Genomic DNA, 228,331 nt, shown 5'->3' on the forward strand with positions numbered 1-228,331 from the left:
GAGACCGCGACCCCGGGCGCGCCGTCGGCGTCGCCCTCGGGGGCGCCATCGTCGGCACCGACGCCGGGTGAGCCTTCGGCCTCCACCCCCGCGCCGACGTCCTCCGACGGTGGGGCGGAGGCGGAAGCACCGGGTACGCCGCTGACCGCTCAGGAGGTCTACCTCGCCTGCCAGCGCGAGGGATGGCAGGCCGCGGCGAGTTCGCCGGAGGAGTTGAGCTGGACGCCCTTCGAGTCCGCGTACGTCGTGCAGGCGGGGGACGCCTGGCGGGCGTACATCGAATACGTGCGGACCCCGTCGGACGGGAGCGCGGTGTTCGAGGGCGCTGTGTCGTGCGTGTTCCGGGGCAGCGTGGAGAACCCGGTCGCGGAGCGGGTCGGCGCCGGGCTCCGCGACGACCCCACCAGTGAGGCGTACTGGGCACCCGAGGGCGAGTAGCTCCTACACCGCGGCGTCGTGCGCGGCGCGTGACCGCAACACGTCGGCCATGTGGGCGGACGCCCACTCCTCGAGGGCGTTCAGGGGCTCCTGCAGCGTGCGTCCGGTCTCGGTGAGCTCGTATTCAACGCGCGGCGGGATCTGCGGGAACACCGTCCGCGTCACGAGACCGTCGCGCTCGAGCCCCCGCAGCGTCTGGGTCAGCATCTTCTGCGAGACGCCGTCGACCCGCGTCGCGAGCTGCCCGAAGCGCAGCGGCCCCGACGCCAGGGCGCCGACGACGAGCACGGTCCAGCGGTCGCCGATCCGGTCGAGCATCGCGCGCGTCGGGCAGTCGCGGTTGTACGGATCCCATTCCGGTTCCGGCATATGAAGCTCCTTCGCGCATCCCCTGGGGGCCGAGGCGGCCCGATCGACGGTTACCCGGAAGTGCCTACTATCCAATCGGTACCGACTCTCCTACGGTAACTGAGGGTGCTCGAAGCGGGAACCCTGGAAAAATCGACACAACAGCGAAGGACAACGCCATGGCAAGGATCACTGTTCTCGGCGGCACCGGGTATGCCGGCCACCACATCGTGACGGAGGCTGCGGCGCGCGGCCACGAGGTGACCTCCTACAGCAGGTCCGAGCCCACCGAGAAGGTGGACGGCGTCACCTACGTGGCCGCTTCGGTCCTCGACGAGAACGTGCTCGCGGAGGCGGTGGCGGGAGCCGATGTGGTCTTCGAGACCATCTCGCCGCGGGGGGAGATGGCGGACGAGCTGGAGGGCGTGGTGGCCCGCCTGATCGCGCTGGCCGCGGATGCGGGAGTGCGACTCGGCGTCCTCGGCGGGGCAGGATCCCTGCGGGTGGCGCCGGAGGGTCCGCGGCTGGTCGACACCGGCGTCATGCCGGAGGAGATCCTGCCGGAGGTCCACACGGGGATCGCCCTCCTCGAGGCGCTGCAGAAGGTGCCGGCCGAGCTGTCCTGGTTCTACGTGAGCCCCGCGGGCGGCTTCGGCGCCTACGCGCCGGGTGAGCGCACGGGGCAGTACCGGGTGGGCAAGGACGTGCTCCTCGTCGACGACAGCGGCGAGTCCCGGCTGTCCGGGCAGGACCTCGCCGTCGCGGTCGTCGACGAGATCGAGCATCCCGCGCATCACCGCGAGCGCTTCCACGTCGCCTACTGATTGGCGTTCCGTCGTCGGCCGACGGCAGGAATCCGAGGGTGGGGCGTTTCAGTCCGGGGTTAGTGTTCCCGGATGACCGAACGCACCGTCACCGATCCGGGCGGCCCCGTCGCCGGACTCCGCGGTTCCGACACTTCTCTCGTCCGTGGCTGAGCCGGTGTCCCCTTTTTTGGGGACCGCTCCGGTCCCCCAAAGTGCGGACACAGTCGGTACGGTTGTGTCAACGCCGGAGAGACCCCGATACGGCGCACAGGACCGGACCAGTCGCCTCCCCCGCGGCACCGGTTCCGGAGCGTTCGACGCAACCCCGATCAGTCGTCGCGCTCCCGCCGGCCCAGCCTCATCTTTCCCCCGAGTGAGGCTGGGCCGCCCTTCTCTTCCCGCCCGCTCCGGCGGACTCCCCCCGTCACCGGCCGCTTCCTCGAGGAACGGTGGGAGTGGTCATGCTCGTTGACGAGGCGGGCACCGGGAGCCGGCGCGGCCCCGCGACGCGACGACGCCGGGTCCATCCCGCGTGGGGCATAGCCGCCATCGCGTTCCTCGCGCTCGTGAGCGCCGCCGGCTTCCGTGCCGCTCCGGGTGCCCTGATGGTCCCGCTCGAGGACGAGTTCGGCTGGTCCGTGAGCGTCATGTCGCTCGCCGTGAGCGTGAACCTGGTGCTCTTCGGCCTCACCGCGCCTTTCGCCGCCGCGCTCATGGAGCGTTTCGGGCTGCGCGCGGTGACGTCCGCCGGTCTCACGCTCGTCGGCCTCGGCGCCGGGCTCACGGTCTTCGCCACCGCGTCCTGGCAGTTGCTCGTCACCTGGGGTCTCCTGATCGGACTGGGCACCGGCAGCATGGCGCTGGTCTTCGCGGCCACGGTTGCCGAGCGCTGGTTCGTGCGCCATCGCGGTCTGGTCATGGGCATCCTCACCGCGGGCAGCGCTACCGGGCAGCTGGTGTTCCTTCCCATCGTCGCCGCGCTGGCCGAATCGTCCGGATGGCGGGTCGCCTCGCTCGTGATCGCGGGCACCGCTCTGGCCGTCGTACCGCTCGTGCTCCTGTTCCTGCGGAACAACCCGCGTGACGTGGGGCTCGCGCCGTACGGTGCCCCCGCCGACTGGGTCGCCCCGGCGAGGCCCGTCGGTGGCGCGTCGCGACGCGCGCTGACCGCGCTGCGGCGGGCGTCCCGGGTGCCCGCGTTCTGGGCGCTCGTCGCCGCGTTCGCGATCTGCGGCGCCACCACGAACGGCCTCGTCGGCATCCACTTCATCCCGTCCGCGCACGATCACGGCATGCCGGTCACGGTCGCGGCCGGGCTGCTGGCCGTCGTCGGCATCTTCGACATCGTGGGCACGGTGGCGTCGGGCTACCTCACCGATCGGGTGGACCCGCGCATCCTGCTTGTCGCCTACTACGCGTTCCGGGGCGTCGGGCTCGCCCTCCTGCCGATGCTGCTGTCGGACGCCGTGCACCCCAGCATGGTGCTGTTCATCGTCGTGTACGGCCTGGACTGGGTGGCGACCGTGCCACCCACCGTCGCCCTCTGCCGCCAGATCTTCGGGTCGGACGCCACGGTCGTGTTCGGCTGGGTCTTCGCCGCACACCAGCTCGGCGCGGCCGCCGCCGCGTCCGGCGGAGGGATCGTCCGCGACCTGACCGGCGCCTACACCTACGCCTGGCTGGGCGGGGCGGCGCTGTGCGCTGTCGCGGCGGCGCTCTCCTGGGCGGTGCGGCGGCGCCCCGCCGCGCCCGCGACGACCGCCGCCGTCGCGGACACGCGCGAGATGAGCTAGCGCCGTCCGGCGCAACTCCGCCCGCGCCGGCGGGAATCAGCGCGTGGGATCGATCATCGTCATGCCCGCGACGACCGCGCGGTCGAATCCGGGCAGCAGGGCCGCGGCGTCCTCGAGCCCGATCGTCCGCTCGATCAGGCGTTGCGGCTGGAGCGCGCCCCGCTCGATCAGGGCCATCATGCCGGGGTAGTCCGCGGCGGCCATCCCGTGGCTGCCGAGAAGGTCGAGCTCCCAGGCGATGACCCGGGCCATCGGAACCCGGGGGTGGCCCTCGATGGGCGGCAGCAGTCCGATCTGCACGTGCCGACCCCGTCGGCGCAGACCGAGGATCGCGTCGGCGCAGGTCTGCTCGCTGCCGACGGCGTCGACCGAGACCGAGCTGCCCCCTCCGGTCAGCGCCAGAACCGCGGCAGGGATGTCGGTGCCGTCGGCCAACACGGTGTGCTCCGCCCCGAGCTCGGCCGCGACGGACAGGGCTTCCGGGTTCCGGTCGACTGCGATGACCCTCGCCCCCAGTGCACGGGCGATCATGACGGCGCTGAGGCCGACACCGCCCGCCCCTACAACGGTCACCCACTCCCCCTCGGCGACCCGGGCCCGGCCGGACAGCGCGCGATATGCCGTGGCGAACCGGCAGCCGAGGCTCGCCGCCGTCGCGAAGTCGACCTCGTCGGGGATGCGGACCAGGTTCGTGTCGGCGCCGTGCAGGGCGACGTACTCGGCGAAGGAGCCCCAGTGGGTGAAGCCCGGCTGCTGCTGATCCGGGCACACCTGCGCCTCGCCGGCCCGGCACCACTCGCACCGGCCGCAGCCGCACACGAACGGGACCGTCACGCGGTCGCCGACCGTCCAGCGGCGTACGTCGGCACCCACCTCGGTCACAACCCCGGCGAGCTCGTGGCCCGGCACGTGCGGGAACGCGATCTCGTCGTGCCCCGCCCAGGCGTGCCAGTCGCTCCGGCAGAGGCCGGAGGCCATCACCCGCACCACGACGCCGCCCACCGGGGCGACGGGGGCGGGAACCTCACGGATCTCGGGCTCGGCTCGGACGGCATCCAGGACTAGCGCACGCATCCGTTCATCCTCCCATCACCGCGGAGAGCGGCCGCGCGGTCGCGAAGAGGAGAGGAGAGGAGAAGAGACGGGCCGGTCAGGATCCGTCTCGCAGGTCCCCGAGCGTCGCGGTCGTGAACGAGATGTCGGAGAAGACAACGTCGCAGCCGTCGCCCGTCGGAGACTGGGCCTCGAACCCGATCCGCGCCGCGACCCCGGGCACCTCGAGCGCGAAGGCGCGGATCATCTTCCAGCGTCGACCGTCGAGCGAGGCGTGGTAGGCGAAGACCCGGCCGATGCGCGACAGGCGCAGCCACACCTCGCCGCCCTCGACGACGAACGCGTTCGCGTCGTCGGCGACGCGGCGATTCACGACCGACACCACCATGGCCTCCCGGTCGGGCGAGTACTCGAAGCAGAGCTTCGCCCAGTACTCCCGGGTGAACCAGAGCAGAAGGACCCCGGCGTCGAACGTCGACTGGAAGCCGACGTGCACTCGCGCCTCGAGCTGGAAATCGCCCTCGGGCGCCTCCGACAGGAGGGTGACCGCGTTCAGGAGGGTCTCCGCGTTGACCTGGCCGCCGCCCTCGCCGCCCTCGCCGTGCTCGCCGTGCTCGGCCAGCCCGGAACCCGCGGGATCGATGAAGATGTCGCTGTGCGGATCGGCCGTGACGTGGAGAGTGCCGGCCGCGGCGTCCGTGCTCCAGGTCGAGCCCACGGACGGCGTGAGGGCGAAGGGGATGCCGGGGACGGTGATGGTGCCGGTCATGGTGTTCCTTCCCGTTCGGTCTTCCGGTCGGACCCCGGGCATCGGGGGGAGGTCCGTCGACATCAAGCGCTAGTGGCCCGGAGGCATGTCCGCGAAGCGCGAGAAGTGACCGTGGAAGCCGACCGTGATGGTGCCCGTCGGTCCGTTGCGGTGCTTGGCGACGATGAAGTCGGCCTCGCCCGCGCGGGGGTTCTCCTTCTCGTAGGCGCTCTCACGGTGCAGCAGGATCACCATGTCGGCGTCCTGCTCGAGCGATCCCGACTCGCGGAGGTCGGAGATCGCCGGCATCTTGTCCGCACGCTGCTCCGGTCCACGGTTCAGCTGGGAGAGCGCGATGACCGGAACCTGCAGCTCCTTCGCCATGAGCTTCAGCGCCCGCGAGAACTCGCTGACCTCCTGCTGGCGGGACTCGACCCGCTTGCCGCTCGTCATGAGCTGCAGGTAGTCGATGACGACGAGCCGCAGGCCGACCTTCTGCTTGAGCCGACGGCACTTGGCGCGGATCTCGACGAGCGTCATATTCGGGCTGTCGTCGATGTAGAGGGGCGCATCGTTGATGCGGCCGCGGGTCTGGGCGATGGTCGTCCAGTCGCGGGAGTCGACGGTGCCCTTGCGCATGTTCTGCAGCGGGATGGACGCCTCGGCGCTCATCAGGCGCATCGCGATCTCGCTCCGACCCATTTCGAGGGAGAAGAAGATCGAGGGCAGATTGTTGCCGATGGAGGCTGCGCGGGCCAGGTCCAGGGCAAGGGTCGACTTACCGAGTGCGGGGCGGGCGGCGACGATGATCAGCTGTCCGGGGTGGAAACCGTTCGTGAGGTTGTCCAGGTCGGCGAAGCCCGTGGGCACGCCTGTCATCTGGCCGTCCTTGCCCGCCGCCGCCTCGATCTCGTCGATCGCCTCGGTGACCGCGTCCGTCAGCGGCACGTAGTCCTCGGCCTCGACGCCGCCGGTGACCCCGTACACCTCGGCCTGGGCGTAGTTGACCAGGTCGACGACCTCGCCCTCGCTGGCGTAGCCCATCTGCACGATGCGGGTGCCCGCCTCGACCAGCCGACGGAGCACGGCCTTCTCCGCGACGATGGACGCGTAGAACCCGGCGTTGGCCGCCGTCGGCACAACGCCGGTCAGCGTGTGCAGGTAGTCCGCACCGCCGGCGCGCGCGAGGTCGCCGGTCTTCGTGAGCTCGTCGGTCACGGCGATCACATCGGTCGGCTCACCGTGCGAGTACAGCGACAGGATCGCGTCGAAGATGATCTCGTGCTTCGGGATGTAGAAGTCGACGGCGCGGACGGATTCGACGGCGTCCGCCACGGCGTCCTTGCTCAGCAGCATGCCGCCGATGGTGCTCTGCTCGGCCAGGAGGTCGTGGGGCGGCGTGCGCTCCGTCGTCGCCGGGCGACGGTCGTTGCTGGCTTGTTCAGGGGCGAGACCGAGGTGAGCAATGGACACTCTGGGCTTCCTGTCCTCTCCTTAGGCGGGGCGCGAGACTCCGTGCGGTAGCTGTCTAACAGCAACCTCTGACATGCACCGGACGGGTCCGTGGCATGCGGCGGGCATCCCGGGAGAGGGACGCTGCCCCACCCTAGGGACCGGTCCGCGCCGCCACCAAATACGCCTGTGGACAAGGGTGTGAGTAACTCGTGCGACACGCCGCCGTTTGTGTGCAGAAGCTGTGGACAAACCTGTGGGAAAGAAAGATTTTTCACCGAGTAATGGACGTCTGACCGGGTCTTACGGTTTCCCACAGGTGTGTGGGAAAACTAGTGTGAACAGCACCTTGAGGGTTGTGGAAATGCGCCTCGGCCTGTGCACAAATCCGGGGGAATCCGCCTCGTTAACGACGGATAGCGGCGGGTTTCCCCACCGCTATCCGTACTGAGAACGCGCTACTTGGCCGCGACGACCTGCAGCGTGATGGTGGCGACCAGCTCGTCACGGAGACGGATGGTGGCCTCGTGAGTGCCCGTGCCCTTGATCGGGTTGGAGATCTCCACCTTGCGGCGGTCGATCGATCCGATCCCGGCGGCGGCCACCGCATCGGCGATGTCGGCGGTCTTGACGGAGCCGAAGAGGCGTCCGCCCTGGCCGGCCTTGACCGTCAGCTGCACGGGGCGAGCCTCGAGCTTGGCCTTGAGGTCCTGGGCCTCCTCGATGGTCGCGAGCTCGCGAGCGGTGCGGGCGGCGCGGATCTGCTCGACCTGCTTCTCGCCACCGCGCGACCACGCCACGGCGAAGCCCTGCGGGATGAGGTAGTTACGGGCGTAGCCGTTCTTGACCTCGATGACGTCCCCGGCGGAGCCGAGGCCGGTGACCTCGTGCGTGAGAATGAGTTTCGACATTGCGCGTGCTCCTAACGGCCCGAGCCCGCGTAGGGCAGCAGCGCCATCTCACGCGCGTTCTTGACGGCGCGGGCGATGAGGCGCTGCTCCTGCACGGAGACACCGGTGATGCGGCGGGCGCGGATCTTTCCACGCTCGGAGATGAACTTGCGGAGGGTGGCGACATCCTTGTAGTCGATGACGCCAACGCGGACGGACTTCGCCGGAGCGGCGTTCTTCCCGTCCTTGCCCTTGCGGATCGGCTTGCGGCGGTCGCCGCTGCTCTTTCCTGCCATGATGTTTTTTCTTCCTGACCCCCGTGAGCGCTAACGCGCCGCGAGGCTCTGTCGTCTAGTGAGAGGGACGCGACCGCTTAGAAGGGGGTCTCGTCGTTGAAGTTGCCGGGGCTGCTCCAGCCGTCGCCCGCCGAGGAGGCGGACGCGGGGGAACCCCACGGCTCGTCGGCGACCTGGTTGAAGTTGCCGCCACCGCCGCCGCGGGCACCGCCACCGGCACCGCCGCCACCACCAGCGCCGCCGCCACCCGCTGCGCGGGTGACCTGAGCGGTCGCGTAGCGGAGCGAGGGGCCGATCTCGTCGACCTCGAGCTCGATGCTCGTGCGCTTCTCGCCCTCGCGGGTCTCGTACGAGCGCTGCTTGAGTCGGCCCGTCGCGACGACGCGGGATCCCTTGCTCAGGGAGCTCGCGACGTGCTCGGCGAACTCGCGCCAGACGCTCGCGCGGAGGAACAGCGCCTCGCCATCCTTCCAGTCGTTGCTCGCTCGGTCGAACGAACGCGGAGTGGACGCGATGGTGAAGTTGGCGACCGCCAGTCCGTTCTGCGTGTACCGCAGCTCCGGGTCACTGGTGAGGTTGCCCACCACGGTGATGATGGTTTCGCCGGCCATGGGCTACTTGGCTTCCGACTTCTCCGCGGCGGGCGCGGCGGCCCGTCCCGTGGCCGACGCCTTGCGGGCGGCCTTCTGGTCGGCAAGCGTCTTGGCGGCCGCGACCTGAGCGATCGCCTCTTCCGCGCGCAGCACCTTCGTGCGCATGACGGCCTCGCTGAGCTTCAGCTGGCGGTCGAGCTCCACGGTGGCGTCCGGGTTCGCGGTGAGGGCGACGACGGCGTAGATGCCTTCGCTCTTCTTGTTGATCTCGTAAGCCAGACGACGGCGTCCCCAGACATCCACGTTGTCGATGGTTCCACCATCGTTGCGGATTACGTTGAGGAACTTGTCGAGGCTCGGAGCTACGGTGCGCTCGTCGATCTCGGGATCGAGGATGACCATCAACTCGTACTGATGCATGACTAACCCACCTCCTTTGGACTCAAAACGGTTGCAGACGATCTGCAACAGGAGGGTATTTCGCATCGTTGTACCGCGGAGGCCGAGAGTTCGGCGCGCGGACAACCGTGTAAGCCTACCGGATGGGGAGGGCAGGACTCAACGAATCCGCAGGATCCCTCTCCGTACCCGGACTCGTACCCGGACTCGTACCCGGAGGAACCTCCGCTACCGGATGGCCTCGTTGGACTCGGCCACGGCCTTCTCGAGGCCCTCCTGCACGGGCGTGCGACCGAGGAACACCTCGTCGAGGATCGGCTTGAACACCGCGAACGCGGCGCCGTAGTTCGCGCCGCGGGGTGCGGGAATCGTGTCGGAGCCATCGATCACGTCGAAGAACGGGGCGATGTCCACGCCCTGATCCGCGTAGTAGTCGCGGAACGTCTGCTGAGCGGCGACGACGGCCGGGATGGCCGAGCCACTCGCGCCGACGAAGGAGTTGCCCTCCTCGGAGCCGAGCCACTCGAGCACCTTGGCGGTCGCCTCGGGGTGCTCGGTCGCCGCGTTGCCCGCAGCAACGATGCCGTTGGTCACGCTCACACGGCCGGCCGGGCTGGACGGGATCAGTGCGACGCCCCAGTCGAAGTCGGCGCTGTCGGCGATGTTCTTCAGGTTGTAGGTGCCCGACTCGAACAGCGCCATCTTCCCCTGCAGGAACTGGTTGCGGGCGAAGTCTCCGTCCTCGTTCGTGTCCGCCGCCGACGGGGCGACGTGGTGCTCGTTGATCAGGTCGACGATGTACTGGAACGCCTCGACCGACTTCGGGTCGTCGAAGGTGAACTCGTCGCCGTCCTGGTAGGTGCCGCCGTTGGAGCCGATGAACTGCAGGTAGATGGCGTTCAGGTCGTTGGACGCGTTGAAGCCGTACTGGGCGATCGCGTTCGGGTCGAAGCCGGGCGCGTCGGCGGTCTTCCCGGCGGCGTCCCTCGTGAGCTTCTGCAGCACCGGGAGGAACGAGTCCTGGGCGGCGTCCGGGCTCCAGGTCAGCGTGTTCAGCTGCTCGGGGGCGATGCCGGCCTGATCGAGCATCGCCCTGTTGTAGTACAGGGCGATGCCCGCGTCGGTGAGCTGCGGCACGCCCCAGAGCGCGCCGTCGCGGGTGAACTGCTCGACGACCTTCGGCTCCCACGCCCGCTTGGCCTCGGCGCCCAGCGTCTCGTCGATGTTCAGGAGGTTGCCGTTGTCTGCGTAGGCGCCGAAGTAGCTGTTGTTGACCCAGAAGATGTCGTCCGCACTGCCGCCCGCGACATCCGTGCGCAGCTTGTCGAAGTAGTCGGCATAGGCGACGTGCTCGATCTCGACGTCGATGTCGGGGTTCTCCTCCTCGAACGCGTCGAAGGACTCCTCGTACGCCTCCTCCACCTGCTCGTCCCAGAGCCGCACGGTGACCGTCGTCTCCCCGTCACCCGCGTCCCCGGCACCGCCGCCGGAGCCGGACAGGGCGATGGCGGTTGCGGCGCCGCCGATCACGACGACCGCGGCGGCGGCACCGATGGCGATGGTGGTGGAACGCTTGGGCATGCTTCTCCTGCTTGTGTGACGAATGCGGGCGGTACGAGTGCGGGTGGTGCGAATGCGGTGGTGATGGAGCGGCGCCGGCTACCGGAAGCCGGTGATCGAGATGGACCGCACGATCTGCCGCTGGAAGATCAGGAACAGGATCAGCAGCGGCGCGATGGCGAGCGTCGTCGCCGCCATGACGAGCGTCCAGTTCCCGTTGTACTGGCTCTGCAGGTTCGCCGTGGCGACCGTGACGACCCGCCACTGCTCCCCGCTCGTGACAATCAGCGGCCAGAGGAAGTTATTCCAGTGCGTGACCACGGTGATGAGCGTGAGGGTCGCGAGGATGGGGCGGGACAGCGGCACGACCACGTCCACGAGGGTGACGAGAGTGCCCGCCCCGTCCAGCCGGGCGGCGTCGATCAGCTCCTGGGGGATGCCCCGGAAGTACTCGCACAGCAGGAAGATCGCATACGGCGAGCCGAATGCGAACGGCAGCACAAGGGCCCAGAACGTGTTGCGCAGCCCGGACTCCGTCAGCAGCAGATACAGCGGGATGAGCGTCACGATGGCCGGGACCATCAGCGTCGCGAGGTACACCCAGAACAGCGCCTCGCGCCCGGGGAATCGCATGCGGGCGAAGGCATATGCCGCGAGCACGGAGAAGGCGATCTGCCCGGCCGTCACGACGAGCACCACGAGGAACGTCACGAGCACGGCGCGACTGAAGTCGACCCGCGGGCCGAACAGCTGGGCGTAGTTCTCCAGGGTGAATGGTGCGGGCAGCGATAGCGCCGGCTCCCGTGCGAACTGCCCGGGCGACTTGAACGAGGTCATCACGCTGAGCACGAACGGGCCGAGCGTGATGGCGGCCCCGATCAGCAGCACCGTGTATATCGCCATGGTGGCAAGCACTCCCGGGCGATCGCGGCCGCCCGGCCGGTCACGTCTGCTCATACGTGATCCTCCTCCGGAAATACAGCTGCTGCAGGAGCGTGACACCGACGAGGAGCACGAGCAGGACGAGCGCCATCACGGAGGCCCGGCCGAGGTCGAAGCTGTCGAAGGCCTCGTAGTAGATGCGCGCCGCGATGACGTCCGTGCTGCCCTGGGGGCCGCCGTTCGGCGTGAGCGCGTACACCGTGTCGAAGACCTGGAAGCTCGAGATGATGCCGGTCACGAGCACGAAGAACGTCGTCGGGCGCAGCAGCGGCACCTTGATCCGCCAGAAGATCTGCCACGGCGACGCCCCGTCGATGCGGGCCGCCTCGAGGAACATGTCCGGGATCGACGTCAGTCCGGCCATGAAGAACAGCGTGACGTAGCCGACCTGCGACCAGATGGTGACCGCGGCGACCGCGGGGAGGGCGAGGTCGGGGTTCGACAGCCACTCGACCCGGAAGCCGAGCAACGCGTTGAGGGCGCCGTCGGTCGGGGCGAAGATCCACTTCCACACCACGCCGAGAGCGAGGGGCGCGCAGATCCACGGCAGCACGTAGATGGTGCGGAGGACGGTCGACCCGGGCAGCCCGCGGGTGAGCAGGGACGCCGCGAACAGCCCGAGGCCGGTCTGCACGGGGATGACGAGCAGGACGAACAGCAGGGTCACGAGCAGCGAGCGCCCGAACTGCGCGTCCGTCAGCACGGAGGCGAAGTTGTCCAAGCCGACGAACTGGAGGGGGCCGAGCAGGTCCCAGTCCTGGAACGCCAGCCAGAGGACGACGAAGATCGGCAGGACCAGGAACGCGACGACGCCGAACAGGCTGGGCGCGAGAAGCGCATAACCGGTGATGGCCTCGCGACGGCGCAGCTTCGCGCCCACTCAGCGGTCCCGCCACCAGGCCAAGAGCCGGCGGGTGGCCTCCTCCTCGCCGAGCGGACCCTCGTCCAGACGCAGCTCCATGAGGAAGCGGTAGGCGGCCCCGACGTCCGGCCCCGGCGTGAGGTCGAGGATCGCCATGATCTGCTCGCCGTCGAGGTCCGGTCGGAGAGCCGCGCGGCCCTCCTCCTCCTGGAGCGCGCGGATGCGATCCTCGAGGTCGTCGTAGGCGAAGGCCAGCCGGTCGGCTTTGCGCACGTTGCGGGTCGTCACGTCGGCGCGGGTCAGGATGTGCAGCCGCTCGAGCTGGTCGCCCGCGTCCCGCACGTAGCGCCGCACGGCCGAGTCGGTCCACACTCCATCGCTGTACCCGAAGAACCGCAGGTGCAGCTCGATCAAGCGGGCGACGTCGCGGATCGTGTCGTTGTCGTAACGCAGCTCGCGCAGCCGCTTCTTCGCCATCTTTGCGCCGACGGTGTCGTGGTGGTGGAAGGTGACGGTGCCACCGCCCTCGAGCCTCCGGGTCGCGGGCTTGCCGATGTCGTGCAGAAGCGCGGCGAGGCGCAGCACGAGGTCGGGCGTGCTCCCGGGGTTCCGCTCCCTCTCCAGCTCGATCGCCTGGTCGAGCACGGTGAGCGAGTGCTCGTACACGTCCTTGTGGTGGTGGTGCTCGTCCATCGTCAGGCGCAGCCCCGGCAGTTCGGGCAGTACTCGGTCGGCCAGCCCGCTGTCGACGAGGATCCGGAGCCCGGCGCGCGGCGCATCGGTGCGGAGCAGCTTGGAGAGTTCGTCGTTCACGCGCTCCAGCGAGATGCCGGTGATGCGGTCAGCGAGCGCTTCCATGGCGGAGAATGCGGCGTCGTCGAGCCGGAAGCCGAGCTGGGAGGCGAAACGCGCACCCCTCATCATGCGGAGGGGGTCCTCGCCGAAGGAGCGCTCCGGCGCGACCGGCGTGCGCAGGACCCCGGCCATGAGGTCCTCGAGGCCGCCCGAGGGGTCGACGAGCACGATCTCGGGCAGACGGAGGGCGAGCGAATTGACGGTGAAGTCGCGGCGAATGAGGTCGTCCTCGAGGCTGTCTCCAAACTGCACCTCGGGCTTGCGGGACTCACCGTCGTAGGAGTCCGCGCGGTAGGTGGTGATCTCCACGGTCTCACCGCGCACCCGGGCGGCGATGGTGCCGAACTGGCGGCCGGTCTCCCAGTGCGCGTCGGCGAGCGGCACGACGACGTCGAGCACCTGCTCGGGCGTCGCGTTCGTGGTGAAGTCGAGGTCGACGGACCGGGTGCCGAGGAAGGCGTCGCGCACCGGGCCTCCCACGAGGGCCAGCTCGAGGCCGGCCGCGGAGAACGCGGATGCGAGGGTGGAGACGGCGGGCGACGCGGCGAGCTCGGCCAGCCGCGCGAGGGCCGTTGCGACGCTCTGCATCCGTCAAGTCTAGATCGGGGGCGCGGGCGGGGCGGTTCAGGGCCCGTCCCGGGCCTGCCCCTAGAATCGCTCGAATGGAGGCAGTGCCCGGATCCCGTGCCGGCCGACGCTCGAAAAGGCTCCTACGCGCCGCTGCCGCTGTTCTGGCGAGCGCCTCGTTCTTCGCCGTCGCGTCGGTCGTGGCACCGGCGACCCCGGCGACGGCCGCCACCGAGGGCGTGAGCGTCGAGGTCACCCCGGCGCAGGGCGGCGTCCTCACCCCTGAGGGCACCCTCGCCGTGACGGTGAGCATCCACAACGACTCCGAGGCGTCGATCGCTCCCGGCGAGGTCAACGTGTACATCAACCGCACCCTCCTCGACACGCGCGAGGACCTGGCCGAGTGGCTGGCGCCCGAGGAGGAGCTGCAGCGGCGACCCGGCGCCTTCCTCGGCGCGAACCCGACGGGCGAGATCTTCCCGGGCACGACGCTGCTCCTGCCGCCCGTCATCGTCCCCGTCGACACGCTGGGCCTGGCGTCGTCGTCCTCGTCCTTCGGTCCCCGCGGGCTCGCCGCGCGGCTCGTCAGCGATAACGCGGTCATCGCCGAGGGCCGGGGCACCGCCGTGTGGTACCCCGGGGACTCGACGGCCCGCACCGGCGTCACCGTGCTCGCCCCGCTGACGGTGCCGGGGACGACCGAGGGCATCCTCTCCGCCGATGCTCTCGCGGGCTTCACCGCACCCGGCGGGCTGCTCACCCGCCAGCTCGATTCGCTCGCCCAGCGCCCGGAGGTGGCGATCGGCCTGGATCCGCGCATCATCCTGTCCATCCGCGCGCTTGGATCCGCGGCGCCTCAGACGGCGACCGAGTGGCTCGACCGGCTCGACGCGATCACGAACGACATATTCCCGCTCGCGTATGCAGACGCCGACGTCGCCCTGCAGCCCCAGGCCGGGGCACAGCAGCTGCTGCAGCCGACCTCGGCGGTCTACGCACTCGACGCCGCGAACTTCGAGGATGCAGCACCCACCGGTGAGCAGCCGGGCGAGGATCCGATCGGCGCGGAGCCGTCCGGGATCGACGCGTTCGGGACCGATGCGACCGAGGTCCCCGCGGCCGAGGGCGACGGCGCCGGACAGGGCTCCGAGCCGTTCGCCAGCGACCCCGCGCCGTCGCCTGCCCCCGAGGAGCCGGCGGTGCCCACCCTCGAGCAGCTGCTCGAGTGGGACTACACCCGCGACGACATCGCCTGGCCCGCGCCGAACACCGTGACGGCGGACGCCCTCTCGGTCTTCGGCACGAGCGGTATCGGCACCACGATCGTGGACAGCGACAATCTGTCGATCTCGTCCGATGGCACGCCGGACGCGCTGGGCGCCGCGGGCAACGCCGACGTGCTGATTTCCGACGCCGTGCTCTCCGACCTCCTCGGCGCCGCGATGAGCGCGGGCAGTGAGGCCCAGTTCCGCAACGCCATCTCGAAGCTGACGGCCGAGCTGGCGGCGATCACGCGCGAGCAGCCCGGGGAGAGCCGACGGCTGCTGGCCGCGCTCGACCGCGCCGCGCCCACCGGTCAGCGCATGGTCGAGACGCTCGACGCTCTCGCCGCGCTCCCCTGGGGCGGATCGGCGACCCTCGATCGGGCGTTCGCGGCCGAGCCGACCACGGTGGCCGTCGACGACCAGCCGGAGCCGGTCGACCGTGTCGCCACCATGGGCGCCGTGTTCTCCGGCGAGTCCCAGATGGGCGCCTTCTCGGTGATCCTGGAACGCCCGGAACTGCTGACCGGCGAGCAGCGGATGAACGTGCTCGCCCTGCTCTCGGTGGGCTGGCTGGACTCCCTCCCGGGCTGGTACACCGCGGCCAAGGATCAGCAGACGCTCGCCGCCGAGATCCTCGGCTCCGTGCACGTCGGAGAGTCGAGCGTGCTGCAGGTGGTGGGGGACAACGTGGGAATCCCGGTGCGCGTCGAGAATCGGCTCGACCAGCCGGTCACGGTGCTCGTCAGCGGACGCACGATCAACGCCCGCGCCGAGGTCGAGGGATCGGCCCCCGTCACGGTGCCGCCGAACGCGTCCCAGCGCGCGATGCTTCCCGTACGGTCCGTGTCGAACGGGCCGAGCACCATCCTCGTCTCGCTTACGAGCGTGGACGGGTCCGTCGCCGTGGGCGGCGTGGCCCCGATCGACGTGGAAATCCGTGCGGGCTGGGAGACGATCGCGATCCTCATCGCGGGCATCGGAGTGCTGCTCCTGTTCGGCTTCGGCATCGTCCGGAGCGTGCGCAAGCGCCGGCGGGAGCGCGAGGAGAGCGAGCGGGAGATCCGGGACGGGCCGAACGGGCAGGACGGGCCGGCCAGGCGGGACGGGCAGGACGACGCGGGGCAGGTCGCCGCCACCGGCGGACCGCACGATCGGGGGTACACGCATGGCTAGTGGCATCGGACGCGCGAGCGCACTCCTCGCATCGGGAACGCTGGTGTCCCGCGTGCTCGGGTTCCTCAAGGTCATCGTGCTGGCCCAGACGATCGGTGTCGTGGGCAGTGCGAGCGCGGACGCCTTCGGCATCGGCAACCAGCTGCCCAACAACATCTACGTGATCGTGGCGGGCGGGGTGCTCAACGCCGTGCTCGTGCCGCAGGTCGTGCGGGCCGCCAAGCACGAGGACGGCGGACGCACCTACATCAACCGGCTCGTCACCATCGCCCTCGTCGTCCTCGCGGGCACGACGCTGCTCGCGACCCTCGGCGCCCCCCTCATCGCGCGTCTCTACGGCGTCGACCTCGGCGACCAGGAGCTCGCGCTCGTGACCGCGTTCGCGTTCTGGTGCCTGCCGCAGATCTTCTTCTACGGCCTCTACGCCGTGCTGGGCGAGGTGCTGAACGCCCGCGGGTCCTTCGGTCCGTTCACCTGGTCGCCCGTGCTCAACAACGTCGTCGCCATCGCCGGCCTGCTCGTCTTCAGCGCCCTGTTCGGCGCCGACCCCAACGGCGCCCGCACCTTCGACGAGTGGACCCCGGACAAGATCGCGATCCTGGGGGGCAGCGCGACGCTCGGCGTCGCCGCCCAGGCGCTCATCCTCTTCTACTTCTGGCGCCGGACCGGCCTTTCCTACCGGCCGGACTTCCGCTTCCGGGGCGTAGGCCTCGGCAAGGCCGGCCGCATCGCCGGCTGGACCTTCGGCATGATCCTCATCACCCAGCTCGCCGGCATCGTGCAGACCAACGTCGCGAACGTCGCCTTCGGCGTCGCCGCGTCGGTGGCCACCCTGCAGACGGCCTGGCTGATCTTCATGCTGCCGCACTCGGTCGCGACGGTGTCCATCGCCACCGCGTACTTCACCCGCATGAGCACCCACGCGGCGAACGACGACCTCGCCGCGGTGCGCACGGACTTCTCCGCCGCCGTGCGCGTGATCTCGCTGATCATCGTGCTCGCCACCGCGGTGATCGCGGTCGCCGCCTACCCGTTCAGCCGCGTGTTCGAGACGGGGTTCGACGGCGTGCAGGGGCTCGGCAACGTCCTCATCGCCTACATCCTCGGGCTCACGGCGTTCAGCGTGCTGTTCATGATCCAGCGGGCGTTCTACACGCTCGAGGACACCCGGACGCCGTTCTTCTTCACGCTGTTCCAGGTGGTGCTCTTCGTGCTCGGCTCGCTCGCCTGCACACTCCTGCCGGTGGAGTGGATCGCCGTGGGACTCGCGCTCGTCTCGACGGTCACCGGCATCGCCCAGGCGCTGCTGGCGGCCTGGCTGCTGCGCAAGCGGCTCCGTCGGCTCGACGGCCGCCGCATCCTGCGCAGCCTCGTGCAGTTCTCTTTTGCGGCCCTTCTCGCCGTCCTGGCCGGGATCGGGGTGCTGTTCGTGCTCGGCGGGACGCACCAGGGCGGCTACGCCGTGTCCAGCGTGATCGCGGCCCTGCTGTCGATGCTCGTGATCGGGGCCGTGATGAGCGGTGTGTACGCCGGGATGCTGCGCCTCATGCACTCCGCGGAGCTCCAGACACTGACGGCCCCCATCGCCGCACGCCTGCGCCGCACCCGATAGCGCGGGGCGACCCCTACGGCGGCACGTCGAGCGGAGCGGCTTCCGCACCGCTCCGAACCCACCGCGCGAACACCGCCGGAGTGGAGGAACGGGCCGGGAGGCGCCTGAAAGCAGCCGTAACGCGGCCGGTTCGTGGGGGGAATAGCGGATACCGTGGGGGTGTTATACCCCGCGTCGAACCGGTGCAAGCCGGAATCGACAGCCACAATCTCTGAGGGAGAATTTCCGTGCGTCAGATCGTCATCATCGGTTCGGGGCCCGCCGGTTACACCGCCGCCATCTACGCGGCACGCGCCAACCTGAAGCCGCTGCTCATCGCGAGCTCGGTCGAGGCGGGCGGTGAGCTGATGAACACCACCGAGGTCGAGAACTACCCCGGCTTCCCGGACGGCATCCAGGGCCCGGAACTCATGGAGCACTTCCAGGCCCAGGCGGAGCGCTTCGGCACCGAGGTCGTCTACGACGACGTCACGGAGGTCGACCTGACCGGCGAGGTGAAGAAGATCACGCTGGGCTCCGGCGAGACCCACGAGGCCCTCTCGGTCGTTGCCGCGACCGGTTCCGCCTACCGCAAGCTCGGCCTCGAGTCCGAGGACCGCCTGAGCGGCCACGGCGTCTCCTGGTGTGCCACGTGCGACGGGTTCTTCTTCCGTCAGAAGACGATCGCGGTCGTCGGCGGCGGTGACTCCGCCATGGAGGAGGCGACCTTCCTCACCCGGTTCGCCGACAAGGTCTACGTCATCCACCGCAAGGACACGCTGCGCGCCTCGAAGATCATGCAGGATCGTGCTTTCGCCAACGAGAAGATCGAGTTCCTCTGGAACTCGACAGTCGAGGAGATCCTCGGTGGCGACAAGGTCAACGGTGTCGTCCTCAAGGACACGGTGAGCGGCGAGACCCGCGAGCTCGCGCTCGACGGACTCTTCATCGCCATCGGCAACGACCCCCGCGTGCACCTGTTCCACAAGCAGCTCGACCTGACCATCGAGGGCACCATCGCGGTCGACGGCCGGTCGTCGCGCACGAACCTGCCGGGCGTTTTCGCCGCCGGCGACGTGATCGACCCCACCTACCGCCAGGCGATCACGGCAGCCGCATCCGGCACCGTGGCGGCCCTCGACGCCGAGCACTACCTCGCGACCCTTCCCGAGCAGCTGCTCGCGCCTGCCGCGGGTGAGTCGATCGCCGCGGCCTCGCCGGCCGCCGGCAGCACGGTCACCAGCGACGGCCAGCTCGTCGCGTCGGCCTAGCCGCCACGCGCTTCCAGACCAGCCCGTGCCGATCCGGCGCGCGGCGATTCAAGTAACGACAGTGAGGAGACAGATATGTCGAACGCCAAGAATGTGACCGACGCAAGCTTCCAGACCGACGTGCTCGACTCGAGCACCCCGGTGCTCGTGGACTTCTGGGCGGAGTGGTGCGGGCCCTGTAAGGCCGTCGCACCCGTGCTCGACCAGATCGCGGCCGAGAACCCCGGCATCCGCCTGGTGAAGCTCGACGTCGACGCCAACCCCGAGACGGCCATGAAGTACCAGATCACCTCCATCCCCGCGATGAAGGTGTTCCAGGGCGGCGAGGTCGTGAAGACCGTCATCGGCGCGAAGCCGAAGCCGGCCCTCGAGAAGGAGTTCGCCGACTTCCTCGGCTAAGCACGTCCCCATCACGCGAAGGCCCGTCCCGGATCGCCGGGGCGGGCCTTCGTCGTTCGTGTGGCCGGATCAACGACCGAGGGCGCGCGCATCCGCTGCCGCAGGTGCGGGTGCGCGTGCGTCAAGACCGAGGTTCCGGGCATTCACCGCCGGGTGTGCGGGTGCCCGTGCGGGCGTGCGTCGCGGTCGGGGCCGCGGTCCGGCGCGGATAGGCTGGAGCGGTGAACACACCGGCTGACGGACGCGGGTTGCCGGGCACGAACCTCGACCCGTGGTACTCCCAGTATGCGCAGCGGACGGCGGGCCTCAGCGCCTCGGAGGTGCGAGCCCTCTTCGCCGTCGCCTCCCGGCCCGAGGTCGTCTCCCTCGCCGGCGGAATGCCGGTCGTATCAGCACTTCCGTCCAACCTCATCACCACGGCCATGGAGCGCGTGATGCGCGACAAGGGCCCCGTCGCCCTGCAGTACGGTTCCGGCCAGGGCATCCCGGCGCTGCGCGAGCAGATCCTCGACGTCATGGCTCTCGAGGGAATCTCCGGCAGCGTCGACGACATCGTGACCACGACGGGATCGCAGCAGGCCCTCGACCTGGTCACGAAGCTGTTCATCGATCCCGGGGACGTCATCCTGGCCGAGGCGCCCAGCTACGTGGGTGCCATCGGCGTGTTCCGTTCGTACCAGGCGCACGTCTCGCACGTGGCGATCGACGAGCACGGACTCATCCCGGACGCCCTGCGCGAGACGATCGCGCGCTTGCGGGCCGAGGGGCGCACGATCAAGTTCCTCTACACGATCCCGAACTTCCACAACCCGGCCGGCGTCACGTTGAGCGCGTCCCGCCGCTCCGAGATCCTCGACATCGCCCGCAGCAACGAGATCCTCGTGCTCGAGGACAACCCCTACGGGCTTCTGTACTTCGACGAGAAGCCGCCGGAGGCGCTGCGCTCGGTCGACGAGGAGGGTGTCATCTACCTCGGCTCCTTCTCCAAGACCCTCGCGCCCGGGTTCCGGGTGGGCTGGGCACTCGCGCCGCACGCCATCCGCGAGAAGCTGATCCTCGCCGCAGAGTCCGCCATCCTCTCCCCCAGCTCCTTCAGCCAGCTCGTCGTCTCGGAGTACCTCGCCACCGCCGACTGGCGGGGCCAGATCGACACCTTCCGCGGGGTGTACCGCGAGCGACGGGACGCCATGGTGAGCGCCCTCGGCGAGTACCTGCCGCAGCTGCAGTGGACCGTGCCCAACGGCGGCTTCTACGTCTGGCTGACGCTGCCCAACACGCTCGACTCGAAGCAGATGCTCCCGCGCGCCGTGAAGGAGCTCGTGGCGTACACCCCGGGCACCGCCTTCTTCGCGGACGGGCGCGGGCGCCACGCGATGCGCCTCTCGTTCTGCTACCCGACCCCCGAGCGCATCCGGGAGGGCATCCGCCGGCTCGCCACGGTGATCAACGGTGAGCTCGACCTGCTGCAGACGTTCGCCGGCACCGGCATGCTCGAGAGCGCACGGATCGACCCCCACTACGCCAGCCCGCCGCCCGACCTCGATTAGGCCCGCCATGACACCCACCCAGGCTCCCCTCACCGTCGTCGTCCTCGCGGGCGGCATCTCCCACGAGCGTGACGTCTCGCTGCGCAGCGGACGGCGGGTCGCCGACGGGCTCCGCCACCGCGGTGCCACCGTCGTCCTGCGCGACCCCGACGCCACGCTGCTGCCCTATCTCGACGAGGTGCGGCCCGACGTCGTGTGGCCCGCCCTGCACGGTGCCAGCGGCGAGGACGGGGCGCTGTTCGCCCTTCTGGAGCACGCCGGCATCCCCTACGTCGGGTCGCCGAGCGACGCGGCTCGGCTCGCCTGGCACAAGCCCACGGCGAAGACCCTCGTCGCCCGCGAGGGTGTCAGGACGCCAGAGTCGATCACCCTGCCGAAGGACACCTTCCGCGAACTGGGCGCGAGCAGCGTGCTCACGAGCGTGCTCAGGTCCCTCGATCTTCCGGTCGTCGTGAAGCCGGCACAGGGCGGCTCCGCTCAGGGCGTCTCGTTCGTCGACGACCCGGCGGATCTGCCCTCCGCCATGGTGGACGCCTACACATACGGGGACGTCGCCCTCATCGAGCGACGCGTGACCGGCCGTGAAATATCGATCGGCGTGATCGAGACCACCGACGGACCCGCGGCGCTGCCCGCCACCGAAATCGTGCCCTTATCAGGGGTTTACGACTTCGCGGCGCGATACAACGCGGGTGAGACGCGCTTCTTCACCCCCGCGCGCCTCGACGCGGACGTCGCATCGGCCGCCGCCGCAGCCGCGATCACCGTCCACGAGACCCTCGGACTCCGCCACATCTCCCGCGTCGACTTCATCGTCGATGACGAGGGCACCCCCTGGTTCCTCGAGGTCAACGTGCTGCCCGGACTCACCGAGACCTCCCTCGTGCCGCAGGGCATCGAGGCGTCGGAGCACGACCTCGGTGAGATCTACCGCGCTCTCGCGGAGCTCGCCATTCAGGACGCCCTCGCCCGGTAGAGCCAGCACTCCCCCGCAGGCGACTCGCTCGCCTGAGGGTCGCGGAACCTTTCGCGACGGCTACTTGGGCGGCCGCGCTGCCCGGCGCGGTACTCGGTAACGCATCGATAGACACGACGCAGCAGGACGCCGTGAGCGCAGGGCATACCGCGGGGCTGTGAACGCGGCGGAGAACCAGCAGGGCACACCGCACCCTGCGCCGCACTCTGGCATGCCCGGCGGTACTGTCGCCGGCGTCAGCTCACCCGACCGGTCTCGCCGGAACATGCACCACGGGCGCATGGGGCGCGATGCGTTCACCGGTGGTCCCGGGGACGGGCCCGACGTCGGCCGGTCGCAGTTGAGGAAGTCGCCGATCGAGGAGGAGGAAGCGATGTATGCGCCATGTGTCAGCTCTCACCTGCGTAAGCCGGCCCTCGGTGACAACGGACCAACTAGAGGTGCGGCGATGCATCGAATCGTCCTGAGTTGCCGACCGGATCGAGCGGTTTCACGTGAAACGGAAGGTCAGAACCGAGTCACGCGCTGACATGGCGTTGGCCGGAGTACGCGCCTTCTGTAGATGACCAACGGGACCAATATGCACATTCGCCAAGGTGATTGGGCCTCTCATGCGGCGCCTGCCTAAGTGAATCGTTTCAGCGGTCCTCTCGGACGTCCTTCCCAGGCTCCGCGCGACGTCGACGGAGTATGAAAGCCGGCACGCGGGCGGCTGTCGCACCGCGTGTCAACGCACCGAATTCACCGAGATCCCTGACAAACTCGTTCTACCGCCAGAACAGACAAGCGCTCACGTTGGGCTCTCGTCGAACCGGCATCAACCGGGCCCGCTGATCAGGTGCCAGCCGCAACGCTCCGGTGCTGCGAAGACCCCGGTCGGTCGAAACAAGTCCCCCAACGGCGCCTCCACAACTCCTTCCTCACCCGGGCCGTTCGTGAACCAACCGCAAGCCGCACTTTCAGTCCTGACCGATCCTGCTGTAGCGGCTCCCCGTTCCACGTGAAACCTCGGATGTAAGGCGCGTGGCCACCGGCAATTTGCCGGCTACAGCTCTGGGTGCTGGCGCGGCAGATCCGGCGACCGCGCCGTTCCCGGGAGATCAGTAGGGTGCCACGACCTTCGCGGTTGCCACGGCCAGGCGGTCCCTGTAAGTACTTTCGTCGCGCCAGCCCGCGCGACACCATCGTGCTCGAGGCTCCGATCGAGCTCAACAGTCACAATCTCTGTGCCCGCACGCCACCGATGCCATGCTGTCGGTGCACAGGCCCCGATGCGCCAACTACCCATGGGCCGGAATGTTTCACGTGAAACGCTGTATTTCCCTCGCCGCTCCAGCGCCGATGCGACCAGCTTCGTTCCTCAGCTCGGGCACGTGCCCCTCACCCCGCGGATGAAGCGACGCGGGTGACAGGACGATGGGTGCCCAGCACACGGGCAATCCAGCCAGAATGACTCCGCCATTCCCGCAAGCAGTCCCGATACCAACGAGATCCACGGGCGCACCGCTCCGCTGCCGCCGCCGGTGTAGCGTCCGCTCAGATTCTGCGAAGGCTGCCACGCGACCAACTGGCTCGAACCTAGTCAAGCCGAGCCACGTCGCCGTTTCACGTGAAACATGTCGAACAACTCGCGCGGTGCCGTGATTCGTTGAGCCCAGCTGACACTCGGCCTCGGCACGCTAACGCACCGCTGTCTCGACATACCGCCGTGTCCGTTCTATTCGCTGCCGCGTTCGAACAGGGCGCGGTCGTCGCGATTGCGCTCACCGATCAGCGTGTTTCACGTGAAACGTGGTCGGCCTGAGCGACGAAGAGACGGGAGGAGCCCGATTGGAGGTTGCTAACGCTCACCGTCGCGAGAAGCGGTGGCGGTGCACTCGCTGGCGGCGGGCGTATTTGATCTTGGGGGTCGTCCCGACGCGCGACGGAACCCGCGAACACACGAGCGCCGGCTCCGGAGACTGACCCGGGCGTCCGGAACGAGCAGCGTCATCGCGCAATAGCGCTGGATGCAGCAGTGGGAACGTCACTGCATCCCAACCCGCGAGCACCATCGACGGATTGCTCACAGCACCGCGTGGGGGTACGACGCTGTCGAACTGGCGCTTGGCTGACCCGATGGCGTCCCGGCTCTAGCAGCAGCGAAGCGGCGTCGTCCGGCTGGCTAGCGTCACCGCAAGGGCGGGCCGAAGAGCACGCGACCGTGACAACAGCTGTCCAGGTCTGCGACACAGCGTGTTCGTCGATTGAACGCAGCGTTCCGTCGAGCGCACGGGAGAGAGTTCGCGCCCCAGATGCAGGGGAAGCATATGGCCGCCTCATACACGTTCGCCTTCGACCGTTGCTACGACTCAACAGCAGCGAGGCGTCGGCAGATCGCCAGAATGAGCGCGACCAGCCGCGATGCCGAAACGTCGCATTGAAACGGAATCGCATTCTCACCTGCGAATTCCCCGCCGCAGTGAATAATGTTTCACGTGGAACGGTATGCGCGGACGCGACCAGGCCGCGCCTACTGCCCGATGACGACCACGCCGGCTGGGGCTAGCGGGTGAAGCCCTCGACGCCCATCTCAGCAGCGATACGGTTCAAGTCGCCCACCGTTGCGAACTCGATGACGATCTGGCCGCGCTTGGCGCCGAGGTTCACCTTCACGCGCGTGTCGAACCGGTCGCCCAGGCGCTCGGCGACCTCGCTCAGGTGCACCTGCTTGGGACCAGGAGCGAGACGGGGTCGGGGCAGCCGCGACATGTTAGCCGCAGCCGCCTCGGCGGCCCGTACCGACAGGTCCTCGTTGACGATCTTGTCCGCGAGACGCAGCATGCCCTCGTGGTCACCGACGGAGAGAATGGCGCGAGCGTGACCAGCGCTGAGGACGCCGGCCGCAACGCGCTGCTGCACCTGGGCCGGGAGACGGAGCAGACGCAGGGTGTTCGAGATTTGGGGGCGCGACCGGCCAATGCGGTTGGCGAGCTGCTCCTGGGTGATGTCGAAGTCTGCAAGGAGCTGCTGGTAGGCGCTCGCCTCCTCGAGCGGGTTCAGCTGCGAGCGGTGCAGGTTCTCGAGCAACGCATCCCGGAGCATCGCGTCGTCGGCGGTCTCCTTGACCACGGCGGGGATGCTGGTGAGGCCGGCGAGCTTGGTCGCGCGGAGCCGACGCTCACCCATGACGAGCTCGTAGTGCGCGCCACCGGGGAGGCCCGTCGCCGGGCGCACCACGATGGGCTGCAGCACACCGAACTCACGGATGGACACGACGAGCTCCTGCAGGTCATCCTCCCTGAAGTCGGACCGGGGTTGCTGCGCGTTCGGCACGATGTCGGCAGGATCGAGCTGAGCGAGTCTGGCACCGGGCACCGCCAGCAGTTCCGGCTCATCACTTTCACCAGTACTGGCGTTCGACTCGCGTGCTACAGGAGCCATCGTGCTGGAATTGCGCGCCGACGGTGACGACGCGGTGACGCCGTCGCGGTTCGTGGTGGGGAAGAACACGTCTACAGGACGCTCGCGCGTCTCGTCCATCGAGGGAATGAGAGCGCCGATGCCTCGGCCCAGTCCGGTTCGCTTGGTCGCCATTACTCAGGTGCTCCTCGTCGTGCCAACTCCGCCGCCGCCTCGAGATACGAGAGTGAGCCGGGGGAGTTCTTGTCATAGCTGATGACGCTCTGCCCGTAGCTCGGAGCCTCCGAGATGCGAACGGACCGCGGGATGATCGTGGAGAGCACCTCGTTGGGGAAGTGGGAGCGCACATCCTGCGCCACCTGCTGAGCGAGGTTCGTTCGCGCGTCGTACATCGTGAGGAGGATCGTCGACATCACGAGCTGCGGGTTCAGGTGCTTCTCGATGAGCTGGATGTTCTTGAGCAGCTGACTCAGACCCTCGAGCGCGTAGTACTCGCACTGGATCGGGATGAGCACCTCGCGCGCAGCGACGAATGCGTTGATCGTGAGCAGTCCAAGCGACGGCGGGCAGTCGATGAAGATGTAGTGGAACGGATCCTCGCCGCTCTCCGTCGCGAAGCGCTCGAGCGCGGTGCGCAGTCGCTGCTCGCGCGCGACGAGGGAGACCAACTCGATCTCGGCGCCGGCAAGGTGGATCGTGGCGGGGACGCAGAACAGCGTGTCGAACTCGGGGCTCTTCTGGATGACGTCCTCGATGGGGGCGTCATCGATGATCACGTCGTACACGCTGATCGTGTCCGCGCGGTGCTCGACACCGAGTGCGGTGGAGGCGTTCCCCTGCGGATCCAGGTCGATGACGAGCACCCGTGCCCCCGACTTGGCGAGCGCGGCCGCCAGATTCACCGTCGTGGTGGTCTTGCCCACGCCGCCTTTCTGGTTCGCGACCGTGAAGACGCGCGTCTCGTTCGGCAGGGGGAGCACCTGGGTCGCCAGGGCGTTGCGCCGGCGTGTGATCTCGGAGATCTCCCGAGCCAGGGGAGTGGAATCGTCGAAGCCGCCCGCGGATCCGGTGTTCACCGTCTTCTCGTCGGGCTGTGTCACGTCGGAAACCTTCTCGTTCTGGTCGCGATGAGTGTAGCGACCGGCGTCTGGACCGCTCGGTGCGGCATCTCGGGAGCTACTCACTCCTGGGATTCGGGGATGTGGGGGAGTGGTGGGGTGGAGCGAGTCAGTCCACTGTAGCCCGGATGACGCGGGTCACCTCCGGCACCACACCCTCACCGAGTACCAGCACCTCGACATCCGTGAGGTGGTACTTGCGGATCACTTTGGCGGCCGCGTCGATCTCCTTCTGCGCGTTCGCGCCCTTCAGGAAGACAAGCTCGCCGCCGTCACGAACGAGCGGAACGGTGATCGGCACGAGCTTCGACAGCGCGCTCACGGCGCGGGCGGTCACCTGGTCGAGCGAGACCTGATCCACGGCCTCCTCGGCACGGGCTCGGAGCACGGTGACGTTGTCGAGCTCGAGCTCGGCGGCCTGGTCCTGCAGCCACTTCACCCGCCGCTCCATCGGCTCGATGAGCACGAACGACACATCCGGGCGTGCGATCGCGAGCACCAGACCCGGCAGCCCGGCCCCGCTGCCGACGTCACCGACCAGCCCGGGTCGCAGGAGGGGAGCGACGAGCACGCTGTTCAGGATGTGGCGCGTCCACAGGCGGGGGAGCTCGAGCGGTCCGATGAGTCCGAACTCCTCCCCATGCCTGGCGAGGTTCGCGGTGAACCTGCGGGCCAGCTCGATCCGCTCACCGAAGAGCGCTTCGGCCGCACTCGGCTCGGCCTCGAGCGGGGCCGAGGCGACGCCGGAGGCGGGGTCGATCTGATCCGTCACAGCGTGCGTCGCGCCTAGGCCGGGGAGATGACCGTGTGGCGGTCGCGGCCCTCGCCCTCGGACTCCGAGGTGTAGCCGCGCGAGGACACGAGGTCGTGCACGAGCTTGCGCTCGTAGGACGACATGGGCGGCAGCGCCGCAGACGCGGACCCGGCCTCGATGCGGGCGATGGCACGGTCGACGAGCTGCGAGAGCTCCGCCTGCCGGGCGTCACGCGAGCCGCCGACGTCGAGGATGAGGCGGGAGAAGGCGCCGGTCTTGCTCTGCACGGCGAGGCGGGTCAGCTCCTGGAGGGCGCTGACGGTCTCCGGCTGCGACAGGACGCTGATGTTGCTGTCCGCGCCGGCCGTGACCGAGACGTATGCGCGTCCCGCACGGACCTCGATGTCGATGTCCCCGTCGAGGTCGCAGATGTCGAGCAGCTCCTCGATGTAGTCGGCGGCGACGTCGCCCTCCTCCTCGAGCTGCGAGATCGGCGTCTCGTCGCGGGTCTCCACGAGGACCTCGGTCTGGTCGACCGTCTGGATGTCGTCCGTCACGTCGCTCATCTCTTCTTTCCTCCGGTCTTCTTCGCGCGGGCCTTGCCCACCGGCTGCGCGCGCTGGCTGGGCCGCTTCTCCTCGATCACGACGGTGTTCCCGCCGGCCGCGGTCGACTCCGCCTCGGGCAGCTTCCCGCGCTTGGCGAGGCGGGCCTCGCGGGCCTTGGCGGCCTCGCTGCCCGGGGTCGGCATGTTGCGGATCACGAGGAACTGCTGACCCATGGTCCAGAAGTTCGAGGTGAGCCAGTAGAACATCACGCCGAGGGGGAAGGCCACGCCGGAGACGGCGAAGACGAGCGGGAGGATGTACAGCAGGATCTTCTGCTGGCGGAACATCGGGCTGTTCTTGGCCTCGGGCGACATGTTCTTCGCCATGATCTGCAGCTGCGTGATGAACTGCGACACCGTCATCAGGATGACCATGACCGCGGCGATCACCATCACCAGGGCGTTGCCGCCGTTGTCGATGAACGTCGCACGCAGCGGTGCGCCGAAGAGCTCCGAGTTGGCGAAGGAGTCCGCGAGCTCACGGCTGAGGAGACCGACGCCTGCCTTGTCGTGCTGCGCGTCGTTGAGCACCGAGAACAGGCCGAAGAAGATCGGCATCTGCAGCAGCAGGGGGAGACAGGAGCTCAGCGGGTTCGTCCCCGTGCGCTTGTACAGCTCCATGGTCTCGCGGGACATGGCCTCGCGCGAGAACTGGTCGCGCTTGCCGCGGTACTTGTCCTGGATCTTCTTGAGCTGCGGGGCGATCTCGAGGGTCTTCCGCTGGCTCTTGATCTGCTTGACGAACACCGGGATCAGCGCCGCGCGGACGATGAGCACCAGGCCGACGATGGACAGGACCCACGTGATGCCGGCGTCCGGCTCCATCCCGATGGACGACCAGAGCGTGTGGAAGCCGACGAGGATCAGCTCGATGACCCATTTGATGGGCCAGAGGATCGTGCCGATGATGTCCATGTGTGGTTGGTTAGCCCTTTCCGTGGCCGGCTACAACGAAACCGAAGCGAGTCAGTGCGTATCGGCGGGTCTTGCGTCGCGGCACATCGTCGATGCCGCCTGCCGCCCACGGGTGACAACGCAGGATGCGACGGACCGTGAGGAACCCGCCCACGACGACGCCGTGTTCCTGCACCGCCTGCAGTCCGTAGGACGAGCAGGAGGGGTAGTAACGACACACGTCGCCGTACAGAGGCGAGATCACCGCGCGGTACGCCCGAAGCAGCAGAACGACCAGGTTCCGGGGGAGCAGCAGGAGGAAGGTGATGACCCTGCTCATGCTGTTCCGAAGTTCTTGTCGATCGCGGCCGAAATCTCTGCGTGCAGGGTATCCCACGACGCTTGATCGGCACCTGGAAGCGCCCTGACGACGATGTCGGATCCGGCGGGGAGCCGGTCGACGTACTCGTAGGCGACAGCTTTCATCCGGCGCCGCACCAGGTTGCGGCGCACGGCAGTGCCCACCTTCTTCGAGACGATGAACCCGAACCGGGCCGGCGTCTCGGCAGGCGACCTGCGGATGTAGCACACCGTGTTGGGCCCGCCTGCGCGACGTCCGCGCCGCACGATTGCTCGATAGTCGGCGCCGGACGTCACGCGATTGGCCTTGGCCAACACGGGGGTTGTTACGCGGAGAGCTCGGTGCGCCCCTTGCGGCGGCGAGCACCGAGGATGGCGCGGCCGGCGCGCGTGCGCATACGGAGGCGGAAGCCGTGCACCTTGGCGCGGCGGCGGTTGTTCGGCTGGAACGTTCTCTTGCTCATGAGGTGATCTCCACAGGTGTCATCCACGAGCCGAAAGGTCGGTCGGGAAGAATGGGGCAGCCCGGATGGCTGCGGGGTCAACTGATTAAAACTACGGCCTTCGACCTGTCCGGTCAAACCGGCGGCTGCGCAACCTCCGATTATCCACACCGGACCCCTCCAACGCGGTATTGACATGCCGGTGGACTTAGGGTGAATTTGTTCTCGCCCGCGGCCTCATCTAGCGTGAGGGGCTGCACACCCGAACGGCGTCGCTCGTGCGCGGAGACTGCTGTGCCGGTTTCCCACATACGGTGGATAAGTATGTGAGTAACTTCCCACGTCCACTCCAGCGCGAAGCAACCGACCGGGCCGACAGCCCTGCAGTCGAGGACACGAGGGCACAGATCATGACGAGCACGACGAGGGGAACGATGCAGCAGAGCCCCGACCCGACTCGCGAGATCTGGGACTCGATCATGGGGTCGCTCACCGCGGACGACCGCATCACCCCTCAGCTGCACGGCTTCATCAGCCTCGTCGAGCCCAAGGGTGTGATGACCGGCACCATCTATCTCGAGGTGCCCAACGAGCTGACCCGCGGCATGCTCGAGCAGCGTGTGCGGGTGCCGCTGCTGAATGCCATCGGATCCGTGGACGACAGCTTCGGCGTCACCAACTTCGCGATCGTCGTCAACCCCGAGATCGGGCAGGACTCCTACGAGCGCCGCACCGAACAGGCCGAGCAGCCGTACATCGAGACGCCCAAAGTGCCGACCGTCACGGCCATGCCGCCGGCGCACAGCCGCTCGGACTCCCGGCTGAACCCCAAGTACAGCTTCGACAACTTCGTCATCGGCGGCTCCAACCGCTTCGCCCACGCCGCAGCGGTCGCCGTGGCCGAGGCGCCGGCGAAGGCGTACAACCCGCTGTTCGTCTACGGCGAGTCCGGACTGGGCAAGACCCACCTCCTGCACGCCATCGGCCACTACGCCATGAGCCTGTACCCGGGCATCCGGGTGCGCTACGTGAGCTCCGAGGAGTTCACCAACGACTTCATCAACTCGATTGCGAACAACCGGTCGTCGCTGTTCCAGTCCCGGTACCGCGACATCGACATCCTGCTGATCGACGACATCCAGTTCCTGCAGGGGAAGGACTCCACGCAGGAGGCCTTCTTCCACACGTTCAACACGTTGCACGATCACAACAAGCAGGTCGTGATCACCAGCGACCTTCCCCCGAAGCACCTGACCGGGTTCGAGGACCGCATGCGGTCGCGCTTCGAGTGGGGCCTCATCACCGACGTGCAGGCGCCGGACCTGGAGACGCGCATCGCGATCCTCCGCAAGAAGGCGCAGAGCGAGAAGCTGCAGGTGCCCGACGACATCCTCGAGTTCATGGCCACCAAGGTCACCTCGAACGTGCGCGAGCTCGAAGGCACGCTGATCCGCGTGACCGCCTTCGCGAGCCTGAATCGCACGGCCGTCGACCTCGCGCTCGTGCAGACCGTGCTCAAGGACCTGATCACGCTCGACGACGACAACGTGATCGCGCCGGTCGACATCATCAATCACACCGCCAGCTACTTCAAGCTCACGGTCGACGACCTGTACGGCACCTCGCGCTCCCAGGCGATCGCCACCGCTCGGCAGATCGCCATGTATCTGTGCCGCGAGCTCACGAACCTCTCGCTGCCCAAGATCGGCCAGCTGTTCGGCAACCGCGACCACACCACCGTGATGTACGCGAACAAGAAGATCACGGAGCTCATGAAGGAGCGCCGCTCGATCTACAACCAGGTGACCGAGCTCACCAGCCGCATCAAGCAGGACCACCGCTACAAGATCTGAGCGCGCCGCGCCTGAAGCGGGTTCTCTGCGCCTGAAGTGAGTGCTCGGCTCGGATGTCCGGCGCGGAGTCCGTGCCGGTGTCCGTTCTATCTGCGCGTCGTCGTCCGCCGCTGTCACGCGCTGCGGCGCCCGCTGCCGTCGTGTGCTCCTGCCCAGGCAGCGGCATCGTGCGCAGGTTGTACCTGGGCAGGATGCCCGTGCCTGGGCAGAGGCGCGCGCATGACGGGCGTGAGGCCGGCCTGCGTCCCTTCGACAGGCTCAGGGACCGTGGCGAGACCGTCCATCACGTCGCGTCCCTTCGACAGGCTCAGGGACCGTGACGGGACCGCCCCGCGTGGAAACGCGCTGCGGGGAACCGGTGGGCTGATCGCGGCGCCCATACGGTCGCTGAGCCTGTCGAAGCGACGCGTGGATCGGCGCTCCGCCGCAGGGGGATGGCGCCGTCCGTGGCCGTTCTCGGCCCCAAAGAGCGTCCGAGCGGCGCAATCTGCGGCGCTCAAGCAGCTCGAATCGGCGCGGACTTTCACGCTCGTCGCGACACGGGACAGAGCACGCGCGCGGCCGAAACACCCCCTCGGAAGGGGTCGATCACCCGGCAGAACGGCCTCTCAGGGGGCGCCAGAGACCCTCTGAGCGGTCGGATCGGGAGTTTTCACACATTGTGCAGAACCTGTGGATAACTGTGGAGAACCGCCGAGAGCGCTGTTCACTTCGGTGGCCGGGATGTGAACAACAAGAATTCCTGTCATCCCTCGGTGGGACTCTCCTCCCCGCTCCGCCAACAGGCTGCTCACAACTTCCACGCGTGTAGTTCCCTACTGCCGACTGGGCTGCGCGAAGTTGTCCACAGATTCCACAGCCGTTAACACAATTGTTCTTTAACCCTCTCTTCCATCCGCCCGATAACTTTTCCGCCTCCGTCGCGGTCCGCCCGGTGGGCGGCGGGACGCCTTCCCGCTGGGGTGTACCGTTGCTCTCTGCGGTCTTCAGGAGCAGGAAAATGCCTGCGGCTAGAGTTGATCGACCGTCTTCGTTTTTCCAGACAGGGGTGTGCAGTGAGGTTTCAGGCGAACCGTGACGTGTTCAGCGAGGCCGTCTCCTTTGCCGTGAAGCTCCTCCCGCAGCGCACCACCCTCCCGATCCTGAGCGGTGTGCTCATCGAGGCCGACGAGGACGGGCTCACCCTGTCGTCGTTCGACTACGAGGTCTCCGCTCGCACCCGGATCGATGCCGAGGTCGAGGAGACCGGACGGGTGCTGGTCTCCGGCCGGCTGCTCGCCGACATCGCCAACCGCCTCCCCGGCGCCCCTGTGCAGTTCTCGACGGACGAGTCCCGCATCAGCGTGACCTGCGGCGCCGCGCACTTCACCCTGCTCAGCATGCCGGTGGAGGAATATCCCAGCCTTCCCGAGATCGCCCCGCAGACGGGCCTTCTGCCGGCCGACTCCTTCGCCACCGCCGTGTCGCAGGTGGCCGTCGCCGCCTCGCGCGACGACGTCACTCCGGTCATCACGGGTGTGCAGCTCGAGGTCGGCGACAACACTCTCGGTCTCATCGCGACCGACCGCTACCGCGTCGCCGTGCGGGAGATCGACTGGGACCGCGGCGACAACGCGCAGTCCGAGACTCTCACGGCGCTGGTGCCGGCGCGCACCCTGCAGGAGGTCGGTAAGACCTTCGGCCACAGCGGCACCATCTCGGTCGCGATCACCCACACCGACGAGCGTGAGCTGATCGCGTTCAGCGCCGACCGCAAGACGGTGACCTCCCTCCTCATCAAGGGCAACTTCCCGCCGGTCAAGCGGCTCTTCCCCGAGACCGTCGAGAACTACGCCGTCATCAACACGGCCGAGCTCATCGAGGCGACGCGCCGCGTCGCGCTCGTCCTGGAGCGCGAGGCCGCGCTCCGCTTCACCTTCACGATCGACGGGCTCACGCTCGAGGCGATCGGGTCGGAACAGGCCCAGGCATCGGAGAGCATCGACGCCCTCCTCACGGGTGGCGACACTGTCGTGTCACTCAAGCCGCAGTTCCTGCTGGACGGCCTCGGTGCCGTGCACAGCGAGTTCGTCCGTCTCTCGTTCACGAAGACGGACAACCCGAACAAGCCCGGGCCGGTGCTGATCACGAGCCAGTCCTCGAAGGATCAGGCCGGGGCGGACAACTACAGGTACCTGCTGCAGCCCAACCTGCTGCTCAGGTAATCCCGCCCCTACGAGGAGGAACACACATGCACATCGGTCTCGTCGGCCTTGGCAAAATGGGCAACAACATGCGCGCCCGGCTCGAGGCGAACGGCATCCAGGTCACCGGGTACGACACGCGTCCTGACGTGTCCGACGTCCCCGAGCTCAAGGATCTCGTCGCCGCGCTGCCCACGCCGCGCATCGTCTGGGTCATGGTGCCGTCCGGCAAGATCACGCACGACGTGATCGCCCACCTCAGCGGACTGCTGGAGGAGGGCGACCTCCTCATCGACGGTGGCAACTCCAAGTTCACCGACGACTTCGCGCACGCCGAACTGCTCAGTCACGTCGGCATCAACTACGTCGACGTGGGAGTATCCGGCGGCGTGTGGGGCGCGCAGAACGGCTACGGCCTCATGGCCGGCGGCGACGTCGAGCAGGTCGAGCGCCTCATGCCCGTCTTCGACGCCCTGCGCCCCGAGGGCCCCCGCGAGGAGAGCTTCGTCCACGCGGGCGGCACCGGCGCGGGTCACTACGCGAAGATGGTGCACAACGGCATCGAGTACGCCATGATGCAGGCCTTCGCCGAGGGCTTCGAGCTCCTCGAGGCGCGCAGCGACGTGATCAAGGACGTTCCCGGCACGTTCAAGGCCTGGCAGCAGGGCACCGTCGTGCGCTCCTGGCTGCTCGAGCTCCTGGTGCGCGCTCTGGACGAGGACCCGAAGCTGGAGCACGTGGCCGGCTACGTCGAGGATTCCGGCGAGGGACGCTGGACGATCGAGGAGGCCATCAACAACGCCGTCCCGGTCCCCACCATCAGCGCCTCGATCTTCGCGCGGTTCGTCTCGCGCCAGGACGACTCGCCCGCCATGAAGGCGGTCGCCGCCCTGCGCAACCAGTTCGGCGGGCACGCGGTCAAGAGGCGGTAGCGCGTGGCGCGATGCTAGTGCGGCAGCTCGCCCTGCGCGACTTCCGCAACTACCGGGAAGCCGACGTCTCGCTCGAGCCCGGTCCGAACCTGTTCGTCGGCAGCAACGGCCAGGGGAAGACCAACCTCGTCGAGGCGCTCGGCTATCTCAGCACCCTGGGCTCGCACCGGGTCTCCACCGACCAGGCCCTGATCCGTCAGGATCAGCCGTCGGCGGTGATCCGGGCGAGGCTGCAGCACGAGGGGCGCGAGAAGCTCGTCGAGGTGGAGCTGAACCGGGTCGGCGCGAACCGCGCGCAGGTCAACCGCTCCGTGGTGAAGACCCGCGAGCTTCCGCGCTACTTCTCGAGCGTGCTGTTCGCGCCGGAGGACCTCGCGCTCGTTCGCGGGGACCCGTCCGGGCGTCGCAGGTTCCTCGACCAGCTGCTCGTGCTGCGCGCGCCCCGGCTCTCCGGCGTGCTCGCCGACTACGAGCGGGTGCTCAAGCAGCGGAACTCGCTGCTCAAGTCCGCCCGGGCGACCGGCGCGAAGGCAGCATCCCTCACCACCCTCGACATCTGGGACGAGCGGCTGGTCGCGCTCGGGTCGGAGATCATCGCCGCGCGGAGCAGGCTCCTCGCCGAGCTCGCCCCGCACGTGCGCAGCGGCTACGCCGCGGTGGCCGGAGCGGATCACGGGCCGACGCTCGTGGCGTCGCTCAGCGTGCTCGGCGCGGACCCGGACGAGGACGAGCAGCAAGGTATGGCGCCCGCGGACACGATGACGCCCGAGGATCTGACGAACCCCGCCGCGATCGCGACCCGGTACTCGGCGGCCCTGCAGCGGTTGCGCCGGCGGGAGCTCGATCGCGGCATAACGCTGGCTGGACCGCACCGCGACGACGTCGTGTTCGCCCTGAACGGTCTGCCGGCCAAGGGCTACGCCAGTCACGGCGAGTCGTGGTCGTTCGCGCTCGCGCTGAAGCTGGCGTCGGCCGAGATCCTGCGCCGGGAGTCGGCGAGCGGCGATCCCGTGCTCATCCTCGACGACGTGTTCGCCGAGCTCGACGAGTCCCGCCGCATCCGTCTCGCCGACGCCATCGCCGACTACGAGCAGGTGCTCATCACGGCGGCGGTCTACGGGGACGTCCCCGAGGGTCTTCGCGCCCACACCGTCCGCATCGCCGCGGGCAGCATCGTCGACGAGGCCGCCGATGGATGAGTCGCGCGGCCCCGGGACGCCCGCGCAGCACGGCACCACGTACCCGGTCGGCGGCCCTTCGGATGCCGACGCGGCCGGCGACGAGTTCGACGACGGGGCGGAGAACGAGTCGGTCGCGGTGTATCAGCGGTTCCGCCGGGTCTTCGGCAGCGCCGCCGTGCGCGGAGCGAACGCGCGCAAGCGCAGGCAGAAGAAGGCGGGCGACAGCGTCCCGTTCGCGCCCGGCCGCGACCCGGATCGCCTCGGCGACATCGTGCAGGGCCTCACCGCGCGTCTCGGCTGGGACTCCTCCCTCGCGCAGTCCGACCTGATGCTCGCCTGGACAGAGATCGCGGGCGAGGAGACGGCCGCGCACTCCCACCCGACCGGCATCGACAACGGCACGCTTACCGTCGAATGCGAGTCCACGGCCTGGGCGACGCAGCTGCGTCTGATGCGGGTGCAGATCACCACGCGCATCGCCGAGAAGTACCCCGACGCCGGGGTGCAGTCGATTCGTTTCCAGGGGCCTGACGCCCCGTCCTGGAAACGCGGTCCCAAATCAATTCCAGGGCGCGGTCCTCGCGATACTTACGGCTGACGACCCATAAACGTTCACCCGCAGCGAGAAAACGCCCCAGAAGGCCGTTTTCGGCGGGGCGCCGCGCCCGGGCTTGGTAGAATGAGAAGTCGTCTGTTCGGCCGAATGCCTCGCCTCGATCACTTCGTGATCCCAGGTCCGTGCGGCCTGCGCGACCCCAACCGGTAGGAGCCGATTCTTCTATGACAGACCTGAACCAGACCGACCTGAATCCCGCAGAGAGCGTCGAAGACAGCGGCACCGTCGCCGCAGACCCGAAGAACTCGCGTTCGAGAGTAGACCACGAGTACGGCGCCGGTGACATCCAGGTCCTGGAGGGTCTCGAGGCGGTCCGCAAGCGGCCGGGCATGTACATCGGCTCGACCGGCCCCCGCGGACTCCACCACCTGGTGTACGAGATCGTCGACAACTCGGTCGACGAGGCGCTTGCCGGGCACGCGGACAACATCGAGATCACCATGCGTGCCGACGGCGGCATTCGGGTGTCCGACAACGGCCGCGGCATCCCCGTAGACATCCACCCTGTGGAGAAGCGGTCGACCGTCGAGGTCGTGCTCACCGTGCTTCACGCCGGCGGCAAGTTCGGCGGCGGCGGATATGCGGTGTCCGGCGGCCTGCACGGCGTCGGCAGCTCGGTCGTGAACGCGCTCTCCAAGGAGCTCGACGTCGAGGTGCGCCGGCAGGGCAGCGTCTGGCGGCAGAGCTTCCGCAACGGTGTGCCCGTGGCGCCGCTCGAGCAGGGCGAGGCGGCCTCCGACACCGGCACCACCATCACCTTCTGGCCGAACGACGAGATCTTCGAGACCGTCGAGTTCGACTACGAGACCCTCCGTGCGCGCTTCCAGCAGATGGCGTTCCTCAACAAGGGGCTCCGGCTCACGCTGACCGACGAGCGCCGGCTGAACGACACCGAGGTGCAGGTCGAGTCCTTCCTCTATGAGAAGGGACTCGTCGACTACGTCGAGCACCTCAACCGCCAGAAGAAGGCGGAGTTCGTGCACCCGGACATCATCGCCTTCGAGTCCGAGGACGACGACCGCAAGATCTCGCTCGAGGTCGCCATGCAGTGGACGACGGCCTACACCGAGAGCGTGCACACCTACGCGAACACCATCAACACTCACGAGGGCGGCACCCACGAGGAGGGCTTCCGCGCGGCGCTCACGACACTCGTCAACCGCTACGCGCGCGAGAAGAGCATCCTCAAGGAGAAGGACGAGAACCTCACCGGCGAGGACGTGCGCGAGGGGCTGACCGCGGTCATCTCCGTCAAGCTCTCCGAGCCGCAGTTCGAGGGCCAGACGAAGACCAAGCTGGGCAACACGGAGGCGAAGGCCTACGTGCAGCGCGTCGCCGGCAGCCAGCTCGCCGACTGGTTCGACCGCAACCCCTCCCAGGCCCGCGACGTCGTGCGCAAGGCCATCCAGGCGTCGCTCGCCCGGCTCGCCGCCCGCAAGGCGCGCGCGGACACCCGACGCAAGGGGCTTCTCGAGTCCGGTGGCATGCCCGGCAAGCTGAAGGACTGCCAGAGCAAGGACCCGCAGCTGTCCGAGATCTTCCTCGTGGAGGGCGACTCGGCCGGCGGTTCCGCCGTGCAGGGCCGCAACCCGGAGACCCAGGCGATCCTCCCGCTCCGCGGCAAGATCCTGAACGTCGAGAAGGCCCGCCTCGACCGCGCCCTCAACAACAACGAGGTGCAGTCCATGATCACGGCGTTCGGCGCCGGGATCGGCGAGGACTTCAACCCGGAGAAGGCCAGGTACCACAAGATCGTGCTCATGGCCGATGCGGACGTCGACGGCCAGCACATCACGACCCTGCTGCTCACCCTGCTGTTCCGCTACATGCGCCCGCTGGTCGACCTCGGCTACGTCTACCTCGCCCAGCCGCCCCTGTACCGGCTCAAGTGGTCGAACGCCGAGCACCAGTACGTGTACTCCGACCGGGAGCGCGACGCGATGCTCGAGCTCGGCATCGCCTCGGGCAAGCGCATCCCGAAGGACAACGGGATCCAGCGCTACAAGGGTCTCGGCGAGATGGACTACAAGGAGCTGTGGGAGACCACGATGAACCCGGCCACCCGCACGCTCCTGCAGGTGACCCTGGACGACGCGGCCGCGGCGGACGAGATCTTCTCGACGCTCATGGGCGAGGACGTGGAGTCCCGCCGGTCGTTCATCCAGCGCAACGCGAAGGACGTGCGCTTCCTCGACATCTAACGGCCCGCCGTGCCGGCGTTCCATGCCGCACGCCCGCCGCCCGTCCTTGAAGCCCGCCAGACGAAGTAGAAGAACGAGAGAAGCATGGCCGACGAAACGAACGAGACGCCCGAAGCCCCCGAGGAGACCGTCGAGGAGACGGTGACGGGGGTCGCCATCCAGCACGACCGCGTGGAGCAGGTGGACCTTCAGCTCGAGATGCAGCGGTCCTACCTCGACTACGCGATGAGCGTGATCGTGGGCCGGGCCCTGCCGGAGGTGCGGGACGGCCTGAAGCCCGTTCACCGCCGCGTGATCTACGCCATGTACGACGGCGGATACCGCCCCGACCGCTCGTTCTCCAAGTCCGCGCGCGTCGTGGGCGAGGTCATGGGCCAGTTCCACCCGCACGGCGACGCGTCGATCTACGACACCCTCGTGCGACTGGTGCAGCCGTGGGCCATGCGCTACCCGCTGGCGCTCGGTCAGGGCAACTTCGGCTCGCCGGGCAACGACGGCGCCGCCGCCCCGCGGTACACCGAGACCAAGATGGCCCCGCTCGCCCTGGAGATGGTGCGGGACATCACCGAGGAGACCGTCGACTTCCAGGACAACTACGACGGCCGCACCCTCGAGCCCGTCGTGCTGCCGAGCCGGTTCCCGAACCTGCTGGTCAACGGATCCGTCGGCATCGCGGTCGGTATGGCGACCAACATCCCGCCGCACAACCTGCGCGAGGTCGCCTCCGCCGCCCTGTGGGTGCTCGAGCACCCGGACGCCGACGAGGAGGAGACCATGGCCGCCCTGGTGCAGCGCATCAAGGGCCCCGACTTCCCCACCGGAGCGCAGATCCTCGGCGTCAAGGGCATCCAGGACGCCTACCGCACCGGTCGCGGCTCCATCACGATGCGCGCGGTCGTGAACGTCGAGGAAATCCAGGGCCGCACCTGCCTCGTCGTCACCGAGCTGCCGTACCAGGTGAACCCGGACAACCTCGCGATCAAGATCGCCGAGCTCGTCAAGGAGGGCAAGCTCGGCGGCGTCGCCGACATCCGCGACGAAACGTCCGGCCGCACCGGCCAGCGCCTCGTGATCGTGCTCAAGCGCGACGCCGTGGCCAAGGTCGTGCTCAACAACCTGTACAAGCAGACGCAGCTGCAGGAGAACTTCGGCGCCAACATGCTCGCGATCGTGGACGGCGTTCCGCGCACGCTCGCGCTCGACGGCTTCATCCGCGCGTGGGTCGACCACCAGGTCGAGGTCATCGTGCGGCGCACCCAGTTCCGTTTGCGCGAGGCCGAGGCCCGCGCCCACATCCTGCGCGGCTACCTTAAGGCGCTCGACGCGCTCGACGAGGTCATCGCCCTCATCCGCGCGTCCGCGACCGTCGAGGTGGCCCGATCCGGCCTCATGAGGCTGCTCGACATCGACGAGCTGCAGGCGAACGCCATCCTCGAGATGCAGCTGCGCCGCCTCGCCGCCCTCGAGCGCCAGCGGATCCAGGAGCAGGCGAACGAGCTCGAGACGCGCATCGCGGAGTACAAGCACATCCTTGCCACGCCGAGCGTGCAGCGCGAGATCATCGGCACCGAGCTCGGCGAGATCGTCGACAAGTTCGGCGACGACCGGCGCACGGAGATCATGTTCGGCTTCGACGGCGACATGAGCATGGAGGACCTCATCCCCGAGGAGGAGATGGTCGTCACGCTCACGCGCGGCGGGTACGTCAAGCGCACGCGCAGCGACAACTACCGCAGCCAGCGCCGGGGCGGCAAGGGCGTCCGCGGGGCGCAGCTGCGCGCCGACGACGTCGTGGAGCACTTCTTCGTGACCACGACCCACCACTGGCTGCTGTTCCTCACCAACAAGGGACGCGTCTACCGGGCCAAGGCGTACGAGCTGCAGGAGGCCGGCCGCGACGCGAAGGGCCAGCACGTCGCCAACCTGCTCGCCATGCAGCCGGATGAGGTCATCTCGCAGGTGCTCGACATCCGCGACTACACGGCCGCGCAGTTCCTCGTGCTCGCCACCCGTGACGGCCTCATCAAGAAGACCGCGCTCACCGAGTACGACACGAACCGCTCGGGCGGCATCATCGCCATCAACCTCCGCGAGGGCGACGAGCTGGTCTCGGCGCTGCTCGTCGACGAGACCGACGACCTCCTCCTCGTGTCGCGCAAGGGCATGTCGGTGCGCTTCACCGCGTCGAACGACGCGCTGCGCCCGATGGGCCGCTCGACGTCCGGTGTGAAGGGCATGGCGTTCCGCGGTGACGACACGCTGCTCTCCGCATCCGTCGTCGGCGAGGACGGCTTCGTCTTCGTCGTGACCGAGGGCGGTTACGCCAAGCGCACCTCGGCCGACCAGTACCGGGTGCAGAACCGCGGCGGCATGGGCATCAAGGTGGCCAAGCTCGCCGAGGCCCGGGGCGACCTCGCCGGCGCGCTCATCGTGTCGGAGGACGACGAGGTGCTCGTCGTTCTCGCCAGCGGCAAGGTGGTACGCTCTGCCGTGGCCGAGGTCCCGGCGAAGGGCCGCGACACCATGGGTGTGGTCTTCGCACGCTTCGCCGACAGCGATCGCATCATCGCTCTGGCCAGGAACGCGGAGCGGAATGTGGAAGAGGAACTGGTCGACTCCGTCACTCCGGTGGATGGGACCGGGAAGGACGAGTCAGTAGATGAGTAGTGTCGCCGAGAAGCTCGCGAAGAAATCTTCGCGCGCGGCATCCACGAAACAGGTGCGGCTCAAGCTCGTGTACATCGACTTCTGGTCGGCGCTGAAGCTGTCGTTCCTCATCTCGGTGGTCCTCGGCATCGTCCTCGTGGTGGTGGTGTTCCTGGTCTGGAGCGTCATCGCCTCGACCGGCATCTTCGACTCGGTGAGCCAGCTCTTCCAGGACGTCGCCGGTGAGGGGTCCGACTTCCGGCTCGACTCCATCGTGGGACTGCCGCAGGTGATGGGCTTCTCGATCATCGTCGCGCTGCTCAACGTCGTGGTGCTGACGGCGCTCGGCGCCATCGCCGCGCTGCTCTACAACCTGAGCGTGCGGATCACCGGCGGTCTCCTGGTCGGCTTCACCAACAACTGATCGGTAGTTTTGATCGGCGGCCTCCCCGGGCGGTGCCGATTCGGAATTCCGGCGGGCATACGGTAACGTAAACATGCCCAATCGGGGCTATAGCTCAGGCGGTTAGAGCGCTTCGCTGATAACGAAGAGGTCCCAGGTTCAAGTCCTGGTAGCCCCACAAGGGGTCCGATTCCATCGGTCCCACGTGGTTGCAGTTCTCCACGCACCACACGCCCGCCGGGGCTAGCCGGCGATCGGGGCCTTAGCTCAGTTGGTAGAGCGCCTGCTTTGCAAGCAGGATGTCAGGAGTTCGATTCTCCTAGGCTCCACCCCTTCTCTCCCTCGGGCGGCGGCTTTCCCGGCCCGACTTCTGCCGATCGGACCGCCGTAGCCGCAGGCCGTCGTCGTCGCGTCGACGACCCGTTGCCCGTCCGCTGCGCCCCGGCCCCCCGGCGGCCGCGGAATAGGCCGAGCCGGGTTCACCGGTTTCGGCCGTCGTTTCTCCGTCTCGTGCCCGAAATGACCGCCTCCCGAGGACGAGCGTTCGATTTCCGTAGATCCTATTTTATATGCGATGATGCATCCGCGCTCGGTGACAGGCACCCCGCGCATGGATCACTGGAGACCCAGACGATGAAGTCACGCACCCCCCTCGCCGCCGCAGGACTCGCCGCGGTATCCCTCTTCGCCCTCACCGCGTGCAGCGGCTCCGCCGAGCCCGCCGCCGACGGCGCGCCCTCCGGCAACGTCACCATGGTCGTGCCCATGGGCGCGGGCGGCGGAAGCGACCAGTCCGGCCGCGCCATCGCATCGGGCCTGGAGGAGGGAACAGGCCTCAACATCAGCGTCGAGAACCGCGAGGGCGGCTCCGGCGCCGTCGGCTACTCCTACTTCCTCTCCCAGAACGGCAAGAGCAACTACCTGCTCGCCTCGGAGACCGCCCTGCTGGCCCTGCCCGTGACGCAGGACGTGGAGTTCACCTACGAGGACTTCACCCCGATCATGAAGCTCGGTGACGACTACACCCTGCTGGTCGTTGCCCCCGATGCCCCGTACGAGACGTGCTCCGACGTTGTGGACGCCGCGAAGGACGAGCGCGTCGTTGCCGCGGTCTCGGGCGCGACGAGCCTCGACGAGATCGTCTTCACCCTCGTCGAGTCGGACCAGGACGTCGAGTTCGACCGCGTTCCGTTCGAGTCCGGCAGCGAGGTGCTCACCGCACTGCTCGGCGGCCAGATCGACGTCGCGTCGCTCAACCCGTCCGAGGTCATCGCGCAGCTCGAGGCCGGCGACCTCAAGGCGCTGTGCGCCTTCTCGGAGGAGCGCTACGAGTACGACGCGCTGAGTGAGATCCCCACCGCCAAGGAGCAGGGCATCGACGTCGCCTTCGCCCAGTACCGCGGCTTCATCGCCCCCGGCGGCATCACCGAGGACCAGACCCAGTACTGGATCGAGGCGGGGCAGGCCTACGAGAAGAGCGACGCCTACTCCGAGTACATCGAGAGCAACTACCTGCAGGCCAACGCCGTCTACGGCGACGAGTTCAGCGAGTACCTCGCCGGCAACACCGCCGATCTCGAAGTGGTGTTCGCCGAGTGACCGTCGCGCAGCGGGGCGGCCTGATCGCCGGTGTCGTTCTCGCCATCCTCGGCATCGCCGCGGTCGTCGGCGGGATCGGCTATGGAGTGACCGTCGAGGGAGGGGAGATCGGGCCGGGGTTCCTTCCCGCCTTCTCGGGCGGCCTCGTCGCGCTCTTCGCACTGCTCGACCTGATCGGGCGGCTCCGGCGCCGCACCGATCTGCCCACCCAGGCGGAGCTCATCCTCGACACCGTGGAGCCGGTGCGCACCGAGCACGGCGGGGTCATCGGACATACCCCCGGTGACCCCGGGGCGGTGTCGACCGGCACCGAGGCGTTCCACGTCCCGGACACCGGTGACGACCTCGACATCTTCGGCCGCACTCAGAAGCAGCGCAACCGCATGCTCGCGGTGGTGCTCGGGCTCGTCGTGGCCGCGCTGGTCGCCGTGCAGCTCGTCGGCTTCCTCATCGCCTTCGTGCTGCTCATCTTCGTGATCGCCGTCGTGGTCGAGGGGCGCAAGGTCATCCCGGCCGCGATCGTCTCCCTCGCCACGGGAGCCGTCACCTACGCCATCTTCGTCGCGTTGTTGCGGGTACCCCTGCCGCAGGGCCTTCTCGGAATCATCTAGGAGCCACCGTGATCGACAATCTCATCCTCGGCTTCTCCACGGCCTTCACCGCGGAGAACCTGCTGTGGTGCTTCATCGGTGTGCTCCTCGGCACCGTCATCGGGCTCATGCCCGGGCTCGGTTCCACCACCGGTGTCGCCATCCTCATCCCGCTCACGCTCACGCTCGAGCCCGTCACCGCGCTCATCATGCTCGCCGGCATCTACTACGGCGCCCAGTACGGAGGCACGATCACGTCCGTGCTGATCTCCACACCGGGAGAGGCGGCGAGCGTCGTCACGACGCTGGACGGCTATCAGATGGCGAAGAACGGCAAAGCCGGATCTGCGCTCGCCATCAGCGCGATCGGCTCGTTCGTCGCGGCCATCATCTCACTGGCGCTGCTCATGGCGCTCGCGCCGCCCCTGGCGGACCTGGCCCTCAACTTCGGGCCGGTCGAGAATCTCGCCATCATGATCCTCGGCCTCATCATCGTCGTCAGCTTCGCGGGCGGCGCGCTGTCCCGCGGACTCATGATGGCGGCCGCCGGACTGCTGATCTCCACGGTCGGGGTCGCCACCGGTTTCAGCGACGCGCGCTTCACCTTCGGCAACATCAACCTCCTCGGTGGCATCCCGTTCATCGAGGTGATGATCGGGCTCTTCGCGATCGGCGAGGTGCTACACCAGATCCGCATGGGTGCCGATGCGCCGATCCGCACGCGGTTCCGCGACATGGTCATCAGCCGCTCCGAGCTCAAGCGCAGCGCGGGCCCGATCCTGCGCGGCAGCGGCATCGGCTTCGTGCTCGGCATCCTGCCGGGCGCCGGATCCACCCTGGCGTCGTTCATGGCCTACGGCATCGAGAAGCGCGTCTCCCCGCGCAAGGCGATGTTCGGCAAGGGCGCCATCGAGGGCGTCGCCGCCCCGGAGAGCGCCAACAACGCGGCCGCGAACGCGAACTTCGTGCCGACGCTCGCCCTCGGCATCCCCGGCGGTGGAACGACCGCGGTGCTGCTCGGAGCATTCACCATCTACGGGCTGCAGCCCGGTCCGCGCCTGTTCGAGACGCAGCCGACCCTGATCTGGGGCCTGCTCGTGTCGTTCTTCATCGGCAACGTCATGCTGCTGGTGCTCAACCTGCCGCTGGCTCCGGTGTTCGCCCAGATGCTGCGCATCCCCTACGGCTACCTGTACCCGATCATCCTGCTGACGAGCTTCGTCGGGGCCTACTCGGTCAGCAACAACATGTTCAGCGTGCTCCTGGTGCTCGTCTTCGGCATCATCGGCTGGATCATGAAGGAGCTCGACCTGCCCATGGCACCACTCGTGCTGGGGCTCGTGCTCGGGCCGCTGTTCGAGAAGGCGCTGGTGCAGACCTCCGCACTCGGCCAGGGCAGCTTCCTCATCCTGCTGCAGAGCCCGATCAGCGTCGTGGTGCTGCTCTTCGCCGTCGCCCTGATGGTCGGACCGAAGATCGCCGCCCGCGTCGCCGTCCGCCGGTCGCCGCGCACGGCCCGCACCCCCATCACCCACGACGAACGCGAGGACGCGCGATGACCCTGAATCGAGACAACTGGCCGATCGCGGCCGCCATGCTGCAGTTCCCCGCACTCGGCGCCGACGGCACCCGGGTGCAGGACGCGGACGGCGAGGCGTGGGCGGATGCGTTCGACCAGGTCGCCGACGCCGGTTTCGACCGCGTCGAGATCAACGACAACTGGCTCCGCGTGGGTGACCTGTCGGCTGCCCGGCTGGACGAGCTCGCCGAGGCGGGCCGGCGGGGCGGCGTCGAACTGTCCTCCGTGTGCATCGTCCGCTCGAGCGTTATCGACCCGGTCACCGGCGAGGACAACCTCGACTACTCACACCGCACCCTCGAGGCGGCCGCCCACCTGGGCGCCGGCGTGGTGTCGGTCGGCTTCCACCGTCCTCTCACGGCCGAGCAGCGGGAGCGGCTCTGGTTCTGGACGGCCGAGGGCGAGATCGACGAGCCCGACGACACCGAGAACTGGCAGCGCGCGGTCGACCGCATTCGTGACCTCGGCCGCCACGCCGCGTCCCTCGGGATCGAGCTCACGCTCGAGATGTACGAGGACACCTACCTCGGCACGGCGGAGAGCTCGGTGCGACTCCTCACCGAGGTCGGCCTCGACAACGTGGGCCTCAACCCCGACGTCGGCAACCTCGTGCGCCTGCACCGGCCGATCGACGACTGGCGGGAGACGCTCGCCGCGACCCTGCCGCACGCCAACTACTGGCACGTGAAGAACTACTACCGTGATGAGGATCCGGTCACGGGCACCTACACCGCCATCCCGGCGCCCCTGGAGCTCGGGCTCATCAACTACCGGCACGCGGTGCGCGACGCCGTTGCCCTCGGCTTCCGCGGCATGTTCGTCTGCGAGCACTACGGCGGCGACGGCCTCGGCGTGAGCGCGCAGAACCGCGACTACCTGCGGCGCGTGCTGCCCCGGCCCGATCGGAGCGTGTCCGGCACCGGTCGGTTCCGCGCCGCTGCTGCCGCCGCCACTGCCGCTGCCGACTCGGGGGCGATGCGTCGGTCGCTCGGACAGGAGCTCGTCTCATGACCGTCCTCGACTACGACTCCGCCACCTTCGCGGACGAGGCGCTCGCCGGGTTCGCCGCCGCCCAGCCGAGCCTGCGCGTCGTCGACGGCGGGGTGATCCGCCGTGCCCCTGCGGCCGCGGGATCCGTGTCCGTCGTGATCGGCGGCGGCTCGGGCCACTACCCGGCGTTCGCCGGCCTCGTCGGTCCCGGCCTCGCGGCCGGTGCGGCCTACGGCAACATCTTCGCCTCGCCCTCCGCGGGCCAGGTCTGCCGCGTCGCCCGCGCCACCAGCCGCGGCGGGGGCGTCGTGCTCAGCTTCGGCAACTACGCGGGGGACGTCCTGAACTTCGGGCAGGCCGCCGAGCGCCTGCGCGCCGAGGGCATGGACGTCCGCGTGATCGAGGTCACGGACGACGTCGCCAGCGGCGGAGTGCACGAAATCGAGAAGCGCCGCGGCATCGCGGGCGACCTCGTGGTCTTCAAGGTCCTCGGCGCAGCCGCCGAGGCGGGCTACGACCTCGACCGCGTCGAGAGCCTCGGCCGCCGTGCCAACGCCGCCACCCGATCCTTCGGGGTCGCCTTCTCCGGCTGCACCCTGCCCGGTGCGACGGAGCCGCTCTTCTCGGTGCCCGAGGGGCGCATGTCGATCGGGCTCGGGATCCACGGCGAGCCCGGCATCTCCGACGCCGACCTTCCCGCGTCGCCCGACCTCGCCGCCCTACTCGTGGAGCGGCTGCTCGCGGAGAAGCCGGTGGACGCGGGGAACCGCGCCGTCGTGCTCCTCAACGGACTCGGGACCTTCAAGTACGAGGAGCTGTTCGTGCTGTACGGGCACGTCAGCCGCCTCCTCACCGCGGCGGGCGTCACCATCGTGCAGCCCGAGGTGGGTGAACTCGTGACCAGCCTCGACATGTCCGGCGTCTCGGCGACGCTGTTCTGGGTGGACGACGAGCTGGAGGAGCTGTGGGGAGCGCCGGCCTGGTCGCCGGCCTTCCGGAAGGGCGCCGTCGCGGCAGCGAATCCGACCGTTGAGGAGGATGCCGCCATCGTCCCCGCCGCGGTCGCCCCTGACGACCCCCGGCACGCCAAGGCCGGTCCCGCCCTGCTCCGCGGCCTGGAGGCCGTGCGCGATATGGTCGTCGACTCCGAGGAGGAGTTCGGCCGCATCGACGCGATCGCCGGTGACGGTGATCACGGCATCGGGATGGCGCGGGGAATCACCGCCGCCGTCGCGTCCGCCGCGGCCGCCGTCTCCCGCGGTGCGGGGATCGGAACGGTGCTGGCCGAGGCGGGGGAGGGCTGGGCCGAGCACGCCGGCGGCACCTCCGGAGCGCTCTGGGGCGTCTGCCTCACGAGCGCGGGCGCATCCCTCGCCGCGGAGGAGGACCTGCTGTCCGTCTCCGCGTCCGCCCGGGCCGCGTCCGCCGGACTCAGCGCGATTCAGCGGCTCGGCAAGGCCGAAGTGGGCGACAAGACGCTCGTCGACGCGTTCGCTCCGGCGATCTCGGCCCTCGAGGACGCCGCAGCGGAGGGACTGACCCTTCCGGCGGCCTGGGCCCGGGCGGCCGACGCCGCCGAACGGGCGGCCGTCGCGACCGCAGAGCTGCGCCCCCTCAAAGGCCGCGCTCGCCCGCTGGCCGAGAAGAGCATCGGTCACCCCGACGCGGGCGCCGTGTCATTCGCCCGCATCACCGCCGTCGTGGCGGAGGAGCTGGTCCGCGTCAACGCGGTTCCCGCCGCATCGGAACAGGAGGGATGACCGTGACGCACACCCCGCTGCGCATCGTCGTCGGCAGCGACGACGCCGGCTTCGACTACAAGGAAACCCTGAAGGCCGACCTGGAGGGCGACGACCGCGTCGCCTCCGTTGTGGACGTCGGCGTCGCGGCGGACGGGAACACCGCCTACCCGCACGTCGCGGTCGAGGCGGCCCGGATGATCGCCGACGGCCGCGCGGACCGCGCTCTGCTGGTCTGCGGCACCGGACTCGGCGTCGCGATCGCCGCCAACAAGGTGCCGGGCATCCGCGCCGTCACCGCCCACGACCCCTTCTCGGTGGAGCGCGCGGTACTGAGCAACGACGCGCAGGTGCTGTGCTTCGGCCAGCGCGTGGTCGGGCTCGAGCTCGCCCGCCGCCTCGCCCGCGAGTGGCTGGACTACCGCTTCGACGCCAGCAGCCCGTCGGCCGCCAAGGTCGACGCCATCTGTTCCTACGACGGATCTCTGAAGGAGACGAACGCATGACCGACATCACCACGACCGCGAACGCCGTCCGCCCCCGCATCGCCCTAACCCTGGGCGACCCCGCGGGCATCGGCCCGGAGCTCGCGGCCAGGCTTCTCGCGAACCCCGCGAACCTCCAGGCCGCGGAGATCCTCGTGCTCGCCGACCGCAGCGAGCTCGACGCCGCGGCGGCCGTCGTCGGCGTCGAGATCCCGCTGAGCGACGAGCCGCGACCCGGCTACGCGACCCTGCTCGACGACGGAACGGCGCCGAGGACACCCATCCCGCCCAAGCAGGTGAGCAAGGAGGCGGGCGCGCGCGTGCTGCACCAGCTGAAGCGCGCGATCGCGCTCGCCAACGAGGGGGAGGTGGGCGCGATCGTCTTCACTCCGCTCAACAAGACGAGCCTCCACCTCGCCGGCATGAACGAGGAGGACGAGCTCCGCTGGTTCGCGAAGGAGCTCCACTACGACGGCGTGACGAGCGAGATCAACATCATCCCCGGCATGTGGACCGCTCGCGTGACCTCGCACATCGGCATCCGGGACGTCGCGTCCCGGGTCACGACGCAAGGGGTCACGGACGCCATCCGCCTGCTCAACGATCTGCTGCGCGACTCCGGGGTCGCGGCGCCCCGGCTGGGCGTCTGCGCGCTCAACCCGCACAACGGCGAGAACGGCATCTTCGGCCGCGAGGAGATCGACGTCATCCGACCCGGCGTCGAGGCGGCGGTCGCCGAGGGCATCGACGCCGCGGGTCCCTTCCCGTCCGACACCATCTTCGTCGGCTCGAAGGACCGCTACGACGGCATCGTCACGATGTACCACGACCAGGGTCAGATCGCGATCAAGCTGATGGGCTTCGACGGCGGCGTGACGGTGCAGGGCGGCCTTCCCGTCGTCATCGCGACGCCGGCGCACGGGACCGCGTTCGACATCGCCGGTACGGGGATCGCGAGCGTGACCTCCAGCCAGAACGCGCTCGACATCGCGATTGCGGTGGCGGGTCGCCGGGCTGCGCGGTCCGTCGTGAGAGAGTGAGCAGATGTCATCGCCGACCCTAGGCCGGCCGAGAAGAACCTCCCTCGCCGACGGCGTGTACGAGGAACTCCTTTCCCGGCTGTTCAACGACTCGCTGCCGCCGGGTACCCCGCTCAACATCGACGCGCTCGCCCGCGACCTCGACGTGTCCCAGACGCCCATCCGCGAGGCGCTCGCCCGGCTCGAGGCCACGGGCCTCGTCACCCGGGCGGCGCTCCGCGGCTACCGGGCGGCGCCGATGCTGTCGCCCAAGGAGCTCGACGACCTGATGCACGCTCGGTCGATCATCGAGCCGGCCAACGCGCGGCTCGCGGCCGAGCACATCGACGAGGAGTTCCTCGAGGCCATCGACCAGTCCATCGTCGCGCTCTCCACGGCGCCCAAGGGGCCGACCTTCGCGGAGTACCACACCTACTGGCAGGCCGACGAGCAGTTCCACGACCTCATCGCGCGTCGCGCCGACAACGCGTTCCTGTACCGCGCCTTCGAGTCGCTGGGCGGACAGGCGCAGCGGTTCCGCATGTTCGCGGGCCTCGGAGTCAGCGACGCCGATCACGCGATCGCCGAGCACAAGGCGATCCGAGCCGGGCTGGCGACGGGGGACCCGGACCGGGCCGGCGAGGCGATGATGCGTCACATCACGAACGTGCGCGCGCGGTCGGCCGCTCAGGCCTAACTCTTCGGAAGCCTGCCACCGCGAAGCGCGCTCGCCACCGGGTGCGGCTCACCCCCGCACAGCGGCTTTGCGGCGAAGGTGGTCCGGCGACCCGTCGCACGTGGTTCGGCGCGCGGGGATACTGGGCGGATGACCGACCTGCCCTCCGCCCCGGCCCGCACGCCGCATATGCGCGTAGGTGCATACGCGGTGATCCGCTCGTCCGGCCGCGTGCTCCTCGCCCACTGGAACGACCGCGGCGGATCGGGCTGGACGTTGCCCGGCGGTGGCCTGGAACTGGGCGAGGATCCGCTCGACGGGGTCGTGCGCGAGGTGGCCGAGGAGACCGGCTACACGGCCGCGGTGGAGAGGCTGCTCGGGGTGGACACGATCACCATCCCCGGGAACCGGCGGCTCGACGGATCGGGTGTGCCGTACTTCGGGGTGCGCGTCTTCTATCGCGCGTCCATCGCCGGCGGCGCGCTCGAGAACGAGCGCGAGGGGTCCACGGACGAGGCCCGCTGGTTCGCCGAGGAGGAGGTGCCCGGCCTGACCGCCCTCGACATCGTGCGCGTCGGCCTCGAGCTCGACCGGACGGAGCCGCCGACCGGCAGTCTTCTGCGCCGTGCGTGACGCCGAGCGTCGTCGCGAGCCCGGAGCACCTCCCGCCCCTTCGGGAGGCTTAGGGAGCGCGAGACGACGAAGGGGCCGGTCGCCCTTTCGGGCGAGCCGACCCCTTCGGTCGAAGCGCGTGTCCTACAGCGCCGAGCCGTCCGCGGGCGGGGCGGTGGTCGGCGAGGTCTCCGTCGGGCCCTTCGCCGGCGACGGGACCGCCTCGTCGGCGATCCACAGATCGTCGTCGGCGCGGAAGGTCTGCCAGAAGGCGTAACCCACACCCGCGGCGATGACCACGCCGGCCGTGATCGCCACGACGCCGCCCGCACCCATACCGGACTTCACCGGAAGCGGTGCCGGCTTCGCCTCGATGCCGGGCACGTACTTCTCGGCGAGCTTCCGCCCGGCGTCCGTCGCGGCGATGCTGGCCTTCTTCGCCCGCGCGACCGTGTCCTGGACGCGCGGGTCCTTCAGCAGGTCGAGCGCGGCGACAGCCGAGCCGATCGCCGTGGAAGCGACGGGCACCACATCGGCGACGAGCTTGCCCTTCGCGGCGGCGCTCACGGCGCGAGCCGCGAGGAGGCCCTTGTCGTAGGTCGGGCGCACGTGCTCGTCGACCGCGCCGAGCACGCGGGGCGTGACGTGCTGGTCCGACAGCTTCTTGGCCTGGTGCGTCGCCTCGAGCAGCACAGCGCTCGCGCGTTCGAGCACGTCGCGCTGCTCCTGCCAGACGTCAGTGGCGTGCGCACGGAGCTTCTTGAGCTCGCGCTTGTTCTTTCGTGACAGACCCATCGGGAACCTCCATCGAAGTCGTTCGGCCAACCGTTCCCATACTGGCATGGTGCCCCTGAGCATGCGAGGGATGGGGTCATCTCTCCGGTCGTCGTCCACCGGGTCCACAGCGCCGCGCCTATAGAATCGTGCGCATGTCGAACACCACTCACGTCGCCACGATCAACACCAACCGCGGCGCCATCAAGGTCAACCTCTACGGCAACCACGCGCCTAAGACGGTGCGCAACTTCGTCGGTCTCGCCACGGGGGAGATCGAGTGGACCCACCCGACCACCGGCAAGAAGTCGACCGACCCGCTGTACAACGGCGTCGTCTTCCACCGCATCATCAAGGACTTCATGATCCAGGGCGGCGACCCCCTCGGTCAGGGCGTCGGCGGCCCCGGCTACCAGTTCGACGACGAGATCCACCCGGAGCTCACCTTCACCTCGCCGTACGTGCTCGCCATGGCGAACGCCGGCATCCAGGGCGGCCGGGGCACCAACGGCTCGCAGTTCTTCATCACCACGACGCCCACGACCTGGCTCCAGGGCAAGCACACCATCTTCGGCGAGGTCGCCGACGAGGAGTCGAAGAAGGTCGTCGACGCGCTGAACGACGTGCAGACCGATCGCCGCGACCATCCGGTGGACGACGTGGTCATCGAGAGCATCACCGTCGAGACCGTCTAGATGACGGCGGGGATGCCGGATCCGGCGCCCGGATACTGCTACCGGCATCCCGATCGGCCGAGCTATGTGCTCTGCCAGCGCTGCGGCCGCACGATCTGCCCGGAGTGCCAGACGCCGGCCGCGGTCGGGGTCATCTGCCCCGACGACATGCGCGCCCAGCGGCAGGAGATGCGGAGCCAGCGCCCGCCGCTGACCCGTCGCGTGTCCCGCCTGAGCCGGTCGGGTGCGCCGGTCGTGACGTATTCGCTCATGGCGATCACGGTCCTGATCTGGCTGCTTCAGCTGGTCCCCGGGTTCGGTGTCGGCGTCACCCGCTCCCTCGCCTTCAATCCGCTGTATCTGCTCCCCGCCGAAGGGTTCTTCGAGCCGTGGCGGGCGCTGACGGCCGCATTCGTGCACAGCCCGAGCAACGTGCTGCACGTGCTGTTCAACATGTTCTCGCTGTACATCTTCGGGCGCATTCTCGAGCCGATGCTCGGCCCGTGGCGGTTCCTCGCTCTCTACGTGCTGAGCGGCATCGGGGGCTCCATCGCCGTGCTTCTGCTCGCCGGGGGATCGGTAGTAGGCGCGTCCGGCGCCATCTTCGGCCTGATGGGCGCGCTGTTCGTGTTCGGGCGGCAGCTCGGGGGCAACGTGCGCTCGCTGCTCATCATCATCGTGCTGAACGTCGCGAGCGGCTTCTTCCTGCCGAACATCTCGTGGCAGGCGCATCTCGGCGGCCTCGCGGTCGGCGCGCTCGTGGCGGCGGTGCTCGTGCAGACGCGGGCGGAGCGCAAGCGCGGCCAGCAGATCGCGTCGCTCGTCGGCCTCGGAGTCATCCTGATCGGCCTGGGCACGGCTCTGGCCCCGGTCCTGCTCACCTAGCGCCGCCACCGCGCCGGCGGTTTTCCACGCACCCGGCCGAGTTATCCACAGCTGTCTCCACAGTGGGGATAGTTACACGCGTGTAATTGTGCCCATGTGCACAGCAAATGTGCCGGTCAGGTCCGCGCGTCTCCCGAAGTGCGAGAGCAACGCGGGAGGGCGGAAGGACGGGTGGCTAACGCCAGCGCGTGGTCATCAGGAAGCCGATGAAGGCGATCCCGAAGCCGACGAGGATGTTGCCCGTGCCGAGCGCGGGCACCGGATAGCCGCCGCTCACGTAGTAGACGATGATCCAGGCGAGGCCGAGCAGCATGAAGCCGAACATCACCGGCTTGAACCACACCGGGTTCGGCAGGTTCTCGCCGGGAGCGGGCTCCGGGCGTTCCGGCTTGGTTCGCGTCTTTTCTCGTGCCATGCCCCGCATTCTAGCGGGTGACGCCTTTTCCCCCGCTGGCCGGGCCGAATGGTGGCGTTCCCGTGCGCCGGTGCAGCCGAGTCACGGGTCCAACGCCGCCGGGATTCGCCGGGCTCCTTCCGCCACTTAAACTCGAGGGGTGCCCCGCAAACAACGCCGCGCCCGCTCGGCACGGCCACGATCGCGCATCAGCGTGACCGGGGTGCTCGGCGAACTCCTCATCACGGCCGGGGTCCTGGTGTTCCTGTTCCTCGGCTGGCAGCTCTGGTTCAACGACCTGGTGGTGGGCGGCCGGCAGCAGTCCGAGGCGCTCGAGCTGCGCGAGCAGTGGGGGCCGGACGTCGATGTTCCGGGCGAGGTCGATCCCGCGTCCTTCGGCGAACCGGTCGTCTCGGCCGTGCCCGCCGACCGGGAGCAGTTCGCGAATCTGTACATCCCCCGGTTCGGCGCCGACTACGTCCGTCCGGTCGCCGAGGGCGTCGGCACGCGCGCGGTCCTGAACACGATCGGCGTCGGCCACTACCCGGGGACCCAGATGCCGGGCGAGGTGGGCAACTTCGCGGTCGCGGCCCACCGGACGACGCACGGCGCCCCGTTCAACCGCATCGCCGAGCTCCGCATCGGCGATCCGATCGTCGTCGAGACCGCCGACGGCTGGTACACCTATCGCTTCCGCACCCTGGACTACGTTCCCCCTTCGGGAGTCGAGGTGCTCAACGCCGTGCCCGCGGTCGCGGACGGACAGCCGACGGACCGCGTGATCACCCTCACCAGCTGCAATCCCCTGTTCTCGGACGCGGAACGGATCATCGCGTACGGCGTCTACGACTCGTGGCGCCCCCGGTCCGCCGGCCCGCCCGCCGAGGTCACTGCGGCACTGGGGAACGGGTAGGAGCACGATGTACGCAGCGCTGTGGCGGGCACTCCCCGGACCCGTGTGGTTCCGGATCCTCTTGGTGATCGCCCTGGTTGCCGGGATACTCTTCTCTCTCGTCACCTGGGTGTTCCCCTGGGTCGACTCCCTCGTCAACAATCAGGAAGTGACGGTGCAGGTGTGACCTCAGTACTCGTCGTCGACAACTACGACAGCTTCGTCTACACGCTGAACGGCTACCTGCTCCAGCTCGGCGCGGAGACCGACGTCGTGCGCAACGACTCCTTCCCCGTGGAGTCCGTCGCCGAGCGCATCGCAGAGTACGACGCGGTGCTCGTCTCGCCCGGACCGGGCAAGCCCGCCGACGCGGGCGTGTCCATTCCCCTCGTGCAGGCTGCGCTGGCCGCCGACAAGCCGCTGCTCGGCGTCTGTTTGGGACACCAGGCCATCGCGGAGGCCCTGGGCGCGACCGTCACCGTCGCGGAGGAGTTGATGCACGGCAAGACGTCCGTCATCGACCACGACGGCAGCCCCTTCTACGACGGCGTCCCGCAGCCCTTCGTGGCCACCCGGTACCACTCCCTCGCAATCGTCGAGGACACCGTGCCGCGGGACCTCGTCGTGACCTCTCGCACGGGTGGCGGCGTCATCATGGGCGTCCGCCACATCGCGGCGCCGATCTACGGCGTGCAGTTCCACCCGGAGTCCGTGCTCACCGAGGGCGGCTACCGGATGCTGGGCAACTGGCTCGAGTCCGCGGGCCTGACCGGCGCGAAGGAGACCGCGAAGGACCTTTCCCCGCTGGTGAAGCTGAACTGACCCCGCCCGCGCTGAGTCAGGCGGTGCCGCTGCGCCATGCGCGCTGAGTCCCTTCGACAGGCTCAGGGACCAAGTGTTCCGGAGGGGCGAGAGCGCGCGAGAGCGCGGGCGAGCCAGCCCCACGGTCGCTGAGCCTGTGGAAGCGACGCGGGTTGCTCGCTCCGCTGTTGGGGGCTCGCTAGAACGGCGGCTCCTCCGGGATCACCGCCTTCGCTCGGGCCACTCGTCGCTCCGGCTTCGGTGTTGCGACGTGCGTTGCCGGTTCCGTTTCGTACTCGTGGCCGCTCGGCGCGAGCCAGCGCACCCTTCCACCGCCGGCTGACCGCGACGACCAGGCGGTGTGGTGCTTCACCCGGTGGTGCGAGCGGCACAGGTGGACCAGGTTGCCGTAGTCGGTTCCCCCGCCGTACTGCCAGTCGGTGACGTGGTCGACGTCGGCCCGTCCGGCACTTCGGTTGCAGCCGGGGAAGCGGCAGGTCTCATCGCGTACTCGCAGCCACGTCCGCAGGTCCTTGGGTACGGCGTACCGATCGCGCCCAACCGAGAGCACGGCGCCGGTCTCGGGGTGGGTGAGGATGCGGGTGAAGCTCGGCGCCCGCGCTGCGATGCGGCGAGCGGTGTCCGTGTCGATCGGTCCGTAGCCCTCGAGCGTGCCCGGCTCCTCGCTCTTCCCGAGGAGCGTGAGCACCGGCACCGTCACAAGCACCCGTGGCCGAATACCCACTCCGATGGGTGCGTCGATGCGCCGCGTCGACTTGTCCTCCACAGAATCCCCGTCGGTGGCCGCTGCGGTTGTGGTGCCGTCGAGGAGGAGGTCGGTGAACGCGTCCGCCATCAACTGGGTCCGCGTCCTCTCCTCCCCAGGCTCGCCCTTGAGTCGCCTTGTCCAGCTTCGGCACAGTGAGGTGCTCGGCCCTGGGTAGCACGGCCTCCTCCACCGCGGTCACTCCGGCCGGCGGGAGGGTGGTGGTGTGGTCGATGAGCACTTGGGCGTGTCGATAACCGATCCGGCCCTGACGCAGCGCCTCCTGGGTCGCGGGGAGGTCGTGCAGCAGGGCCTCGCTCTCCGCGATCAGGCGCTCGGCGGCGCGCTCTGAGATGCGCAGGGCAGCGGCGACCTCGGTCGTCAGGACCCGGCGTCCGGCCACCGTGGGTGACCACCGCGGCCCGCCCGTGGTGGGAACGGAGAGGTCGGTCGCTTCCGTCCAGAGCCGAGCGCGATCGATCGCCTCGGCCCTCAGAGACTGGCCGAGCCTGATGATGCGTTCAGCGGCGGTGACGGCGTCGATCATCGCCAGGAACGTGTCGGTTGCCGCCTGCTGTGGTGGTGGTCCGTCGGGTGGGATCGGGTCGGGTGGAGCGGTTCGATCGGTCATGCGTCCAGGGAAAACCCGGCCACCGACACCGACCTCCGCGCTCCTGTGGAGAATGTGGAGAAATACCGGCGAGCGTCCGTCGCGTCCCTTCGACAAGCTCAGGGACCGTGTGGGGACCACGGAGGCTGGGCACCTTGCGTGCCTTCGACAGGCTCAGGGACCGTACGGGGACCACTGGAGGCAGGGCACCTTGCGTCCCTTCGACAGGCTCAGGGACCGTAGGGGCGGGCTCAGGGACCGTGTCGGGACAGGCTTCGGGAGCGCGGGAGGTGAGGTCAGCCCTCGGTGGGGGGCGGGTCCTGGGTTGCCTCGTCGAAGTCGCCCTCGGCGTCGTCGCCCGTCCCCGCGTCGTCGCCCGCGCCATTCCCGGTGTCATCCCCGGTGTCGTCGCCCGTGCCGGTTCCGCTTCCCGTCGCGCGACCCGTGCAGTAGTTGATGCTGATCGCCGACTTCTGCGGCACGGCGCCCGGAGGCAGCGACTGTGCAGAGACCGGGGTGTTGGGCGCGACCGGGCAGCTGGAATCGCCACTGACGGTGACCTGCAGCTGCAGGTCGTCCTGCAGCGTGCCCGTGGCGTTGTCGACGTTCTGCCCCACGACGTTCGGCAGCGCGACCATGCCGTCGGAGATGATCAGGTTGACCACGTCGCCCTCACGGGTCTCAGTGCCCGCGACGGGATCCGTGCGCAGCACGACGCCCTCGGGGACGTTGGGGGAGTGCTCGACCGTCTGGCTGCCGACCGTCACCCCCGCGGACTCCAGCGCCGTCGATGCCGCCGTGACGTCCATGTTGACGACGCTCGGTACGGTCACCGTCACCGCCCCGCTGGACACGTAGACGTCCACCTGGGTGCTCGGCGCCACGCGGGCGCCCTGCTCCGGATCGGTCCGGATCACCTGGCCCTCCGGCACCTCGGTGCTCGACTCACGCATCTCGAGCGGTACGAGGTCCACCCCCTCGAGCGCGTTGCTCGCGCTCTCGTACGTCGCACCGGCGACGTCCGGCACGACACGCGTCGTCTCCGGCACGACGGCGGCCGGCGCGAGACTGAGCAGCCAGAAGACCACGGCGATGAGGATGACGGTGAGCGTGAGGATGCCGGCCCAGATCCAAGCGACGGGTGGGCGGCTCTGCGTGCGCACGACCTGATCGTCGTCCACACCCAGCCGCTTCATGGCGAGCTCGGGCGCAGACGTCGTCGACGAGACTCCGAAGAGGGTGCTGCTTGCGTCGGTCTCCGGGAGCCGGCGCGTCGGGATGTGACCCTCGCTCGCCGTCCGCACGTCTGCCCGGAACTCCGCGGCGGACTGGTACCGGTCGAAGCGGTCCTTCGACAGCGCGTGCAGCACGACGGTGTCGAGCGCGGGGGAGACCCTGGGGTTGAGGGAGCTCGGCTCGATCGGAGGCTCGCTCACGTGCTGATAGGCCACCGCCACGGCGGTGTCGCCGCGGAACGGCGGCCGTCCGGTGAGCATTTCGAACAGCACGATGCCCGTGGAGTAGAGGTCGGTGCGGGCGTCGACCGACTCGCCCTTGGCCTGCTCCGGCGAGAAGTACTGCGCCGTGCCGAGGATCGCGCTGGTCTGCGCGACCGTGGCGCTGGAGTCGGACACCGCGCGGGCGATGCCGAAGTCCATCACCTTCACCTGGCCGGTCGTCGTGATCATGATGTTGCCGGGCTTGATGTCGCGATGCACGACGCCGGCGCGGTGCGAGTACTCGAGCGCGGTCAGCACGCCCTCGATGATGCGGACGGCCTCGGCCGGGGCCAGGGGGCCCTCGCGGATGATGTCCTTGAGCATCCGCCCGTCGACGTACTCCATGACGATGAACGGCGCCACCGACTCGAATCCGCCGGGCCCGACGAACGTGTCCTCGCCGGCGTCGAACACGCGGACGATGGTCGGATGCGCCATCCGAGCGGCGGACTGAGCCTCCTGGCGGAAGCGCATGCGGAAGGCGGGATCACTGGCGAGGGAGGAGCGCAGCAGCTTGATCGCCACCTTGCGTCCGAGCCGCGAGTCATGGCCCACGTGCACGTCGGCCATGCCCCCGCGGCCGATGACCTCACCCACCTCGTACCGTCCGGCGAGGAGGCGAGTCGTATCAGTCACTAAGCACTCCCAGTCCGCCCAAGCCTCGGGCCAGTGTAACCCGGGCCTCGCTGAGCGATCGGTTAGCCGTTCCCGTTTCCCTCGCCCGAGCCGTCGCCGCCCTCATCGCCGGTGCCCTCGTCCTCGCCCTCGGTCGGCTCCTCCCGGGCCTCGACGGTGACCGTGACGGCCGGGGAGTAACCCGACTCGTTCTCGCCGCAGAGCGCCTGGTAGGAGATGCGGGACTCACCGGCCGGGAGGCCGAGCACGGTGACCGACGTGGCGTCGGGCCGCGTCGGGTTCTGCGGGTCGAACGTCACGCCGTTCGCCGGCTCGACGGCGACGGCGTAGCCCGCCACGGTCGTGCCAGGAGGGCAGCTGTACGCGGGCCAGCTGATGTCGACGTCGTCACCCTCGGTGATCGTCGTCTGGGACGCGGTGGGGGCGGCAGTCGGCGGCGTCGGCTGGGTGACCGGCGCGAAGACCGTCACGACAACCGTCGTGCCCTTCTGCACGTTGCCGCGGGGGTTGATCTGGTAGACCAGCCCCTCCTCGTCCTCGGCGGTCGCCGCGTTGCCGTTCTCGATGCGCGGCACCAGCCCGAGCGCCTCGAGCTCCGCCCCGACCTCCTCGCCGCTGCGGCCCTGGTAGTCCGCGAGGTCGATGGCGACGGTGTTGCTCGTGGCCGACGGAGTGGGCTCCGGCGTCGTGCTGGGCGTCGTGCTCGGCTCGGTGCTCGGCTCCGTCGACGCGCTCTCCGACGGGTTCGGTGCCGCGGTCGGGTCGTCGTTCTGGTTCGAGAGCAGGGCGAGCACGCCGACCACGAGGGCGCCGGCGGCGAGCACGATCAGCGTGACGATCAGCCACAAGTTCCGGTTGCGCCGCTCCTGCTGCACCGGGGCGACCGCGGTCGCGGTGGGCGGCGTCGGCACGGCCGCGCTGCTCGGCAGCACCGTCGTGGCCTGAGTCGCCCCGTACGCCGAGGTGGCGGGGAGGATGCTCGTGGCGGCGGTCGACGTCGCGGCGGCCAGCACGGCGGGCACCGAGGCGGCCGCGGCCGACACGTCCCCGCGGCGAAGCGCCTGAGCGGCCCGCGAGAGGTGGGCGGCCGAGGCAGGCCGGTCGGCCGGCTTCTTCGCGATGCAGGACAGCACGAGCCTGCGCACCGGGTCCGGCACGGTGACGGGGAGGTCCGGCGGCTGCTCGTTGATCTGCGCCATGGCGATGGCCACCTGCGACTCACCCGTGAAGGGGCGCCGGCCGGCCAGGCACTCGTAGGCGACGATGCCGAGCGAATAGATGTCGGTGGAGGGCGACGCGGGGTGCCCGCTCGCCTGCTCGGGCGAGAGGTACTGCACCGTGCCCATGACCTGACCGGTCGCGGTCAGCGGCACCTGGTCGGCGATGCGGGCGATGCCGAAGTCGGTGATCTTCACTCGGCCGTCCGGCGTGATCAACAGGTTGCCGGGCTTGATGTCGCGGTGCACGAGCCCCGCCGCGTGGGCCGCCTGCAGAGCGGACGCCGTCTGGGCGATGATGTCGAGCACCTTGTCGGTGGAGAGCACCCGCTCCCGCTCGAGGATGGTCGAGAGTGCCTCGCCGGGCACGAGCTCCATCACGAGGAAGGCGCTGCCCTCCTCCTCGCCGTAGTCGAAGACGTTCGCGATGCCCTCGTGGTTCACCAGGGCGGCGTGACGCGCCTCGGCGCGGAACCGCTCCAGGAACCCGGGGTCGCCCAGGTACTCGTCCTTGAGAATCTTGATGGCCACCGTGCGCCCGATGACGCGGTCGACGGCCTCCCAGACCTCGCCCATGCCGCCGATGGCGATGCGATTGCCGAGCTCGTACCGACCACCGAAGGTGACCCCGCTGCCGGGTCTCATTTGTTCAGCACCGCCTCTAGTACTCGCTTCGCGATCGGCGCGGCGAGGGTGTTGCCCCTGCCGGACTGTCCTTGACCGCCGCCGTTCTCGACCACCACGGCCACCGCGACCTCGGGATCGTCAGCCGGGGCGAATCCGGTGAACCAGAGGCTGTAGGGCTCGCCCGTACCGTTCTCCGCTGTTCCTGTCTTACCGGCCACGCTGACGCCTCCTATTCTTGCATTGCTTGCCACGCCGTTCTCGACGTTGTTGACCATGAGCTGGGTCAACGTGGCGGCCGTGTCCTCCCCGATCGGCGAGCCGAACACGCTCGGATCGAGGCCACGGATCTCGCGCAGGTCGGGAGCGAGCACGCTCTCCACGAGGGTCGGCCGCATGACGTCGCCACCGTTGGCGATGCCCGCGGACACCATCGCGATCTGCAGGGGCGTCGCGCGGACGTTCTGCTGGCCGAACGCGGTCAGCGCCGTCTCCGCGTCGCCGAGGTCGTCGGTCGGGTACACGCTCGGCGTCGAGGCCATGGGAACGTCCACGGACTGGTTGAAGCCGAACTGCTCCGCCATGTCCCGGATCGTCCCGTCGCCCATCGAGATGCCGAGCTCGCTGAACGGGATGTTGCAGGAGAGGCGGAGCGCGTCGCTGAGCGTGACGGTCTCCTGGCTGCCGCAGGCGCCCTCGCCGGAGTTGGTGACGACGGACTCCGTGCCGGGCAGCGTGAAGGTCGGCGGGTTGGGGAAGGTGCTGTCCGGCGTGTATTCGCCGCTCTCGAGCGCGGCCGCCGTGACCACGAGCTTGAACACGGAGCCGGGCGGGTTCAGGTCGCCGGCGATCGCGCGGTTCTGCAGCGGCTCGGCCGGGTCCGACTCGAGCGATCGGTAGGCGGAGAGCACCTGGTCGGGGTCGTGCACGGCGAGGAGATTCGGGTCGTAGGACCGCTTCGACACCATGGCGAGGATGGCGCCCGTCTTCGGCGCGATCGCGACGACGGCACCCGAGTTGTTGCCGAGCGCGTCGAACGCGGCCTGCTGCGCGGCGGGGTCGATGGTCAGCTCGACGGAGGCGCCCTTCGGGTCCTGCCCGGTGATCAGGCGGTTGATGCCGTCGAGGAACTGCGTGTTCGCCGTTCCGCTCAGCTCGTTGTTGAGCGCATCCTCGAGGCCCGACGAGCCCTGGCCGAGCGTGAAGTAGCCGGTGACGGCCGAGTACAGGTCGCCGGCGGCATAGGTGCGCTGGAACTTGTACTGGTCCTCGGCGGGCTGGGACTGGGCGATCGCCTGGCCGTCCACGAGGATCTGCCCGCGCTCGGTCGAGTAGCTCTCCAGCAGCGCGCGCCGGTTGCGGTCGTCCTGCCGGAGGTTGTCGGCCTGGAACACCTGGATCGCCGTCGTCGAGACGAACAGGGCGAGGAACATCAGCAGCACGACGCCGCTCACCCGCTTGAGTTCCCGATTCACTACTGCACCACCACCCGGGGCTGATTGCGCACGGTGTCCGACAGTCGCAGGAGGACCGCGGCGATGATCCAGTTCGCCAGCAGCGACGAGCCGCCCGCCGCCATGAACGGCGTGGTGAGGCCCGTGAGCGGGATCACCCGGGTGACGCCGCCGATGACGATGAAGACCTGCAGGGCGACCACGAACGACAGCCCGATGCTGAGCAGCTTGCCGAAGTCGTCCTGACCGGCGAAGCCGATGCGGAAACCGCGCGAGACGAAGAGGAGGTAGAGCGCCAGGATCGCGAACACGCCGGCGAGGCCGAGCTCCTCGCCGAGGCTGGCGATGATGAAGTCGCTGTTGGCGAGGGGCGTGACGTTGGGCATGCCCTGGCCGAGACCGGTGCCGATGAGACCGCCGTGCGCGAGGCCGAACAACCCGGTGACCAGCTGGTAGCTGCCGCCCTGCGCGTCGTACACGGACTGGTCGAACGGCGTGAGCCAGGCGTTCAGGCGGCCGCCGACGTAGCCGAGCTGCGCGGCGGCCATCGCGCCCCCGACGAAGAGCAGCAGGCCGAGCAGCACCCAGCTGAGTCGCCCGGTGGCGACGTAGATCATCACGACGAACAGGCCGAAGTACAGCAGCGAGGTGCCGAGGTCGCGCTGGAACACGAGCACCGCCATCGCGGCGGCCCAGATGACCAGGATGGGCCCGAGGTCGCGCACGCGCGGGAAGCGCATCCCGAGAAACTTCGCCCCCACCATCGAGAGCGAGTCGCGGGCGGTCACCAGGTAACCGGCGAAGAAGACGGCCAGCGCGATCTTCGCGATCTCGCCCGGCTGGAACGAGAAGGAGCCGATGCCGATCCAGACCCGGGCGCCGTTGATCTCCCGGCCGATGAGCGGAAGCATCGGCAGCAGGAGCAGGAGCAGGCCCACGAACATCGCGCTGTAGCGGTAGCGCTGCAGCACGCGGTGGTTCCGCAGCATCACGAGCACCGTGATGGCCACGGCGATGGCGAGGCCGGTCCAGACCACCTGCCGCACGGCGACGCTCTCCCAGCCCGCGACGCCGTAGGCGAGGTCGAGGCGGTAGATGCCGGCGATGCCGAGGCCGTTCAGCAGCGTCGCGATGGGCAGGATGAACGGATCGGCGTGCGGCGCGATGAAGCGCAGCGCGACGTGCATGCCGAGGACGAGCACGGCGAGGCCCATGGCGGGCAGGAAGAAGCTCGAGTCGAAGGCCCCGATCGCGCCGAGCTGCACCAGGTAGAGGGCGCCGCCGTTGATGGCGGACGCGAAGAGCACGAGCACCAGTTCCAGGTTGCGGAGCCGGCGCGGCACGTTGACCGACGCGGCCTTGTCCACGGGCCGCTGCTGGTCCCGGGAGATCATCTCGGTCACGGCCTCACTCATCGGCGTCCGTCCGAAGTCGCTCCACGATCTCCTCCGCCTCGCGCAGGGAGTCGGCGTTGATCGTGCGCTCGACCTGCCCCTGGTAGAACGCCCCGAGATCATCCAGCTGCACGTCGGTGATCTCGTGGACGCTCGACAGGGGGATCGGTCCGATTCCCTGCTGCACCCCGCGGTAGATGGCGACGGTGCCGTCGGTGACCCCGACGTAGTAGCGGCTCTGGGTCCACTGGTAGCCGAAGATCACGGCGATCAGGATCGCGATGGCGATGATGACGATGCCGACCGACCAGGTGATCTTGCGGCGGAGGGCCCGGCGCCTGTCCTCGGCGATGAGCGCCTCGAGGTACTCGTCGGACTCCGGCTCGAACTGGGTCTGCCGCACGCCCGTGACGCGGAGGGGGTGCAGCAGCAGGTTCGGCAGGCGCACCGGCCGGCGGCCGGACTCGCTGTCGAACGCGATGGGCGCGGACGCGGAGCCGACCGTCAACGTGGGGCTGCCCGCGACGCCGCCGTCGTGCATGTCGACGAGCACGACGGTCACGTTGTCGGGGGCGCCGTGGTCGAGGGAGAGCCGGACCAGCTGCTCCGCCGTCTCGTAGGTGTCGAGGCCGGCGGCGAGCGTGCGGGTGATGAGCTCCTCGGACACGTAGCTGCTGAGGCCGTCCGAGCAGAGCAGCCAGCGATCGCCGGGCCGGGTGTCGAGCAGGCGCGTGTCCACCTCCGGGTGGGCGTCGACGTCGCCGAGCACACGCATGAGCACGGAGCGTCTCGGGTGGGTCAGCGCCTCCTCCGGGGTGATGCGGCCGCTGTCGACGAGGCGCTGCACGAAGGTGTGGTCGCTCGTGACCTGAATGAGCTCGTCGTCGCGCCAGAGGTAGATGCGGGAGTCGCCGATGTGCGCGAGGGCCACCGTGTCGCCGACCCGGAGGATGGCGCTCACGGTCGTGCCCATGCCGGTGAGCTCGGGGTGCTCGTACACGGTCTCGGCGATCACCGAGTTCGCGGCCATGAGCGCGGTCCGCAGCGCGGTCTCGGCGTCGGCGGCCGTCGCGAACTGCGTGCCGTCGATGTCGCGGATGCGCGTCACGGCGATGGCGGAGGCCACGTCACCGCCCGCGTGCCCGCCCATGCCGTCGGCGACGACGAAGAGCTGGCGGCCCGCGAAGCCGGAATCCTGGTTGTTCGATCGGACTTTGCCGACGTGGGATACGGCTGCGGCCTTCGTGGTTGTCGCCATCCACCTACCGCCGGAGCTCGAACGTCGTGGCGCCGACCTTGATCGGCGTGTTGAGCGGGACCTGCACGGGCGCGTGCACGCGCTTGCCGGCGAGGAACGTTCCGTTCGTCGAGTCGAGGTCCTGGATCATCCACTCGTCGTTCCAGAGCAGGAGCCGGGCGTGGTGGGTCGAGGTGTAGTCGTCACGGATGACGAGGCCGGATTCGCTCGAGCGGCCGATGGTGAGCGGCTCGGGCTGCAGGGCGATCTCCAGGCCGGCGCGCGGTCCGCCCGTGATGACGATGCGGCGCGCGCTCGTCGTCGTCGCCTTGATGGGTGCCTCGTGGCCGGGCCGGGACGTGTTCGGCCCGTCGGGCAGGCTGGAGATGGGCGCGGACTGCCGCGCCGGGGCGGGCCTGCCCGGTGCCGTCTGGAACGGCGAGACTTGCGGCGCGGGCGCCGCGGCTACCTGCTGCTGCGCCTGGTCGGCAGGCATGCGGCGCACGCGCTGCCCGAAGAGGTCGGTGCGGAGCGCGTAGACGACGCCGAACACGAACAGCCACAGCAGGGTGAGGAACGCGAGCCGCAGGAGGAGGAGGGTGAGCTCGCCGTTCACGACACTCCCCAGAATCCGTCGTGCCGCCGGGTGGCGTCGTCGACGGAGCTCCGGTCCTCGGATGCCTCGGGCAGCAGGCGGAAGACGATGGTCGTGCGGCCGATCTGGATGACGGAGTCCGGCGTGAGGGTGGCGCGGTTCACGCGCTCGCCGTTGAGCTTCGACCCGTTCGTCGAGCCGAGGTCCGTCACCTGCGCGCGGCTGCCGTCCCAGCTGATCTCGACATGCTTGCGCGAGATGCCGGTGTCGTCCACCGGGATGTCGGCGTCGCTGCCGCGCCCGATGACCGTGCGGGGCTTCGTCAGGCGGTGCCGCTTGCCGCCGATGTCGAGCACGGCGTTCCAGGCGACGGTGCCCTTGACGCTCTCCGAGTCGAGGGCGAGTACCCCTTCGGGCAGCGACCCGTCGCGGCGGAAGGCGATGGAGATGCCGCCGGGGAACTGGTACCCCTGCGCGGTCGCGTGCCGTTGGGTGGCCTGGATCAGCTCGTCCTTCAGCGCCTCGCCGAGCCCGGTCATGCGCTCGTAGTCCGGCTCGGACATGCGGGCGGTGAAGCGGTTGGGCACGAGGATGCGGTCGCGGTCCACCACGGCCGCCTTCGTATCGAGCTCGCGACGGAGCGCCGCGGTGATCTCGAGGGGCTGCAGACCGGACTTGAAGGTCTTCGCGAAGGCGCCGTTGACGGCGCGCTCGAGACCTTTCTCAAAGCTGTCCAGAATGCCCAATGCTGTCCCGATCTGTGCGATGGCTACCAGAATGTTAGCCGGGTCGTGTGGAGAGCCGTTGAATGGCGGCCCCGCCGCGCTCTGTGCGGCCTCGTCCGGCGGCCGCCGCGCGGGTCGGCCGGGGGTGGGCCGGAGGCGGCGGCGGGTCGTCCTCGACGCCTATGTAGAGGTGCGCGTCCCGCGCGATTACGGCCGATCCGGCCGGTCGTGCTAATCTCCTTCCTGGTCACGCGCGAGTGGCGAAATTGGCAGACGCGCACGGTTCAGGTCCGTGTGCCCGTGAGGGCATGGGGGTTCAAGTCCCCCCTCGCGCACCACGAAAAGGCTCCCGAAGCATCGGGAGCCTTTTTTGCTGCCCGGACCGCGTTGGCCGCCGCTCGTTCCGTGTCTCCTCCGCCCGCCCCGGTCCTGCCCGTGAACCAAATTGGTGAACCGGTTGACAGGATTGGGGCGCGCTGGGAGTATGGCGCTGCCCGTTCCACCTCTCGCGGTGAAACGCTTCAGCCCAGGCGCGCACGTCGCCGCGGCCCCTGCACGTCAGCAAAGGAGCGACGACGATGACCGGTACCCAGGCCCGCCCCCGGCTGCGCGCGTGGATGGTGCTGACGGTCCTGGCCGTCGCCGTGCTGGTCTTCGCCGCGATGAGCGTGAAGGTCGTCAGCACCGAGGAGGTCGCCGCAGCGGAGCAGGGCGACTTCGACCCCGTGGACTACGCCGCCGAGCGGTACGACGAGATCGCTGCTTACGTCGAGGACAACGCCGTCGAGCTCCCCGGGCTGGTCACGCAGCTGGAGGGCGGCGCCGACGAGGCCGAGCTGGGCAACACGTCCGGTGCCAGCAGCGCCTTCGCGTTCCCCGTGACCGTCACCGGTGTCGCCGGGGCCGCGACGCCGCCCGTGCTTCCCGTGACCGTGGACGGGATGCCGGAGGGCACCGTGGTGCAGATCCAGATCGGGCCCGCCCTGAACGGCACCGCGCTGCGGGACGTCAGCGGCACGGTCTCGTTCAACGAGTTTACGAACCAGCTCGAGTACCAGCAGGTTGCAACCGAGCTCAACAACCGCGTCCGCGAGGAGGTGCTCGCAGACTTCGATGCGGCCGCCGCCGCGGGGAAGACGGTGACCGTGACCGGGGCGTTCCTGCGCGTGAACCCCCAGCTGGTCTCGGTCGTGCCCGTGTCCATCGAGGTGCAGCAGTGACCGGCGAGGTCGTGATGCGGGCCGTGGGCATCACGAAGACGTACGGCGCGACGCGGGCGTTGAAGGGCGTGGACTTCGAGGTCCGGCGCGGCGCCGTGACCGTGCTGTTCGGGGAGAACGGGGCGGGCAAGTCCACGCTCATGAAGATCCTGAGCGGCGTGGAACGACCGACGGCCGGGGTCCTCGAGCTCGACGGCGAGCCCGTTGTGCTGCGGAACTCGGTCGACGCGGCGGCCCGCGGCATCGCGATCATCCACCAGGAGCTGAGCCTCTGCCCGAATCTCAGCGTGCGGGACAACATCTTCATGGGCCGGGAGCTCGCCCGCGGCGGACTCGTCGTCGACGACCGCGAGCAGAACGCGCAGACCGCACGCCTGCTCGAGCGGCTCGAGGAGGCCATCGATCCGCGCACGCTCGTCTCCGCGCTGCGGCTCGGTCAGCAGCAGGTCGTCGAGATCGCCCGGGCCCTGGCCGGCGAGGCCCGCGTCCTCATCATGGACGAGCCGACCTCCGCCCTGAGCGGCAGCGAGGTCGAGGTGCTCTTCGGCGTGATCCGCGAGCTCACGGCCGAGGGCGTCGCCATCGTCTACATCTCCCACCACCTCGAGGAGGCGCTCGAGATCGCCGACCACGCCGTCGTGTTCCGCGACGGGGAGCTCGTGGCCCGCGGCGACGCCGGCGACATCGACATCAACTGGGTCATCGCCAACATGGTCGGACGCAGCGCGGGCGACCTGAATCCCGACCTGCGCGAGGAGTTCGGGGAGCCCGTCCTCACGCTCGAGGGTGTGAGCGTCGCGGATCCCACCAACTCGTCCCGGCTGAGCGTCGACCGGCTGAGTCTTCAGGTGCGCGCGGGCGAGGTCGTGTGCCTCTACGGCCTCATGGGCGCCGGGCGCACGGAGCTGCTCGAGGCACTCGCGGGGCGGCTGCCGCTGCTCACCGGGGACGTCACCGTCAAGGGCACCAGGGTGCACCGCCAGACCATCGCCGAGCGCATCCGGCTCGGCCTCGCGCTCGTGCCGGAGGACAGGCAGCGGGACGGCCTCGTGCAGACGATGTCCGTCGGCCAGAACATGTCGCTCGCCTCGCTGCTCGCGTTCGTGCGCGGGCTCATCGTGTCCCGTCCCCGCGAACGCTCCGCGGTCGAGCGCGGCGTCTCGGACGTGCGGGTGAAGACGGCGGGTCCGTCGGCGGCGATCACGTCGCTGAGCGGCGGCAATCAGCAGAAGGTCGTGATCGCCAAGGTGCTGATGACGGAGCCGGACGTTCTGCTGCTCGATGAGCCGACGCGCGGCATCGACGTCGGCGCGAAGGCCGAGATCTTCGCCCTTATGGCGCGGGAGGCGAGGCGCGGCCTCGGGGTGCTCTTCGCGACGAGCGAGATCGGCGAGGCGCTCGGCGCCTCGAACCGCATCCTCGTGCTGTCCAAGGGGCGCATCGTGCGGGAGTTCGACACCCGCACCGCCCTCCGCGAGGACGTCATGGTGGCGAGCGGCGAGAACGTGGAACAAGAGACAGGAGCGGCACAGTGACCGGCACAGCGAGCCCGAACCAGGCGGTACCGGCACCCAAGCGCCGGGTGGACGTGGCGAGCGTGCTGCTCGAGGGCAGGGCGTTCATCGCGCTCATCGTCCTCATCATCATCTTCTCGCTGCTGTCCGACTCCTTCCTCACCCTCAACAACGTGATCACCATGACGAAGCACGTGGCGATGAACGCGATCCTCGCACTCGGCATGCTGTTCGTGATCCTGAAGGGCGGCATCGACCTCTCCGTCGGCTCCATCGTCGGCCTCTCCGGCGTCGTCGCGGGCGTGCTGCTGCAAGGGCTGCGGCTCGACGCCTTCGACGTGGTGCTCTACCCCGCCGTCTGGGTCGTCGTGCTGTGCTCGCTCCTCGTCGGCACGCTCGTCGGATTCCTGAACGGCGTGCTGGTGACGCGCTTCAACGTCGCCCCCTTCATCGCGACGCTCGGCACGCTGTACGTCGCGCGCGGCGCCGCGCTGCTGATCTCCAACGGGTCGACCTACCCCCGCCTCGGCGGGAACCCGGAGTACGGCAACACCGGCTTCGGCCTCATCGGTGGCGGCCGGCTGCTCGGCATCCCGATGGCGATCTGGATCATGCTCGTGTTCGCGCTCATCGCGCTGTTCGTGCTGCGGAAGACGCCGTTCGGCCGCTGGGTCTACGCGACCGGCGGCAACGAGCGGGCGGCGGAGCTCGCGGGCGTGCCCGTGCGCCGCGTAAAGCTCTGCGTCTACATGATCAGCGGGTTCTGCGCCGCGGTGGCCGGGCTCATCATCTCGTCCGAGCTCACCGCGGCCGCGCCGCAGACCGGCGAGAGCTTCGAGCTCAACGCGATCGCGGCCGTCGTGATCGGCGGCGCCGCCCTGACCGGCGGCCGGGGCAACGTGCGCGGCGTGCTGCTCGGCGCCTTCGTGATCGGCTTCCTGAGCGACGGCCTCGTGATCGTCGGCGTCTCGACCTTCTGGCAGATCACCATCAAGGGCGCCGTCATCGTGCTGGCCGTCGTGCTCGACCAGGCCCAGCAGCGCATCACGGGCTCCAAGAACGCAGCGCTCGCCGCGGCGAGCAAGACCCAGGGGCCGACCACACCCGGCGGCGACGCCGCGGCTCCCACCTCCGGCCGGGAGCCCGCACGGACCCCCTGACCGAGGCACCACCCGAGCGGCAAGGACGTCGCCCGGCACCGAGAGAACCAGAAAGGCAGCCACACATGCTCAGAAGGAAGATCTACGCGGCACTGGCGACCGCAAGCATCGCCGCGGTCGCGCTCGTCGGATGCTCGAGCGGCGGCGACTCCGGCGGCGGGGGCGGCGACGCAGGCGGCGGCGAGGAGAGCGCGGGCGGCGGCCTCATCGCCATCATCACCCCGTCGCAAGAGAACCCGTTCTTCAAGGCCGAGGCCGACGCGGCCAAGGCTGAGGCGGAGAAGCTCGGCTACGAGACGTCCGTGGCGTCGCACGACGACGACCCGAACAAGCAGAGCGAGCTCGTGGACGCGGCCATCAGCCAGGACGCGGCCGCCATCGTGCTCGACAACGCGGGCGCCGACGCCTCGATCGGCCCGGTCCAGAAGGCGAAGGACGCCGGCATCCCCGTCTTCCTCATCGACCGGGAGATCAACGAGACCGGCATCGCGGAGGCGCAGATCGTCGCGAACAACGCGCAGGGCGCCGCGGCCGTCGCCGAGGAGTTCGTGGCCGCGCTTCCCGAGGGCGGCAACTACATCGAGCTGACCGGCAAGGAGTCCGACACCAACGCCGGCGTGCGCTCCGAGGCCTACGCGAGCGTCATCTCCCAGTACCCGAACCTCGTGTCGGTGGCCAAGGAGACGGCCAACTGGAGCCAGGACGAGGCGTTCAGCAAGATCGAGACTCTGCTGCAGCGCGACTCCAACATCCAGGGCATCATCGCGGGCAACGACACCATGGCCATGGGCGCGGTGGCGGCCGTCGAGGCCGCGGGGCTGCTCGACAAGGTCAAGATCGCGGGCTTCGACGGCAGCCCCGACGCGGTCGAGGCCATCAAGGCGGGCAAGCTCGTGGCCACGGGCCTCCAGCCCGCCGTGCTGATCTCGCAGCTCGCGGTGCAGCAGGCCGACAAGTTCATCACCACCGGCGAGACCGGCGAGGACGAGAAGCAGTCCATCGACTGCGTCGTGATCAACGCCGACAACGCGGACTCCTACACGCTGTTCGCGCTGGAGTAGCACCACGGGTCGCCGAGGCGACACGAACGATCGGGCCCGTCGGACACGTTCCGGCGGGCCCGATCTAGTGTGGGAACGAATCCGCGCCCGAGCCTCGGCCGCGGCCACGACGCTGGAGAAGGACCCCTTGAGAATCGCTTTCCTCGGACTCGGCCGCATGGGCCGCATCCTCGCCCGCCACGTGCTCGACGACGGCCACGACCTGCGCGTCTGGAACAGGACGGCCGGTGCCGCCGAGGAGCTCGGTGAGGCGGACGCCCGAGTCGCCGCGTCCGCCGCGGAGGCCGTCGACGGGGCGGAGGTGGTGATCACGGCGCTGTTCGGGCCCGATGCCGTGCGCGCGGTCGTCGCCGAGGGGAACCTGCCGTTCGCCCCGGACGCGGTGTGGCTCGACATCACGACGATTGCCCCCGCAGACGCGGCGGAGCTGGCGCAGTGGGCGGGCGCATCCGGCGTGCGCTACGTGCACTCGCCCGTGATCGGATCGCTCGCGCCCGCCCGGAATCGAGCGCTCGGCGTCGTCATCGGCGGCGATGACGACGCGGTGGAGCGTGTGCTGCCGCTCGTGCGGCTGTGGGCGGACCCGGAGCGCCTGCAGCGCTACCCCGATCCCGCGAAGGCGGCGACCGGCAAGCTCGTGGCGAACCTCGCGCTCGCCGTCGGAATGCAGGGGCTCGTCGAGGCGGTGACCCTGGGCAACGCCGGGGGACTCACCCCGGAGGAGACCCTCGCCACGCTAAAGGGCACGGCCCTCGGCATGATCGCCGGCATGAAGGGCCAGAACGTGCTCACCGGTCAGTTTGACGACACCCAGTTCTCCGCGGACCTGCTGGCGAAGGACGCCCGGCTCATGGTCGACACGTCGCCCCGCCCGCTCCTCGCGCTGACCACCGCGCTCGCCGCCCTGCAGCGCGCCCAGGATGCCGGCCTCGGGGACCACGACTTCTCGGTGATCGCAACCGAGGCCCGCTGACCCCTTCCGGTGCCGCCCGGGTGCCCGTGCGTCCGGGTGCCGGGTGGTGCCTATGCCGGTGTCCGGTGCCGGCCCTCGCCGTGTTCCGAATTCAGGCTGTCCTGCGACACGCCGCGTTTCGAGACCGCCAAATGCGGCGTGTCGCAGCTGAGCCTGAATTCCGAACGGAGGCCGGGGAATGAGGTCGGCGTGCGGCCCAGGGGCGGACAGCTCCGAGGGGAAGGAAGGCGGCCTCAGCTCGCGTGACCCGGCCGCGGGGCGCGGACCGGCATGCCAGCGGCTACCGAGACGACCACTGCGATTATCTGGGCCGCGGCCGCCGCGACGAGTATGCCGGGGACGGAATACTCGGCGAGCACTCCCGCGAGAGCACCCCCGGCGGCGGCGCAACTGATCTTCAGGCTCGAGGCGGTCGTGAACACCTGCCCTCGGTTAGCCGAGGTCGCCTCCCTGTGGCGGATGCTGAACAGCGCCGCCAGCTGCGGCCCGTCCGCCAGGCCGACGACGGCGACGGCCACGAGGAGCAGGGTCGGCGTCGTCGCGAACGAGGCGGTTGCGAGCCCGAGGCCGATCACGACGGTACCGATCAGGAACGTGCGATCCGCGGACAGCGGGAGCGGCCAGCGGGCCGTGGCGACGGTGGCGAGCAGCGCCGTCGCGGCGAGGAGCGCCAGCAGAAGGGCTCCGTCACTCGCCCGGCCGAACACCGCCTCGCCGAGCAGCGGGCAGGCGACGAAGAACATGCCGAAGCCGACCATGGAGATGCAGGATCCGAGGGTCGCCCCACGGAGCGCGGGCACGGTCACGAGCGGACGGAACCCGTCGACCAGGTCGGCGGCAACAGACCCGATGGTGCGGCGGCCACGAGGCACCCCGGTGAGCGAGAGCCGCAGGGCGGCGGGGGTTGCCGCGACGATGAGCACCACCGCCGCCGTCATGGCCGCGGTGGCATTGAGCAATCCGGCGATCACCGCGGCGCCCGCCGGGCCGAGGAGTCCGGCGAGGTTGTAGGTCGCGGCGTCCAGGGCGTTGCCCGAGCGGAGGTGATCGCGCGGCACGATGCGCGTGAGCTGCGACGACCATCCGCCTGCCGTGGCGGGGCCGAACAGGCCGGTCAGCACGGCGACGGCGAGCACGGCGGCCCAGGGCAGCACGCCCCACGCCAGGATGATCGTCGCGAGCCCGGCGGCGTAGGCGCCGAGGGCGAAGGCGAGCACCAGGCCCGGCCGCTTCGCCCGGTCGAGCAGCAGGCCGAGCAGGGGGCCACCCACTACCGCCGCCACGGTGATAGCGGAGTAGAGGAGGGCCGCCGTGCGGGCTGACCCCGACGCGGCGAGGCCGAACAGCAGCACGGCGGGAGCGGACACCTCACTGCCCACGCGGGCGACGGTCGACCCCGTGAAGTAGAGGGCGCGGGAACGCCGCCAGTGCGGCGCTGCCTCGCTCATCTAGGCCGAGCGACCCAGCGGACTCTCGTCCAGGTGGGCCAGGAGGTCGGCGGGGTCGTCGTAGACGGCGATCGCGCCGGCGCCGCGCAGCTCCTCCTCGGAGATGCCGCCACTGCGCAGCCCGATCGTCACGACGCCCGCTGCCGCGGCGGACTTGATATCCCAGATGCTGTCACCCACGAAGAGGGCATCGTCGGCGTCCGTCTCGCCCTTTTCGAGGGCGACCTCGACGACGTCCGGCTCGGGCTTGGCGGTCTCCACATCGGACGACGACGTCATCGCCCACACGGCGTCCTCCACCTCAAGCACCTCCCGAAGGAGCTCGAGCTCCTCGTCGGGTGCGGATGTGGCGAGCACGACCCGCATGCCGCGCTCGGCGACCGCCGCCAGCAGTTCTCGCGCCCCCGGCAGCACCTTCAGGCGCGGGCCGAGGGCCTGGTAGTACTCCGCGTGCAGCTCCTTGGCGCGGTCGCGCTGCTCGTCGGTCGCGTCGGCGAGGACCGTCTCGAGGAGCATCGCAGAGTCCTTCCCGATGGCCCGGTGCAGGTGCCAGGCGCTCACGGGGAAGCCCGCGTCCGCGGCCGCGCGCTCCCAGGCGTCGACGTGCAGGTAGTTGGAGTCGACGAGGGTCCCGTCGATGTCGAACAGGACGGCGGACAGGGGCACGACGACTCCTTAACGGAACAACGGGGGAGCGTTTCAGCGTAGGCGCGCCCGCCGCCCCGTGCGGGCCAGATCTGTCCCACCTGGCGAGCACGAGGGATAACACTTGAGCACGTGCGGGGGAAACGGAAGCGGCAGCGATTGCCGACATGGTGGCTCTTCATCGCGTCTGGGATCGGATTGGTGATGGCACTCATGGCGGCGTCGATGAACGACTGGCTGAAGGCCGGCCTCTTTGCTGCCACTGTCGCCGCAGGCTGGGCCTACAACCGCTGGAACACGGAGGTGATCGAGAGGGTGAGCTTCGGCCGATCGGTCGAGAAGGCTGTCCGCGTCGCCGTCCGGCGCCTGCAGCGGGACGTCCTGCACGTCGCCCCACTGACCAGCGGGAGGTATGCCGGGCATTACGCGATCATCGACCTCATGGACGACGCGTGGGAGGTCACGGTCACGAAAGCGAGCTTCCTGCCGCGACGGCCCGACGCCGGCCTGTACGGTCTTTCGGATTCCGAGCTGGAGGAGTTCCTGTCGGCGTCCGGAGGCCGAGTCATCCCACCGGGGACCTATGCGCGGTCGGTGCTGTCCTCCCTCGGCTACGCCGGCTGACCGACGTCAGCGGTGCGGGAAGCCGAACACGGTCCCTGAGCCTGTCGAAGGGACGGAACCCGTTAGGCGACCGTCGTGTTGAAGAGGAGCCCCAGCGCGTAGGTGGCGCCCGCCGCTCCGAAGCCGATCGCGAGCTGGCGCAGCGCCCGGGCGAGGGGCGGTCCGCCGGACAGCAGCCCCACGACCGCGCCCGTGCCGAGCAGCGCGATGCCGACCAGCACCGACGCGACGAGTACGGCGGGCGTCCCGCCCAGGCCGAAGAGGTACGGCAGCACGGGGATGGCGGCGCCGGACGCGAAGAAGCAGAAGCTCGAGACCGCGGCGCTCATGCCGGTGCCGATCGCCTCGTGGTCGACGAGCGCGATCGGCGCCGTGGGGGAGGCGGGACGCCCGGGCTGCAGGTCGGCGAGCACCTCGGCGGCGTGCTCACGCGCCGCCTCCGGGCTCATGCCGCGGGCGCGGTAGACCAGGGTGAGCTCGTTCGCGTCCACGTCGAGGTGGGGCAGCGCCCGCTTCGCCTCGGGATTCGGGGTGGACGCCTCGAGCAGCTCGCGCTGCGACCGCACGGACACGTACTCGCCCGCGCCCATCGACAGCGCGCCCGCGAGAAGGCCCGCCAGCCCGGTGGCGAGCACGGCGGGGGTCGGCAGACCGGTGGCGCTTACGCCGAGCACGAGGGCGAGGTTGCTGACCAGGCCGTCGTTCGCGCCGAACACCGCCGCTCGGAAGGTCCCGGAGAGTCGGTTTCGGCCACGGGTGGCGAGGCCGCGCAGCACCTCCTCGTGGATGCGCTCGTCGGCGGCCATGCGATCCGTCGCGTCCGCGTCGGCCTCGTAGGGTGAGCGGGCCTCGGCGCGCTGCGCGAGCGCGAGCACGAAGACGGAGCCGAAGCGGCGGGCGAGGAAGCCGAGCAGCCGGGTGCGGATGTCACCGCGACGGGGCTTGCCGACGCGGTCGCCGAGCAGCTCGATCCAGTGCGCGGCGTGCCGCTTCTCGGCCTCGGCGAGCTCCAGCAGGATCTCCCGCTCCTCGCCGGTGCGGCGGCTGGCGAGGTCGCGGTACACCGCCGCCTCCGCGTGCTCGTCGGCCAGGTAGCGTCGCCACCGGCGCACGTCCGCCGGGGACGCGGGTGGCCGGGACGCGTGATCCGTTGCTTCTGTCACCCGTCGATTGTCTCGCATGACCGGGATCGCCCCGCCGGATCCGACCGGAGCCGCCCCGGCGCGAGCCCCGGTGGACACGATCCGCCCGAGCCCCCGGGAGCGAGAGGTGCCAGCCCAGGGTCAGCGTGGTGCCCTGCCCGTGGCGGCGAGCTCGCGCCTGGCCCGCGAGAGTGCCGCCTCCAGCTCGTGGATGCCGCACTCCAGGCCCTGGTGCGGCAGGTGGCCCTCGGTCCACAGCCACTGCGCGAGGCGCCCGACGAGCACGACCTGCGAGCGGGCCGCGGCCGGCGTGCGCAGGCGGTGCTCGGGCGCGAGGTAGCCGGGGAGCGCGAACAGGAGGTCGTCGGCATGCATGGTGCGCACGAACGCGCCGCGCGGCGTGAATTGGCGCTCGGCGTTCAGGAGGGCGAGCGATCCCGTGGTCAGGGTGTCGTCCGCATGCTCGTCGAGGTAGGCCTCGAGGTCGGCGCGGACGGCACGGGTGCGGGATGCGGCGGCGGGGGACTGGCCGTCGACCTGGTCCCGGAAGAAGACGTCGAAGAGCGGAGCGAGGGTGGGGGAGCGCTTGGTCATGCGAGGAGTCTGGCCGCCACCACCGACACGAGGGCGGCCTCGGCGGCGGCCTGTGGAGAGCCGCCAGCCGATGCCCGGCTTACAGGAGGAGCGTGCGCAACTCGTCCACGGAGTGCGCGATCGCGACGGCGCCCTCGGCCTCCGCCGGCGTCCCGTAGCCCCAGGTGACGTGGATGGTCGGCACGTCGTGGGCCGCGGCGCCCTGCACGTCGTGCTCCCGGTCGCCGACCATGATCACGCGCTCGAGGCTGACGTGCTTCTCCCGCAGCCGGCGCAGGGCCTCGGCGACCACATCGGCCTTCGCGCTCCGCGACTCGTCGTCCGTGGCGCCGGCGATCTCGGTGAAGCGCCGGATGAGACCGAAGTGCTCGAGGATCGGCATCGCCTGCGACTCGGGCTTCGACGTCGCGAGCGAGAGCGGGATGCCGGCGCGGTGCACGTCGCGGAGCAGCTCCGGGATGCCCGGGTACACGGTGATGCCCTCGGTCAGGTCCTGATGTGCGAGCTGACGGTAGATCTTGAGTGCCTGACGGCTCTGCTTCTCGTCCATGCCCGCGAAGTCGCGGAAGGCGTCGAGGATGGGCGGGCCGACGTAGCGCAGCAGGCCCTCGGGCGAAGGGACGGGCAGCCCCATCCGGTCGAGGGTCACGGCGAGGCGCGAGGTGATGCCCGAGGCGGAGTCCGTGATGGTGCCGTCAAGGTCGAACAGGATGCAGGTCCACGGCTTTGTCACGACTGCCGGGGCGAAGGTGGTCACTCCGCCGATCCTATTCGCCCGCCCAGGAAAAGGGCCGGGGCATCAGAACAGCCGGAGGTGCGAGTCGTCCAGCCCGCGCATGGCGTCGTAGTCGAGCACGAGGCAGCGGATCCCGCGGTCCTGGGCGAGCGTGCGCGCCTGCGGCTTGATCTCCTGGGCTGCGAAGACGCCCGTGACGGGTGCGAGGTGCGGATCGCGGTTCATGAGCTCGAGGTAGCGCGTGAGCTGTTCGACCCCGTCGATGTCGCCCCGGCGCTTCAGCTCGACCGCGACCGAGCGGCCCTCCGCGTCCCGGGCGAGAATGTCGACCGGCCCGATGGCCGTCATGTACTCCCTGCGTACGAGGGTGTGGCCCTCGCCCAGCAGGTCGATCTGCTCGGCGAGCAGCTTCTGCAGGTGCGCCTCGACGCCGTCCTTCTGCAGCCCGGGGTCGGCCCCGAGGTCGTGCTCGCTGTCGTGCAGGACCTCGTGGATGGAGACGACGAGCATGTCGGCCGTCTTGGCCTGGCTCACCCGCCACACCTGCGTGACGCCGGCCTCGACCTGGGCGTCGTCGGGCTCCACGGTGCTGAACGCGGCGGGCGGGCTCATCCAGTTGAGCGGCTTGTAGGAGCCGCCGTCGGAGTGCACGAGCAGGCTCCCGTCGGCCTTGAGCACCAGCAGGCGCGTGGCGAGGGGCAGGTGCGCGCTCAGGCGCCCTGCGTAGTCGACGGAACAGCGGGCAATGACGAGACGCACGGCAACGAGCTTAACCGGGCATCGTGCCGGGTCCGTTTCACCGCCGCGGGAACTGCCCGTGCGCGCCGGGGCAGACCGCGCGCCGGTTCCGACCGCGGCGTCGCGGTGCGCGACCCGGTCAGGCCGCTCGAGGCGCCTTCTCCGGCTCGCGCGCGGATCCTGACACGATGCCCGCGACGGCCACGAGGATGAGCACGACGAGCAGGCCGTTGAGCAGACCGAAGTGCTCGCCGAGGAAGCCGATGGCGGGCGGTCCGACGAGGAACGCGCAGTAGCCGATGGTGGCGACGGCGCTCACCCGGGCGCCCGCCGTGCGCGGGTCGTCCGCGGCGGCCGACATGCCCACCGGGAAGCCGAGTGCGGAGCCCAGGCCCCAGAGCACCACGCCGACGACCGCGACCGCCGGCGCGGGACCGAAGATCACCAGCAGCAGGCCGACGGCGGCGAACACCGCGGAGACGCGAAGCACCGGAACCCGGCCGAAGCGGTCGAGCAGGGGCACGCCGGCGATCCGGCCCACCGTCATGGCGGTCACGAACACGCCGAACACGAGCGCCCCCGTTGTGTTGTCGACCCCGTGGCCGTCGACCATGGCGAGCGCGAGCCAGTCGTTCGCCGACCCCTCGGCGAACGCCATGCCGAGGATGATGAGCCCGATGAGGATCGTGCGCGGGTCGCGCCAGATCGCGAGGCGGCTGCGCCACGTGCTCTCCGTCGGGTTGCCCTGGGCGTCCCTGGTGTCGTGGGCGACGTTCTCGTGCAGCACGAAGCGGGCGGACGCGATGGCGGCCGCGATCATCACCGCGGCGATGACGGCCGTGTGCACGGCGATCGGTACGTTCGCACCCTCGGCGAGAGCACCGGCACCGGCTCCGGCCACCGTGCCAAGGCTGAATGCCGCGTGGTACAGCGGCATCACGGTGCTGCCCAGCACGCGCTCGTTCGCGGCGCCGGACACGTTCATGGCGACGTCGCACATGCCGCTGCCGGCACCGAAGACGGCGAGGCCGGCGAAGATCAGCAGGAAGGACGGGCCGACGGTCGCGCCGATGCCGGCCAGCAGGAAGCCGATCGGGCCGCCGATGAGGCACGCGACCATCGTCACCTTGGCGCCGAAGCGGGCCAGGATGTGGCTCGACGCGAGCAGGCCCACGATGGACCCGGCGGCGAGCCCGAAGATGAGGGCGCCCATTTCGAGCGTCGATGCCCCGAGGGCGTCCCGGACGGCCGGCACGCGGGAGACCCAGCTCGCGAGGCCGATGCCGGAGAGGAAGAAGATCACGAACAGCGCGTTGCGCCAGGCGGTCGCCTGCCGGCGCGGGATGTCCGCCCCCGGCGTCGATGCGCGGTGTTCGGTCGTGTCGGCCATGGCGAAACCTGTGCTTCCTGCGGTGAGCGGAACTCGAAGCGATGTGGGGCGCGACTCCCCGATCGGCGCCGCTGATAACGTTACCGGCCGGGCACCGGATCCGGGCCCGCAACGAGCCATGCGCCGCTCTGCACGCGGAGGCCGAGCGTCGCGGCGCGGGCGCCGATGTAGCCTAGGCCGAACGCGAGCCACAGGGCGACGAGGGCCTGCTCTCCCCGCAGCCCGAGGGCAGACACGAGCGCGAGCAGCGGAAGATAGACCGCGAGGTTCACGAGGCCGGTCCAGGCGAGGTAGCGTCCGTCGCCCGCCCCGATGAGCACCCCGTCGAGCACGAAGACGTACCCGGCGAGCGGGATGCCGACCGCCATCACGAGCACCGTCGCCGAGAGCAGACCCGCGACCTCGGCATCGGACGTGAAGACGCCCGGCAGAACGCCGGATACGGCGGCGAGAAGCAGGCCGAGGGCGCCGCCGCCCCACACTCCCCACGCCACGAGCCGGCGCGTGATGGCCGTGACCCGGGGCACGTCGGCCGCGCCGAGCCCGTGGCCGATCATCGCCTGCCCGGCGATCGCCAGCGCGTCGAGCACGAACGCCAGGGTGGAGAACAGCGTGAGCGCGATCTGCAGGGCGGCGAGCTCCCGCACTCCGAGCGCGGCACCCGCGAAGACCGTCACGAGGAGCGCGGCCCGGAGGGACGCCGTGCGCAGCAGCAGCCAACCCCCGGATGCGGCCGCGCCCGTGACCCCGGACAGCCCGGGACCGATGCCGACGCCCGAGGCTCGCGCCGACCGCAGCGCGATCGCGATGTAGACGGCCGCCATGCCCCACTGGGCCAGGACCGTGCCGAGGGCGGAGCCGGCGATGCCGAGGCCGGCGCCGTAGATCAGGACGGCGTTCAGCGCCGCGTTCACGAGGAAGCCGAGGCCGGCCACGACGAGCGGGGTGCGCGTGTCCTGCAGGCCGCGCAGGAGGCCGCTCGCCGCGATGACGAGCAGCATGGCCGGAAGCCCGGCCAGGGAGATCGTGAGGTACGTGGTGGCCGCCTCGGTCACGGCCGGGCTCCCGCCGAACGCGGAGGTCACGGGCCGGGCGGCGGGGATGCCGCTCAGCGCGAGCACGACGCCGAGGATCAGGGCGAGCCACATCCCGTCGATGCCGGCGCGGATGGCCCCGGGGCGGTCTCCCGCCCCCAGTCGTCTGGCGACGGCGGGCGTGGTGGCGTAGGCGAGGAAGATCAGGAGCCCGACGACCGACTGCAGGACGGCGCCCGCGATGCCGAGACCCGCGAGCGGCACCGCGCCGAGGTGGCCGACGAGGGCCGTGTCGGTCAGGAGGAACAGCGGCTCCGCCACGAGCGCGCCGAGCGCGGGCACCGCGAGGGCGAGGATGTCCCGGTCGAGGGCGCGCCGGCTCGGCCTGTCGGCCGCCCCCGTTCCGCCGGTCATGCCGCCCCCACCTCTCGGTCCTCGTCCCGGGCGGCGACGCGTCGCCCGAGGACGCTCGCGCCGTGCCGTCGGCGCACCCCGCCGGGGATGGGTCGCCCGGCGACGCGTGCTCCGCCGCGCTTAGGAATCCCGGTCCGATGATGCCAGGCTTGCAGCATGTCATCAGCCAACGAGGACCCTGACACCACCCCGTCCCGATCCGACTCCGCGGAGGGGGCGGACCCCGCGCGTGTGCTGCGCGCCGGCGTCGTCGGTCTCGGATTCGCCGGCACGACGCACCTCGACGCCTACACGGCGCTGCCCGGCGTCGAGGTCGTCGCGCTCGCCGGCCAGGAGAGCGAGCGCCTTGCGATGCTGGGCGAGACCCGCGGCGTGCCGGACCTGTACGCCGACTGGGAGGACCTCGTCGCGCGGGACGACCTCGACATCGTGTCGATCGGCACCCCGAACTTCCTCCACCACCCCATCGCGCTGGCCGCGCTCGAGTCGGGCAAGCACGTGTTCTGCGAGAAGCCGCTCGCCCCGACGGGTGCGCTCGCCGCGGAGATGGTGGATGCGGCCCGCGCGGCGAACCGCGTGCTCGAGATCGCCTACAACCACCGCCGCCGCGCCGACGTGCAGTACCTCGCCCGGTACCTCGAGTCCGGGCCGCTCGGCTCCGTCTACCACGCGCGCGCGAGCTGGACACGGCGCCGCGGCATCCCCGGCCTCGGGTCCTGGTTCACGAGCAAGGCGCTCGCGGGCGGCGGACCGCTCGTCGACCTCGGTTCGCACGTGCTCGACATCGCGCTGTACCTGCTCGGCGAGCCGAGGGTCACGAGCGTGAGCGCCGTCGCCTACAGCGAGCTCGGCAAGCACGGTCGCGGCGGCCGGGAGGGAACGAAGACCACCGGCACCGGGCACCTGTTCGAGGTCGAGGACTTCGCGAGCGCGCTCCTGCGGCTCGACAGCGGCGGGAGCCTGCAGCTGGAGGCGTCCTGGGCCGGCTACACGAAGGACGACGACGACATCGCGATCGAGCTCCTCGGCAGCACCGGTGGCGCCCGCCTGTTCGTCGAGAACTACGCGACCGACGACACGCTGCGGCTCTACGCCGACCTCGAGGGCGAGCCCGTCACGATCACGCCCACCGTTCACGTGCCCGCCGGGCACCACCAGACGGTCATCGAGGAGTTCCTCGCCACCATCCGGTCGGGCGAGTGGAGCACGAGCTTCGGCGACTACGCGCTGCACCGCAGCCGCGTGCTCGACGCGGTCTACGAGTCGGCCCGCGAGGGCAGAGAGGTGTCAGTGGCATGAGGGTCACGGTCTGGAACGAGTTCGTCCACGAGACCCGGGGGGATGAGCGCGTGCTCGCGCACTACCCCGAGGGCATCCACGTCGTGATCGCCGACGGGCTCCGCGAGCAGCTCGGCGACGACGTCGAGGTGACGACGGCGACGCTCGCCGAGCCGGAGCACGGGCTCAGCGAGGAGGTGCTCGCGCAGACCGACGTGCTCCTCTGGTGGGGCCACATCGCCCACGATCAGGTGTCGGAGGAGGTCGTCGAGCGCGTGCACCGGCACGTCATCGAGGGCATGGGCATTATCGTGCTGCACTCCGGACACTTCTCGAAGATCTTCAAGCGGCTGCTCGGCACCTCCTGCTCGCTCAAGTGGCGCAATGACGGCGAGCGGGAGCTGGTCTGGACCGTCGCACCCACGCACCCCATCACCCAGGGCGTGCGCAGCCCGATCATCATCCCCGAGCAGGAGATGTACGGCGAGTACTTCGACATCCCGGTGCCCGACGAGCTGCTGTTCATCAGCTCGTTCTCGGGCGGCGAGATCTTCCGCTCGGGCGTGACGTACCGTCGTGGACTCGGGCGGCTGTTCTACTTCTCGCCCGGTGACCAGGAGTTCCCCGTCTACCACAACCCCGAGGTGCGCAAGGTGCTCGCCAACGGGGTGCGCTGGGCGATGCCGACCGTCGAGCGCACCTTCCTGCCCACCGACCGCCACGCGGCCGGCTGGTTCGAGTAGGGCAACCGCGGACAGCACGAGGGCCGGCACCCGAGTGCCGGCCCTCGCTCCCCTTCCCAAGGGTCTTATGCGCCGATCGGAGTCGGGTCCGTCGGGTTCGGCGGCACCGGAACGGAGCCACGGATCTGGTTCTGGGCCTGGCACTGGCTCGTGCAGTTGGTGGCGCCGGCGGAGAGCTCGATCGCGTCCTCACCGAGGACGCCGCCCATCCGGCCGCCGGACTCGACGAGCCACTTCGTGACGGTCGCGCTCTGGAAGGTCTTCGTCGCGACCTGCGGGCTGTCCTTGCCGAGCAACATCTGGTGGTAGTTCACCGGGTCCTGGCTGGCACTGACGGCGTTCACGCCCGAGCCGAAGTTGATCTTCCCCGTGAAGGGGTTGACGAAGTAGAAGAGCCCGGCGCCGAGGGTGTGGGTGAACTCGACGGGTCCGGCGAACTCGGTCTCCATCTGGAAGATGCCGCCCTGTGCGCCGTCCTTCGCCTGGATCTTCAGCTTGCCCGCGCCCGTGGTGAAGATGATCGCGAGGGTGCCGTCCCGCACCTCGAGGCTCTTGACGCGGGTTCCCGCACGCTGGGCCGGCGTGAGCGTCGGCACCTTGGAGGCGAAGACCACGGTCGGCTGGGTGACCATGCGCTGCGTGTCCGGCGCGCCGGTGAGCGTGTAGTTGTAGACCCCGAGGGTCGCGGTGTCGATGGTGAAGCGGTTGTTCACGCCCCGCACCGTGATGATGCCCGAGGCGGCGAGGTCGGCGACCTTCACGTCCCTTCCCGGCGCGGGGTCGTAGGTCTTCCCGCCGACGGTGACGGCGTAGTTGCCGCCCTCCGAGGTCTTGCCCGACGCGTGGGCGGGGGCCGCGACCGCGACCGAGCCGAAGACGACGGTGGCGACGAGTGCGGCCCGGGCGAGCCGGGAGAGTGCGGGTGCGAGTGCCATGGGTGGAGCCTTCCTGTGCTGAGGCGCCGACCCCCCGCCGGCGCCTCTTCACTCTCCTGTGCCGCGCGAACAGCGACAATCGGACCTTGGTACTAGTACCCGGCCGTGACGGCCCGGGTGCGGGGCCCTGGCGCGAGCGGATGCGTCGGATGGCGCCTGCTAGGCGAGGTTGTCGCGGGCCCAGAGCGCCGCGCTCGTGCGGTCCTCGACGCCGATGCGACGGAACACGCTCCCCAGGTGCACCTTCACGGTGCGCTCCGCGATGCCGAGGGACGCGCCGATCTGCTTGTTCGACATCCCCTCGGCCACCAGGCGAAGCACCTGCTCCTCGCGCGGGCTCAGGCCGCCGCCCTGGCTCGCCGTGCCGGGCAGCAGATACCCGGCGACGCGGGGATCGACGGGCGAATTGCCCTTCGCGGCGGAGCGGACGGCCGCCACGACGTCCGCCGGGTCCGAGTCCTTCAGGAGGAAACCGACCGCTCCCGCCCGCAGCGCCTCCATGACCCGCGCCTCCTGGTGGAACGACGTGAGCACGATCACCCGGGTGAACGGGCGCTCGGCCAGCAGGCGCCGCGTGGCCTCCACCCCGCCCATCTCGGGCATCGACAGGTCCATGAGCACGACGTCGGGCTCGCTCTCCCGCGCCGCCGCCAGGGCCTCCACGCCGTTCGACGCCTGGGCAACGACCTCGAAGCCCTCAGCGGCGAGCAGGCCGGCGAGACCCGCGCGCACGAGCGGGTGGTCGTCGACGAGCAGCACGCGGATCACGGCAGCTCCCGGCGCAGCCGCCAGCGCGTTCCCACGCCGGGGGCACTGCTGACCTGAAGCTCCCCGCCGCCGTCGGCGACGAGGTCGCGGAGGAGGCGCAGCCCGAAGTGGCCCTCGCGGGGGAGCCGAAGCCGTTGCTCCGCGTCGAACCCGACGCCGTCGTCCTCGATCGAGAGCTCGAGCCCGGCCGCATCCGATCGCAGGCGCACCCGCACCGAGGACGCCTGCGAGTGCTTCGCGACGTTCTGCAGACACTCCTGGGCGACCCGGAAGACGAGCCGCTCGACGGGCCCGTCCAAAGCGACGGTCGTGTCGACGTCGAGATCGACCGTGACGCCGCGGGCGCGCAGCGGGGCCGTCAGGTCGTTCAGCGCCGCCTGGATGCCCTCGGAGGAGAGGGTCGGCGGATAGATGTCGACCAGCAGGCTCCGCAGGCCGCCGATGCTGCTGCGAACGGTCCCGGCCGCGTCGCTGAGGACGGTGGCGACCTCCGTCTCGCCTCGGCTTCGCGCCTGGGCGGCGGACGCGGCGATCGAGAAGGACGCGCCCGTAAGCTCCTGCACGACCCCGTCGTGCAGGGTTGCGGCGATCCGGCGGCGCTCATCGGACGAGGAATCCAGCGCCTGCTGCAGGAGTCTCTCGCGCTGCTCCCGCGCCCGGTCGAGCGCGCGGAGCATCTGCCACAGCAGAGGGGCGAGCAGCGCGAGGATGAGCAGGATGCTGCCGAGGGTGATGACGGCAAACCCCTGCCACAGCTGTCCGCTGCGCTGCACGACGTCGTCGTAGCGGAAGTAGATCTCGAACAGCAGCCGGTCCCCGTCGGGCGTGGCGATGCCGCTGTAGGCCTCGAGCAGCGTCTCGCGCTCACGCTCGTATCGGTTCTCGGGGGCCCGTAGATCGGAGACCTCCGCGTCCACCGCCGTGCCCTCCAGCGCCTCCAGCTCCTCCTTATCGAGCTCGAACCGCTGTCCGATCAGCCGTGGCTCGTCAGAGTAGACGATCGTGCCGTCGTGATCCCAGATCTTGACCCGCACCCTGGCGGAGTCGTCGAGCACCCGATCCCGGACCGCGCCGTCGACCGCTCGCAAAGCTGCCGGGTCCCCTGTGACCACGCCGTCGGTCAGCACCGGCTGGATCACCGCCGTGCCGATGAGGCTCGCCGTGCGCGTCGCCTCGTTCACGGCCTCGTCCTCCGCGAGCTGGCGTGCCGCCTGCACGCCGAGCACGGTCACGCCGAGCAGCACGAGGACCCCGGCGGCGAGCAGCCAGCCGAGCAACCGGTGCAGCCGCACGGGTTGGTTCCGGGCAGCGGGGGACGCGGCGACGACCGTGTGCCACGGTGGTGCTTCGTTAGCCATCCCGGTCCCCCGGTCCCAGTATTCACCGGGCGCCGCGGATCGTCCGCGACGCACGGGAACGAGGCTAGAGGGTGCCGCGGGCTCGCGCGATCGCGCTCATCACGTGATAGATCACGATGGCCGCGATCGTGCCCAGGGCGATGCCGTTGAAGGAGAGCGTCCCCGCGTTGAACGTGAAGTCCGCGATGCCGATGATGAGCGCGGTGGCGGCCGTCAGCTGGTTCACCGGGCGGGAGAAGTCGACGCGGTTGTCGAGCCAGATCTTCACGCCGATGATGCCGATCAGGCCGTACAGCGCCGTGGTCACCCCGCCGAGCACGCCCGCCGGGATCGTGTTGATGACGGCGCCGACCTTGGGGGAGAGGCCGAGCAGCACGGCGAACACGCCGGCCACCCAGTACGCGGCCGTCGAGTAGACGCGGGTCGCCGCCATGACGCCGATGTTCTCGCCGTACGTCGTGGTGCCCGAACCGCCGCCGAGCCCGGCGATCGTGGTCGCGAGGCCGTCTGCGAGCAGGGCGCGGCCCGTGAGCCTGTTGACGCTCGGGTCGGTCAGCTGGGCGACGCCGCGGATGTGACCGACGTTCTCGGCCACGAGCACGAGCACGACGGGGAGGAACGCCGGGAGGATCGTCCAGAAGCCCGGGCCGAACTCGGGGGTCGTGAAGGTGGGCAGGCCGACCCAGGCCGCGTCGCCGACCGCGTCGAACGTCACCTCGCCCACGAGCACCGCGAACACGTAGCCCACGACGACGCCGATCACGATCGAGAGCCGCGCGAGAAGTCCGCGGAACAGCACGGTGGAGAGGATGACGGCGGCGAGCGTGATGACCGCCGTGACCGGCGCCTGCTGGAAGTTGTTCTTCGCTGCGGGCGCGAGATTGAGGCCGATGAGCGCCACGATCGCGCCGGCGACCACGGGCGGCATGAGCGCGTCGATCCAGGCCGTTCCGGTCAGCTGGACGATCGCGCCGATGATCGCGAGCAGGATGCCCACCGAGAGGATGCCGGCGAGGGCGCTGCCCATGCCCTCGGCCGCGGTCGCGCCGACGATGGGCGCGATGAACGCGAACGACGAGCCGAGGTAGCTGGGCAGCCGGTTCCGCGTGATGAGCAGGAAGAGGATCGTGCCGATGCCCGAGAACAGCAGGGTCGTGGACGGCGGGAACTCCGTGAGGATCGGGACCAGAAAGGTCGCGCCGAACATCGCGACCACGTGCTGCATGCCGAGCCCGACGGTGCGGCCCCAGGTGAGGCGCTCCTCCGGCCGCACGATGGTGCTGGCGTCGATGTTCTTGCCGTCGCCGTGAAGGGTCCAGGGGCCAAGCGCCATGTCGATCCGTCTCCGATCCCGCGGGCGCCCCGTGACGCCCCGGAGAAGCGTAGTGGAGCGCACATTGCGTCCATGTTTCGCGTCGGGCCCCGGCGTTAGGCTCGGGTGTCATGAGCGTTGAAGCCCCCCTGACATCCGGCATCCTCACCGACGAGCTCGACGAGACCGTGCGACCGCAGGACGACCTGTTCGGGCACGTGAACGGCAAATGGATCGCCCGCACGGAGATCCCCGAGGACAAGGCGCGTTACGGCTCCTTCCTCCTGCTCGCCGAGGAGGCGGAGAAGGCCGTCCGCGAGATCATCGAGGAGGCGCAGGAGGCCGAGCCCGGCACAGAGCAGCGCAAGGTCGGCGACCTGTACTCCAGCTTCCTCGACGAGGACCGCATCGACGCCCTCGGCGCAACACCCATCCAGGACCAGCTGGCGCAGGCCGGCGCGGTGGGCAGCATCCCGGAGCTGCTCTCGACCCTCGGCGTGCTGGAGCGGGCGAACGTCAGCGGCTTCCTCGGCGTGTTCGTGGACAACGACCCCGGCAACCCCGAGCGTTACATCGTGCAGCTCGACCAGGGCGGAATCGGCCTGCCCGACGAGTCGTACTACCGCGAGGAGAAGTTCGCGCCCATCCGCACGGCGTACCGCTCCTTCCTGGAGAAGATGTTCGGCCTCGCCGGCCTCTCCGATCCCGGTGCGCGGGCGGCGCTCGTGTTCGACCTCGAGACGGCTATCGCGTCGCACCACTGGGACAACGTGAAGACCCGGGACAGCGAGGCGACCTACAACCTGCTGCCCTGGACCGACGTCGCCGCGCTCGCCGGAGCGGCCCTGCACGGCTCGACCACGGCCGCGCCCACGCTGCTCGACTCCTGGCTAGCTGCGCTCAGCGTGCCGGCCGGCGCGTTCGACGAGGTGGTGCTGCGGGAGCCGAGCTTCCTCAGCGGTCTCGGCCGGCTGCTCTCGGAGGAGCGCCTGACCGCGTGGAAGCACTGGCTGGAGTGGCAGGTCATCCGCTCGAACGCGTCCCTGCTGTCCGCGCCGTTCGTGGAGGCGAACTTCGACTTCTACGGGCGAACGCTCACCGGAACGCCCGTGCAGCGCGCCCGCTGGAAGCGCGGCGTCTCGCTTGTGGAGGGCGCGATGGGTGAGGCCGTCGGTCGCATCTACGTGGAGCGGCACTTCCCGCCCGCCGCCAAGCAGAGCATGGACGTGCTCGTCGAGAACCTGGTGAAGGCATACCGCGCATCCATCGAGTCGCTGGACTGGATGACGGACGAGACCCGCGCACGGGCGCTCGAGAAGCTCGAGCGCTTCACGCCGAAGATCGGCTACCCGGTGAAGTGGCGCGACTACAGCGCGCTCGAGGTGGACCCGACGGACCTCGTCGGCAACGCACGCGCGGCCGCGGAGTTCGAGTTCCGGCGCGAGCTGGCGAAGATCGGTCAGCCCCTCGACCGCGACGAGTGGTTCATGACGCCGCAGACCGTGAACGCGTACTACAACCCCGGCTTCAACGAGATCGTCTTCCCCGCGGCGATCCTGCAGTTCCCGTTCTTCGACGTGACGCGGGACGACGCGGCGAACTACGGCGGCATCGGGGCGGTCATCGGGCACGAGATCGGCCACGGCTTCGACGACCAGGGCTCCAAGTACGACGGCGACGGCCGCCTCACCGACTGGTGGACCGAGGAGGACCGCGCGGCGTTCGAGGAGCGCACCGCATCGCTCATCGAGCAGTTCAACGCGCTCGCGCCCGCCCAGGTGCCGGACAGCAAGGTCAACGGCGCTCTCACGATCGGCGAGAACATCGGCGACCTCGGCGGCCTCTCCATCGCGTGGAAGGCCTACCTCATCTCGCTCGACGGCCAGGAGCCGCCGGTGATCGACGGGCTGACCGGCGCGCAGCGCTTCTTCCTCTCCTGGGCGCAGGCCTGGCAACTGAAGATCCGCGACGAGGAGGCCCGGCGGCTGCTCGCCATCGATCCGCACTCGCCGAACGAGTTCCGCTGCAACCAGATCGTGCGCAACATCGACGAGTTCTACGCCGCGTTCGACGTGACCGAGTCGGACGCGCTGTGGCTGCCCGAGGAGGAGCGCGTCCGCATCTGGTGAGCGTGGGTGCCGGGTGCTGCCGGGGTGCTGGGGTGGCTCAAGGCGGCTCGGGGTCGCTCGTGCGGTTCGCGGCCGCTTGGTCTGGTCGCGGTGCGGCCGATCCCTCGACGCAATTCAGCAGATCCGGCCCGCGAACCGTCCGACCTGAACGCAATTCAGCAGATCCCGCTCGACACGCCGCCTGAGCCACCCCGGTGGCGGCGTGTCGGTGAGGATCTGCTGAGTCGCGTCGCGTCGGTCGGGGGATTTGCTGGGTTGCGTCGGGTGGGTCGGGGGATCTGCTGAACTGCGTCGGGTGGGCGGGGGATCTGCTGAATTGCGTCGGGCGGCCCGGGGGATCTGCTTAGTTGCGTCGGGTGAATGCCCGGTCCGACGGCCGGGGCACGTGCGGGGCGCCGCGCGTAGCGTCTTTCCATGAACACTGTCGTCATCACCGGCGCGGCCGGCACCATCGGCTCGGCCCTGCGGCCCCTGCTCGCCGCGGAGGGCCGCACCCTCCGCCTGATGGACGTCGTCGAGCCCGAGAACCCGACCGGACCGGGCGAGGAGTGGACGACCGCCGACCTCGCGGATACCGACGTCCTCGAGCGGGTGTTCCAGGGTGCCGATCTGGTCGTGCACCTGGGCGGCATCCCGAACGAGCAGGCCTGGGAGGACATCGACGAGGTCAACATCACCGACACGCGCAACGTGCTCGAGTCCGCCCACCGAGCCGGGGTGACCCGCGTCCTGCTCGCCAGCTCGATCCACGCCGTCGGTTTCCACACCCTCGCCGACGCGGGCCGCACGGCCGTGCTCCTGCCGCGTCCGGACACCTACTACGGGGTGAGCAAGGCCGCCATGGAGGCGCTCGGCAGCCTGTACGTCGACCGCTTCGGCATGAGCATCGTCTCCGCCCGCATCGCGAACTTCGGCGAGCGGCCGAGCGGTGCCCTCGGCCTGTACACCTGGCTCGCCCCGTCGGACATGGCGCGGCTGGTCGAGGCGGCGGGCGCGCTGGCGGAGCCCGGGCACCACATCGTCTGGGGCATCTCGAAGAACACGCGGCGCACCGCGAGCGCGGAGGCGGGGCACGCGATCGGCTTCTACCCCGAGGAGGATGCCGAGCAGTTCGCCGGCGAGGTCGACGAGAGCGAGGAGCCGGTCGACGACCCGGAGACGACGCGCCTCGGCGGCTCGTTCACCAAGCACGACCTCGGCACCCCGATGTAGCGACGGGCGCACCCTCCGAACCCGTTCCGGTCCCTGAGCCTGTCGAAGGGTCGGCAGTCACCTCGCGTCGCTTCAACAGGCTCAGCGACCGTAGGGCTGAGCGGGCGCGTTCCGTGACGGTCCCTGAGCTCGTCGAAGGGACGGTGCGGGTGTTGCGTCGCTTCGACAGGCTCAGCGACCGTAGGGCGGGGTAACACGACGGGGGAGGCGTTGCGTCGCTTCGACAGGCTCAGCGACCGTGGGGCTGAGCGGGCGGGTCCCGTCACGGTCCCTGGGCTTGTCGAAGGGACGCTCGGTCCAGTCAGTCGATGAGGTCGAGGTCCCGGAGGCGCTCCAGCGTGTCCACGCCGGCAGGCGGGCAGCGGTAGGCGTCCGCCGAGGTCACCCAGTGCAGGGAGTCGATCTCGCCCGATGCGCGTGGCTCGTCCGGCGTCTCCGCCCGGTACACCGTCATGCTGACCAGGCGACCGTCGGGCTCGCCGTGCGCCTGCACGAGGACGGTGAACATGTCCTCGACGGTGGTCTCATCCAGCTCGACGCCGAGCTCCTCGCGGCACTCCCGCAGCAGCGCCTTGCGGGCGGACTCGCCCGGGTCGATCTTGCCGCCGGGCAGGTACAGCACGTCCCGGCCGCGGGCGACCACCATGAGCACCCGCCGGTCGCGCACGAGCGCGAGCGCCACGACCCGGATCGGGCGCTGGGTGATGGGTCGTGCCGTCATGCTTTCGGTCATAGTCCGTCGATGCTCTTCCTCGCCGCCCATTCGACATCGAGGATGCCGAAGATGTCCGTGTCCACCCAGCGCTCGCCGACCCTCAGGTCGTGCACGAGCCGCCCCTCGTGCCGCATCCCCAGGCGCGTGGCGAGCGCGGCCGCACCCGTGCAGCGCGAGTCGAAGCGGGCGGTGACCCGGTGCAGGCCCACCTCCGTGAACGCGACCTCGAGCACCCGGCTCGCGGCCTCGAGGCCATAGCCCTCGCCGTTCGCGTCGGGGCGCACGACGCAGGACAACCTGCCCTGGCGATCCTGCCGGTCCAGAAGCTCGAGCGTGATCTCGCCGATCACGCCGGAGAGCCCGTCGCCGATGCCGGGAAGGTCGATGGCGAGATCGAGGCGGTCGCCCGAACGCTCCAACCGGACGTTGCGGATGCGCTCGGCCAGCGCCCGGGCGGCCTCGTCCGGGCTGCGCGGCTCCCGCAGCGTGCACTCGGCGATCTCGGTCGAAGCCTCGTAGAGCACGACGTCCGCGAGGTCGTCCGTCTCGAACGGCCGCAGCGCCAGGCGCTCGGTCATCAGGGGACCGCGCACCTCGACGGCGCGCAACGGTTGCTCGGTGAAGCCCATGAGGTGGTCCCCCTTAGGAATCAGCGTGCCGACAGCGGATTGGCCGCCCACTCCTCATCGAGTATGGCGTAATACAGGCTGTCGCCCCAGGCTCCCTTGAACCACATGTCGTGCCGGAACAGGGCCTCGCGCCGCATCCCCAGGCGCTCGGCCATGGCAGCGGACGCCGTGTTGCGGGCGTCGAGCTGCGCGACGACGCGATGGGCGCCGAGCCGGCCGAAGGCGAGGTCGAGCATCGCCCGGCTGGCCTCGGTCGCGTAGCCCTTGCCGCCGAAGTCCGGGTGCAGCACCCAGCCGATCTCGGCCTGCCGGTTACCGACGCTCCGCAGCAGCAGGGATGCGTCCCCGATCACGCGGCCGCTCTCCGGGCGCGGGTTCAGGCTGGGGGCGCTGGGCAGCTCGATGGCGAGCCCGAGGAAGTCGCCGTTCTGCTCCAGTCGCTTCTGCCTGCGTCGCTTGGCGAGGTGCTTCGCCGACTCCTCGCGGTTCCGCAGCGGCCAGAGCATGTAGCGCACGACCTCTTCGTCGCCCTGGATCGCGGCGTAGTCGTCGAGGTCGGCGGCGGTGTAGGGGCGCAGGATCAGGCGCTCGGTGCGGATGGGCTCCCGCAGCACGAGGGGCGTCGCGATGCGGCGGCCCCTCAGGAAACGCGGCTTCACGAGGCGGCGCCCTCTTCGCCGATGCGGCGCACAGGGGCGGCCGGGGCTTCGGCCACGGAGGGGGCATCCAGCCCGAACAGCGTGTTGACGGCGTCGACGAACCGGTCGCCGTCGCCGGACCGCGCCAGCTCCCGGGCGCGCACGGACGGGCTGTGCACGAGCACGCCGACGAGGTGGCGCAGCGCCGCCTCGGTCCGGTCGCTCGAGTCGCCGCGGGACCTCGCCCGCTCGATCTCCGCGTCGAGGATGCCGAAGAGGTGGCTGCGCAGCGCGACAACGGCGGGCTTCACGGCCTCCTCCGCGTTCGCGGCGCGGAACTCCTCGGCCGCGGCGTCGACGATCTGCCGGGCGTCGTCCGCCGCGTTCAGCTCGGTAAGCGGAGCGTGCAGGGAGATGGTCTCGAGGTCGAGCAGCTGGACGCCGCGCGTGCCCGTAATGGCCGGGTCGACGTTGCGGGGGAGGCCGAGGTCGATGACCATCTGGCGCGACGTCGCGTCCGCACGCAGCTGCCGGCTCTCCGCGATCTGCTCCGCGGTGAGCACGTAGTCGGGGGACGTGCTGCAGGTGACGATGAGGTCGGACTCGGCGATGGCGGCGAGGTAGCCGTCGGCCATCACGGCGTCGACGCCCTCACGGGTCGCGAAGCGGTGCGCGCGCCCGGAGGGGGAGTAGACGGTGACGTCGCCCACGCCGCGATCGCGCAGCGCCTTCAGGCTCGCGCCCGCGTAGGCGCCCGTGCCGACGAGCAGGACCTTGAGATCGGCCCAGTCGGCGAGGCGGCTCTCGGCGAGGTCGAGGGCGAGGCGCACCATCGACCGGCCGGCGCTGCCGAGGCCGGTGCGGGTCTTCACGCCGCGGGACGTGTGCGATGCGGTCTGGAACAGGCGCTCCAGGTCGCTGCTCGTGGTGCCCTCGGTGCGGGCCTTCTCGAGCGCGCGGCGCACCTGGCCCGCGATCTCGCCCTCGCCGACCACGACGGACTCGAGCCCGGACGACACGGCGAACAGGTGCTCGACCACGTCGTCACCGCCGAGCACGGTGACCCGGTCCCGCAGCTCAGCGGTGGGAATCCCGGAGGACTCGCTGACGACCTCGAGCACGGCGTCGACGCCGGCCGAGCGGTCGCTCACGCGGGGCTCGTCGACGTCGAGGTAGGCCTCGAAGCGGTTGCAGGTGGCGAGCACGACGGCCCCCGTGACCGCGTCCTTGTCGCGCACGAGGGTCTCGGCAACGGTAGACGCGCCCGTGGACAGCTTCTCGAGAAGCTCGAAGGGGGCGTTGCGATGACTCGCCGTTAGACACACAAGCACCCCGAGAGTCTACGGAAACTCCCTGAGAACCACTCGACCCTGCTGAGGGGGTCCATCCGGCCTTTTCGGATCCCCCTGGGCACCCCGGCTAGGGGGGAGGACACGGGCCCAGCCGCTTTCGGGCGTCCGTCAGCCCTGGAAGTCCTCCGGGTCGACCTCGTCGAGGAACCGCTTGAACTCGTCCAGCTTGGCCTCCTCGGCCGCGGCTTCGGCGTCCGCCGCCTCCCGGTCCCGCCCCTCCACGGCCTCGTCCGGGATTCCCGCGTCCTCGAGCACGTCGTCCGCGACCCAGATCGGCGCGTCGACCCGGGCCGCGAGGGCGATGGCGTCCGAGGGCCGGGAGTCGAGGACGCGGGTTCCCGTCGGCGTCTGCAACGTGATCTCCGCGTAGAAGGTGCCCTCCTCGATGCGCGTGACGTCCACGCGCTCGACCCGCGCGTCCAGCGCCTCGAGCAGGCTCTTCATGAGGTCGTGCGCCAGCGGCCTCGGCGCCTCGGCGCCCTCGATGGCGATGAAGATCGAGGTGGCCTCCTGCGGCCCGATCCAGATCGGCAGCATGCGCCCGCCGCCCGCCTCGTCGGTGAGCGGCTTCAGCAGGATGAGCGGCTGCGCGCCCGGGTCGACCGCGATGCCGATGACTCGAACCTGGACCATGCCCACACCTCCCGGACGTGAACGGCGGGATGACGAGGCCCATGCTAGTCCTCAGGAGGAGGCGGGGAGAGGGTGCTCTCGAAGCAGGCGGGCGACGTGCACGGCGTTGGCCGCGACCGCCTTCGTGGCCGACGCGACCTTCTCCGGGGTCGACTCGAGGTCCTTGTAGTCGACGGCCTGCATCGCCTCCCCGTTCCAGTAGGTGGCGCCCTGGGCGGGGACGGTGAAGCCGAGGTCGTTGAGGGCCTGGAACAGCTCCGCGGTGATCTGGTGGGCGCCGTCCTCGTTGCCCACGATGGCGGCGACCGCCACCCGGTCGTACAGGCCGGGGCGGCCCTGGTCGTCCGTCACCGACAGCTCGTTGTCCAGCCGCTCGAGCACCCGGTGCGCCACGCTCGACATGTGGCCGACCCAGGTCGGGGTCGCCATCACGAGGATGTCCGCGTCGAGGACCCGGCGGCGCAGCTCAGGCCACTGGTCCCCGTCGCCCATGTCGTCGAGGACGCCCGGTCGCACGTCGTAGTCGACGACGCGCACCGAGGAGGTGGACACCCCGTGCGAGGCGAGCTCGGTGAGCAGCTGCTCGGCCAGCAGCTGAGTGCTCGACTGCTCGGGGGACGGCTTCAGGCTGCACACCAGGGCGACGGCGGTGAGGGACGGGGCGGAGGCGGTCGTATCGGTCATGCCGGAAGTCTCCACCGTCGCCGGGAGGGGCGCGCGCACGAGGCGCTCAGCGCCGGGTGGGACAATGTGGCGGTGATTCCCGCGCTCCCCGACACGCACCTGCTTCCCGCCTCGCACCCGCTCTCGGACGGCCGCACCGCATCCTCACCCCTCGTCCGCGCCTACCACGGGGTCCGGTCCGACCGCACCCCCGTCTGGTTCATGCGCCAGGCCGGCCGCTCGCTGCCGGAGTACCGCGAGCTGCGCGTGGGAACCCGGATGCTGGACGCCTGCCTCGACCCGGAGATGGCCAGCGAGATCACCCTGCAGCCGGTGCGCAGGCACGGCGTCGACGCGGCCATCTTCTTCAGCGACATCGTCATCCCCCTGCGCCTCGCCGGTGTCGGCGTCGACATCGTGCCCGGCAGGGGTCCGGTGCTCGAGCACCCGGTGCGCACGGCGGCCGACGTCGCCGCCCTGCCGCCGCTCGATCCCGACACGCTCGCGCCCATCACGGCTGCCGTTCAGCGCACGGTCGCCGTGCTCGGCAGCACCCCGCTCATCGGCTTCGCCGGGGCACCCTTCACCCTGGCCGCCTACCTCGTCGAGGGCGGGCCGTCCAAGGACCACCTCGCCGCCCGTGGGCTCATGCACTCCGACCCCGACGCCTGGGACGCCCTGCTCGCCTGGTGCGCCGAGGTGACCGGCACCTTCCTCCGGGCCCAGGTGCTCGCCGGCGCAAGCGCCGCCCAGCTGTTCGACTCCTGGGCCGGCGGCCTCTCGCTCCTCGACTACCGCGACCGGGTGGCGCCCGCCTCCGCTCGCGCCCTGGACCCCGTCCGTGGCCTGACAGCGACGCCGGCCGGCGGCGTCGATCCCGTGACCGTCCCCCTCGTGCACTTCGGTGTCGGCACGGGCGAGCTCCTCGCCGCCATGCGCGACGTGGGCGTCGACGCGGTGGGCGTGGATTGGCGCATCCCGCTCGACGAGGCGTCGAGGCGCCTCGGCGGCGCCACGCCGGTGCAGGGCAACATCGACCCCGCGCTGCTCTCCGCGCCGTGGCCGGTGCTCGAGCGCCACGTCACCGACGTCCTCGAGCGCGGCCGGTCCGCGCCCGCCCACGTGCTCAACCTCGGCCACGGCGTTCCACCGGAGACCGACCCCGACGTCCTCAGCCGCATCGTCGAGTTCGTGCACGGGCGCGCCTGATCTCATGACCGACCAGCCGACGACCGGGGACCCGCTCCCGGACGAGCATCCGCGGGCGGAGCGCGCGCCCGAGATCGTCGACGTCGTCGTGGTGGGGGGCGGTGTCGCCGGGCTGGTCGCCGCGCGGGCCCTCGCCCGGGACGGCAGGAGCGTCGTGCTGCTGGAGGCCGGCGCAGAGGTCGGCGGCACTGTGGCGGCGGCGACGGTCGACGGACTGACGGTCGACGTCGGCGCGGAGAGCTTCGCGACCCGGCGCGGCACGGTGAGCGCGCTCCTGAACGAGCTCGGGCTCGCGTCGGACGTCGTGCTGCCCGATCCCGCGGGCGCCTGGGTGCAGCTGCCCGGGCAGGCCATCCCGCTGCCCCGCACGGGGCTGCTCGGCATCCCGGGCGACCCCCGGGACCCGGCGCTGCGCGAGACGCTCGGCTGGGCGGGCGCGGCGCGGGCGGCCCTCGACCTCGTGCTGCCGGCGTCCGTCGGGGCCAGGGCGTCGTCGCTGGGTGAGCTGGTGCGCGCGCGAATGGGCCGGCGGGTGCTCGACCGCCTGGTCGCCCCGGTCGTGGCGGGCGTGCACTCGGCGCATCCGGACGACGTGGACGCGGACGTCGTCGCGCCGGGACTGCTGGCGGGCGTTGCGACTGAGGGCTCGCTCGCCGCCTCCGTGAGGCGCCTGCGCTCGCTCGCCCCCGCCGGTTCCGCGGTCGCGGGCATCGCCGGCGGCATGCACCGCCTGACCGCCGTGCTGAGGGACGACGCCCTGCGGCGGGGCGTGCGCATCCTCACGAACGCGCCGGTGAGCCGGATCGAGCGGCGGCGCGACCTCGACGGCGCCGTCTCCAGCGACCAGTGGCACGTCGACCTTGGCGACGGCCGGTCCTTCGAACCCGGCCGCGTGCTCGTCGCCGTTCCGGTCGCCGAGCTCATCTGCATCTTCGGCGCCGCCATCCCGAGCCGCATCCTGGACGGCTGGCCCGCCGCGTCCTCCGTCGAGCTGGTCACGCTCGTCGTCGACGCGCCCGACGGCTCCGCCGCCCGGGCCGGCCTCGACGCCGCCCCGCGCGGCACCGGGGTGCTCGTCGCGCCCGGAACCCCGGGCGTGCGCGCGAAGGCACTCACCCACATGACCGCGAAGTGGCGGTGGCTGGGCGAGTCGGCGGGCGGGAAGCACGTGATGCGCCTGTCCTACGGGCGGGCGGGCGAGGTCATGCCGCGGCTCTCCGACGAGGCGCTGCGTCGGGTGGCGATCGCGGACGCCTCCGCCCTGCTCGGCGTGCCGCTCGACGACGGCCAGGTCACCGGGTTCGCCCGCACGCGATGGACGAACACCGTGCCCTTCGCCGCGCGCGGACAGCGGGCGCGAGTGGCCGCGGTCCGGGCCGAGGTGGCGCAGCAGCCGGGGCTCGAGGTGAGCGGCGCCTGGATCGCGGGCACCGGCCTCGCTTCGGTCGTGGCGGACGCGGAGGCGGCGGCCGCGCGTCTCGCCTGACCGCCCGCGATCCCCTGCCGCGCTCCGCCCCGGTCTCCTGCGAGCCGGAGGCGGGGAAACGCCGCCCGCGTGGGGGCGCCGCTTCGGTCTACGCTGGGGAACTGACGCTTTTTCCCTGGACGGTCGGAGGAAATCCATGACCAAGCTGCTTTTCGTCGCGGGCCTCGGCACCGGCTTCGTACTCGGCTCGCGCGCGGGCCGCGAGAGGTACGAGCAGATCCGCACCACCGCGCAGAACGTGTGGCAGAGCCCCGCCGTCCAGCAGGCCGTCGCCGGCCGCATGCCCGACGTGCCCGACCTGATCGGCCGTTCGGTGACCAGCATGATCCGCTCCGTTTTCTCGACGAAGCAGGGCCGTCGCCGTCGCGCCGCCCGCAAGATGACCCCTGCGACGCCCTCCCCGGCGCCGTCCGACCGGTAACCGGCGGTCCTCATGGCGACGACAAGCATCCCGTTCAACCCGAAGACCCGCCAGTCGCTGATCGCGCTCGTGCGCGACCTTCCGAGCCTCCTCGTGCGGCTGGCGAAGGCCGAGCTCCAGCAGTTCATGATCGGCCTCAAGGCCAAGCTCCTCCAGGCCGGCATCGGCATCGCCCTCTTCCTGGTCGCCGCGTTCTTCGCGCTCACCGGCTTCTGGGTGCTCGTCGTCGCCGCCATCCTCGGCCTCGCCGAGGCGCTGCCCGCCTGGCTCGCGGCGCTCATCGTCGCCGTCGTGTTCCTCGTGGTCGCGGCACTGCTCGCCCTGATCGGGATCGGCCGGCTCAAGAAGGGCCTGCCCCCGGTACCGAAGGACTCAATCGACAGCGTGAAGGAAGACCTCGACGCCGTGAAGGGAGTGGGTCGCTATGACCGCTAGCCCCGTTGAGCCCACCGGACCGCGGGGGGCGAAGGAGCTCCGCGAGGAGATCGAGCGTACCCGGGCCGAGCTCGCCTCGACCCTCGACGCCATCGAGGACCGCCTCAACATCGTGGGCCGGGCGCGGGTCGGCTTCGGCCGGGCGCGTCACCGCTTCGTGCGGTTCACCCGGGAGGACCCGATCCTGCTGGGCATCATCGGTGCGGCCGCCGCCGCGCTGGTGGGCGGCGCCACCTGGGCCGCCGTCGCCGCATCCCGACGCTGACCGGCGCCACCACCCGATCGACCCGATAGGGGCCGATCGACTCGATAGTGTCCGGTAGGCCGCGCCCGGCGAGTGTTCCCCTGACCGCGAGGAGGCGGCATGGCCCAGCGGGCCGTCCTCGCCTTCGGCGTGGACGTGGGGAGCACGAACACGAAGTTCGCGGCCGTGCGCATCGATGAGGGTGCGGTCGTGGAGCTCGCCGCTTCGTCCGCGCCCACCCCGGCGGATGTGCCCGCTCTCGAAACGCTCCTCGACGTCGGCCTGCGGGCGCTCGTCGCCGCGGTCGGGCGGCCGGACGTCGTCGGCATCGCCTCGATGGCGGAATCGGGTGTGGCCCTCGGCGACGACGGGGTGGCGCTGACCCCGATCCTGCGCTGGGACGGCGCGGTGGATCGGGATGCCGTTCGTGACGCGCTCGACGGCGACGACCCGGCCCTGTTGTATGCCCTGACCGGAATATCGGCATCGTCGAAGGTCCCCCTCGTGCTCTGGGCTCAGCTCCGCCGGTCGCGACCCGGGCTCCGCATGCGCTCCTGGCTCGGCATGGCCGACCTCGTCGCCTTCGCGCTCTCCGGCCGCGCCGTGACGGATCACACGCTCGCCCTCCGCTCCATGGCGGTGCGCCGCCCCGCAACCCTGCCGCTCGGGCAGCCGCGTTTCGATGCAGCCCTGCTCGCCCGCGTCGGCCTGACGCCGGCACAGCTGCCCGAGATCGTGGCCCCCGGAGGCTGGGGTTCGGCCGCGGTCACGGGCGCGGGCGCGCCGGGTGGCCTCCCCGCGGGCATCCCTGTCGTGGTCGCGGGCCACGACCACCTCGTGGCCGCGTGGGGCTGCGGCGCGCGCGCGGCGGGGGACGTCGTCGACTCGTTCGGCACCTCCGAGGCCCTCGTGCGGCTCGTGCGCGGCCCCGGCATCCCGGCCGATGCCTTCGCCGAGGGGATGAGCGCGGGCATCGACATCACCGGACGCTTCACGACCCTGCTCTCCGGCTCGGCGAGTGCCGGCCGTGCTGTCGCCGCCGTCGCGGCACGGCCAGGAGCCCAGCTCGCCGACCTCCGCCGCAGCATCTCCCCGGCGCCGACCGATCCGCGACCCGCGGACGAGATCGTGCTTCCCTACCTCTTCGGCCGGCAGTCGCCCGCGCCCGATCCCACCGCCCGCGCCCGGATCATCGGCGGCCAGGAGGGATCGCCCGGCGACAGCTCGCGACTGCTGCCGGGGATCCTCGACGGAGTGGCCCTGCACGCCGCGTGGGCACTGCGGGCCCTCGACGGGGCGACCGAGGGCGACGCACCCGGCCGCGACGCACCCGACCGCGACGCGCGCGACCAAGGCCCGGGCCGCGATCGACCCGAAAGGGGAACAGCGCGTGATGACATCGTCGTCGCGTGCGGCCCGGACGCCCGCGGGCCGGCCCTCCTCCTGCGGAAGGCGGCCGCATTCGGCCGAGGCGTGCGGGTGCCGGACGTGGACGAGCCCGTCGCCTGCTCCGCCGCACTCCTCGCCGCCCACCGCGCGCTCGGCGCGCCTGCGCACGTCCTGCCGCTCGGTCCGTCCGTCCGGGCGACGCCGTCCGCCGAGGCCGCGTACGCGGCGGCGCTCGATCGTTTCATCGCCGCCGCCTCCACTCGCGCCGGCGCCGGCACACCGGAGAGGACCACATGACCGCGCATCAGCAGGAGGCGACGCTCGCCTCGATCGCGCTCGACACGGGCGGCTTCGCCATGGTCGCCATGGATCAGCGTGAGAGCCTTCGGGCCATGTTCGACGCTGCGGGCGCGGGGCGACCGGGCGACGACGTGCTCGTCGAGTTCAAGCGTGCGGTCGCCCGCGTGCTCGGCCCCGCCGCCTCCGGCTTCCTCATCGACCGGCACTACGCCCTCGACGAGATACGCGCCGACCGGTCCCTGCCCGCCGGCACGGGCCTCATCCTCGCCGCGGACGCGCTGACCCAGGCCGACGGCGGCCCGGTCGAGGAGACGGACCTCGATTCCGCCGTCGTGGACGGCACCGTTTCGCTCGACGGGGTCTCCGCGCTCAAGCTGCTCGTCATCTGGCGGCGTGACGACCGGCGGGAGGCCCGGGTCGAGCTCGCCCGGCGGTTCGTGCGGGAGGCGCGGCGCCTCGGCCGGCTGTCGGTGCTCGAACCCGTCGTGCGCGCGACCCCGCGCGAGCTGGACGATCGAACGTGGGACGCCGAGGAGGCCATCCAGGAGGCGGCCGATGAACTGTCGGCCGTCGGACAGGACCTCTACAAGGTGCAGGTGCCTCTCGCCGGGGCGGGATCCCCCGCGGAGCAGGCGGCGGCCAGCGTGGCGCTCGCCGAGCACATCACGGGTCCCTGGGTCGTGCTGTCGCAGGGCGTCGACCGTGATCGATTCGCCGACGCCGTGCAGGCCGCCTGCCGGGCGGGCGCGAGCGGGTTCCTCGCCGGGCGGGCGCTGTGGAGCGACGTCGTGGGCTCCGAGGATCCCGAGCGGTCGCTCGCCGAGCGCGCCCTGCCCCGCCTCGAGCACCTGCGGGCGATCGTCGAGCGGGACGCGCGTCCCTGGGCGGAGGCGCGATGAGCGCCGTGCGCGTCGGGATGCTGCACACGGTTCCCCTGCTGGCTGCGGACTTCGAGCGGCTGGTGACGGACGCGATGCCCGGCGTCGACGTGGTCCACCGCGCCGACCCGTCACTGCTCGCCCGGGCGCGGGAGGCCGGCGTGACGCCGGACGTCGAGGCCGACGTCGCCCGTCACCTTGCCGCCCTGCGCGACGCGGGTGCGTCCGCGATCCTCGTCACCTGCTCGTCGATCGGCGGTGCGGTCGACCGTGCCGCCACAGGACTCGACCTTCCCGTGCTCCGGGTGGACCGCCCCATGGCGGTCGAGGCCGTCCGCATCGCGTCCACCGGCACCGGCCGGATCGCCGTGCTCGCGACGCTTTCCGCGACGCTGCAGCCGACCTCGGCGCTGATCGAGAGGGAGGCGGAGCGGGCGGGCGTGCGGGTCACCGTGACGAGCACGGTCGTCGACGGGGCGTTCGAGGCGCGGTCCCGGGGGCACGACGCCGAGCACGACGCGGCGGTTCGCCGGGCGGCCGAGGCCGCGGCGGGGGAGGGCGGCGTGCTCGTGCTCGCCCAGGCGTCCATGGCTCGCGCGCTCGCCCGGAACGCGCTCGGCGTGCCGGTGCTCACCTCGCCGAAAAGCGGGGCGGCCGCGCTCGTGTCCGTGCTCGAGCGGGGCCGGTGAGCGCAGACGCTCCGCCACGCGGGCCGCGTGAGGCGCCGATCGAGGTACTCCTGCCGGTGCCCTCGCCGGTGTCGCTGTCGCTGCCGCTGCCGGAGCCGTTCGGCGCCGTTCGGACACCGTTCAGGCAGTGTGATGCCCGCGGCGTACCATGGAGCACATGAGTAACCCGGCTGCCGAGTCGGCAGCACCCGCATCCGTTGCGCCCGAGTTCCCCACGACCCCCACCGAATATGCACTGTGGGCCGTGCTGCGTCGTGACCCCGCCAACCCGGACGACCTCGACGGGCACGACGTCCCGAAGGCCGTGCGCGAGCTCGACGACATCATCCGCGCCGTGGAGGCCGAGGGCGTCACCCTGCGCGGAATCTACGACGTCTCCGGCCTGCGCGCCGACGCCGACGTCATGATCTGGCTGCACGGCGCCACCGCCGACGGGCTGCAGTGGGCGATCCGCGAACTGCGCCGCACCCGCCTGTTCCGCTCGCTCCTGCCCACCTGGAACGCCATGGGCGTGCACCGCGACGCCGAGTTCAGCGCGAACCACCTGCCGGCGTACATGCGCGGCAAGGAGCCCGCGCAGTGGCTCACGGTCTACCCCTTCGTGCGGTCCTACGAGTGGTACCTCCTGCCGGAGCAGGAGCGTCGCGACATGCTCATGCGCCACGGCCGCGCGGGCGGCCAGTTCCGCTCGGTGCTCACGAACACCGTCGCGTCCTTCGCCCTGGGCGACTACGAATGGATCCTCGCTCTCGAGGACGACGAGCTGCTCAACCTGGTCGACCTGATGCGCGCCCTGCGCGCGACCGACGCGCGCCTCCACGTGCGCGAGGAGGTGCCGTTCTACACGGGCCGCCGCATCACAACAGCAGAGGTAGTCGAGGTGCTTCAGTAATGGCAGCAGTGAACCTGGGGCGCAAGCCGAACCCCGCGACCGACGCGCCGCTCGAGCCGGGCGCGCTGGTGTCGGCGGCCACCCCGGCCGCGCAGTCCGGCCCCGAGCACGTCGAGGAGCCGGTCGCGTACGACGCCATCCTCCTCGCCTCCTTCGGCGGTCCGGAGGGCCAGGACGACGTCATCCCGTTCCTGCGCAACGTCACACGGGGTCGCGGCATCCCGGAGGAGCGCCTCGAGGAGGTCGCCCACCACTACCGCGCCTTCGGCGGGGTGAGCCCGATCAACGACCAGAACCGCGAGCTCAAGGCCGCCCTGGAGGCCCGCCTCGCCGAGCGCGGCATCGACCTGCCCGTGCTCTGGGGCAACCGCAACTGGGACCCCTACCTCAACGACGCGCTAAGCGAGGCCCGCGACGCCGGCTACACGAAGCTCATCGCGCTCGCCACGAGCGCCTACAGCTCGTACTCGAGCTGTAGGCAGTACCGCGAGGACTTCGCGGACGCGCTCGAGGACACGGGACTCATCGGCAGCATCCAGATCGACAAGGTGCGGCAGTACTTCGACCACCCCGGCTTCGTCACCCCGTTCATCGAGGGCCTCCGCGGCGCCCTCGAGGAGCTGCGCGCCGCCGTGCCTGACATCGACCTCGAGACCCAGGCCGAGGTCCTGTTCGCCACGCACTCCATCCCGTCGACCGACGCCGCCAAGTCCGGCCCGGGCGAGCGCGGGTTCGACGGCAACGGCGCCTACGCGGCGCAGCACCTCGCCGTCGCGGAGGTCGTGATGCACGAGGCGACCGGTGGGACGACCGTGCCCTGGCAGCTCGTCTACCAGTCCCGCTCCGGCCCGCCCAGCATGCCGTGGCTCGAGCCCGACGTGAACGACGCGATCAAGGGCCTCGCGGAGCGCGGCGTGCGCGCGGTCATCGTCGTGCCGCTCGGCTTCGTCAGCGACCACATGGAGGTGCTCTGGGACCTCGACCGCGAGGCGAAGGAGACCGCCGAGGAGCACGGGCTGCACTTCCAGCGCATCCCCACACCCGGCGTGCACACCGAGTACGTCGACGGGCTCATCGACCTCGTCCTGGAGCGCGTGAACGGCACGCCGACCGCCGAGCGCCCCGCCATGACCGACCTCGGCCCCTGGTACGACGTCTGCCGACCCGGCTGCTGCGAGAACGTGCGACTCGGGTTCAAACCCGCCATCGCCGGATTGAAGCCGTGACCGAACTCCATATCGATTCTGATCCGCTGACCGGGCCCGAGCCGCTTCGGCTCGGCACCCGGGGCAGTGCCCTCGCGCTCGCGCAGGCGGGGTGGGTGGCCGACCAGATCGCCACGGCGTCGGGGCTCGACGTCGTGCTCGTCCCCATCACGACGCACGGCGACCGGTCGAGGGAGTCGCTGGCGACCCTCGGCGGCACCGGTGTCTTCGCGAGCGCCCTCCGCGAGGCGCTGCTCCGCGGGGAGTGCGACCTGGTCGTGCACTCGCTGAAGGACCTCCCCACCGCGCCCTACGAGGGCCTCGTGGTCGCCGCTGTGCCCGCGCGCGCGGACGCGCGTGATGCTCTGTGCGCGCGCGACGGGCTCACCCTCGCCCAGCTGCCCGAGGGTGCCCGGGTCGGCACCGGATCCCCGCGCCGCGTCGCTCAGCTGCGCGCAAGCCGCCCCGACCTGCACGTCATCGACATCCGCGGCAACGTGGACTCGCGCCTCGGCCGGGTCGCGAGCGGCGACCTCGACGCCGTCGTCCTCGCCGCTGCGGGCCTCGGCAGGCTCGGCCGGCTCGACGCCGTCACCGAGTACTTCCCCCTGACCAGCTGGCCCACGGCGCCCGGGCAGGGCGCGCTCGCCGTCGAGGTGCGGGAGTCCGACCTGCACACGCTCTCCCCGCTCGCCCGTGCCGTCGAGTCGGTCGACGACCAGTTCGCGCACGCCGCCGTCGTGGCCGAGCGCTCCGTGCTCGCCGGCCTCGAGGCCGGCTGCGCGGCGCCCGTCGGCGCCACGGCGTCCTTCACGAGCGACCTGCTCGAGCTGAGCGCCACGGTGTATCAGATCGACGGGACCCGCCGGATCCACCACAAGCGGGAGATGTCGACGGAGGGGCTAGCCCTCGACCAGTTGCCCACCTACGCGCTGTCGCTCGCCGCACCGCTCACCCACGACCTGCTGTCCTCCGGCGCCGCCGCGCTCGCTCCGCTCGGGAGTTCATCCAAATGACGCTCACGAATCGAACCCAGAAGCCGCTCAAGGGCTGGCGCGTGCTCGTGCCCCGCGGCGGCCCGTGGGGAGACGGCGTCGCCGCCGACCTCCGCGCCCAGGGCGCATCCCCGGTGATCGCGCCCATGATCAACTTCGCGAGCACCAAGGATGCGGCCGCGCTCGAGGACGCGCTCACGGCGCTCGCCGAGGGCTCCTTCGACTGGCTGACGGTCACGAGTGCGACGACCGTCGACGTGCTGTCGTCCCACCGGGCCGTCGTTCCCGCCAGCACCCGCATCGCCGCCGTGGGCGAGACCACCGCGGCGGCGCTCACCGCGGCCGGCTACCGGGTCGACCTCGTGCCGAGCGAGGACAACTCGGCCGCCGGCCTGCTGCGCGAGTGGCCGGAGATGCAGGGCGGGCCCGCCAGGCGCATCCTCGCCCTCCGCTCCGAGATCGCCAAGCCGCTGCTCACCGAGGGCCTGCGCGAGCTCGGCCACGAGGTGGAGTCGGTCGTGGCCTACCGCACCATCGGCGTTCCCGTGTCGGACAAGATCCGCGAGGACGTGAGCTCGGGGTCCGTGCGCGCCATCCTCGTGACCTCGGGCAGCGTCGCCGAGCAGGTCGCCGAGCAGTTCGGCCACATCCCCGAGGAGACCTTGATCGCCTGTATCGGCCCGCGGACCGCGCAGGACGCGCGCGCGGCGGGCCTGCGGGTCGACGTCGTCGCGAGCGAGCGGTCGTCGGTGTCCCTCATCGACGCGATCGTCGAGGCCGCCCTGCAGCAGGGCATCATCCAGTTCGACTTCGAGAGCACCAACTTCGACAGCAACAACGGGGAGAAATAGTGGGCCACGGCAGGGGAACCGGCGACCGGAGCGCGTTCGGAGCCGGGGGCAACCCCTCGTCGGCCTACCGGCCACGCCGGCTGCGGTCCACCCCCGCCATGCGGCGGCTCACGGCCGAGACCCGGCTGCACCCCGCCGACCTCGTGCTGCCCATGTTCGTGCGCGAGGGACTGACGGACGCCGCGCCGATCGGGTCCATGCCGGGCGTGCAGCAGCACTCCCTCGACAGCTTCCGCCGCGCCCTCGCGGAGGCGGCTGAGGCCGGCGTCGGCGGCGTGATGCTCTTCGGCGTGCCCGAGACGCGGGACGCCGAGGGGTCCCAGGCGACCGACCCCGACGGCATCCTCAACGTGGCGACGCGGGTCGCGATCGAGGAGGTCGGAGACGAACTCGTCGTCCAGACCGACCTGTGCCTCGACGAGTTCACCGACCACGGCCACTGCGGCGTTCTCGCGAAGGACGGCAGCGTCGACAACGACGCGACCCTGGAGCGCTACCGCGACATGGCGCTCGCGCAGGCCGAGGCCGGCTCCCACCTGCTCGGCCTAAGCGGCATGATGGATGGCCAGGTCGCCGTCGTCCGCGAGGCCCTCGAGGCCGAGGGGCACCGGAACACGGCCGTGCTCGCCTACGCCGCCAAGTTCGCGTCCGCCTTCTACGGGCCGTTCCGCGAGGCCGTCGACTCCCAGCTGGTCGGCGACCGCCGCACGTATCAGATGGACAACGGCAACCGCCGCGAGGCGCTGCGCGAGGTCGAGCTCGACATCGCCGAGGGTGCGGACATCGTGATGGTGAAGCCCGCGATGAGCTACCTCGACGTGCTCGCGGACGTCGCGGCCACGAGCAGCGTGCCCGTCTGGGCGTACCAGATCTCCGGCGAGTACGCGATGATCGAGGCCGCCGCCGCGAACGGCTGGATCAACCGCGAGGCCGCGATCGACGAGAGCGTGCTGGCCATCAAGCGCGCCGGCGCGGACGCCATCCTCACCTACTGGGCCGTCGAGCTCGCCGACCGCCTGCACGCCACCGGCATCTGACGCCCGCGGCCGGCCTCGCCGGCCCACCCGGGCCCCGCCGGAACCGGAAGAAATGGAACCATGAACTCGAGCCAGGATCTCTTCGACCGTGCCCAGGCCGTCATCCCCGGCGGGGTGAACTCGCCGGTGCGCGCCTTCGGATCGGTGGGCGGCACGCCCCGCATGATGGTGTCCGCCCGCGGTCCGTACGTCACCGACGTCGACGGCGTGGAGTACGTGGACCTCGTGAACTCGTGGGGTCCCGCTATTCTCGGCCACGCCCATCCGCGCGTCGTCCAGGCCGTGCAGGACGCAGCGGCCCGCGGGCTCGGCTTCGGCGCGACGACCCCCGGTGAGACCGAGCTCGCCGAGCTCGTCACGGCCCGGGTGACGGCGAATGGTGTGTCCCCGGTCGAGAAGCTCCGCCTCGTGTCGACGGGCACCGAGGCCACCATGACCGCGATCCGGCTCGCCCGCGGCTACACCGGCCGCGACCTGCTCGTGAAGTTCGCGGGGCACTACCACGGCCACTCGGACAGCCTGCTCGCCGAGTCCGGGTCCGGCGTCGCCACCCTGTCGCTGCCCGGCTCCGCCGGGGTGACTGAGGCAACGGCCGCGCAGACGCTCGTGGTGCCCTACAACGACCTCGAGGCGCTGCGTGAGGTGTTCTCCACGCACGGCGACCGCATCGCCGCCGTGATCACCGAGGCCGCAGCCGCCAACATGGGCGTGGTGCCGCCGGCGCCGGGCTTCAACGCCGCGCTCGCGCGGATGACCCGGGAGAACGGGTCCCTGCTCATCGCCGACGAGGTGCTCACCGGCTTCCGCGTCAGCGCCGCCGGCTGGTGGGGCCTGGAGAACCGCGACGGCGTCGAGTGGACGCCCGACCTCGTGACGTTCGGCAAGGTCATCGGCGGCGGGCTGCCCGTCGCCGCGCTCGGCGGCCGCGGGGACGTGATGGACCACCTCGCGCCCCTGGGCCCGGTCTACCAGGCGGGAACGCTGTCCGGGAACCCGGTGGCGGTGGCCGCCGGTCTCGAGACCCTCAAGCTTGCCGACGCGGGCGTCTACAGCACGCTGGACACCGCCGCGGATATCCTCACCTGGGCCGTCTCCGGCGCGCTTGACGACGCGGGTGTGCCGCACGCCGTGCAGCGCGCGGGGAACCTGTTCAGCTTCGTGTTCGGCGAGGCCGTCGCCGGCGGGGTCAGTGACTACGACCAGGTGCGCTCCCAGGAGGCATGGCGCTACCCGCCGTTCTTCCACGTGATGCTCGACGCCGGCGTGAGCCTGCCGCCGTCGGTGTACGAGGCGTGGTTCGTCTCCGCCGCCATGGACGAGCCGGCGATCCGCCGCATCCTCGCGGCGCTCCCCGACGCGGCAGCCGCCGCGGTCCGCGCCACCCCGCCCCTCTAGCCCACCGCCGTGGCAGGGTCCGTGTCGGTTCCTGAGCCCGTCGGAGGGACGCGCTGTACTCACCACGGTCCCTGAGCCTGTCACAGGGACGCACGCGGAACGTGCGCGGCCGCTAGAGCGCGATCGCGTCCCAGCTCTCCAGCGCGACCCAGCGCCCGGGATCGGGCAGGGCGGTCGGCTGCGGCGCGCGCATCCGGTCGGCGCTCGCGAGGGCTTCGACGCCCAGCCCGGTGAGCGCGCCGATCTCCTCGACCGGCACCTGATAGGTGCGGTACGGGCCGAGCGGCGGGGCATCCGCGGTGGCCGTCGCGAGGTCGATGCGGTCGAGCTCCGGCGTCTGGTCGAGCAGGTACGCGGTGGTGGCGAGAGCGCCGCCGTCGGCCCAGGCGGCGATCTTCCAGAACATCCGCGGGATGCGGACACCCCTGTACTCCTCGTCGTCCGCGCCGAACACGACGCCGGTGAAGACGGAGAGCCGCTGATCGTTGGTCGCGGCGTGGTCGAGCAGGTAGTCCTCGAGGCCGAGCCACAGCTCCTTGGACTGGTTGAACTCCGCGGCCTGGGGAGCGGCGTTGGTGTAGGCGAACGTGTCGCTGTTGGCCCGTCGGGCGACGTCCGGGGTGCCCCAGACGGGATCGCGACGGCGCACGAGGTGCCCGCGGTCGAGGTTGTTCCTCGCGTACACCTCCGGGCCGGCCTGCTGATCAGCGGGAATCCGCTCGTCGAGGTGCCAGTCGTCGGACCGCTCGACATCCACGAGGGCCGCCCCGTCGATGTTCACCGCGGTGACCGCAGCGAGCTTGCGCCCGGTGTCGAGCACGACGGTGAAGTGCGTGTAGTCGAGCCGCACGCGGTCATCCTCCTCGGCTCCGTCCGCCGGGATGGCGAGGGGGTCGCTCAGGCGCAGGAAGGAGGCGTCGTATCCGTCGGTCACCGTGCCAGCGTAGGGGCGGCGTCCGACGCTCCCGCCGGTGCCTACTGTCCGGCCGGTGAGATCCCGGCAGCGAAGAAGACGAGGCCGAGCAGCGGCGGGGCGCCCTGCACGAGCGCTGCGACGAGGAAGCGCCGGTTGGTGCTCGCGAGGATGATCGCGGCGAGCACCATGCACGCGGTCGTGAAGAGCACGAGCGTGAGCCCGGCCGGGACGTTGCCCGCGAAGTAGAGGATGAGGCCCAGCCCGGCGCCGAGGGCGAGGAAGAGGTTGTAGAAGCCCTGGTTGAACGCCATGGGCCGCACCACGTTCGCCTGCTCCTGCGACTGCAGCTGGAAGCGCCGCCACGCGGCAGGCTTCGGGAACCAGATGCTCTCGAGCAGGAAGAACAGCACGTGGAGCACGGCCGCGAGCGACACGAAGATGGTCCCGGTGAGTGCGATTCCCGACATGGTGCCTCCCGCTGCTCACCGTATACGGACCGCCCGCCGGGTGCGCAGTGGGGTGTTGTGTGGCGTCGGCGTGTGGGTGCGGTGTCCGCGTGAGCGTGTGTGTGGTCGGATGCGTGTAGGGGGTCGAGCGCGAGTGGTCTTGCGGGCGGGCACGCCGGCGCATGTGTCCCGCCGGCGCTGCATCCGCCCCTGCCCAGGCAGAGGACGCGTCGCCTGCCCCTGCCTAGGCAGGAACGCGTCCTGCTGCGGGTGTCTTCTTGCCTCTGCCCAGGCAGCGGGTCACTCGCTCGGGTTCTCTCTCGCCTCTGCCCAGGCAGGAGGATCCTGCCCAGCTTCAACCTGGGCACGATGCCGCTGCCTGGGCAGGGGCGCGGATGGCGGTCGGGGCGCGGCCAGGGACGCGCGGCCAGGCGTGAGCGCGGGCCAGGCGGGAGCGCGGGGCGCGGACGCCAGTGGGGGAGTGCGGGTCCGGGGTGACCTCGGGACGCCGGTGCAGGAGCGGGCGCAGGGCTGAGCGTGGGATCAGGCGCGGACGTCCACCACGGTCCGGCCCCGCACGGTGCCCGCGAGGATCCGCTGGGCGACGTCCTGGGCGCCCGCAAGCGGCACCGTCTCGGTCATGGTGTCGAGCAGATCCCGGTCGAGGTCCGTCGCGAGTCGCGACCACGCCTTCTCCCGGAGCGCACGCGGGGCATCGACGGAGTTGATGCCGAGCAGTCGCACACCGCGAAGGATGAACGGCAGGACGGAGCCGGGCAGGTCCGGCCCCTGGGCGAGGCCGCACGCCGCGACCGTGCCGCCGTAGTTCGTCTGCGCGAGGATGTTGACGAGCGTGTGACTGCCGACCGAGTCCACGGCGCCGGCCCAGCGCTGGCTCTGCAGCGGCTTTCCGGCCTCGCTGAACTGCGCGCGATCCACGACCTCCGCCGCGCCCAGGGATCGGAGGTAGTCGCCCTGCTCGTCGACCCGTCCCGTGGACGCGACGACGCGGTAACCGAGGCGCGCGAGCACGGCGATCGCGATGGAGCCGACCCCGCCGGCCGCGCCGGTGACGAGCACGTCACCCGCGTCGGGCCCGACGTCGCCCTCGAGCGCGAGCACGGCCATCATGGCGGTGAATCCCGCCGTGCCGATCGCCGCGGCTTGGGCCGCGCTGATCCCCTCGGGTACGCGCACGAGCGAGGCTGAGTCGACCCTGGCCCGCTCCGCGAGCCCGCCGTGCCGCGTCTCCCCGAGCCCGGCACCGTTCACCGTGACGAGGTCGCCCACGGCGAAGTCCGGGGAGGAGGTCTCCGTCACGGCGCCGACGACATCGATCCCCGGGATGAGCGGGCTCGTGCGCGCGATGCCCGGCCGCCCGGCCAGCAGCATGCCGTCCTTGTAGTTGACGCTCGAGTGCGACACGTCGAGGGTGACGTCACCGTCGGGCAGGACGTCGTCGTCGACCTCCCGGATGCCCACCTCCGCGGTGTGCTTCCCGTCGTCGTCCCGCCCGGTCTCCGCCACGATCGCTGTGAACATGACTCCAGCCTAGGCAGCGCCTCGAAGGGGAGGGGAGGGGCGGTCATCCTGCGCGATCCAGGAGATCCGGTCCCGGTCCGCCCGACACCTGGCGTGATTCAGCAGATTTGCCTCGAGATTCGTTCGACACCTCACGCAATTCAGCAAATGCGCTTCGAGGTCCTCCGCCAACCGACGCAATTCAGCAGATATGACCGATGGGCCGGCGTGTTGCGCCCGCACAACGGCGTGTCGGCTTAGATCTGCTGAGTTGCGTGGGGGGCAGGCCGGAATCTGCTGAGTTGCGTCAGGAATCCGCTCGGATCTGCTGGGTTGCGTCGGGAGCTGACCGGGATGTGCTGAGTTGCGTCGGGAGTGGGCCGAGATCTGCTGGATTGCGTCGGAAGCACGCCCCGAATTGCTGAATTGCGTCGCGGCTTGCACCCCGCAACACGCCCCGTACCCGCCGCACCCGCGCCCCGCGACCGCGGATCAGCCGAAGAGGATCGCGGCCTCGTCGTAGCGGGACTGCGGCACGGTCTTCAGGGTGCCGAGCGCCTCCGCGAAGCCGACGTGCACGATGTCCGTGCCGCGCAGCGCGACCATCCGGCCCCAGTGTCCCTCGACCACGGAGTCGACGGCGGCGAGCCCGAGCCGGGTCGCAAGCACGCGGTCGTACGAGGTGGGCGTGCCGCCGCGCTGGATGTGTCCCAGCGTCGTGGCCCGGGTCTCGATGCCGGTGCGTTCCTCGATGATGGGCGCGAGCATCTCGCCGATGCCGCCGAGGCGGGGCCGGCCGAAGGCGTCGAGACCGCGCTCGGAGTGGGCGTCGACGGCGGTGTCGGGCACGAATCCCTCGGCCACGACCACGAGCGGCGCGCGACCGCGGTTGTACGCGGCCTTCACCCAGGAGACCACCTGGTCCATGCTCGTCTTCTGCTCGGGGATGAGGATCGCGTGGGCGCCGGCGGCCATGCCGCTGTGCAGGGCGATCCAGCCGACGTGGCGGCCCATCACCTCGGCCACCATGCAGCGGCTGTGCGAGTCGCCGGTGGTCCGCAGGCGGTCCATGGCGTCGGTCGCGATCTGCACCGCCGTGTCGAATCCGAACGTGTAGTCCGTCGCGCCGAGGTCGTTGTCCACGGTCTTCGGCACGCCGACGATCTTCAGCCCCGCGTCCGTGAGCCGCTTGGCCGCGGCGAGCGTCCCCTCACCGCCGATCGCGATGATGGCGTCGATGCCGAGGCGGTCCAGGTTCTCGGTGATGCGCTCGACGCCACCGTTGCCCTCGAAGGGGTTCGTGCGGGAGGTGCCGAGGATCGTGCCGCCCTGCTTGCCGATGCCCTGGATCTCGCGGCGGGTCAGGGGCATGATGTCGCCGTCGACGACACCGCGCCAGCCGTCGCGGAACCCGACGAACTCCTGCTTGTAGATCTGCGTGCCCTTGAGGACGGCTCCGCGGATGACGGCGTTCAGGCCGGGGCAATCGCCGCCGCTGGTGAGGATTCCGATTCGCACGCACCCATTCTGCTGCTTGCGTCCGGTAACCCCCAATCTGCGCCCTGTGGGTCTCCTGGCCGCCGCGCGGCGCGTCCGCTCACCCAGGCCTCCCGCCCTGTGCAGGATTCAGGCGCAGGGGAGGCGCTCAGGCGTGCTGCGGTACCCGGGGCTCGGCGAGCGGGGGGCGCTCGACGTCCGGCGTCACGGCCTCGGCCGCATCGGTGCCGATCGCGATCTGCCGGTTCGACGCGTCCACGTGCACGATGCGCGGCTCGAAGTTCAGCGCCTCCTCGGTCGTGAGCTGACCGTAGGCGATGAGGATCACGACGTCGCCGACGTGCATGAGGTGGGCCGCGGCGCCGTTGATGCCGAGAACGCCCGTGCCGGGCTCCCCGGCGATCGTGTAGGTCTCGAGTCTGGCTCCGTTGGTGACGTCGACGATGCTGACCCGCTCGCCGGGGAGGATGCCCGCGGCGTCGAGGAGGTCGTGGTCGACGGTCACCGAGCCGACGTAGTGCAGGTCCGCGTGGGTGACGGTCGCGCGGTGGATCTTTGCGGTGAGCATGGTGCGGAGCATGTATCCATGGTGACCGATTCCGAGGCGGCCATCGCCCACTTCACGCTCAGCGTAGAGGCCGCGGTTACAGTGGCCGGAGGGGCGCCGGAGGGCGGTGCCGGGACGCGATGGAACGATGCGATGACCGACACGGAGCGGAATGGGGCGGGGTACGCGGCGGTGCCCGCCGCACCCGTGTCACCCAGCTATCCCGCGCCCGTCGGGTCCGGTGCGCCGGACCCGACGACGTCCCCCGACGACGTCCCACCGTCCGCGTCCGCGCCCCTGGATCCCACCCGCACCGCCGAGGCGAACCCGGTGCTGGACCACGCCTCCGTGCCGCAACCGGCGCGCCGCGACCCGCTGCCCGGGCGGGTATGGGGCATCGTGAGCCTCGCGCTGGCCGTGCTCCCCCTGCTTCAGCTGGTCGGTCTTGTGGCGGGGATCGTCGGGCTCGTGCTGTCCTCGCGCGTCGGGCGCCGCAACTGGTTCGCGGTGGCCGGCATCGTGGTCTCGTTGCTACTCATCGCGCTCGCCGTGACCCTCATCGTGCTCTTCGCCTTCAACGGCTACGAGGTGTTCGGCGGATCGGTCGGCTCCGTCGTCACGGTGTGCAGCGAGCTCGGCCCGGGCGAGCACGTGGTCGACGGCCTCACCTACCGCTGCCGCTGATCCGCGGCCGGGAGACGAACGCGCGGAGTCCGTTCGACCGCTCGTAGTGGCGGCGCTCAGCCGAGCGCGCGCTCGCTGTTCCGGGTCGGGCGGCAGATCAGCACCGGGCACGGCGCGGAGTGCTGCACCCGCGACGCGGTGCTGCCGAGCAGGATCGTGGAGGTGAGCCCGCGGCTACCGGCGGCCATCGAGATGAGGTCCGCGTCCAGGTCCTCGGCGGCGCGGATGATCTCCTGCGCCGGCGAGCCGCTGCGGATCTGCGTGTGGATGGCGGGCCCCCAATCGTCGAACTCGGCCGCGACGATGTCGACCGCGGTCCTCGCCTCGTCGCGGAAGCTGAGCTCCGCCATCTCGGTGGCCTTCTGCGGGCCGAGCTCGTTGGCGAACGGCACCGCCGCGTACGGGCTCACCACCGCGATCACCGTCACGTCCGTGATCTCGCGGGAGTCGGCGATCCACTTGAACTGCCGTGCGCCGACCAGGGATGCCCTGGAGCCGTCGGTGGCGACGATTACATGCATGGCTCAGCTCTCCTTGTTTCTCGTGGACGGGGACGCCTCCGCGGTTCCGCCCGGGGATGCGGGGTGCTTCTTGCCGAAGAACCGCTGGACGAGGTACAGCACGCCGCCGACGGCCAGCAGGCCTGCCACCCAGAAGAGCGCGGCCGGGTCGTCGATCAGGGTGTAGGCGAGGACGGCGAGGTTGCCGAGGATGCCGAGGATCAGCAGCGGGGTGTTCGCCCGGTAGACGCCGGGGCCCTCGTCCTTACCGCGCAGCTTGAGGCAGGCGACGATCACCAGCGCGTAGATGAACAGCAGGAACACGACGGTGATGGTGGCGAGCCGGTCGACGATGTCGAGCTGCTCCTCGGCCGGCAGGTCCGACTGCGTGCTCCGGATCGCGGCCCCGATGATCAGCATGGACGCGACGACGATCCCGCCGAAGATCAGCGCGACGTACGGGCTGCGGCGCACCGGGTGCACCTTCGCGAAGACGGCGGGCACCACGTTCTCGCGGGCCATGCCGTAGAGGATGCGCGACTGGGCGACCACGGTGACGAGGGCGGTGTTGCTGATCGCGATCATCGCGATGATGCCGAACACGAACAGCATGATCGTTGCCGGGATGAAGAAGAGGTCGGCGTTGATGACCTCGAGCAGGGTGTTCCCCGCGAGGGTGGAGATGGGCACGGCGAGGGCCGCCGAGATCGAGACGAGCACGTACACGACGCCGGCCGTCAGCATCCCTCCGATGAGGGCGCGGGGGAAGGCGTGGGACGGGTCGATGGTCTCCTCCGCCACGTTGGCGGCGTTCTCGAACCCGGTCATCGCGAAGAAGGCCAGCGAGACGCCGGCGAGAACGGCGAGCACGGCGTTCCCCGCTCCGCCCTCCGTGGCGAACTGCAGGAGCACCGAGGGATCATTGACGCCCTCGACCAGGGCGATGACGCCGATGGTGATGACGATGACCAGGCCGCTCAGCTCGATGAACGTCATCACGACGTTCGCCACGACGGACTCGGAGATGCCGATGAGGTTGATGGCCGTGATGATGGCGACGAAGATCACCGCCACGATGGCCGCCGCCCAGATCGCCTCCTCGCCCAGGCCGATCAGTCCGCTGAAGTAGCGCACGAAGCCGGACGCCAGGGATCCCACCGCCGCCATGTTGGCCGAGAGCATGCAGATGGTGATGAAGAACGTGAGGAGCGGGCTGCGGAAGGCCTTGTTGATGTAGAGGGATGCGCCCGCGGCCTGGGGATACTTCGTCACCAGCTCGGCATAGGCGAGTCCGGTGATGGTGGCGATCGCGACGCCGGCGAGGAACGCCATCCAGAAGGCACCGCCGACCGCCGCGGCGACGAGCCCGACGAGCACGTAGATGCCCGATCCGAGGACGTCGCCCACGACGTAGAAGTACAACTGTTTAGCGGTGATCGAGCGCTTCAGCTCGCTGTGCTTGACAGTGTCGGGTGCCGCAGACGTGGCCATGGGGGTGACACTACGCCCTGAGGGGCCCGCGCTTGTTTCCGGCAGGAGAAGAGTTTTCCCGTACTTCGGCACTTCTCCTCGGGATCCGCGTGTCGAAGCGCGCCTGAAGCGCTGGGGACGGGGCGGCTGAGGCACGCCGACCGCCTAGGAGACGGCCGCGACCGTCTCGTCGACGAGCCGCGCGGCGGCGTCGAGCGTCGCGAGCAGGTCGGCGCTACCCGTGCCGGGCCCGCCGAGCAGTCCGTGCGCCCGGTCCGCGAAACCGCCCGGCGCGATCGAGAGCCGGCCCGCCGACGCGACCGCTCCCTTCTCGTTCAGGAGCCAGCGGCCCGCGCGGCCGTGCAGGGCGTGTGCGCAGAGCATCACGGCCCGGAACAGGCAGCCGGTCACGTACACCGCGTCCCCGCGCGCTGCGCCTTTCCGGGCGATGTCGATGCTGAAGCGCGCCTCCCAGAGCCCGGCGACGAGGGAGTCCGCGAGCGCGGGCGGGTAGTCGGCCATCCGCCCGCGCAGCCCGCCGAGGACGCCGTCCGGATCCGCGAGCACGACGGCGAGGGCGAGCTCGCCCGCGTAGGCGAAGCTCGCGACGCCCGCCGGGTGCCCCGCCTGGGAGTGGAACGAAACCCGGCCGGCGGCCGCGTCCTCCCACGACCGCTCCACGCGATCGAGGTCGCGGTAGATCCAGTCGACCGCGGACCCGTCGATGGTGAGCCAGCCGCCGCCGTCGACCCACGGACCCCATCCCCCGCGCGCCGTGACGGTCGCGTCCGCTCCGCCGACCTCGCGCGCCAGCTCGCCGAGCCGCTCGATGTCGAGCTCCCGCCGGTAGTAGAGGCCGAGGTCCATGTCCGACTCGGGCGTGTGCTCGCCGCGCGCCCTGCTGCCGCCGAGGGCGACTCCGACCACCCCCGGGACCGCAGCGATCCGGGCGGCGAGGGCGGACAGGGCGTCATCGTCGAGCACGCGCCCATCCTCCCGCATCGAGCGGCCCCGGTACGGTCCCTGAGCCTGTCGAGGGACGCCCTCAGACGGCGCAACCGCCGCGTCGCTTCGACAGGCTCAGCGACCGAGGCGACCGTGGCGGCGACGGTGGAGTCCGGGCGGGCTAGCGGACGTTGCCCGCCTCGTCCTTGGTCGGGGTGTCCGGCGCATCCTTCACCGGACCGACGCCCACCGGAATGCCCGCCTCGGGGTGGTTCACGTCGAACGCCGGGGACTCGGACCGGATGCGCGGGATGGAGACGAAGTTGTGACGGGGCGGGGGGCACGACGTCGCCCACTCGAGCGATCGGCCGTAGCCCCAGGGGTCGTTGACCGTCACCCGCGGCGCCTTCCGCGCCGTCACCCACACGTTCAGGAAGAACGGGAGCATCGAGGCGGCGAGCACTCCGGCACCGATCGACGACAGCTGGTGCATCCAGGTGAAGTTGTCGGTCGGGGTGTAGGTCGCGTAGCGCCGCGGCATGCCGTACGCGCCGAGCCAGTGCTGGATGAGGAACGTCATGTGGAAGCCGATGAACAACGTCCAGAAATGCATCTTGCCGAGCGACTCGTTCAGCATCTTGCCCGTGAACTTCGGCCACCAGAAGTAGAAGCCCGAGAACATGGCGAACACGACCGTGCCGAACACGACGTAGTGGAAGTGCGCGACTACGAAGTAGGTGTCCGAGACGTGGAAGTCGAGCGGGGGCGAGGCGAGGATGACACCGGTCAGGCCGCCGAAGACGAAGGTCACCAGGAAGCCGATCGCCCACAGCAGGGGTGTCTCGAACGTCACCGAGCCGCGCCACATCGTGCCGAGCCAGTTGAAGATCTTCACGCCGGTCGGGACCGCGATGAGCATCGTGGTCAGCGCGAAGAAGGGCAGGAGCACCGAGCCCGTCACGTACATGTGGTGGGCCCAGACCACCGCGGACAGCGCGGCGATGGTGATGGTCGCGAACACGAGGGTCTTGTAGCCGAAGATCGGCTTGCGGCTGAAGACGGGGAACACCTCGGAGACGATGCCGAAGAACGGCAGGGCGATGATGTACACCTCGGGGTGGCCGAAGAACCAGAACAGGTGCTGCCACAGGATCGCTCCGCCGGTGGCGGGGTCGAAGATGTGCGCCCCGAAGATGCGGTCGGCCATGAGGGCGAAGAGCGCCGCGGCAAGCACTGGGAACGCGAGGATCACGAGGATCGACGTGATGAGCGTGTTCCAGGTGAAGATCGGCATCCGCCACATGGTCATGCCGGGGGCTCGCATCGTGATGATGGTGGCGATGAAGTTCACGGAGCCGAGGATGGTGCTGAAGCCCGTCATGGCGAGGCCGGCGACCCACATGTTGCCACCGACGTTGGGCGTGAACGTCATGGTGGAGAGCGGGGTGTACGCGGTCCAGCCGAACGACGCGGCACCCTGCGGGGTGAGGAAGCCGGCGACCGCAATGGCCGAGCCGATGCTGAACAGCCAGTAGGCGAGGGCGTTCAACCGGGGGAACGCCACATCGGGCGCGCCGATCTGCAGCGGCATGATCACGTTGGCGAAGCCCGAGAAGAGCGGGGTCGCGAACATGAGCAGCATGATCGTGCCGTGCATCGTGAACAGCTGGTTGTACTGGTCGAAGGTCTGGACGACCTCGAGGCCGGGCTCCCACAGTTGCGCGCGAATGATCAGGGCGAGCACGCCGCCGACGAGGAAGTAGAAGAAGGACGTGCCGAGGTAGAGGTAGCCGATGATCTTGTGGTCCGTCGACGTGATCCAGGAGACGAAGACGCTGCCGTGCCGCACCGGCTTCGACGGCAGGGCCGGCAGGGGAGGCGGCGGCGCGGCGGAGGGGCGGCCCGGTCTCGCCGGTCGACGGGTGATGGTGGTCATGGTCGCCTCGCTCCCGTGAGTTCACACGCAGGTTGCCCCCAACACAACCACCGGCGCGCCGGAACAGATAGAGGGGGTGCGGTGGGCGGCTACCTACTTCCTTCCGGAGGAACACTGAGTCGCGATCGGCGAGGATCGGCGGCGGTGTCGGGGGATGAGGGCGGCGGGGGATGAGGGCGGTGGGGGATGAGGGCGGTGGGGTGAGGAGACCGCGCCGTGTCGGGCGCGGACGTGGGGCGCGGTTAGTCTGTCGGGCGTGCACCTCCTGTTCCGCACCCTCCTGCACTCGGTGCTCGCCGCGCTTCGGCCGTCCGTCGGCGCCTACGAGGTCGCCCGAGCGCGCTTCCTCGTGCTGCCGACGGATCTCGACGTGTTCCGGCACATGAACAACGGGGTCTACCTCTCGATCCTCGATCTCGGGCGCCTCGAGCTGCTGCGCCGCTCGGGTATCTGGACGGTCTTCCGGCGGAACGGCTGGTACCCGGTCGTGGTGTCCGAGACGATCAGCTTCCGGAAGTCGCTGCAGCTCTGGCAGCGGTTCGAGGTCGAGTCCCGCATCCTCGGCTACGACGAGCGGGCGGTGTACGTGGAGCAGCGCTTCGTGCGCGAGGGCGAGATCTACGCCCAGGCCTTCGTGCGCGCCCGCATCCTGCGCCGCACGGGCGGCGTCGTGCCCATCCCGGAGCTGCTCGCCCAGGTTCCGCCCGCCCCCGCCGGCCTCCGGGTGCCCGACTGGCTGCTGCAGTGGGGCGAGGACGCCGCACTCCCGAGTACGCGCGCGGAGGCTCCGAGCACGTGGTGATGCTCGCGGCGGAGCCGCCGGTCCTCACCTGCACCACGGTCTACAGTCCGGCGGAGACGCTGGACCTCGCTCGCACGCTCGGCCCCCTCTGCCGTGGCGCAGGAGACCCGACGGAGGCGCGCGAGCCCGCGTCCGTGGCGGGTCCGCCCGCGTTGTGGCGCACCTTCAGGACGCCGCAGGGAGCGGCGACGCTGCGCCTGCGCCAGGCGGCCGACGGATCCATCGAGGCCCGCGCCTGGGGCGACGGCGCCGAGTGGATCATCGACGGCGTGCCCGAGCTGCTCGGCGCCGGAGACGACTGGAGCGATCTCGACCTCTCCCCGTCGCCGTTCCTGCGCGACGCTCACCGACGGATGCGCGGGGTGCGGTTGCCCCGCACCCGGCTGGTGTTCGAGGCCATGGTGCCCGCCATCTTCGAGCAGAAAGTGACCGTGATCGAGGCGCACCGCGCGTACCGGCAGCTCGTCCGGAAGCACGGGGAGCCCGCGCCCGGCCCCGCTCCGGCCGGTCTCACGGTCGCGCCGTCCCCCGAGCGCTGGCGTCTCGTGCCCTCCTGGGAGTGGCACCGCGCCGGGGTGGATCCTCGGCGATCCCGCACGGTCCTCGCCGCGGCGAGCGTCGCATCCGGTCTCGATCGCACGGCCGCCCTCGGTCGCGGGGGCGAGCACGTCTCGGAGAAGCTCCGCAGCGTCCCTGGCGTCGGGGCGTGGACCGCGGCCGAGACCATGCAGCGGGCGCACGGCGACCCGGACACGGTCAGCGTCGGCGACTTCCACCTGCACGACATCGTGGGCTGGGCCCTCGCTGGCAAGCCCGTCGACGACGACGGCATGCTCGAGCTCCTCGAGCCCTGGCGGGGGCACCGGCAGCGGATCATGCGCATCATCCTCGCGAGCGGCTTCCGGAAGCCCCGCTTCGGACCGAAGATGACCATCCAGGATCACCGCTGGCATTGACGACGACGACGACAAGGATCCCCATGCCCCGCTCCCCGAGGATCGATCCCGTGCGGCTGGGGCCCCTTCACCCCGCGGATCTCGACGAGCTGTTCGACGGCGCCTCGCTCGAGGGGCGGTCGATGGACGGCCTCGACCTCACGGAGCACGACCTCGCCGAGCTCGTGCTGCTCGAGTGCGAACTCGTCGGCGTCTCGCTGACCGACGCGCTCCTGCGTGGAGCCCGGATCACCTCCTCGGTACTGACGAACGTGACCGCCGCGACCCTGTCCGCGCCGCGGAGCGCGTGGCGGGAGGTCTCGATGAGCCAGTCCCGCATCGGCGCGGGCGAGCTCTACGAGAGCGAGTTCCGGTCCGTGCACATCGCGCACAGCAAGCTCGGCTTCCTCAACCTGCGGGGGTCGCGGCTCACCGACGTCCTCATCGAGGGCTGCTCCGTCGACGAGCTGGATCTGGGCGGCACACGGGCAACGCGGGTGACCCTGCGGGACTGCCGCATCGGCACGCTCGACCTGACCGGTGCCCGGCTGGAGGACGTCGATCTGCGCGGGTCGGACTTCCGGGCGATCAACGGCATCGAGGGTCTGCGCGGCGCCACGATCGACGAGGGCCAGTTGGCGGAGCTCGCTCCGCTGCTCGCGCGTCAGCTCGGCCTGCTCGTCGGCTGACGCCCGCGCGGCAGACTGGGCGGGTGATGGAAGCGCTGGTGATCAGCAGGTCGGCCGCCGCGTGGGAGGCCGGTCGCCGCGCCGACGCGCTCCGACTGCTGAAGGATGCCGTGCGAGCCGAGCCGACGCGATCGGACGCCCGGCTCGCGCTGGCGGAGCGGTACCGCGAGATGGGCAACCCGGATCAGGCGGGTCGCTGGGGCATCGTCTTCGACGGCTGGACAACCGACCGCGAGCGGGATCGCCTCGCCCGACTGCTCGCCTCGTCCTGGGTGCGGCGACAGGACGTGACCGCGTTCCTCGCTCTGCCGCCAGGCGAGGTGCCCGCCCCGGTCGCCGACCTGCTCGACGGGCCGGTGGAGACCTACCGGGTGCGGTTCGACCTCGAGGCGCGGGAGCGACAGGGGCCGGGTTTCGAGGACCCGAGCACCCTGCACAACGTCGCATTGACACTCTGGGTGCTGTTCCTCGGCGGCATGGTGCTCAGCGCCGTCCTGGTGTTCGGACTCGCGTTCTTCGGCGTTGCCGACATGAACTCGGTGCGACTTCTTGCGTTCTGCCTTGCCGCGGTGGGCGCCGCCGCGATGCTCTCGACGGCCGCGCTGTTCGCCCGGGGCGGGGAGAGGACCGCTGCCGCGGCCTGGGCGCTCCCCGCCTTGGTGCTCCTCGGGTTCCTGCTGATCCCTTCGGCCAGGGGATGAACGACAGCCAGGCGCGGGCTCTGCCCACGCCTGGCTGCGGTTCTCGTTCTCTGCGGTTGTTGTCTCTGCGGATCAGGCGCGGAGCGCCGCCTCCGGCTCGGTCTGACGCGCGACGCCCGACCGGGTGATGACCTCGGTGAGGACGTACCGCTCGTCGTCGTTCGTCACGGGGTGCACCGGACCCGTGATGGTCACGCTTGCGGTCGTCTCCTTCTCGGCGCAGGAGGCGCCGACCCAGAGCTCGACGTCGCCCGGCTCCACGATGCGCCTGTACCGGGCATCGGTGAAGGCGAGGCGTGCCGTCGGCACGTCGAAGCGCACGAGCGCCTCGCCGCCGGGCTGGAGGTCGACGCGGCGGTAGCCGAGCAGCTGCGCGACCGGGCGGGTCACGCTCGCGACCAGGTCCCGCGCGTACAGCTGCACGACGTCGGTGCCGGCGCGCTCGCCGGTGTTCCGCACGCGCAGCTCCACCACGAAGCTGTCACCGGCGGCGACCGTGGGCTCCGCGACCGTCAGCCCGGTGCGCTCGAAGGTCGTGTAGGTCAACCCGTGCCCGAACGGCAGCACCGGCGTGTTGTCGGCGCTCGTCACCTCCGACGGACCACCCAGGATCGGGTGCAGGTAGGAGTAGGGCTGGGCGCCGGCGGACCGGGGGAGCGAGACCGGGAGGCGACCCGACGGCGCGACGCGCCCGGAGAGGATGCCCGCGATCGCCGGGGCCCCCTCCTCGCCCGGGAAGAACGCCTGGAGCACGGCTGCGGGAGCATCGGCGCCGTCGACGGCCCAGTCCACCGCGTACGGCCGGCCGGTGAGCAGCACCACGACGACGGGCGTGCCGGTCGCCTGCACGGCCTGCACGAGCTCGCGCTGCACGCCGGGAAGGTCGAGACTCTCCGCGTCGTTGCCCTCGCCCACCGTGCCACGGCCGAAGAGTCCGGCGCGGTCGCCGACCACGACGACGGCGACGTCCGCACGCTCGGCCTCGGCTACCGCAGCGGGGATGCCGGAGCGGTCTTCGCCCTCGACCGCGGCGCCCTCGACGACCGCGATCTCCGCGTCCGGGAGCTCCCCGCGCAGCGCTTCCGCGAGCGTGGGGATCTCGAATCCGAGCGGGGTCTCCGGGTGATGGGCGAGCACGTGGTTCGCGAACGAGTAGCAGCCCATGAGGGCCTCGGCGCTGTCGGCGTTCGGGCCGATGAGCGCGATCCGTCGGGGTGCCGCGTCTGCGCCGGCGCCGGCGAGCGGGAGCACACCGGAGTTGGTGAGCAACACGATCGACTCCTCGGCGAGCCGGCGCGCGACGTCGCGGTGCGCCGGGCTGTCGAGGTCGATCGACGTCGGCGGAGTCTCGAACGTCTCGTCGAGCAGGCCGAGCTCCTCCTTCTCCGCGAGCAGCCGCAGCACCGCGCGGTCGACCAGCGCCTCGTCGGCGAGGCCAGCGCGGATGCGCTCCGCGAGCGGGGCGAGGTACGCGTCGCCGGTCGGCAGCTCGACGTCGATGCCCGCCGCAAGGGCCAGCTCGGCCGCCTCGCCGCGATCCGCGGCGACGGCGTGCATGACCTGCAGGAACGCGACGGAAAAGTAGTCGGAGACGACGACGCCGTCGAAGCCCCAGCGGCCACGCAGAATGTCGGTGAGGTACTCAGGAGTCGCCCCGACGGGCGCGCCGTCGATCTCGGCGTAGGAGTTCATGACGGAGCGGACGCCGCCGTCGAGCACGGCCATCTCGAAGGGCGGCAGCAGCACGTCCTCGACGAAGCGGGGGCCGATCTGGGCGGGGGCGTGGTTGCGACCCGCCTGGGACGCCGAGTAGCCCACGAAGTGCTTGAGCGTCGCGTGCACGCCCGTGCTCTGCAGGCCTCGCACGTACGCCGTGCCGATCGTGCCGACGACGTACGGGTCCTCGGCGATGCACTCGTCGACGCGGCCCCAGCGGGCGTCGCGGATGACGTCGAGCACCGGGGCGAGGCCCTGGTGGATGCCGAGCTCCCTCATGGAGTCGCCGATCAGGGTCGCCATCTCCTCGACGAGGCCCGGGTCGAACGAGGCGCCCCACGCGAGCGGCGTCGGGAAGGTCGCGGCCTGCCAGGCCGCGAGCCCGGTCAGGCACTCCTCGTGCACGAGCGCGGGGATGCCGAGCCGGGTCTCCTCGCGGAGGCGACGCTGCTCGGCCCACAGCCACTCGGCGCGCTTCACCGGGTCGACCGGGCGCGTGCCGTACACGCGGGTGAGGTGGCCGAGCCCGTGGGCCGTGGCCTCCTCGTAGCGGCCCGAGGTCGCCATCTCGCCCTGCATCGGCGCCACGACCTCGCCGCCCTGGTCCACCCAGTAGCCCACGATCTGGGCGAGCTTCTCCTCGAGGGTCATCCGGGAGTGGAGCTCCCGGACCCTCGGGGACACGTCGGGCAAGTGGATCACGCCATCCTCGTTCTCTGCGCCCACGCCTTCGGGGCCGCTGTCGTTCGTTCCCCGGCTCGCGGAGCCGGCGTACTCGGTGTTCTCGGTGTTCGTATTCTGGGTGCGCACGGCGTCCGTGTCGACCGTGCTCATCCCTTGACCGCTCCGGTCAGGCCGCCGACGATGCGGCGCTCGAACAGGCTGAAGAACACCAGTGCGGGGATCATGGAGAGCGACGTGAAGGCGAGCACCTTCGCCGTGTCCACCGAGTACTGCGACGAGAACGCCTGCACTCCGAGCGGCAGCGTGAACGACGCGGAGTCGTTCAGGATGAAGAGCGGGAGCAGGTAGCTGTTCCAGCTGCCGATGAAGGCCAGGATGCCCACGGTGATGACGCCGGGCATCGAGAGCCGCACGACCATGCGCCAGAAGAAGCCGAGCCTGCTGCAGCCGTCGATGAAGGCCGCCTCCTGGATCTCATCGGGAATGGCCCGCAGGAACGGGACAAGGATGATGATCGTCGTCGGCAGCGCGAACGCGATCTGCGGCAGGATGATGCCCGCGAGCGAGTTCATCAGGCCGAGGTTCTTGATCACGATGTACAGCGGCGTGATGGCGACGGTCAGCGGGAACATCAGTCCGCTCGCGAAGATTGCGTAGAGCGCCCCACGGCCGACGAAGGTGTAGCGCGCCAGCACGTAGCTCGCCATCAGTCCCAGCACGACCGCGCCCGCCGTCGTGGCGAGCGCCGCGATGAGTGAGTTCAGCACCTCTTGCCAGAAGATGCCGCCGGTGAGCACGTCGATGTAGTTGACCGGGTTCCAGGATGCGGGAAGCCCGGACGGGTCCGTCGTGATCTCCGCGTTCGTGCGGAAGCCACCGATGATGATGTAGGCGACGGGCGCGAGCATCAGACCGATCAGGACGACGGCGACGATGTACGGCACCGGGTTGGTCGGCGCGCCCGCGGGGCGGCGACGACGCCGCCGGACTGGGGACGCCGGCCGGAGGGCGGTTGCGGCGGTCACTTCTTTCCTTCCGTGAGTGCTCCCGCGGTGTCGCGGCTGAGCACGTAGCGCTGGTAGACGAGCGCGACGACGAGCGAGATCACGAACAGCACGACGGCGACGGCGTTGCCGTACCCGAAGTTGCCCGAGTTCCGGCCGTTGGACACGAGGTACGTGGCCATGGTCGAGGTGCCCGCCGTGGAGGAGATGTACTGCCCCCAGATGATGTAGACGAGGTCGAACAGCTGGAGCGAGCCGATGATCGACAGGAACGCCCAGATGCGCAGCGTCGGTCCGAGCAGCGGCAGGGTGATCCTGCGCTGGATCTGCCAGTAGGAGGCACCGTCGATGGCGGCCGCCTCGGACAGCTCCTCGGGGATGCCCTGCAGGCCGGCGAGGAAGAGGATCACGGCGAAGCCGATGTACTTCCAGGTGATGATCGCCATCAGCGTCCAGATGGCGATGTCCGGGTTCGCGAGCCAGTCCTGGGCGAGGGTGCCGAGCCCGATCTTCTCGAGGAAGCCGTTGATCGCACCGTTGCCCTGGAGCATGAGGCTCCAGCCGGTGCCGACGACGACCTCGGAGATGACATAGGGCACGAAGATCAGCACGCGGATGATGGACTGCCCGCGCAGCTTCCGGTTGAGGAGGAGCGCGACGAGGATCGCGACGGGTCCCTGCAGGACGAGGGACAGGACGACGATCGTGGCGTTGTGCCACAGCGCGTCGTGGAACGTGGGGTCCTGCAGGATTGTCAGGTAGTTCCGGAAGCCGACGAAGTCGGTCGGGGCGCCGAAGCCCTGCCAGCTGAAGAAGCCGTAGTAGGCCGCCATCACCACGGGGTAGATGACGAAGGCGAGGAAGACGACCAGGGCCGGCCCCACCAGGATGGCGACCTCGAGTCGGCCGGACCAGCCGAGCCCATGGCTCTTCCGCGCCGACGGGGGAGCCGCCTTGGTGACGGCTCCCCCGTTCTTGGCGCGGGGGTCCGCTTGCCCGAACTCTCCGGGAAGCGTGCTCTCGCGTACGGTCATGTTCTGATTCCTAGGACTTCTTGGCGGCGTCGTTGACGGCGGACACGAGCTTCTCGGGGTCGCTCTTGCCGGCCATGAGGTCGACGACTCCGACGTTCAGCGCGTTGCCGACGTTGAGGCCGTAGACCGTGTCGAGCCACTGCGAGACGTTCGGCGCCGCGTTGTAGGCGGCGAGGATGTCCTTCAGGTAGGGCTCGGTGACGGCCTCCTGCGCGACGGAGTTGACCGGCGGCGCGTTGAAGGCGGCGTAGTACTCCTTCTGCACGTCGGACGTCGCGAGGTAGTTCAGGAAGTCGAGGCACTCCTTGGGGGCGTCCGCCGAGCAGGAGTAGCCGTCGACGCCACCCATGATGGCGCCGGGCTCACCCTCGCCACCCTCGATCTCGGGGAAGGGGAACCAGCCGAGGTCGGGCAGGGGCTTGGCGTCGGGGGTCAGCGATGCGATGACGCCGGGGTTCCAGGCGCCCATGAGCTCCATGCCCGCCTGGTGGTTCGCGACAAGGCCGGCGGAGCTGCCCGCACCCTGCTGCGCGGCGGTGGTGAGGAAGCCCTCGTTGTACGGCTTCGTGTCGACGAATGCCTGCAGGTCCTCGCCGGCCTTGACCCAGCAGTCGTCCGTGAAGTCCTTCTCCTCGGCCGCGCTGGCCATGGTGTCCGCGCTGCACGCGCGCAGGGCGAAGAAGTAGTACCAGTGGGCGGCCGGCCACGCGTCCTTGCCGCCGAGGGCGATCGGCGCGACGCCGGCGTCCTTCAGCTTCGACACGGCGGCGTTCAGGTCGTCGATCGTCTTCGGGGTCTCCGTGATGCCGGCCTGCGTGAACAGGTCCTGGCTGTAGAAGATGCCACCGGGGAGCACGGCGACGGGCATGGCGTACACCTTGTCCTCGAGCGTGTTCGCGGTGAACGAGCCCTCGGAGATCTCGCTCTTGGCGGTGTCGGAAATGCCGTCGGTCAGGTCCATGAGCTGACCGGCAGCGACCATGGCGGCCATCTTTCCGCCGCCGCGCTGCAGGAAGATGTCCGGGGCGTCGCCGGAGTTGAGGGCCGTCTGGAGCTTGCCGTCGAGGTCCTCGTTCTGGATCGACTGCGGCTTCACGGTCACGCCGGGGTTGGCCTTGCCGAAGTCGGCTGTGACCTTGTCCCAGAACTCCTTGCCCGGTCCGGTGGTGGAGTTCTGCCACAGCGTCATCTCGACGGTGCCGTCCTCCGATGCGCCCGAGCCGGAGCCCGAGCCGCCGGCACAGCCGGCGAGTGCAAGAGCGCTGATGGCGAGTGCTGCTGTGCCCGCCAGGAATCTCTTGGTCTTCATAGGTTCAACCTGTCCTCTTCGTTGAGCGGCGCCCACAAGAGGGGCGCCTGATGCTGTCCATCGAGTGTCAGCGCGGAAAGAAACGCTGTCAAACGTTTTCGAAAAGGATTTCCAAAGCCGCTATGCTCAGCCCATGGCACGCCGCCCCACCATCCACGATGTCGCCGCCGCCGCCGGCGTCTCGGTGTCTGCCGTCTCCAAAGCGGTGAACGGCCGCTACGGCATCGCCGCCGACACCTCCGCCCGGATCCTTCAGGTCGTGAAGGAACTGGGGTACGAGTCCAGCCTCGTCGCCAGCAGCATGCGGTCGCACCGAACCGGTGTGATCGGCGTCCTCGTGGCGGACTTCGAGCCGTTCAGTGCGGAGATCCTGAAGGGCGTCGGCTCGGCGCTGCGGGAGTCCCGGTACGACCTGCTCGCCTACAGCGGGTCCCGGCACGCGGACGGCGCGACGGGGTGGGAGCGCCGCTCGCTCAGCCGGCTGAGCGGAACCCTGATCGACGGCGCGATCATGGTGACGCCGACGGTCGTGACCGCGTCCGTCGAGATCCCGGTGGTCGCCATCGACCCGCACACCGGCCGCGCCGACCTTCCGACGGTGGAGTCCGACAGCCTCGGTGGCGCGCTCCAGGCCACCCGGCACCTCATCGATCTCGGCCACCGGCGCATCGGCTTTCTCGGTGGCCGTCCCGACCTCCGCTCGGCCAGCCTGCGCGAGGCCGGGTACCGGCGCGCACTCACCGACGCGGGCATCCCCTTCGACCCGCAGCTCGTGCAGGTGGGCATGTTCCTCACCGCGTCGTCCCGGGAGCCGGCGCGGGCCCTGCTGTCCCTGCCGAATCGTCCGACGGCGATCTTCGCCGCCAACGACCTGTCCGCCATCGGGGTGCTGCAGGTGGCGGGCGAGCTGGGCATCGACGTGCCGCGGGACCTGTCGGTGATGGGCTTCGACGACATCCCCGAGGCGATTCAGGTGTCGCCGCCGCTGACCACCATCCGGCAGCCCATGCAGCGGTTGGGGGCGACCGCCGCGGAGTCGCTCATCGCGCTCCTGAGTGGCGAGACCTCCGACGCGATGCGCATCCAGCTGCCGACGAGGCTCGTCCGCCGGGCCACGACGGCGCCGCCCGCTCCACCCGCCTGAGCGCAGGATGCCGCCGGACGCGGGCGGCTGACCCGGCGGCGAAGGTTCAGGCGCGGCTCAGTCGGCCCGGCTGCGCTTCGTCGCGGCGACCAGGGCGAAGCCAATCCAGTCCGGGTCGGCATCCGATTCGAGCATGGCGATCTCCCGGGCGCTCGCGGACCCGTGCGCTCGGGACCAGCGCAGCCAGTGGTCCCGGCCGCCCTCCTGCATGCGGGCGGTGATGCCGTCGGCTGAACCGGTCAGGCCCCAGTGGGTCGCCCACCAGCCGGGGGAGTGCCACGCTGCAGCCTCCCCGCCGACCAGATCCAGCACGGCGTCGGGCGGGTGGACCGCGTAGGGATCGTCGCGGAGGGCGGGCGTCGTCATCCCGACCTGCCCGCCCGGCCGGAGCACGCGCAACAGCCCGGGGAGGAAGTGCACGTCCGTTCCGAAGTACTCGAAGGCGTCGATGCTGACGATCGCGTCGAACTCGCCGTCCTCGAACGGCAGCGACCGCGCGTCGCCGTGCACCACGGTGACGCGGTCCCCGACACCGGCCGCGTCGACGACCGCCCGGATCTCGGCGGGCTCGATCCAGAGATCGAACGCGACGACCTCGACGCCGCACTGCTGGGCCAGGAACACACTCGTCGCCCCGCGCCCGCAGCCGAGGTCGAGCACGCGTTGGCCCGGCGTCAGCGAGACTAGCGTCAGCAGGTCCTCGAGTTGCCAGAGGGGGTGGGGTCCCATGTCCAGCCCGAGCAGCCACGTGGGGTCGTAGCGGGAGGACAGCGGGAACCGGTCCGGCCTGAGCAGGCTCTCATGAGGGGTCACGATCGGCCACGCTGGCACACGCCCGCACCCGGGGGAAGCCCCACCCCTCGCTGGCTACCCCTCAGCCCCCTACCCCTCGGAGCCGAGCCTGCCGGCGAGGCGCTCGTGCATGGCGGCGCTCGCGTCGTTCATTCCGACGATGGTCACCGTCTTGCCGCGCTGCGCGTACTTGGTGGTGATGGCGTCGAGCGCCGCCACCGTGGACGCGTCCCAGACGTGCGAGCGGGTCATGTCGATCACGACGCGGTCGGGGTCCGCGGCGTAGTCGAACTGCGTCGTCAGGTCGTTGCTCGAGGCGAAGAACAGCTCGCCGTTCACGGTGTAGTCCGCCACCTCGCGCCCGTCGTCGTCGACCGCGAGGGTGCGCTCTACGGTCGCGAAGTGCGCGACCCGGCGGGCGAACACGACCATGGCCGCGATCACGCCGATCACGACGCCGATGGCGAGGTTGTGCGTCACAACCACGACCGCAACGGTCACGACCATGACGATGGTCTCGCCGAGCGGCATCCGGCGCAGCGTCGACGGCCGCACGCTGTGCCAGTCGAACGTGCCGACCGACACCATGATCATGACCGCGACGAGGGCCGCCATGGGAATGATCGCGACGATGTCGCCGAGGCCGACGACGAGGATCAGCAGGAACACCCCGGCCAGGAAGGTGGAGATGCGCGTGCGCGCGCCGGAGACCTTCACGTTGATCATGGTCTGGCCGATCATCGCGCAGCCCCCCATGCCGCCGAACAGCCCGGAGAGCATGTTCGCGACGCCCTGACCCCACGTCTCCCTCGTCTTGCGGGACGGGGTGTCCGTGATCTCGTCCACGAGCTTCGCGGTCATCAGCGACTCGAGGATGCCCACGAGCGCCATCGCGAGCGAGAAGGGCGCGATGATGGAGAAGGTCTCCCAGGTGAGCGGGACGTTCGGGATCAGCAGCTCCGGCAGGCTCTCGGGCAGGTCGCCCTGGTCGCCGACCGTGGGCACGGTGAGGGCCGTCGTCACGGTGATGGCCGTGATCAGGAGGATCGCGACGAGTGGCGCAGGCACGACCCGGGTGAGGCGCGGAAGCAGCACGATGATCGCGATCCCGAGCGCCACGAGCGGGTACACGATCCAGGGCACGCCGATGAGCTGCGGCAGCTGGGCGGTGAAGATGAGGATCGCGAGCGCGTTGACGAACCCGACCATCACACTGCGCGGGATGAACCGCATGAGCTTGGCGACGCCGAGCACGGCGAGCAGCACCTGGAAGACGCCGGCGAGGATCACCGTGGCGAGGAAGTAGTCAATGCCGTACTCCCGGGCCACGGGCGCGATGACGAGGGCGACGGCGCCCGTGGCGGCCGAGATCATCGCCGGGCGTCCGCCGAGGAATGCGATCGTCACGGCCATGATGAACGAGGAGAACAGCCCGAGCCGAGGGTCCACCCCCGCGATGATGGAGAACGAGATCGCCTCCGGGATGAGCGCGAGCGCGACCACGAGGCCGGCGAGCACCTCGCGGGTGAGGATGCGGGGCGAGCGCAGCGCGGCGAGCACTCCCGGGGACGCGGGCGGGGCGGAGGCGGTGGGGCGGGACGGCATGGGACTCCCGTTTCTGCCCGGAGGGGGCGCGGCGGCGATGGGTGCTGATGCGTGCGCGATGGCGCGGATGCCGGTGTCAGCCGCGATGGGGGCGGCCGAGGGGCTGAGCGCACAAGTCTACGGCTGGGTCCGGCGGGCGACCGGGCTGCGAGAATCGTGCGCGGCGGGACCTCACGTTCCGCCCCTCCCGGTCGTCTACAGAGTGTGAGCATGAAACCCTTCGAGCGCGTGGTCGCCGAGCACGGCGCAGCGGTGCTCCGCGTGTGCCGCGCGGTCGTGGGGCCCGTCGACGCCGACGACGCCTGGTCCGAGACGTTCCTCGCCGCCCTGCGTGCCTACCCGGCGCTCCCGGCCGACGCCAACGTCGAGGCCTGGCTCGTCACGATCGCGCACCGGAAGGCTCTCGACCTGCTTCGGGCGCGGGCGCGCCGCCCGGAGTCGGTGGCGGACGTTCCGGAGATCCCGAGCGTGCACCAGGAACCCGAGGATGCGGCGGCCGAGCTCCGGCGGGCGGTCGCCGGCCTGCCGACGAAGCAGCGGCAGGCCGTCGCGTACCACTACCTGATCGGCCTGCCGCACGCGGAGGTCGCCGAGATCCTCGGCGGCACGACGGACGCGGCGCGACGGGCGGCCGCCGACGGGATCAGCAGCCTGCGACGATCGCTCGCGGCCGAACGGGAGGAAGCACGACCATGACGGACAGCAGCGGAAGCATCGGAAGCGGCGGGACGGCACGCGCCGGCGTCGCCGGCGCCCAGGAGGATGTCGTGGACGAGCGCGCCGGAGCCGAACTGCTCGCCCCGCTGGCGGACCAGGAGCAGGGCGCGGACCTCGCCCGGCTGCACGGGCGGCTGGAGCGGGAGGCGGCCGAGGGCGGGCTGCTCGACATCGCGTACCGGGTCGTGGACTCGCCCATCGGGCCCCTGCTGCTCGCCGCGACCGACCAGGGTCTGCTCCGGGTGGCCTTCGGGGTCGAGGGGCATGACGCGGTGCTGGCGACGCTCGCCGCCCGGGTGAGCCCCCGGATCCTCCGCTCGCCCGCGCGGACGGAGGCCGTGGCCCGTCAGCTCGAGGAGTACTTCGCCGGCCGCCGCCGGTCCTTCGACGTGCCGCTCGACCGCAGACTGTCCCGTGGGTTCCGTCGCAGCGTGCAGGAGCACCTGACCGAGATCGCCTACGGCAGGACGGAGAGCTACGCGGAGGTCGCCGCCGCCACCGGGAACCCGCGCGCGGTCCGCGCCGTCGGCAGCGCCTGCTCGACGAACCCGCTCCCCGTTGTCGTGCCCTGCCACCGGGTGCTCCGCTCCAACGGTTCCCTCGGCGGATACGTCGGCGGCCTCGAGGCGAAGCACGCGCTGCTCGCGCTGGAGTCCGCCGCCTGAGCGAATCCCGGTGCCGAGCGTGCACACAGGCGGTGAGGGCTACCCCTGCTGCTCGCTGCCCTCGGTCGTGCGCAGGGACTGGACAATGCTCCGCAGCATCCCGGACGCGGCGGCCTGCTCCTCCCGGGTCATGCCGCTCAGCATCCTGACCTCCACGGACCGGACCGCGGCGGTCGCTTTCTCGAGGCTATGCCGACCGCGGGGCGTGAGCTGCGTGGGGAGCACCTTTCCGACGCGAGCCTCCACCGGTCGCGTCACGTACCCATCCCGTTCCAGGGCCTGCAGCAGCACGTTCATCGACTGCCGCGTCACGAACGCTCCTCGCGCGAGCTCCGAGTTGGACAGGCCGGGGCGCTGCGAGAGCAGTTCGAGGCAGGAGTAATGCGTCACGGTCATGCCGAGGGGACGCAGCACGGCCTCCATGGCGGCGCGGAGTGCGCTCGACGCCTCCTTCAGGAGGTAACCCACCGACGTCTCGAGGTCGATCCCGTCTTGACTCATGTCAGAAGTCTGACATACGGTTATTTATGTCAGACAGCTGACACGATAGGAAGAAGCTCCCCATGCCCGTGACCGGCCCCGACTTTCTCTCTCTCCAGACCCGCGATCTCGCCGCGTCGCAGGCGTTCTACGAGCACTACCTCGGCCTCGTTCGTTCGCCGGCGGGTCCACCCCACGCGGTCGTCTTCACCACCACCCCGATCGCATTCGCCCTCCGGGACGTCGTTCCCGGCACCGACCTCGCCTCCGTCGCCCGGCCCGGAATCGGTGCGGCGATCTGGCTCCACGCCACCGACGTGCAGGCCATCCACGACGCTCTGGTGACGGACGGGCACACGATCACCTCGGCCCCGATCGACGGCCCCTTCGGGCGCACGTTCACCTTCGCCGATCCCGACGGCTATCACGTCACTCTGCACGACCGCGCCTGAGGCGCAGCCGACGGGCGGGGGCGGGTCAGGCCGGGCCGTAGCTGAAGACCCTGCCCGGGTCGTACGCGGTCCTTGTGACGGCCAGTCGCTCGAAGGCGTCCGCGGGCCAGGCGCTCGCGAACTCCTGGGCACTCGTGATGTGTCCGGCGAAGTTCACGTTCGTGGTCGTCGCTCGCCACGGCGCGATGCGGGCGACGACCGCGTCGGCGGCGCGGGGGAGGACCTCCGCGAACAGCTCCGGCACGGGGATGCCGATGAGCACGAGGGTGAAAGCGGCTTCCCGGCCGCCGACCGAGTCCAGGCCGGCGGGGCGCCTCGCCGTCGCGCCGCCGAGATGGCGCACCTCCGCCGCGATGAACGGCGCCTCGGTCTCCGGACCGAGCACCTCGAGCAGCGCCGTCACGAACTCCTGGTCGAGCCCGGTGAGCATGAGCCCGCGGTCCCAGCCGGGGCCGGGGGTGTCGGGGTCCGAGTGCACGAGGCCCACGTCTGCCGCGGGCATCTCGCGCACGAGGTCGAGGAACACCGGCGCCGCGTCGCGCATCGGGGCGAGCAGCAGCTCGCCGTCCTCGGGTGAGCCGACGAAGGCGTAGCGCAGGTGCAGCACCGTGCGGCCGCGAAGCGGCGGGGGCGCCTCCTCGATGTCGGGGATCCGCAGCAGCGCCACGGAGGAGTTGACGGTGTCCGGCACCGTCCGCACCCACTCCGCCCAGGCCCGCAGCGCGGGCTCGATGGCGTCGGCGTCGTAGAACAGGCCGCCGCCGTAGAAGCTCGCGAGCTCGACCAGCCGCAGCCGCATCTCCACGACGATGCCGAGGCCGCCCTTCCCGCCACGCAGTGCGGCGAAGAGGTCGGGATGCTCGTCCGCCGACGCGCGGACGAGACCGCCGTCGGCCGTGACCACGGTGAACTCGGTCGCGTAGTCGGCCGTGAAGCCGAAGGTGCGGGCGAGCGGTCCGAGGCCGCCACCGAGCGTGTAGCCGACCGCCCCGACGCTCGGGGAGGACCCGGTGATGGGCGCCAGCCCGTGCTCCGCGGCGGCGAGGATGACCGACCCCCAGCGCGCGCCGGCGCCGATGCGCGCCTCCCGCGCCACCGGGTCGACCACGACGCTGTCCAGGCGGCGGGTGGACACGAGCACCCCGTGCGTGATCGGTTCGAAGGCGCCGTGGCCCGTCGCCTGCACGCGCACGGGAAGGCCCTGCGCGGTCGCGTACCCGACGGCGAGGGCGACGTCGCCGGCATTCTCCGCGGCGACGACGACGTCGGGATCGTGCACCACGGCGGTGTTGAAGCAGGCGACCTCATCGGCGAGGCCGTCGTCACCCCTCGCCCAGACGGAGCCCGATACGGCGGATGCCAGGGAGAGCAGGGATTGCGCGGTCGGCACGCTCATGACCGGAAGGATAGGGCCTCGGGGTGCCGCAGCGTCAGAGGGTGGCGGCCAATTTCTCGTAGTAGGCGGCCTGCGCCGGGTAGTAGTCGTCGAAGCTCACCGAGTCAGGATCCACCTTCGAGGTCTCGACCGCGACGAGCCGATCCAGGTAGTACTCCCAGCCGGGGCCGTAGCTCGGCAGGTCGTCGCCCGGCTGGAGGTGGTGCACGAGGCCGAGCGTCGTCGTGCCGTCGCTCTCTGCGAGCCGCAGCGACACGCGCCAGGAGGAGTCGGCCACCCGGAACGCCACGGTGAGGATCGACGGCTCGTCGCAGCGCTCGATGCGCACCTCCTCGGGCTCCGCGCCGTCCTCGGCGGTCATGGTGAACGTCACCCGTCCCGTCCGCGGCTGCCCCTGCCAGGTGCCGATCCACCGCTCCAGCCGATCGGGCCGGGTGACCGCCGCCCAGATCTCGGTCGCGGGCGCGCGGAACGACCGCTCGAACACGACGTCGCCGCCCGTGCCGCCGTCCGCCCGTGGCTCGAGCCGCCCGGTGGGGGTGGGAGTACCGCCGCTCATCGTGGGCTCAGGTCAGGGCAGGCCGCCCTGGCCCTCCGTCGGCACCGGCTTGGAGGGGACGTACGACTCGTCGTTGTCGTCGCTCGGGTCCACGACCGCGTCCGCAACGGTGTCCGGGTCGTCGCTGCCGTCGCCGCCCATGCGGGGTTCGGTCGCGTGCGCAGCCCGGTGCGCCTCCGCCGCCGTGAAGCCGAGGTCGGTCTCGACCTTGTCGTCGTCGTGCTGCTCCATGCGCTTCCCTCCGTCATTGCTGGCGGGCATCCGTGAGGCTGCCGCTTCTTCACGGTAGTCGGGCCCCGGAGTGCCTGCCAGGGGGTTATATGGAGGAGGAGATGGGGAGGGCGCATGGCGGGCAGCTCTGAACTGGACGTCGTCGTCGTGGGATCGGGGCCGAACGGCATGGCCGCCGCAGTCACGATGGCGCGAGCGGGACTGTCGGTGCGCGTGTACGAGCGGTCCGCCACGATCGGCGGTGGGTCGCGCACCCTCGAGCTCACGCTGCCCGGGTACCTGCACGACGTGTGCTCGGCCGTCCATCCCATGGCGTACGCCTCCGGGTTCTTCCGCCGCTTCAAGCTCGCCGATCGGATCCCGTTCGCGCTCCCCGACATCTCGTACGCCCACCCGCTCGACGGCGGGCGCGCCGGGATCGCCTACCTCGACATCGACCGCACCGCGGCCTCCCTGGGAGCGGACGGCGACGCGTGGCGCAACCTGATGGGTCCGCTCTCCCGCAACGCAGACAAGGTCGCCCACTTCACCGGCTCGAGCATGCTCCAGCCCCCGCCGCACCTGCTGACGTTCGCCCGATTCGGCCTGCGCGCGCTCGAGCAGGGGTCGCCGGCGTGGAACGTCCGGTGGTCGGAGGACGCCGCGCCCGCCATGCTCACCGGCGTCGCGGCGCACGCGATCCGCCCCATGCCGAGCGTCTCGACCGCGGCCGCGGCGCTCATGCTGGGGGCGTACGCACACGGGCGCGGCTGGCCCATCCCCATCGGCGGCAGCCAGGCCATCATCGGCGCGATGGAGGAGGACCTCCTCGCGCACGGTGGCCAGATCGAGACGAACGCCGAGGTCACCTCGCTCGCCGAGCTTCCGCCGGCACGCGCCGTGATCCTCGACGTCACCCCCCGCGCCCTGCTGCGCCTGGCCGGCGACGCCGTCCCCTCCCGTTACGCGCGAGCCATGCGGCAGTTCCGCTACGGGAACGGTGCCGCGAAGGTGGACTTCGCGCTGTCCGGCCCCGTTCCGTGGACTAACCCGGAGGTCCGCCGGGCGGGCACCGTGCACGTCGGTGGGACCAGGGCCGAGATCGCCGCGGCGGAGGCCGAGCTCACCCGGGGCAGGCACAGCGACCGGCCGTACGTGCTGGTGTCGCAGCCGTCGGCCTTCGACCCGGGCCGGGCGCCCGACGGCCACCACGTGCTCTGGACCTACACCCACGTCCCGCACCACTCGACTGTCGACCAGACCGAGACGATCATCCGCCAGATCGAGCGCTTCGCGCCCGGCTTCCGCGACCTGATCCTCGCGTCCTCGAGTCGCACCGCGCTGCAGGAGGAGCAGGACAACGCGAACTACATCGGCGGCGACATCGCCTCGGGCACCGCGAGCCTGCTGCAGCTGGTCAGGCGGCCGGTGCTGAGCCCCGACCCCTGGCGGACGCCGATGAAAGGCGTCTACCTCTGCTCGGCCTCCACGCCGCCGGGCCCCGGCGTGCACGGTTCGGCGGGCTGGCACGCTGCCGCGAGCGCGCTCCGGCACGAATTCGGGCGGAAGGGTACCCCCGACCTGAATCCTGTGTGAACAGGGAGAATTCCTCGGCAGCGGAACAGGGTGCGGCGTAGCTTCGGCCACAACGCGTCCCACGCAGACCCCCCGGACCAAGCGGGGGCCGACAGTGCGGTGGACCCTTCCCCGGAGGTAGTGAGTGTTTTTTCACAAGCAGGAACTCCAGTTCAAGGCAGTACCCGACAAGCCCGACGCGATCTACGCGCGCAAGCTGCAGGAGGTGCTCGGCGGTCAGTACGGTGAGATCACCATCGCCATGCAGTACGGCTTCCAGGCATGGAATAGCCACATCCCCGGCAAGTACCGCGACCTCCTCTACGGCATCGCCGCCGAGGAGATGGGCCACGTCGAGATGCTCGCGATCATGATCGCGCAGCTGCTCGAGAAGGCGCCCGTCGGCATCACGAGCGACGGCCTGCAGAACGACCCCGCCGTCGCCGCGGTGGTCGGCGGCATGGACGTGCAGCACGCCATCGTTGCCGGAGCGGGAGCTCGCGCGGTGGACAGCAACGGGAACCCCTGGCAGGGCAGCTACATCACGGCGAGCGGCAACATGCTGGCCGACTTCACCGCGAACGCCAACGGTGAGATGCAGGGCCGGCTCCAGGCCGCCCGGCTGTACCACATGACCGACGACAAGGGGGTCCGGGACCTCCTCTCGTTCCTCATCGCACGCGACACCATGCACCAGAACCAGTGGATCGCGGCCGCCCGCGAGCTGCAGGAGGAGAAGCTCGAGGAGCTGCCGGTGCCGAGCAACTTCCCGCAGCACAAGGAGAACACGAAGGTGGACTACGAGTACCTGAACTTCTCCGACGGCAAGCTGGCCGCCGAGGGTTCGTGGGCCAAGGGACCCACCCCCGACGGCAAGGGCGAGTTCAGCTATCGGGACGGGCCGGACACGACCGTCCCCATGCCGCCTCCCACGCACCCGGACCCGCGCTTCTACGGCACCACCGAGAAGCCGAACCTCCTGGAGAAGGCGAGCGGAACGATCAAGGACACCTTCAACAAGGGCTGATCCGCGACTCCCGCACACCGAAGCGCCCCGGCACCCGCCGGGGCGCTTCCGCGTCCGGGCGGCGGATCCGGCCGGGCAGAGGGGTGCCGGTGTTCCCCCCTTCCCCTTCCCGGAGCGGTGCGCGCTTTGGTGCGTCGGCCCACTGCCGGGACAATGGGCTGAATGGACCTCCTCCCCTTCTTCGGCGACATCGCCCCGGGGGTCGTGATCCTCGTGATCGTCGCCGCGTTCGCGGCGGGATGGATCGACGCCGTCGTCGGCGGCGGGGGCCTGCTGCAGCTGCCCGCCCTGCTTCTGGTGCCGGGCATCACCCCCGTCGAGGCCCTCGCGACGAACAAGACCGCGTCCATCTTCGGCACCACGACCAGCGCCCTGACCTGGTACCGGCGGGTCAAGCCCGACCTGCGGACCGCCCTCCCCATGGCGGGGATCGCGTTCGTCGGCAGTTACGGCGGCGCGAACCTCGCCGCCCTGCTGCCGTCCTCCGTGTTCAAGCCCGTGATCGTGGTCGCCCTCGTGGTCGTGGCGGTCGTCACCGTCGCCCGGCCGGCCCTGGGCAGCGTGGTGTCCCTGCGGCACGAGGGCAGTCGGCGGCACCACGTCATCGCGGGCGCACTCGGCGTCGCGATCGGCTTCTACGACGGCCTGATCGGCCCGGGCACCGGCACGTTCCTCATCATGACGCTCATCACGGCGCTCGGATACGACTTCCTCCAGGCGAGCGCGAAGGCCAAGATCGTCAACGTCGCGACGAATGCCGGAGCACTGCTGTTCTTCGTGCCGCAGGGTCACGTGCTCTGGGTGCTCGGCCTCGCCATGGGCGCGGCGAACACCCTCGGTGGCTGGCTCGGATCGCGCACCGCCGTCGCCCGGGGCAACCGGTTCATCCGCATCGCGTTCCTCGTCGTGGTCGCCGCGCTCATCATCAAAGTGGGGCACGACGTGTGGGTCGAGAACCTCGAGCCGCTGTTCGCATCTTGAGCGGCGGGGTCGCGCTGGATAATCGGCGTGTGACTGCGCTCATGACCATCGGCGACTTCTCGCGCGCGGTGCGCCTGAGCGCCAAGGCGCTGCGTTTCTACCACCGGAACGGCCTGCTCGCCCCGCGGTCGGTGGACGCGCACACCGGCTACCGCCTGTACGCGCCGGAGCAGATCGCCGACGCGCAGATCATCCGCACGCTGCGGCGCCTCGACGTGCCCATTGACGCGATCCGGGCCGTCCTGAACGCGCCGAGCATCGACGGCCGGGCTGCGCTCCTCGCCGAGCATCTCGAGCGGATGGAGCGGAAGCTCGACGAGACGCGGGCGGCGGTGCAGAGCCTGCGCGGCATGCTCGAGGAGCCGGACGCGCCGATCGAGATCGTCCACCGGAGCGTCCCCGAGACGCGGGTGGCCGCGATCCGTGACACCATCGCCCTGCCGGAGCTGGGCGCCTGGTTCAGAGGCTCCATCCTCGAACTGCGCCGCATCGCGGAGTCGGCGGCTCCCGGGGAGATCGGCCCGTTCGGAGGTGTCTGGTACGCCGAGCTGTTCGAGGAGGAGCACGGCGAGGCCATGGTGTACCTGACGGTGTCGGAGGCCTTTCCGGCCAGGCGGGTGGCCGGGCGAGCGCACGTGCTCGACCTTCCCGCCGTCGAACTGGCCGTGGCGACGCACTCGGGTCCCGACGAGACCGTGCCCCGCGTGTACGCGGCGCTCGGTGAGTACGTCGCCCGCCACGAGCTCAGCGTGGAGGGCCCCGTGCGCGAGACCTACCTCGAGGGGTTCCCGGCGATAGACGAGCGCAGTGTGACCGAGATCGGCTGGCCCATCTTCCGGATCTCGCGCTGACTCCCTTCTCTCGGGATGTGCCTAACCCTTTTCTCCCATCGCGCTTGACCTTCCCCCGAGGGGAAGCCGCACGCTCGGGCTATGACGAACTTCAGAGACACAACGACAGAAAGCCCGCTCGGCCTCTACCGCCCCGACGCACTGCCCCCGGCCGTCAGGCGCTACCTCGAGGCCCAGAAGGACACCGCGGGCCGTGAGGCGGTCGCGGACGCGTTCGCTCCCGGCGCCCGCGTCGTCGACGAGAACACCGAGTACGTGGGCGGCGACGCCATCCGGCGATGGCTCACGAAGGCGGCGAGCGAGTTCACCTACACCACGACGTTCACCGGTCAGGCCGAGACCGCGGCGGATCGCCAGGTGGTTGTCGCCCGGTTGGAGGGGGACTTCCCGGGCGGCCTCGTCGACCTGCACTTCCGCTTCCGCGTCGAGGACGACCTGATCGCCGAGCTCATCATCGAGCCCTGACCACTGCCCGAGAGGCCGGCTCCGCCCGCGTGCGGGCGGGGGCCGGCCTCGCCGGGAACCGGTACGGGCGCGGCGTCCCTCCCCTCGAGAAGGACGCGTCGGCTAGGAAAGGCCCGCGGGGACGGGAAGGATGGTCCTATGGCTGTGAACTTCCGACACCTCGACTGTGCACCGGAGGACGTCTTCCGTGTCCTCGCCGATGGCTGGCTGTACCCGTCCTGGGTGGTCGGGGCGTCACGCATCCGCTCGGTCGAGCAGTCCTGGCCGGGCGAGGGAGCGCGCATCCACCACTCCTTCGGCGTCTGGCCGGCCGTGATCGATGACACCACGAGCATCGTCGAGTGGGACCCGCCCCGGCGCGCCGTGCTGAAGGCCCGTGGCTGGCCGGTGATGGGCGAGGCGAGGGTGGTGCTGGAGGTCGAGCCACGGAACGGCGGTTGCCTCGTGCGCATCGAGGAGGACGCGATCGTCGGGCCGGCCACGCTCGTGCCCCGCCCTATCCGCACCGCGGGCATCCGCTACCGCAACACGGAGACCCTGCAGCGCCTGGCCTACATCGCCGAGGGGAAGGCGCGCGGGGCTTAGGCGCTCGCGGTCGCTCGTGCGCCGACCGCCGCTCGCGGCTGACCGCTCAGCGCGGGAGCAGCGTCGGCGGGGTTGCGCCGCCCACGTAGTCGCTGTCGTCCGGGGTGACCTCCGCGGCGTACCGCTCGGCGTCGTCCTCGGGGAAGAAGCCGATGCGCTCGCCCGCGTCGAGGGACCACCAGCGGCGCGTGTTGCGGGAGATGCCCCAGACCGTCTCGCAGCCCGTCCAGGCGCCTTCGATGGCCGCGAGGGTGAGCCGCACCAGATCCGGGTAGGACAGCCAGGTCGCCAGCATGCGGGCCGACGTGGGGCGGGGAAAGCACGACCCGATGCGGAGATTGGCGCAGGTCAGCCCGTACTCGTCGCTGTAGAAGGAGCCGAGCGCCTCCATCGCGGCCTTGCTGACCCCGTAGAAGCTGTCCGGCCGCGGTGCGAGGTCCGCCGGCAGTGGGTGTTCGCGACGCCGCAGATAGCCGACGGCGTGATTGCTGCTGGCGAGGGCGACGCGCGGCACCGCGGCAAGGCGGGCCGCCTCCAGCACCATGCGCGTTCCGTCGATGTTCGTGGCGAGGTAGTCCGCCCAGGGTGATCCCGGCCCTGAGATGCCGCCGAGGTGCACAATGGCGTCGGCGCCCTCCGCGGCCCGCGCCATGGTGTCCAGGTCCGTGACGGAACCGACGACGGTGTCACCCCCGAGGTCGTCCGGGGTGCGCACCAGTCGCCGCACATCCCAGCCGTGCGCGGGCAGCTCGGCGGTGAGGACGGACCCAAGCGCGCCCGCCGCCCCGGTGACGAGAACGAGGGGACGCCGCGGGTCGGTCTCGTTTCCCATCGCGATCCGCCCTCCGCTCGATGCGTCGCGCGGTCCTGTGCGCCGCTGGCATCGATTCTGCTCGCCCTGACCCGCGGTGGCCCCCGCCGTGGTTCCTCCGCTGCCGGGCGACGACGGGGACCTCGGTCAGGAGAGGCCGCACGCCTCCGCGACGGACGCGTAGAGCGCCGACCGGGTGGCCTCGTCGACGGGGACGGGCACGATGCCGGTGACTCCGTCGGGGCCGGTGACGTGCAGCGGCAGGATCGTGCCGCGCTTGTCCTCGGCGATGGCGTGCGCGTCGCAGCGATTCGGCACGAAGGTCAGCGGGATCGTGGTCGTCCCTGCGTCCGCGTCGACAACGGCGCCGATGGTGAGCTCGTCGCGGCGGTCGCCGGTGTCCGGGTCGGCCGGGGCGAGCAGCGTCGTGCCCGTCACGGAGTCGATGGCTACGGAACCCTTGGCACCCGTGGGAGAGACGACCAGATCGAGCACGGCGGCGGGTGAGCCGCCGGCGTCGACGAGCCGCACGGGTCCGGGCACGGTGATCGTCGTGACGGCGGCCACGGCCTCGGCGAGGCAGTCCTCGGCCCGGAGCGCGGGAAGCCGGTCGAAGGGGTCGTCCGGTGCGACGGTGGCCTCGTGCTCCGGGGGGTCGGCGTCGCTCGCGGCGTCCGGGGCAAGGAAGCGCAGGGTCACCGTCGGCGGCCCGTCCGCCGAGCAGTCGGGGGACGCCAGGGCAACGGGCAGGTCCACCGTCGTCCCCGGCCTCACCGTCGTGCTGTCCTTCGGCCACACCACCGGCTCGGTGAACTGCGGCGCCGAGAGGCGCAGGCCCGTGACGACGAACGGATCCGGGCCGTCGTTCGTGACCGAGACCTTCAGGCGCCGCTGGGCGACGTCGCTACGGCTCTGCTGGACGGCGACGGTGATCCCGCCGGGGAGCGATTCGACGGATTCGGGAGGGCTCTCCGTTCGACTCGGCGAGTCCGTGACCGGAGCGGTGCAGCCGGTGAGCAGCACGGCCGCGACGAGCGTGACCGCGGCCGCTCGCTGTGTGCGTCGCATCCGTTCGCGTCGCATCTGTTTGTCCCGTCCCGTCCGTCCTGTCCCGGCGCTTCCGGCGCTCGCCGTGGGGGCTACCGTCGGCCGAGGCCGAACAGGCGGGCGAACCAGGAGCGCTTCTTAACGGGCTCGGCGTCCGCGGTCTCCAGGTCGACGCCCGGGGGCCGGAACGGTCGGGGCGACGGGAGCGCACCCGGATCCAGCGCGGGGGCGCGCATCACGGCGGGCGTGGGCGCCGGCTCGGTGGAGTCCGCGCGGAGGGGTGCTGCCTCAGAGGCGCGTGCAGGTGCGGGAACGGGAGCCGGTGCGGGCGCGGCTTCTGTCGGACGGTTGCGCTCGGAGATCGCGAACATCACCATGGCGGTCTCGCCCGCGTCGTCGCTCGCCGGCTCGACCTCGAGCCCGAGGGCGGCCTGCGCCTGACGCCGGATTCCGGGAACGCCCGCGCGGGCGAGATCGGCGACCAGGTCGGGGCCGCGCCCGCTCGGGCTGGCGAGGACCGCCCGTAGGATCTCGTCGTTCATGGGGCTCGCCGCGGACGTGACGCGCGCGAGGAGGACCTGCTCGAGGGCGTGCACCACGCGGCCGTCGGTGGACCGGGCGAGCAGGGCCATGCCGTTCCGCAGCACCTTCACCGCGTTCTCGCGGGAGCGGACCGGTCGCACGACAAGGCTGAAGCCGCTGCTGTCGCCGAGGGACTCGAGCACGGCCGCGGCGATGCGACCGTCCTCCGGCCGGGCCGCGATGGCGGCCGTCAGCAGGTCGGCGGTCACGGCGGCGTCGTCGAGGAGGGTCGCGGCGGGGCCACCCGGGCGCGCCGTGTCGTCGACGGCGGCGAGGAGCTCGGACAGGGTGGGTGCGGTCGGGTCGGCGGCGGCGTCGTGCAGGGCTCGGCGCAGGGGGGAGTCGTCCGCGCAGGCGTCCGCCGCGAGCACCGCGGCCCGGAACGCCAGCCGCTGAGGGGATCCGGCGTCGTGGGCGAGCGAGATCACTGCGGCGCGGGCCGCGGCACCACCGCGCCGAACGCGCGACTGCAGCTGGGCGGGATCCACCGCATCCGCGGTCAGCAGCTCGGCGAACTCGGCGGCGAGGTCGGTCTGCTGGGGTCGCGCGGTCTGCTCCGGCTGCGCGGTCTGCTCCGGCTGCGCGGTCTGCTCCGGCTGATCCGTCACGGTGTGTCTCCTGCCCAGGCAGGAGGATCCTGCCCAGCTTAAAGCTGCGCACGCTGCCTCTGCCTGGGCAGGGGCGCTACGTCGGTGGTCGCCTCCCAGGGTATTGCGAGCGGCAGGGCACCCGGGCGGGGCTCGCGGGCGGGTGCACGCGAGAGGGGCGGGTCACCTCAGGCGGCGGCACGCGTGAGAGGCGGGTCACCCTCAGGCGGCGGCACGCGAGAGGAGCGGGTCACCTCAGGCGACGGCGCGGGCGAGCACGTCGCGGGCGGCGAGGACGGCGGGCCGGGCCCGGCTGCCCGCGCGCACCGCGGTGAAGATGGTGCGGGAGGGGCGGCCGGTCAGGCGGATCGTGCGCACGGTGGGCTCCCGGCCCGCCCAGACCAGATCGGGCAGCAGCGCGACCGCGTTCCCCGACTCGATGAGGCGGATGTGCGCCTGCAGGTCCGCGGTCTCGAAGCGCACATCCGGCTCGAATCCGGTGACCCGGCACAGCTGCTCCGCCCAGTGCCGGGATGCGGTGCCCTTCGGCTCCATGACCCAGGGGACGCGGCCGGCATCCGCCATGGAGTCGATGGCGCCGAACCGGCTCGGTCGAGGCGGCACGGCGAGACGGATCTCGTCGGTGGACAGGTCGACGCGGTCGAGGTCGCGCAGCCGGGGCGCCGCGTGCCCCGGGTACTGCTCGGCGATGACGAGGTCGAAGTCGCGGGCCTCCACCTCGGACAGCGCGGACTCGGGCTCGCGCTGGGTCACCTCGACGCGGAGATCCGGGAACTCGTCGGCGAACAGGGTGAGCGCCTGCGGCACGATGCCGAGCGCCGCCGACTGGAACACCGCCATCCGGATGGTGCCCGTCACGGATTCGAGGGACGAGGTGACGTCGGCCTCGGCCTGCTCCAGCCGCTCGAGCAGCGCCGTCGTGTGCTCGACGAGGATCTCGGCCTGCGGCGTCAGCTGCACGCGCCGGCCGCTCTTCCGCAGGAGCGGGACGCCCGCCTCCCGCTCGAGGACGGCGAGCTGCTGCGACACGGAGGACGGGCTGTAGGCGAGCGCCTCGGCGACTCCGGCGATGGTGCCGCGGATGGCGAGCTCGCGCAGCAGACGCAGTCGGCGCAGGTCGAGCATCCGTCGCTCCATTCATCGGCTGAGCCGCCGCTTATCCTTCGATAACGATCGCTTTTGCTTATGCGTCCAGCGTCGCACACTGTGAGGAGTACACGCACAGAGAGGGCATAGTCTCCCATCATGCTGAACCCCACCGTCCCAGGAACCCGGCGCCCAGGAGCACTCGCGGATGAGGCGGTCGCCCTCGTGCGCCGCTGGCTGACGGAGAGCGCCGAGTACCCCGTCGATGCGTCCGCGGCGCAGCTCGCCGGGCTGCTGAAGGACCCCAACGGGCTCGACTTCACCATCGGCTTCGTGGACCGGGTGGTGCGCCCCGAGGACCTGTTCGTCGCCGGCACCAGCCTCGCGACCGTCGCACGCAAGGTGCCGAAGTTCCTGCCCTGGTACATGCGCGGCGCCGTGACCCTCGGCGGCCTCGTCGGCCCGGTCGTGCCGGGGGTCGTCGTGCCCGTGGCCCGCCGCGTGCTCCGCGAGATGGTGGGGCACCTCATCGTCGACGCCACGCCGGACAAGCTCGGGCCGGCCATCGAGAAGCTGCGCGAGAACGGCGCTCGCCTCAACCTGAACCTCCTCGGCGAGGCGGTTCTCGGCGAGGCAGAGGCAGGGCGCCGGCTCGAGGGCACCCGGGCGCTCCTCGAGCGCGACGACGTGGACTACGTGTCCATCAAGGTCTCCTCCGTGGTCAGCCAGCTCTCGATGTGGGCGTTCGACGAGGCCGTCGACAAGATCGTCGAGCGCCTCACGCCGCTGTACGAGCTCGCGGCGGCGTCGCCGACCCCGAAGTTCATCAACCTGGACATGGAGGAGTACAAGGACCTCCACCTCACGCTCGCCGTGTTCCGCCGCATCCTCGACCAGCCGCAGCTGCTCGGCCTCGAGGCGGGCATCGTGCTGCAGGCCTACCTTCCGGATGCGCTGCAGGCGCTCGCCGAGCTCACCGACTGGGCCAAGGCCCGGCGGGCTCGTGGCGGCGCGTCCATCAAGGTGCGGGTGGTCAAGGGCGCGAACCTCGCCATGGAGAACGTGGACGCCACCATCCACGGCTGGCCCCTCGCCACCTACTCGAGCAAGCAGGCGACGGACACCAACTACAAGCGCGTGCTCGACTACGCGCTGACTGCGGAGCGCACGGATGCTGTGCGCATCGGCGTTGCCGGTCACAACCTGTTCGACATCGCCTTCGCCTGGCTGCTCGCGGGCGAGCGCGGCGTGCGGGACCGCATCGAGTTCGAGATGCTGCTCGGCATGGCGACCGGGCAGGCCGAGGCCGTGCGCAAGGACGTGGGCGGCCTCCTGCTGTACACGCCCGTCGTGCACCCGCGTGAGTTCGACGTCGCGATCTCGTACCTGGTGCGCCGGCTCGAGGAGAACGCGAGCCAGGAGAACTTCATGTCCGCGGTGTTCGAGCTGTCGAGCAACGAGGCCCTGTTCGAGCGCGAGCGGCAGCGCTTCCTCGACTCCCTCGCGGACCTCGACGAGGTCGTTCCCGGCCCGAACCGCACCCAGGACCGCACCGTCGTGCCCGCGCTCCCGCCGCTCAGTGGCGAGGGCGAGGGCGAGGGGACGGACGCTGACGCCGGCGCGTCCGCGGACGCGGCGACGGAGCCGGAGGCCGTGCCGACAGCGCAGCAGATCGACCCGTCTCTCACGGGCGTCGTACTCGGCTTCACCCGCGGCTCGATGCCCGACTTCAGCTCGCTCACCCCGCCGGCCGCGGACGAGTCGGACTCCTTCTCGAACGCGCCGGACACCGACCCCGCGCTGCCCGTGAACCGGGAGTGGGGCCGCGCCATCCTGCGCCGCGTCGCGGGATCCACCGAGGGGGCGGACCTCGTCGAGGCGCACACGGTCACGGATGAGGTCGTGCTCGAGGGCATCCTCGGCTCCGTCGCCGAGGCCGGTTCCGCCTGGGGTGCCCGCACCGGCGACGAGCGCGCCGAGGTGCTGCACCGGGCCGCCGTCGCGCTCGAGGGCAACCGCGGACGGCTGCTCGAGGTCATGGCAAGCGAGACGGGCAAGACCCTCGCCGAGGGCGACCCCGAGATCAGCGAGGCCATCGACTTCGCGAACTACTACGCGGAGCGCGCCCGCGACCTCGACCGGGTGCAGGGCGCCCGCTTCGTGCCGTCGGCGCTGACCGTGGTCACCCCGCCCTGGAACTTCCCGGTGGCCATCCCCGCCGGCTCCGTGCTCGCCGCGCTCGCCGCGGGCAGTGGCGTCATCCTGAAGCCCGCCGAGCAGGCCAAGCGCTGCGGCTCCGTGCTCGCCGACATCCTCTGGGAGGCCGGCGTGCCCCGCGAGGTGCTCTCGCTCGTGCACGTGAGTGAGGGGGAGCTGGGTAAGCAGCTCGTCTCCCACCCGCGGGTCGATCGGGTGATCCTCACGGGGGCCTTCGAGACCGCCGAGCTGTTCCGCTCCTGGCGGCCCGAGCTGCCCCTGCTCGCGGAGACCAGCGGCAAGAACGCGATCATCGTCACGCCCAACGCCGACCTCGACCTCGCCGTGGCGGACGTCGTGAAGTCCGCATTCGGGCACGCGGGCCAGAAGTGCTCGGCCGCGAGCCTCGTGATCCTCGTCGGGTCCGTGGCCCGGTCCACGCGCTTCCGCAATCAGCTCGTCGACTCGGTGCGATCCCTCCGCGTCGGCTACCCCGAGGACCCCACGACGCAGATGGGCCCGCTCGTGGAGCCGGCGTCGGGCAAGCTCAAGCACGCGCTGACCCAGCTGGGCGGCGGGGAGAGCTGGCTCGTCGAGCCGCGGCAGCTGGACGACACCGGCCGGCTCTGGTCGCCGGGGGTCAAGACCGGCGTGCGCCCCGGCTCGTACTTCCACCTCACCGAGTTCTTCGGGCCCGTGCTCGGCATCATGCACGCGCGGACGCTCGCCGAGGCCATCCGTCTGCAGAACGCGGTGCCCTACGGCCTGACGGCCGGGCTGCACTCGCTCGACTCGCACGAGCTTGCGATGTGGCTCGAGCGGGTGGAGGCGGGCAACCTCTACGTGAACCGCGGCATCACCGGGGCGATCGTGGAGCGCCAGCCGTTCGGCGGCTGGAAGCGCTCGTCCGTCGGCGCCGGCACCAAGGCCGGCGGCCCGAACTACCTGATGGGTCTCGGATCCTGGGTGACGGATCCCGGACGCAACAGCACGACCCTGCACCTGCGGGGGCTCGCGACGCGCGTGACGGAGCTCATCGAGTCCGCCCAGTCTGCCATCGGGTACGCGGACTTCGACCTCGTGCGGCGGTCGGCGCTGAGCGACGCCATCGCGTGGCAGGAGGAGTTCGGCGCCGTGCGCGACGTGCAGCAGCTCGGCGTGGAGCGGAACCTGTTCCGCTACGTGAGCCTGCCCGTCACGGTACGCCTCGGCGAGGACGGCCGGCTCGCGGACCTGCTCCGCGTGCTCGCGGCGGCGACGGCTGCGCGATCGAAGTTCACGGTCAGCACGGCCCTCCCGCTCCCGGCCGCAACGATGGAGATCCTCGACGTGCGGGACGTGCCCGTGGTCGTGGAGTCCGACGAGGAGTGGCTGCGGCGCGTGTCCGCCGGCGGACTGAAGACGGACCGCGTGCGGCTCGTGGGCGGGGACGCGCAGGCGCTGGCCGAGGCTCTCGGCGGCACCCCGTCTGTCGCGGTTTACGCGGGCGAGGTCACCGCAGCCGGTCGCGTGGAGATGCTGCCGTTCCTGCACGAGCAGGCGATCAGCATCACGGCGCACCGCTTCGGCAACCCGGACACCCTTTCCGACGCCGTCATCTGACGCGTCTCGGGAGGGGCCCGGGGGCCGCGGCGCGTCCGGAGTGGAGCGACGGGACTATCACGGTCCCTGAGCTTGTCGAAGGGCTGCAGGTTCGAGCGAAGGGCGGTCCACGGTCCCTGAGCTTGTCGAAGGGACACTGGCCGTTCCGCCGATCGGGCTCGTGAAAAGTTCTACACGGGGCCAAAAGTTCTTCATCGAAGAAATCTTCGATACGCTAGAATGTGTGCTATGGGAACCCCGGCAACGACGCTCCTCCGCACAGCGGACACCGTCGCGCGCCTGGGCGACTCGCCCGCCGTATTCGTGACGCTTCCGAAGCAGGACCTCCTCGACGCGCTGCACGCTATCTCCGACCTCAGACAGTCCTGCGACACCTTCTCCGCCTGGATCGCGGGTGAGTTGAACCGGCGCTCCAGCACCGACCTCGGCTCCGCAGGCCTGGCGCAGCAGGAGGGCTATCGGACGCCACAGGCGATGGTCGAAGCGATCACCGGAACGACGAAGGGTGGGGCGGTGTCGATCGTGGAGGTGGGCAAGATGCTCGCCGAGACCGACGCCGTGGAGACCTTGCAGCGCGAGCACCCCGAACTCCCCGCACCGCAGATTCCCTGGCACGCGCCGATCGCGCATGCAGTCACGGACGGGAAGGTGTCGATCGCACAGGCGGACGCCATCCGGGCGGGGCTGGGACTACCGACGGAGACCGTTCCGCCCGAGGCGCTGTCCGAGGCCGCCGTCGAGTTAGTCGAAGACGCGGCCACACTCACGGCAGCCCAACTGCACCGCCGAGCACGCCAACTGCGAGACAACCTCGACGACACCGAAGTCGCCGACCGGGAGAAGGCGCAGCTGGAGCAGCAGCACCTCAAGGCGTGGAAGCGGAGCGACGGCATGGTGGAGGGGAAGTTCCTCTACGCACCCGAGCCAGGCGCATTCCTCCTGTCCGTCCTCGATGAGCTGACGAACCCCCGCCGAGGTGGGCCGCGCTTCGTCAAGGAAGAGGACCGGGCGCGCATCGACGCGATCCTCAACGACCCTCGGCCGACGGAACGCCTCGCCGCCGACGGGTTCCTGGAGCTGCTGCGCATCGGCGCGGACGCCGACCCAGGACAGGTTTTCGGATCGCGCCGCCCGGCCGTACGGGTGATCGTCACAAAGGAGTCGTTGGACTCAGATGAGGGACACGGCTCGATCCAGGACACCGGCGAGGCGGTGAGCATCGCCACCATCCGCCGCGAGATCTGCTCAACCGGAACCGTAGCGGTGGTGCTCGATGACGACGGCCAGTGCGTGAACGTCGGTCGCGAGCAGCGCCTCTTCACCTCCCGCCAGCGCATCGGACTCGCCGTGCGGGACGGCGGCTGCATGTGGCCCGGCTGCGGCCGGCCACCGTCCTGGTGCGAAGCCCACCACATCAATCAGTGGAAGCGGGATCACGGCAAGACGGACATCGCCGACGGCGTGCTCCTGTGCAAACACCACCACCTGCTCCTCCACAACAACGGCTGGGACATCACCAGAACTGGCGGCTACTACGCGCTGATACCGCCGAGGTCGATCAGCCCCAATCGCGAGGCGCGGCACCTGGCGACGAAGAGCCGAGCGGTCCAAGACTGGAACGCCCGCCGAAACCGCCTCCGTGACCGGTACCGCTCGCTAGAACCGACCCCGCCCAGCGGTTGACCGTGCTAGCCGCGGCGACCACTCGGCGAGTTGCTGACCATACGGTCCCTGAGCCTGTCGATGGGACGCAACCTTGCGCGACGCACCTCACGTCGCTTCGACAAGCTCAGCGACCGTGTGCGGGACAATCGCGAAATTCGGTGGCTGTACCGCCCAGATTCCGTCCTTGCCCGCGAAGCTCTCGGGAACGGTCGGCGGGGACTGACTGCACCGCCTTCGGTCCTTGAGCCCGTCGAATGGACGGAACAGGTGTCTGCGCACCTTGCGTCGCTTCGACAAGCTCAGCGACCGTGTGCGGAACGTTCGCGGTAACCGGCGGCTGTAACGCTCACATGCCGTCCCTGCTCGCGAGCTCTCGGGAACGGCCAGCGCGGACTGACTGCACCGCCCTCGGTTCCTGAGCCTGTCGAAGGGACGCGACGTCACCTTGCGTCGCTTCGACAAGCTCAGCGACCGTGGGCGGCGCGGGCGGGCGGGCAAAGAGGAGCGGCGCCCGCACCCTGTGGGTGCAAGCGCCGCTCTCATGTGTGGGCTGTGTCGCTTACGCCTCGTCGGTCAGGCGACGGCGGCCTCGGACCACCATCGCGATCGCGCCGAGCAGGAGTAGCAGGCCGCCGGCCAGGGCTGCCGGAGCGGCATCGGAGCCGGTGTAGGCGAGGCCACCACCGTTCCCGTGGCCAGACCCGCCGTTGCCACCACCGTTGCCGGACCCGCCGTTGCCGTTGCCGTTACCGGCCCCGCCGCCACCGTTACCGGCCCCGCCACCGTTGCCGTTGCCGCCACCGGGGTTGCCGGGCGTGCCCGGGTTGCCGTTGCCACCACCCGGGTTGCCGGGGGTTCCGGGGTTACCCGGAGTGCCGGGGCCCGCGGCCTCGACCGTGAGCGCGATCCGCACCTCGGTGCCCGACTCGCGGGCCGTGAGGACGAGAACGGCGTTGCCGGACACGTCACTCGGGACGGTGAAGGCCACGGTCGCGGCACCCGCAGTGACGGGGGAGACGACCGGTGCGGCCGCGCTGCCCTCGAACGCCGCCGAGATCTCGGTGTTCACCGGGCTGCCGAGCGAGGTCAGGTCGAGGTTCGACACCGAGACCGTGCCGCTCGCACCGGCGGCCAGCGTGCCGGTCGGCACGTCGGTCACCCGGACGCCGCGGCGGTCGAACGACGGGGACAGGGGGCTGTTGGCCGTGATGTAGGAGATCCAGGCATCACGGTCGACGAGCCCGGAGTCCCGGGTGTCCGTGCCGTTGGCGAACTCGCGGAAGTTGTCGCCTCCCTGTAGCAGGAAGTTGAACGATCCGATGCGGTAGCCGCGGGCGGGGTCGATGGGCTGCCCATCCACCCAGATGCCGGTGATGCGGTCACCCTCGGGGCGGGTGTCGTCCCAGGTGTACTCGACGTTGTCCGACAGGCCGAGCGCGAGGAACGGACGCGACGGCACATTGCCCGCGGCATCACGCTGCCACTGCTGCTCGAGCACCGTCTTGAACTGGGCGCCGGTCAGCGTCGTCGTCCACAGGTTGTTGACGAACGGCAGCACCGCGTTGGCCTCCGCGAAGGTGACAACGCCCTCGCCCTCCTCGCCCGAGGGGGCGAAGCCGAGGTCGGCGCGCAGGCCGCCCGGGTTCACGACGCCGATCTCGGCACCGCCGAGGTTCGGGTCGCTGAGCGACGCGACGAGCGAGTCGGCGACCAGGTTGCCCAGCGTCGACTCAGCACCGCGGTTCTCCTGCCCGGGGGCGGAGTACGCGCGGGTGATGTCGGCCGTGACCTCGCCCACCGGCTGGGAGCCGATGACCTCGGCCTCGGCCAGGGCGGCCTCGACGATCGTGCTCACCTCGGCGACCCGGGGGAACGCGGCGAGGAAGGCCGCGCGCTGCTGCTCCGCGGCAGCCACGTCCGCGGGCGCCGGGATGCGGGGCACGTTGGCCTGCGCGTACGCACCGATGTCGTCGCTGCCCGTGTCGAACGAGAGCACGATCTGGCCGATGAACTCGCCGTAGCTGCCCGTCTGGAGGATCGGGCGGGTCTGGCCGGGCTCACCGGGCACCGGGGCGTCCCACGCGTACTGCTGGTGCGTGTGGCCCGTGAAGATGGCGTCGACCTCGGCCGAGGTCTCCGTCACGATGCTCGTGAACGCGGAGTCCGCATCCGTGAGCTGCTCCTCGAGCGAGGAACCGCCCGTGATGCCGACGGCGGCGCCCTCGTGGTACTCGGCGATGATCACGTCGGCGGCGCCGGACTCGGTGAGCTCGGCGGCGACGCGGTTCACCGCCTCGACCGGGTCACCGAAGTCGAGGTCGGCGATGCCGGCGGGGGAGACGAGCGTCGGCGTCTCCTGGGTCACGGCGCCGATTACGGCGACCGTCAGCCCGTCGACCTCGAAGAGCTCGTACTCCTGCAGGGCCGGGGTCTGGGTGCCCTTCTCGTACACGTTCGCGCCGAGGTAGTTCCAGTCGGCGGAGTCGGCCACGCGCCCGGTCAGGTCCGCGAAGCCCTGGTCGAACTCGTGGTTGCCGACGGCGGAGGTGCGCAGGTCGAGCGCGTTCAGCACGTCGATCGTCGGCTCGTCCTGCTGGCTCGCCGAGGCGAAGAGGGAGGCGCCGATGTTGTCGCCCGCGGAGAGGAACAGCGTCTCGTCCTTACCGCCCGCCTGACGCAGCGTCTCCACCGTTGCGGCGAAGTTGACCGTGTTCTGGTCGATGCGCCCGTGGAAGTCGTTGATGTTCAGCAGGTTGAGGTTGATCCGCTCGCCGGTGAGGTCGAGCCCCACGAGGATCGGGTCGTGGTCGGACGAGCGGAACGCGTCGGGCTCGTACAGGTCGGTGACGTTGTAGTTGTACCGGCTGTACTCGAGCGCGACGGACTCGTAGGCGTTGATGTTCCAGACGTCCGATCCCGCGATGGTCCCGGCCGCCTCGTCGGAGACGAAGATGTGGTCGAGTGACCCGACCGCGCCGCCGAAGGCGTAGGTCTGCTTCCCCGTGCTCGCGCCGACGTTGGTGTACCCGGCCTCGCGGATCACGTCGATCGGGTCCTCCATGAGGTACGAGTTGAAGTCGCCGCTCAGGAGCACGCGCTCGATCTCGGTCTCGGTGCGGAGGTCGTCGGCGAACCCGACGAGGGCCTCGGCCTGCGCCACGCGGGTGGCGTTGAACTCGCCCTGGCCGTCGCCCTGGTCGTCGTCCGCGCCGGTTCCGCCGTCGCTCTTCGACTTGAAGTGGTTCACGATCGCGAGGAAGCGGTTCTCCTCGGTGCCGCCGACCAGCTCGAAGGCCTGGGCGAGCGGCTGGCGGGCGTCGGCGAAGGCGGGGTCGTCGAAGATGACGGACTCGCCGACCGTCTCCACGACCCGCGGGTCGTAGATGAAGGCGGTGCGGATGACGTCCTCGTTCTCCGGCACGTCGGCCGGGGAGGGCACGAACGCCCAGCGGTCCTCGCCGGCCGCGGCATTCAGGGCCGCGACGAGCGCCGAGAGCGCCTCGTCACGGTCCTGGCCGAGGGCGGCCGAGTTCTCGATCTCCTCGAGGGAGACCACGTCGGCGCCGAGCGCGTTGATGGCGGAGACGATCTTCGCCTGCTGGCGCTCGAGATCCTCGTCCTCGGCGGCACCGCGGGCGTCGCAGCCGCCGCGCACCGTGACCGGGTCACCGGCGCGGTCCGCGAAGTACTCGCAGCCCTCGAGCTCGTCGCCCGTGGTGGTGAAGTAGTTGAGCACGTTGAACGACGCCATGGTGACGTCGCCGCTGAGCGTCGCGGGCGCGAGCGGACGCGTGTCGGCGAAGGTCGCCGGCTGCACGTCGGCCGCGTTCGCGCCGGTCAGCTGAGCCGTGGGCTGGAAGGTCCAGTCGCCGAAGGCGAAGTCGAGGACGACGGGACGGGTGAACGTCACCGCCGCACCCACGCGCACCGGCGCATCCGCCGAGAGGTAGGGGAGCGGCACGTCCGCGCCCTCCGGCTCGGTGTACTCGATGTCGGCGCCGTCATCGAGGGTCACGGCGATGGCGGCGTTCGCCTCGACGAGGGCCTCGTACTCGGCGCTGCCGGGCTCGGTGACGACCGTGGGCTGCACGAGCGGTGCGGTCCCCTGCGCGAGGCCGACGGTGCCGAAGCGGTTCGTCGAGAAGTTGTCCGTCACGGTGAACGGGCTGGTGGGCAGCAGCAGCATGCCCTCGAGGGACTCGCGCTGCGCCGGGTCGACCGGGAAGGCACCCGCGACCGGAAGCGGCGCGGTGACCGTCTCCGCGACCGGGGTCAGCCCGCCCTCGGCGACGACGAGGTGCGTCCCCCCGAATGCCTCAGCGACCTCGCCGGTCACCTCGACGTAGCTGCCGACGGTGGCGGAACCGACGGTGGCGGCCGAGTCGACGAAGACGCCGTCCGATGCCGTGTGCGTCGTGAGGTCGACGGTGCCGCCGGTACCGGGGGTCTGGATGTAGTAGCCGTCGAGGCCACCGGTGGCATAGGTGGCGGTCACGACGCCGCGGGTCGTCACCGTCTGGCCGACCAGCGGGCTCTCGGTGCCGGTGCCCTGGATCTCGGCGATGGTCGCGGCAGCGGGCGCTCCGGGCTCTCCGGGCTCGGCGGGCTCGGTGGGTTCCGCCGGCTCGGCGGGCTCCGTCGGTTCCGCGGGCTCGGCGGGCTCCGTCGGTTCCGCGGGCTCGGCGGGCGCGGTGGTCTCGCCGGCCGCGTTCGTGGGGCTGGGCGTTCCGGCGGCGAAGTCCGCAGCGTTGTCGTTAGTGTCGGCGCCCTCGGTGCGGCTGAGGGATGCGGTGACCGAGTACCCGTCCGCCTCGGCGGTGGTCTCATAGGTGTTGCTCGTGCCGTAGCCGAGCAGGTCGACGACCTCGGGGACGTCCGTGATCGAGCCCTCACCCGGATCAACCGGCTCGGTGCCGTCGACGAGCAGGATCGTGCCGCCGCCGCTCGGGTTGCCTGAGGCGTTGAAGCCCGGCGCGGTGAGATCGGGTGTCGGCAGGGCCGCTCCCGCGGAGCCGTCGCCGTCGCCTGCGATGAGGAAAGTGCCGCCGGCGGGGACGGTGCCGCTGAGCGGGAAGACGCCCGTCGCGGCCTCGGTGCCGGTGGCCGAGCGGTACTGCAGAGACAGTCCCTCGAGCGGGAGGTCCGCGTCCGTCGGGTTGTAGAGCTCGACGAACCGCGCGACGTAGGCGGCCCCCTCGCTTCCCCCGTTGACGTAGGCCTCGCCCAAAACGACACCGGTCCCTTCCGGATCGGCCTGGGCGGGCAGCACGACGAGCGGCGCTCCCGCCAGTGCCACCCCCAGGACTCCGGCGAGGCAGAGCCTCGATGGGTTCGGCCGTGAACCGCGCATGTAGTTACCCCTCATGTCCGTGCTGACGTGTTGCATCGATGGAACGCGGTCAACACATCCGGATAGCGAACGGAGCGGAAAGCCGGGGTGACCGGTGACCCCCACACGGGGTGGAAGTCTGGTCAGGCTACAGGCTGATCAGCCGTCGCGGCGAGGAGAATGCGCGAGGGCGCGGCGCACGAGTTCGACCGCCTCGTCCTCGGGCAGGCGGAGCTGGCGGATGCGCTCCGCGTAAGCGGATGCCGCCGCCGCGGCCTGCCGCTGGGTCGCGTCCCCGGCGGCGGCGATGAAGGATCCGTTGCGACCGCGGGTCTCGATGACCTCGTCGCGCTCGAGCTCCCGGTAGCTCCGCGCCACCGTGTTGGGCGCGATCCCGAGTTCCTCGGCCAGCCGCCGCACGGTCGGCAGCTGCGTACCCGGCGAGAAGGTGCCCGCGCGCACGCCCTCGAGAATCTGCACCCGCAGTTGCTCGTACGGGGGAACGGGCGAAGCCGCGTCGATCGCGAAGGCAAAGCTCTGTCCATGGGGGCTCCTTCCGCGCTCGCCGCATCCTCTATTCAGATGTGTACTCGGCACCTCCGTCGCCGTGCAACGTGCCGGAAAACGGCGTGCCCCCGCGCGGCGCCCCAGTTTCGGGCATTTTCCCTCAGGTGGGCAAAATTCGTTGCTGATCACGCTTCGCGGTCCCTACGCTCGGCAGCGGCGGCACGATCCCGAGCCGCGTCTGTCGCGCCGTCCCGATCGCGATGCCCACCCCCTGTTCAGGAGCATTGATGCTGCGTACTCCGTCCGGCCCGCACGGCCGCGACCGCCTTCCCACGGACGGCGCCCGCCGCCGCCTCGCCGCCGCCGGACTCGCCTTCGGCCTCATCGCCCTGCCCGGCCTGCTCACCGCTCCCGCCGCCATGGCCGACGAGACCACCGCGACCGCCCCCTCCGAGGGAACGGCGGATGCCGCGGTGCACCCCGAGGGCGAGGGGATCGTGGCCGAGCCCGCGGAGCCCGTCGTCGAGGAGCCCGCGCCCGTCGCCGAGGAGCCCGCGCCCGTCGCGGAGGAGCCCGCGCCCGCGCCCGCGCCCGTGGCCGAGGAGCCCGCGCCCGTGACCGAGGCTCCCGCCGAGGAGCCCTCCGCTCCCGCCGAGCCCACGGACCCCGCGGCGCCCGTCGATCAGCCCGAGGTTCCCGCTGACGGCGAGGCTGCGCCCGAGGAGACCCCGGTCGACGCGCCGGCCGACCCCGCGGATCCCGCCGCCGAGGTGCCCGCGGGGGTCCTCACCGTCGCCGAGCCCACCCCGGGCTCGACCGTGGACCCCACGACGCTGCTCTTCGCGGGCACGGGCGTGACCGCGCTGGACGTCATCACCATCACCTACGAGAACGAGGACGGCGAGACGGTCAACGCCACCTCACCCGCGCTGCCTGTGCTCGTGGGCGCCGACCTCACCTGGGCGACTCCGGCGAGCTTCAGCGAGGCCGCCGAGGAGGAGGTCGCCGTGACGGTGACCGAGACGAACGTCCTCACGGGTGAGACCGCGGGTGACCCGGTGACCCTGACCATCACGATCGGCGAGCCGTCCACGCCCGCATTCCCGTTCGCGGTCACGACGCCCGCCGAGGGTGACACGATCGACAGCTACACGCCCACCCTGGCGGGAACGGCCGGCCCGAGCGAGGTCGTCGTCGTGACGGTCACCGGCCCTCATGACGCTCAGCCGGTCATCGCCGGCGGAGGTGTCGCATCCGACACCGGCGCCTTCACCACCGTGCTCGACCTCGGCAAGGTGAAGCAGGACGACGACGGCGAGACCGACGTCACCATTCAGGTCACCCGCCTGGGCGCAGACGGCACGCTCGTCCCCGACAACCTCCGCAGCGTCGACGTGACGTTCGCACCGGACGACGCGCCGTTCGTTCCCAACGCCCCGGCGATCCTGCTGATGCCGGACCGCATCACGGTGTCCGAGGCCACCGACCCGCTGAAGGGCGTGCGCGTCTCCGCTACGGGCTTCCGCCAGAACGAGGACGTCGAGATCACCCTCGTCGACCCGAACGGCGCGACCATCCTGTTCGACGAGCAGGCGCTCGAGGTCCTGGGCGGCTCGGACGAGACCGGCACCTTCGAGGCGCCGCTGTTCCTGTTCGGGCAGCCCGCCCTCGGCGCGTACTCCGTGACCGTGACGGGCGTCGACTCCGACCTGGCGCTCACCGGCTCCTTCGAGCTGATCGCCGACCCGGTCGCCGCACCGACCGTGCCGAGCGCACCCTCCGTTCCCGCGGACACCGGCGTGACGCCGATCGACAACCCCGTCGACCACGAGGACACCGACGCGGACTACAGCGGAACCGACGAGCTGGCCTACACCGGCAGCTCGACCCTTCCGGTCACCGGCCTGGCGGCCGCGCTGCTGCTCGCCGGCGGAGCGCTCGTGCTTCTGCGCCGCCGCGTGGGGATCACCGCCCGCTAGCGCCACCGCGCGACAACGTCTCGACAGGAAGGGTCGTCCCCGCAAGGGGGCGGCCCTTCTGTCGTGCGTCACTCATCCTGCTCGGCGGTGCTCGCCTGCCCTCGGCCGGGTGTCGCGTCCTGATCGGGTTGCTCGTGCGGCGGGGAATGGGGGTCCGGACGCACGCGTTGCCCATCGGGATGACTTCGACGAACAGCACGCCCACCCCGTTCCCCTCCTCAGACAGCGCCCCGGCATCGCCCGCCGAACCCGCGGTCGCGGCGCCCGCCCTCGTGGTCGGCGCCACCGGCATCGGGGGGTCGGCGCTCGTCGAGCAGCTCGCGGCGGCCGGCACGCCCGTGATCGCGCTCTCCCGCCGTCCGGGTGCACAGCGGGATGGCGTGCGGTGGATCTCCGCCGACCTCCGATCCGCCGCCGACCTCTCCCGCGTGCTCGGCTCCGAGCGGCCGGGCCGGGTCTACTTCACGGCGTGGTCGAGACAGGCCACGGAGCAGGAGAACATCGCCGTGAACGGCGGCATGGTGCGCGACCTGCTCGCCGCGCTGTCGCACGCGCCGCTCGAGCACGTCGCGCTCGTGACCGGGCTGAAGCACTACCTGGGCCCGTTCGAGGCGTACGGGCAGGGCGCCATGCCGGACACGCCGTTCCACGAGGAGGAGGAGCGACTCGATGCGCCCAACTTCTACTACGCGCAGGAGGACGAGCTCTTCGCCGCCGCGCGGCGCCAGGGTTTCACCTGGTCCGTGCATCGCTCGCACACCGTGCTCGGGCACGCGGTCGGCAACCTCATGAACATGGGGCCTGACTCTCGCGGTATACGCGTCCCTCTGCCGTGAGCTCGGCCGCCCCTTCGTGTTCCCGGGCAGCCTCACGCAGTGGAACGGCCTCACCGACATGACCGACGCGACCATCCTGGCCGATCAGATGATCTGGGCGAGCACGCACGAGGCGGGGCACGACGAGGCCTTCAACGTGGTCAACGGTGACGTCTTCCGCTGGCGCTGGATGTGGGCGCGGCTCGCCGCGTATTTCGGCGTCGATCCGGTGGGCCCGACCGAGACCCTGCAGCCGCTGGAGGAGCAGATGGCGGGCATGGAGGATGTGTGGGCGCGGATGGCCGCGGAGCACGGCCTCGCCGAGCCGGACCTGTCGCGGCTCGCGTCGTGGTGGCACACGGATGCCGACCTCGGCCGGGGCATGGAGGTCGTGACCGACATGAGCAAGAGCCGTCTCGCCGGGTTCACGACCTACCACCGCACGGCCGACTCGTTCACCGGGCTGTTCGATCGCTTCCGCCGCGAGGGCCTCATTCCCGCGGCGAGCTGAGTCCTCCCCGTTCGCCATTCAGGCTGTGCTGCGACACGCCGCATCCGGACACCCCGGAATGCGGCGTGTCGCGTTTTCAGCCTGAATTGCGAACAGCAGAGGAGCACGGATCCCTGCGGCCGGGCGGGAACACCCGGAGGAACGGAACCTGCGGCCGGGCGGGCCGGCTCAGTCGTGGACGCGGTGGATGAGCCGGGACAGCACGATCGCGCTGCGGGTGTGGTCGACGTTGGGCGCGACCCGGACCTTTTCGAGCGCGAGCTCCAGGCTGGGGATGTCGCGGGAGCGGATGCGGACGATGGCGTCCGCGCTGCCCGTCACCGTGCCCGCGTCCACGACCTCGGGCACGGCCGAGAGGATGCGGCGCAGCTCGTCGGGGGAGACGGTGCCGCGGCAGAACAGCTCGACGTACGCCTCGGTGCTGAGGCCCTCGACGGCGGGATCCACCTGGATCGTGAACCCGCGGATGACGCCGTCGGCCACCAGCCGGTCGACCCGGCGCTTGACGGCGCTCGCGCTGAGGCCGATCGCCGTTCCGATCTCGCCGTAGCCGGCCCGGCCGTTCTCTCGCAGACGGTCGATGATGCGGTGGTCGAGGGTGTCCATCGGCACACGATACGACACATCGGTGCGCGCCCGCCGCCTAAGACGCCGGATTGTTGCGTCGTGTGGCGAGAAGTACCGGGACCGTGCGTGTCACACTGACACTGGCGTCGACAGATCGGCATCTCCCTGCCGAGTCCGCCTCCGTACCGGCGTCCGGATGACTGCAAAGCCACGCCGACCTGCGAAGGAGCCCCATGTCGTCCATCCTGCTCGAGCCCAGCTCGGCCCCGACCGGTCGCGTCGCGACCACGAGGACCGTGCTCATGTGCCGGCCCGAACATTTCACGGTCAGCTACCGCATCAACCCGTGGATGCACCCGCACGTCCCGACCGACACGGCGCTCGCCGTGCGGCAGTGGGAGGAGCTGTACCGCATCTACCGCGACCTCGGGTTCGAGGTGCACCTGGTCGACCCGATCCCCGGTCTGCCCGACATGGTCTACGCGGCCAATGGCGGGTTCGTGCTCGACAACATCGCCTACGGCGCGAGCTTCCAGTACGCGGAGCGTCAGCCGGAGGGACCCGCATACATGGAGTGGTTCCGCGCGAACGGCTTCGACGTCGCGGAGCCGGCGAACGTGAACGAGGGCGAGGGGGACTTCCTGCTCGTCGGCGACGTGATCCTCGCCGGCACCGGATTCCGCAGCGCCGGTGACAGCCACGGCGAGGTCGCCCGCCTGTTCGGCCGCGAGGTGCTGACCCTCACCCTCGTGGACCCGGCGTTCTACCACCTCGACACCGCCATCGCGGTGCTCGACCCGACGCCCGGCGCCGAGGACATCGCGTACCTGCCCAAGGCCTTCGACGCCGCGAGCCGCGCCGCCCTCGAGGCCCGCTTCCCGGACGCCATCCTGGTCAGCGACGAGGATGCGGCCGTGCTCGGCCTCAACTCCTTCAGCGACGGCGCGAACGTCGTCATCGCCTCACGGGCCACCGGCTTCGAGCGCCAGCTGCGTGAGCGCGGCTACAACCCCATCGGTGTCGACCTCTCCGAGCTGCTGCTCGGTGGGGGCGGCGTGAAGTGCTGCACCCTGGAGCTGCGACGATGACGAACGAGACCGTTTCCCCCCAGTTGGGCGCGATCGCCCGCGAGGACGAGCACGTCGCCCACAACTACCACCCGCTTCCGGTGGTGGTGGAGTCGGGCGAGGGCGCCTGGGTCACCGACATCGAGGGTCGGCGCTACCTCGACTGCCTCGCGGCGTATTCCGCGGTCAACTTCGGGCACTCGCATCCGGAACTCGTGCGGGCGGCGACCGAGCAACTCGGCCGCATCACCCTGACCAGCCGCGCGTTCCACAACGATCAGCTCGGCCCGTTCGTCGAGGCCCTCGCCCGCCTCGCGGGCAAGGACATGGTCCTTCCCATGAACACGGGCGCGGAGGCCGTGGAGTCCGGCATCAAGGTGGCGCGGGCCTGGGGCTACCGGGTCAAGGGCGTCGCGCCCGACCGGGCCAACATCATCGTGGCCGACGGCAACTTCCATGGCCGCACCATCACGATCGTCAGCTTCAGTGACGACGCGGACGCGCGGGCCGACTTCGGTCCATTCACGCCGGGCTTCCGCTCCGTGCCCTACGGTGACGCCGCGGCACTCGAGGCCGCGATCGACGAGAACACCGTCGCCGTGCTGCTCGAGCCCATCCAGGGCGAGGCGGGCATCCTCGTGCCGCCGTCGGACTACCTGCCCGCGGTGCGCGAGATCACCGAGCGGCACCGCGTGCTGTTCATCGCGGACGAGATCCAGTCCGGACTCGGCCGCACCGGTGCCACCTTCCAGTGCGACAACGCCGGCGTCGTGCCCGACCTGTACCTGCTGGGCAAGGCGCTCGGCGGCGGCATCGTGCCGGTCTCCGCCGTGGTCGGCAACCGTGACGTGCTCGGCGTGCTCCAGCCCGGGCAGCACGGGTCCACCTTCGGCGGCAACCCGCTCGCCGCCGCAGTCGGCTCCGCCGTCGTCGGGATGCTCGCGACGGGCGAGTACCAGGCGCGCGCCCGGATGCTCGGCGAGCGGCTGCACGCATCTCTGCGCCGACTGGTCGGCCAGGGCGTCGTGGGCCTGCGCGGCGTCGGCCTGTGGGCCGGCATCGACATCGACCCGACGCTCGCCACCGGCCGCACCGTCTGCGAGATGCTGCTCGCGCGCGGCGTGCTCGCGAAGGACACGCACGGCGCGACGATCCGCCTCGCCCCGCCGATCGTGGTGTCCGAGGAGGACCTGGACTGGGCGGTGCAACAGCTCGCGGACGTGCTCGCGGAGCTCCGCGGCTGACGGCTTCTTCCCCGTTCCCTGAGCAGCTGAAAGGGGCGCCCGCCGAGCGCGGGTGCCCCTTTCGAGCTCGGAGGACCGATCGTGCTCGTCGAGAATTGCGGCCCTCTGCGCCAGGCCGCCCTAGCCGCCGAAGAAGGCGAGCGGAGCATCTCCGAACCACAGAGCGGGCAACGGAAGGATGAGCATCGCGATCGCGCCCAGCACGCTCCATGCGACGGAACTCGGGAGGTGCCGCTCGTACCCGCGGCGAGCGAGCACGGCGTACCTCAGGGCGATGACGGCGAAAGCGGTCGTCAGGAGCAGCATGAGGAAGAAGACGGGGTACAGGTACAGCAGTTCGGGTAGCCCCAGGTAGGCCGGCCCCCACATCGCTCCCCAGGTCACACAGAACATCACGAGGGACGCGACGGTCATCTCGGCCGCCTGACGGCCGTGATCACGAGCGAGATCGAGGCGGCCCTGGCCACCCGACTCGGGCTTCGTCTTCGGAGCCCTGGTAATTGTCATGGCGAGAGAGTAGTGGAGAGCCGTCGCCGGCCGACCCCGCAGATACCCGAAGTCGCTGCATTGGGGCGCGGGGATCGCAGTACCTGGGGCGTCGGGAAGCACGCACCCTCATGGGAGCGACCTTCGACGCTCCGCATCCGAGAGCCAGGGTCAACGGGCCGTCCGAAAGCCGGAGCGGCCGCCGAGTACGCCGAATGGTCCTGTCCCCCCACCCCGCGCACGCGCGACAAGCTCATTCAGCCAGCGGCTGCGTACCTGTCGAGCCAGTCGCAGATGCCCGCTAGGTTGCGGCTGTGCGACGTGTTCGCCAGCTCCGTAATCGTGGTGTGACCGTTCGGCTTCTCGATCATCTCGACCACAAGAGTTGAGACGTAGACGGTGCCCGGAGGGACCGCTGGCCCACGAAAGATGCTCCGAAGCTTCTGCACGTGGATTGTGCGCACCGATCCGTCGTCCAGCACCTTCCTAGCGCGATCGACGACCGGTCCCTCTCTGCGGCTGGTCAACACGAGGACTTCGCCGCTTTCAGGATCGCGGACGGTGTAAGTGCCTCGACTACGGAAGTGCGAGGTGTGGTCAGCGTCATCGAAAACCTGGAAAGACACCGTCGACTCGCCATGACCCGGGTAGGTGCCACTGTCGCACTCCTCCACCTGGTCGAATTGCGTGACTACGACGTGCCACTCAGGGGCGGCAGCTGCGGCTGCACCTGTGAGTGCTAAGACCGCGGCGGCTGCAAGGGGGAAGGTAGCCAAAGCTCGGGACAACATAGGTGGCTCCATCCGGCCGATTTGCACTGTCACTACCGCGATACGTGAACCGCCTACGTGAGCTTTGTTCATTACCGACGGTGATGAGGATCAGAGTGCTGCTGCTTCCCGGATTCGTCTACGTAGGAACCTGGAAGACCGGTGGTGGACGCCCTGTTTTCGGTACCGCCCAGTACCGGCCTCGTCACCGGGTCCGCATCCGATGAGCAGGCTTCGCTACCGCCACCCGTTGTGGCCCGGCTGGCGTCGGGTTCGAGTGCTCGCTCCCTACGGTCCCTGAGCCTGTCGAAGGGACGCTCCCCGGGCAGAATGCGTGCCTTCGACGAGCTCAGCGACCGTTTCCGTTGCGTCGATCCACCGTCGGCTCAGCGACGGAGGCGCGGGAGTAGCGTCGGACGCGGTCCACGACCCATCCAACGGAGGAGAACCCATGGAATACCGCAATCTCGGACGAAGCGGCGCCGTCGTTTCGGCCCAGTGCCTCGGCACGATGACGTTCGGCGCGGAGGCCGACGAGGAGACCTCCGGCGAGATCATGACCGCGTTCGTCGAGGGCGGCGGCACGTTCTTCGACACGGCGGACGTCTACAGCACCGGGATCTCGGAGGAGATCATCGGCCGCTGGCTCGCCGACCACCCGACGGAGGCCGCGCAGGTCGTCCTCGCCACGAAGGGCCGCTTCCCGATGGGCTCCGGCCCGAACGACGTCGGAATCTCCCGCCGCCACCTGCGAACCGCCCTCGATGCGTCGCTCACGCGGCTCGGCGTCGACCACATCGACCTGTACCAGATGCACGCGTGGGACGCTCTGACCCCCATCGAGGAGACCCTGCGCTTCCTCGACGACGCGGTGTCCGCCGGAAAGATCGGCTACTACGGCTTCTCGAACTTCCTCGGCTGGCAGCTGACGAAGGCCGTGCACGTGGCGAAGGCCCACGGCTGGGAGCTTCCGGTCACGCTGCAGCCGCAGTACAACCTGCTGGTCCGCGACATCGAGCACGAGGTCGTGCCGGCCTCGCTCGACGCGGGCATCGGCCTGCTGCCGTGGTCCCCGCTGGCGGGTGGCTGGCTGAGCGGCAAGTACGAGCGCGACGTAGCCCCGACCGGCGCCACCCGCCTCGGCGAGGACCCGAAGCGCGGCATGGAGGCGTGGGAGGCGCGCAACGCGGACGAGCGCACCTGGCGCGTCGTGGACGCGGTCAAGGAGATCGCGGAGGCGCATGGCGCATCCTCGTCGCAGGTCTCGCTGGCCTGGCTCGGCGCGCAGCCGGCCGTGACCAGCGTCATCCTCGGCGCCCGCACGGTGAAGCAGCTGCAGGACAACACGGGCGCCGTCGACCTCGGCCTCTCCGCCGAGGAGCTGCAGCGCCTGACCGACGCGTCGGCGCCGCGCATCGACGACTACCCGTACGGCACGGCGGGCGTCGCCCAGCGTCACCGCAAGGTCGAGGGCGGCCGCTAACCGCTGCCCCCACACACGCTGAGGTGCCGAATTCGGTCCTTCCCGAAGGGGAGAAGGGACCGAAGTCGGCACCTCAGCGGTTTGTGGGGCTGCGTGCGCGCGGGGTCAGGCGCGGGCGCGGGGCACCAGGCGCTCGAGCTGGGTCACGTGGCCCGGGTTCAGCTCCTCCAGGCTGGTGACACCCAGCAGGCGCATGGTGCGCTCGATCTCGGCGCGAAGGATCGCGATCATGCGGTCGACCCCCTCGCGTCCGCCGGCCATCAGGCCGTAGAGGTAGGCGCGGCCGACGAGCGTGAACTTCGCGCCGAGCGCCACGGACGCGACGATGTCCGCGCCCGACATGATGCCCGTGTCGAGGTGGATCTCGGTGTCCATGCCGACCTCGCGCACCACCTCGGGCAGCAGGTGGAACGGGATCGGGGCGCGGTCGAGCTGTCGGCCACCGTGGTTGGACAGGATGATGCCGTCCACGCCCATCGAGGCGAGGCGCTTCGCGTCGTCGACGTTCTGCACGCCCTTGACCACGACCTTGCCGGGCCACTGGCTCTTGATCCACTCCAGGTCCTCGTAGGTGACCGTCGGGTCGAACATGGTGTTGAGCAGCTCGGCGACGGTGCCGGACCAGCGGTCGATCGAGGCGAACGCGAGCGGCTCGGTCGTCAGGAAGTTGATCCACCACGCCGGGCGCGGGATCGCGTTGATGACCGTCTTCGGGGTCAGCGTCGGGGGAATGGTCATGCCGTTGCGGGTGTCGCGCAGGCGCGCGCCGGCGACCGGGACATCGACGGTGACGAGCAGCGTGTCGAAGCCCGCCTTCGCCGCGCGGTCCACGAGGGCCATGGAGCGGTCGCGGTCCTTCCACATGTACAGCTGGAACCAGTTCCGGCCGTCCGGGTTCGCGGCCTTCACGTCCTCGATCGACGCTGTGCCCATGGTCGAGAGGCTGAACGGGATGCCCGCGGCGCCCGCTGCCGCGGCGCCGGCGGCCTCGCCCTCCGTCTGCATCATGCGGGTGAAGCCGGTGGGCGCGATGCCGAACGGCATGGCGGTGGGGCCGCCGAGCACGATGGACGACGTGTCGACCTTCGAGACGTCACGCAGGATTGAGGGGTGGAACTCGATGTCGCGGAACGCCTGACGGGCCCGGCGCAGCGACAGCTCCGCCTCAGCCGAGCCGTCCGTGTAGTCGAACGCCGCCTTGGGTGTGCGGCGCTTGGCGATGGTGCGCAGATCCTCGATGGTCAGCGCGTCCGCGAGCCGGCGCTTCTTCGCGTTCAGGGTCGGCGGCTTGAACTGCATGAGCGGCGCGAGGTCGCGCGGCTTGGGGATTCTTCTCTCCACCATGGTGTTCTCCTTCTTCGTGGTCAGGGCTGGGTCAGGCCGAGGTCTCGGTGCTGTCCGGTGAGTTCCGGCGTTCGGGGGGACAGGTTCGTCTCGGCGTAGTAGCCGGAGATGTGCTGACGGACGGTCGCGCGGGCGGCCGTGGCGTCCCCGGACTCGACCGCCGCGAGGATGTCGCGGTGCTCCCGCATCAGGCGCGCGGAGGTGTCGGCCCAAGACGGAAGCTGGCGGGCGCCGACGCGCACATAGTGCTCGATGGAGTCGCGCAGTCCGGCCATCGTGGCCACGATCACCTGGTTGCCCGACGCCTCGGCCAGCGCGAGGTGGAACCGCTGGTCGAGGGCCAGGAACTCGGCGTCCGTCAGACCGGGGGCCTCCATCGCCGACAGGAGATCGCGGGCCGCGGCGAGGTCGACCGAGGCGGATGCGGCATTCACGGCGTCGGCCAGGTCAGCGACGACCGCGGCCTCCAGGGCGAGGCGGGTCCTCACGATGTCGTTCACCGCGAATCCGTGCGCGGCGACCTGCAGGCGGAGCAGCGCGGACATCCCCCCGCTCGGCCGGGAGACGATGACGGCGCCGGAACTCGGTCCGGAGCCCACCGCCGTGCGGACGAGGCCGAGCACCTCGAGCACCCGCAGGGCCTCGCGCACGCTGGACCGTCCTACGCCGAGATCGGCGGCGAGGGTGCGCTCGGGTGGGAGGCGGTCCCCGGGTGAGAGGCGGCCGGAGAGCAGGTCGCTCTCGACCGACTCGAGCACCAGGCGCCACGCGCGACGGTCCTCGGCCATGCCGCCTCCTCGCGTCGTTTCTGCTGTCCTTGTGCTGTGGTCAGACCACTGTGGTCAGACCACAGCATACCGAGCGGAGGGAGCGTCGTCCATGGTGACGGGCTACGTGCAGGGCGCCAGCCGCTGCTCGAGGAATTTTTAACGGTGAGGCTGTTCCACCGCGGCCGGGCTGTGGCAGAATCGCGACACATTTCGGTCTCAGAGCGAGGGTGCTCATGACACAGACAGAGAATCGACCGACGGAGGACGGGCAGCCCGGATTCCCGCTGCTGGCCGGGTTGCCGTCGCTCTCCGGATTCACGTCGCTTCCCGGATCCCCCGGGCAGGCGCAGGCGACGTCATCACCACCGGGATCGTCGGTGTCCCCTCCTCCCGTCGCACAGCCGCCCCTCGGCGCCGCCGTCGGAGAGAACGGTCAGGTCACCGGCGCCCCGGGGCCGGGGGCGGCCGCGGTCGGGGGCGACGAGGCGTGGTCCACCCGCTTCGGCGCGACGAACGTGGGCAGCCGCCCCGAGGTCGTCGCGGTCGCCGGGGACACCGTCTACATCGGCGGCGACTTCGCCGGGCCGATGGCGGGCATGCCCGAGGGCACCTACAACCGGGTCGCGGCGTGGGACGGCGTCGCGTGGCAGCGGATGGGCGCGGGCCTCGACGGGATCGTGCACGCGATCGCCGTGGTCGGGCAGGACGTGTATGTGGGCGGCGACTTCTCCATAGCGGGCGGCAAGGCCGTGGCGAATCATCTCGCCCGCTGGGACGGCACCGCCTGGTTCCCGGTCGCGGGCGGTGTGAGCAACAGCGAGACCCCCACGATCGCCACCGTGCGGGGCCTGGCGAGTGACGGGCAGCGGCTCTACGTGGCGGGGGTGTTCGACTCCGTCGGCAGCGGCGCCGCGGCCGTGCAGGCCCGGGGGTTCGCCGTGCTCGATCTTCGGACGGGCGCGTGGTCCTCTCCGGAGGGCGGGCTCGGCTTCCTCGGCCGCCAGGGAGAGGGGCGGGTTGTCGCGGTGCTCGCCGGTCAGGTCTACGTCGGCGGGTACTTCGACGCGGCGGGCTCCGTGCCGGCGTCCTCCCTCGCCGCGCTGGATCCCGGGACCGGAACCTGGAGCGCCATCGGGGAAGGTATCCGGAGCGGCGAGTTCGTGGGCTCCGTCGACAGCCTCGCGGTGGACGAGGCGTCGGCCACCCTGTTCATCGGCGGCACCTTCACCTCGGCGGGGCCGGTGGCCACGTCCGGAGTGGCGACCCTGACGGGCGGCACCTACGGCAGCCTCGGCGCCTTCCTCCGGTTCGGGGATGCGTCGACCGCCGGCGTCTTCGCCCTCGCGTTCGCCGGGGGCCGCCTCTACGCCGGCGGCGAGTTCACGGCCGCGGGCAACGCTGCCGCGTCGCACTGGGCGGTCCACGACGGCGCCGAGTGGTCCGTCCCCGGCGAGGGCGTCGACAACGTCGTTCGCGGCCTGGCCGCGTACGGCGACTCCGTGGTGGTGGTCGGCGACTTCCAGTACTCGGGTGCCTTCCGGCTGTCCTATGGCGGCATCTGGACGGGCGCCGGCTGGGCGACCTTCGGCCAGGGGCTGTCCTACGACCCCTACGCGGACGGGAACGTCTACGCGCTCCTCGCCACGGAGTCCGGCGTCGTGGCGGGCGGCTACTTCGACCAGGCAGGGCCGGTGACCGTCGGATCCATCGCGACCTGGACCGGGTCCGAGTGGCAGGCCATGGCGGGCGGGCTGCGGGGCGTGAACGCCCTCGCCCAGGTCTACGCGATGGCGCGGCTCGGCGGGGACCTCTACGTGACCGGATCCTTCGCCACCGCGGGCGCGGGCACCGCGGCCAACATCGCGCGCTGGGACGGCACGTCATGGTCGTCGCTCGGCAGCGGTCTCAACGGCACCGGATACGCGCTCGCCGTGCTGGGCGGCCGGCTGTACGTCGGCGGCCGGTTCTCGGCGGCGGGCACGACGGCCGCAAACGGCGTCGCCGTCTGGGACCCGGCCACGTCGACGTGGAGCGCCCTCGGCAACGCGCCCGCGTACGACGACGCCGTGCTCGGGCTCGCCGCCATCGGCGACCGCCACCTCCTGATCGGCGGCAAGTTCCACGCCTTCCGTGCGGGCGGCCGCGACCTGATCCGTGGCCTCAACGGACTGACCGCCTTCGACACCCAAGCGGAGATCACGCCGGATGCGCCGCTGGACGGGTACCTCCTGCTGGCGGGGGTGCAGCAGTCGAGCGGTCCGGGCACCGTCCGGGCCCTGCACGTGCACGGCGGCGACCTCTACATCGGTGGGACCTTCGACACGGCGGGCGTGCTGCAGCTCGGCGACCCGCCCCAGCTCGGCTTTTCCGCCCGCAACCTCGCGGTGTGGCATTTCGCGACCGATGGCAGCTGGGAGACCCCGGGCGGCACCGACGAGCCGGTCATGGCGCTGACGACCATCGACGGCGCGCAGGTGGTGATCGGCGGTTGGTTCGGCGCGGCCGGACCCATCGCGGCGTCCGGGGTGGCGGTGTTCGAGCCGGGAACGGGCTCCTGGTCCGCGCTCGGCAGCGGCATCGGTCCGGGAGAGCGCGGCGTCCGGCACGGCGAGGCGCTGGCCCAGGGCGCCGCGAGCGGACTGTGGGTGGGCGGCACGTTCAACACGGCGGGTGGCGTGCCCAACTGTTCGATCGCCCTCTGGACCGCGACGGCGACGCCGGGCTGACGCCGGACACGGCGACGTCCATCACGGTCCCTGAGCCTGCCGAAGGGACGGAAGCCGTATCCGGAGCACCGAGCGTCGCTTCGACGGGCTCAGCGACCGTGGGCGACTCGGCGACGTCCATCACGGTCCCTGAGCCTGTCGAGGGACGGAAGCCGGACCACCGAGCGTCGCTTCGACGGGCTCAGCGACCGTGAGCCGCGTCCGTTGACGCGCGGCTGGGTCAGCGGTCGAAGCGGACGAGGACCTTGCCCGCCGTGCCGTCGCGGCCCGCAAGCGCGGTGAAGGTCGCGTCCGCATCTTCCGGGGCGACCTCGCGGCTGATGAGCTCGCCGATCTCGTCGCCGCCGCCGGCCACGAGCGCCGCCGCGTCCGCGAAGTCCGCGGCGGAGTAGGTGAAGCTGCCGACGATCGTGCGCTCCTCGGTGCTGATGCGGTAGGCGTCCAGATCGAGCCGCCGCGCGCCCATGCCGACGAGGCAGACGCTGCCGCCGAACTCGGTCGCGTTCAGGGCGTCGGCCACCGTCACCGAGATGCCGACCGCGTCGAGGGCGACGGGCACCGGGCCGCCGTGCGTCTCGAGGAAGGCGAGGATGGAGCCCGCCTCGGGGTCCATGGCCGTGGCGCCGAGCCGCTCGCAGAGCGCACGCCTCGCCGGGTCGACCTCGCTCACGAACACCGTCCGCACCCCCTCGAGCCGCAGCGCGAGCACGACAGACTGCCCGATCGGGCCGCCGCCCACCACGAGCGCGCGGGAGTGCTCGGCCGCCCGCACCCGGCGCACGGCGTGCAGGGCGACGGCGAGCGGCTCCACGAGGGCGCCCCGCTCGATGGGCATGTCGTCGGGCAGCGGGACGATGTTCCGCGCGGGCACGACGAGGTAGTCGGCGAACGCCGCCGGGATCTCCGGCGCGACCCCGATGACGGTCTTGTTCGGGCTGTGCTGCTCGCGGCCGGCGAAAGCCTCGGCGTCCTCGACCGGCAGCACGACCGGGTTGAACGTGGCCGGCTGGCCGACGGCGAGCCCGCTCCCCTCGACCCCCGGCCCGAGCGCGGCCACGGTGCCGACGGACTCGTGCCCCATCACCTGGCCGGGGACGCGGCGCCCGTTCGCGCCGGTGTAGCCGTGGATGTCCGAGCCGCAGATGCCGGTCGCGACGACGCGCAGGAGCACCTCGCCCTCACCGGGGCTGGGGATCTCGCGTTCCTCGAGCACGAGCTCGCCCATCTTCCGCAGTACCAGTGCCCGCATGCTGCTTCGCTCCCGTCGGCTCGTCCTCGATCCACGGCACAGGCTACCGGCCCGGGGTTGTAACGGGTCAGCCGGCCGATCCGGGCGCGGACCCGGCCGCGGGCTCCTGGGCGGCCGGCAGGGCAGACGACGTGAACAGCTCGAGACCGGTGACACGCAGCAGGTCGAGCCTGGCCTCGTCCGCGCTCCCCGGTGCGACCGTGTACACGACGACGCGGAGGTCGCCGTCGGGCACCGAGAGTGTGTCGCAGTCCACCGTGATCGGTCCCGCGGCGGTGCCGGTGTACGTCTTGCGGCTCGAACGGTGTTCCGCGACCCTCGCCCCGGCCCAGTGCCGCTCGAACTCGGGCGACTCCGCGCGCAGCCGGGACACGAGCCGCGCCAGCCGACCGTCCTGCGGATACCGCCCGACGGCCGCGCGCAGGTCCGCCGCAAGGTCGGCCGGGAACGCGCGCTCGTGCTCGTCGTCGAACTCCACGCCGTCGTGACCCAGCATGAAGTGCCGCCAGACCAGGTTGCGCTCGAGGCCCACGTAGCAGGACGGGTCGCCGTGCATCGCCGACCACAGCGGGTTCCAGGCGACGATGTCGTGCGCCGCGGTGAACACCGCAAGCGGCACGTCGGGAAGCCGATCGAGGATGCGCTGCACGCCCGGTGTGATGTGCTGCGGCACCACCCCGCGCGACGGAGGAGCGGCCCCCGCGGCCCGATAGAGGTGGTCCCGCTCCGTCTCGGTCAGCCGCAGCGCCACCGCGAGCGCTCCGAGCAGCTGGGGCGAGGGATGCGTCGCACGGCCCTGCTCGAGCCGCACGATGTAGTCGACGCTCACGCCGGCGAGCGCGGCGAGCTCCTCGCGGCGGAGGCCCGCGGTGCGCCGGCCGGCGCCGGCGGGCAGCCCCACCTCGGCGGGGCTCACGCGCTCGCGCCAGGAGCGGAGCACTGTGGCGAATTCACTCATGTGCCCATCCTGCGGCCTCCGGCGGCCGGGATCCTGGTACTCGCAGTCCCCCCGACAGTCGGTGCCTGGGGGATGTCATGTCCCGCACCCAGGATGAGGACATGACCACAACACTCATCACCGGGGCCAACAGAAGCCTCGGCCTCGAAACCGCCCGCCGTCTCATCGAGGCCGGCCACACCGTGTACGCCGGCATGCGGGATCCCGCCTCGGGCGACGCCGCGCGCTCCCTCGGCGCGGAGGTCGTCGCGCTCGATGTGACCGACGAGGCCAGCGTCACCGCCGCGCTCTCCGCACTGCCGGAACTCGACGTGCTCGTGAACAACGCCGGCATCCTCGGCACCTCCTACGGCGTCGACGACCTGGACGCCGAGAGGATGCTGCAGGTGCTCGACACGAACGTGCTCGGCATCGTCCGGGTCACGCAGGCGGCCCTGCCGCTGCTGCGCCGCTCCGCCAACCCGGTCGTCGTGAACGTCGCGTCCGGCGTCGGCTGGCCGCGGTTCCTCGTCACCGAGGGCCGCGACGAGTACCCCGTGCCCATGATCCCGTACCCGGCGTCCAAGGCCGCGGTCATCGCGCTCACGGTGCAGTACGCGAAGAACCTGCCCGCCTTCCGGATCAACGTGAGTGACCCCGGCTACACCGCCACCGACTTCAACGGGCACGGCGGGCACCAGACGGTGACCGAGGGCACTGACGCGACCGTCGCGCTCGCCCTCGTTGGACCGGACGGGCCGACCGGCGAGTTCCACGACCGGACCGGGCGCATCGACTACTGACCGCCGACCGGCCCGGCGCACGCTCCGCTACGCCCCTGAGGTGCCCATTTCGGACCCGGATATGGCCCGGGAGCAGCCGAATCGGGCACCTCAGAGGGTGTGCGAGGAGAGACGCGTCAGCGGGTGCGGGCGGGGCGGGCGCGGGGCTCGTAGCGGAGCGGCGGATGCGTCGCGCGCACCAGCGCCCGCAGCGCCTCGAGGTCGCCCGTCAGCTCGCCCAGGGCGCGCGCCTGCACGAGCACGTTGCCGAGCGCCGTGGCCTCGACCGGACCGGCGAGGACCGGGAGCCCACTCCGGTCCGCCGTGAGCTGACAGAGCAGCGCGTTCTGGGCGCCGCCACCGACGATGTGGATGACGTCGACCGTCGTGCCGGACAGCTCGGCCGTCGTGTGCGCGCACTCGGCGAATGCTGTGGCGAGCGACGAGAGGATGCTGCGCACGAGCCCGGCGCGGCCCTTCGGTGCGGGTACGCCGCGCTCGCCGAACCACTCCGCGATCCGCGCGGGCATGTCGCCGGGCGGCAGGAAGCGCGGATCGTTCGCATCGAAGACCGGCACCTCGTCGGTCACCTCGGCGGCGGCCGCGAGGAGCGCGGGCAGGTCGACGGCCTCTCCCGCCCGCTCCCAGGTGCGCACGGACTCGCTGAGCAGCCACAGTCCCATGACGTTGTGCAGGTATCGGGTGCGCCCGTCCACGCCGCCCTCGTTCGTGAAGTTGGCCGCCCGGCCCGCCTCGCTGAGCACGGGCTCGTCGAGCTCGACGCCGACGAGCCCCCACGTGCCGCAGCTGACGTAGGCGAAGTTCCTGCCCTCGGCGGGCACCGCCACGACGGCGGATGCCGTGTCGTGCGACCCCACCGCCACGACCCGCGCCGACGCGAGGCCGGTCTCGGCGGCGACATCGGGGGAGAGCGGGCCGATCGTCGACCCGGCGTCGACGAGCTCCGCGAGCAGGGCGCGCGGCAGGCCGAGGCGCGCGATCAGCCCGTCGTTCCACCCCCCTGTGCCGAGGTCGAGCAGCCCGGTCGTGGATGCGTTCGTGCGCTCGGTGACGCGCCTGCCCGTGAGCCAGAACGCGAGCAGGTCGGGGATGAGCAGGAGGGAGTCCGCGACTCCCCGCACGGCGTCGTCCTCCGCGGCCAGCTGGTACAGCGTGTTGAACGGGAGGAACTGCAGCCCGTTCGTCGCGTACAGCTCGGCGGGGGAGACGAGCGCGTGCGTGCGCTCGACCCCGCTCGCCGTGCGGCCGTCCCGGTAGTGGTACGGCTCGCCGAGCAGCCGGTCGCCGTGCAGCAGCCCGTAGTCGACCGCCCACGAGTCGATGCCCACGCTGGCGAGCGCCGGCTCCTGTCGCGCGGCCGCCGTCAGCCCGGTCAGCACGTTCCGGTACAGCTCGACGATGTTCCAGTGCAGCCCGTCCGGCATCCGCACGGGAAGGTTCGGGAACCGGGCGAGCGGGGTGAGGGACAGCTCGTCCGGGCCGACCCGCCCGAGCATCACCCTGCCGCTCGTCGCGCCGAGGTCGACGGCGACGACGGCGGCCGTCATCGGAGGAACGCCGCTGCGACGCCCGCGTCGACGGGGATGTGCAGGCCGGTCGTGTGGGAGAGGTCGGCCGTGCAGAGCACGAACACGGCGTTCGCCACGTTCTCCGGCAGCACCTCGCGCTTCAGCAGCGTGCGCTGCGCGTAGTACTTGCCGAGCTCCTCCTCGGGCACGCCGTAGACCGCGGCGCGCTTCGCGCCCCAGCCGCCGGCGAAGATGCCGGACCCGCGCACGACTCCGTCCGGGTTGATGCCGTTGACCTTCACGCCGTGCTCGCCGAGCTCGGCCGCGAGCAGTCGCACCTGGTGCGCCTGATCGGCCTTGGTCGCGGAGTAGGCGATGTTGTTGGGACCCGCGAAGACGGAGTTCTTCGAGGAGATGTAGACGATGTCGCCCCCGAGGCCCTGGTCGATGAGCACCCGCGCGGCCGCGCGGGAGACGAGGAACGAGCCCTTGGCCATCACCGCGTGCTGCAGCTCCCAGTCCGCGACCGTCGTCTCGAGCAGCGACTTGGAGAGTGAGAGGCCCGCGTTGTTCACCACGAGGTCGAGCCCGCCGAAGGCCAGCACGGTGGCATCCACGGCGGCCTGCACCTGCGCCTCGTCGGTCACGTCTGCACGAAGGCCGATCGCCACGTCCGTGCCGCCGAGCTCCGCCGCCGCGGCCTGCGCCTTCTCGATGTCGAGGTCGGCGATGGCGACGCACGCGCCCTCGGCGGCCAGCCGGGTGGCGATCGCCTTGCCGATGCCGGACGCGGCGCCGGTCACCAGGGCGATGCGGGTGGCCAGGGGCTTGGGCCGGGGCATCCGGGCGAGCTTGGCCTCCTCGAGCGCCCAGTACTCGATGCGAAACTTCTCCTCGTCGGAGATGGGTGCGTACGAGGAGATGGCCTCGGCCCCGCGCATCACGTTGATGGCGTTGACGAAGAACTCGCCCGCCACGCGGGCAGTCTGCTTGTTCGCGCCGTAGCTGAACATCCCGACGCCGGGCACGAGCACGATCGCCGGGTCCGCGCCCCGCATGGCGGGGGAGTCGGGCGAGGCGTAGCGGTCGTAGTAGGCCGCGTAGTCCTGCCGGTACTGCTCGTGCAGCTCGGTGAGCCGGGCGACCGCCTCCTCCACGGGGGCGGACGCGGGCAGGTCGAGCACGAGCGGGCGCACCTTGGTGCGGAGGAAGTGGTCGGGACAGCTCGTTCCGAGGGCGGCCAGCCGCGGGTGCTCCGCGCCCGCCAGGAAGCCGAGCACGACCGGGTCGTCGGTGAAGTGACCTACCTGGGCGCGGTCCGTCGACACGAGACCGCGGAGCGCGGGGGCGAGCGCCGCGGCGCGTGCGCGCCGCTCCTCCTCCGGCAGGGCGGCGAATCCGTCGAGCGGCGCGCCGAAGGGGTCCGGAGCACCGTTGTCCTCGATGTAGGCCGCGGCCGTCTGGATGATCCAGAGGCTGTTGGTCTCGGCTTCCTCGCTGGTGTCTCCCCAGGCCGTGATGCCGTGGCCCCCGAGGATGCAGCCGATGGCGCCGGGGTTCTCGGCCTTGATGCGGGCGATGTCGAGGCCAAGCTGGAAGCCCGGTCTGCGCCAGGGCACCCAGACGACCCGGCCGGCGAACGCCTCGGCGGTGAGCCGCTCGCCGTCCTTCGCCGTTGCGAAGGCGATGCCGGAGTCCGGGTGCAGGTGGTCGACGTGCGCCGCGTCGACGAGCCCGTGCATGGCGGTGTCGATGGAGGGGGCCGCGCCACCACGGCCGTGCAGGGCGTAGTCGAAGGCCGCGACCATCTCGTCCTCCCGCTCGACGCCGGGGTAGACGTCCTCGAGCGAACGCAGCCGGTCGAGGCGGAGCACCGCGAGCCCGGACTCGGTGAGGGTGCCGAGATCGCCGCCGGACCCCTTCACCCACATCAGCTCGACGGGCTGCCCGGTGACCGGGTCGGTGTCCGTGCCCTTGGCCGAGGTGTTCCCGCCCGCGTAGTTCGTGTTGCGGGGGTCTGCGCCGAGGCGGTTCGAACGGGTGATGAGGTCGGCTGCGGTGGTGCTCATGCGGAGGCTTTCGGTTCGGAGGATCGGTTCTGGGTGGGGGCGGCGAGGGTAGGGGTGGTCGCGTCGAGCCAGTCGGCGCACAGCGCGCTCCAGCCCGCGGCGGCCCCTTCGCCCGCGGCGAGGCCGAGCCCGTGCCGCCCGTGGGGATAGACGTGCACCTCGTGCGGCACGCCCGCTTCGGCGAGCGCCGTGGCCAGGAGGTAGCTGTTCTGCGCCGGGACGACCGGGTCGTCCGCCGTGTGCCACAGGAACATCGGCGGCGCCTCGGCGGTCACGAGGTTCTCGAGCGACAGTTCCTCGGCGAGGTCGAGCCGGTCGCCGAGCAGGTTGTCGCGGGAGCCGAGGTGCGCGCGGGCGTGCACGAACGACACCACGGGATAGCAGAGCACGGCGAAGTCGGGCCGGGCTCCCGCCCGCGAGGATGTGAGGGCAGCGTGCCCGGCGAGGTGCCCCCCGGCCGAGAAGCCGAGCACCCCGATGGGTCCGTCGAAGTCCGCACGCGCGGCGAGCACCTCGCGGTGCACGAGGTCGCGGGCCTCGGGGTACCGGGCCGGGGCGACGGGGTAGCGGATCACCCGGGCCCCGTGGCCCAGGCCGACGAGCCAGTCCGCGATGGGCTCGGCCTCGTGGTCCGCGTGGCCGTGGTAACCGCCGCCGGGCAGGACGAGGACGAGGGAGCGACCCCCGGTCATGCGCCCCAGCCGGCCTGCTCGCCGCCGACGCGCTCCGCCTCGATGCGCTCCTGGTAGCCGCCCTCGCGGTACGCCTTCAGCGGGTTGCCCGGGAGGCCGCGCGACTCGCGCCACTCCGCGAGAGCAGGCCGCACGTCGGTGTAGAACGCGTCCATGAGCACCTCGTTGGCCGCGAGCACGTCGCCGGACTGCTGGGCGGCCGTCAGGGCGTCGCGGTCCACGAGCAGGGCCCGAGCGGTCATCTCCTGCACGTTCAACACGGAGCGGATCTGCCCCGGGATCTTCTTCTCGATGTTGTGGCACTGGTCGAGCATGAACGCGACGCCGCTCGAGGCTCCGTAGCCGCCGCCCCGGATGACCTCGTAGAGGATGCGGAACAGCTGGAACGGGTCCGCGGCGCCCACGATGAGGTCGTCGTCCGCGTAGAAGCGGGAGTTGAAGTCGAATGACCCGAGCCGGCCGAGCCGCAGCAGCTGGGCGACGATGAACTCGATGTTGGTGCCCGGCGCGTGGTGTCCGGTGTCGAGGCACACCATGGCGCGCTCGCCGAGCTCGAGGCAGTGCACGAGCGACGTGCCCCAGTCCGGAACGTCGGTGTGATAGAACGCCGGCTCGAAGAACTTGTACTCGAGTACGAGGCGCTGGTTCTCGCCGATGCGCTCGTAGATGGCGGCGAGGGACTCCGCGAGGCGCTCCTGGCGGCCGCGGATGTCGTCCTGGCCCGGGTAGTTCGTGCCGTCCGCGAGCCAGATCTTGAGGTCGCGCGACCCGGTCTGGTCCATAATGTCGATGCACTCGAGGTGGTGGTCGATGGCCTTGCGGCGCACCTTCGGGTCGGCGTGCGTGACGCTGCCCAGCATGTACTCGTCGTCCTGGAACGTGTTCGAGTTGACGGTGCCGAGGCTCACGCCGAGCTCCTCCGCGTGCGTCCGCAGGACGCCGTAGTCGTCCACCCGGTCCCAGGGGATATGCAGGGCGACCGACGGGGCGAGGCCGGTGACCTTGTGCACCTGGGCGGCGTCCGCGATCTTTTCGAACGGGTCCCGCGGTACCCCGGCCTGGCCGAAGACCTTGAAGCGGGTGCCGGAGTTCCCGAACGCCCAGGAGGGCAGTTCGATGGCCTGGTCGGTGAGGAGGTCAGCAACGTCGCTGAGGAGCATCAGGATCCCTGTTCTGTCGATCGGAGGAGTGAGTGAATCGTTTCACAAGCGGGGGAGCGGCGCAAGCGTTACGACGTGCAGGGGTGTCGGCACCCCTCGGGGCTTCGGCGGCCATTCTGGGCTGGCGGTGACCGTCCTGAGTGACCGAGGGAAGGTGAGGCTATGCTTACTTGGCCCTGACCGCCGGATCGCGTGTCCGACATCGAGCACCGTGGAGATTTATGGACCTGCAGCGACGACGTACTCGTGGTGGCGCCCTCGCGGCGCTCGCCATCCTCGCCCTGACGGGATGCGGCGCCTCGGAACCACTCGGCGATCAGGCCCGCGCCATCGCCGGCGACGGAGGCACGAGCTACCCGCTGGTCCTCGACAACTGCGGGCACGAGACGACGATCGCGGCACCCCCGCAGCGGATCGTGTCGCTCGACCAGAGCTCGACCGAGATCCTGCTCTCGCTGGGCCTCGAGGAGCGGATGGTCGGCACCGCCTCGTGGACCGACCCCGTGCTCGACTCTCTCGCTGCCGCGAACGAGTCGGTGCCGCGCCTGGCCGACAACGCGCCCACGTACGAGGTGCTGCTCGGTGCCGACCCCGACTTCGTCACAGCGTCATTCGGCCGCCATTACAACGACGGCGGCGTCGTGACCCGAGACCGTCTCGACGAAACCGGAGTCGCCTCCTACCTGTCGCCGACCGACTGCGACAACGGGGTGAGCATCAACGGCGGGGGTACCCGCACCACCGCGCTAACCGTCGACGCGCTCTACCAGGAGATCCACGAGCTCGCCGAGATCTTCGACGTGACCGACCGCGGCGACGCACTCGTCGCCGAGCTGCAGGCGCGGGCCGCCGCGGCGACGGAGGGCCTCGATTTCGGTGGACGGTCGGTGATGTTCTGGTTCGCCGACACCAAGACCCCCTACGTCGCGGGAGGTCTGGGGTCCGCCGCCTTCCTCGCCTCGGCTGCCGGGATGGAGAACGTCTTCGCCGACGAGACCGATGACTGGCCGGCCGTCGGCTGGGAGAGTGTCGTCGAGGCCGACCCGGACATCCTGGTGCTGGGCGACCTGCTCCGGGCACGGTTCCCGGGCGACCGGCTCGACGAGAAGATCGAGTTCCTGCAGAACGATCCGCTGACCCGCGACCTACCCGTGGTGCGCGAGGGCCGTCTGCTCTCGCTGCACGGCGCCGAGATGAACCCGTCGATCCGCTTCGTCGACGGGCTCGAGAAGATCCGCGCCTGGTGGGACGAGAACGAGGACGACCTCTGACCTCGAGCACCGTACTCGGCGTGATCCGCCGAGCTAAAGGCACCCTCCTCGCGGTCGCGGGACTCGTCGTGCTCGCGCTCTCGGTCGGAGTGGCAGTCACGCTCGGACCGGCCGACGTCTCACTCGTCAATGTGCGCGACATCCTGCTCAATCACCTCGGACTCGCCCAGATCCCGGTGCGCGCCGCCGAGGACGCGATCGTGTGGCAGGAGCGCCTCCCGCGCGCCCTCGTCGCCGCGGCCTGCGGGACGGGGCTGGGGCTCTGCGGCGTCATCCTGCAGTCGCTGCTGCGCAACCCGCTCGCCGATCCGTTCGTGCTCGGCGTCTCCTCCGGCGCCTCGACCGGGGCGGTGCTGGTCGGCGTCCTCGGTGTCGGAGGCGGCGCCATCGGCCTCTCGGGCGGAGCCTTCGTCGGCGCGCTCCTGGCGTTCGGTTTCGTGCTGCTGCTCACTCGTTACTCGGCGAGCGGAACGGCCGGCGTCATCCTCGCGGGAGTTGCCTCCACCCAGCTCTTCTCGGCCCTGACCTCGCTCGTGGTGTTCGCCTTCGCCGACTCCGACGAGACCCGCGGCGTCATGTTCTGGCTTCTCGGCTCGCTCGAGGGGATGCGCTGGGATGACGTGGGGCTCAGTGTCAGCGTCGTCGCGGTCGGTGTGCTGGTGTGCCTGACCGCTGCCCGGTCGCTCGACGCCTTCGCGTTCGGCGAGGACGTCGCCGCCTCGCTCGGCGTGAACGTCGCGCGCATCCGGCTCTTCCTGCTTGTCGTCACCGCGCTGCTGACCGCGACCCTGGTGAGCATCGCCGGCGCGATCGGCTTCGTCGGCCTGGTGCTGCCGCACGCCGCGCGGCTGCTCCTCGGGCAGCGCCACTCAAGGGTGATCCCGGCGACGGTCGTGCTCGGCGCGGTCTTCATGGTCTGGGTCGACGCGGGCTCGCGCGTCGTCTTCGCGCCGACCCCGCTGCCGGTCGGTGTGGGAACGGCGTTGGTCGGCGTGCCGGTCTTCATGCTGCTGCTCCTGCGCAGGCGGGCGCGCGCGTGACCCTCAACGCAGATCGCGTCTCCTGGCGGCGGGGCGGCCGTCTCGTGGTGGACGGAGTCAGCCTGCACCCTCGACCCGGGTCCACCGTCGGGCTGCTCGGGCCGAACGGGTCGGGCAAGTCGTCGCTGCTGCGCCTCCTGCAGGGGGTCGCCAGCCCCGACTCCGGTGCCGTCACCCTCGACGGCGCCGACCTCGCGGGGCTCCGGCGCCGGGAGGTGGCGCGCGCCGTGGCGACCGTCACGCAGCAGGCCGAGACGGAGGCGGACATGCTCGTCGCCGACGTCGTCCGACTGGGCCGCACCCCGCACCGCTCCATTTTCGGAGGAGACTCCGCGGAGGATGCGCGCGCTATCGCGGGAGCCCTCGAGCACGTCGGCCTCACCGCCAAAGCCGATCACCTCTGGCACACGCTCTCGGGCGGTGAACGGCAGCGCGCTCATATCGCCCGTGCCCTCGCACAGGAGCCGCGCGAGCTCCTCCTCGACGAGCCGACGAACCACCTCGACATCCGCCACCAGATCGAGCTGCTGACGCTGGTGCACGAACTTCCCGTGACCACGATCGTCGCGTTGCACGACCTCAACCTCGCCGTGACGTTCTGCGACGACGTCCTCGTGCTGCGCGAGGGGCGCGCGGTCGCGGCAGGTTCACCGCACGAGGTGCTCACGGCCGAACTCATCGCCGACGTCTACGGCGTGCGGGCCCGCCTTATCCGCGACCCGGTGACGGATCGTTCCCACGTGCTGTTCGAACCCAGTTTTCGCTAGGGACCCGCGGCGGGAGCCCGGACGACGCGACACGCAGGACACACGGCTCAGAGGGACTTGAGCACGTCGAGCGCCCGCTGCACCCCGTGCTCCCGCCGCATGAGCCCGCCCACCTCGACCGCCCGCTCGCGACGGGACAGGGCGTCGCCCATCGCGGGCACGAGGGCGTCGACCGACAGGCCGCGTAGCCGGATCGGAGCGGCGGCCAGCCCCTGCCGGTACAGCCGGGCGGCCCAGAACGGCTGGTCGGCGGTGACGGGCACGACGACGGCGGGCACGCCGGCCCGGGCGACGGCGTGAGAGGTGCCGGCCCCGCCGTGGTGCACGGCGAGCGCCGCGCCCGGCAGCACCGCGTCGAACGGCGCCGATCGCACCGCCAGCACGTCGGGGCCGCGGCACTCCGCCGGCAGCGCGAGGCCACCCCACCCGGTCACGAGCAGCACCCGCAGGCCGTGGGAGCGCGCGGCCGTGACGATCGCGCGCCCCCGGGCCGAGGCATCCCCCGTCGCCATGGAGCCGAACGAGGCGACGAGGAAGGGTCCGGCGTCGAGGAAGTCGCGGACGACCGGGTCGGGGGACGCCGCCGGGGCTTCCTCGTACCAGGGCCCCGTCTGGTGCACCCGCTCGGGCCAGTCGTGGGGCCGCGGCAGCAGCGCGGGGCTCACGGCCATGAGCGTCGCGCGCGACGGCGAGCGCCGGGCGGGACGACGTCCGCTCGGCAACTCGGCCACGGCGCGCGCCACGTCGGCGTCGAAGAGCCGCGCGGCGGTGCGCGGTACGGCGTAGGTGGCGCGGTTGTACGCGCCGAGGTCGCGGGTGGCCGTGGGACCGCCGGCGGCGGGGAAGCGCGTGCTGGGAGTGGCCACCGGCGCGAACTCCACAAGCACGCGGGGCACACCGAGCGAGTCCGCCACCATCGGCGCGCTGAGGATCAGGGAGTGGTGCACCACGACGTCGGGATCGAAGGCGACCGTCTCCCGCACGGCGGCGGCGAGCATCCGCCGCATCGCGGGCCGCACCTCCGCCCGCACGTGGCGCGCGAGAGCCCAGGGGGTGCGTCCGGCGGGGGAGAGCAGCCGCTGCGCGTCCAGACCGAGACGCACGGTGTCCACCCCGTCGGGCGCGACCGCGTCGTCGGGCAGAGCCAGCCGCACCTCGTGACCGCGGGATGCGGCATGTCGCGCCAGGGCCACGAAGGGGTCGACGTCACCCCGGGTGCCGGCGGTGAGCAGCATCATGCGCATCCTCCCAGTCTGGGCCCGGAAGCCGTGCGGCAGGCGTCCACGTGAGCCGGGTACGCTCGTGCCCGTGACCGACGGCAGTGAGCGGATGTCGCGCACCGGGCTGTCGCGAAGCAGCGTGGCTGTGCGCCGCCTCGTGCTCATCTCGCGCCCGGTGCTGTGGATCAACACCATCGGGTCCGGTCTCGTCGCTGTGTGGCTCACCGGCGCGCTGTTCGACCTGCGGGCCCTGCCGGTCATCCTGTGGCTCACCCTGCCGTTCAACCTGCTCATCTACGGCGTCAACGACATCTACGACCAGGACACGGATGCGGCCAACCCCCGCAAGGGCTCCATCGAGGGCGCCAGGATCCGGCAGTCCGAGGTGCGGCTCATCGCCTGGGCCGTCGCAGCCGTCAACATCCCGTTCCTCGTCTACTTCCTCCTCGCGCTGCCGCCGCTCGCGAACGCGGTCATCCTGCTCTACGCGGGCGTGTTCGTCTTCTACTCCGCGCCCCCGCTGCGCTTCAAGGCGCGGCCCTTCCTCGACTCGCTGAGCAACGCGGCCTACGCGCTGCCGCTCGTGATCGTGCCGGCGGCCCTCGAGGTGACGCCGGTCTGGCCCGCCGCCCTCGGTCTGATGGCGTGGAGCGTGGCCAAGCACGCCTTCGATGCGGTGCAGGACATCGTGGAGGACCGCGACGCGGGCATCACCACCACCGCGGTGCGGCTCGGTCCGCGCGGGACGGCGCTCTGGAGCGGAGCCTGGTGGATCGTCTCGACGGCGCTGTTCGCCGTGGTGAGCGTGCCCGTGGCGGCCGTCAGCCTGCTGATCGCCGGCATCCTCGTGGTGCGCCTGCTGCGCGACCCGACACCGGAGACCGGTCACCGCCTCTACCGCCTGTCGGTCGCTTTCCCCTACATCGCGGGGTCGTTCGCCGGGGTGCTGCTCATCATCGCGATCGTGCTGGTGGGCTACCCGTGAGCCGCATCGTCGTGGTCGGCGGCGGGATGGGCGGGCTCACCGCCGCCGCTCTGCTCGCGCACGCGGGCCACCGCGTCACCCTGCTCGAGGCTTCCGCCGAGCTCGGCGGCAAGAGCCGTCGCATCCACCTGGGGGAGGATCGCATCGACACCGGGCCGTCGCTCGTGACGTTCCCGGCGGTCTGGGACGAGCTGCTGCGGCGACTCGGCGACGGCAGCCCCGCCCCCGATCGCACCCGCGAGGACGGCCGGCTCGACCTGGTGCGGATGCCCGAGGTGGGTCGCTACTACTACGACGGCGAGGAGACCTCCCTGCCGGTGGCGCCCGGGCATCCCTGGTACCCCGCGTGGCGACGGTTCTCGGACCTGCACGCGCCCCTCGCCGACGACGTGACCGAGCTGCTGCTCGCCGACCCCCTCGACCGGGCCGCCCTCCCGGCGCTGCGCCGGCTCCTAGCCGTCTACGGTTCGCGCCTCACCACGCGCGCCTACCTCGACAGCCTGCCATGGCTGCCCGACGGGCTGCGCGAGATCATCGCGATCCACACCCTCAACGCGGGCGTCTCGCCCTCGCGCACCCCGGCCCTCTACGCGAGCATGCCGGCGATCATGGCGGAGACCGGTGCCTGGGTTCCGCGCGGTGGGGTGTACGAGATCGTGCTCGCGCTGGGCCGGCTGGCTGAGGCGGCCGGGGTCGAGGTTCGCACCGGCGAGGCCGTCACCCGCATCGAGCGCGGATCGGTCACCACCACCGCCGTCGCGCGCTACCCCGCCGACCTCGTCGTCAGCGCCGTGGATGCCGACCGGCTGGCCGCGCTGCAGGGTCCGTCGCGGATCCCGACGCTTCCCCGCCTGCGCCCCCGCACCCTCTCCTGCTCGGCCATCGCGGTGTACGGCGTGCTGCGGGAGGAGCTGCCGGCGGAGATCGCGGCGCACAGCGTCGTGCTGCCGACGAAGCCCGCCGCGCTGCACCGCAGCCTCGAGGCGGGCGACGAGCCGGCGGACACCATGGTGTTCGTCAACCAGTACCGCCCGGGCGAGGTCTACCCGAACCCGCGCAGCACTGTCGGCATCCTGCTCACCGCGCCCGCCGACGGCGGTAGCTACACGGCCGAGCATCCCTTCGTGCGGCGCGAGGTCGACCGCGTCTCGGCAGCGATGGGGCTCGACGCGCCCCTCACGGACCTCCTCGACGAGCAGACGGTGCTGGATCCGCAGTACTACGGCGGGGGCGGCGAACCACACGGCGCGCTCTACGGGGCGGCGCGTCCGCCGTGGCAGAGCGGGCCGTTCCACCGCCCCTCGTACAACGACCCCTGGCGGCCCTGGCTCTGGCGGGTCGGCGCGTCTGTGCACCCCGGCGGCGGCATCCCGGCGGTGGTGGGCGGGGCGATGATCGCGATGACCCGGCTGCTGAAGTCGAACCCGGCCTGACGCGGGGCGCCGCGGGGAGATGACCGCTTTCATGAGGCGTTAGTCATAGTCAGTGCGTGTTCGCGGGGTGTGACTTCGGGGGAGCGGAGCCGTGTGCCTTTGATCAGGAGCCAGAGGAAGAAGGCCACTTCGCCGCCGAAGCCGAACGCCGCGATGCTGATGGAGTAGTCGGGTATCAGTACAAGACCGACGCCATCCGCCAGATATGCCAGCCCGGTGAGGGCAAGGAGGATCCCGAAGATTCGCGGCACGAACCCGGAGCGGTACGCGACGTAGCCGAGGACCAGCAGGTGAGCGGCGAAGAGGATGAGGCCGGTGTGCCAGATCATGATCCAGGAGTCGAAGGCGCGCAGTGCGGCGGCGGGATCGTCGAGGAGCGCCGGTACCCTCACCAGTTCGCTCGTCGCGGTCAGAAGTACCGCCGTGTAGGTGAGTCGGAAGCATGCCGCCAGCGCGGATAGATCCCGTTGCACGGGGGCGAACAGGCGGTAGAGGGCCAATGACGTGATGACGTCGAGGACGGCCACCAGGACCATGCTGGCCGCACCCATGCGGAAGGCCGTTTCGGAAGCTGCGATGTTCCGTGCGGTTTGCTGAGGGTCGTCAGCCGTGATGAGGGGCACGGCGAGGGACAGATAGATGATGGCGACGGCGGCCATCAGAAGGAGGGACAGCCCGGCGATGAGCGCGGCGCGCCGTCGGGTCCACGTGGGTTGATCGGTGAGAGACATTGCTACTCCAGTTGGAAGATCGAGCGTGTGGAAGCAGGGGTGAATCCCCCCGGGGATGTCGCTGGGTTCGCCAGTTGATGCCCCTTGGTGGACCCGGTGAGAGGGGGAGCACGGGTGTGCGGAAGCCGATTCGTCATCAGCGTCACTCGTCAGACTTACAGTGTAAACTTACGTTGTACGCAACGTATGCCTACGGTGTATGTCTGTCAATGGGAGAGGGAAGATCCGAAGATGCCAGCGAACACGGGCGCTGAGGCGCGCATCAAGCTGAACCGGGAGCGGGTGCTGACCACCGCTATCCGGCTCGCGGACGAGAACGGGATCGAGCGGCTCACCATGCGGAAGCTCGGTGAGGAACTCGGGGTCGAAGCCATGTCGTTGTACAACCACGTCGCGAACAAGACCGACCTGCTGAACGGGATGATCGACACCGTGTTCGAAGAAGTGGAACTTCCGTCACACAGTGACAGCTGGAAGACGGCCCTTCGGAAACGGTCGCTGTCGCTGCGCGAGATGCTGAAACGGCACACGTGGGCCAACGGGCTGATGGACTCAGCGGCGACCCCCGGTGCGGCGACGCTGCGCCATCACGACCGCGTGATCGGAACGTTCCGGAACGCCGGCTTCTCACTCGCCATGACCGCGCACGCGCTGGCGGTGCTCGACAGCTACGTTTACGGGTTCGCGAAGCAGGACCAGGCACTGCCATTCGATACCGAGGAGGAGGCCGCAGCTATGGGGCAGGTATTCCTCGCCCACCTCCTTCCGGACCAGTACCCCTACCTGCACGAGTTCACCACCGGGCACGTGCTGCAGCCCGGCTACAGCTTCGGGAAAGAGTTCGTACCCGGCCTGGACCTCGTCCTGGATGCGCTTGAACAAGAGCGCGACGCCGAGGTCAAGGTCACTGGCGAGGCACGGGCTGGATAGCTCAGCGCCGCGAAGAGAACCGGCGGCCGCCGGGGCGAAAGCGTCGCGGCCTATGACAACAACTCTCAGCCCTGCCCTGTCCCGCGCATGATCACTCGTGGCATCGGTATCCCTACTGGTGGTGTCACCTCGGCGGACCCATCCCGCCATCTAACGCGGTACGTCGTCGCCGCACCCGTGAGTGGGTTGGTGACGGTGACATCGCGCTCACCGTCCGGGCCCGGGAACACGTGCAATGTCAAGCCGTCGAGGTAGTGAATTACCTCCACACTGTCTGTTCGGCGGTCGCGCCCTCGACTTGAGCGAGGAAGCTATTTCTCTCAGCCTGCTGCGGATAGGTCGATGTGTTCTTCACGCACTCAGGGCACCAATGCCCTCCGGTCAGGACGAGCCGAGGGCTGCCGGAGAAGGTGTGGCCCTGCGCACAGCCCCAGTCGAGGGGCGTCGCGATGTCGCCTTCACGCATCTGTTCAGATAGAACTCGACCGCCTCGGAACTGGGCGGCATCCCTCATGTCGTCCAGGGACCATTCGCTTTGCTGCTTGCTCTCGTCGTAACCGTGATCGAGGAAGGTCGGGCTTCTGTCGGGGCGAGGCGGCCAGAAGGTGGACCAATCTCCGATTGCCTCCCATTCAGCTCTTGAGCCGAAGTAGGCGGCGATCTTCTCCTCATCACCATCGCGGACGAAGGCCATTGTGCCGCGGGGCTTGAGAGTGAGCGGCTTCAACACCAGGTTCTTGACAATCCATGCGGGTGCTCGGCCGGCCGCTTTGAGCGAGGGGTTCGCGCGGACCGCGCGTTCGAGGGCGGCGTCAGGGGTGTCCTGCCGGAACGGCACGAGCTCCTGGAGGCGGTCGGAGTCGATGTACCACTGGCCGTGGAAGTTGCGGGTGGCGAACCAGTTGCGGTTGTACCAGCGCTTGACGTCCTTGACGCCGAGTGCTCCGGAAATCCGCACCTGCAGCTCCCAGTTGGTCAGGCGCCACTCCTCGCCGCCGCCGATGTTGTAGATGCCGGCCCAGAACTCTTCGGGCACCTCGTCGCCGCAGATGTTGACCATCAGTCGGGCGGCGTCCTCTACCGACACCCATTCCATGACGCCTTCGAAGGGTGAGTGAGTCATGATCGGGTCGCGGATGTCGAGCATGCCGGGGTGGAAGATGCCGGTCTGTCTAAGCCAGGCCCACTTCGGTAGACCGGAGTCGACGAATATTTTCTCGGCGATGATCTTGCTCTGCCCGTACTCGTCGTACTTGGCGACGCGGATCGGGTCGCCGACGCGTCCCCAGTGGTGGGGCGGGTTACGGTCCCCGGTCTCGGCAATGGTGCCGATCCCGACCACGGCGATCGCGGACGGGTCGGGCTGTGCCCGCACGGCGCGGATGATGTTCCGCATGCTGCCCACGTTGACCCGGTGAGCGAGCTCCGGATGTTCGTCAGCGAACGGCGAGACCACCGCACCCACGTGCAGCACGTAGTCGGCCCCCTGGACGCACGCTTCGACTGCGGCATAGTCCGTCAGGTCGCCGAAGCGCACCTGCAGATTCCGCATCCCCTCGAACTCGCGAATAGCCGCGGAGTCCTTACGCGACGGGAGCACGAGCGCGACCACTTCGAAGTCGTCGGCCCGCTCCGCGAACTCACGCAGAATGTAGCGGCCCCAGTTGCCAGCTGCACCGGTAAGGAACACGCGCTTCTTGCGATCTCCGGTAGGTCTCGTGAAAGCAACCATCAGATCGTGCTCGCGGGCTTGCTGGCGTCGATGAGCTGCTCGAGCGCCTCGACCGGAATCGCCCCGCCGAGGAACCCCATGAACTGCTTCATCGGCATGGACTCAACCATTCGCAGCTGCTCCTGCTGGTCGACGGCTTGGGCGCGCTTCTCCTCGCTCATCGCAGCACTCATTCCCTCCATTAGGGCTGGTCCAGCGATCGGGTGCGCGAACCAGTCACCGACGGTGGAATCGAACGAGAGCACGGGGATGATGACGTCGCCCGCGAGCGTCACCGTGGCCTCGGCGAGGACGGTAGCTGCATCCTGGCCGAGCTGGATGCGGTAGTCACCGGGTGCCACGACCCAGCGGTCGAGCTCGATGTCCCAGTACGCGAACGCTCTGCGGCCCAATTCGAGCAGCACGATCCGGCTCTCTCCCGCCTCGAGAATCATCGTGGTGAAGGCACGAAGCTCTCGCGCCGGCCGCCGCACGGGGCCCGCTTCGGTGGCGACATACACCTGCATGACGTGTTTGCCTGCGCGCGATCCGGTATTCGTGACGGTTGCGGTCACGGTCGCGGTGTCGTCTCCCGTGATCTCGACGGCGAAGTCGCGGGTCTCGAAGGTGGTGTAACCGAGGCCATGTCCGAACGGATAACGAATGCCCGTGCCGACGGTCGCGTAGTGGCGGTAACCCACCATCACCCCTTCGCCGTAGCGCACGTGGCCTTGCTCGCCGGGGAAGTTGAGGTAGCTGGGGACGTCCTGTAGTCGGAGCGGGATGGTTTCGGCGAGGCGGCCGCCGGGTTCGGCGATTCCGAACAGGATGTCCGCGAGAGCGGCTCCGCCGGCCTGGCCGAGCAGGAAGCCCTCGAGGATGGCGTCGACGTCGTCGTGCCAGCCTTCGAGGGAGACCACTCCGCCGTTGCTGAGGACGACGACCGTTCGGCGTGCCGCCGCGGCGACCGCCCGGATCAGCACGACCTGCACCGCTGGCAGTGCGATGTCGGCTCGGTCGAATCCTTCGGACTCGTCCTTCTCGCCGAGCCCCGCGAAGACGACGGCGACGTCGGCGCCCGCTGCTGCCTCCACCGCCTCAGCGCGGAGGTCCTCGGCGTTGCCGCTGTCGACGGTGGAGAAGCCCGGCGCGTAGACGATTTCGACGCCGCGTTCGTGGGCGTGCTCCTTCACCATGTCGAGCGCGGCGTCGACACGGGTGGGGCGGATGTGCGAGCTTCCTCCGCCCTGAAAGCGGGGCTTCGCTGCGAACTCTCCGACCACCGCGATCGTTCGCGCCGACTGGAGCGGGAGTACCGCGCCGTCGTTCTTCAGCAGGACCACGCTTTCGGTTGCGAGGCGGCGGGCGAGGTTATGGTGCGCGTCCACGTCGAAGGTATCGTCCAGCTCCTGCGTGAGTGCGGTGAGGGCGATGACGCGTTTCACGGCCTCGTCGACGACGGTCTCGTCAAGCGCTCCCGCCCGCACGGCGTCAACGATCTCCTGATCCGTGCCCCCGCCGGTACCGGGCATTTCGAGGTCGAGGCCAGCTGCGAGTGCGGAGACCCTGTCGCTCACCGCCCCCCAATCGGAGACGACGGCCCCATCGAACCCCCACTCGGTGCGCAGCAGATCGGTCAGCAGCCATCGGTTCTCGGAGGAGTAGACGCCGTTGATCTTGTTGTAGGAGCACATCACGGTGGCGGGCTTCGCTTCGGTTACTACCCGCTCGAAAGCCGGGAGGTAGATCTCGCGGAGGGTGCGGGCGTCGACGTCCGCGCTGACCCGCATCCGCTCGGTCTCCTGGTTGTTCGCGGCGAAGTGCTTTACGGAGGCGCCCACGCCGGCGCCCTGCTGACCCCGAACGTGCGCGGCTCCGAGTACGCCGGACAGCAGCGGGTCCTCGCTGTAGTACTCGAAGTTGCGGCCGCAGAGCGGGGATCGCTTGATGTTGACGCCGGGACCGAGCAGCACGCTGACACCCAGCGCTCGTGCCTCGCGTCCTACGGCGGCGCCCACCTCCTGCGCGACTTCCGGGTCCCAGGAGGACCCGACGGCTACGGCCGGCGGGAAGCAGGTCGCGGGGACGCTCTCGTTGATCCCGAGGTGGTCGGCCTCCCCCTTCTGCAGGCGAACCCCGTGCGGGCCGTCCGTGAGGACGATCGAGGGGATGTCGGCCTCGTCGATCGGCTTGGTGGACCAGAAGTCTCGCCCGGATAGCAGCGACGCCTTCTGCTCGAGGGTGAGGGCGGTGAGGTCGATGTCGGCCATCAGTGGGTCTCCTCGAGAGTCAGGGCGCGGTGGAACTCCTCCTCGAGAGTCGGCGGGGCTCCGGGGATGTACTGCATGAGGACGGCGAGCGACATCCCCGCTGCTTCCGGCGACTTGCCGTCGAGGGGGATGCCGGGGAAGTGTGTCTGGAAGACCTTCGTGATCTCCTGCCACACGGCCACGTCATCGGCGAGCATCGCGAGCGGGGTCTCCATCGTGTACTCCGGTCGCTTCACAACCGGCACAGCGTAGCGCCACGAGTGACGCCCGGCAGCGGCCTCCTCGACGCGCCGCTCGGGGTGCAGAGGCAGTTCGACCGTGGCGCTAGTTCCCTCCGGGATGAGGACGTCCAGTTGCATCTCCCCGTCGCTGAGCTGCCACTTCACCTCTGCCTTGCCGTGAACTGTGTCGTGCTCGACACGGGCGTGAGTCAGGCCGCCTCCCGGCTGCGGGGCGATGCGGATGCGGCGATACCCGGGCTCGGCGGCGGAGAGGCCGCCCACTACCCGGTGGAGCCAGTCAGACACGGCCCCCAGCGCGTAGTGATTCAGTGACGTCATGCCGGTCGCGTTGAGCGTTCCATCGGGGAGCACGGAGTCCCAGCGCTCCCAGATCGTGGTCGCTCCCATCGTCACGGGGTAGAGGAAGCTGGGAGCTTCCTTCTGCATCAGCAGCAGGTACGCCTCGGCGAGATGCCCGGTGCTGCTTAGTGCGTCCGTCAGCAAGGGGGTGCCGGCGAATCCGGTAGAGATCTTGTAGCCAGCCTTGGCGACCAGCTCGGCAAGCCGGTCGCCCGCTTTTCCACGCTGCTGCTCGCTCACGATGTCGAACGAGATCGCGAGCGCGTACGCGGTGGCGGACTCGTTCACCACCCGCCCACTGCGCGTGACGTACTCATCGAGGAACGCGGTTCGTACGCGCTCGGCGAGAGTGCGGAACTCCTCGGCGTCGTTGTGCGCCCCGAGCAGATCCGCGGTCTCTGCCATTTCACGTGTGGTCTTGCAGAGGTAAGCGGTTGCCACGAGGTGACGGTCGGTCTTGCCGCCGGCGGGATTGTCAACGGGGGCGTCGGGGTCGAGCCAGTCGCCGTACTGGAAGCCGGAGCTCCATAGCCCGTTCTCATCCAGCAGTCCCGCGACCTGTCGGATGAACGTAGTCATGGACTCGTAGCTGTGTCGCAGGATCTCGAGGTCGCCGTACTCGCGGTACATCGCCCAGGGCAGGCTGACTGCGACGTCACTCCAGAGGGCCGTCGGCGAGGAGGGGTTGGGCAGTACGTCAGGCACGACCCACGGGACAAAGCCCTTCTCCTTCTGCTCGACGTGAAGGTCCTCCAACCAAGCGCCGAGCACTCCGCGGACGTCGTACAGAAAGCTTGCGGTGGGAGCGAAGGCGTTGATGTCGCCTGTCCATCCCATGCGCTCGTCCCTCTGCGGGCAGTCCGTGGGCACGCCGACGAAGTTGTCGCGCATCGACCACACGCTGTTCTCATGCAGCCGGTTGATCAGCGGATCGGACGTCTCGAACCACCCGGTGCGCCGCATCTCGCTGTGCACCACAACGGCGCGCAGCGCGTCGAGAGTGAGCTCGCCGGGCCATCCTCCGATCTCGACGTAGCGGAAGCCGTGGAACGTGAACCGCGGCTCCCACGTCTCGACTCCGCCGCCCTTGAGGGTGTACCTGTCGGTCGCCTCGGCACGACGGTTGGTTTCCGGATCGAGTTCGCCCCCGGGGGTGAGCAGTTCGGCGTGACGAAGCGTGACCGTCTGGCCGGCTTCGCCGTCGACTGTGATCTGCATCCAGCCGGAGATGTTCTGACCGACATCGACGATGGTCTTGCCGCTTGGGGAGGTGAGAATCTCGACCGGGGTCAGCTCTTCGATCCTGCGAATGGGCGGGCCGGCTGGCGCTACCAGGGCTGCCCGGCTCCACTCGAACAGCTGTGCGGGCGCCCAAGCGGAGGCGTCAAATCGGGATTCGCTCCATCCGGTCGGTTCGAGGCGCGCGTCGTAGTCCTCGCCGTCGTAAATGCTGTTCGCTCGCACCGCACCGGAGCCGACCACGAACCGCTCGTCCGTGCCGATGACCTCCACGCGGTCGTCGTATTCCAGCTCTAGCTGCAGGAAGAGGGCGGGGCGGTCGGTGTAGTGATTCCGTCTGTCCTCCCAGCCGAGTCGCCCCGACGCCCACCCCTCGCCGACGATGGCGCCTACAGCGTTCGCGCCGGAGCGAACCAGGTCGCTGATGTCGTGGGTCGAGATGTTCAGGCGGTGGCGGTAGGAGGTCCAGCCTGGGGCTAGGACCTCCTCGCCCACGCGGCGGCCATTGAGGTACCCCTCGACGACGCCGAGTCCGCTGATCGAGAGCGTCGCCCTTCGAACGCCCTTCTCGACGTCGAACTCGCGGCGGAAGTAGACGGCGGAGTCGCCCGCCGCCGCCGGTCCCGCGGCGCTGATGAAGGATGCCTGCCAAGTTGATGTCAAGATATTTGCCTTTCCGGATTCGGGCATGAGGGGCTAGCGCACCGACTTGATGCGCATGACCACCAGTCCGCCGAGCAGCGTGATGACAGCCGCGACGGCGTAAAGGAGCGTGTAGTTCTTCTGATCGCCGACGGCCCCAATGGCGAGGAAGAGCGGTGCGATCAGCGGGGCAACGGCCTGAGGAATCGAGGTCGCGAAGCTGGTGATGCCCATGAAGCGGCCCGCGTCGGTGTCACGCTCAGGCAGCACGTCGAGGAGGAGCGCCTGATCGACCGCGGAGAAGGCACCGATGCCGACGGAGGTGAGTAGTGATCCGGTGATAAGCACCGGAAGATCGGGTGCGATCGCCATCACGACGGCGCCGACGGCGAATACAACTCCAGCGGCGAAGACGAAAGCGCGGCGACGCTTGAGGCGGTCCGAAAGGAACCCGCCTCCGATAGCGCCCATCGTGGTGGCGAGGATGCCGATGGCCCCAAGTGTTCCGATAATCCCGGCGACCTCGGAGACCTCAAGCTCGAGCTTCGAGGCGAAGAAGAACGCGGTGAAAGTGGTGTTCAGCGTGAGTCCGAAGTAGAAGAGGAATCGGCCGAGCCAGTTCCAGGAGTAGTCGGGGTACTGGCGGGGGTTGTAGAGGTACTTCCGCAGCAGGGCGCCGACGTGGAGCTTCTCGGCGAAGGTCAGAGAGCGGCTGTCGTCCTCGTGCACCAGGGTGACGAACAGTGTGACCAGCACGACGCCGACAACGCCCGGCACGAGGAACAGCAGCAGGCTTTGCCCGCTAAAACCACCAGCCATGACGACACCGAACACGGGCGCGATCTGAGTGGCGAAGCCGATGAGGCCGGCGACCTTGCCTCGCTGTGACTCGGGCAGCCGGTCCGCGGTCGAGATTTGCAGGTTCGCGAGCGTCTGCCCCCAGCCCAGCTGCGCCAGAATCCAGCCCGCGCCGAGTACGAACACGTTGGGCGCAAGCGCCATCACGAACAGGGACACGACGCCGAGCAGCATTCCGCCGAGCATCCAGGGACGGCGCCGGCCGATGCGGGTGCGCGTACGGTCGCTGAACACTCCGAAGAACGGGTTGGTCAGCATGACGGCGAAGGCGCCCGCTCCGGTGATGTAGCCGAGATACTCCTCCCGCCCCGGGGCCAGTTGCTCGACTCGAATCGCGAGCGAGATCGCCAGCGGTGTGATGAACGCGACGAACACGCCGAACTGGGCCAGCACCATCAGCCAGATGTAGCGGGCCCCGACCTTGGGAAGCTCAGGCGTCTCAGCGATGACGGCGCCATCAGGCGCCTCTTCGGTGGTCGAGCTTGCGAGAGGGAACGCCGTAGCGGGCGGTGTGACTTGCAACTTCTCGTGACGAGGGCTCAAGAGGACTCCATTGTCGGATTGGTACTAGCGCGGGCTAGTGGACGGGGCGATGCTACCGTCGAGGGACTAGCACGCGCAAGTAGATGAGTGTGGAGGAGGATGAGTACGTGAGCCGACCGGAGATCTCGAATCGTCGCGTCACAGCCGCTGACATCGCCCGCTCTCTCGGCCTCTCGCGGGCGACTGTCGGATTCGTGTTGAACGAGACGCCCGGGCAGACGATCTCGGAGCAGACAAAGCAACGCGTCTTCGCTGAGGCGGAACGACTCGGATACAGGCCCCATACGGCGGCGCGTGCCCTCGCCAGTGGGCGCACTCGGATCGTCCTCGTAGTCCTGCCCGACTGGCCCCTCGACTTCAGCTTGCGACGAAACCTCGAGGAGGCGTCGCTCGCGTTGGACGAGGCTGGCTACAGCCTCATCACCTACACCCCTCACCCGACCGGCCAGGCACGACCGTTGTGGGAGACGCTGGCACCAGATGTCGCTCTCTCCATGGTCGGCCGCTTCTCGCAACAACAAGTCGACTCGATGCGGCGCGCCGGCGTCCGCGCGATGGTGCCTGACCCTGATCAGGTCGACGCCGACGAATACCCGGAGGAGGGACCGGTGCTGCAGGTGCAGCACCTTGCTCGACTGGGACACTGCAGGATTGCATTCGCGGAGTCTGCCGATCCACGCATCGCTGATTTGGTTGCCTTGCGGCACTCGCGAGCACGGCAAGCGGCTGAGGAGCTCTTGTTGCCGGCACCCGTGGCACTGTCAGTGAACCTAGGCGACGACTCGGCGAGCGATGCGGTGAGGAAGGCCGTCAGTGCCGGAGTGACGGCGATTGCGGCCTACAACGACGAGGTTGCCGCCGCTCTCGTTGGAGCCGCGTTGCGCGCGGGCATTGCCGTTCCGCAACAACTTTCCGTCGTCGGACACGATGACGCACCTATCGCATCAATCGTCGAACCACAGCTGTCAACTGTGCGCATTGACACCGCCGGCTTGGGTCGATACTTGGCCGCTCTCGCTTTGAGCGCAGCCGAAGGACACTCACCTCCGGCCACAATCCCGCAAACTCAACTTGTCCTCGTAGAGCGCGCGTCGACGCTTCCTCACACGTGATCTATGAGGTCTAAGGGTTAGCAGCGCATCTTCAAATAACGAATCCGCCGAGATCTCGCACCTGACAAGCCCTTCATGATGCGGCCCCATGGCGGCTGCTCACACAGATTGTCCCACTGACCAGCGGCGACGTCTTATTTGCGCGAGCGACACTTTGCCTGGGCAGTCACACCCGCGAAGCCAGGCTGTTTCCCTATCGAGACTGCCACTTGACATGAGGTGCATCAGCGGCATTCACCAGGACGGACGTTACGCCTCTGCGAACGGCTGTTGAACGCGCACGCGACGGTCGTGACGCTCATACCCACGACGCCTAGGAGAAGGCCGACCCAGCCGTCGACCAGATATCGCCCACAGTGCAGACGACATAGCTGGCATCAAAGGTCAGGACAGTCTTCTTCAAGAACCGGTTCCGAGGGTGGGCGCTTACCCGGCGTCGGGATTGACAAATTCGAAGCCGGGAACGGCAGCGGGGTCCAATACCAGCAGTTCTCCGGGTTGAATGACCTGGTAACCCTTGTGCCCGTTGAGCGTCGCCAGCAAGAGGCCGTTGTAGAGGCAGAGCCGGTCGCCGATCGCCCCGAGCGAATCGCCGGGAGCGACGGTGTATGTGGCAGCACGGCCGTCGTCGTTGTATCCGACGTCTCCGTTAGCGAACTCGCGCGCTCCCATGTCGGTGAGATTCTCGGGCCGGAGCAGCTGTGCAGTGTCGGGAACCTTCCCCTGGCCGGTGATGCTGATCATGGCAGACGCGGCGCAGTCACCCGGGCCCCCTTCCGGAATCCACGTGCCATCGCCCATGTCGATATATCCGTCCGGTACGTCGGGCGAAGCGGCCACGGCCGGCTTCTCCACTGGAACAGGGGCTACCCGGCTGCTTCGGGTCGAAGTTGGGCTCGGGTCGACAGGACTGACGTCTGAGGCTGTTGGACCGGCTGTCCCGGGAACTGGCGTAGGTGTGCCCGTCGTACACGCGCTGAGTCCTACTGTGAGCGTCAGGGCCGAAGTGAGAACGGACATCCGTACCGCCATAAGGCGGGGGAATCGGCATAAGCGCAATTCGGACGACATTTCCGGACCGTACCACGGGAGCGTGAGATCAACTCCGTTGCGGAGTGAGTGCGTCTCGAGCGATGGCTCGAAGCGCTGATTGGCCTGGCGATAGTGCCAGCGTGGCTCATGACGGTTGATCCAATGTCATTTTCGACAACTGTGACGCTGTTCCAGACGCCCTAAGGCACCCACTAGGAAACCGGTGCGCTCGTCGATTGAGAATCACGCCGCGGATATGACGAAGTCCCGAATGCAGCGGTGATTCCCCTGATTCGCAGTGCCCGCTGTCCCGTTACCTGGGTTTGTGATTGTCGAACGGCAATCGGGCGAAGAAGTGAATGGAGGCGAAAGTGAGCAGCGGTCCCGGTCAGCGTGCGGGCGGCATGTGCGGGGGCAGCGCGGAGAGCTGGTCCTCGAGGTTGAAGACCTCGGCCAGGACCGTCGGCCCCTGGTCCGGCCGTCCGTCGAGACCGACGAAGAACTCCGCCATCTCGGCCTCCCAGCGTGCGGCGGCGGGCGACTCGGCGAGGCGGCGCTGGGACTCCTCGACGGAGTCCGTCTCGTAGTAGCCGATCAGCAGCCCGTCCGGCCGGAGGAAGAGCGAATAGTTGCGCCGCCCGGACGCCTCGATGGTGCGCAGCATGTCCGGCCACACCTGGGCGTGCCGCGCCACGTACTCGTCGATCCTGTCCGGCCTCACCCGGAGCTCGAAGCAGACCCGCTGCACCATCAGAGACATCCTTCCTTGGACACCGACACCGAGAAGTGCCACCCCATCTCAGAGTGGCACTTCCCGTCAGAGGGCGACGGTGGCGCGGGTCGAGGCGCTGTGCGTTCCCGGGCCGAGGTGCCGGGGCTCCTCGCCCTCGAGATCGAGCACCGCCGTCGTGCCGGTGGGCACCTCGACGTCCACCCGCAGCTCGCCGTTCTCGAGGCGCCACTCGATGGAGGCCCGGCCGTAGGGCGTCTCGTGAGCGGCCGAGGCGCGGGTGAGGTCGCCGCCGGGCCGCGGACGGAAGGTGATGGCTCGGTAGCCGGGGGATGCCGGGGCGAGGCCCGCGACGACGCGGTGCAGCCAGTCCGCCACCGCGCCGAGCGCGTAGTGGTTGAACGACGTCATCGTGCCGGGGTGCACGGTGCCGTCGGGCAGCAGGCTGTCCCAGCGCTCCCACACGGTCGTGGCGCCCTGGGTCACGGCGTAGAGCCAGGAGGGGCACTCCCGCTCGAGCAGCAGTGCGTAGGCGCGATCGAGGTCACCCGTGCTCGTGAGGGCGTCGGCCACCAGCGGGGTTCCGGCGAATCCGGTGGAGATGCGGTTCCCGGCCGCCTCCACGAGCTCGGCGAGCCGAGCTCCCGCCGCCTCGCGCTGGTCGTCGGGCAGGAGGTCGAACGCGATCGCGAGGGCGTACGCGGTCTGCGCGTCGCTGGTGAGCCTGCCGTCCCCGACCACGTACTCGCCCTGGAACGCCTCGCGCACCTGGGCGGCGAGCTCGGCGTAGTGCGCCGCGTCCTCGCCGCGGCCGAGCGCCTCCGCCGTCAGTGCGAGGTGATGGGCCGACCACGCGAAGTACGCCGTCGCGACGAGGTAACGGTCCGTCTTCGCGTCCGCCGGGTCCTGCGGCGGTGCGTCCGGGTCGAGCCAGTCGCCGAGCTGGAACCCCTCGTTCCAGAGGCGGTCGGGGCCCGCGAGGGAGTCGACGAGGTCGACCCAGGCCTTCGCGCTGTCGTACTGCTGCTCGAGCACGCCGAGGTCGCCGAACCGCTCGTAGAGCGTCCACGGGGTGAGCACGGCGACGTCGCCCCATACGGCTCCGGGGCGGATGGGCGTCCACATGTGGTGCGCGGGGATGACGGGGACGTACCAGGGCACCGTGCCGTCGTCGAGCTGCTCGATGGCGACGTCCCGCAGCCAGGAGGAGAGCATGCCGGAGCAGTCGTAGAGGAACGACGCCGTCGGCGCGAACACCTGGATGTCGCCGGTCCAGCCCGCCCGCTCGTCACGCTGCGGGCAGTCCGTGGGAACGTCGACGAAGTTGCCGCGCATGCCCCAGAGCACGTTCTCGTGCAAGCGGTTCAGCAGCGGATCGGACGACTCGAACCAGCCGGTCCGCTCCATGTCGGTGTGGTAGACCCGGGCGACGATGTCACCCGCCGCGACGTCGGCCTCGAGGTCGCCCGGCCAGCCGCTCACCTCGACGTAGCGGAAGCCGTGGAACGTGAAGCGGGGCTCCCACTCCTCGATGTCGCGCCCTGCGAGCGTGTAGAGGTCGCGGGACTTGGCCGTGCGGAGCGGGCGGGTGTAGATCTCGCCGTCCTGCATCACCTCGGCCGTGCGCATCGTGACGGTGTCGCCCGCCCGGCCGGAGACGCGGATGCGGAGCCGCCCCACGAGGTTCTGGCCCAGGTCGAGCACGCGGGCGCCGCTCGGGGTCGTGAGTACCGCGACGGGCAGGACCTCCTCCGTGCAACGGACCGGCGGACCGACGGGCGCCTCGAGCGTGCGCGGATCCCGCTCGGTCACCCGCACGGGCGTCCAGGCGGAGTCGTCGAAGCCGGGCGCGGACCAGCCTGCCTGCTCCTCGCGGGCGTCGTACACCTCGCCGTCGTAGTTGCCCGCGCTGATGATCGGGCCGAACGCCGCGCGCCAGTCGGGTCCCGTCGTGATCGTGCGGACGCTGCCGTCGGCGTAGTGCAGCTCGAGCTGGGCGAGAAGGGACACGTCCGACCCGTACAGGTTGTAAAAGCCGCCGTTCCAGCCCATGCGGCCCCGGTACCAGCCGTCGCCGAGCCACGCGCCGAGCGCGTTGTCGCCGTCCCGCACGAGATCGGTCACGTCGTACGTGGCGTAGCGGAGGCGCTCGTTGTAGGGGGTCCAGCCGGGCGCGAGGGCCTCGCGCCCCACCCGCACCCCGTTCAGCTCGACCTCGTAGAGGCCGTGCGCCGTGACGTAGAGGCGCGCCCGCTCGGGCCGGTCCGCCGAGAAGGACGTGCGGACGAGCGGGGGGCGCCGGTCGTCCGACTCCGGCTCCTCCGGCCAGTCGCCGGTGACGGGCACGGCGGTCCAGTCGGACGGCTCGAGCAACCCCGCCTCCAGGAGGGTCGCGGCGCTCCAGTCCGAGGGAACGTCGCCATCGCCCCAGACTCGTACCCGGACGCCCGCGCGGTCCCGGGAGCCGAGGGGCTCTCCGGGCCAGGGCACGAGCACGGAGTCGGGGGAGGACACCCTGCCGCTGGTGGTCACCGCGTCGCCCCGCGTGACCTCGATCTCGTAGGCGGACTGCACCCAACCGGCGCCCGCCGCCGTCTTCCAGGAGACGCGGGGTGTCCGCTCTCCGACGCCGAGCGGCTCCCGGTGGTGCTCGATCGTGGGCGCGTGAGGTGTGACCGTCATCGGGCACGTCCTTCCCTTATTTTCGGGCAGCGCCGCCCGCATCAAAACGATTCAGCTGATGCTGATGCACCCAGCATACGGATTGGTTGACACGTTTCAATATGTCGCCCAGGATGACTGTGCCGCCGTCGACGGGCGGCGGCGCCCCGGCGTTCGACGACGAACGGAAGGTCCTCCCATGACACGAGCGACGACACGAGCCCCGCGACGAACCGGATTCCCGAGCCGCGGAGGCGCCGCGTGACCGCATCCGCTGCGGCCACCGCCCGGACCGTGACCGTCGCCCTCGTGGGAACGCTGGACACGAAGGGCGCCGAGAACCGCTGGGTGGCCGACCGGCTGCGCGAGCACGGCGTCGAGGTCGTGGTGGTGGATGTCGGCACGCGGGAGGCACACGCCTTCGGTTCGGCCGCCTCCGTCCCCTCCGACGAGGTCGCCCGGGCCGCGGGCGCCGACATCCTCGATCTTCGCGACCGAAACGACCGCGGCGCCGCGGTCACGACGATGGGCGAGGGTGCGGCCGCCGTGCTCGGCGGGCTGCTAGCCGACGGCCGGCTGAACGGGGTGCTCGCGCTCGGCGGCAGCGGCGGGTCCTCGATCGCCGCCCGCGCGGTGCGCGACCTCCCGATCGGCCTGCCCAAGCTTCTGGTCTCGACCATGGCGTCCGGTGACGTGTCGCCGTACGTGGGGGCGAGTGACGTGACGATGATGTACAGCGTCGTGGACATCTCCGGCATCAACTCGATCTCCCGGGTCGTGCTCGGCAACGCCGCCGCGGCCATCGCGGGCATGGCTCACGCCTACGCCGAGCGCGCCGACGCGGAGCGTGCCCGGACGGGTCGGGCCGGGACGGATCGTGCGTCGGGGAACGGGGAGGACGAGCGTCCGCTCGTCGCGGCATCCATGTTCGGCGTCACGACCCCCGCGGTCGAGGCGGCGCGGGCGCGGCTCGAGGAGCTCGGCTACGAGGTCCTGGTTTTCCACGCGACAGGAGCGGGAGGGCGCGCGATCGAGAAGCTCGCGTCGTCCGGGCTGCTCGCTGGGGTGCTCGACCTCACGACGACCGAGCTGGCGGACGATCTCGTGGGCGGCGTCCTCACGGCGGGGCCGGACCGGCTCACCGCCGCGGGCGCCTCGGGCGTGCCTCAGGTGGTGAGCCTCGGCGCGCTCGACATGGTGAACTTCGGCCCCCGCGACACCGTGCCGGAGCGCTTCGGGAGCCGGCACTTCTTCGTGCACAACCCCACCGTCACGCTCATGCGCACGACCGCCGAGGAGAGCGCCGAGCTCGGGCGGCGGGTGGGTGCCAAGCTCGCCGCCGCAACCGGACCGGTCGTGCTCCTCGTCCCGCGCGGCGGGGTGTCCGCCCTCGACGCCCCCGGCATGGACTTCTTCGATCCGGCGGCGGACGACGCGCTGTTCGGCGCGGTACTCGATGCCGTGCGGGATTCGAGTGTCGTGGTGATCGACAGCGAGTGTCACCTGAACGACGACGAGTTCGCGCGGCGCGCGGCGGACGAATTGCACGGACTCGTGCGGAGGGGACACTGACATGGATCGGACGACAGCGCTCGAGCGGCTGCGCCGCACGGCGGCCGAGGGCAGGGCGATCATCGGGGCGGGCGCGGGCACCGGTATCTCCGCGAAGTCGGCGGAGGCCGGCGGCGTCGACCTCATCATCATCTACAACTCCGGGCGGTATCGGATGGCCGGGCGTGGCTCGCTCAGCGGGCTCCTCGCCTACGGCGACGCGAACCAGGTGGTGGTGGAGATGAGCCGCGAGGTGCTGCCGATCGTCCGGGACACGCCCGTGCTCGCGGGGGTCAACGGCACCGACCCCTTCCGCCTCATGGACCGCTTCCTTGACGAGCTGAAGACCATGGGCTTCGCCGGGGTGCAGAACTTCCCCACGGTCGGGCTCTTCGACGGGGTGTTCCGGCAGAACCTCGAGGAGACCGGCATGGGCTACGACCTCGAGGTGGAGATGATCCGGCTCGCCCGTGAGCGCGACCTGCTGACGGCCCCCTACGTGTTCGACGTCGAGTCGACGATCGCCATGACCGAGGCCGGCGCCGACGTGCTCGTTCCGCACATGGGGCTCACCACGGCGGGCACCATCGGCGCGCACACGGCGCTCACCCTGGACGAGTCCGCGGCACGCGTGCAGGAGATGCGCGACGCCGCCGTGCGGGTGAATCCCGATGTGATCGTGCTCTGCCACGGCGGCCCCATCGCCGAGCCGGCCGACGCCGCGTACGTGCTGTCGCACACGAGCGGGGTCGCCGGGTTCTTCGGTGCGTCGTCGGCGGAGCGCCTGCCCACGGAGCGGGCCATCCGCCAGCAGATCGTCGACTTCAAGTCCATCCCCCTCCGGTGACGACCGTCCCCGACCACTCGACCGCCCGAACAACCGGCCACCCGACATCCCGGCGCGAAGGAGCCCCGTCATGACCGATCCGACCCCCACGCCCAGCACCGCTGCCACCGCGCAGACCGGCCGCCGCCCCGACCAGGTGCCCACGCGCACCTTCGACTGGGGCACCATCAAGTGGCTCGTCACGCCGCACCTCGACGAGGGCGTCGGCCTCACCACGGGCGAGGTGATCATCTACCCGGGCAAGGGGCACGACCCGCACACCCACCCCGGCGAGGAGGAGGTCATTTACGTCGTCTCCGGCGAGGGCGAGCAGACCGTCGGCGACGGGCCTGCGTTCCCCATCCGCGAGGGAGACGCGCTGCACATCCCCAAGGACACGCTGCACTCGACCTACAACACCACCTGGCGGCCCCTGCGCCTCGTCGTCGTCTACACGCCCGGTGGCGCGGAGACCGGCCTGGATGGGCTGCCGGACGCGCGCATCCTCGAACCCGGCGTCGCCCCGCTGTGGTCGCAGGCCGGCTGAGTGCCGGTCTACGGGCCGGGACGGTGGCACCATCCCGGCGAGCGACCCGAGTGGAGTGAGATCGCCACGATCGGGCGCTTCGCCGTGCCCCGGGAGGGCGGCCGCTTCGACCGGCACTTCCACGACGACCACGAGATCTGGTTCATCGCCGGCGGCAGGGCGAAGGTGCTCGTCGGCGGCGAGGAGCACTACGTTCAGTCCGGGGACATCGTGCTGACCCGGGCGGGCGACCCGCACGACGTCCTCGAGGTGTACGAGGACCTCTGGGGGTTCTTCACGGAGACGGGCCATCCGAGCGGCGGACGGACCGGGCACCTGCATCGGTCCGAGACGGATGCGGCCGGTCATGACGTGCCCGCGCGGCCGCTCCCCGCGGACTTCCCCGCCCGCTGAGCGATCAGCCGAACGGACCGATCCAACCCGACCAGCCAGACCACTTCAATCAGACCGACCAGAGCACAGGGGGAACGCATGCGCGTGGCCGTCACCGGCAGCACGGGGAAACTCGGGCGCGCCACCGTCGCCAGACTCATCGAGGACGGGCACGAGGTCTCCGGTCTCGACCTCGCCGGCCCGGCGGGGCCGGGCTTCACCCGCGTCGACCTCGCCGATTACGGCCAGACGCTCGACGCCCTCCTCGGCGTGACGGCCCGGCACGAGGGCTTCGACGCGATCGTGCATCTCGCGGCCATACCGGTGAACGGGCTGGTGCCCGACGTCACGACCTTCCACAACAACGTCGCCGTCACGTTCAACGTGCTGCACGCTGCCCTCCGCGCGGGCATCGACACGGTCGTCACGGCCTCGAGCATCACCGCCATGGGATTCCCGTTCGACGAGGCTCCGCCGTCCCTGCCGGTGGACGAATCGTTCTCCCGTGCGCACAACACCTACGGCCTGGGCAAGGTGGTCGAGGAGGCGATGGAGGCGCAGCTCGTCGGCTGGCGCGACAGGCTCAGCATCACCGCACTGCGCTTCACCAACGTCGTCGGCGACGGCGAGTACGACAGCTTCGAGCGCGCCGACGACCCCGCCTACCGCCGCGACCTGCTCTGGAGCTACATCGACGCCCGGGACGGCGCGCTCGCCGTCTCGCTCGCCCTCGAGCACGCCCGTCCGGGTTTCGAGGCATACGTCATCGCCGCGTCCGACACGGGGTCGGCGATTCCGTCCGCGCGGCTTGCGGCGGACGCCTTCCCCGACGTGCCGATCACCAGGGAGCTCGGCGAGTTCGAGACGCTGCTCAGCATCGACAAGGCGCGGAGGTGCCTCGGCTTCGAACCGAGGCACCTGTGGCGGGACGAGGTCCGGGCGGCCGCCGGTCGTTCCCGCTAGCCGCCGCCGCTAGTCGTTGCCGCTCGACGGCACCGCGCCCAGCTCGTCGACCGCGCTGAAGAACCCGTCGGGAACCGTCGTGTCGCGCAGGCGCCGCAGCTCCTCCAGGCGCTCGAGCGATGAGATGCCCACCACCGTGCTGTGCACGATGGGGTTGCGCAGCGAGAAGTGCAGCGCGGCCGCGGCGAGCGGGAGGTTCCACTCGTCGGCGAGCGCGCGCAGCTTCTCGACGTAGGCCATCACCTCGGCCGAGGCCTCGCGGTAGGCGTAGGTGCCGGCCGCCCGCTCGGAGCCGGCCAGCATGCCGCCACCGAACGGGGCGGCGTTGAAGATCGTCATGTTCCGCTCGTGGGCCGCCTCGAAGATGGCCGAGCCGGCGCGGTCCACGAGCGTGTAGTGGTTGTGCGAGAGCACGGCGTCGAACGCGTCGGTGCGCACGTACTCGAGCATGAGGTCGACCGGGCCGGCGGCGATGCCGATGGCGTCGACGACGCCCTGGTCGCGCAGGGAGGTGAGCGCCTCGACGGCGCCGCCCGGCGCCATCGCCTCGCTCACGGTGATGGAGTACGGGTCGTGCAGGTGCAGCACGGGGAGGTGGTCGAGCCCGAGGCGCTCGAGGCTCTCCTCGAGGGACCGCTTCACCCGGTCGCCGTCGAACGCGCGCGTCTGCGGGTCCTCGTCGACTTTGGAGAAGATCACGGTGCCCTCGGGAAGCCCGTTCGCGCGCCGGACGGCCTTGCCCAGTTCAGTCTCGGACGCGCCCTTCGCGTATTTGTTCGAGGTGTCGACCTGGCCGAACTCGGAGGCGACGAGGGCATCCGCGAGCGCCTCGGCCTCCGCGCCGGACGTGCGGTCACCGAGGCTGGACGCGCCGAGGGTGATGGGGGCGAGGGTCTGTGCCATGGGAATCCTTCCGTGTGCCCCGCTGCGGGGCTCCGGGGAGAGTCCATCAGTCCGAGCCCTGCGCGGCAAGCGTCGGGGCTCGCGTGGCGTGTACTGAACCGATTCATCAAGGAGCTGACCGAGCAGGATGGGCGCGACCTGCAGGCTCGTGAGGTTCGCCTCCGCGCCAATTGACACGTTTCAATATGCGCGGGAGAATCGAGGAGGTCGAGGCCGACCGCCCTCGCCGAGGGTCGGGTCGAGGCGGCGGCGGGTTCGAAGGCGAAGCATGAGACTAGAGGGAAAGCGCGCGCTCATCACCGGGGCGGCGGGGGCACTGGGATCGGTCATCGCGGAGGCGCTGGCTGCCGAGGGTGCGGATGTCGCCGGGCTGGACCTCAACGCGGAGGGCCTGGAGCGCACGGCTGCGACCGTGCGGGCGCACGGGCGCCGCGCCTACTCCGCGTCGGCCGACCTCACCGACTTCGACGCGGTCCAGGCGGCCGTCGGCGGGGTGCTGGACGATTGGGGCGGCATCGACATCCTGCTCAACGGCGCCGGCGGCGGAGCCGTGAGCTTCTTCCACGAGATGAGCTACGAGACCTGGTCGACGCAGATCGACCGCAACCTGAACTCGGTCTTCAACGTGACCCGGGCGGTGCTGCCCTCGATGCTCGACCAGGAGTCCGGCCGCATCATCAACATCGCCTCCGTCGCCGCGATCGCCGGGGGCCGCCTCGTGCGCGGAGCCACCGCGTACGCGGCCGCGAAGGCGGGGGTCGTCGGCCTGACCAAGGCCCTCGCCATCGAGGTCGCGGACCGCGGCATCACGGTCAACTGCCTGGCGCCCGGTGCCCAGGGCACCGGAGCCCGCGACAACGACACCCCGGAGCGCCGCGAGGCCCTGCTCGCGCAGATCCCCACCCGGAAGCTGGGGGAACCGCAGCATCTCGCGCAGACCGTGGTCTTCCTGGCGGCTCCGGAATCCGAGAACATCACCGGGGTGATCCTGCCGCTCGACGGCGGGCACTCCATCTGAGGAGGACGACGATGGATCGACTGGAACGCGGGCGCGCCCGCTTCGAGGAACTGTACGGGGAGGGCACGTCCGACGGCCTCATCGGGATGCAGACGGGGCTCGCCCAGGACCTGGCCCGGTACGGTATCGAGTTCAACTTCGGTGACATCTACTCCCGACCGGGGCTCACGCTCGCGCAGCGGGAGATGGCGACCATCGCCGCGCTCGTGGCGATCGGCGGCCTCGAGCCGCAGCTGCGCGGCCACACCCGCGGCGCGATCAACGCCGGACTCACCGCGACGGAGATCCTCGAGACCGTCATCCACACGGTGCAGTACTCGGGCTTCCCGCGGGCGCTGAACGCGATCCGCGTCGTCACGGACACGCTCATCGAGTACGGCGTCGAGGTGCCGGAGCCGCTCGGGCCGCTCGGTCCGGACGGTCCAGACGCGGGTTAGTCACCGGGCGACGAGCCGTCTGGACGAAGAAAAGGGCCCCCACCGGTGTCGGTGGGGGCCCTTCGTTGCCGAAGCCTCACGCGGAACACCACTTCCGCTTACGACCTCGGGGTCAGTCAGCCCTTCACGGAGCCCGCCGTCAGGCCCTTCATGATCCGCTGGTTGAGGAAGAGGTAGAGCACGAGGATCCCGCCGACTGTGATGCAGATCGCCGCGAACAGCGGGCCGTAGTCCGTCGCCCCGTACTCGCCGCTGAAGTTCAGCAGGCCGGCCTGGATGGTGTTGAGCGACCGCGAGCTGGCGAAGGTGATGGCGATGAGCAGGTCGTTCCAGATCAGGAAGAACTGCACGAGCGCGACCGTGAGCACGGCGTTGCGCACCATGGGGAACCCGATCGACCAGAACGACCGCAGGATCGTCGCGCCGTCGATCGTGGACGCCTCGAACACCTCCCGGGGTATCGCCCGGAAGTAGGTCGCCATCATGAAGATCGTGAGCGGCAGCCCGTGCGCGGTGTAGATGATGATCAGCGGCCAGAGCGAGCCGGTGAGCCGCACCTGGAAGAAGATCGTGAAGAGCGGCAGCAGCACCATCTGGGCGGGGATCATGATGCCGGCCAGGATCAGCAGCAGCACGCCGCCGCGGCCCTTGAACACCATCACCTCGAGCGCGAAGCCCGCGGCGACGCCGAGGATGATGATCATGATGAGCGACGGGATGGTCGCGATCGCGCTGTTGCGGATCGTGGTCGCCAGCATGCCGGTCTCCCAGGCGATGGCGTAGTTGTCGAAGCGCCACTCCTGGGGCAGCGCCCAGGAGGGCGTGTTCAGGAACTCGGTGCTCGACTTGAGCGAGTTCATCACGAGCCAGAGCAGCGGGTAGATCTCGATGACCAGCAGCACGGCAATCGTGAGGAACACCGGCACCCGGCGCAGCGCCGAGAACGGCGACCGGCGCTTCGGGGCGGTCGAGGTGAACGGATTGGGGCGGGACAGGTTCTCGGACTGCGAGAGGCTCTCCGCCTGGGTCGTCGTCATCGTGTCGCTCCTTAGGCGGTCACGTCGCGGCGCGACGAACGGAAGATGAACAGGGTCACCACGAGGCACATGATGGTCAGCAGCAGCGCGATCGTGCTGCCGTATCCGTAGTCGCTGAAGGCGAACGCGGTGCGGTACATGTACAGGGTGAGCGGGGTGGTGTCGTTGCCCGGCCCGCCGCCCGTGAGGGCGAACACCGAGTCGAAGACCTTGATGGTGCCGTTGATGCTGAAGATGATCGACGAGAACAGGATGGGCAGCGACAACGGCAGCACGATGTGCCGGAAGAGCGACCACTGCCGGGCGCCGTCGATGCGGGCCGACTCGATGATGTCCTCGGGGATGTCGAGCAGGCCGGCGAAGATCAGGACGCCGTAGAAGCCCATCGACCGCCACACGTCCATGATCACGATGACGAGGAAGGCCGTGTTGCCGGACCCCAGCCAGTCCACGCCGCTGAGGCCGACGTTGACCAGCAGCTCGTTCACGAGCCCGTCCCGGGGCGCCGACTGGAACAGCTTCTGGTACAGGATCGCGATGGCCACGGTGGGCACCACGACGGGGAAGAACACGAGCGTGCGGATGATCGCCGACGACCGCCGCAGCACGAACGTGTAGAGGAGGGCGAGCCCGTAGCCGAGCACCACCTGGCCCACCGTCATAAGCACCGCGTACTTGAGGGTGAAGCCGAAGGCCTCGATCACGTCGGGGTCGGTGAAGAGGCGGGTGAAGTTGGCGAGGCCGGCGAAGCGGAAGCCCTCGAGCGCGTTGCCCCGCACGAACGTGTAGCCGAACGACCAGACCACGGGCACGAGCATGAACAGCGTGTAGACCAGCAGCGCGGGACCGAGCAGGATGGCGATCGCCTTGCGGTCGCCGAGGACGGACTTCATGGGGGGCCTTTCTCGTGGTGTGCGCCGGGATCGGCGAGGGGCTCACGGAACGGTGGCGGCGGCTTCCGAGACGGGAAGCCGCCGCCACCGTTCAGGCGTCGTCAGCCGTTGTCGAGATCCGTCTGGAGCAGCGACATGAAGTCCTCGGGCGTGATCTGACCCGTTACGAGGAGTGCCGCGTTCTTCGAGGAGTCCTGACCGGCCTTGGCGTTGAACAGCGCCTCGAACCAGAGGACGCTCGTCTCGCTGCCGGCGATCCGCTCCTGCACGTCCTGGGTCAGCGTGGGCAGACCCTCGACGGGCTCCTTGGCCTTGAAGCCGGAGATGCTGCCGCTCTGCTCGAGCGCGACCTGGCCGTAGTTCTCGGTGATGCACTTCAGCCAGTCGCCGACCTTGGGCGTGTAGGTGGCCGCGCCGAACGTCTGCGGGAGGCCGACGTTGGCCGGGTACTGGTCGATGCTGCCCTCGCCGCCCTCGACCGCGGGGAACGGCATGAAGCCGATGTTGTCGATCCCGACCTTGTTCTTCTCGGGGTCGTTCGCGCTCTGCAGGAACCAGGTGCCCATGTACATCATCGCGGCGTTCCCGGTCAGGATCTCGTTGTAGGAGCTGTCGATGTCGAGCGACGCGATGTTCTCGCCGAAGTAGCCGTTGGCGCCGAGGTCCGCGACGGCCTGCGCGGCCTCCACGTACTCCGGGTCGGTGAGCTTGGCGTCGCCGTCGGCGACCTTCTGCAGCGCGTCCGGGCCGAGGGAGCGGAACAGGTAACTGCTGATGAGGCGCGTGATGGGCCAGCCCTGCTCGCCCGACGCGGTGAACGGGGTGACGCCAGCCGCCTTGAACTTCTCCGCGGCGGCGACGAGCTCGTCCCAGGTCTGAGGCTCCGAAATGCCCTGCTCGGCGAACATCGCCTTGTTGTAGAAGATGCCCTCGATGTTGAACTGGAACGGCAGGAAGTCGAAGGCGCCGCCGTACAGGTTCTCGATCGTCGAGATGGCCGCGGGCTCGATCATGTCGAGCACGCCCAGCTCCTCGAGCTCCTTCTCGAAGTCAAGCAGCTTGCCCGCCTTCCACAGCTTGGCGCCCTCGGCGGGCGTGCCGGCGGCGGCGAACATCACGGGCAGCGCGTCCTGGCTCGCGAGCAGCTGGATCTGGCCGTCGAGGTCCGCCTGCGGGATCGAGCTGACCTCGAGCGGGAGGGCCTCGTTGGCGTCGGCGCACTGGTCGCCCGCAAGCTCCTCGAGCACGGGCTCGATGTTCGTGTTCTCCGCGTTCTTGAGGTACGTCAGCTTGTCCGGCTCCTGGGTGCCGGTCTCGGCCGCACCGCCGCCGCCACCTCCGCCGCAGCCGGTGAGCAGGAGCGCGGACGCGCCGAGCAGGGCGATGGCGCCCGTGACGGGCCGGATGCGGCCTCGCTTGAATGCTGTGGTCACATTTCCTCCTTGAAAGTGAGCGCCCCGTTGAGACGTTTCAAACGGAGACTAGCCAGGGGCATCCGGGGTGTCAAGCGCCCCGGGGCGCACTCCCGGCGAGCCGATGCGCGGCCGTTATGAAACGATGCAAAAGGCGCGACCGCGCTACGCCGTGATTGCGGGGTGCTGGAGGCGCACCGGAGGAGCGCTCAGCGGGTGGGGCGCTGCGCCTGCCGTGCGGTCACGCGGATGCGATACAGGCTGCTGGAGGCCGTGATGTAGAGGTCCTGGCCGTCGTCGCCGCCGAAGCAGAGGTTCGAGACGCGCTCGGGGACGGGGATCCGGCCGACCATGGCGCCGTCGGTGTCGAACACCTGGACGGCGTCGCCGCTCGAGGTCCACACGCGGCCGGATTCGTCGACCCGGAAGCCGTCCGGCGCGCCGGGGGAGATGACGGCGAAGAGCCGGCCGTTGCTGCAGTGCCCGTCGACCACGTCGTAGACGCGGATCCAGTGCTCGTCCTCGTTCGTGTCGGAGACGTAGAGCAGGCTCTCGTCGGGCGAGAACGCGAGCCCGTTGGGGTGCACCATGTCCGTGACGACGGGACGCACCTCGCCGGTGGCCTCGTCGAAGCGGAAGACGTAGCAGCCGTCGTACTCCTGGGGAGCGGCGTGGCCCTCGCGGTCGGAGAGGATGCCGTAGGGCGGATCCGTGAACCAGATCGAGCCGTCCGACGCCACGACGATGTCGTTCGGCGAATTGAACCGGCCGCCCTCCCAGGCGCCGGCGAGCGTCACGGGCTGCCCGTCGACCTCGCGCTCGATGGTGCGCCGGCCGTGACAGCACTGCACGACGGCGCCGTTGAGGTCCAGGGTGCGGCCGTTCGTGAACTCGACGCCCTCGCGGTGGACGCGGGTCTCGCCGGTGGCGGAATCGAATTCGAGGATCCGATCGTTCGGGATGTCGCTCCAGCGCACGCTGCTGGTCGCGGGCAGCCAGAGCGGGCCCTCGGCCCACTCCGTGCCGGTGTAAAGCTGCTCGAGCATCGCATCCGGCGGGGTAAGTTCGGTCACGGCGACAAGCATGACAGACAGGGGTCGGTGAGCTAAGTGGCGGTGAGCGTTCGGGACGTGGCGTCGCTGGCGGGCGTGTCCGTCGGCACCGTGTCCAACGTGCTCAACCGGCCGGACCGGGTGTCGCCCGAGACGGCCGCGCGGGTGCAGGACGCGATCGCGCGGCTCGGCTTCGTGCGCAACGACGTCGCCCGGCAGCTCCGCATGGGGCGCAGCCGCAGCATCGGCCTCGTGGTGCTCGATGTGCGCAACCCGTTCTTCACGGACCTCGCCCGCGGCGTCGAGCAGCGGGCGGCCGAGGATGGCTACACCGTGCTGCTCGCCAACAGCGACGAGGACAGCGAGCGGGAGGCCGCCCACCTCGACATGTTCGAGGAGCAGCGGGTGCGCGGGGTGCTCATCTCGCCGCTGGCCGACGCGCTTCCCCGTCTTGCCCGGCTGCGCAAGCACGGCATCCCGACCGTGCTCGTGGATCGGATGACCGACGACTCCGACTTCTCCTCGGTGTCCGTCGACGACGTGGCGGGCGGCCGGCTGGCCGTGACCCACCTGGCCGAGACCGGCCGCCGGCGCATCGCGTTCGTGGGCGGGCCCTTCACCATCCGCCAGGTCGCGGACCGACTGGCCGGCGCCCGCGAGGCGGCGTCCCGATTCCCCGGCGTCACCCTCGAGGTGATCCCGACGCGGTCGCTCACCGTGCTCGACGGCCGCGCGGCGGGCGAGCTCGTGCGCGATCGTGCGCCCGCCGACCGGCCCGACGCGATCTTCGCGGCGAACGACCTCCTCGCGGTGGGCGCGCTGCAGGCGCTCGTGATGGCGGGCACCGTGCGCGTGCCGGAGGACATCGCGCTCATCGGCTACGACGACATCGACTTCGCGAGCGCCACGGTCGTGCCGCTCTCGTCCGTGCGCCAGCCGAGCGGGATGATCGGCTATCGCGCCCTCGACCTGCTGCTCGGCGAGGAGGCCGAGGGCCCGGTAGACGCGGGCGTAGACGCGACCCGGGAGCAGGTCGTGTTCCAGCCCGAGCTCGTCGTGCGGCAGTCCACGGCTCCTACGTCCTGAGCGGGCCGGGGGCTCCGGCGCCCGAGCGGGGCGAGCGGCTCCTAGGATTGCCTGATTGCAGGCACGGTCTCGTCGCGGGACGCGACGGGGAAGGACATGCGTGGCCAGGGTCGGGATACGCGAGGTCGCCGCTGCGTCCGGCGTCTCCATCGGCACCGTCTCGCACTACCTGAACCACCCCGCCCGGGTGTCCGCGGAGAAGGCGCGGCGCATCCAGGAGGCGATGGACCGACTCGGCTTCGTGCGGAACAACGCGGGGCGCCAGCTCCGGCTCGGGCACAGTTCGACCATCGCCTACATGGTGCCGAACGTGGGCAACCCGTTCTTCGCCACCATCGCCGAGGGCGTCGAGCAGCGCGCCACGGAGGTCGGGCTGTCGGTGTTCCTGACGAACTCGCGGCGCGACCGCGAACGCGAGGACTCGTACCTCGCGCTCTTCGAGGAGCAGGGCGTGCGCGGCATGCTCATCGCGTCGTCGCGACCGATCGAGAGCAGGCTCGCGCCCATCCGGGATCGCGGCACGCCGTCCGTGCTGGTCGGCCGGCGTGCGTCGTCGCCCGAGCAGCCGTCGGTGTCCGTGGACGACGTCCTGGGCGGATATCTCGCGGTGCGCCACCTCATCGAGACCGGACGCCGGCGGATCGCGTACGTCGGCGGACCGCTCCTCGTCTCGCAGGTCGCGGACCGGCTGCAGGGCGCGAGCAACGCGGTGCGGGAGTTCCCGGGCGTCACCCTGGAGGTGATCGACATTGAGGAGCACGTGATCGCGGAGGGCAGGCGGGTCGCCGAGGAGCTGCTCACCCGCGAGCCCTCGGCTCGACCGGACGGGGTGTTCGCCGTCAACGACCTCGTCGCGATCGGCCTGTTGAACGTCCTCGCGGCGCGGGGCGTGCGTATCCCCGAGGACGTGGCGATCATCGGCTACGACGACACGGAGTACGCGGCGAACTCGCTCGTGCCCCTGTCGTCGGTGCGACCACCCCACGAGGCGTTCGGCATGGCGGCCGTCGACCTGCTCCTGGCCGTGATGCCGGGCAGCGAGACGACGCCGCCGCCGGACCCGCGGCTGGTGTTCGACCCCGAGCTGGTCATCCGCGCCTCCACCTGACCCTCGCCGGCTCTCGCCGAAACGCGTGAGGTGCCGGAATCGGTCCTCCCTGGGCGGGAAAAGGATCCGAATCCGGCACCTCAGCGCGGGTCGCGGGTTGCGGGCGGGCTACGCGGTGGCGGGCTCCGGGCGACGCGCGTGCTTCAGCGTGTTCACCGTCTGCAGCACGGGGTGCGCCACGAGTGCGTCCGTGTCGATGCCGGCGGGACCGGTGACCGTGAAGCGGTGGCTCTCGCCGGGCAGCAGAGTCACGAGCATCTCGTCGACAACCGCATTCGGCGCGAGGCGGTCGACGTTCAGCACCAGGTCCTTCACCAGCGCGTTCGCGGTCACCTCGACCGTGTAGCCGCCGTCGACAACCTCCACGGACGTCGTGATGTCCAGCTCGGGGAGCGCGAGCTCCAGGTCCTCGACGAAGTACCAGAAAGCGCGACGGGCGCCCTCGACGGAGGCCACGAGAAGCTCGCTCTCGGGCGAGCCGGCCGAGGTGACGGACGCGTCGAGCAGCACCGTCTCGTTCGTGCGCGGCGCGACGTCGATGCGGACGCTCTGCGCGGCGAGCTCGGAGCCGTCGATCGCGACGCGGCGCACGGACACCTCGCCGGTCCAGGCGTCGGGGCTGTCGTTGCTCGCGATCAGGGCGAGGCCGCCCTCGCGGGGCTGGATCGTGACGAGACGCGGAGCGTTCAGCGACCGCAGCGCGTACCAGAGCGGCTTGCGGCGCTTGTCGCCGTCCACGGCGGCCCAGCTCGTGACCGGCCAGCAGTCGTTGAGCTGCCAGATGATCGAACCCGCCGTGCGCGGGGAGTACGAGCGGAAGTGCTCGACGCCGTACTGGATGGCGCGCGCCTGGTTGAGCTGCGTCGTGTAGTGCCAGTCGTCGAAGTTCGTCGGCTCCGGCAGGTGCGGGGCGTAACCGCGCTGCAGCTTGCCGTTGCCGTCCTCCGCCTTCTGGTGCGAGAGCACGCCCTCGGAGTCCGGCGCCATCGGGGAGTCGTGCACCGACCGGGTCAGGGTGGAGTAGTTCGGCGGGCCCTGGTAACCGAACTCGGACACGAAGCGCGGGATGTCGTCGCGGTAGGTCGTGTAGTCCTGGCGGTTCCACACCTCCCAGCTGTGCACGGGACCGTGGTTCGGGTCGCGCGGCGTTGCGTAGTTCTCGGGGGAGAACGGGCTGGACGGCAGGTAGGAGCGTGTCGGGTCGACCTCGGCGAGGATGCTGGGCAGCAGGTCGTCGTAGTAGCCGCGGCCCCAGTCCTCGCCCTCGGCGAGCACGTCCTTCCAGCCCCAGTAGTAGAAGCCCTCGACGTTCTCGTTGCTGCCGTTCCAGAACACGAGCGACGGGTTGGGCGCGAGGCGGGCGACGTTCTCCCGGGCCTCGGCCGCGACCTCGCTTCGAAGCTCCTCCGCCTCGGAGTAGGCCGCGCACGCGAAGAGGAAGTCCTGCCAGACGAGGATGCCCTCGCGGTTGCAGATGTCGTACAGGTCGTCGCTCTCGTAGATGCCGCCGCCCCAGATGCGCAGCATGTTCATGTCGGCGTCGATGGCGTCACGGATGCTGCGCTCGTAGCTCTCGCGCGTGACGCGGGGGAGGAAGCAGTCGTCGGGGATCCAGTTCGCGCCCTTCACGAACACGTACTGACCGTTGACGGAGAACGAGAAGCTGGTGCCGTACTGGTCCGGAGCCATCGTGACCTCGACCGTACGGAAGCCGATGTCGTGGCTCCAGCGGTCCACCTCGGCGCCGTTCTGCGACACCGCCACGGACGCGGAGTAGAGCGGCTGCTCGCCGTAGCCGCGGGGCCACCACAGCTCGGGGTTCTCGACCGCGAGCGTCAGGATCGCGGTGGTCCCCTCGACCTCGGCCTCGACCGTCACGTCCGTGCGGCCGGGGCCGGACACGCGTGCGGCGATGGTGAGGAGGTCGTCGTTCGTGCGCTCGAGCTCGACGCGCAGCTCGACGCGCCCCGTGCCGTCGGCGTCGACCGTGACGAGCGGGACGACCTGCGCGATGCGGGCTATGGACCACCGGTGCAGGTAGATCGGCTTCCAGATGCCGGCCGTCGTGAGCACCGGGCCCCAGTCCCAGCCGAAGTTGCAGGCCATCTTGCGCAGCGCGTTGTAGGGCAGGGCGTTGCCGACGAAGGGCTTGGCGCCGATGCGCTCCTCGGCCTCGCGGGCGGAGCGCACGGGGGCGGCGAAGTCGACGGACAGCTCGTTCGAGCCCGCGCGGAGGTTCTGCCGCACGTCCAAGCGGTAGGAGCGGTGCTGGTTGCGGGTGCGGCCGAGCTCGGCGCCGTTGAGCGCGAGCGTTGCGACGGTGTCGAGGCCCTCGGCGACGAGGTCGACGCGCTCGTGGCCCTCGTCCTCGAAGGCGAAGGTCGTGCGGTAGCCGAAGTCCGAGTCGCCGATCCACTGCAGGGCGTGCTCGTTGAGGTCGAGGTAGGGGTCGGGGATGAGCCCGGCGGTCAGCAGGTCGGTGTGCACGGTTCCCGGGACGGTGGCGGGCACCTCGGCGGGGAGGTCGGCCGGCACGGGCCCTCCCAGCGCTTGCAGGGTCCAGCCTTCGTGCAGCAGGGTACGGCTCATGTGTTTCTCCGAACGGTAGGGGATCTCGCGGCGGCAGTGGCGCGGACCGACGGCAGCCGTGATCGGAAGGGGCCACGCTGCCTTGTCGGTACTTTCTACATCTGCTTGACTAAGTATCGCCGCTGCTGCGGTTGAGCGCAATCGAAGGAGAACCCGGCGCCGGGTCGAGCGTCGGTTGCGTCGCGTCCCTTCGACGGGCTCAGGGACCGTAGGGGTGCCGTCCATCGGCGCTGGCCGTTCCCGAGAGCTCCGCGAGCAGCGACGGAATGCGGGTGGTGCGGTTGTCGAGATCCGCGATTGTTCCGCACACGGTCGCTGAGCTTGTTGAAGCGACGTGAGGTGATGTCGCGTCCCTTCGACGGGCTCAGGGACCGCAGGGGTGCCGTCGACGGGCGTCGCGCGTCTCCGAGAGCTTCGCGGGCAGCGATGGGATGCGGGTGGTGTGGTTGTCGAGATTCGCGATCGTTCCGTACACGGTCGCTGAGCTTGTCGAAGCGACGTGAGGTGCGTCGCGTCCCTTCGACAGGCTCAGGGACCGCCGGGTCGGCTTCTCTGCGACATGTCCAGGTCGAAGCATGGTCAGCCGCCCGGTGACGCCGGATCAGAAGGGCGCGCCAAGGTTCGGTGGCGGAGGCGGTGTCGGCGGGCTTTCCAGTCCTGGACCGCTCTGCTCTTCGTCGCCAGGTGCCGCGGCTCGCGGTTCGGGCTGAGCGATCTCGGTGGCAGCAACTTGTAGTGCCCGCCGGTTCTGGTGATGTCCCAGCCGTGATGGTGCAGGAGCAGGTGGTGGTGCTTGCACAGGAGCACGCCGTCGGTGATGTCCGTCTTGCCGTGGTCCCGTTTCCACTGGTTGATGTGGTGGGCTTCGCACCAGGACGGCGGGCGGTCGCAGCCCGGCCACATGCAGCCGCCGTCCCGGACGGCGAGTCCGATGCGCTGGCGGGTGGTGAAGAGCCGCTGTTCCCGTCCGACGTTCACGCACTGCCCGTCGTCGTCGAGGACCACCGCGACCGTTCCCGTGCTGCACACCTCGCGGCGGATCGTGGCGATCGAGACCGCCTCGCCGGTGTCCTGGATCGACCCGTGACCCTTGCCCGCGTCGAGCGACTCCTTCGTCACGATCACCCGGACCGCCGGTCGCCGCGATCCGTACACCTGACCAGGATCGGCGTCTGCTCCGATGCGGAGGAGCTCCAGGAATCCGTCGGCCGCTAGGCGGTCGGTCGGCCGCGGGTCGTTGACGATCGCGTCGATCCGCTCCCGATCCTCCTCCTTCACAAATCGCGGTCCGCCACGTCTCGGGTTCGTGAGCTCGTCGAGGACGGAGAGGAGGAACGCGCCGGGCTCGGGGGCGTAGAGGAACCTGCCCTCCACCATCCCGTCGAGGCGCTTCCAGGCCTTCAGGTGCTGCTGGTCCAGCTGGGCCTTCTCGCGGTCGGCGACCTCGGTGTCGTTCAGGTCGTCGCGGAGCTGTCGCGCTCGGCGGTGCAGTTGGCCTGCCGTGAGGGTTGCGGCGTCCTGAACCAGCTCGGTCGCGGCCGCGGACAGCGCTTTCACGGACACCGAATCATCAGGCAGCCCGAGGCCAGCTCGGATGGCGTCCGCCTGAGCAATGGAGATTCGACCGTCGGTCACGGCGTGAGCGATGGGTGCGTGCCAGGGAGCCGGGGGAGCAGGGAGTTCGGGGTGCTCGCGCTGAAGGGTTTCCACGGCGTCCGTTTCGGCGAGCATCTTGCCCACCTCGACGATCGAGACAGCGCCACCCTTCGTCGTTCCCGTGATGGCCTCAACCATCGCTTGAGGCGTCCTGTAGCCCTCCTCTTGGGCGAGGCCGGCGGAGCCCAGGTCGGCGCGGGAGCGCCGGTCGAGCTCGCCGGCGATCCAGGCGGAAAAGGTGTCGCAGGACTGTCGCAGGTCAGCGATAGCGTGCAGGGCGTTCACCAGATCCTGCTTCGGTAGGAGCGCGAATGCGGCCGGGGAGGAGCCCAGGCGTGCGACGGTATCCGCCGTGCGGAGGAGCGTCGCTGCCGGGGTTCCCATAGCACACATTCTACCACGTCGAAAGTTTCTTCGATGAAGAACTTTCTGCCCTGTGGAGAACTTTCCGGGTCAGGTCGGAGTGACAGCGAGCGTCCCTTCGACAAGCTCAGGGACCGTGGGGTTCGTCGGAGAAGCGGTCGGCGGCCCTGCGACGAGGCCATGGGACCGTGCGCGTGGGGTCTTGTGCAGCGGGGCCCGCGGCCCTTCGACGAGCCAGGGAGCGCGTCACCGGCCGCGCGTCGCGAGGGCCCTGCGGCGCAGCCCACCCGCGTCATAGGCTGGCCCGATGCTGACGGCCCGGGATGTGCTCGATCCCGTGCCGCGGAGGGTGCTGGTCGGCGGGGTCACCGGGGCGGGCAAGACGACTCTCGCCCGGCGCATCGGGGAGATCCTCGGCCTGCCGCACACCGAGATGGACGGGCTGTATCACGGCGTCGGATGGGTTCCTCGGCCGACCTTCGTCGAGGACGTCGAAGCCTTCACCGCCGAACCCACGTGGGTGACCGAGTGGCAGTACACCGCAGTGCGCGGCCTGCTCGTGTCGCGGGCGGACACTCTCGTCTGGCTCGATCTGCCGGCCCGCGTGACCCTCTGGCGGGTCCTCCGCCGGACCCTCGTCCGGCGGGCCCGGCGCACGGTCCTCTGGAACGGCAACGTCGAGCCCCCGCTCAGCACGATGATCGGCAACCCCGACCACCTCCTGCGCTGGGCCTGGCGCACACGGCACTCGATGCCTGAGAGGGTGCTGCCGCTCGAGCGGGATCACCCGCACCTGCGCATCGTGCGCCTGCGGAGCAGCCGCGACGTCGCCCTCTGGCTCGCCACCCTCGCCCGATCCTCCTGAGGCAGTGCCCCGAACGGTCCAACGCGTGACCCGCAAGGCTCACCTGGGAGGCGGCCACCGGGCGCAGAAAAGGCCGGAGCCGACGGGGTTACCGTCGACTCCGGCCGAAGCGTGGCGTGAAGCCGGCCTACTTGCCGAAGAGGCCGCCGAGCTTGCCCAGCAGGTCCTGCGGGTTGACGCCGAACTTCGCCAGCAGGTCTCCGTGCTGGTCGGTGTCGACCTTGTCGGGCAGCTCGGAGTCGGCCTTCGCCGCCTCGTCGTGCTTGCCCATGCTCATGAGTTGCTCGATGATCTGGCTCTTGTCGATGTTCATGCAACCAGTCAACTCCGATGCATCCGGCCGGGCGAGGGATCGTCGTCGCCGGCAAGAAGCCGCCCTCGCCGAGCAAGAAGAGACCCCGAACCCGTCGCCGAAAGCGTCGCTCAGCGGGCCTCGCCCGTGGGGTCGGGTGCCGTCGCATCCTCGAGCTGGGCGCCGCCGAGGGGAGCATCGGCCCACTGCTCGGCCACCCAGCCGTCGTCGGGCGAGCCCTCGAGGATGACCACGGCCGTGTTCTCCAGGTGGTTCACCCGGCTGAACTCGACCCCGACGTTGCGGGACGCCCGCGATGCCCAGGCGCGGATTGCGGCGCCGTGGCTGAACACGGCGACCGTGCCGTCGTGCCGGGACGCGATCTCGGCGATCGCGTCGTCGTACCGCGCGAAGAATTCGTGCCCGCTCTCGGCATCGGGGATGCGGGCCGCCAGGTCGTCGGCCCAGGAAAAGATCGTGCCCATGTAGAGCCGGATCGCATCGGGGTCCGACCGCTGCTCGAGGGATCCCGCGGAGATCTCGCGGAGCCCCGGCAGCTCGGTCGGGGTGATGCCGAGCGCCTCGGCGAGGGGAGCGGCCGTCTCGTGGGTGCGCACCATCGTGGAGACGTAGATGGCGTCGATGGCCTCGTCGGCGAGGGCGTCCGGCACGGCGGCCGCCTGCTCGCGCCCCAGCTCGGTCAGACCCGGACCCGGCACGACCGCGCCCAGTGCGCCACGCGCGTTGTCGGGTGTCTGGCCGTGACGGATGAGGAGGAGTCGCATTGTTCCGAGGCTACTTGAGCGATATGGGAAGTGCCCCGGGTGCACAGCAGCACGGCGGTCCACTCCGGATGCACGGCAACAGTCGGCCCGCCTCGAGCGCCAAGCGACCCGCCAGGCCGCGGTCGCGACCCCTACGCGCGCTTCCGCGCCCGTGCGTGGCGCACGGCGTCGACTCCCACGCTGAGCACGAGCGCGACCGCCAGGAACGCGATCTGCACCGAGGGCAGCTCGCCGATGCCGATCCCGTCGAGCAGCAGCCCGCCGAGGAGCGCACCGCCGCCGATCCCCACGTTGAACGCGGTCGTCTGCAGCGCCGCCGCGAGGTCGCGCACGCGGAACGACGCGGTGTGCAGCATGCGGGTCTGCAGCATCGCCGGGATGCCGCCGAACGCGACGCCCCAGACCACGAACGCGGAGACCACGATCACCGGATTGCCCGAGAAGAGGGCGAGCACGAGCACCGCGAGCATGACCGCCCCGACCGCGCCGACGAAGCCGCGCTTGGGGAAGCGGTCCGCCGCGAAGCCGGCGAGTACGAGGCCGATGGCACCCGCGCCGCCGTAGAGGAAGAGGAGGAACGCGACGGACGTGTCGGGGAAGCGCGCGACGTCCGTGAGCCACGGCGCGATGTACGTGTAGAAGATGTTCTGCCCCGTCACGAGGATCACGATGACGATGCACAGCAGCACAACGCCGGTGACGCTGCGGTCCTTGTACAGCGGCAGCGGGATCTCGCCGGTGCGCAGCGTGACGTGGTGGTTCACCGGCGGCAGGAACTTCACGACCGCAAGGGCCAGCAGCAGCACGACGGCCGCAATGATCATGAAGGCGGCCCGCCAGTCGAGGGCGTGACCGAGCGCGGTGCCCACGGGGACGCCGAGCACGAAGGCCGCGGATGCGCCGCCGGAGGTGATCGCCACGGCTCGGCCGAGCTGGTGCTTCGGCACGAGGTGCGCGGAGTAGGCCGCCACGACGGCCCAGAACAGGCCGTGCGCGAGACCGCCGAGAATGCGGGCGCCCACGAGGATCTCGTAGGTCGGCGCGATCGCGGCCAGCACGTTGGCCAGCGCGATGATGAGCAGCACGACGACGACGAGCGTCTTCCGCGAGTACTTGCGGGTCAGTGCCGCGAGCGGCGTGGTCGCGACGACCACCGTGCCGGCGAAGATCGTGACGAGCAGCCCGGCCCGGGAGATGCTCACGTCGAGGTCCCGAGCCATGTCGGGCAGGAGCCCGGTGGGCAGGAACTCGCTCGTGACCGAGGCGAAGATGGCGCCCGCGAGGGTCAGGAGGCCGATCCAGGGGAAGGCGGGGGCGGCGGTCTGGGAAGTGGGCGCGGACACGTGAAACCGTTCGAGGAGAGGGGTGGGAAGGAGCGCGGAAGACCGCCCAGCCGGCAACCGCTTCCGCGCGGCGCTGCAACAACCCTAGGCGAGCCCGGCGGCACCGCTGCCCGCGCCGAGCATGCATCACCGACCGATTCGGCGGATCCCCTTCCCTCCGAAGGGCCTGCAGAATCGGGCGCGGTGTGGCGGGAGGGCATCATCCGCCGCAATACTCGACGTGAACCATGCACGCGCATGAACGGAGCCGGGGGGACCATTGCTTGACGCCGCCACCCTTCGGGTCGCGTTCGCCCTGACGGCTCTCACGCTGCTCGCGCTGTTCCTCCTCGTCACCTACCGGAGCACGAGGACGCCGTACAGCCTGTGGTGGAGCTGCGCCCTCGCCCTCTTCCTGGCGGGATCGGGCGCCTACCTCTTCGACTTCACGCCGCAGCAGGTCTGGGCCAACCCGCTTGGCAACGGTCTGTTCGTCGCCGGGGCCGCGAGCGTCTGGATCGGCGCTCGGTCGCTGCGCGCGCGTCCGCTGCACTGGTGGCAGCTCGTCGCCCCGACCGTCGTGATCATCGTCGTCTCGGCCTTCGACTCACCGGCGACGAACGACTGGTCCGGCGGGCCGCTCTTCCTCGCTCTCCTGTCCGGCCTCATCGGGCTCTCGGCGCGCGAGATCCTGCTGCTCGATCCCGGATACTCCCGCACGCGCTGGCCGCTGTTCCTCGCGTCCGCCGCGCTCTCCGCCTACTACCTCGTGCGCCTCGTCGTGTACCTGATCGACGGGCCCCGCGGCGCGGTGTTCGTCGAGTACTTCGGCACCCAGACCACGACGCTCATCACCATGGTGCTGCTGATCGTGGTCTCCTTCTCGATGGCGTCCCTGAGCGGCGAGCAGCTCGCCCGCGAGATGGGCGTGCGGATGGAGCGGACCGGCCGCGAGCTGGCCGAGGCGGGGCAGGTGCAGCGGCGGTTGCTTCCCGCGGAGGCGCCCGGGGTGCCCGGCTACGACGTCGCGGGCGCGTGCGTGCCCAGCGGGGCAATGAGCGGCGACTTCTTCGACTGGCAGCACACGCCCGGCGGGCTCGCCCTGACCGTGGCGGACGTGATGGGCAAGGGCGTCGGCGCGGCGATGATCGCGGCGACGGTGCGCGCGGCCCTGCGCGTCACCGTGCCCAAGGCCGCGCCGGCCGACGCCGTCGCGGCGGTGGACAGGGTGGTGGAGACGGACCTCGTGACGAACGAGGCCTTCGTCACGCTTCTGCACATGCGCCTCGATGCGACCACGGGGGTCCTGACCGTCGTGGATGCCGGCCACGGCCTCGGCCTCATCGCGCGAGCGGATGGCACCCGCGAGCTCTTCCGCTCCTCGAACACGCCCCTCGGTGTGCTCGGCGGTCAGGTGTGGAACGCCCGCACGTACCAGCTCTGCCCCGGCGATCTCGTGCTCGTGTTCAGCGACGGGGTGCTCGACCTGTTCGACGGCACGTTGGACTCGCTCAGCCGCGCCGCCGACCTTGCCCGCTCCGCCGCGCCGACCGCGCAGGACGCCGTGGACAGCATCCGCCGGCTGGCCGAAGGCGTCGAACTGCCCGATGATGTGACGGTCGTCGCCGTCCGGCGCATGGCCTGACCCCGAGGAGGACCGTGTCAGACGACGTCGAGGTGTTGCGTCTCACCGCATTCTCGTCCGATCCCGAGGGTGGCAATCCCGCCGGGGTCGTGCTCGACGCCCGCAGCCTGTCGGACGAGCGGATGCAGGAGATCGCCGCGGAGGTGGGCTACGCCGAGACGGCGTTCGTCACGGCACCACCGAGCCCGGAGCAGCCGGGCCGGATGGGCATCCGCTACTTCTCCCCGACCGCGGAGGTGCCCTTCTGCGGGCACGCCACGGTCGCCACCGCCGTCGCGATCGCGGACGGCCTCGGTGGCCAGAGGATCCCGGCACCCGTCGACGGTGCCTTCCTGTTCGAGACGGCTGTCGGCGAGGTCCGCATCACGACGCGCCGCGGGGTGGCGGGGGCGGGCACCGTCGCATCCGTCACGAGCGTCGAGCCGATCGTGACGGAGCCGCAGCCAGACGTGCTCGACCGCCTGCTCGCGCTTCTCGGGCTGACCGAGGGGGATCTGGACCCCACCCATCCGCCGCGCCTGTCCTTCGCGGGCAACACCCATCCCGTCGTGGTGGTCGCGGATCGCGGGCGCTTCGATGCCTTCACCTTCGATCCGCACACCGCGCGTGCCCTCATGGACGAGCAGGGCTGGGCGGGCACGATCACCGTCGCCCATGCGAGAGGCAGGGCGGACTCCCCGGCGGAGTACGAGGCGCGGAACATCTTCCCCGTCGGCACCATGAACGAGGATCCGGCCACGGGATCGGCGGCCGCCGCGCTCGGCGCCTACCTCCGCGCGCTGGGGCTGGTGCAGCCACCGGAACGCGTGCTCATCCGCCAGGGACGGCACGTCGGGCGCCCGGGGCTGCTCACGGTCGACGTCCCCGCGGCGGGCGGCATCATCGTCTCGGGAACCGCGACGCGTATCTCCTGACCTGAGGCATTGCCCTGCCACCCGCGGGCGCACTAGCTTGAGCGCGATACCGGTCGCGACAACGCTCAGGACAGGTCGATGAAGAGAAGGTTCTCCCTGCTGTCGACCCTCGCGGTCGCCCTGCTGGTTCCCGCGCTCGCCGTGAGCGGCCTGCCTGCCGCGGCGTCTCCAGCGGCAGCCGCCCCCCAAGCCGGTCCCGAAGCCGGTTCCACTGCTGCCACGGAAACGGCCAGCGCCCTGCTCGCCGTCACCGCCGTCGAGGCCCTCCCATCCCGCGCTTCGATTGTGCAGGCGGGCCGGTCGGCCGTCGACTACTTCTACACCGCGGGCGGAGGCGCGACCGCCGACGACGGCTGGCGCTGGGCGCCGTACTTCATGGCCGTTGAGGCCCTGCATCAGGAGACGGGCGACCCGCTCTACCGGCAGCGGCTTCAGGCCTGGGGCGACCGCAACGCGTGGAACCCGGAGGCCGCGGAAACCCCGACCTCGAATCCGGACAGCCGCGCGGCGATCCAGGTGTGGCAGGACTCCGTGCGGGCCGGCGTATCCGTGAACCTCGCGCCGTCCGACCGGGTGATGGCCGCCGACCTGTCCCTCGCGCCGAGCCGCTACTGGTGGATCGACGCCATGTTCATGGGACTTCCGCTCTGGCCCCGCTGGGCCGACCGCACCGGCAACGCGGCCTACCAGGTGAAACACGCGCAGTTCTACTCGTTCCTCAAGACCCAGGGTGCGACGACGGTGCGCCCCGGCTGCACGAACACGGGGCTGTTCGACCCGTCCGAAGACCTGTGGTGGCGGGACTGCAAGTACGTGCCGCAGCGCGACGCGCTCGGCAACAAGGTGTTCTGGGCCCGGGGCAACGGCTGGGTCATGGGCGCGATGGCCCGGATGCTCATGGACCTGCCCTCGACGGATCCGAGCTACGCCGAGTACCGATTGATGCTGCAGCGCATGGCGGCGCGCGTCGCCGCCCTTCAGGGCTCGGACGGCATGTGGCGCAGCAACCTGCTCAGCCCCTCGATCTACCCCGCGCCGGAGACCAGCGCGACGGCCCTCTTCACCTACGCCATCGCGTACGGCATCCGTACGCGCGTGCTCGATTCGGCCACCTACCTGCCCGTGGTCACGCGGGCGTGGAACGGCATGCGCGCCACGTCGCTCACGAGCTCCGGCTTCCTCTCCCACTGCCAGGGCGTGGGCGAGGCGCCGGCCGCTCCGAGCACGACCACCTCCATCGCCTACTGCGTCGGCGCGTTCGGGCTCGCCGCGACCGAGCTCGCGAAGCTCTCCGGCGACCTGGCCTCCGACTCCTTCGGCCGCACCGCGACAGGAGGCCTCGGCACCGCCGACATAGGCGGCACCTGGACCACGGCCGGCACCGCGTCGAGCTTCACCGTGAACGGCCGCGCGGCGAGGATCACCACACCGGCCGGCTCCACCCGCTACGCCTACCTGAACGGTGTGACTACGGCGGGCTCCGACTCGCGTGCGGTGCTCAGCTTCCCGCGCCCGACCGCCGGCAGCGTCTACGCAGGGCTACTCGGCAGGCGGGTCGGGACGGCCGACTACCGCGGCCGCGTCGTGGTCGGTGCCAACGGCTCCGTCCAGATCCAGGTGCAGCGCACCGGCATGACGCTCCGCAGCGCCCTGGTCCCCGGGCTCACCTACTCCGCGAACCAGAAGCTGAACCTGCGCGTGCAGGTGACCGGCAGCGCTCCCACTACCGTGCGAGCCAAGGTGTGGCGGATGGGCTCCGTGGAGCCGACCTCGTGGCAGGTGACGGCGACGGATGCGACGGCCGGTCTGCAGAGCGCGGGCGCCGTCGGGCTCTACAGCTACTTCAGCGGCAGCGGATCGCCCTCGACGGTCACGGTCGCGGTGGACGACCTCTCGGTGCGCACCCCCTGAGCGGAGATCTCCGCGGCGGACCTCCTACGCTCGTCTCGTGGGATCAGAGGTCGAAGCCGCGTACTCCCGGCGAGCGGACGAGTACACCGAGCTCCTCGGGTCCATGACGACGGTTCACCCGTCGGACCTGCACCTCGTGACCGGGTGGGCCGACGGGATCGAGGGACCGGTGCTCGACGCCGGCTGCGGCCCGGGGCACTGGACGGCCCACCTCGCCGAGCGCGGCGTCGACGCGCGCGGGATCGATCAGGTGTCGCGCTTCATCCGCCACGCCCGCCGCGCCCATCCCAGCGTGCCCTTCGACGTCGGGAACATGGCCGCCCTACCGGATGCCTCCGGCAGCATCGGAGGAGTCCTCGCCTGGTACTCGCTCATCCACCATGAGCCCGCCCAGCTCCGGGCGGCGCTCGCCGAGTTCGCTCGGGTGCTGCGACCGGGAGGAGGGCTCCTGATCGGCTTCTTCTTCGGTCCCGCGCACGAGAGGTTCGACCACGCCGTCGTGAGCGCGTTCCGCTGGCCGGCGGAGGCGCTGGGCGAGGAGCTCAGGGGCGCCGGCTTCGAGATCCTCGAGGCGCACACCCGGACCGGCCGGGGCTCCCGCCCGCACGGCGCGATCGTCGCCCGGCGGTTCGCCGCCGGCTGACCGACCGACGGTCGACCGGGCGAACGCCACCGTGACGGTGACAACGGTGAGCGCGGTGGCTGGCGGGCGGGTCACCCGCCGTCTGCCAGGCTGAGGCCATGCCCCGCATCCGACTCGTCGTCCCTCACGACGGTGACGCCCTCGCCGAGCTGCAGCAGCGGAACAGGGAGTACCTGGCCCCCTGGGAGCCGATCCGCGGGGAGGACTACTTCAGCGCCGCCGGGCAGCGCGCGGACATCGGGGTGGTTCTCGCCCGCCACGCCCGCGGGAAGACGGTGCCGTTCGTGATCCTGGATGACGACGGGTCCGTCGCCGGCCGGCTCACGCTCAGCGGCATCGTCCGCGGTGCGTTTCAGTCCTGCAGCATGGGCTACTGGCTGAGCGAGGACAGGACCGGTCGCGGCCTCGCGACCGAAGCGGTGAGCTCCGCCGTCGCGCACGCCTTCAGGGACCTCGGACTGCACCGGGTGCAGGCGGAGACGCTGCCGGCCAACGGTGCGTCGCAACGCGTCCTCACCAGGGCCGGCTTCGAGCGCTACGGCCTGGCTCGCGGCTACCTGAAGATCGCCGGGCGCTGGCAGGATCACGTGATGTTCCAGCGGCTCAACGAGGATGCCTGAGGGCGACGGCGAGCGGCTCACCGAATCGGCGGGCTCATCGGACCGGCGGGCTCACCTCTGGACGGGCTCGCGCGAGTGCTCGATCGCGTCCGCCACGATGTGGGATACGTGGCGGTCGGCGACCGAGTAAATCGCCTCGCGGCCCGTGCGCTCCACCTGCACGAGGCCGACGCCCCGGAGCACCCGCAGGTGCTGGGACACGAGCGGCTGCGACAGCCCCGACGAGACGACAAGGGCCGACACGGACGACGCGCCGTCCGCGAGCAGGCGCAGCAGCCGCAGTCGCGACGCGGACGACAGCGCCTTGAACAGGTCGGCGGCCGCCTCCAGCCCCTCGTCGTCAGCCATGGCAACACATTAGCGGCCACGAATACGAGGAGCGGCGCCGCCGCGCATGCCCCGGTTCTCGCGCTCCCGTGCGCACCGTCCCGGGGTCAGGCGTCGGAACGCCCGGTGGGAGACGGCTTGCTCCCGAGCTTGAGTTCCCGCACCCCGAGGAAGAGCGGGAACGCGAATGCGACGGCAACCAAGATCGAGAGAGGCACGAGCAGGAGAAGGAACCACCACGGCAGCCCTATGCGGCGACCCTCCGTGAAGTACAGGAGGAGCGTGACGAAGAGCACGGTGATGATGTCCGCGGCCGCGGACGAGCTTGCGGGATTCGCGAACCAGTCCCCGACGTAGTTGCTGCCCCGGTAGGAGAGATTGAAGTACCAGGTCGCGACCAACCCTCCGACGGCGAGTGCGAAGTAGATGGTGGCGACAATGCGCGTCTTCTTCATCGGAGGTCCTCTCTCGGCGCCGTCGGGTGCGGCCGTGTCCCTCATAGTGCTCCGGTTCTGATCCCCGCCGGTGCTTGCTGGGGGTCGTCATCGATCGCTGGCAGCGCACGCACTGACGCCACCAGGGTGCCGCGGGCAGACAGAAGGGGCCCCACCTACAGGT

At 70.4% G+C, this 228,331-nt stretch carries 205 protein-coding genes, 3 tRNA genes and 2 pseudogenes (1 of these 210 running past the window's edge); 104 read left to right on the forward strand and 106 right to left on the reverse strand.

What is annotated here, in order from left to right; all coding sequences use genetic code 11:
• On the forward strand, positions 1–438 hold the 3' portion of the coding sequence (locus DAI20_RS18400) for a hypothetical protein (RefSeq protein WP_159084902.1). The gene continues 159 nt to the left of window position 1, outside the view; only the last 438 of its 597 coding nucleotides appear in the window; its start codon lies beyond the left edge, outside the window; its stop codon occupies positions 436–438.
• A gap of 3 nt (positions 439–441) precedes the next feature.
• Here DAI20_RS18400 and DAI20_RS03900 read toward each other — a convergent pair whose 3' ends face one another.
• The gene (locus tag DAI20_RS03900) at positions 442–807 is read right to left on the reverse strand and encodes a winged helix-turn-helix transcriptional regulator (protein WP_108249218.1); all 366 of its coding nucleotides are present in this window, start codon (positions 805–807) and stop codon (positions 442–444) included.
• Positions 808–965: 158 nt separating this feature from the next.
• On the opposite strand from DAI20_RS03900, the gene DAI20_RS03905 reads away from it, so the two are divergent.
• Together DAI20_RS03905 and DAI20_RS03910 are read left to right on the forward strand one after the other, a co-directional pair.
• Complete coding sequence (locus DAI20_RS03905; RefSeq protein WP_108249219.1) at positions 966–1,610, forward strand: NAD(P)-dependent oxidoreductase; 645 nt, start codon at positions 966–968, stop codon at positions 1,608–1,610.
• A gap of 443 nt (positions 1,611–2,053) precedes the next feature.
• Positions 2,054–3,385: an MFS transporter gene (locus tag DAI20_RS03910; RefSeq protein WP_108249732.1), complete on the forward strand. Its 1,332-nt coding sequence runs from the start codon at positions 2,054–2,056 to the stop codon at positions 3,383–3,385.
• A 36-nt stretch (positions 3,386–3,421) separates the two neighbouring features.
• On the opposite strand, the gene DAI20_RS03915 is transcribed toward DAI20_RS03910, so the two are convergent.
• From DAI20_RS03915 to DAI20_RS03965, 11 genes are all read right to left on the reverse strand, one after another.
• A complete protein-coding gene (locus DAI20_RS03915) occupies positions 3,422–4,459 on the reverse strand; it encodes an alcohol dehydrogenase catalytic domain-containing protein (protein WP_108249220.1) in 1,038 nt (345 codons plus the stop codon).
• A 76-nt stretch (positions 4,460–4,535) separates the two neighbouring features.
• Complete coding sequence (locus tag DAI20_RS03920; RefSeq protein ID WP_108249221.1) at positions 4,536–5,207, reverse strand: DUF1349 domain-containing protein; 672 nt, start codon at positions 5,205–5,207, stop codon at positions 4,536–4,538.
• A 69-nt stretch (positions 5,208–5,276) separates the two neighbouring features.
• Positions 5,277–6,659, reverse strand: coding sequence for a replicative DNA helicase (gene dnaB, locus DAI20_RS03925; RefSeq protein ID WP_108249222.1), 1,383 nt, complete (start codon positions 6,657–6,659; stop codon positions 5,277–5,279).
• Positions 6,660–7,096: 437 nt separating this feature from the next.
• Positions 7,097–7,549, reverse strand: a complete 453-nt coding sequence (rplI, locus tag DAI20_RS03930) for a 50S ribosomal protein L9 (protein WP_108249223.1) — start codon at positions 7,547–7,549, stop codon at positions 7,097–7,099.
• An 11-nt stretch (positions 7,550–7,560) separates the two neighbouring features.
• On the reverse strand, positions 7,561–7,824 hold the full coding sequence (gene rpsR, locus DAI20_RS03935) for a 30S ribosomal protein S18 (RefSeq protein WP_018189012.1): 264 nt from the start codon (positions 7,822–7,824) through the stop codon (positions 7,561–7,563).
• 77 nt (positions 7,825–7,901) lie between these two features.
• Entirely contained in the window at positions 7,902–8,435 is a 534-nt protein-coding gene (locus DAI20_RS03940) for a single-stranded DNA-binding protein (RefSeq protein ID WP_108249224.1), read from the reverse strand.
• 3 nt (positions 8,436–8,438) lie between these two features.
• On the reverse strand, positions 8,439–8,837 hold the full coding sequence (gene rpsF, locus DAI20_RS03945) for a 30S ribosomal protein S6 (RefSeq protein ID WP_108249225.1): 399 nt from the start codon (positions 8,835–8,837) through the stop codon (positions 8,439–8,441).
• A gap of 207 nt (positions 8,838–9,044) precedes the next feature.
• Positions 9,045–10,397, reverse strand: a complete 1,353-nt coding sequence (locus tag DAI20_RS03950; protein WP_108249226.1) for an ABC transporter substrate-binding protein — start codon at positions 10,395–10,397, stop codon at positions 9,045–9,047.
• Between the two features lie 78 nt (positions 10,398–10,475).
• A complete protein-coding gene (locus tag DAI20_RS03955; protein WP_108249227.1) occupies positions 10,476–11,333 on the reverse strand; it encodes a carbohydrate ABC transporter permease in 858 nt (285 codons plus the stop codon).
• Entirely contained in the window at positions 11,320–12,198 is an 879-nt protein-coding gene (locus tag DAI20_RS03960; RefSeq protein ID WP_108249228.1) for a carbohydrate ABC transporter permease, read from the reverse strand. Before DAI20_RS03960 ends, DAI20_RS03955 begins: the two co-directional genes overlap by 14 nt.
• Positions 12,199–13,623, reverse strand: coding sequence for a CCA tRNA nucleotidyltransferase (locus DAI20_RS03965; protein WP_108249229.1), 1,425 nt, complete (start codon positions 13,621–13,623; stop codon positions 12,199–12,201).
• Positions 13,624–13,697: 74 nt separating this feature from the next.
• On the opposite strand from DAI20_RS03965, the gene DAI20_RS03970 reads away from it, so the two are divergent.
• The 6 genes from DAI20_RS03970 (at position 13,698) to DAI20_RS03995 (ending at position 21,824) form a co-directional block, all read left to right on the forward strand.
• Positions 13,698–16,040, forward strand: coding sequence for a DUF6049 family protein (locus tag DAI20_RS03970; RefSeq protein ID WP_159084903.1), 2,343 nt, complete (start codon positions 13,698–13,700; stop codon positions 16,038–16,040).
• Positions 16,033–17,652 (forward strand): murein biosynthesis integral membrane protein MurJ, encoded by a 1,620-nt coding sequence (murJ, locus tag DAI20_RS03975; RefSeq protein WP_108249231.1) that lies wholly within the window; start codon positions 16,033–16,035, stop codon positions 17,650–17,652. Before DAI20_RS03970 ends, murJ begins: the two co-directional genes overlap by 8 nt.
• Positions 17,653–17,879: 227 nt before the next feature.
• Complete coding sequence (gene trxB / locus DAI20_RS03980) at positions 17,880–18,902, forward strand: thioredoxin-disulfide reductase (protein WP_108249232.1); 1,023 nt, start codon at positions 17,880–17,882, stop codon at positions 18,900–18,902.
• Positions 18,903–18,977: 75 nt separating this feature from the next.
• On the forward strand, positions 18,978–19,301 hold the full coding sequence (gene trxA, locus DAI20_RS03985; RefSeq protein ID WP_108249233.1) for a thioredoxin: 324 nt from the start codon (positions 18,978–18,980) through the stop codon (positions 19,299–19,301).
• A 221-nt stretch (positions 19,302–19,522) separates the two neighbouring features.
• Positions 19,523–20,848, forward strand: a complete 1,326-nt coding sequence (locus DAI20_RS03990; protein ID WP_108249234.1) for an aminotransferase-like domain-containing protein — start codon at positions 19,523–19,525, stop codon at positions 20,846–20,848.
• A gap of 7 nt (positions 20,849–20,855) precedes the next feature.
• Positions 20,856–21,824: a D-alanine--D-alanine ligase family protein gene (locus tag DAI20_RS03995; RefSeq protein WP_108249235.1), complete on the forward strand. Its 969-nt coding sequence runs from the start codon at positions 20,856–20,858 to the stop codon at positions 21,822–21,824.
• Between the two features lie 2,544 nt (positions 21,825–24,368).
• Here the strand turns inward: DAI20_RS03995 and DAI20_RS04000 are convergent.
• From DAI20_RS04000 to rpmH, 8 genes are all read right to left on the reverse strand, one after another.
• Complete coding sequence (locus DAI20_RS04000) at positions 24,369–25,400, reverse strand: ParB/RepB/Spo0J family partition protein (protein ID WP_108249236.1); 1,032 nt, start codon at positions 25,398–25,400, stop codon at positions 24,369–24,371.
• On the reverse strand, positions 25,400–26,326 hold the full coding sequence (locus tag DAI20_RS04005) for a ParA family protein (RefSeq protein ID WP_205781335.1): 927 nt from the start codon (positions 26,324–26,326) through the stop codon (positions 25,400–25,402). Before DAI20_RS04005 ends, DAI20_RS04000 begins: the two co-directional genes overlap by 1 nt.
• Positions 26,327–26,453: 127 nt before the next feature.
• Complete coding sequence (gene rsmG / locus DAI20_RS04010) at positions 26,454–27,116, reverse strand: 16S rRNA (guanine(527)-N(7))-methyltransferase RsmG (protein ID WP_240605857.1); 663 nt, start codon at positions 27,114–27,116, stop codon at positions 26,454–26,456.
• Positions 27,117–27,130: 14 nt separating this feature from the next.
• The gene (locus DAI20_RS04015; protein ID WP_108249237.1) at positions 27,131–27,664 is read right to left on the reverse strand and encodes a Jag family protein; all 534 of its coding nucleotides are present in this window, start codon (positions 27,662–27,664) and stop codon (positions 27,131–27,133) included.
• Positions 27,661–28,620 carry a membrane protein insertase YidC gene (yidC, locus tag DAI20_RS04020; protein ID WP_108249238.1) on the reverse strand — a complete coding sequence of 320 codons (960 nt, stop codon included), beginning with the start codon at positions 28,618–28,620 and terminating at the stop codon, positions 27,661–27,663. The genes DAI20_RS04015 and yidC overlap by 4 nt, the downstream gene beginning before the upstream one ends.
• Before the next feature lie 10 nt (positions 28,621–28,630).
• Positions 28,631–28,939, reverse strand: a complete 309-nt coding sequence (gene yidD, locus DAI20_RS04025) for a membrane protein insertion efficiency factor YidD (protein ID WP_108249239.1) — start codon at positions 28,937–28,939, stop codon at positions 28,631–28,633.
• Positions 28,936–29,277 carry a ribonuclease P protein component gene (gene rnpA / locus DAI20_RS04030; protein WP_108249240.1) on the reverse strand — a complete coding sequence of 114 codons (342 nt, stop codon included), beginning with the start codon at positions 29,275–29,277 and terminating at the stop codon, positions 28,936–28,938. The genes yidD and rnpA overlap by 4 nt, the downstream gene beginning before the upstream one ends.
• A gap of 8 nt (positions 29,278–29,285) precedes the next feature.
• Positions 29,286–29,423, reverse strand: coding sequence for a 50S ribosomal protein L34 (gene rpmH, locus DAI20_RS04035; RefSeq protein ID WP_010204566.1), 138 nt, complete (start codon positions 29,421–29,423; stop codon positions 29,286–29,288).
• A 413-nt stretch (positions 29,424–29,836) separates the two neighbouring features.
• Between rpmH and dnaA the strand changes: the two genes are divergently transcribed.
• The 19 genes from dnaA to DAI20_RS04130 all read left to right on the forward strand — a co-directional run bounded on the left by dnaA (position 29,837) and on the right by DAI20_RS04130 (position 50,727).
• The gene (gene dnaA, locus DAI20_RS04040; RefSeq protein ID WP_108249735.1) at positions 29,837–31,255 is read left to right on the forward strand and encodes a chromosomal replication initiator protein DnaA; all 1,419 of its coding nucleotides are present in this window, start codon (positions 29,837–29,839) and stop codon (positions 31,253–31,255) included.
• A gap of 1,055 nt (positions 31,256–32,310) precedes the next feature.
• Positions 32,311–33,459, forward strand: a complete 1,149-nt coding sequence (gene dnaN / locus DAI20_RS04045) for a DNA polymerase III subunit beta (protein ID WP_108249241.1) — start codon at positions 32,311–32,313, stop codon at positions 33,457–33,459.
• Positions 33,460–33,485: 26 nt separating this feature from the next.
• Entirely contained in the window at positions 33,486–34,370 is an 885-nt protein-coding gene (gene gnd, locus DAI20_RS04050; protein ID WP_108249242.1) for a phosphogluconate dehydrogenase (NAD(+)-dependent, decarboxylating), read from the forward strand.
• Positions 34,371–34,381: 11 nt separating this feature from the next.
• Complete coding sequence (gene recF / locus DAI20_RS04055; protein WP_108249243.1) at positions 34,382–35,569, forward strand: DNA replication/repair protein RecF; 1,188 nt, start codon at positions 34,382–34,384, stop codon at positions 35,567–35,569.
• Positions 35,562–36,149, forward strand: a complete 588-nt coding sequence (locus tag DAI20_RS04060; protein WP_108249244.1) for a DciA family protein — start codon at positions 35,562–35,564, stop codon at positions 36,147–36,149. Before recF ends, DAI20_RS04060 begins: the two co-directional genes overlap by 8 nt.
• Positions 36,150–36,331: 182 nt before the next feature.
• Positions 36,332–38,368, forward strand: a complete 2,037-nt coding sequence (gene gyrB / locus DAI20_RS04065) for a DNA topoisomerase (ATP-hydrolyzing) subunit B (protein WP_108249245.1) — start codon at positions 36,332–36,334, stop codon at positions 38,366–38,368.
• 84 nt (positions 38,369–38,452) lie between these two features.
• Positions 38,453–41,035: a DNA gyrase subunit A gene (gyrA, locus tag DAI20_RS04070; RefSeq protein WP_108249246.1), complete on the forward strand. Its 2,583-nt coding sequence runs from the start codon at positions 38,453–38,455 to the stop codon at positions 41,033–41,035.
• Complete coding sequence (locus DAI20_RS04075; protein WP_108249247.1) at positions 41,028–41,438, forward strand: DUF3566 domain-containing protein; 411 nt, start codon at positions 41,028–41,030, stop codon at positions 41,436–41,438. Before gyrA ends, DAI20_RS04075 begins: the two co-directional genes overlap by 8 nt.
• 83 nt (positions 41,439–41,521) lie before the next feature.
• Positions 41,522–41,595 (forward strand) — tRNA-Ile (locus DAI20_RS04080).
• A 78-nt stretch (positions 41,596–41,673) separates the two neighbouring features.
• Positions 41,674–41,746: transfer RNA gene (locus tag DAI20_RS04085), tRNA-Ala, on the forward strand.
• Positions 41,747–42,050: 304 nt separating this feature from the next.
• Positions 42,051–43,016: a tripartite tricarboxylate transporter substrate binding protein gene (locus DAI20_RS04090; RefSeq protein ID WP_159084904.1), complete on the forward strand. Its 966-nt coding sequence runs from the start codon at positions 42,051–42,053 to the stop codon at positions 43,014–43,016.
• Positions 43,013–43,627 carry a tripartite tricarboxylate transporter TctB family protein gene (locus tag DAI20_RS04095; protein ID WP_159084905.1) on the forward strand — a complete coding sequence of 205 codons (615 nt, stop codon included), beginning with the start codon at positions 43,013–43,015 and terminating at the stop codon, positions 43,625–43,627. Before DAI20_RS04090 ends, DAI20_RS04095 begins: the two co-directional genes overlap by 4 nt.
• 8 nt (positions 43,628–43,635) lie before the next feature.
• Positions 43,636–45,165 carry a tripartite tricarboxylate transporter permease gene (locus tag DAI20_RS04100; RefSeq protein WP_108249250.1) on the forward strand — a complete coding sequence of 510 codons (1,530 nt, stop codon included), beginning with the start codon at positions 43,636–43,638 and terminating at the stop codon, positions 45,163–45,165.
• Positions 45,162–46,196 carry a sugar phosphate isomerase/epimerase family protein gene (locus DAI20_RS04105; RefSeq protein WP_108249251.1) on the forward strand — a complete coding sequence of 345 codons (1,035 nt, stop codon included), beginning with the start codon at positions 45,162–45,164 and terminating at the stop codon, positions 46,194–46,196. Before DAI20_RS04100 ends, DAI20_RS04105 begins: the two co-directional genes overlap by 4 nt.
• On the forward strand, positions 46,193–47,935 hold the full coding sequence (locus DAI20_RS04110) for a dihydroxyacetone kinase family protein (protein WP_108249252.1): 1,743 nt from the start codon (positions 46,193–46,195) through the stop codon (positions 47,933–47,935). The genes DAI20_RS04105 and DAI20_RS04110 overlap by 4 nt, the downstream gene beginning before the upstream one ends.
• A gap of 2 nt (positions 47,936–47,937) precedes the next feature.
• Positions 47,938–48,420, forward strand: coding sequence for a ribose-5-phosphate isomerase (locus DAI20_RS04115; protein WP_240605858.1), 483 nt, complete (start codon positions 47,938–47,940; stop codon positions 48,418–48,420).
• Positions 48,417–49,439: a 4-hydroxythreonine-4-phosphate dehydrogenase PdxA gene (locus DAI20_RS04120; RefSeq protein WP_108249254.1), complete on the forward strand. Its 1,023-nt coding sequence runs from the start codon at positions 48,417–48,419 to the stop codon at positions 49,437–49,439. The genes DAI20_RS04115 and DAI20_RS04120 overlap by 4 nt, the downstream gene beginning before the upstream one ends.
• Before the next feature lie 4 nt (positions 49,440–49,443).
• A complete protein-coding gene (locus DAI20_RS04125; protein ID WP_108249255.1) occupies positions 49,444–50,115 on the forward strand; it encodes a GntR family transcriptional regulator in 672 nt (223 codons plus the stop codon).
• A gap of 129 nt (positions 50,116–50,244) precedes the next feature.
• On the forward strand, positions 50,245–50,727 hold the full coding sequence (locus DAI20_RS04130; RefSeq protein ID WP_240605859.1) for an NUDIX hydrolase: 483 nt from the start codon (positions 50,245–50,247) through the stop codon (positions 50,725–50,727).
• Between the two features lie 123 nt (positions 50,728–50,850).
• On the opposite strand, the gene DAI20_RS04135 is transcribed toward DAI20_RS04130, so the two are convergent.
• The gene (locus DAI20_RS04135) at positions 50,851–51,501 is read right to left on the reverse strand and encodes a hypothetical protein (protein WP_205781336.1); all 651 of its coding nucleotides are present in this window, start codon (positions 51,499–51,501) and stop codon (positions 50,851–50,853) included.
• A 134-nt stretch (positions 51,502–51,635) separates the two neighbouring features.
• On the opposite strand from DAI20_RS04135, the gene DAI20_RS04140 reads away from it, so the two are divergent.
• Both DAI20_RS04140 and DAI20_RS04145 read left to right on the forward strand, forming a co-directional pair.
• Entirely contained in the window at positions 51,636–52,175 is a 540-nt protein-coding gene (locus tag DAI20_RS04140; protein ID WP_108249256.1) for a peptidylprolyl isomerase, read from the forward strand.
• The gene (locus DAI20_RS04145; RefSeq protein WP_240605860.1) at positions 52,176–53,039 is read left to right on the forward strand and encodes a rhomboid family intramembrane serine protease; all 864 of its coding nucleotides are present in this window, start codon (positions 52,176–52,178) and stop codon (positions 53,037–53,039) included.
• Between the two features lie 175 nt (positions 53,040–53,214).
• Here the strand turns inward: DAI20_RS04145 and DAI20_RS04150 are convergent, their stop codons facing one another.
• Complete coding sequence (locus DAI20_RS04150; protein ID WP_108249257.1) at positions 53,215–53,454, reverse strand: cell division protein CrgA; 240 nt, start codon at positions 53,452–53,454, stop codon at positions 53,215–53,217.
• 139 nt (positions 53,455–53,593) lie between these two features.
• Here DAI20_RS04150 and DAI20_RS04155 point away from each other — a divergent pair, with 139 nt between their 5' ends.
• From DAI20_RS04155 to DAI20_RS04160, 3 genes are read left to right on the forward strand one after another with little or no spacing between them, the layout of a single operon-like run.
• Positions 53,594–54,346, forward strand: a complete 753-nt coding sequence (locus DAI20_RS04155; RefSeq protein WP_108249258.1) for a class E sortase — start codon at positions 53,594–53,596, stop codon at positions 54,344–54,346.
• 7 nt (positions 54,347–54,353) lie between these two features.
• A complete protein-coding gene (locus DAI20_RS18685; protein ID WP_168927668.1) occupies positions 54,354–54,512 on the forward strand; it encodes a DUF4175 domain-containing protein in 159 nt (52 codons plus the stop codon).
• The gene (locus DAI20_RS04160; protein ID WP_108249259.1) at positions 54,509–55,147 is read left to right on the forward strand and encodes an anthranilate synthase component II; all 639 of its coding nucleotides are present in this window, start codon (positions 54,509–54,511) and stop codon (positions 55,145–55,147) included. Before DAI20_RS18685 ends, DAI20_RS04160 begins: the two co-directional genes overlap by 4 nt.
• A gap of 178 nt (positions 55,148–55,325) precedes the next feature.
• Here the strand turns inward: DAI20_RS04160 and DAI20_RS04165 are convergent, their stop codons facing one another.
• The 9 genes and pseudogenes from DAI20_RS04165 to DAI20_RS04205 form a co-directional block, all read right to left on the reverse strand.
• Positions 55,326–55,982 (reverse strand): HNH endonuclease signature motif containing protein, encoded by a 657-nt coding sequence (locus DAI20_RS04165; RefSeq protein WP_108249260.1) that lies wholly within the window; start codon positions 55,980–55,982, stop codon positions 55,326–55,328.
• Positions 55,975–56,523: pseudogene (locus tag DAI20_RS19120) on the reverse strand (DUF222 domain-containing protein); the annotation flags it as partial. The pseudogene DAI20_RS19120 and the gene DAI20_RS04165, both read right to left, overlap by 8 nt.
• A gap of 275 nt (positions 56,524–56,798) precedes the next feature.
• Entirely contained in the window at positions 56,799–58,637 is a 1,839-nt protein-coding gene (pknB, locus tag DAI20_RS04175; protein WP_108249261.1) for a Stk1 family PASTA domain-containing Ser/Thr kinase, read from the reverse strand.
• 62 nt (positions 58,638–58,699) lie between these two features.
• Complete coding sequence (locus DAI20_RS04180; protein ID WP_108249262.1) at positions 58,700–60,499, reverse strand: protein kinase domain-containing protein; 1,800 nt, start codon at positions 60,497–60,499, stop codon at positions 58,700–58,702.
• The gene (locus DAI20_RS04185; RefSeq protein ID WP_108249263.1) at positions 60,496–61,953 is read right to left on the reverse strand and encodes a peptidoglycan D,D-transpeptidase FtsI family protein; all 1,458 of its coding nucleotides are present in this window, start codon (positions 61,951–61,953) and stop codon (positions 60,496–60,498) included. The genes DAI20_RS04180 and DAI20_RS04185 overlap by 4 nt, the downstream gene beginning before the upstream one ends.
• Positions 61,953–63,326: an FtsW/RodA/SpoVE family cell cycle protein gene (locus tag DAI20_RS04190; RefSeq protein ID WP_240605929.1), complete on the reverse strand. Its 1,374-nt coding sequence runs from the start codon at positions 63,324–63,326 to the stop codon at positions 61,953–61,955. Before DAI20_RS04190 ends, DAI20_RS04185 begins: the two co-directional genes overlap by 1 nt.
• Before the next feature lie 13 nt (positions 63,327–63,339).
• Positions 63,340–64,584 (reverse strand): Stp1/IreP family PP2C-type Ser/Thr phosphatase, encoded by a 1,245-nt coding sequence (locus DAI20_RS04195; protein WP_108249265.1) that lies wholly within the window; start codon positions 64,582–64,584, stop codon positions 63,340–63,342.
• Positions 64,585–64,588: 4 nt separating this feature from the next.
• The gene (locus tag DAI20_RS04200; protein ID WP_240605861.1) at positions 64,589–65,179 is read right to left on the reverse strand and encodes an FHA domain-containing protein FhaB/FipA; all 591 of its coding nucleotides are present in this window, start codon (positions 65,177–65,179) and stop codon (positions 64,589–64,591) included.
• Positions 65,176–65,904, reverse strand: coding sequence for an FHA domain-containing protein (locus DAI20_RS04205; RefSeq protein ID WP_108249267.1), 729 nt, complete (start codon positions 65,902–65,904; stop codon positions 65,176–65,178). The genes DAI20_RS04200 and DAI20_RS04205 overlap by 4 nt, the downstream gene beginning before the upstream one ends.
• A 230-nt stretch (positions 65,905–66,134) precedes the next feature.
• Between DAI20_RS04205 and DAI20_RS04210 the strand changes: the two genes are divergently transcribed.
• From DAI20_RS04210 to DAI20_RS04235, 6 genes are all read left to right on the forward strand, one after another.
• A tRNA-Leu gene (locus DAI20_RS04210) sits at positions 66,135–66,221 on the forward strand.
• 240 nt (positions 66,222–66,461) lie between these two features.
• Positions 66,462–67,103 carry a DUF2291 family protein gene (locus DAI20_RS04215; protein ID WP_108249268.1) on the forward strand — a complete coding sequence of 214 codons (642 nt, stop codon included), beginning with the start codon at positions 66,462–66,464 and terminating at the stop codon, positions 67,101–67,103.
• Positions 67,100–68,638 carry a sugar ABC transporter ATP-binding protein gene (locus DAI20_RS04220; protein WP_240605862.1) on the forward strand — a complete coding sequence of 513 codons (1,539 nt, stop codon included), beginning with the start codon at positions 67,100–67,102 and terminating at the stop codon, positions 68,636–68,638. Before DAI20_RS04215 ends, DAI20_RS04220 begins: the two co-directional genes overlap by 4 nt.
• Positions 68,635–69,777 (forward strand): ABC transporter permease, encoded by a 1,143-nt coding sequence (locus DAI20_RS04225; protein WP_108249269.1) that lies wholly within the window; start codon positions 68,635–68,637, stop codon positions 69,775–69,777. The genes DAI20_RS04220 and DAI20_RS04225 overlap by 4 nt, the downstream gene beginning before the upstream one ends.
• A gap of 65 nt (positions 69,778–69,842) precedes the next feature.
• Entirely contained in the window at positions 69,843–70,838 is a 996-nt protein-coding gene (locus DAI20_RS04230) for a D-ribose ABC transporter substrate-binding protein (RefSeq protein WP_108249270.1), read from the forward strand.
• A gap of 127 nt (positions 70,839–70,965) precedes the next feature.
• Positions 70,966–71,811 carry an NAD(P)-dependent oxidoreductase gene (locus tag DAI20_RS04235; protein ID WP_108249271.1) on the forward strand — a complete coding sequence of 282 codons (846 nt, stop codon included), beginning with the start codon at positions 70,966–70,968 and terminating at the stop codon, positions 71,809–71,811.
• Between the two features lie 233 nt (positions 71,812–72,044).
• Here the strand turns inward: DAI20_RS04235 and DAI20_RS04240 are convergent, their stop codons facing one another.
• Positions 72,045–73,259 carry an MFS transporter gene (locus DAI20_RS04240; RefSeq protein ID WP_108249272.1) on the reverse strand — a complete coding sequence of 405 codons (1,215 nt, stop codon included), beginning with the start codon at positions 73,257–73,259 and terminating at the stop codon, positions 72,045–72,047.
• Complete coding sequence (locus DAI20_RS04245) at positions 73,260–73,925, reverse strand: HAD family hydrolase (RefSeq protein WP_108249273.1); 666 nt, start codon at positions 73,923–73,925, stop codon at positions 73,260–73,262.
• 183 nt (positions 73,926–74,108) lie between these two features.
• On the opposite strand from DAI20_RS04245, the gene DAI20_RS04250 reads away from it, so the two are divergent.
• Positions 74,109–74,528: a hypothetical protein gene (locus DAI20_RS04250; RefSeq protein ID WP_159084906.1), complete on the forward strand. Its 420-nt coding sequence runs from the start codon at positions 74,109–74,111 to the stop codon at positions 74,526–74,528.
• Positions 74,529–74,590: 62 nt separating this feature from the next.
• Here the strand turns inward: DAI20_RS04250 and DAI20_RS04255 are convergent, their stop codons facing one another.
• The 6 genes from DAI20_RS04255 to DAI20_RS04285 form a co-directional block, all read right to left on the reverse strand.
• The gene (locus DAI20_RS04255) at positions 74,591–75,709 is read right to left on the reverse strand and encodes a VIT1/CCC1 transporter family protein (protein ID WP_108249739.1); all 1,119 of its coding nucleotides are present in this window, start codon (positions 75,707–75,709) and stop codon (positions 74,591–74,593) included.
• A gap of 102 nt (positions 75,710–75,811) precedes the next feature.
• Positions 75,812–76,264: a hypothetical protein gene (locus tag DAI20_RS04260; protein ID WP_108249275.1), complete on the reverse strand. Its 453-nt coding sequence runs from the start codon at positions 76,262–76,264 to the stop codon at positions 75,812–75,814.
• A 79-nt stretch (positions 76,265–76,343) separates the two neighbouring features.
• Complete coding sequence (locus tag DAI20_RS04270; RefSeq protein WP_240605863.1) at positions 76,344–77,021, reverse strand: HAD hydrolase-like protein; 678 nt, start codon at positions 77,019–77,021, stop codon at positions 76,344–76,346.
• A gap of 42 nt (positions 77,022–77,063) precedes the next feature.
• On the reverse strand, positions 77,064–77,759 hold the full coding sequence (gene nucS, locus DAI20_RS04275) for an endonuclease NucS (RefSeq protein WP_108249277.1): 696 nt from the start codon (positions 77,757–77,759) through the stop codon (positions 77,064–77,066).
• Between the two features lie 118 nt (positions 77,760–77,877).
• A complete protein-coding gene (locus DAI20_RS04280) occupies positions 77,878–79,128 on the reverse strand; it encodes an MFS transporter (protein WP_108249278.1) in 1,251 nt (416 codons plus the stop codon).
• 80 nt (positions 79,129–79,208) lie between these two features.
• Entirely contained in the window at positions 79,209–80,576 is a 1,368-nt protein-coding gene (locus DAI20_RS04285; RefSeq protein WP_108249279.1) for an MATE family efflux transporter, read from the reverse strand.
• Positions 80,577–80,732: 156 nt separating this feature from the next.
• Between DAI20_RS04285 and DAI20_RS04290 the strand changes: the two genes are divergently transcribed.
• A complete protein-coding gene (locus DAI20_RS04290) occupies positions 80,733–81,875 on the forward strand; it encodes a Gfo/Idh/MocA family protein (RefSeq protein ID WP_108249280.1) in 1,143 nt (380 codons plus the stop codon).
• Positions 81,872–82,597 (forward strand): ThuA domain-containing protein, encoded by a 726-nt coding sequence (locus DAI20_RS04295; protein ID WP_108249281.1) that lies wholly within the window; start codon positions 81,872–81,874, stop codon positions 82,595–82,597. Before DAI20_RS04290 ends, DAI20_RS04295 begins: the two co-directional genes overlap by 4 nt.
• A 65-nt stretch (positions 82,598–82,662) precedes the next feature.
• Here the strand turns inward: DAI20_RS04295 and DAI20_RS04300 are convergent, their stop codons facing one another.
• The 4 genes from DAI20_RS04300 to DAI20_RS04315 form a co-directional block, all read right to left on the reverse strand.
• Complete coding sequence (locus tag DAI20_RS04300) at positions 82,663–83,532, reverse strand: hypothetical protein (protein ID WP_205781337.1); 870 nt, start codon at positions 83,530–83,532, stop codon at positions 82,663–82,665.
• A gap of 159 nt (positions 83,533–83,691) precedes the next feature.
• Positions 83,692–84,300: a response regulator gene (locus DAI20_RS04305; protein WP_108249282.1), complete on the reverse strand. Its 609-nt coding sequence runs from the start codon at positions 84,298–84,300 to the stop codon at positions 83,692–83,694.
• A complete protein-coding gene (locus DAI20_RS04310) occupies positions 84,297–85,658 on the reverse strand; it encodes a sensor histidine kinase (RefSeq protein WP_108249283.1) in 1,362 nt (453 codons plus the stop codon). Before DAI20_RS04310 ends, DAI20_RS04305 begins: the two co-directional genes overlap by 4 nt.
• A gap of 64 nt (positions 85,659–85,722) precedes the next feature.
• Positions 85,723–86,991: a uracil-xanthine permease family protein gene (locus tag DAI20_RS04315; protein WP_108249284.1), complete on the reverse strand. Its 1,269-nt coding sequence runs from the start codon at positions 86,989–86,991 to the stop codon at positions 85,723–85,725.
• A gap of 110 nt (positions 86,992–87,101) precedes the next feature.
• On the opposite strand from DAI20_RS04315, the gene DAI20_RS04320 reads away from it, so the two are divergent.
• Positions 87,102–89,099 carry a M13 family metallopeptidase gene (locus tag DAI20_RS04320; protein WP_108249285.1) on the forward strand — a complete coding sequence of 666 codons (1,998 nt, stop codon included), beginning with the start codon at positions 87,102–87,104 and terminating at the stop codon, positions 89,097–89,099.
• 414 nt (positions 89,100–89,513) lie between these two features.
• On the forward strand, positions 89,514–90,311 hold the full coding sequence (locus tag DAI20_RS04325) for an NAD-dependent epimerase/dehydratase family protein (RefSeq protein ID WP_108249286.1): 798 nt from the start codon (positions 89,514–89,516) through the stop codon (positions 90,309–90,311).
• A gap of 301 nt (positions 90,312–90,612) precedes the next feature.
• On the opposite strand, the gene DAI20_RS04330 is transcribed toward DAI20_RS04325, so the two are convergent.
• The 6 genes from DAI20_RS04330 to DAI20_RS04355 form a co-directional block, all read right to left on the reverse strand.
• Entirely contained in the window at positions 90,613–91,032 is a 420-nt protein-coding gene (locus tag DAI20_RS04330) for an NUDIX hydrolase (RefSeq protein ID WP_205781338.1), read from the reverse strand.
• Between the two features lie 8 nt (positions 91,033–91,040).
• The gene (locus DAI20_RS04335; protein ID WP_108249287.1) at positions 91,041–91,655 is read right to left on the reverse strand and encodes a GNAT family N-acetyltransferase; all 615 of its coding nucleotides are present in this window, start codon (positions 91,653–91,655) and stop codon (positions 91,041–91,043) included.
• 20 nt (positions 91,656–91,675) lie between these two features.
• Complete coding sequence (locus tag DAI20_RS04340) at positions 91,676–92,314, reverse strand: GNAT family N-acetyltransferase (RefSeq protein WP_240605864.1); 639 nt, start codon at positions 92,312–92,314, stop codon at positions 91,676–91,678.
• Positions 92,311–93,624: a glutamyl-tRNA reductase gene (locus tag DAI20_RS04345; protein ID WP_108249288.1), complete on the reverse strand. Its 1,314-nt coding sequence runs from the start codon at positions 93,622–93,624 to the stop codon at positions 92,311–92,313. The genes DAI20_RS04340 and DAI20_RS04345 overlap by 4 nt, the downstream gene beginning before the upstream one ends.
• A 129-nt stretch (positions 93,625–93,753) precedes the next feature.
• A complete protein-coding gene (locus DAI20_RS04350; protein ID WP_108249289.1) occupies positions 93,754–94,278 on the reverse strand; it encodes a bifunctional nuclease family protein in 525 nt (174 codons plus the stop codon).
• Positions 94,279–94,329: 51 nt separating this feature from the next.
• Positions 94,330–94,962 carry a flavodoxin family protein gene (locus tag DAI20_RS04355; protein WP_108249290.1) on the reverse strand — a complete coding sequence of 211 codons (633 nt, stop codon included), beginning with the start codon at positions 94,960–94,962 and terminating at the stop codon, positions 94,330–94,332.
• Positions 94,963–95,034: 72 nt separating this feature from the next.
• On the opposite strand from DAI20_RS04355, the gene hemE reads away from it, so the two are divergent.
• The 14 genes from hemE (at position 95,035) to hemL (ending at position 108,367) form a co-directional block, all read left to right on the forward strand.
• Positions 95,035–96,150: a uroporphyrinogen decarboxylase gene (hemE, locus tag DAI20_RS04360; RefSeq protein WP_438501973.1), complete on the forward strand. Its 1,116-nt coding sequence runs from the start codon at positions 95,035–95,037 to the stop codon at positions 96,148–96,150.
• 4 nt (positions 96,151–96,154) lie between these two features.
• On the forward strand, positions 96,155–97,636 hold the full coding sequence (locus DAI20_RS04365) for a protoporphyrinogen/coproporphyrinogen oxidase (protein WP_108249292.1): 1,482 nt from the start codon (positions 96,155–96,157) through the stop codon (positions 97,634–97,636).
• 136 nt (positions 97,637–97,772) lie between these two features.
• Positions 97,773–98,057 (forward strand): hypothetical protein, encoded by a 285-nt coding sequence (locus DAI20_RS04370; RefSeq protein ID WP_108249293.1) that lies wholly within the window; start codon positions 97,773–97,775, stop codon positions 98,055–98,057.
• A 12-nt stretch (positions 98,058–98,069) separates the two neighbouring features.
• Positions 98,070–98,492, forward strand: coding sequence for a phage holin family protein (locus tag DAI20_RS04375; protein ID WP_108249294.1), 423 nt, complete (start codon positions 98,070–98,072; stop codon positions 98,490–98,492).
• A complete protein-coding gene (locus DAI20_RS04380; protein WP_108249295.1) occupies positions 98,482–98,757 on the forward strand; it encodes a DUF3618 domain-containing protein in 276 nt (91 codons plus the stop codon). The genes DAI20_RS04375 and DAI20_RS04380 overlap by 11 nt, the downstream gene beginning before the upstream one ends.
• A gap of 99 nt (positions 98,758–98,856) precedes the next feature.
• On the forward strand, positions 98,857–100,422 hold the full coding sequence (locus DAI20_RS04385; RefSeq protein ID WP_108249296.1) for an FGGY family carbohydrate kinase: 1,566 nt from the start codon (positions 98,857–98,859) through the stop codon (positions 100,420–100,422).
• Positions 100,419–101,324 carry a hypothetical protein gene (locus tag DAI20_RS04390; protein ID WP_108249297.1) on the forward strand — a complete coding sequence of 302 codons (906 nt, stop codon included), beginning with the start codon at positions 100,419–100,421 and terminating at the stop codon, positions 101,322–101,324. Before DAI20_RS04385 ends, DAI20_RS04390 begins: the two co-directional genes overlap by 4 nt.
• Positions 101,321–101,992: an aspartate/glutamate racemase family protein gene (locus DAI20_RS04395; protein ID WP_108249298.1), complete on the forward strand. Its 672-nt coding sequence runs from the start codon at positions 101,321–101,323 to the stop codon at positions 101,990–101,992. Before DAI20_RS04390 ends, DAI20_RS04395 begins: the two co-directional genes overlap by 4 nt.
• 157 nt (positions 101,993–102,149) lie before the next feature.
• A complete protein-coding gene (gene hemQ / locus DAI20_RS04400; RefSeq protein WP_108249299.1) occupies positions 102,150–102,884 on the forward strand; it encodes a hydrogen peroxide-dependent heme synthase in 735 nt (244 codons plus the stop codon).
• Positions 102,884–104,110: a ferrochelatase gene (locus tag DAI20_RS04405; RefSeq protein WP_108249300.1), complete on the forward strand. Its 1,227-nt coding sequence runs from the start codon at positions 102,884–102,886 to the stop codon at positions 104,108–104,110. The genes hemQ and DAI20_RS04405 overlap by 1 nt, the downstream gene beginning before the upstream one ends.
• Positions 104,107–105,105, forward strand: coding sequence for a hydroxymethylbilane synthase (gene hemC / locus DAI20_RS04410; protein WP_240605865.1), 999 nt, complete (start codon positions 104,107–104,109; stop codon positions 105,103–105,105). The genes DAI20_RS04405 and hemC overlap by 4 nt, the downstream gene beginning before the upstream one ends.
• Positions 105,102–105,935, forward strand: a complete 834-nt coding sequence (locus DAI20_RS04415; protein ID WP_108249301.1) for a uroporphyrinogen-III synthase — start codon at positions 105,102–105,104, stop codon at positions 105,933–105,935. The genes hemC and DAI20_RS04415 overlap by 4 nt, the downstream gene beginning before the upstream one ends.
• Positions 105,935–106,972, forward strand: a complete 1,038-nt coding sequence (gene hemB, locus DAI20_RS04420) for a porphobilinogen synthase (protein WP_438501974.1) — start codon at positions 105,935–105,937, stop codon at positions 106,970–106,972. Before DAI20_RS04415 ends, hemB begins: the two co-directional genes overlap by 1 nt.
• A 60-nt stretch (positions 106,973–107,032) precedes the next feature.
• On the forward strand, positions 107,033–108,367 hold the full coding sequence (gene hemL / locus DAI20_RS04425; RefSeq protein ID WP_108249302.1) for a glutamate-1-semialdehyde 2,1-aminomutase: 1,335 nt from the start codon (positions 107,033–107,035) through the stop codon (positions 108,365–108,367).
• A gap of 112 nt (positions 108,368–108,479) precedes the next feature.
• Here the strand turns inward: hemL and DAI20_RS04430 are convergent, their stop codons facing one another.
• The 5 genes from DAI20_RS04430 to panD all read right to left on the reverse strand — a co-directional run bounded on the left by DAI20_RS04430 (position 108,480) and on the right by panD (position 113,327).
• Positions 108,480–109,301 carry a DNA/RNA non-specific endonuclease gene (locus DAI20_RS04430; protein WP_108249303.1) on the reverse strand — a complete coding sequence of 274 codons (822 nt, stop codon included), beginning with the start codon at positions 109,299–109,301 and terminating at the stop codon, positions 108,480–108,482.
• A gap of 41 nt (positions 109,302–109,342) precedes the next feature.
• Positions 109,343–109,750: a DUF1304 domain-containing protein gene (locus DAI20_RS04435; RefSeq protein ID WP_108249304.1), complete on the reverse strand. Its 408-nt coding sequence runs from the start codon at positions 109,748–109,750 to the stop codon at positions 109,343–109,345.
• Between the two features lie 522 nt (positions 109,751–110,272).
• Positions 110,273–111,271 carry an MDR family oxidoreductase gene (locus tag DAI20_RS04440; protein ID WP_108249305.1) on the reverse strand — a complete coding sequence of 333 codons (999 nt, stop codon included), beginning with the start codon at positions 111,269–111,271 and terminating at the stop codon, positions 110,273–110,275.
• A gap of 471 nt (positions 111,272–111,742) precedes the next feature.
• On the reverse strand, positions 111,743–112,768 hold the full coding sequence (locus DAI20_RS04445) for a 6-phosphofructokinase (RefSeq protein WP_108249306.1): 1,026 nt from the start codon (positions 112,766–112,768) through the stop codon (positions 111,743–111,745).
• A 127-nt stretch (positions 112,769–112,895) separates the two neighbouring features.
• Positions 112,896–113,327, reverse strand: a complete 432-nt coding sequence (gene panD, locus DAI20_RS04450; RefSeq protein ID WP_108249307.1) for an aspartate 1-decarboxylase — start codon at positions 113,325–113,327, stop codon at positions 112,896–112,898.
• Positions 113,328–113,333: 6 nt separating this feature from the next.
• Here panD and DAI20_RS04455 point away from each other — a divergent pair, with 6 nt between their 5' ends.
• Positions 113,334–113,978, forward strand: a complete 645-nt coding sequence (locus tag DAI20_RS04455) for a hypothetical protein (RefSeq protein ID WP_159084907.1) — start codon at positions 113,334–113,336, stop codon at positions 113,976–113,978.
• Between the two features lie 56 nt (positions 113,979–114,034).
• Here DAI20_RS04455 and DAI20_RS04460 read toward each other — a convergent pair whose 3' ends face one another.
• From DAI20_RS04460 to ctaD, 4 genes are all read right to left on the reverse strand, one after another.
• Positions 114,035–114,499 carry a universal stress protein gene (locus DAI20_RS04460; RefSeq protein ID WP_108249309.1) on the reverse strand — a complete coding sequence of 155 codons (465 nt, stop codon included), beginning with the start codon at positions 114,497–114,499 and terminating at the stop codon, positions 114,035–114,037.
• Positions 114,500–114,502: 3 nt separating this feature from the next.
• A complete protein-coding gene (locus tag DAI20_RS04465) occupies positions 114,503–115,969 on the reverse strand; it encodes an APC family permease (protein WP_108249310.1) in 1,467 nt (488 codons plus the stop codon).
• Positions 115,970–116,113: 144 nt separating this feature from the next.
• The gene (locus tag DAI20_RS04470) at positions 116,114–116,932 is read right to left on the reverse strand and encodes a nucleotidyltransferase domain-containing protein (protein WP_205781339.1); all 819 of its coding nucleotides are present in this window, start codon (positions 116,930–116,932) and stop codon (positions 116,114–116,116) included.
• Between the two features lie 142 nt (positions 116,933–117,074).
• Entirely contained in the window at positions 117,075–118,829 is a 1,755-nt protein-coding gene (ctaD, locus tag DAI20_RS04475; RefSeq protein ID WP_108249312.1) for an aa3-type cytochrome oxidase subunit I, read from the reverse strand.
• A 256-nt stretch (positions 118,830–119,085) separates the two neighbouring features.
• Here ctaD and DAI20_RS04480 point away from each other — a divergent pair, with 256 nt between their 5' ends.
• From DAI20_RS04480 to DAI20_RS04495, 4 genes are read left to right on the forward strand one after another with little or no spacing between them, the layout of a single operon-like run.
• Positions 119,086–119,631: a thioesterase family protein gene (locus tag DAI20_RS04480; RefSeq protein WP_168927669.1), complete on the forward strand. Its 546-nt coding sequence runs from the start codon at positions 119,086–119,088 to the stop codon at positions 119,629–119,631.
• Positions 119,631–120,587: a DNA-3-methyladenine glycosylase family protein gene (locus DAI20_RS04485; RefSeq protein ID WP_108249745.1), complete on the forward strand. Its 957-nt coding sequence runs from the start codon at positions 119,631–119,633 to the stop codon at positions 120,585–120,587. Before DAI20_RS04480 ends, DAI20_RS04485 begins: the two co-directional genes overlap by 1 nt.
• A gap of 23 nt (positions 120,588–120,610) precedes the next feature.
• On the forward strand, positions 120,611–121,255 hold the full coding sequence (locus DAI20_RS04490) for a pentapeptide repeat-containing protein (RefSeq protein WP_108249314.1): 645 nt from the start codon (positions 120,611–120,613) through the stop codon (positions 121,253–121,255).
• Positions 121,256–121,281: 26 nt separating this feature from the next.
• Entirely contained in the window at positions 121,282–121,956 is a 675-nt protein-coding gene (locus DAI20_RS04495; protein ID WP_108249315.1) for a tetratricopeptide repeat protein, read from the forward strand.
• Between the two features lie 72 nt (positions 121,957–122,028).
• Here DAI20_RS04495 and DAI20_RS04500 read toward each other — a convergent pair whose 3' ends face one another.
• Genes DAI20_RS04500 through DAI20_RS04515 form a run of 4 tightly spaced genes read right to left on the reverse strand, consistent with a single transcriptional unit; the run spans position 122,029 to position 127,703 of the window.
• Positions 122,029–124,506, reverse strand: coding sequence for a beta-xylosidase/alpha-l-arabinosidase (locus tag DAI20_RS04500; RefSeq protein WP_205781340.1), 2,478 nt, complete (start codon positions 124,504–124,506; stop codon positions 122,029–122,031).
• The gene (locus DAI20_RS04505) at positions 124,503–125,381 is read right to left on the reverse strand and encodes a carbohydrate ABC transporter permease (protein ID WP_240605866.1); all 879 of its coding nucleotides are present in this window, start codon (positions 125,379–125,381) and stop codon (positions 124,503–124,505) included. The genes DAI20_RS04500 and DAI20_RS04505 overlap by 4 nt, the downstream gene beginning before the upstream one ends.
• A complete protein-coding gene (locus tag DAI20_RS04510) occupies positions 125,378–126,394 on the reverse strand; it encodes a carbohydrate ABC transporter permease (protein ID WP_108249316.1) in 1,017 nt (338 codons plus the stop codon). Before DAI20_RS04510 ends, DAI20_RS04505 begins: the two co-directional genes overlap by 4 nt.
• 10 nt (positions 126,395–126,404) lie before the next feature.
• Positions 126,405–127,703: an extracellular solute-binding protein gene (locus DAI20_RS04515; RefSeq protein WP_108249317.1), complete on the reverse strand. Its 1,299-nt coding sequence runs from the start codon at positions 127,701–127,703 to the stop codon at positions 126,405–126,407.
• Between the two features lie 133 nt (positions 127,704–127,836).
• Here DAI20_RS04515 and DAI20_RS04520 point away from each other — a divergent pair, with 133 nt between their 5' ends.
• Positions 127,837–128,847 (forward strand): LacI family DNA-binding transcriptional regulator, encoded by a 1,011-nt coding sequence (locus tag DAI20_RS04520; RefSeq protein WP_108249318.1) that lies wholly within the window; start codon positions 127,837–127,839, stop codon positions 128,845–128,847.
• A gap of 57 nt (positions 128,848–128,904) precedes the next feature.
• Here DAI20_RS04520 and DAI20_RS04525 read toward each other — a convergent pair whose 3' ends face one another.
• Complete coding sequence (locus tag DAI20_RS04525) at positions 128,905–129,660, reverse strand: methyltransferase domain-containing protein (protein ID WP_205781341.1); 756 nt, start codon at positions 129,658–129,660, stop codon at positions 128,905–128,907.
• Positions 129,661–129,729: 69 nt separating this feature from the next.
• Positions 129,730–131,244 carry a SulP family inorganic anion transporter gene (locus tag DAI20_RS04530; protein ID WP_108249319.1) on the reverse strand — a complete coding sequence of 505 codons (1,515 nt, stop codon included), beginning with the start codon at positions 131,242–131,244 and terminating at the stop codon, positions 129,730–129,732.
• Positions 131,245–131,454: 210 nt separating this feature from the next.
• Between DAI20_RS04530 and DAI20_RS04535 the strand changes: the two genes are divergently transcribed.
• On the forward strand, positions 131,455–131,940 hold the full coding sequence (locus DAI20_RS04535; protein ID WP_108249320.1) for an RNA polymerase sigma factor: 486 nt from the start codon (positions 131,455–131,457) through the stop codon (positions 131,938–131,940).
• Complete coding sequence (locus tag DAI20_RS04540; protein WP_108249321.1) at positions 131,937–132,626, forward strand: methylated-DNA--[protein]-cysteine S-methyltransferase; 690 nt, start codon at positions 131,937–131,939, stop codon at positions 132,624–132,626. Before DAI20_RS04535 ends, DAI20_RS04540 begins: the two co-directional genes overlap by 4 nt.
• 39 nt (positions 132,627–132,665) lie before the next feature.
• Here DAI20_RS04540 and DAI20_RS04545 read toward each other — a convergent pair whose 3' ends face one another.
• Entirely contained in the window at positions 132,666–133,127 is a 462-nt protein-coding gene (locus DAI20_RS04545) for a MarR family winged helix-turn-helix transcriptional regulator (protein ID WP_108249322.1), read from the reverse strand.
• Positions 133,128–133,189: 62 nt separating this feature from the next.
• On the opposite strand from DAI20_RS04545, the gene DAI20_RS04550 reads away from it, so the two are divergent.
• Entirely contained in the window at positions 133,190–133,558 is a 369-nt protein-coding gene (locus DAI20_RS04550) for a VOC family protein (protein WP_108249323.1), read from the forward strand.
• 25 nt (positions 133,559–133,583) lie between these two features.
• Here the strand turns inward: DAI20_RS04550 and DAI20_RS04555 are convergent, their stop codons facing one another.
• Genes DAI20_RS04555 through DAI20_RS04565 form a run of 3 tightly spaced genes read right to left on the reverse strand, consistent with a single transcriptional unit; the run spans position 133,584 to position 135,774 of the window.
• On the reverse strand, positions 133,584–134,954 hold the full coding sequence (locus DAI20_RS04555; RefSeq protein WP_108249324.1) for an FAD-binding oxidoreductase: 1,371 nt from the start codon (positions 134,952–134,954) through the stop codon (positions 133,584–133,586).
• A 34-nt stretch (positions 134,955–134,988) separates the two neighbouring features.
• Positions 134,989–135,513: an SRPBCC domain-containing protein gene (locus DAI20_RS04560; RefSeq protein ID WP_108249325.1), complete on the reverse strand. Its 525-nt coding sequence runs from the start codon at positions 135,511–135,513 to the stop codon at positions 134,989–134,991.
• Between the two features lie 12 nt (positions 135,514–135,525).
• The gene (locus tag DAI20_RS04565) at positions 135,526–135,774 is read right to left on the reverse strand and encodes a hypothetical protein (RefSeq protein WP_159084909.1); all 249 of its coding nucleotides are present in this window, start codon (positions 135,772–135,774) and stop codon (positions 135,526–135,528) included.
• Positions 135,775–135,858: 84 nt separating this feature from the next.
• Between DAI20_RS04565 and DAI20_RS04570 the strand changes: the two genes are divergently transcribed.
• From DAI20_RS04570 to DAI20_RS04595, 6 genes are all read left to right on the forward strand, one after another.
• Complete coding sequence (locus DAI20_RS04570; protein WP_108249327.1) at positions 135,859–137,319, forward strand: phytoene desaturase family protein; 1,461 nt, start codon at positions 135,859–135,861, stop codon at positions 137,317–137,319.
• Positions 137,320–137,443: 124 nt separating this feature from the next.
• A complete protein-coding gene (locus tag DAI20_RS04575; protein ID WP_108249328.1) occupies positions 137,444–138,325 on the forward strand; it encodes a manganese catalase in 882 nt (293 codons plus the stop codon).
• 162 nt (positions 138,326–138,487) lie between these two features.
• Positions 138,488–139,306, forward strand: a complete 819-nt coding sequence (locus DAI20_RS04580; RefSeq protein ID WP_108249329.1) for a sulfite exporter TauE/SafE family protein — start codon at positions 138,488–138,490, stop codon at positions 139,304–139,306.
• 29 nt (positions 139,307–139,335) lie between these two features.
• Entirely contained in the window at positions 139,336–140,157 is an 822-nt protein-coding gene (locus tag DAI20_RS04585; RefSeq protein WP_159084910.1) for a MerR family transcriptional regulator, read from the forward strand.
• A gap of 81 nt (positions 140,158–140,238) precedes the next feature.
• A complete protein-coding gene (locus tag DAI20_RS04590) occupies positions 140,239–140,622 on the forward strand; it encodes a nuclear transport factor 2 family protein (protein WP_108249331.1) in 384 nt (127 codons plus the stop codon).
• Between the two features lie 138 nt (positions 140,623–140,760).
• The gene (locus DAI20_RS04595) at positions 140,761–141,207 is read left to right on the forward strand and encodes an SRPBCC family protein (protein ID WP_108249332.1); all 447 of its coding nucleotides are present in this window, start codon (positions 140,761–140,763) and stop codon (positions 141,205–141,207) included.
• Positions 141,208–141,253: 46 nt separating this feature from the next.
• On the opposite strand, the gene DAI20_RS04600 is transcribed toward DAI20_RS04595, so the two are convergent.
• The 4 genes from DAI20_RS04600 to DAI20_RS04615 form a co-directional block, all read right to left on the reverse strand.
• A complete protein-coding gene (locus DAI20_RS04600; protein WP_108249333.1) occupies positions 141,254–142,039 on the reverse strand; it encodes an NAD-dependent epimerase/dehydratase family protein in 786 nt (261 codons plus the stop codon).
• Between the two features lie 126 nt (positions 142,040–142,165).
• Positions 142,166–143,086, reverse strand: coding sequence for a carbohydrate-binding protein (locus DAI20_RS04605; protein WP_108249334.1), 921 nt, complete (start codon positions 143,084–143,086; stop codon positions 142,166–142,168).
• Between the two features lie 71 nt (positions 143,087–143,157).
• Positions 143,158–144,255: a hypothetical protein gene (locus tag DAI20_RS04610; RefSeq protein ID WP_108249335.1), complete on the reverse strand. Its 1,098-nt coding sequence runs from the start codon at positions 144,253–144,255 to the stop codon at positions 143,158–143,160.
• Between the two features lie 234 nt (positions 144,256–144,489).
• Complete coding sequence (locus DAI20_RS04615; RefSeq protein WP_108249749.1) at positions 144,490–145,380, reverse strand: LysR family transcriptional regulator; 891 nt, start codon at positions 145,378–145,380, stop codon at positions 144,490–144,492.
• 120 nt (positions 145,381–145,500) lie between these two features.
• On the opposite strand from DAI20_RS04615, the gene DAI20_RS04620 reads away from it, so the two are divergent.
• Complete coding sequence (locus DAI20_RS04620; protein ID WP_108249336.1) at positions 145,501–149,139, forward strand: proline dehydrogenase family protein; 3,639 nt, start codon at positions 145,501–145,503, stop codon at positions 149,137–149,139.
• 228 nt (positions 149,140–149,367) lie between these two features.
• Positions 149,368–150,822 carry an HNH endonuclease signature motif containing protein gene (locus DAI20_RS04625; RefSeq protein WP_159084911.1) on the forward strand — a complete coding sequence of 485 codons (1,455 nt, stop codon included), beginning with the start codon at positions 149,368–149,370 and terminating at the stop codon, positions 150,820–150,822.
• A 541-nt stretch (positions 150,823–151,363) separates the two neighbouring features.
• Here DAI20_RS04625 and DAI20_RS04630 read toward each other — a convergent pair.
• Together DAI20_RS04630 and DAI20_RS04635 are read right to left on the reverse strand one after the other, a co-directional pair.
• Positions 151,364–156,100, reverse strand: coding sequence for an ExeM/NucH family extracellular endonuclease (locus tag DAI20_RS04630; RefSeq protein WP_240605867.1), 4,737 nt, complete (start codon positions 156,098–156,100; stop codon positions 151,364–151,366).
• A gap of 192 nt (positions 156,101–156,292) precedes the next feature.
• Entirely contained in the window at positions 156,293–156,715 is a 423-nt protein-coding gene (locus DAI20_RS04635; protein ID WP_306766460.1) for a GntR family transcriptional regulator, read from the reverse strand.
• A gap of 212 nt (positions 156,716–156,927) precedes the next feature.
• Here DAI20_RS04635 and DAI20_RS04640 point away from each other — a divergent pair, with 212 nt between their 5' ends.
• Together DAI20_RS04640 and DAI20_RS04645 are read left to right on the forward strand one after the other, a co-directional pair.
• A complete protein-coding gene (locus DAI20_RS04640; RefSeq protein WP_108249339.1) occupies positions 156,928–158,619 on the forward strand; it encodes an LPXTG cell wall anchor domain-containing protein in 1,692 nt (563 codons plus the stop codon).
• 179 nt (positions 158,620–158,798) lie between these two features.
• Positions 158,799–159,945: pseudogene (locus DAI20_RS04645) on the forward strand (SDR family oxidoreductase).
• A 168-nt stretch (positions 159,946–160,113) separates the two neighbouring features.
• Here the strand turns inward: DAI20_RS04645 and DAI20_RS04650 are convergent.
• Positions 160,114–160,551 carry an Lrp/AsnC family transcriptional regulator gene (locus DAI20_RS04650; RefSeq protein WP_108249340.1) on the reverse strand — a complete coding sequence of 146 codons (438 nt, stop codon included), beginning with the start codon at positions 160,549–160,551 and terminating at the stop codon, positions 160,114–160,116.
• Between the two features lie 194 nt (positions 160,552–160,745).
• On the opposite strand from DAI20_RS04650, the gene ddaH reads away from it, so the two are divergent.
• Positions 160,746–161,600: a dimethylargininase gene (gene ddaH / locus DAI20_RS04655; RefSeq protein WP_108249341.1), complete on the forward strand. Its 855-nt coding sequence runs from the start codon at positions 160,746–160,748 to the stop codon at positions 161,598–161,600.
• Complete coding sequence (rocD, locus tag DAI20_RS04660; RefSeq protein WP_108249342.1) at positions 161,597–162,823, forward strand: ornithine--oxo-acid transaminase; 1,227 nt, start codon at positions 161,597–161,599, stop codon at positions 162,821–162,823. The genes ddaH and rocD overlap by 4 nt, the downstream gene beginning before the upstream one ends.
• Positions 162,824–162,943: 120 nt before the next feature.
• Here the strand turns inward: rocD and DAI20_RS04665 are convergent, their stop codons facing one another.
• Positions 162,944–163,330, reverse strand: coding sequence for a hypothetical protein (locus tag DAI20_RS04665; RefSeq protein WP_159084912.1), 387 nt, complete (start codon positions 163,328–163,330; stop codon positions 162,944–162,946).
• Between the two features lie 236 nt (positions 163,331–163,566).
• A complete protein-coding gene (locus DAI20_RS04670; protein ID WP_159084913.1) occupies positions 163,567–164,085 on the reverse strand; it encodes a hypothetical protein in 519 nt (172 codons plus the stop codon).
• A gap of 445 nt (positions 164,086–164,530) precedes the next feature.
• On the opposite strand from DAI20_RS04670, the gene DAI20_RS04675 reads away from it, so the two are divergent.
• Positions 164,531–165,562, forward strand: a complete 1,032-nt coding sequence (locus tag DAI20_RS04675) for an aldo/keto reductase (RefSeq protein ID WP_108249345.1) — start codon at positions 164,531–164,533, stop codon at positions 165,560–165,562.
• Between the two features lie 105 nt (positions 165,563–165,667).
• Here DAI20_RS04675 and DAI20_RS04680 read toward each other — a convergent pair whose 3' ends face one another.
• On the reverse strand, positions 165,668–166,906 hold the full coding sequence (locus DAI20_RS04680; protein ID WP_108249346.1) for an alpha-hydroxy acid oxidase: 1,239 nt from the start codon (positions 166,904–166,906) through the stop codon (positions 165,668–165,670).
• Between the two features lie 20 nt (positions 166,907–166,926).
• Complete coding sequence (locus tag DAI20_RS04685) at positions 166,927–167,694, reverse strand: FadR/GntR family transcriptional regulator (RefSeq protein ID WP_108249347.1); 768 nt, start codon at positions 167,692–167,694, stop codon at positions 166,927–166,929.
• A gap of 215 nt (positions 167,695–167,909) precedes the next feature.
• On the opposite strand from DAI20_RS04685, the gene DAI20_RS04690 reads away from it, so the two are divergent.
• Entirely contained in the window at positions 167,910–170,402 is a 2,493-nt protein-coding gene (locus tag DAI20_RS04690) for a hypothetical protein (RefSeq protein WP_159084914.1), read from the forward strand.
• A 220-nt stretch (positions 170,403–170,622) separates the two neighbouring features.
• Here DAI20_RS04690 and DAI20_RS04695 read toward each other — a convergent pair whose 3' ends face one another.
• Both DAI20_RS04695 and DAI20_RS04700 read right to left on the reverse strand, forming a co-directional pair.
• A complete protein-coding gene (locus DAI20_RS04695; RefSeq protein WP_108249349.1) occupies positions 170,623–171,651 on the reverse strand; it encodes a zinc-dependent alcohol dehydrogenase in 1,029 nt (342 codons plus the stop codon).
• A gap of 67 nt (positions 171,652–171,718) precedes the next feature.
• Positions 171,719–172,609 (reverse strand): helix-turn-helix transcriptional regulator, encoded by an 891-nt coding sequence (locus DAI20_RS04700; RefSeq protein WP_108249350.1) that lies wholly within the window; start codon positions 172,607–172,609, stop codon positions 171,719–171,721.
• A gap of 101 nt (positions 172,610–172,710) precedes the next feature.
• On the opposite strand from DAI20_RS04700, the gene DAI20_RS04705 reads away from it, so the two are divergent.
• Complete coding sequence (locus DAI20_RS04705; protein WP_108249751.1) at positions 172,711–173,391, forward strand: SDR family NAD(P)-dependent oxidoreductase; 681 nt, start codon at positions 172,711–172,713, stop codon at positions 173,389–173,391.
• A 116-nt stretch (positions 173,392–173,507) separates the two neighbouring features.
• Here DAI20_RS04705 and DAI20_RS04710 read toward each other — a convergent pair whose 3' ends face one another.
• The 4 genes from DAI20_RS04710 to rhaI are packed head-to-tail and all read right to left on the reverse strand — an operon-like array spanning position 173,508 to position 178,820.
• The gene (locus tag DAI20_RS04710; RefSeq protein WP_108249351.1) at positions 173,508–174,938 is read right to left on the reverse strand and encodes a rhamnulokinase; all 1,431 of its coding nucleotides are present in this window, start codon (positions 174,936–174,938) and stop codon (positions 173,508–173,510) included.
• Positions 174,935–176,968, reverse strand: a complete 2,034-nt coding sequence (locus DAI20_RS04715) for a bifunctional aldolase/short-chain dehydrogenase (RefSeq protein WP_108249352.1) — start codon at positions 176,966–176,968, stop codon at positions 174,935–174,937. The genes DAI20_RS04710 and DAI20_RS04715 overlap by 4 nt, the downstream gene beginning before the upstream one ends.
• Entirely contained in the window at positions 176,965–177,660 is a 696-nt protein-coding gene (locus tag DAI20_RS04720) for an alpha/beta hydrolase (protein WP_108249353.1), read from the reverse strand. The genes DAI20_RS04715 and DAI20_RS04720 overlap by 4 nt, the downstream gene beginning before the upstream one ends.
• Positions 177,657–178,820, reverse strand: coding sequence for an L-rhamnose isomerase (rhaI, locus tag DAI20_RS04725; protein ID WP_108249354.1), 1,164 nt, complete (start codon positions 178,818–178,820; stop codon positions 177,657–177,659). Before rhaI ends, DAI20_RS04720 begins: the two co-directional genes overlap by 4 nt.
• 221 nt (positions 178,821–179,041) lie before the next feature.
• Between rhaI and DAI20_RS04730 the strand changes: the two genes are divergently transcribed.
• The 3 genes from DAI20_RS04730 to DAI20_RS04740 are packed head-to-tail and all read left to right on the forward strand — an operon-like array spanning position 179,042 to position 181,898.
• Positions 179,042–180,091: an ABC transporter substrate-binding protein gene (locus DAI20_RS04730; protein ID WP_108249355.1), complete on the forward strand. Its 1,050-nt coding sequence runs from the start codon at positions 179,042–179,044 to the stop codon at positions 180,089–180,091.
• A 20-nt stretch (positions 180,092–180,111) separates the two neighbouring features.
• A complete protein-coding gene (locus DAI20_RS04735; RefSeq protein ID WP_240605868.1) occupies positions 180,112–181,131 on the forward strand; it encodes a FecCD family ABC transporter permease in 1,020 nt (339 codons plus the stop codon).
• Positions 181,128–181,898 (forward strand): ABC transporter ATP-binding protein, encoded by a 771-nt coding sequence (locus DAI20_RS04740; RefSeq protein ID WP_108249357.1) that lies wholly within the window; start codon positions 181,128–181,130, stop codon positions 181,896–181,898. The genes DAI20_RS04735 and DAI20_RS04740 overlap by 4 nt, the downstream gene beginning before the upstream one ends.
• 47 nt (positions 181,899–181,945) lie before the next feature.
• Here DAI20_RS04740 and DAI20_RS04745 read toward each other — a convergent pair whose 3' ends face one another.
• Positions 181,946–183,136: a glycosyltransferase gene (locus DAI20_RS04745; RefSeq protein WP_240605869.1), complete on the reverse strand. Its 1,191-nt coding sequence runs from the start codon at positions 183,134–183,136 to the stop codon at positions 181,946–181,948.
• A 70-nt stretch (positions 183,137–183,206) separates the two neighbouring features.
• Here DAI20_RS04745 and DAI20_RS04750 point away from each other — a divergent pair, with 70 nt between their 5' ends.
• Positions 183,207–184,103 (forward strand): UbiA family prenyltransferase, encoded by an 897-nt coding sequence (locus DAI20_RS04750; protein ID WP_240605870.1) that lies wholly within the window; start codon positions 183,207–183,209, stop codon positions 184,101–184,103.
• Positions 184,100–185,536 carry a phytoene desaturase family protein gene (locus DAI20_RS04755; RefSeq protein WP_108249360.1) on the forward strand — a complete coding sequence of 479 codons (1,437 nt, stop codon included), beginning with the start codon at positions 184,100–184,102 and terminating at the stop codon, positions 185,534–185,536. The genes DAI20_RS04750 and DAI20_RS04755 overlap by 4 nt, the downstream gene beginning before the upstream one ends.
• 29 nt (positions 185,537–185,565) lie before the next feature.
• Here the strand turns inward: DAI20_RS04755 and DAI20_RS04760 are convergent, their stop codons facing one another.
• On the reverse strand, positions 185,566–186,267 hold the full coding sequence (locus DAI20_RS04760) for a DUF4386 domain-containing protein (protein WP_108249361.1): 702 nt from the start codon (positions 186,265–186,267) through the stop codon (positions 185,566–185,568).
• Between the two features lie 231 nt (positions 186,268–186,498).
• Here DAI20_RS04760 and DAI20_RS04765 point away from each other — a divergent pair, with 231 nt between their 5' ends.
• Entirely contained in the window at positions 186,499–187,197 is a 699-nt protein-coding gene (locus tag DAI20_RS04765) for a TetR/AcrR family transcriptional regulator C-terminal domain-containing protein (RefSeq protein ID WP_108249362.1), read from the forward strand.
• 259 nt (positions 187,198–187,456) lie between these two features.
• Here DAI20_RS04765 and DAI20_RS04770 read toward each other — a convergent pair whose 3' ends face one another.
• From DAI20_RS04770 to DAI20_RS04785, 4 genes are read right to left on the reverse strand one after another with little or no spacing between them, the layout of a single operon-like run.
• Positions 187,457–188,929 (reverse strand): NAD-dependent epimerase/dehydratase family protein, encoded by a 1,473-nt coding sequence (locus tag DAI20_RS04770; RefSeq protein WP_108249363.1) that lies wholly within the window; start codon positions 188,927–188,929, stop codon positions 187,457–187,459.
• Complete coding sequence (locus DAI20_RS04775; RefSeq protein ID WP_108249364.1) at positions 188,929–191,178, reverse strand: glycoside hydrolase family 3 C-terminal domain-containing protein; 2,250 nt, start codon at positions 191,176–191,178, stop codon at positions 188,929–188,931. Before DAI20_RS04775 ends, DAI20_RS04770 begins: the two co-directional genes overlap by 1 nt.
• Positions 191,178–193,661: a glycoside hydrolase family 78 protein gene (locus tag DAI20_RS04780; protein ID WP_240605871.1), complete on the reverse strand. Its 2,484-nt coding sequence runs from the start codon at positions 193,659–193,661 to the stop codon at positions 191,178–191,180. The genes DAI20_RS04775 and DAI20_RS04780 overlap by 1 nt, the downstream gene beginning before the upstream one ends.
• Positions 193,662–193,694: 33 nt before the next feature.
• Positions 193,695–194,894, reverse strand: coding sequence for an MFS transporter (locus DAI20_RS04785; RefSeq protein ID WP_108249366.1), 1,200 nt, complete (start codon positions 194,892–194,894; stop codon positions 193,695–193,697).
• Positions 194,895–195,130: 236 nt separating this feature from the next.
• Here DAI20_RS04785 and DAI20_RS04790 point away from each other — a divergent pair, with 236 nt between their 5' ends.
• The gene (locus DAI20_RS04790) at positions 195,131–196,153 is read left to right on the forward strand and encodes a LacI family DNA-binding transcriptional regulator (protein ID WP_240605872.1); all 1,023 of its coding nucleotides are present in this window, start codon (positions 195,131–195,133) and stop codon (positions 196,151–196,153) included.
• Positions 196,154–196,579: 426 nt separating this feature from the next.
• Here the strand turns inward: DAI20_RS04790 and DAI20_RS04795 are convergent, their stop codons facing one another.
• The 3 genes from DAI20_RS04795 to DAI20_RS04805 all read right to left on the reverse strand — a co-directional run bounded on the left by DAI20_RS04795 (position 196,580) and on the right by DAI20_RS04805 (position 200,597).
• Entirely contained in the window at positions 196,580–196,993 is a 414-nt protein-coding gene (locus DAI20_RS04795) for a LysM peptidoglycan-binding domain-containing protein (RefSeq protein ID WP_159084915.1), read from the reverse strand.
• A gap of 580 nt (positions 196,994–197,573) precedes the next feature.
• On the reverse strand, positions 197,574–197,936 hold the full coding sequence (locus DAI20_RS04800) for an L-rhamnose mutarotase (RefSeq protein WP_240605873.1): 363 nt from the start codon (positions 197,934–197,936) through the stop codon (positions 197,574–197,576).
• 66 nt (positions 197,937–198,002) lie between these two features.
• A complete protein-coding gene (locus DAI20_RS04805; protein ID WP_108249369.1) occupies positions 198,003–200,597 on the reverse strand; it encodes an alpha-L-rhamnosidase in 2,595 nt (864 codons plus the stop codon).
• A 240-nt stretch (positions 200,598–200,837) separates the two neighbouring features.
• Here DAI20_RS04805 and DAI20_RS04810 point away from each other — a divergent pair, with 240 nt between their 5' ends.
• The 5 genes from DAI20_RS04810 (at position 200,838) to DAI20_RS04830 (ending at position 204,835) form a co-directional block, all read left to right on the forward strand.
• Complete coding sequence (locus DAI20_RS04810; protein ID WP_240605874.1) at positions 200,838–202,148, forward strand: Tm-1-like ATP-binding domain-containing protein; 1,311 nt, start codon at positions 200,838–200,840, stop codon at positions 202,146–202,148.
• A 1-nt stretch (position 202,149) separates the two neighbouring features.
• Positions 202,150–202,974 carry a phosphoenolpyruvate hydrolase family protein gene (locus tag DAI20_RS04815; protein ID WP_108249370.1) on the forward strand — a complete coding sequence of 275 codons (825 nt, stop codon included), beginning with the start codon at positions 202,150–202,152 and terminating at the stop codon, positions 202,972–202,974.
• A gap of 70 nt (positions 202,975–203,044) precedes the next feature.
• Complete coding sequence (locus tag DAI20_RS04820; RefSeq protein WP_108249371.1) at positions 203,045–203,500, forward strand: cupin domain-containing protein; 456 nt, start codon at positions 203,045–203,047, stop codon at positions 203,498–203,500.
• Complete coding sequence (locus DAI20_RS04825) at positions 203,501–203,893, forward strand: AraC family ligand binding domain-containing protein (protein WP_108249372.1); 393 nt, start codon at positions 203,501–203,503, stop codon at positions 203,891–203,893.
• Between the two features lie 78 nt (positions 203,894–203,971).
• On the forward strand, positions 203,972–204,835 hold the full coding sequence (locus DAI20_RS04830; protein WP_108249373.1) for an NAD-dependent epimerase/dehydratase family protein: 864 nt from the start codon (positions 203,972–203,974) through the stop codon (positions 204,833–204,835).
• A gap of 9 nt (positions 204,836–204,844) precedes the next feature.
• On the opposite strand, the gene DAI20_RS04835 is transcribed toward DAI20_RS04830, so the two are convergent.
• Positions 204,845–205,738 carry an aldo/keto reductase gene (locus DAI20_RS04835; protein ID WP_108249374.1) on the reverse strand — a complete coding sequence of 298 codons (894 nt, stop codon included), beginning with the start codon at positions 205,736–205,738 and terminating at the stop codon, positions 204,845–204,847.
• A gap of 268 nt (positions 205,739–206,006) precedes the next feature.
• Here DAI20_RS04835 and DAI20_RS04840 point away from each other — a divergent pair, with 268 nt between their 5' ends.
• On the forward strand, positions 206,007–206,756 hold the full coding sequence (locus DAI20_RS04840; RefSeq protein ID WP_159084916.1) for an SDR family NAD(P)-dependent oxidoreductase: 750 nt from the start codon (positions 206,007–206,009) through the stop codon (positions 206,754–206,756).
• A gap of 11 nt (positions 206,757–206,767) precedes the next feature.
• On the forward strand, positions 206,768–207,193 hold the full coding sequence (locus DAI20_RS04845) for a carboxymuconolactone decarboxylase family protein (protein ID WP_108249376.1): 426 nt from the start codon (positions 206,768–206,770) through the stop codon (positions 207,191–207,193).
• Between the two features lie 116 nt (positions 207,194–207,309).
• Here the strand turns inward: DAI20_RS04845 and DAI20_RS04850 are convergent, their stop codons facing one another.
• The 4 genes from DAI20_RS04850 to DAI20_RS04865 all read right to left on the reverse strand — a co-directional run bounded on the left by DAI20_RS04850 (position 207,310) and on the right by DAI20_RS04865 (position 211,608).
• Complete coding sequence (locus DAI20_RS04850) at positions 207,310–208,230, reverse strand: carbohydrate ABC transporter permease (protein ID WP_108249377.1); 921 nt, start codon at positions 208,228–208,230, stop codon at positions 207,310–207,312.
• 11 nt (positions 208,231–208,241) lie between these two features.
• Complete coding sequence (locus tag DAI20_RS04855; protein ID WP_108249378.1) at positions 208,242–209,123, reverse strand: carbohydrate ABC transporter permease; 882 nt, start codon at positions 209,121–209,123, stop codon at positions 208,242–208,244.
• A 101-nt stretch (positions 209,124–209,224) separates the two neighbouring features.
• Complete coding sequence (locus DAI20_RS04860) at positions 209,225–210,556, reverse strand: ABC transporter substrate-binding protein (protein ID WP_240605875.1); 1,332 nt, start codon at positions 210,554–210,556, stop codon at positions 209,225–209,227.
• A gap of 188 nt (positions 210,557–210,744) precedes the next feature.
• The gene (locus tag DAI20_RS04865; RefSeq protein ID WP_306766456.1) at positions 210,745–211,608 is read right to left on the reverse strand and encodes an SMP-30/gluconolactonase/LRE family protein; all 864 of its coding nucleotides are present in this window, start codon (positions 211,606–211,608) and stop codon (positions 210,745–210,747) included.
• 36 nt (positions 211,609–211,644) lie between these two features.
• Here DAI20_RS04865 and DAI20_RS04870 point away from each other — a divergent pair, with 36 nt between their 5' ends.
• Together DAI20_RS04870 and DAI20_RS04875 are read left to right on the forward strand one after the other, a co-directional pair.
• Positions 211,645–212,673 (forward strand): LacI family DNA-binding transcriptional regulator, encoded by a 1,029-nt coding sequence (locus DAI20_RS04870; protein ID WP_108249380.1) that lies wholly within the window; start codon positions 211,645–211,647, stop codon positions 212,671–212,673.
• A 100-nt stretch (positions 212,674–212,773) separates the two neighbouring features.
• Complete coding sequence (locus tag DAI20_RS04875) at positions 212,774–213,781, forward strand: LacI family DNA-binding transcriptional regulator (RefSeq protein ID WP_108249381.1); 1,008 nt, start codon at positions 212,774–212,776, stop codon at positions 213,779–213,781.
• A gap of 108 nt (positions 213,782–213,889) precedes the next feature.
• Here the strand turns inward: DAI20_RS04875 and DAI20_RS04880 are convergent, their stop codons facing one another.
• The gene (locus DAI20_RS04880) at positions 213,890–216,370 is read right to left on the reverse strand and encodes a glycoside hydrolase family 2 protein (protein WP_108249382.1); all 2,481 of its coding nucleotides are present in this window, start codon (positions 216,368–216,370) and stop codon (positions 213,890–213,892) included.
• A gap of 579 nt (positions 216,371–216,949) precedes the next feature.
• Positions 216,950–218,410 (reverse strand): HNH endonuclease signature motif containing protein, encoded by a 1,461-nt coding sequence (locus DAI20_RS04885; RefSeq protein WP_159084917.1) that lies wholly within the window; start codon positions 218,408–218,410, stop codon positions 216,950–216,952.
• 286 nt (positions 218,411–218,696) lie between these two features.
• Between DAI20_RS04885 and DAI20_RS04890 the strand changes: the two genes are divergently transcribed.
• The gene (locus DAI20_RS04890) at positions 218,697–219,254 is read left to right on the forward strand and encodes a P-loop NTPase family protein (RefSeq protein WP_108249384.1); all 558 of its coding nucleotides are present in this window, start codon (positions 218,697–218,699) and stop codon (positions 219,252–219,254) included.
• Positions 219,255–219,381: 127 nt separating this feature from the next.
• Here the strand turns inward: DAI20_RS04890 and DAI20_RS04895 are convergent, their stop codons facing one another.
• The 3 genes from DAI20_RS04895 to DAI20_RS04905 all read right to left on the reverse strand — a co-directional run bounded on the left by DAI20_RS04895 (position 219,382) and on the right by DAI20_RS04905 (position 221,674).
• A complete protein-coding gene (locus DAI20_RS04895; RefSeq protein WP_108249385.1) occupies positions 219,382–219,567 on the reverse strand; it encodes a hypothetical protein in 186 nt (61 codons plus the stop codon).
• Positions 219,568–219,677: 110 nt separating this feature from the next.
• Positions 219,678–220,331, reverse strand: a complete 654-nt coding sequence (locus DAI20_RS04900; RefSeq protein WP_108249386.1) for a histidine phosphatase family protein — start codon at positions 220,329–220,331, stop codon at positions 219,678–219,680.
• Positions 220,332–220,462: 131 nt separating this feature from the next.
• The gene (locus DAI20_RS04905) at positions 220,463–221,674 is read right to left on the reverse strand and encodes an MFS transporter (RefSeq protein WP_108249387.1); all 1,212 of its coding nucleotides are present in this window, start codon (positions 221,672–221,674) and stop codon (positions 220,463–220,465) included.
• 259 nt (positions 221,675–221,933) lie between these two features.
• Here DAI20_RS04905 and DAI20_RS04910 point away from each other — a divergent pair, with 259 nt between their 5' ends.
• The 5 genes from DAI20_RS04910 (at position 221,934) to DAI20_RS04930 (ending at position 227,386) form a co-directional block, all read left to right on the forward strand.
• Complete coding sequence (locus DAI20_RS04910; RefSeq protein WP_108249388.1) at positions 221,934–223,298, forward strand: PP2C family protein-serine/threonine phosphatase; 1,365 nt, start codon at positions 221,934–221,936, stop codon at positions 223,296–223,298.
• Between the two features lie 14 nt (positions 223,299–223,312).
• Complete coding sequence (locus tag DAI20_RS04915; protein ID WP_108249389.1) at positions 223,313–224,212, forward strand: PhzF family phenazine biosynthesis protein; 900 nt, start codon at positions 223,313–223,315, stop codon at positions 224,210–224,212.
• 78 nt (positions 224,213–224,290) lie between these two features.
• Positions 224,291–226,123: a glycoside hydrolase family 88 protein gene (locus tag DAI20_RS04920; RefSeq protein WP_108249390.1), complete on the forward strand. Its 1,833-nt coding sequence runs from the start codon at positions 224,291–224,293 to the stop codon at positions 226,121–226,123.
• Between the two features lie 37 nt (positions 226,124–226,160).
• Complete coding sequence (locus DAI20_RS04925; RefSeq protein WP_240605876.1) at positions 226,161–226,766, forward strand: class I SAM-dependent methyltransferase; 606 nt, start codon at positions 226,161–226,163, stop codon at positions 226,764–226,766.
• A 98-nt stretch (positions 226,767–226,864) separates the two neighbouring features.
• The gene (locus DAI20_RS04930) at positions 226,865–227,386 is read left to right on the forward strand and encodes a GNAT family N-acetyltransferase (RefSeq protein ID WP_108249392.1); all 522 of its coding nucleotides are present in this window, start codon (positions 226,865–226,867) and stop codon (positions 227,384–227,386) included.
• 51 nt (positions 227,387–227,437) lie between these two features.
• Here DAI20_RS04930 and DAI20_RS04935 read toward each other — a convergent pair whose 3' ends face one another.
• Positions 227,438–227,734, reverse strand: coding sequence for an ArsR/SmtB family transcription factor (locus tag DAI20_RS04935; RefSeq protein WP_108249393.1), 297 nt, complete (start codon positions 227,732–227,734; stop codon positions 227,438–227,440).
• Positions 227,735–227,820: 86 nt separating this feature from the next.
• The gene (locus DAI20_RS04940; RefSeq protein ID WP_159084918.1) at positions 227,821–228,168 is read right to left on the reverse strand and encodes a DUF2834 domain-containing protein; all 348 of its coding nucleotides are present in this window, start codon (positions 228,166–228,168) and stop codon (positions 227,821–227,823) included.
• Positions 228,169–228,331 lie beyond the last annotated feature (163 nt).

The sequence above is a fragment of the Planctomonas deserti genome (assembly GCF_003067705.1).
Taxonomy (GTDB): Bacteria; Actinomycetota; Actinomycetes; order Actinomycetales; family Microbacteriaceae; genus Planctomonas; species Planctomonas deserti.

Coding starts and splice junctions, on each gene's coding strand:
- panD (WP_108249307.1), bottom strand. CDS start 113,327: ATGCTCCGCACCATGCTCACCGCAAAGATCCACCGCGCGACCGTCACC.
- rocD (WP_108249342.1), top strand. CDS start 161,597: ATGACGAACGAGACCGTTTCCCCCCAGTTGGGCGCGATCGCCCGCGAG.
- DAI20_RS04015 (WP_108249237.1), bottom strand. CDS start 27,664: ATGAGCGACGTGACGGACGACATCCAGACGGTCGACCAGACCGAGGTC.
- DAI20_RS04415 (WP_108249301.1), top strand. CDS start 105,102: ATGACGCTCACGAATCGAACCCAGAAGCCGCTCAAGGGCTGGCGCGTG.
- DAI20_RS04675 (WP_108249345.1), top strand. CDS start 164,531: ATGGAATACCGCAATCTCGGACGAAGCGGCGCCGTCGTTTCGGCCCAG.
- murJ (WP_108249231.1), top strand. CDS start 16,033: ATGGCTAGTGGCATCGGACGCGCGAGCGCACTCCTCGCATCGGGAACG.
- DAI20_RS04280 (WP_108249278.1), bottom strand. CDS start 79,128: ATGGCCGACACGACCGAACACCGCGCATCGACGCCGGGGGCGGACATC.
- DAI20_RS04330 (WP_205781338.1), bottom strand. CDS start 91,032: ATGACGGCACGACCCATCACCCAGCGCCCGATCCGGGTCGTGGCGCTC.
- DAI20_RS03900 (WP_108249218.1), bottom strand. CDS start 807: ATGCCGGAACCGGAATGGGATCCGTACAACCGCGACTGCCCGACGCGC.
- DAI20_RS04650 (WP_108249340.1), bottom strand. CDS start 160,551: ATGGACACCCTCGACCACCGCATCATCGACCGTCTGCGAGAGAACGGC.
- DAI20_RS04845 (WP_108249376.1), top strand. CDS start 206,768: ATGGATCGACTGGAACGCGGGCGCGCCCGCTTCGAGGAACTGTACGGG.
- DAI20_RS04545 (WP_108249322.1), bottom strand. CDS start 133,127: ATGAGTCAAGACGGGATCGACCTCGAGACGTCGGTGGGTTACCTCCTG.
- DAI20_RS04890 (WP_108249384.1), top strand. CDS start 218,697: ATGCTGACGGCCCGGGATGTGCTCGATCCCGTGCCGCGGAGGGTGCTG.
- DAI20_RS04800 (WP_240605873.1), bottom strand. CDS start 197,936: ATGGTGCAGCGGGTCTGCTTCGAGCTCCGGGTGAGGCCGGACAGGATC.
- DAI20_RS04850 (WP_108249377.1), bottom strand. CDS start 208,230: ATGACGACGACCCAGGCGGAGAGCCTCTCGCAGTCCGAGAACCTGTCC.
- DAI20_RS04230 (WP_108249270.1), top strand. CDS start 69,843: ATGCTCAGAAGGAAGATCTACGCGGCACTGGCGACCGCAAGCATCGCC.
- DAI20_RS04930 (WP_108249392.1), top strand. CDS start 226,865: ATGCCCCGCATCCGACTCGTCGTCCCTCACGACGGTGACGCCCTCGCC.
- DAI20_RS04765 (WP_108249362.1), top strand. CDS start 186,499: ATGCCAGCGAACACGGGCGCTGAGGCGCGCATCAAGCTGAACCGGGAG.
- DAI20_RS04555 (WP_108249324.1), bottom strand. CDS start 134,954: ATGAGCGTGCCGACCGCGCAATCCCTGCTCTCCCTGGCATCCGCCGTA.
- DAI20_RS04710 (WP_108249351.1), bottom strand. CDS start 174,938: ATGACGGCCGCCGTCGTCGCCGTCGACCTCGGCGCGACGAGCGGCAGG.
- DAI20_RS03965 (WP_108249229.1), bottom strand. CDS start 13,623: ATGCAGAGCGTCGCAACGGCCCTCGCGCGGCTGGCCGAGCTCGCCGCG.
- DAI20_RS04570 (WP_108249327.1), top strand. CDS start 135,859: ATGGCGGGCAGCTCTGAACTGGACGTCGTCGTCGTGGGATCGGGGCCG.
- DAI20_RS04855 (WP_108249378.1), bottom strand. CDS start 209,123: ATGAAGTCCGTCCTCGGCGACCGCAAGGCGATCGCCATCCTGCTCGGT.
- DAI20_RS04685 (WP_108249347.1), bottom strand. CDS start 167,694: ATGGCCGAGGACCGTCGCGCGTGGCGCCTGGTGCTCGAGTCGGTCGAG.
- DAI20_RS04550 (WP_108249323.1), top strand. CDS start 133,190: ATGCCCGTGACCGGCCCCGACTTTCTCTCTCTCCAGACCCGCGATCTC.
- DAI20_RS04375 (WP_108249294.1), top strand. CDS start 98,070: ATGGCGACGACAAGCATCCCGTTCAACCCGAAGACCCGCCAGTCGCTG.
- DAI20_RS04385 (WP_108249296.1), top strand. CDS start 98,857: ATGGCCCAGCGGGCCGTCCTCGCCTTCGGCGTGGACGTGGGGAGCACG.
- DAI20_RS04120 (WP_108249254.1), top strand. CDS start 48,417: ATGACCGACATCACCACGACCGCGAACGCCGTCCGCCCCCGCATCGCC.
- DAI20_RS03920 (WP_108249221.1), bottom strand. CDS start 5,207: ATGACCGGCACCATCACCGTCCCCGGCATCCCCTTCGCCCTCACGCCG.
- DAI20_RS04840 (WP_159084916.1), top strand. CDS start 206,007: ATGAGACTAGAGGGAAAGCGCGCGCTCATCACCGGGGCGGCGGGGGCA.
- DAI20_RS04165 (WP_108249260.1), bottom strand. CDS start 55,982: ATGGCGGACGCGTTCACCGACCTCCTCCTCGACGGCACCACAACCGCA.
- DAI20_RS04485 (WP_108249745.1), top strand. CDS start 119,631: ATGCTCGCGGCGGAGCCGCCGGTCCTCACCTGCACCACGGTCTACAGT.
- gyrA (WP_108249246.1), top strand. CDS start 38,453: ATGGCCGACGAAACGAACGAGACGCCCGAAGCCCCCGAGGAGACCGTC.
- DAI20_RS04715 (WP_108249352.1), bottom strand. CDS start 176,968: ATGAGCACCACCGCAGCCGACCTCATCACCCGTTCGAACCGCCTCGGC.
- DAI20_RS04600 (WP_108249333.1), bottom strand. CDS start 142,039: ATGGGAAACGAGACCGACCCGCGGCGTCCCCTCGTTCTCGTCACCGGG.
- DAI20_RS04940 (WP_159084918.1), bottom strand. CDS start 228,168: ATGAAGAAGACGCGCATTGTCGCCACCATCTACTTCGCACTCGCCGTC.
- DAI20_RS04460 (WP_108249309.1), bottom strand. CDS start 114,499: ATGCATGTAATCGTCGCCACCGACGGCTCCAGGGCATCCCTGGTCGGC.
- DAI20_RS04135 (WP_205781336.1), bottom strand. CDS start 51,501: ATGGGTCTGTCACGAAAGAACAAGCGCGAGCTCAAGAAGCTCCGTGCG.
- DAI20_RS04180 (WP_108249262.1), bottom strand. CDS start 60,499: ATGAGACCCGGCAGCGGGGTCACCTTCGGTGGTCGGTACGAGCTCGGC.
- DAI20_RS04395 (WP_108249298.1), top strand. CDS start 101,321: ATGAGCGCCGTGCGCGTCGGGATGCTGCACACGGTTCCCCTGCTGGCT.
- DAI20_RS04510 (WP_108249316.1), bottom strand. CDS start 126,394: ATGACCGTACGCGAGAGCACGCTTCCCGGAGAGTTCGGGCAAGCGGAC.
- DAI20_RS04640 (WP_108249339.1), top strand. CDS start 156,928: ATGCTGCGTACTCCGTCCGGCCCGCACGGCCGCGACCGCCTTCCCACG.
- rpsF (WP_108249225.1), bottom strand. CDS start 8,837: ATGCATCAGTACGAGTTGATGGTCATCCTCGATCCCGAGATCGACGAG.
- DAI20_RS04090 (WP_159084904.1), top strand. CDS start 42,051: ATGAAGTCACGCACCCCCCTCGCCGCCGCAGGACTCGCCGCGGTATCC.
- DAI20_RS04700 (WP_108249350.1), bottom strand. CDS start 172,609: ATGAGTGAATTCGCCACAGTGCTCCGCTCCTGGCGCGAGCGCGTGAGC.
- DAI20_RS04520 (WP_108249318.1), top strand. CDS start 127,837: ATGGCACGCCGCCCCACCATCCACGATGTCGCCGCCGCCGCCGGCGTC.
- rplI (WP_108249223.1), bottom strand. CDS start 7,549: ATGTCGAAACTCATTCTCACGCACGAGGTCACCGGCCTCGGCTCCGCC.
- DAI20_RS04815 (WP_108249370.1), top strand. CDS start 202,150: ATGGATCGGACGACAGCGCTCGAGCGGCTGCGCCGCACGGCGGCCGAG.
- DAI20_RS04580 (WP_108249329.1), top strand. CDS start 138,488: ATGGACCTCCTCCCCTTCTTCGGCGACATCGCCCCGGGGGTCGTGATC.
- trxA (WP_108249233.1), top strand. CDS start 18,978: ATGTCGAACGCCAAGAATGTGACCGACGCAAGCTTCCAGACCGACGTG.
- DAI20_RS04250 (WP_159084906.1), top strand. CDS start 74,109: ATGGCACTCATGGCGGCGTCGATGAACGACTGGCTGAAGGCCGGCCTC.
- DAI20_RS04745 (WP_240605869.1), bottom strand. CDS start 183,136: ATGATGCTGCTCACCGCCGGCACCCGGGGTGACGTCGACCCCTTCGTG.
- rpsR (WP_018189012.1), bottom strand. CDS start 7,824: ATGGCAGGAAAGAGCAGCGGCGACCGCCGCAAGCCGATCCGCAAGGGC.
- DAI20_RS04060 (WP_108249244.1), top strand. CDS start 35,562: ATGGATGAGTCGCGCGGCCCCGGGACGCCCGCGCAGCACGGCACCACG.
- DAI20_RS04695 (WP_108249349.1), bottom strand. CDS start 171,651: ATGCGGGCACTGGTACTGCGGAAGATGGGCGAGCTCGTGCTCGAGGAA.
- DAI20_RS04365 (WP_108249292.1), top strand. CDS start 96,155: ATGACCGACCAGCCGACGACCGGGGACCCGCTCCCGGACGAGCATCCG.
- DAI20_RS18685 (WP_168927668.1), top strand. CDS start 54,354: ATGTACGCAGCGCTGTGGCGGGCACTCCCCGGACCCGTGTGGTTCCGG.
- DAI20_RS04625 (WP_159084911.1), top strand. CDS start 149,368: ATGGGAACCCCGGCAACGACGCTCCTCCGCACAGCGGACACCGTCGCG.
- DAI20_RS04190 (WP_240605929.1), bottom strand. CDS start 63,326: ATGATCTCCCGGGACCAGCAGCGGCCCGTGGACAAGGCCGCGTCGGTC.
- DAI20_RS04590 (WP_108249331.1), top strand. CDS start 140,239: ATGACGAACTTCAGAGACACAACGACAGAAAGCCCGCTCGGCCTCTAC.
- DAI20_RS04380 (WP_108249295.1), top strand. CDS start 98,482: ATGACCGCTAGCCCCGTTGAGCCCACCGGACCGCGGGGGGCGAAGGAG.
- DAI20_RS04260 (WP_108249275.1), bottom strand. CDS start 76,264: ATGACCAAGCGCTCCCCCACCCTCGCTCCGCTCTTCGACGTCTTCTTC.
- DAI20_RS04620 (WP_108249336.1), top strand. CDS start 145,501: ATGCTGAACCCCACCGTCCCAGGAACCCGGCGCCCAGGAGCACTCGCG.
- DAI20_RS04500 (WP_205781340.1), bottom strand. CDS start 124,506: ATGAGCACGGTCGACACGGACGCCGTGCGCACCCAGAATACGAACACC.
- DAI20_RS04535 (WP_108249320.1), top strand. CDS start 131,455: ATGAAACCCTTCGAGCGCGTGGTCGCCGAGCACGGCGCAGCGGTGCTC.
- DAI20_RS04530 (WP_108249319.1), bottom strand. CDS start 131,244: ATGCCGTCCCGCCCCACCGCCTCCGCCCCGCCCGCGTCCCCGGGAGTG.
- DAI20_RS04215 (WP_108249268.1), top strand. CDS start 66,462: ATGACCGGTACCCAGGCCCGCCCCCGGCTGCGCGCGTGGATGGTGCTG.
- DAI20_RS04770 (WP_108249363.1), bottom strand. CDS start 188,929: ATGGTTGCTTTCACGAGACCTACCGGAGATCGCAAGAAGCGCGTGTTC.
- DAI20_RS04435 (WP_108249304.1), bottom strand. CDS start 109,750: ATGTCGGGAATCGCACTCACCGGGACCATCTTCGTGTCGCTCGCGGCC.
- DAI20_RS04335 (WP_108249287.1), bottom strand. CDS start 91,655: ATGGGCTTCACCGAGCAACCGTTGCGCGCCGTCGAGGTGCGCGGTCCC.
- DAI20_RS03970 (WP_159084903.1), top strand. CDS start 13,698: ATGGAGGCAGTGCCCGGATCCCGTGCCGGCCGACGCTCGAAAAGGCTC.
- hemL (WP_108249302.1), top strand. CDS start 107,033: ATGAACTCGAGCCAGGATCTCTTCGACCGTGCCCAGGCCGTCATCCCC.
- DAI20_RS03995 (WP_108249235.1), top strand. CDS start 20,856: ATGACACCCACCCAGGCTCCCCTCACCGTCGTCGTCCTCGCGGGCGGC.
- DAI20_RS04320 (WP_108249285.1), top strand. CDS start 87,102: ATGAGCGTTGAAGCCCCCCTGACATCCGGCATCCTCACCGACGAGCTC.
- DAI20_RS03955 (WP_108249227.1), bottom strand. CDS start 11,333: ATGAGCAGACGTGACCGGCCGGGCGGCCGCGATCGCCCGGGAGTGCTT.
- DAI20_RS04465 (WP_108249310.1), bottom strand. CDS start 115,969: ATGGCCACGTCTGCGGCACCCGACACTGTCAAGCACAGCGAGCTGAAG.
- rpmH (WP_010204566.1), bottom strand. CDS start 29,423: ATGAGCAAGAGAACGTTCCAGCCGAACAACCGCCGCCGCGCCAAGGTG.
- DAI20_RS04325 (WP_108249286.1), top strand. CDS start 89,514: ATGAACACTGTCGTCATCACCGGCGCGGCCGGCACCATCGGCTCGGCC.
- DAI20_RS04195 (WP_108249265.1), bottom strand. CDS start 64,584: ATGGCGACAACCACGAAGGCCGCAGCCGTATCCCACGTCGGCAAAGTC.
- DAI20_RS04785 (WP_108249366.1), bottom strand. CDS start 194,894: ATGGTGCTGGCCCAGTTCGGCGTGTTCGTCGCGTTCATCACACCGCTG.
- DAI20_RS04150 (WP_108249257.1), bottom strand. CDS start 53,454: ATGGCACGAGAAAAGACGCGAACCAAGCCGGAACGCCCGGAGCCCGCT.
- DAI20_RS04615 (WP_108249749.1), bottom strand. CDS start 145,380: ATGCTCGACCTGCGCCGACTGCGTCTGCTGCGCGAGCTCGCCATCCGC.
- DAI20_RS04495 (WP_108249315.1), top strand. CDS start 121,282: ATGGAAGCGCTGGTGATCAGCAGGTCGGCCGCCGCGTGGGAGGCCGGT.
- DAI20_RS04390 (WP_108249297.1), top strand. CDS start 100,419: ATGACCGCGCATCAGCAGGAGGCGACGCTCGCCTCGATCGCGCTCGAC.
- hemQ (WP_108249299.1), top strand. CDS start 102,150: ATGAGTAACCCGGCTGCCGAGTCGGCAGCACCCGCATCCGTTGCGCCC.
- ctaD (WP_108249312.1), bottom strand. CDS start 118,829: ATGACCACCATCACCCGTCGACCGGCGAGACCGGGCCGCCCCTCCGCC.
- DAI20_RS04935 (WP_108249393.1), bottom strand. CDS start 227,734: ATGGCTGACGACGAGGGGCTGGAGGCGGCCGCCGACCTGTTCAAGGCG.
- DAI20_RS04560 (WP_108249325.1), bottom strand. CDS start 135,513: ATGAGCGGCGGTACTCCCACCCCCACCGGGCGGCTCGAGCCACGGGCG.
- yidC (WP_108249238.1), bottom strand. CDS start 28,620: ATGGACATCATCGGCACGATCCTCTGGCCCATCAAATGGGTCATCGAG.
- DAI20_RS04680 (WP_108249346.1), bottom strand. CDS start 166,906: ATGGTGGAGAGAAGAATCCCCAAGCCGCGCGACCTCGCGCCGCTCATG.
- DAI20_RS04355 (WP_108249290.1), bottom strand. CDS start 94,962: ATGACCGATACGACCGCCTCCGCCCCGTCCCTCACCGCCGTCGCCCTG.
- DAI20_RS04565 (WP_159084909.1), bottom strand. CDS start 135,774: ATGCCCGCCAGCAATGACGGAGGGAAGCGCATGGAGCAGCACGACGAC.
- DAI20_RS04820 (WP_108249371.1), top strand. CDS start 203,045: ATGACCGATCCGACCCCCACGCCCAGCACCGCTGCCACCGCGCAGACC.
- DAI20_RS04370 (WP_108249293.1), top strand. CDS start 97,773: ATGACCAAGCTGCTTTTCGTCGCGGGCCTCGGCACCGGCTTCGTACTC.
- DAI20_RS04105 (WP_108249251.1), top strand. CDS start 45,162: ATGACCCTGAATCGAGACAACTGGCCGATCGCGGCCGCCATGCTGCAG.
- recF (WP_108249243.1), top strand. CDS start 34,382: ATGCTAGTGCGGCAGCTCGCCCTGCGCGACTTCCGCAACTACCGGGAA.
- DAI20_RS04130 (WP_240605859.1), top strand. CDS start 50,245: ATGACCGACCTGCCCTCCGCCCCGGCCCGCACGCCGCATATGCGCGTA.
- DAI20_RS04830 (WP_108249373.1), top strand. CDS start 203,972: ATGCGCGTGGCCGTCACCGGCAGCACGGGGAAACTCGGGCGCGCCACC.
- DAI20_RS04075 (WP_108249247.1), top strand. CDS start 41,028: ATGAGTAGTGTCGCCGAGAAGCTCGCGAAGAAATCTTCGCGCGCGGCA.
- DAI20_RS03950 (WP_108249226.1), bottom strand. CDS start 10,397: ATGCCCAAGCGTTCCACCACCATCGCCATCGGTGCCGCCGCCGCGGTC.
- DAI20_RS03905 (WP_108249219.1), top strand. CDS start 966: ATGGCAAGGATCACTGTTCTCGGCGGCACCGGGTATGCCGGCCACCAC.
- yidD (WP_108249239.1), bottom strand. CDS start 28,939: ATGAGCAGGGTCATCACCTTCCTCCTGCTGCTCCCCCGGAACCTGGTC.
- DAI20_RS04285 (WP_108249279.1), bottom strand. CDS start 80,576: ATGACCGGCGGAACGGGGGCGGCCGACAGGCCGAGCCGGCGCGCCCTC.
- DAI20_RS04895 (WP_108249385.1), bottom strand. CDS start 219,567: ATGAACATCGACAAGAGCCAGATCATCGAGCAACTCATGAGCATGGGC.
- DAI20_RS04255 (WP_108249739.1), bottom strand. CDS start 75,709: ATGCGAGACAATCGACGGGTGACAGAAGCAACGGATCACGCGTCCCGG.
- DAI20_RS04300 (WP_205781337.1), bottom strand. CDS start 83,532: ATGGCACTCGCACCCGCACTCTCCCGGCTCGCCCGGGCCGCACTCGTC.
- DAI20_RS04920 (WP_108249390.1), top strand. CDS start 224,291: ATGAAGAGAAGGTTCTCCCTGCTGTCGACCCTCGCGGTCGCCCTGCTG.
- DAI20_RS04760 (WP_108249361.1), bottom strand. CDS start 186,267: ATGTCTCTCACCGATCAACCCACGTGGACCCGACGGCGCGCCGCGCTC.
- ddaH (WP_108249341.1), top strand. CDS start 160,746: ATGTCGTCCATCCTGCTCGAGCCCAGCTCGGCCCCGACCGGTCGCGTC.
- DAI20_RS04000 (WP_108249236.1), bottom strand. CDS start 25,400: ATGGCGACCAAGCGAACCGGACTGGGCCGAGGCATCGGCGCTCTCATT.
- DAI20_RS04690 (WP_159084914.1), top strand. CDS start 167,910: ATGACACAGACAGAGAATCGACCGACGGAGGACGGGCAGCCCGGATTC.
- DAI20_RS04240 (WP_108249272.1), bottom strand. CDS start 73,259: ATGAGCGAGGCAGCGCCGCACTGGCGGCGTTCCCGCGCCCTCTACTTC.
- DAI20_RS04315 (WP_108249284.1), bottom strand. CDS start 86,991: ATGGCGCTTGGCCCCTGGACCCTTCACGGCGACGGCAAGAACATCGAC.
- DAI20_RS04405 (WP_108249300.1), top strand. CDS start 102,884: ATGGCAGCAGTGAACCTGGGGCGCAAGCCGAACCCCGCGACCGACGCG.
- DAI20_RS04110 (WP_108249252.1), top strand. CDS start 46,193: ATGACCGTCCTCGACTACGACTCCGCCACCTTCGCGGACGAGGCGCTC.
- DAI20_RS04490 (WP_108249314.1), top strand. CDS start 120,611: ATGCCCCGCTCCCCGAGGATCGATCCCGTGCGGCTGGGGCCCCTTCAC.
- DAI20_RS04455 (WP_159084907.1), top strand. CDS start 113,334: ATGGTGACCGATTCCGAGGCGGCCATCGCCCACTTCACGCTCAGCGTA.
- DAI20_RS03910 (WP_108249732.1), top strand. CDS start 2,054: ATGCTCGTTGACGAGGCGGGCACCGGGAGCCGGCGCGGCCCCGCGACG.
- dnaA (WP_108249735.1), top strand. CDS start 29,837: ATGCAGCAGAGCCCCGACCCGACTCGCGAGATCTGGGACTCGATCATG.
- DAI20_RS04705 (WP_108249751.1), top strand. CDS start 172,711: ATGACCACAACACTCATCACCGGGGCCAACAGAAGCCTCGGCCTCGAA.
- DAI20_RS04605 (WP_108249334.1), bottom strand. CDS start 143,086: ATGCGACGCACACAGCGAGCGGCCGCGGTCACGCTCGTCGCGGCCGTG.
- DAI20_RS03940 (WP_108249224.1), bottom strand. CDS start 8,435: ATGGCCGGCGAAACCATCATCACCGTGGTGGGCAACCTCACCAGTGAC.
- gyrB (WP_108249245.1), top strand. CDS start 36,332: ATGACAGACCTGAACCAGACCGACCTGAATCCCGCAGAGAGCGTCGAA.
- DAI20_RS04880 (WP_108249382.1), bottom strand. CDS start 216,370: ATGAGCCGTACCCTGCTGCACGAAGGCTGGACCCTGCAAGCGCTGGGA.
- DAI20_RS04775 (WP_108249364.1), bottom strand. CDS start 191,178: ATGGCCGACATCGACCTCACCGCCCTCACCCTCGAGCAGAAGGCGTCG.
- DAI20_RS04900 (WP_108249386.1), bottom strand. CDS start 220,331: ATGCGACTCCTCCTCATCCGTCACGGCCAGACACCCGACAACGCGCGT.
- DAI20_RS04310 (WP_108249283.1), bottom strand. CDS start 85,658: ATGGCTAACGAAGCACCACCGTGGCACACGGTCGTCGCCGCGTCCCCC.
- DAI20_RS04835 (WP_108249374.1), bottom strand. CDS start 205,738: ATGGCACAGACCCTCGCCCCCATCACCCTCGGCGCGTCCAGCCTCGGT.
- DAI20_RS04350 (WP_108249289.1), bottom strand. CDS start 94,278: ATGGTCCAGGTTCGAGTCATCGGCATCGCGGTCGACCCGGGCGCGCAG.
- DAI20_RS04720 (WP_108249353.1), bottom strand. CDS start 177,660: ATGACCGGGGGTCGCTCCCTCGTCCTCGTCCTGCCCGGCGGCGGTTAC.
- DAI20_RS04665 (WP_159084912.1), bottom strand. CDS start 163,330: ATGACAATTACCAGGGCTCCGAAGACGAAGCCCGAGTCGGGTGGCCAG.
- DAI20_RS04295 (WP_108249281.1), top strand. CDS start 81,872: ATGAGGGTCACGGTCTGGAACGAGTTCGTCCACGAGACCCGGGGGGAT.
- DAI20_RS04140 (WP_108249256.1), top strand. CDS start 51,636: ATGTCGAACACCACTCACGTCGCCACGATCAACACCAACCGCGGCGCC.
- DAI20_RS04145 (WP_240605860.1), top strand. CDS start 52,176: ATGACGGCGGGGATGCCGGATCCGGCGCCCGGATACTGCTACCGGCAT.
- DAI20_RS04730 (WP_108249355.1), top strand. CDS start 179,042: ATGGACCTGCAGCGACGACGTACTCGTGGTGGCGCCCTCGCGGCGCTC.
- rhaI (WP_108249354.1), bottom strand. CDS start 178,820: ATGCTCCTCAGCGACGTTGCTGACCTCCTCACCGACCAGGCCATCGAA.
- DAI20_RS04290 (WP_108249280.1), top strand. CDS start 80,733: ATGTCATCAGCCAACGAGGACCCTGACACCACCCCGTCCCGATCCGAC.
- DAI20_RS03915 (WP_108249220.1), bottom strand. CDS start 4,459: ATGCGTGCGCTAGTCCTGGATGCCGTCCGAGCCGAGCCCGAGATCCGT.
- DAI20_RS04515 (WP_108249317.1), bottom strand. CDS start 127,703: ATGAAGACCAAGAGATTCCTGGCGGGCACAGCAGCACTCGCCATCAGC.
- DAI20_RS04595 (WP_108249332.1), top strand. CDS start 140,761: ATGGCTGTGAACTTCCGACACCTCGACTGTGCACCGGAGGACGTCTTC.
- DAI20_RS04540 (WP_108249321.1), top strand. CDS start 131,937: ATGACGGACAGCAGCGGAAGCATCGGAAGCGGCGGGACGGCACGCGCC.
- DAI20_RS04125 (WP_108249255.1), top strand. CDS start 49,444: ATGTCATCGCCGACCCTAGGCCGGCCGAGAAGAACCTCCCTCGCCGAC.
- gnd (WP_108249242.1), top strand. CDS start 33,486: ATGCACATCGGTCTCGTCGGCCTTGGCAAAATGGGCAACAACATGCGC.
- DAI20_RS04885 (WP_159084917.1), bottom strand. CDS start 218,410: ATGGGAACCCCGGCAGCGACGCTCCTCCGCACGGCGGATACCGTCGCA.
- DAI20_RS04805 (WP_108249369.1), bottom strand. CDS start 200,597: ATGACGGTCACACCTCACGCGCCCACGATCGAGCACCACCGGGAGCCG.
- DAI20_RS04440 (WP_108249305.1), bottom strand. CDS start 111,271: ATGTTCACAGCGATCGTGGCGGAGACCGGGCGGGACGACGACGGGAAG.